Annotated in this window: 181 protein-coding genes and 2 pseudogenes; 73 read left to right on the top strand and 110 right to left on the bottom strand. The window is 50.4% G+C overall.

The annotated features are described in order from the left end of the window. Positions 1–309: 309 nt before the first annotated feature. The 6 genes from thpR to C7452_RS03965 all read right to left on the bottom strand — a co-directional run bounded on the left by thpR (position 310) and on the right by C7452_RS03965 (position 5,448). Positions 310–864, bottom strand: coding sequence for an RNA 2',3'-cyclic phosphodiesterase (gene thpR, locus C7452_RS03940; protein WP_115892271.1), 555 nt, complete (start codon positions 862–864; stop codon positions 310–312). Further along, complete coding sequence (locus C7452_RS03945) at positions 861–1,811, bottom strand: hypothetical protein (RefSeq protein ID WP_115892272.1); 951 nt, start codon at positions 1,809–1,811, stop codon at positions 861–863. The genes thpR and C7452_RS03945 overlap by 4 nt, the downstream gene beginning before the upstream one ends. Positions 1,812–1,854: 43 nt before the next feature. Beyond that, a complete protein-coding gene (locus C7452_RS03950; protein WP_115892273.1) occupies positions 1,855–2,979 on the bottom strand; it encodes a 3-dehydroquinate synthase II in 1,125 nt (374 codons plus the stop codon). 1 nt (position 2,980) lies between these two features. Next, positions 2,981–3,781: a 2-amino-3,7-dideoxy-D-threo-hept-6-ulosonate synthase gene (locus tag C7452_RS03955; protein ID WP_010876218.1), complete on the bottom strand. Its 801-nt coding sequence runs from the start codon at positions 3,779–3,781 to the stop codon at positions 2,981–2,983. Then, the gene (locus C7452_RS03960; RefSeq protein WP_010876217.1) at positions 3,762–4,322 is read right to left on the bottom strand and encodes a class I SAM-dependent methyltransferase; all 561 of its coding nucleotides are present in this window, start codon (positions 4,320–4,322) and stop codon (positions 3,762–3,764) included. The genes C7452_RS03955 and C7452_RS03960 overlap by 20 nt, the downstream gene beginning before the upstream one ends. A 268-nt stretch (positions 4,323–4,590) precedes the next feature. Beyond that, the gene (locus tag C7452_RS03965) at positions 4,591–5,448 is read right to left on the bottom strand and encodes a pantoate kinase (protein WP_245942819.1); all 858 of its coding nucleotides are present in this window, start codon (positions 5,446–5,448) and stop codon (positions 4,591–4,593) included. Positions 5,449–5,576: 128 nt separating this feature from the next. Between C7452_RS03965 and C7452_RS03970 the strand changes: the two genes are divergently transcribed. The 3 genes from C7452_RS03970 to C7452_RS03975 all read left to right on the top strand — a co-directional run bounded on the left by C7452_RS03970 (position 5,577) and on the right by C7452_RS03975 (position 7,378). Continuing rightward, positions 5,577–6,242, top strand: coding sequence for a histidinol phosphate phosphatase domain-containing protein (locus C7452_RS03970; RefSeq protein ID WP_115892275.1), 666 nt, complete (start codon positions 5,577–5,579; stop codon positions 6,240–6,242). Between the two features lie 498 nt (positions 6,243–6,740). Next, positions 6,741–6,977 (top strand): hypothetical protein, encoded by a 237-nt coding sequence (locus C7452_RS09140; RefSeq protein WP_245942871.1) that lies wholly within the window; start codon positions 6,741–6,743, stop codon positions 6,975–6,977. After that, positions 6,947–7,378 (top strand): flavin reductase family protein, encoded by a 432-nt coding sequence (locus tag C7452_RS03975; protein WP_245942820.1) that lies wholly within the window; start codon positions 6,947–6,949, stop codon positions 7,376–7,378. The genes C7452_RS09140 and C7452_RS03975 overlap by 31 nt, the downstream gene beginning before the upstream one ends. 128 nt (positions 7,379–7,506) lie before the next feature. On the opposite strand, the gene C7452_RS03980 is transcribed toward C7452_RS03975, so the two are convergent. Next, positions 7,507–8,433: an Ig-like domain-containing protein gene (locus tag C7452_RS03980; protein ID WP_245942821.1), complete on the bottom strand. Its 927-nt coding sequence runs from the start codon at positions 8,431–8,433 to the stop codon at positions 7,507–7,509. A 274-nt stretch (positions 8,434–8,707) separates the two neighbouring features. On the opposite strand from C7452_RS03980, the gene C7452_RS03985 reads away from it, so the two are divergent. Continuing rightward, entirely contained in the window at positions 8,708–9,661 is a 954-nt protein-coding gene (locus tag C7452_RS03985; RefSeq protein ID WP_115892277.1) for a zinc metalloprotease HtpX, read from the top strand. A 227-nt stretch (positions 9,662–9,888) separates the two neighbouring features. Here C7452_RS03985 and C7452_RS03990 read toward each other — a convergent pair whose 3' ends face one another. Both C7452_RS03990 and aroD read right to left on the bottom strand, forming a co-directional pair. Further along, positions 9,889–10,503, bottom strand: coding sequence for a S24/S26 family peptidase (locus C7452_RS03990; RefSeq protein ID WP_115892278.1), 615 nt, complete (start codon positions 10,501–10,503; stop codon positions 9,889–9,891). Positions 10,504–10,505: 2 nt separating this feature from the next. Then, complete coding sequence (gene aroD, locus C7452_RS03995; protein WP_048175372.1) at positions 10,506–11,171, bottom strand: type I 3-dehydroquinate dehydratase; 666 nt, start codon at positions 11,169–11,171, stop codon at positions 10,506–10,508. 230 nt (positions 11,172–11,401) lie between these two features. Between aroD and C7452_RS04000 the strand changes: the two genes are divergently transcribed. The 4 genes from C7452_RS04000 (at position 11,402) to C7452_RS04015 (ending at position 14,969) form a co-directional block, all read left to right on the top strand. After that, positions 11,402–12,133 (top strand): hypothetical protein, encoded by a 732-nt coding sequence (locus C7452_RS04000; protein WP_115892279.1) that lies wholly within the window; start codon positions 11,402–11,404, stop codon positions 12,131–12,133. Positions 12,134–12,285: 152 nt separating this feature from the next. Beyond that, positions 12,286–13,152, top strand: coding sequence for a succinate--CoA ligase subunit alpha (sucD, locus tag C7452_RS04005; protein ID WP_115892522.1), 867 nt, complete (start codon positions 12,286–12,288; stop codon positions 13,150–13,152). Next, positions 13,152–14,345: a hydroxymethylglutaryl-CoA reductase (NADPH) gene (hmgA, locus tag C7452_RS04010; RefSeq protein WP_115892280.1), complete on the top strand. Its 1,194-nt coding sequence runs from the start codon at positions 13,152–13,154 to the stop codon at positions 14,343–14,345. The genes sucD and hmgA overlap by 1 nt, the downstream gene beginning before the upstream one ends. Positions 14,346–14,390: 45 nt before the next feature. Further along, a complete protein-coding gene (locus C7452_RS04015) occupies positions 14,391–14,969 on the top strand; it encodes a TIGR00267 family protein (RefSeq protein WP_115892281.1) in 579 nt (192 codons plus the stop codon). 258 nt (positions 14,970–15,227) lie between these two features. Here the strand turns inward: C7452_RS04015 and C7452_RS04020 are convergent, their stop codons facing one another. Genes C7452_RS04020 through C7452_RS09035 form a run of 4 tightly spaced genes read right to left on the bottom strand, consistent with a single transcriptional unit; the run spans position 15,228 to position 17,440 of the window. Then, entirely contained in the window at positions 15,228–16,061 is an 834-nt protein-coding gene (locus C7452_RS04020) for a TatD family hydrolase (RefSeq protein ID WP_115892282.1), read from the bottom strand. A gap of 4 nt (positions 16,062–16,065) precedes the next feature. Further along, positions 16,066–16,764, bottom strand: coding sequence for a DUF116 domain-containing protein (locus tag C7452_RS04025; protein WP_010876198.1), 699 nt, complete (start codon positions 16,762–16,764; stop codon positions 16,066–16,068). Positions 16,765–16,811: 47 nt separating this feature from the next. After that, entirely contained in the window at positions 16,812–17,297 is a 486-nt protein-coding gene (locus C7452_RS04030; protein WP_115892284.1) for a hypothetical protein, read from the bottom strand. After that, on the bottom strand, positions 17,285–17,440 hold the full coding sequence (locus C7452_RS09035; protein WP_143485748.1) for a hydrogenase maturation nickel metallochaperone HypA: 156 nt from the start codon (positions 17,438–17,440) through the stop codon (positions 17,285–17,287). The genes C7452_RS04030 and C7452_RS09035 overlap by 13 nt, the downstream gene beginning before the upstream one ends. A gap of 204 nt (positions 17,441–17,644) precedes the next feature. On the opposite strand from C7452_RS09035, the gene C7452_RS04035 reads away from it, so the two are divergent. The 4 genes from C7452_RS04035 to C7452_RS04050 are packed head-to-tail and all read left to right on the top strand — an operon-like array spanning position 17,645 to position 21,174. Next, positions 17,645–19,699, top strand: coding sequence for a VWA domain-containing protein (locus tag C7452_RS04035; RefSeq protein ID WP_115892285.1), 2,055 nt, complete (start codon positions 17,645–17,647; stop codon positions 19,697–19,699). Between the two features lie 39 nt (positions 19,700–19,738). Continuing rightward, positions 19,739–20,248, top strand: a complete 510-nt coding sequence (locus tag C7452_RS04040; protein WP_115892286.1) for a DUF367 family protein — start codon at positions 19,739–19,741, stop codon at positions 20,246–20,248. A gap of 2 nt (positions 20,249–20,250) precedes the next feature. After that, the gene (locus C7452_RS04045; RefSeq protein ID WP_115892287.1) at positions 20,251–20,397 is read left to right on the top strand and encodes a 50S ribosomal protein L40e; all 147 of its coding nucleotides are present in this window, start codon (positions 20,251–20,253) and stop codon (positions 20,395–20,397) included. A 36-nt stretch (positions 20,398–20,433) separates the two neighbouring features. Further along, entirely contained in the window at positions 20,434–21,174 is a 741-nt protein-coding gene (locus C7452_RS04050) for a geranylgeranylglyceryl/heptaprenylglyceryl phosphate synthase (protein WP_115892288.1), read from the top strand. A 383-nt stretch (positions 21,175–21,557) separates the two neighbouring features. On the opposite strand, the gene C7452_RS09075 is transcribed toward C7452_RS04050, so the two are convergent. After that, positions 21,558–21,704 (bottom strand): hypothetical protein, encoded by a 147-nt coding sequence (locus C7452_RS09075; protein WP_170130282.1) that lies wholly within the window; start codon positions 21,702–21,704, stop codon positions 21,558–21,560. 262 nt (positions 21,705–21,966) lie between these two features. On the opposite strand from C7452_RS09075, the gene polX reads away from it, so the two are divergent. Continuing rightward, positions 21,967–23,619 (top strand): DNA polymerase/3'-5' exonuclease PolX, encoded by a 1,653-nt coding sequence (gene polX, locus C7452_RS04060; RefSeq protein ID WP_115892523.1) that lies wholly within the window; start codon positions 21,967–21,969, stop codon positions 23,617–23,619. A 168-nt stretch (positions 23,620–23,787) separates the two neighbouring features. On the opposite strand, the gene C7452_RS09235 is transcribed toward polX, so the two are convergent. Further along, on the bottom strand, positions 23,788–24,261 hold the full coding sequence (locus C7452_RS09235) for an amino acid permease (protein ID WP_281270443.1): 474 nt from the start codon (positions 24,259–24,261) through the stop codon (positions 23,788–23,790). Continuing rightward, positions 24,200–25,069, bottom strand: coding sequence for an amino acid permease (locus C7452_RS04065; protein ID WP_245942822.1), 870 nt, complete (start codon positions 25,067–25,069; stop codon positions 24,200–24,202). The genes C7452_RS09235 and C7452_RS04065 overlap by 62 nt, the downstream gene beginning before the upstream one ends. 392 nt (positions 25,070–25,461) lie before the next feature. Here C7452_RS04065 and C7452_RS04070 point away from each other — a divergent pair, with 392 nt between their 5' ends. From C7452_RS04070 to C7452_RS04110, 10 genes and pseudogenes are all read left to right on the top strand, one after another. Continuing rightward, the gene (locus tag C7452_RS04070; RefSeq protein WP_115892290.1) at positions 25,462–28,674 is read left to right on the top strand and encodes a helicase-related protein; all 3,213 of its coding nucleotides are present in this window, start codon (positions 25,462–25,464) and stop codon (positions 28,672–28,674) included. After that, positions 28,671–31,298, top strand: coding sequence for a DUF1156 domain-containing protein (locus C7452_RS04075; RefSeq protein ID WP_115892291.1), 2,628 nt, complete (start codon positions 28,671–28,673; stop codon positions 31,296–31,298). Before C7452_RS04070 ends, C7452_RS04075 begins: the two co-directional genes overlap by 4 nt. 31 nt (positions 31,299–31,329) lie before the next feature. Further along, positions 31,330–33,897, top strand: a complete 2,568-nt coding sequence (locus tag C7452_RS04080; RefSeq protein WP_115892292.1) for an ATP-binding protein — start codon at positions 31,330–31,332, stop codon at positions 33,895–33,897. Positions 33,898–34,086: 189 nt separating this feature from the next. Next, positions 34,087–34,218: pseudogene (locus C7452_RS09145) on the top strand (zinc-ribbon domain-containing protein); the annotation flags it as partial. A gap of 48 nt (positions 34,219–34,266) precedes the next feature. Next, a complete protein-coding gene (locus tag C7452_RS09150) occupies positions 34,267–34,590 on the top strand; it encodes a YbjQ family protein (RefSeq protein WP_238338015.1) in 324 nt (107 codons plus the stop codon). Positions 34,591–34,658: 68 nt separating this feature from the next. After that, complete coding sequence (locus C7452_RS04090; RefSeq protein WP_115892294.1) at positions 34,659–35,717, top strand: DNA double-strand break repair nuclease NurA; 1,059 nt, start codon at positions 34,659–34,661, stop codon at positions 35,715–35,717. After that, positions 35,717–37,237: an ATP-binding protein gene (locus C7452_RS04095; RefSeq protein ID WP_074358945.1), complete on the top strand. Its 1,521-nt coding sequence runs from the start codon at positions 35,717–35,719 to the stop codon at positions 37,235–37,237. The genes C7452_RS04090 and C7452_RS04095 overlap by 1 nt, the downstream gene beginning before the upstream one ends. A gap of 163 nt (positions 37,238–37,400) precedes the next feature. Further along, positions 37,401–38,657, top strand: coding sequence for a DNA repair exonuclease (locus C7452_RS04100; RefSeq protein WP_115892295.1), 1,257 nt, complete (start codon positions 37,401–37,403; stop codon positions 38,655–38,657). A 49-nt stretch (positions 38,658–38,706) separates the two neighbouring features. Beyond that, positions 38,707–41,220 (top strand): AAA family ATPase, encoded by a 2,514-nt coding sequence (locus C7452_RS04105; RefSeq protein ID WP_115892296.1) that lies wholly within the window; start codon positions 38,707–38,709, stop codon positions 41,218–41,220. A gap of 432 nt (positions 41,221–41,652) precedes the next feature. Then, on the top strand, positions 41,653–42,213 hold the full coding sequence (locus tag C7452_RS04110) for a hypothetical protein (RefSeq protein WP_245942823.1): 561 nt from the start codon (positions 41,653–41,655) through the stop codon (positions 42,211–42,213). Between the two features lie 208 nt (positions 42,214–42,421). On the opposite strand, the gene C7452_RS04115 is transcribed toward C7452_RS04110, so the two are convergent. The 5 genes from C7452_RS04115 to C7452_RS09260 all read right to left on the bottom strand — a co-directional run bounded on the left by C7452_RS04115 (position 42,422) and on the right by C7452_RS09260 (position 46,468). Beyond that, entirely contained in the window at positions 42,422–42,757 is a 336-nt protein-coding gene (locus C7452_RS04115) for a hypothetical protein (protein ID WP_115892298.1), read from the bottom strand. A gap of 41 nt (positions 42,758–42,798) precedes the next feature. After that, positions 42,799–43,665 carry a thiamine pyrophosphate-dependent enzyme gene (locus C7452_RS04120; protein WP_115892299.1) on the bottom strand — a complete coding sequence of 289 codons (867 nt, stop codon included), beginning with the start codon at positions 43,663–43,665 and terminating at the stop codon, positions 42,799–42,801. After that, complete coding sequence (locus tag C7452_RS04125; protein WP_115892300.1) at positions 43,662–45,329, bottom strand: 2-oxoacid:acceptor oxidoreductase subunit alpha; 1,668 nt, start codon at positions 45,327–45,329, stop codon at positions 43,662–43,664. Before C7452_RS04125 ends, C7452_RS04120 begins: the two co-directional genes overlap by 4 nt. Positions 45,330–45,341: 12 nt before the next feature. Further along, a complete protein-coding gene (gene msrA, locus C7452_RS04130) occupies positions 45,342–45,839 on the bottom strand; it encodes a peptide-methionine (S)-S-oxide reductase MsrA (RefSeq protein WP_115892301.1) in 498 nt (165 codons plus the stop codon). A gap of 65 nt (positions 45,840–45,904) precedes the next feature. After that, positions 45,905–46,468 (bottom strand): class III signal peptide-containing protein, encoded by a 564-nt coding sequence (locus C7452_RS09260; RefSeq protein ID WP_115892302.1) that lies wholly within the window; start codon positions 46,466–46,468, stop codon positions 45,905–45,907. A gap of 47 nt (positions 46,469–46,515) precedes the next feature. On the opposite strand from C7452_RS09260, the gene C7452_RS04140 reads away from it, so the two are divergent. The 5 genes from C7452_RS04140 (at position 46,516) to C7452_RS04160 (ending at position 53,124) form a co-directional block, all read left to right on the top strand. Then, entirely contained in the window at positions 46,516–46,785 is a 270-nt protein-coding gene (locus tag C7452_RS04140; RefSeq protein WP_245942824.1) for a hypothetical protein, read from the top strand. A gap of 17 nt (positions 46,786–46,802) precedes the next feature. Further along, a complete protein-coding gene (locus tag C7452_RS04145; RefSeq protein WP_115892304.1) occupies positions 46,803–48,017 on the top strand; it encodes a Mur ligase family protein in 1,215 nt (404 codons plus the stop codon). 303 nt (positions 48,018–48,320) lie between these two features. After that, on the top strand, positions 48,321–51,311 hold the full coding sequence (locus C7452_RS04150) for a Mur ligase family protein (protein WP_147299760.1): 2,991 nt from the start codon (positions 48,321–48,323) through the stop codon (positions 51,309–51,311). Further along, positions 51,289–52,458: a hypothetical protein gene (locus C7452_RS04155; protein WP_245942825.1), complete on the top strand. Its 1,170-nt coding sequence runs from the start codon at positions 51,289–51,291 to the stop codon at positions 52,456–52,458. The genes C7452_RS04150 and C7452_RS04155 overlap by 23 nt, the downstream gene beginning before the upstream one ends. A 9-nt stretch (positions 52,459–52,467) precedes the next feature. Then, a complete protein-coding gene (locus tag C7452_RS04160) occupies positions 52,468–53,124 on the top strand; it encodes a nucleotidyltransferase family protein (protein ID WP_245942826.1) in 657 nt (218 codons plus the stop codon). Between the two features lie 80 nt (positions 53,125–53,204). Here the strand turns inward: C7452_RS04160 and C7452_RS04165 are convergent, their stop codons facing one another. From C7452_RS04165 to C7452_RS04205, 9 genes are all read right to left on the bottom strand, one after another. Then, on the bottom strand, positions 53,205–53,414 hold the full coding sequence (locus C7452_RS04165; protein ID WP_115892307.1) for a hypothetical protein: 210 nt from the start codon (positions 53,412–53,414) through the stop codon (positions 53,205–53,207). Between the two features lie 20 nt (positions 53,415–53,434). Then, positions 53,435–54,121, bottom strand: coding sequence for a DUF169 domain-containing protein (locus tag C7452_RS04170; protein WP_115892308.1), 687 nt, complete (start codon positions 54,119–54,121; stop codon positions 53,435–53,437). Positions 54,122–54,130: 9 nt separating this feature from the next. Continuing rightward, entirely contained in the window at positions 54,131–54,313 is a 183-nt protein-coding gene (locus C7452_RS04175; protein ID WP_115892309.1) for a hypothetical protein, read from the bottom strand. 101 nt (positions 54,314–54,414) lie between these two features. After that, entirely contained in the window at positions 54,415–55,116 is a 702-nt protein-coding gene (locus C7452_RS04180; protein ID WP_115892310.1) for a hypothetical protein, read from the bottom strand. A gap of 140 nt (positions 55,117–55,256) precedes the next feature. After that, positions 55,257–55,805 (bottom strand): pseudomurein-binding repeat-containing protein, encoded by a 549-nt coding sequence (locus C7452_RS04185; protein WP_245942865.1) that lies wholly within the window; start codon positions 55,803–55,805, stop codon positions 55,257–55,259. A gap of 1 nt (position 55,806) precedes the next feature. Beyond that, positions 55,807–56,505, bottom strand: a complete 699-nt coding sequence (locus C7452_RS04190) for a PsbP-related protein (protein WP_170130284.1) — start codon at positions 56,503–56,505, stop codon at positions 55,807–55,809. Positions 56,506–56,536: 31 nt separating this feature from the next. Beyond that, positions 56,537–56,857 carry a DUF4064 domain-containing protein gene (locus C7452_RS04195; RefSeq protein ID WP_245942827.1) on the bottom strand — a complete coding sequence of 107 codons (321 nt, stop codon included), beginning with the start codon at positions 56,855–56,857 and terminating at the stop codon, positions 56,537–56,539. A 10-nt stretch (positions 56,858–56,867) separates the two neighbouring features. Next, positions 56,868–57,377, bottom strand: coding sequence for an FxLYD domain-containing protein (locus C7452_RS04200; RefSeq protein WP_245942828.1), 510 nt, complete (start codon positions 57,375–57,377; stop codon positions 56,868–56,870). A 33-nt stretch (positions 57,378–57,410) separates the two neighbouring features. Next, the gene (locus C7452_RS04205; RefSeq protein WP_048175340.1) at positions 57,411–57,737 is read right to left on the bottom strand and encodes a DUF2085 domain-containing protein; all 327 of its coding nucleotides are present in this window, start codon (positions 57,735–57,737) and stop codon (positions 57,411–57,413) included. A gap of 496 nt (positions 57,738–58,233) precedes the next feature. Here C7452_RS04205 and csa3 point away from each other — a divergent pair, with 496 nt between their 5' ends. Further along, a complete protein-coding gene (gene csa3, locus C7452_RS04210; RefSeq protein WP_115892314.1) occupies positions 58,234–58,827 on the top strand; it encodes a CRISPR-associated transcriptional regulator Csa3 in 594 nt (197 codons plus the stop codon). 99 nt (positions 58,828–58,926) lie between these two features. After that, the gene (locus C7452_RS04215; RefSeq protein WP_245942829.1) at positions 58,927–59,757 is read left to right on the top strand and encodes a P-loop NTPase family protein; all 831 of its coding nucleotides are present in this window, start codon (positions 58,927–58,929) and stop codon (positions 59,755–59,757) included. Positions 59,758–59,853: 96 nt separating this feature from the next. On the opposite strand, the gene C7452_RS04220 is transcribed toward C7452_RS04215, so the two are convergent. Both C7452_RS04220 and C7452_RS04225 read right to left on the bottom strand, forming a co-directional pair. Continuing rightward, positions 59,854–64,284: a cobaltochelatase subunit CobN gene (locus C7452_RS04220; RefSeq protein WP_245942830.1), complete on the bottom strand. Its 4,431-nt coding sequence runs from the start codon at positions 64,282–64,284 to the stop codon at positions 59,854–59,856. Between the two features lie 138 nt (positions 64,285–64,422). Continuing rightward, positions 64,423–65,457: an ARPP-1 family domain-containing protein gene (locus tag C7452_RS04225; protein WP_115892317.1), complete on the bottom strand. Its 1,035-nt coding sequence runs from the start codon at positions 65,455–65,457 to the stop codon at positions 64,423–64,425. A 249-nt stretch (positions 65,458–65,706) separates the two neighbouring features. Here C7452_RS04225 and C7452_RS04230 point away from each other — a divergent pair, with 249 nt between their 5' ends. Next, the gene (locus C7452_RS04230; RefSeq protein WP_170130285.1) at positions 65,707–69,153 is read left to right on the top strand and encodes a UvrD-helicase domain-containing protein; all 3,447 of its coding nucleotides are present in this window, start codon (positions 65,707–65,709) and stop codon (positions 69,151–69,153) included. Positions 69,154–69,197: 44 nt separating this feature from the next. On the opposite strand, the gene C7452_RS04235 is transcribed toward C7452_RS04230, so the two are convergent. Further along, the gene (locus C7452_RS04235) at positions 69,198–69,659 is read right to left on the bottom strand and encodes a hypothetical protein (protein ID WP_115892319.1); all 462 of its coding nucleotides are present in this window, start codon (positions 69,657–69,659) and stop codon (positions 69,198–69,200) included. Between the two features lie 28 nt (positions 69,660–69,687). Then, on the bottom strand, positions 69,688–70,053 hold the full coding sequence (locus C7452_RS04240) for a PsbP-related protein (RefSeq protein ID WP_245942866.1): 366 nt from the start codon (positions 70,051–70,053) through the stop codon (positions 69,688–69,690). A 493-nt stretch (positions 70,054–70,546) separates the two neighbouring features. On the opposite strand from C7452_RS04240, the gene C7452_RS04245 reads away from it, so the two are divergent. Together C7452_RS04245 and C7452_RS04255 are read left to right on the top strand one after the other, a co-directional pair. Continuing rightward, complete coding sequence (locus C7452_RS04245) at positions 70,547–70,879, top strand: YbjQ family protein (RefSeq protein ID WP_115892527.1); 333 nt, start codon at positions 70,547–70,549, stop codon at positions 70,877–70,879. Positions 70,880–71,055: 176 nt separating this feature from the next. Beyond that, positions 71,056–71,700 (top strand): heavy metal-binding domain-containing protein, encoded by a 645-nt coding sequence (locus C7452_RS04255; protein ID WP_245942831.1) that lies wholly within the window; start codon positions 71,056–71,058, stop codon positions 71,698–71,700. Positions 71,701–71,702: 2 nt separating this feature from the next. On the opposite strand, the gene C7452_RS04260 is transcribed toward C7452_RS04255, so the two are convergent. Then, positions 71,703–72,473 (bottom strand): potassium channel family protein, encoded by a 771-nt coding sequence (locus C7452_RS04260; protein WP_115892321.1) that lies wholly within the window; start codon positions 72,471–72,473, stop codon positions 71,703–71,705. A gap of 232 nt (positions 72,474–72,705) precedes the next feature. Between C7452_RS04260 and C7452_RS04265 the strand changes: the two genes are divergently transcribed. The 6 genes from C7452_RS04265 to C7452_RS04290 all read left to right on the top strand — a co-directional run bounded on the left by C7452_RS04265 (position 72,706) and on the right by C7452_RS04290 (position 82,481). Then, entirely contained in the window at positions 72,706–73,731 is a 1,026-nt protein-coding gene (locus C7452_RS04265; RefSeq protein WP_115892322.1) for a H(2)-dependent methylenetetrahydromethanopterin dehydrogenase-related protein, read from the top strand. Positions 73,732–73,742: 11 nt separating this feature from the next. Next, positions 73,743–74,090, top strand: a complete 348-nt coding sequence (locus C7452_RS04270) for a roadblock/LC7 domain-containing protein (protein WP_115892323.1) — start codon at positions 73,743–73,745, stop codon at positions 74,088–74,090. A 239-nt stretch (positions 74,091–74,329) separates the two neighbouring features. Further along, complete coding sequence (locus tag C7452_RS04275) at positions 74,330–75,481, top strand: tRNA-guanine transglycosylase (protein WP_170130286.1); 1,152 nt, start codon at positions 74,330–74,332, stop codon at positions 75,479–75,481. Continuing rightward, positions 75,478–76,578: a DNA double-strand break repair nuclease NurA gene (locus C7452_RS04280; RefSeq protein ID WP_115892325.1), complete on the top strand. Its 1,101-nt coding sequence runs from the start codon at positions 75,478–75,480 to the stop codon at positions 76,576–76,578. Before C7452_RS04275 ends, C7452_RS04280 begins: the two co-directional genes overlap by 4 nt. A 111-nt stretch (positions 76,579–76,689) precedes the next feature. Next, on the top strand, positions 76,690–78,273 hold the full coding sequence (locus C7452_RS04285) for an ATP-binding protein (RefSeq protein WP_115892326.1): 1,584 nt from the start codon (positions 76,690–76,692) through the stop codon (positions 78,271–78,273). A 14-nt stretch (positions 78,274–78,287) separates the two neighbouring features. Next, positions 78,288–82,481, top strand: a complete 4,194-nt coding sequence (locus C7452_RS04290; RefSeq protein ID WP_115892327.1) for a coiled-coil domain-containing protein — start codon at positions 78,288–78,290, stop codon at positions 82,479–82,481. Here the strand turns inward: C7452_RS04290 and C7452_RS04295 are convergent. Genes C7452_RS04295 through C7452_RS04310 form a run of 4 tightly spaced genes read right to left on the bottom strand, consistent with a single transcriptional unit; the run spans position 82,458 to position 87,461 of the window. Continuing rightward, complete coding sequence (locus tag C7452_RS04295; protein ID WP_115892328.1) at positions 82,458–82,955, bottom strand: DUF6884 domain-containing protein; 498 nt, start codon at positions 82,953–82,955, stop codon at positions 82,458–82,460. The genes C7452_RS04290 and C7452_RS04295 overlap by 24 nt on opposite strands. Continuing rightward, entirely contained in the window at positions 82,952–84,058 is a 1,107-nt protein-coding gene (locus C7452_RS04300; protein ID WP_115892329.1) for a hypothetical protein, read from the bottom strand. Before C7452_RS04300 ends, C7452_RS04295 begins: the two co-directional genes overlap by 4 nt. A 49-nt stretch (positions 84,059–84,107) precedes the next feature. Further along, entirely contained in the window at positions 84,108–85,814 is a 1,707-nt protein-coding gene (locus tag C7452_RS04305) for a DUF2357 domain-containing protein (protein WP_115892330.1), read from the bottom strand. A gap of 9 nt (positions 85,815–85,823) precedes the next feature. Continuing rightward, entirely contained in the window at positions 85,824–87,461 is a 1,638-nt protein-coding gene (locus C7452_RS04310; RefSeq protein ID WP_115892331.1) for an McrB family protein, read from the bottom strand. A gap of 43 nt (positions 87,462–87,504) precedes the next feature. Here C7452_RS04310 and C7452_RS04315 point away from each other — a divergent pair, with 43 nt between their 5' ends. Both C7452_RS04315 and C7452_RS04320 read left to right on the top strand, forming a co-directional pair. Continuing rightward, positions 87,505–89,253, top strand: a complete 1,749-nt coding sequence (locus C7452_RS04315; protein ID WP_170130287.1) for a hypothetical protein — start codon at positions 87,505–87,507, stop codon at positions 89,251–89,253. Positions 89,254–89,455: 202 nt separating this feature from the next. Further along, positions 89,456–89,698, top strand: a complete 243-nt coding sequence (locus C7452_RS04320) for a hypothetical protein (RefSeq protein ID WP_211305651.1) — start codon at positions 89,456–89,458, stop codon at positions 89,696–89,698. Positions 89,699–90,066: 368 nt separating this feature from the next. On the opposite strand, the gene C7452_RS04325 is transcribed toward C7452_RS04320, so the two are convergent. Both C7452_RS04325 and C7452_RS04330 read right to left on the bottom strand, forming a co-directional pair. Continuing rightward, positions 90,067–90,471, bottom strand: coding sequence for a thermonuclease family protein (locus C7452_RS04325; RefSeq protein WP_115892528.1), 405 nt, complete (start codon positions 90,469–90,471; stop codon positions 90,067–90,069). 113 nt (positions 90,472–90,584) lie between these two features. Continuing rightward, positions 90,585–91,172 (bottom strand): DJ-1/PfpI family protein, encoded by a 588-nt coding sequence (locus C7452_RS04330; protein WP_115892334.1) that lies wholly within the window; start codon positions 91,170–91,172, stop codon positions 90,585–90,587. 155 nt (positions 91,173–91,327) lie between these two features. On the opposite strand from C7452_RS04330, the gene C7452_RS04335 reads away from it, so the two are divergent. The 5 genes from C7452_RS04335 (at position 91,328) to C7452_RS04355 (ending at position 100,444) form a co-directional block, all read left to right on the top strand. Beyond that, positions 91,328–93,796, top strand: coding sequence for a DEAD/DEAH box helicase (locus tag C7452_RS04335; RefSeq protein WP_115892335.1), 2,469 nt, complete (start codon positions 91,328–91,330; stop codon positions 93,794–93,796). A gap of 30 nt (positions 93,797–93,826) precedes the next feature. Then, the gene (locus C7452_RS04340; RefSeq protein WP_115892336.1) at positions 93,827–94,732 is read left to right on the top strand and encodes a ribonuclease H-like domain-containing protein; all 906 of its coding nucleotides are present in this window, start codon (positions 93,827–93,829) and stop codon (positions 94,730–94,732) included. Positions 94,733–94,884: 152 nt separating this feature from the next. Continuing rightward, positions 94,885–95,205 carry a hypothetical protein gene (locus tag C7452_RS04345; RefSeq protein WP_115892337.1) on the top strand — a complete coding sequence of 107 codons (321 nt, stop codon included), beginning with the start codon at positions 94,885–94,887 and terminating at the stop codon, positions 95,203–95,205. A gap of 63 nt (positions 95,206–95,268) precedes the next feature. Further along, positions 95,269–95,595, top strand: coding sequence for a hypothetical protein (locus C7452_RS04350; RefSeq protein ID WP_115892338.1), 327 nt, complete (start codon positions 95,269–95,271; stop codon positions 95,593–95,595). Between the two features lie 73 nt (positions 95,596–95,668). Next, a complete protein-coding gene (locus C7452_RS04355) occupies positions 95,669–100,444 on the top strand; it encodes a DUF3320 domain-containing protein (RefSeq protein WP_115892339.1) in 4,776 nt (1,591 codons plus the stop codon). A gap of 5 nt (positions 100,445–100,449) precedes the next feature. Here C7452_RS04355 and C7452_RS04360 read toward each other — a convergent pair whose 3' ends face one another. Then, positions 100,450–101,148 (bottom strand): hypothetical protein, encoded by a 699-nt coding sequence (locus tag C7452_RS04360; protein ID WP_048175318.1) that lies wholly within the window; start codon positions 101,146–101,148, stop codon positions 100,450–100,452. Positions 101,149–101,469: 321 nt separating this feature from the next. Here C7452_RS04360 and C7452_RS04365 point away from each other — a divergent pair, with 321 nt between their 5' ends. The 4 genes from C7452_RS04365 to C7452_RS04380 all read left to right on the top strand — a co-directional run bounded on the left by C7452_RS04365 (position 101,470) and on the right by C7452_RS04380 (position 104,580). Further along, entirely contained in the window at positions 101,470–101,742 is a 273-nt protein-coding gene (locus C7452_RS04365; protein WP_048175317.1) for an ATP cone domain-containing protein, read from the top strand. A gap of 136 nt (positions 101,743–101,878) precedes the next feature. Beyond that, on the top strand, positions 101,879–102,760 hold the full coding sequence (locus C7452_RS04370; RefSeq protein ID WP_115892340.1) for a substrate-binding domain-containing protein: 882 nt from the start codon (positions 101,879–101,881) through the stop codon (positions 102,758–102,760). Between the two features lie 70 nt (positions 102,761–102,830). Beyond that, positions 102,831–103,517: an ABC transporter permease gene (locus tag C7452_RS04375; RefSeq protein WP_115892341.1), complete on the top strand. Its 687-nt coding sequence runs from the start codon at positions 102,831–102,833 to the stop codon at positions 103,515–103,517. A 19-nt stretch (positions 103,518–103,536) separates the two neighbouring features. Next, positions 103,537–104,580 carry an ABC transporter ATP-binding protein gene (locus C7452_RS04380; protein WP_245942833.1) on the top strand — a complete coding sequence of 348 codons (1,044 nt, stop codon included), beginning with the start codon at positions 103,537–103,539 and terminating at the stop codon, positions 104,578–104,580. Positions 104,581–104,602: 22 nt separating this feature from the next. Here the strand turns inward: C7452_RS04380 and C7452_RS04385 are convergent, their stop codons facing one another. The 4 genes from C7452_RS04385 to C7452_RS04400 form a co-directional block, all read right to left on the bottom strand. After that, positions 104,603–106,348: a thiamine pyrophosphate-dependent enzyme gene (locus C7452_RS04385; RefSeq protein WP_115892343.1), complete on the bottom strand. Its 1,746-nt coding sequence runs from the start codon at positions 106,346–106,348 to the stop codon at positions 104,603–104,605. Next, complete coding sequence (locus tag C7452_RS04390; RefSeq protein ID WP_115892344.1) at positions 106,341–106,589, bottom strand: cytochrome b5 domain-containing protein; 249 nt, start codon at positions 106,587–106,589, stop codon at positions 106,341–106,343. The genes C7452_RS04385 and C7452_RS04390 overlap by 8 nt, the downstream gene beginning before the upstream one ends. Before the next feature lie 20 nt (positions 106,590–106,609). Beyond that, a complete protein-coding gene (gene dps / locus C7452_RS04395) occupies positions 106,610–107,161 on the bottom strand; it encodes a DNA protection during starvation protein (protein ID WP_115892345.1) in 552 nt (183 codons plus the stop codon). 129 nt (positions 107,162–107,290) lie between these two features. Then, positions 107,291–108,070, bottom strand: coding sequence for a ZIP family metal transporter (locus tag C7452_RS04400; RefSeq protein ID WP_115892346.1), 780 nt, complete (start codon positions 108,068–108,070; stop codon positions 107,291–107,293). 137 nt (positions 108,071–108,207) lie between these two features. Between C7452_RS04400 and C7452_RS04405 the strand changes: the two genes are divergently transcribed. From C7452_RS04405 to C7452_RS04415, 3 genes are all read left to right on the top strand, one after another. Next, positions 108,208–110,961, top strand: a complete 2,754-nt coding sequence (locus C7452_RS04405) for an ATP-dependent DNA helicase (RefSeq protein WP_115892347.1) — start codon at positions 108,208–108,210, stop codon at positions 110,959–110,961. A gap of 23 nt (positions 110,962–110,984) precedes the next feature. Beyond that, complete coding sequence (locus C7452_RS04410; protein ID WP_245942834.1) at positions 110,985–111,407, top strand: YkvA family protein; 423 nt, start codon at positions 110,985–110,987, stop codon at positions 111,405–111,407. A 200-nt stretch (positions 111,408–111,607) separates the two neighbouring features. Next, positions 111,608–112,024, top strand: coding sequence for a hypothetical protein (locus tag C7452_RS04415; protein WP_115892348.1), 417 nt, complete (start codon positions 111,608–111,610; stop codon positions 112,022–112,024). A 4-nt stretch (positions 112,025–112,028) separates the two neighbouring features. On the opposite strand, the gene C7452_RS04420 is transcribed toward C7452_RS04415, so the two are convergent. Together C7452_RS04420 and C7452_RS04425 are read right to left on the bottom strand one after the other, a co-directional pair. Beyond that, positions 112,029–112,961 carry a M48 family metallopeptidase gene (locus tag C7452_RS04420; RefSeq protein WP_115892530.1) on the bottom strand — a complete coding sequence of 311 codons (933 nt, stop codon included), beginning with the start codon at positions 112,959–112,961 and terminating at the stop codon, positions 112,029–112,031. Between the two features lie 30 nt (positions 112,962–112,991). Then, entirely contained in the window at positions 112,992–113,663 is a 672-nt protein-coding gene (locus tag C7452_RS04425) for a zinc ribbon domain-containing protein (RefSeq protein ID WP_115892349.1), read from the bottom strand. Positions 113,664–113,983: 320 nt separating this feature from the next. Here C7452_RS04425 and C7452_RS04430 point away from each other — a divergent pair, with 320 nt between their 5' ends. Together C7452_RS04430 and C7452_RS04435 are read left to right on the top strand one after the other, a co-directional pair. Beyond that, the gene (locus tag C7452_RS04430; RefSeq protein ID WP_115892350.1) at positions 113,984–114,670 is read left to right on the top strand and encodes a DUF169 domain-containing protein; all 687 of its coding nucleotides are present in this window, start codon (positions 113,984–113,986) and stop codon (positions 114,668–114,670) included. 94 nt (positions 114,671–114,764) lie between these two features. Next, on the top strand, positions 114,765–116,429 hold the full coding sequence (locus tag C7452_RS04435) for a sensor histidine kinase (protein ID WP_115892351.1): 1,665 nt from the start codon (positions 114,765–114,767) through the stop codon (positions 116,427–116,429). A gap of 685 nt (positions 116,430–117,114) precedes the next feature. On the opposite strand, the gene C7452_RS09080 is transcribed toward C7452_RS04435, so the two are convergent. Next, the gene (locus C7452_RS09080; protein ID WP_010876106.1) at positions 117,115–117,276 is read right to left on the bottom strand and encodes a hypothetical protein; all 162 of its coding nucleotides are present in this window, start codon (positions 117,274–117,276) and stop codon (positions 117,115–117,117) included. 507 nt (positions 117,277–117,783) lie between these two features. Between C7452_RS09080 and C7452_RS04440 the strand changes: the two genes are divergently transcribed. The 4 genes from C7452_RS04440 (at position 117,784) to hepT (ending at position 120,653) form a co-directional block, all read left to right on the top strand. After that, positions 117,784–118,653, top strand: a complete 870-nt coding sequence (locus C7452_RS04440) for a nuclease-related domain-containing protein (RefSeq protein WP_048175304.1) — start codon at positions 117,784–117,786, stop codon at positions 118,651–118,653. A gap of 142 nt (positions 118,654–118,795) precedes the next feature. After that, positions 118,796–119,608, top strand: a complete 813-nt coding sequence (locus tag C7452_RS04445) for a DUF368 domain-containing protein (protein WP_173402645.1) — start codon at positions 118,796–118,798, stop codon at positions 119,606–119,608. 201 nt (positions 119,609–119,809) lie between these two features. Beyond that, the gene (mntA, locus tag C7452_RS04450) at positions 119,810–120,223 is read left to right on the top strand and encodes a type VII toxin-antitoxin system MntA family adenylyltransferase antitoxin (RefSeq protein ID WP_048175302.1); all 414 of its coding nucleotides are present in this window, start codon (positions 119,810–119,812) and stop codon (positions 120,221–120,223) included. Further along, positions 120,216–120,653 carry a type VII toxin-antitoxin system HepT family RNase toxin gene (hepT, locus tag C7452_RS04455; protein WP_048176521.1) on the top strand — a complete coding sequence of 146 codons (438 nt, stop codon included), beginning with the start codon at positions 120,216–120,218 and terminating at the stop codon, positions 120,651–120,653. Before mntA (C7452_RS04450) ends, hepT begins: the two co-directional genes overlap by 8 nt. Positions 120,654–120,765: 112 nt before the next feature. Here hepT and C7452_RS04460 read toward each other — a convergent pair whose 3' ends face one another. Continuing rightward, the gene (locus tag C7452_RS04460) at positions 120,766–121,626 is read right to left on the bottom strand and encodes a hypothetical protein (RefSeq protein WP_147299761.1); all 861 of its coding nucleotides are present in this window, start codon (positions 121,624–121,626) and stop codon (positions 120,766–120,768) included. A gap of 89 nt (positions 121,627–121,715) precedes the next feature. Beyond that, positions 121,716–122,063 (bottom strand): CRISPR-associated protein Csx16, encoded by a 348-nt coding sequence (csx16, locus tag C7452_RS09085; RefSeq protein WP_048175300.1) that lies wholly within the window; start codon positions 122,061–122,063, stop codon positions 121,716–121,718. A 459-nt stretch (positions 122,064–122,522) separates the two neighbouring features. Between csx16 and C7452_RS04470 the strand changes: the two genes are divergently transcribed. Then, complete coding sequence (locus C7452_RS04470; RefSeq protein ID WP_048175298.1) at positions 122,523–123,764, top strand: putative PEP-binding protein; 1,242 nt, start codon at positions 122,523–122,525, stop codon at positions 123,762–123,764. A gap of 1 nt (position 123,765) precedes the next feature. Here the strand turns inward: C7452_RS04470 and C7452_RS04475 are convergent, their stop codons facing one another. The 14 genes from C7452_RS04475 to uvrB all read right to left on the bottom strand — a co-directional run bounded on the left by C7452_RS04475 (position 123,766) and on the right by uvrB (position 148,146). Beyond that, entirely contained in the window at positions 123,766–127,362 is a 3,597-nt protein-coding gene (locus C7452_RS04475; RefSeq protein ID WP_115892352.1) for a PAS domain S-box protein, read from the bottom strand. Between the two features lie 196 nt (positions 127,363–127,558). Continuing rightward, positions 127,559–131,113, bottom strand: coding sequence for a cobaltochelatase subunit CobN (locus tag C7452_RS04480; RefSeq protein ID WP_115892353.1), 3,555 nt, complete (start codon positions 131,111–131,113; stop codon positions 127,559–127,561). 347 nt (positions 131,114–131,460) lie between these two features. Further along, positions 131,461–132,903, bottom strand: coding sequence for an ABC transporter ATP-binding protein (locus C7452_RS04485; protein WP_115892354.1), 1,443 nt, complete (start codon positions 132,901–132,903; stop codon positions 131,461–131,463). Next, positions 132,904–133,641, bottom strand: a complete 738-nt coding sequence (locus tag C7452_RS04490) for a CbiQ family ECF transporter T component (protein WP_170130288.1) — start codon at positions 133,639–133,641, stop codon at positions 132,904–132,906. 20 nt (positions 133,642–133,661) lie between these two features. Beyond that, a complete protein-coding gene (locus tag C7452_RS04495) occupies positions 133,662–134,213 on the bottom strand; it encodes a hypothetical protein (protein ID WP_115892356.1) in 552 nt (183 codons plus the stop codon). A 48-nt stretch (positions 134,214–134,261) separates the two neighbouring features. Beyond that, positions 134,262–136,037: a magnesium chelatase subunit D family protein gene (locus C7452_RS04500; RefSeq protein WP_115892357.1), complete on the bottom strand. Its 1,776-nt coding sequence runs from the start codon at positions 136,035–136,037 to the stop codon at positions 134,262–134,264. A 274-nt stretch (positions 136,038–136,311) separates the two neighbouring features. After that, a complete protein-coding gene (locus tag C7452_RS04505) occupies positions 136,312–137,403 on the bottom strand; it encodes a glycosyltransferase family 4 protein (protein ID WP_115892358.1) in 1,092 nt (363 codons plus the stop codon). A gap of 167 nt (positions 137,404–137,570) precedes the next feature. Continuing rightward, positions 137,571–138,662: a DUF763 domain-containing protein gene (locus C7452_RS04510; protein ID WP_115892531.1), complete on the bottom strand. Its 1,092-nt coding sequence runs from the start codon at positions 138,660–138,662 to the stop codon at positions 137,571–137,573. 89 nt (positions 138,663–138,751) lie between these two features. Continuing rightward, the gene (locus C7452_RS04515) at positions 138,752–139,585 is read right to left on the bottom strand and encodes a methanogen output domain 1-containing protein (protein ID WP_115892359.1); all 834 of its coding nucleotides are present in this window, start codon (positions 139,583–139,585) and stop codon (positions 138,752–138,754) included. A gap of 161 nt (positions 139,586–139,746) precedes the next feature. Next, positions 139,747–141,498, bottom strand: a complete 1,752-nt coding sequence (locus C7452_RS04520; RefSeq protein ID WP_115892360.1) for a response regulator — start codon at positions 141,496–141,498, stop codon at positions 139,747–139,749. A 97-nt stretch (positions 141,499–141,595) separates the two neighbouring features. Beyond that, positions 141,596–142,033 carry a response regulator gene (locus C7452_RS04525; protein ID WP_010876084.1) on the bottom strand — a complete coding sequence of 146 codons (438 nt, stop codon included), beginning with the start codon at positions 142,031–142,033 and terminating at the stop codon, positions 141,596–141,598. After that, positions 142,030–143,055: a sensor histidine kinase gene (locus C7452_RS04530; RefSeq protein WP_245942835.1), complete on the bottom strand. Its 1,026-nt coding sequence runs from the start codon at positions 143,053–143,055 to the stop codon at positions 142,030–142,032. The genes C7452_RS04525 and C7452_RS04530 overlap by 4 nt, the downstream gene beginning before the upstream one ends. A 228-nt stretch (positions 143,056–143,283) precedes the next feature. Then, positions 143,284–146,148, bottom strand: a complete 2,865-nt coding sequence (gene uvrA / locus C7452_RS04535) for an excinuclease ABC subunit UvrA (protein ID WP_048176512.1) — start codon at positions 146,146–146,148, stop codon at positions 143,284–143,286. A 60-nt stretch (positions 146,149–146,208) separates the two neighbouring features. Continuing rightward, positions 146,209–148,146, bottom strand: a complete 1,938-nt coding sequence (gene uvrB, locus C7452_RS04540) for an excinuclease ABC subunit UvrB (RefSeq protein ID WP_048175296.1) — start codon at positions 148,144–148,146, stop codon at positions 146,209–146,211. Positions 148,147–148,341: 195 nt separating this feature from the next. On the opposite strand from uvrB, the gene uvrC reads away from it, so the two are divergent. The 4 genes from uvrC to C7452_RS04560 all read left to right on the top strand — a co-directional run bounded on the left by uvrC (position 148,342) and on the right by C7452_RS04560 (position 152,781). Further along, positions 148,342–150,081 carry an excinuclease ABC subunit UvrC gene (gene uvrC, locus C7452_RS04545; RefSeq protein ID WP_010876080.1) on the top strand — a complete coding sequence of 580 codons (1,740 nt, stop codon included), beginning with the start codon at positions 148,342–148,344 and terminating at the stop codon, positions 150,079–150,081. 197 nt (positions 150,082–150,278) lie between these two features. Next, complete coding sequence (locus tag C7452_RS04550) at positions 150,279–151,526, top strand: methanogen output domain 1-containing protein (RefSeq protein ID WP_115892362.1); 1,248 nt, start codon at positions 150,279–150,281, stop codon at positions 151,524–151,526. Positions 151,527–151,591: 65 nt separating this feature from the next. Next, complete coding sequence (locus C7452_RS04555; protein WP_010876078.1) at positions 151,592–152,308, top strand: ATPase domain-containing protein; 717 nt, start codon at positions 151,592–151,594, stop codon at positions 152,306–152,308. Between the two features lie 281 nt (positions 152,309–152,589). Then, positions 152,590–152,781 carry a hypothetical protein gene (locus C7452_RS04560; RefSeq protein WP_231855327.1) on the top strand — a complete coding sequence of 64 codons (192 nt, stop codon included), beginning with the start codon at positions 152,590–152,592 and terminating at the stop codon, positions 152,779–152,781. Between the two features lie 18 nt (positions 152,782–152,799). Here C7452_RS04560 and C7452_RS04565 read toward each other — a convergent pair whose 3' ends face one another. Both C7452_RS04565 and C7452_RS04570 read right to left on the bottom strand, forming a co-directional pair. After that, positions 152,800–153,822, bottom strand: a complete 1,023-nt coding sequence (locus C7452_RS04565) for a M42 family metallopeptidase (protein ID WP_048175294.1) — start codon at positions 153,820–153,822, stop codon at positions 152,800–152,802. A 13-nt stretch (positions 153,823–153,835) separates the two neighbouring features. Continuing rightward, positions 153,836–154,048, bottom strand: coding sequence for a hypothetical protein (locus C7452_RS04570; RefSeq protein ID WP_048175293.1), 213 nt, complete (start codon positions 154,046–154,048; stop codon positions 153,836–153,838). A 129-nt stretch (positions 154,049–154,177) separates the two neighbouring features. On the opposite strand from C7452_RS04570, the gene C7452_RS04575 reads away from it, so the two are divergent. The 3 genes from C7452_RS04575 to C7452_RS04585 all read left to right on the top strand — a co-directional run bounded on the left by C7452_RS04575 (position 154,178) and on the right by C7452_RS04585 (position 156,026). Then, positions 154,178–154,924 (top strand): 4-phosphopantoate--beta-alanine ligase, encoded by a 747-nt coding sequence (locus tag C7452_RS04575; protein WP_048175292.1) that lies wholly within the window; start codon positions 154,178–154,180, stop codon positions 154,922–154,924. A gap of 144 nt (positions 154,925–155,068) precedes the next feature. Beyond that, positions 155,069–155,635, top strand: coding sequence for an AAA family ATPase (locus tag C7452_RS04580; RefSeq protein WP_048060819.1), 567 nt, complete (start codon positions 155,069–155,071; stop codon positions 155,633–155,635). Continuing rightward, a complete protein-coding gene (locus C7452_RS04585) occupies positions 155,628–156,026 on the top strand; it encodes an RNA-binding domain-containing protein (RefSeq protein ID WP_048175291.1) in 399 nt (132 codons plus the stop codon). Before C7452_RS04580 ends, C7452_RS04585 begins: the two co-directional genes overlap by 8 nt. A 20-nt stretch (positions 156,027–156,046) precedes the next feature. On the opposite strand, the gene C7452_RS04590 is transcribed toward C7452_RS04585, so the two are convergent. The 7 genes from C7452_RS04590 to C7452_RS04620 form a co-directional block, all read right to left on the bottom strand. Next, on the bottom strand, positions 156,047–156,727 hold the full coding sequence (locus C7452_RS04590; protein ID WP_115892364.1) for a diphthine--ammonia ligase: 681 nt from the start codon (positions 156,725–156,727) through the stop codon (positions 156,047–156,049). Beyond that, on the bottom strand, positions 156,727–157,524 hold the full coding sequence (locus C7452_RS04595; protein ID WP_170130289.1) for a hypothetical protein: 798 nt from the start codon (positions 157,522–157,524) through the stop codon (positions 156,727–156,729). Before C7452_RS04595 ends, C7452_RS04590 begins: the two co-directional genes overlap by 1 nt. 99 nt (positions 157,525–157,623) lie before the next feature. Then, positions 157,624–158,028 (bottom strand): hypothetical protein, encoded by a 405-nt coding sequence (locus C7452_RS04600; RefSeq protein WP_115892366.1) that lies wholly within the window; start codon positions 158,026–158,028, stop codon positions 157,624–157,626. A gap of 94 nt (positions 158,029–158,122) precedes the next feature. Continuing rightward, the gene (locus tag C7452_RS04605) at positions 158,123–158,515 is read right to left on the bottom strand and encodes a hypothetical protein (protein WP_010876068.1); all 393 of its coding nucleotides are present in this window, start codon (positions 158,513–158,515) and stop codon (positions 158,123–158,125) included. Between the two features lie 31 nt (positions 158,516–158,546). Further along, positions 158,547–159,596, bottom strand: a complete 1,050-nt coding sequence (locus C7452_RS04610; RefSeq protein WP_245942836.1) for a hypothetical protein — start codon at positions 159,594–159,596, stop codon at positions 158,547–158,549. A 2-nt stretch (positions 159,597–159,598) separates the two neighbouring features. Further along, the gene (locus C7452_RS04615; RefSeq protein ID WP_115892368.1) at positions 159,599–161,671 is read right to left on the bottom strand and encodes a CBS domain-containing protein; all 2,073 of its coding nucleotides are present in this window, start codon (positions 161,669–161,671) and stop codon (positions 159,599–159,601) included. Positions 161,672–161,686: 15 nt separating this feature from the next. Next, positions 161,687–162,571 carry a hypothetical protein gene (locus tag C7452_RS04620; protein WP_048175288.1) on the bottom strand — a complete coding sequence of 295 codons (885 nt, stop codon included), beginning with the start codon at positions 162,569–162,571 and terminating at the stop codon, positions 161,687–161,689. Between the two features lie 85 nt (positions 162,572–162,656). On the opposite strand from C7452_RS04620, the gene C7452_RS04625 reads away from it, so the two are divergent. Further along, the gene (locus C7452_RS04625) at positions 162,657–163,040 is read left to right on the top strand and encodes a hypothetical protein (protein ID WP_010876063.1); all 384 of its coding nucleotides are present in this window, start codon (positions 162,657–162,659) and stop codon (positions 163,038–163,040) included. A gap of 76 nt (positions 163,041–163,116) precedes the next feature. On the opposite strand, the gene C7452_RS04630 is transcribed toward C7452_RS04625, so the two are convergent. From C7452_RS04630 to C7452_RS04640, 3 genes are all read right to left on the bottom strand, one after another. After that, on the bottom strand, positions 163,117–164,016 hold the full coding sequence (locus C7452_RS04630; protein ID WP_048175287.1) for a DUF2101 family protein: 900 nt from the start codon (positions 164,014–164,016) through the stop codon (positions 163,117–163,119). A gap of 8 nt (positions 164,017–164,024) precedes the next feature. Continuing rightward, positions 164,025–164,456 (bottom strand): class III signal peptide-containing protein, encoded by a 432-nt coding sequence (locus C7452_RS04635; RefSeq protein WP_115892370.1) that lies wholly within the window; start codon positions 164,454–164,456, stop codon positions 164,025–164,027. A 141-nt stretch (positions 164,457–164,597) separates the two neighbouring features. Further along, complete coding sequence (locus tag C7452_RS04640) at positions 164,598–165,746, bottom strand: A24 family peptidase C-terminal domain-containing protein (protein WP_245942837.1); 1,149 nt, start codon at positions 165,744–165,746, stop codon at positions 164,598–164,600. A gap of 445 nt (positions 165,747–166,191) precedes the next feature. Here C7452_RS04640 and C7452_RS09275 point away from each other — a divergent pair. Continuing rightward, positions 166,192–166,383, top strand: a pseudogene (locus tag C7452_RS09275) (STT3 domain-containing protein); the annotation flags it as partial. Then, a complete protein-coding gene (locus tag C7452_RS04650; RefSeq protein ID WP_115892372.1) occupies positions 166,359–168,221 on the top strand; it encodes an STT3 domain-containing protein in 1,863 nt (620 codons plus the stop codon). The pseudogene C7452_RS09275 and the gene C7452_RS04650, both read left to right, overlap by 25 nt. A 68-nt stretch (positions 168,222–168,289) precedes the next feature. On the opposite strand, the gene pyrG is transcribed toward C7452_RS04650, so the two are convergent. The 7 genes from pyrG to C7452_RS04685 form a co-directional block, all read right to left on the bottom strand. Then, positions 168,290–169,891, bottom strand: a complete 1,602-nt coding sequence (gene pyrG, locus C7452_RS04655) for a glutamine hydrolyzing CTP synthase (RefSeq protein ID WP_115892373.1) — start codon at positions 169,889–169,891, stop codon at positions 168,290–168,292. Positions 169,892–169,942: 51 nt separating this feature from the next. After that, entirely contained in the window at positions 169,943–171,142 is a 1,200-nt protein-coding gene (locus C7452_RS04660; protein ID WP_170130290.1) for a cofactor-independent phosphoglycerate mutase, read from the bottom strand. Positions 171,143–171,172: 30 nt separating this feature from the next. Continuing rightward, positions 171,173–172,195, bottom strand: a complete 1,023-nt coding sequence (locus tag C7452_RS04665; RefSeq protein ID WP_115892375.1) for a homoserine dehydrogenase — start codon at positions 172,193–172,195, stop codon at positions 171,173–171,175. Next, positions 172,196–172,675, bottom strand: a complete 480-nt coding sequence (locus C7452_RS04670) for an ACT domain-containing protein (RefSeq protein WP_048175280.1) — start codon at positions 172,673–172,675, stop codon at positions 172,196–172,198. 9 nt (positions 172,676–172,684) lie between these two features. Then, positions 172,685–172,900: an Asp-tRNA(Asn) amidotransferase subunit GatC gene (gatC, locus tag C7452_RS04675; protein WP_115892376.1), complete on the bottom strand. Its 216-nt coding sequence runs from the start codon at positions 172,898–172,900 to the stop codon at positions 172,685–172,687. Between the two features lie 222 nt (positions 172,901–173,122). Next, on the bottom strand, positions 173,123–174,568 hold the full coding sequence (asnB, locus tag C7452_RS04680) for an asparagine synthase (glutamine-hydrolyzing) (protein WP_245942838.1): 1,446 nt from the start codon (positions 174,566–174,568) through the stop codon (positions 173,123–173,125). Further along, positions 174,552–174,944: a pyridoxamine 5'-phosphate oxidase family protein gene (locus tag C7452_RS04685; RefSeq protein ID WP_010876052.1), complete on the bottom strand. Its 393-nt coding sequence runs from the start codon at positions 174,942–174,944 to the stop codon at positions 174,552–174,554. Before C7452_RS04685 ends, asnB begins: the two co-directional genes overlap by 17 nt. A gap of 647 nt (positions 174,945–175,591) precedes the next feature. On the opposite strand from C7452_RS04685, the gene C7452_RS04690 reads away from it, so the two are divergent. Then, a complete protein-coding gene (locus C7452_RS04690) occupies positions 175,592–176,890 on the top strand; it encodes a pseudomurein-binding repeat-containing protein (protein WP_115892377.1) in 1,299 nt (432 codons plus the stop codon). A 116-nt stretch (positions 176,891–177,006) separates the two neighbouring features. Here C7452_RS04690 and C7452_RS04695 read toward each other — a convergent pair whose 3' ends face one another. The 26 genes from C7452_RS04695 to ehaA all read right to left on the bottom strand — a co-directional run bounded on the left by C7452_RS04695 (position 177,007) and on the right by ehaA (position 194,422). Continuing rightward, positions 177,007–178,824, bottom strand: coding sequence for a heavy metal translocating P-type ATPase (locus C7452_RS04695; RefSeq protein ID WP_010876050.1), 1,818 nt, complete (start codon positions 178,822–178,824; stop codon positions 177,007–177,009). Between the two features lie 303 nt (positions 178,825–179,127). Further along, positions 179,128–179,325, bottom strand: a complete 198-nt coding sequence (locus tag C7452_RS09160; RefSeq protein WP_342769719.1) for a HepT-like ribonuclease domain-containing protein — start codon at positions 179,323–179,325, stop codon at positions 179,128–179,130. After that, the gene (locus tag C7452_RS09165) at positions 179,276–179,545 is read right to left on the bottom strand and encodes a DUF86 domain-containing protein (RefSeq protein ID WP_245942839.1); all 270 of its coding nucleotides are present in this window, start codon (positions 179,543–179,545) and stop codon (positions 179,276–179,278) included. The genes C7452_RS09160 and C7452_RS09165 overlap by 50 nt, the downstream gene beginning before the upstream one ends. After that, complete coding sequence (gene mntA / locus C7452_RS04710) at positions 179,542–179,949, bottom strand: type VII toxin-antitoxin system MntA family adenylyltransferase antitoxin (RefSeq protein ID WP_245942840.1); 408 nt, start codon at positions 179,947–179,949, stop codon at positions 179,542–179,544. The genes C7452_RS09165 and mntA (C7452_RS04710) overlap by 4 nt, the downstream gene beginning before the upstream one ends. A 376-nt stretch (positions 179,950–180,325) precedes the next feature. Continuing rightward, positions 180,326–180,961, bottom strand: a complete 636-nt coding sequence (locus tag C7452_RS04720) for a CBS domain-containing protein (RefSeq protein ID WP_115892378.1) — start codon at positions 180,959–180,961, stop codon at positions 180,326–180,328. Next, positions 180,951–181,712, bottom strand: coding sequence for a 4Fe-4S binding protein (locus tag C7452_RS04725; RefSeq protein WP_048060810.1), 762 nt, complete (start codon positions 181,710–181,712; stop codon positions 180,951–180,953). Before C7452_RS04725 ends, C7452_RS04720 begins: the two co-directional genes overlap by 11 nt. 147 nt (positions 181,713–181,859) lie before the next feature. Further along, on the bottom strand, positions 181,860–182,765 hold the full coding sequence (locus C7452_RS04730; RefSeq protein WP_115892379.1) for a carbohydrate kinase family protein: 906 nt from the start codon (positions 182,763–182,765) through the stop codon (positions 181,860–181,862). Next, a complete protein-coding gene (locus C7452_RS04735) occupies positions 182,762–183,655 on the bottom strand; it encodes a formylmethanofuran--tetrahydromethanopterin N-formyltransferase (protein ID WP_115892380.1) in 894 nt (297 codons plus the stop codon). The genes C7452_RS04730 and C7452_RS04735 overlap by 4 nt, the downstream gene beginning before the upstream one ends. A 41-nt stretch (positions 183,656–183,696) precedes the next feature. Continuing rightward, positions 183,697–184,716, bottom strand: a complete 1,020-nt coding sequence (locus C7452_RS04740; RefSeq protein ID WP_245942841.1) for an energy-converting hydrogenase A, subunit R — start codon at positions 184,714–184,716, stop codon at positions 183,697–183,699. After that, positions 184,706–186,031: a 4Fe-4S binding protein gene (locus tag C7452_RS04745; protein ID WP_115892382.1), complete on the bottom strand. Its 1,326-nt coding sequence runs from the start codon at positions 186,029–186,031 to the stop codon at positions 184,706–184,708. Before C7452_RS04745 ends, C7452_RS04740 begins: the two co-directional genes overlap by 11 nt. Positions 186,032–186,064: 33 nt before the next feature. Continuing rightward, entirely contained in the window at positions 186,065–187,090 is a 1,026-nt protein-coding gene (locus tag C7452_RS04750; protein WP_115892383.1) for a 4Fe-4S binding protein, read from the bottom strand. A 23-nt stretch (positions 187,091–187,113) separates the two neighbouring features. After that, on the bottom strand, positions 187,114–188,226 hold the full coding sequence (locus C7452_RS04755; RefSeq protein ID WP_115892384.1) for a hydrogenase large subunit: 1,113 nt from the start codon (positions 188,224–188,226) through the stop codon (positions 187,114–187,116). Next, the gene (locus C7452_RS04760; RefSeq protein WP_115892385.1) at positions 188,223–188,669 is read right to left on the bottom strand and encodes an NADH-quinone oxidoreductase subunit B family protein; all 447 of its coding nucleotides are present in this window, start codon (positions 188,667–188,669) and stop codon (positions 188,223–188,225) included. Before C7452_RS04760 ends, C7452_RS04755 begins: the two co-directional genes overlap by 4 nt. A 40-nt stretch (positions 188,670–188,709) precedes the next feature. Next, complete coding sequence (locus tag C7452_RS04765) at positions 188,710–189,090, bottom strand: DUF1959 domain-containing protein (protein WP_115892386.1); 381 nt, start codon at positions 189,088–189,090, stop codon at positions 188,710–188,712. Positions 189,091–189,093: 3 nt separating this feature from the next. Beyond that, complete coding sequence (locus C7452_RS04770) at positions 189,094–189,420, bottom strand: energy-converting hydrogenase subunit EhaL family protein (RefSeq protein WP_115892387.1); 327 nt, start codon at positions 189,418–189,420, stop codon at positions 189,094–189,096. Positions 189,421–189,433: 13 nt separating this feature from the next. Beyond that, positions 189,434–189,685, bottom strand: coding sequence for a hypothetical protein (locus C7452_RS04775; protein WP_010876033.1), 252 nt, complete (start codon positions 189,683–189,685; stop codon positions 189,434–189,436). 55 nt (positions 189,686–189,740) lie between these two features. Next, positions 189,741–190,604 (bottom strand): respiratory chain complex I subunit 1 family protein, encoded by an 864-nt coding sequence (locus C7452_RS04780; protein WP_115892388.1) that lies wholly within the window; start codon positions 190,602–190,604, stop codon positions 189,741–189,743. Between the two features lie 40 nt (positions 190,605–190,644). Beyond that, positions 190,645–190,860, bottom strand: coding sequence for an SND2/TMEM208 family protein (locus C7452_RS04785; RefSeq protein WP_048060808.1), 216 nt, complete (start codon positions 190,858–190,860; stop codon positions 190,645–190,647). 9 nt (positions 190,861–190,869) lie between these two features. Further along, positions 190,870–191,541, bottom strand: coding sequence for a proton-conducting transporter transmembrane domain-containing protein (locus C7452_RS04790; RefSeq protein WP_115892389.1), 672 nt, complete (start codon positions 191,539–191,541; stop codon positions 190,870–190,872). Continuing rightward, entirely contained in the window at positions 191,541–192,203 is a 663-nt protein-coding gene (locus tag C7452_RS04795) for an EhaG family protein (RefSeq protein ID WP_048060806.1), read from the bottom strand. Before C7452_RS04795 ends, C7452_RS04790 begins: the two co-directional genes overlap by 1 nt. A 73-nt stretch (positions 192,204–192,276) precedes the next feature. Continuing rightward, on the bottom strand, positions 192,277–192,756 hold the full coding sequence (locus tag C7452_RS04800) for an EhaF family protein (RefSeq protein WP_211305653.1): 480 nt from the start codon (positions 192,754–192,756) through the stop codon (positions 192,277–192,279). Beyond that, on the bottom strand, positions 192,753–193,013 hold the full coding sequence (locus tag C7452_RS04805; protein WP_048060805.1) for an EhaE family protein: 261 nt from the start codon (positions 193,011–193,013) through the stop codon (positions 192,753–192,755). The genes C7452_RS04800 and C7452_RS04805 overlap by 4 nt, the downstream gene beginning before the upstream one ends. Positions 193,014–193,057: 44 nt before the next feature. After that, the gene (locus tag C7452_RS04810) at positions 193,058–193,330 is read right to left on the bottom strand and encodes a DUF2108 domain-containing protein (RefSeq protein WP_170130291.1); all 273 of its coding nucleotides are present in this window, start codon (positions 193,328–193,330) and stop codon (positions 193,058–193,060) included. Between the two features lie 31 nt (positions 193,331–193,361). Next, positions 193,362–193,613, bottom strand: coding sequence for a DUF2109 family protein (locus C7452_RS04815; protein ID WP_170130292.1), 252 nt, complete (start codon positions 193,611–193,613; stop codon positions 193,362–193,364). A 12-nt stretch (positions 193,614–193,625) separates the two neighbouring features. Continuing rightward, on the bottom strand, positions 193,626–194,129 hold the full coding sequence (locus C7452_RS04820) for a hypothetical protein (RefSeq protein ID WP_115892533.1): 504 nt from the start codon (positions 194,127–194,129) through the stop codon (positions 193,626–193,628). Beyond that, positions 194,129–194,422 carry an energy-converting NiFe hydrogenase A subunit EhaA gene (gene ehaA, locus C7452_RS04825; RefSeq protein WP_245942842.1) on the bottom strand — a complete coding sequence of 98 codons (294 nt, stop codon included), beginning with the start codon at positions 194,420–194,422 and terminating at the stop codon, positions 194,129–194,131. Before ehaA ends, C7452_RS04820 begins: the two co-directional genes overlap by 1 nt. 271 nt (positions 194,423–194,693) lie before the next feature. Here ehaA and C7452_RS04830 point away from each other — a divergent pair, with 271 nt between their 5' ends. Further along, positions 194,694–195,203 (top strand): hypothetical protein, encoded by a 510-nt coding sequence (locus tag C7452_RS04830; protein ID WP_115892394.1) that lies wholly within the window; start codon positions 194,694–194,696, stop codon positions 195,201–195,203. Between the two features lie 155 nt (positions 195,204–195,358). Beyond that, positions 195,359–195,747: hypothetical protein (locus tag C7452_RS04835; RefSeq protein ID WP_115892395.1), on the top strand; the 389-nt coding region annotated here is incomplete at its 3' end.

A 195,747-nucleotide genomic window follows, 5' to 3' on the forward strand; every position in this document is an offset into this window, starting at 1 on the left:
ATCACCGTCGGGTTTTATGGTTTTGAGTATGTTGCTGTAGTCTGTGGTCATAAATCATCATCACCGTCGGGTTTTATGGTTTTGAGTATGTTGCTGTAGTCTGTGGTCATAAATCATCATCACCGTCGGGTTTTATGGTTTTGAGTATGTTGCTGCAGTCTGTGGTCATAAATCATCACCATAAAGAATTGAGGTAAACTGCAGATAAACTAAATCCGGGATAGGGACCGGAGTGAGAGTGCACCGGCTATCCATATCAGTGGTCATGAATCAAAACTTTTCTGCCACTCATGGGGTCGGATCAGAACCTCAAAGTCTGAAGACCTCCATATCAGTGTAGATTGGCCCTGCAGGTGTGAGTTCACTCCTCTTGAGGGACACCTCACTGACCCTCATTGATCCGACCTCAACGTCCTCAAGTTCCCCTATGAGCTCAGCGAGTTTATCCCTGTTTCTCGGTCCCTTAACCCTCCCTACTGTGAGGTGGGGTACGTAGTCCCTCTCAGGACGGAACCCCATCTTCACGAATTCCATGTCAAGGCTCCTCTGAAGATCTGAGAAGGTTTCAGGGTTTTCAACTCCTAGCCAGACCACACGTATGTATCTGGGGTTCGGGAAGACACCAGCCCCCCTTATGCTGATTTCAAAGGGCTCATACCCACGGAGGGTGTCCCTCACCACATTCTCTATCCTCCTGAGCTTACCCTCACCAACATCACCGAAGAACTTGAGGGTGAAGTGCAGGTTCTCTGGTTCAACGAATTTGACCTGGGCATCCGCAGATTTGAGGGTATCCTGTATCCTGGATACATGGTCCCGCAGTCCCTCATCGAGGTCAACTGCAAGGAATGCTCTGACCTTCATTGCTTAACCTCCCCACTATGTTCAAGGCTTCTGAGCCTTTCAAGGCTCTCCCTGGGCGTTTCGATGGTGTTGAGGATGTACAGCTCCACCCTGCTGAAGAGTTCCATGAAGAAGTCCCTCCTGAGTTCTGTTTTCCTTTCATCCCGTATGAGCTGGTGGGGGTTGCAGAAGTCGTTCCCGGCCATGTACTCCAGGCCCTCCATGGCATTCAGCCTCCTGACTGGAGGGTTTGCAGGGTTTCTCTCAAGGAGGACGACCCTTTTGAGGCTGGTGGAGTCCCTTATCCTGTCCCTGAAGAGCATGCCCACATCTGCGACGCCCCTCCCCATGCTGTCAAGTTTAACAGAGCTTATGATATCCGAGTACTCGCCCCAGACATCCCCGATGTCATCCCTTATGTAGGAGTTCTTCTCTGAGGCGTATACCAGGACGCCGTTCTCAAAGAGGCGGGTGAAGAACCAGTCATCTGATATGTAGCTGTAGTCCCTATCAAGGAGGAGGCCGTAGGTGAGGGTTGTCTTCCCTGTCCCGGGTGGGCCGATGATGGCCAGACCCTCCCCCTTCCTGTCAATGGCTGAACCGTGGACAGAGTAGCGGCGATGTTCTGAGTGATACTCCTCGAAGAAGTCTGAGACCGCTGCAAGGGCTATGCTCTTAACCCAGCCATAGTAGTCGCAGTTCCTGATTATCACGGTTTTTGATACCGGCTCGTAGAGCACCTCAAGGTCCCCGCCATCTGAGATTGCGAATACCTTCGCATGGGGCCTCACATCGTCGCTCATGAATTTGAAGTTATCCTCCCATTCCTCCTTGAATGAGATGTTATCGGTCAGTAGCTTGACACAGGCACCGTGCAGGTTAGCCTTCCTCTCAAATAACCTCAGATCTGAGAGTTCAGCGAGTACTTCATCCTTCTCGGAGGGCCCTATCAACTTCACATGGTACATGTTATCCCTTTATGTAGCGGGGCATGGCTTACTTCACACACCATCATTTCTCGATTATGGTCTCCTTTATGGCCATCCCGAAGTGCCTGGCGGATTCGTCGAAGTAGACCAGGACCCTGTCACCCTCACCCAGTTCACTTACAGATACCGGTTCACCCTTATCATTCACGAGCCTTATTGTCTCGGCGTTCTGGAGGAGTGTCCTGACCTTCATGCCTTCATACTCTGCCTCAACGAGCATCAGGGGCCTCTTTTCGATCTTCACCCTCCCCACAATCGCGGAGCGTGATCTGCCATCCCTGTCAACTATGATGACCTCGTCGCCGGTTTCAAGTTCCGAGAGGTACCTGGTCCTGCCACCGGGCACCATGACGTAGGCCTGGACAGGACCCGCATTGACACGGAAGGGCCTTGATGCCACATACTCACTTTCCAGGGATTCACTGTGCACCAGGAACAGTCCCTGGGAGTAGCTACCCACAAGCATGCCCTCGCCTATCCCCATTATGGAGCATGTGTCCACGCAGACCCTGTCACCTGATCCGATGGGCTCGATGCGGGTTATGGTGGCGGGTTTAAGTTCGTAAGTCTCGCTTTCAATATTCTCAAGGAGGGCTGCAATGTCCTTTATCTGGGATATGTCTGCCGGTTCTATGAGGACACCGTCGGTGCCGTGTTCAAGGGTTTCAAGGGCAACCCGGGCCTCGTCCACGTCAGCCACCGCGGCGATGAGTTTAACATCCTCTTCCTGCAGGTCTGCGATTATGTTCTCCAGGGGGATGATCTTCCAGTCCTCACCCACCAGTATGAGGTAGTCAACGACGCGCCCGAGCCTCCTGGCAAGCTCCTCATGGGCCTTGCTCCTTATCTCCACGTAGGCTGCAACCTGTCTTCCACTTTCACTGAGTTCTGATGCCATTTCAAGGTCCCTTGAGTACTCAAGGGTCTCCGGGAGTTCAAGGGTCCCGTCACCCTCACCATCCCTACCTACAAGTACTATATCCGCGTCCTCATCAGGGGAGATGAGGGTCAGGTTACCCAGCTTCTTTATCCTCCCGGAATCGGCGGTGTCCACTATATGGTCTATCCCTGATTCCAGGGCCGCCGTTATGAAGGTCTTCTTCTCATCCCAGTAGGTGTCGGGGGCCAGGAGCCATGCGAACTTCATCTCACTCGCCACCCTTCAGTATCCTGACGGCCTCCTCGACACTCAGGCCATCATGGACTATGCCTGCTATGGCCCCTGTCATGTTTGCAGGTGAATCGGCCTGGAATATGTTCCTTCCAATGGCGACCCCTGCGCCCCCTGCCTCCACAGAGTCACTGACCATCTGGAGTAGCTCCTCCTCTGTCTCTATCTTTGGTCCGCCAGCTATCACCACAGGGACCGGGCACCCCTTCACAACGTCCCTGAAGGTGTCAGGGTCACCGGTGTAGTTGGTCTTTATTATGTCTGCACCGAGCTCTGCGCCTGCACGGGCTGCCAGCTTCACAACCTCCGGGTCGTGCTCATCATCTATCTTCTTACCCCTGGGGTACATCATGGCAATGAGGGGCATGCCCCAGTCATCACAGATCTCTGCAACGGTTCCGAGTTTTATCAGCATCTCGGGTTCCCTTTCGGATCCCACATTCACATGGACGGATACCGCGTCGGCACCCAGCTTGAGGGCCTTCTCAACTGAGGTCACAAGGACCTTATGGTTTGGGTCGGGGCCGAGGCCTGTGCTGGCCGAGAGGTGTATTATAAGTCCTATATCCCTCCCGTATCCCCTGTGTCCACTCCTGACCATTCCCTTGTGCATGAGAACGGCGTTTGCACCGCCACTTGCAACCTCATCTATGGTGCCTGCCATGTCGATTATCCCGCGAACGGGTCCAATGGAGACTCCGTGATCGAGGGGTACTATGACAGTCCTGTCCGTCTTCCTGTTGATTATCCTCTCAATCCTAATCCTTTTGCCTATCATGGGCACCCTCCTTGTATATCTTGCTGGACCAGAGCTTAAATTCCCTGAGTCGTGGGGGGATTCCAGCGTCCCCACTTGACTCAAGCCATCCATACCTGGAGGTGAATGACTCTTCGGTGATGGATGAGCATACAAAGTCCAGGAGCCCCCGGTTCCTTATGATGGAGACCCCTGGTTTGAGTGTGGATGACCAGATGAAGTAGACCTTGAAGGTTGTATCCGGGTGGTAGCCACCTCCAAGGTCCACGCTGAGAACATCACAGCTGTCTATCATGGTGCAGACCTTCTCGAGGGTTTCATGGAGCCGTACATCCCCTGAGATGAATTCAACGTTGTCACGTTCCCTGCTGAGGGACTCCATTACCTCGACAGCCTCGGGGCTGTTGTCGACGGCCACAACCCTCCCCTCAGGTACAAGGTCCGAGATTATGCGCGTTGAGTTACCCACGTGGCAGCCAAGCTCCACGACGGTGTGGGATGGTTCAAGGACCTCCCTGAGGACCTCACGGTAGATGTTGATATCATACACTATCCTTATCATCTGATCACGAAGCTGCTTCTGCTAACATCAATTAATATATCCTTTTAATTTAAAGTATTTTCCCCACAAATCCACATATCTGTTCATTATGAACCTCAGATGTAAGGGAAGGGTCATATAAGGCATAATCCAGCGGTGCTGGAGTTTTCAGAGTCTACGGTCGAGTGGCTGTCGGATCAGGGTCAGGGCCTGTGGCAGGGTATGTTTTTCATATGAACTGAGTTTGGAGTTCTGAGTACTTCAGGGGGCCTGTGGCGGGGTATGTTTTTCATATGAACCTTGCACCCAGCTGGTCGATACCGTAGGTACTGGTGCCAGCGCCACCGGCGTCAGGGTCCTCTGATAGGGCGAATACTGTGTTCCCAAGCATGGCCATGGAGGCACCCAGCGTACCCTCTGAGAGTTCCTCCAGGGGTTCCCTGAGCTCCTGGGGGATGAGGGCTGCCCCCTCTGCAAACTCCCGGGAGAGTTCCATGAACCGGGCCGGAGCTGGTCTCTCAAGCAGGCGGTCTATCATACCACCCCCCATCCTGTTGATGGCCCTCACATGGGCATCATCATGTATCACCGATGCGGTGTCAAGTTCCCCCAGCGTCCGGGTTATAACGTGGAGGCCGTCCTGGATGATCCTGTCAACCCTCCCGTACCCTGGCGGTCCCTCCCGGGTCCTGATGACCATTCCACCTGTTACCTCAGCTATGAGGTCCCCGAGACCGGTTCCGAGTTCAACCTCTGCACGGTGTGCCACCTCACCTGCCCTGTTGAAGGTGATGGGAAGTTCCAGTTCAGATGCAATTGCAAGGACGCTCCCGAGAGCGCAGGCGGCTGATGTCCCGAAACCACACCCTATGGGCACCTCCACCTCGTGGTGGATACTCACCCCCTCACTGAACCCTGTGAGCTCCCTCAGGATTTCAACGGCCCTAATGCTAACTCCATCATCATCTCTCCTTCCGTTCACCCTCACCTTCGTGGTGTCATCTGAACCCCTGAGCTTCACCCCGGTTTTAACACCCCTGTCCAGGACGACACCGGCCCCCCTGGACCCTGACCTCAGGGGGTCCCTCTGCATTACAACCTCGAAGAATCCTGTTATGTGTGCTGGTACAAAGACCCTGGGCTTCATTTTAAATACTTCCCTGAACATACCTTAATCTTTGATGTGTATCAACAGCAATATAATGATTTTCAGGGAGGAGAGAATTGTTGCGACCCTCCCGGTACAGACTGTAATGATTTCATGGAGGGCCTGAAATTAGAAAGAGGATAGATCTTCACACCCACAGCCTCCTGAGTGACGGTGAGCTCTTGCCATCCGAACTTGCAAGGAGGGCCTGTGTACTTGGACATGAGGCAATAGCCATCACTGACCACATAGACGCCTCGAACATAAACACCATAACAAACCTCATCGACGCCGTGGAGGACATAGGTGATAACTGGGACATCACGGTTATCCCGGGGGCTGAGATCACACATGCGCCCGTTGAGATAATTGAGAAACTTGCAGTGAGGGCAAGGAGGCTCGGGGCCGAGGTGATTGTTGTACACGGCGAAACCCTGGTGGAGCCGGTGATCCCCGGCACCAACCATGCAGCGGTAAGCTGCCCGGAGGTTGATATACTGGCCCATCCGGGCCTGATAACGATTGAGGACGTTGAACTGGCCCGTGAGAATGATGTGACCCTTGAGATAAGTGCCAGGAAGGGGCACTGCCTTGGTAATGGTCACGTGGCAGCCATTGCAGGGGAGGTTGGTGTCCCCATCGTGATTGACACGGATACCCATGCACCGGGGGATCTGATCGACTATGAGATGGCACGGAGGATAGGCCTCGGGGCCGGTCTAACCGAGTCCGGAGTGGAGGAGGCACTTGTGAGGAACCCCAGGAGGCTCCTTAAAAGGAATGGTATCCTCTGAAACTTGAAATGGATTCAGCGGATTTAAGGCGGCTTCAGCTGCTGTGGAATTCTATCCTTCTTTTTTCTTCGGTTCTGCTGCTGATTCAGATAGAATATCTTATATAATCCGCAGCTCTCATAATAATCCTTTGAAAGTGTTCGGGATCTTTAATGTGTTCCTTATATAATTTTTATCTTATACTCGTATTTTGATCCATGATACTGTTAGAATCCCCATTTCATTTTTTAACTCAGTTTAATTAGCTAATCCGGCACTAAATCCATAAGATTCTCGTATAGGTTATCTGAACTTCCAGCGAATTATTTTGAGTGATTGTTGTTTTTGCTTTTCTTTGGAGGATGTGATAATACATACTCCACGAGTTCCCTCAACTTTAAACCACCACTACAGGAAGTAGTAATAAGCATTAAAGAATATACGGCAAAATAATAATACTTTTTGATTTAGAACTAATATTTATATATACAAGAAGAGAAAAAATGGATTGGTGATAATATGATACTTGAAAATTTTAAGAGAGAATCTCTGATACCGCTGCCAGTGGCATTTATCTCAACGACAAGTAAAGATGGAATTAGAAACATAGCACCTTATTCATGTGTTATGCCAGTTTTACGCCCCTTTGATCTGATTTGTGTGGCTTCAGCAAAGATGAGAGACACACAAATCAGATCAAAGACACTGGGGAATTTGTTATTAATATGCCAGGGGTTGAAATGGTTGATAAAGTGATACCAACAGCTTCGCATGTTCCTTTTGATGTTAATGAATTTGAACTGGCGGATTTAAAGGAAAAACCCTCAAAAGAGATCAACGCGCCTGGAATTGAAGGGTGTTATGCATGGATGGAATGTAAACTGCATAACATTTATGAAGATGAGTATGAAGGCTTTCCTTATTTATTGATCCTCGGTAAAGTTGTGCATCTTGAAGTGGACGATGATATCTACAACCCAGAAGATGGTTCATGGGACATAGATAAGGCTAACCCTTTAATGATGGTAGAATCGGATCGTGGAATGCATTTCTGCACTGTTAGCGATATCAATAAATTTGAACCCTACGGTGCAATGTTCCCGGATGGCAAGGATCCTTTAGCATGGATGTATGAAAAAGGGGAGACCCGCGAATGAAACCAAATTTCGATGAATCGGAAAAGCCACGAATTTCTATCAAACAGGGAGAACACGTGGTCTTTAAAAGACATCCTTGAAGATTCCTTAAAAATAACCTTAAAAATAAAATAAAGAAATTTCTGGTCTTATCTTCTCCCTGTCCTGAACCTCAGTGTCCATTTATTCTCTGGGGCGTCAACCAGTGCACCGGAAGGTATGGTGAGGGTGTACCAGCTGTTCCGTGATAGCCTGTAGACTGGTTTCACATAGAGGGTGTTACCGGAAACCCATGCCCTGACCCTCACAGATTTACCAGACCTGTTTTTGAGGGTTACCCTGCTCCAGTACCTTCCAGGTTCTATTGTCTTTGAGAAGGTGACCCTTATTATCGGCCTCCTTGAGGTTACAGCTCCCGCAGCCGGGCTACTTGAAGTGATGTTTATACCCTTTGAAATGTAGGTTCTGAGGCTTTCAAGGCATGATATGAACATACCTGCGTCGCTGAGCTTTCTTGACTGGCTGTCATATTTATAGGTCTCATATATTATGGTGCTGTATCCCTGTGAGGCTATCGGCACTGTCACATACTGAGGACTTGTTGCCTTAGGGGGTGTATATACCCTCAGGAAGCCCATCCTGGATACTATCTGTTCCGTGTAATTTATGGTTGCAAGGTTCTCTGAGATCACATAGAGGAAGCGGGGGTATGCGTATCCACTCTGGCGGTAAAGGTTTTCATGGCAGTCAATGACCAGCAAAGGTTTCTCATTCTTTACATCGGGTACAATGAAGTTCCTTGCAAGTAGCTGGCCGTTCATACGACCCTTCGAGTAGTCGTAGGCATTGGATGTCACATGGACGCTGTAGAGGACGTATCTCTTTGTGAGGTTTGAGGTCTGGAGGGTCTTCCTCACGGCTTCATGTATACCTGACTCACGGGGATGAACCCCTATTATGAGTCCTATGGTCTCATTGGAGCTCTGGTTACCGTAGTAGTCCTTCTCAACATAGCCGTAACTTGTATTACCTATCTGGACAGCCTGACTGGATCCAATAAGGACAAAGATAACCACTAAAATTAAGAATTTCCAGAAGTTTTTGATGCTACCATCTCCTTAGTATTAAATTTTAGTATTAAATTCTCTTAAAATTATATATAAAAGTTTAGGGCAAGATGGTTCTCTGACCCGCAGATGCCTCTCTCTACTGAACCATGTCCGTGTCACTGGCTTCTCAATCCAGGACTTTGGAATTCAGGTTCTTGTAAACTTAATAACAAAAGATTTATATCATCACATAATAAAATAACACTTTGTAACTAATGGCTCGATGGAGGAAAAAGCCAAAATGAGAAGACTCAGCACATGGAAACTGAAGCTCAGAATGTTCCTGGCGACAGTACTTTTATTCGGATTGATCTATGCGATACTCATGGTCGTAGGATCCATCCTGGGACTTGGAGGACCACTCTTCTATGCCCTCCTGGGTTTCGGAGTGATATTCCTGCAGTACCTCATCTCCCCGAAGATAGTGGAACTCACAATGAACGTCCACTACGTGAGCGAAGCCGAGGCACCCCGACTGCATGCAATGGTCGATGAACTTGCACGAAGGGCCGGCATACCCAAACCAAGGGTCGGAATAGCGGAGATCGCATTGCCCAACGCATTCGCCTTCGGAAGAACAAAGGCTGATGGAAGGGTTTGCGTGACCCGGGGGATACTCAACCTCCTTGATGAGGAGGAACTGAGGGCAGTCCTCGGACATGAGATATCCCATATAAAGCACAGCGACATGATAGTCATGACCCTGGTGAGCGCCGTCCCCCTCATATGTTACTACATATTCTGGAGCACGGTCTTCAGCAGGGATGATGAGGCAAATCTGGTGGGTATTGCAGCCCTCATTGCATACTTCATAGGCCAGCTCATAGTGCTCTTCATATCAAGGACAAGGGAGTACTACGCTGACCAGGGTAGTGTGGAGATTGGTGGTCAGCCACACAAACTTGCAAGCGCACTCTACAAGCTTGTCTACGGCTCAGCCCAGTTCAACAGGGACGACCTGAAACAGGTCGAGGGTGTCAAGGCCTTCTTCCTGAATGATGTGTCAGCGGCGTACGGTGAGATAGAGGACCTCCGCCAGCTTGACATGAACATGGATGGGACCATAGACCTCGCTGAACTCCAGAGGATAAAATACGGTGGAGTTAAGGTCGGAATGGGTGCAAGGATCCTTGAACTGTTATCAACACACCCGAACATGCTTAAGAGGGTTGAGAGGCTGTCCAAATTCACCTGATTCTTTTTTACCTTTTTCTGAGGTAGTTGTCTGAGTTCATCAATTTTTTTTTTGAATTTGAGTTCTTTGAAACGGTTTTTCAGTACCTGGATCTAGATTAGCTGCAGATCCATAGAGTGAGTCACCATGGTGTTGAGACAGAGAAGGTATGTCCTCAAAAAGGAAGATGGTGTCATCAAAAAATAATGTTGCTGGGAATCTCTGATTCTGGAGGTCCAGAAAGGGTTTCAGTACTCCTTCACAACACCCACAATGGCTGACCTTGGAACCCAGGTGTTCAGGGGTGTTCTCACAATAACGGAGGTCGGAGTGTAGATGCGTTCAACCTTCTTGTTATCACTCATCAGGTAGACCCTTTCAGGTTCGATCTTGCCGACCCTCTTCACAATGAGGCCGTATTCAGGGTGCCTTGCTATTACTATGTCCCCCACGCTGTACCTGTCTGTCTTGAGGACTATGAGGTCCTGGCCGTCCTTCAGTGTTGGATACATTGAGTCACCGCTCACAACGGCCGGCATTGGGAGCTGGTCAACACCGAACTGTGACTCTATCCTGACGTTAACCTCCCTGTAACCGTACCTCTCTGCTATGTCAGTAACGTCCTTTTTTATTGATTCAACGGTGCTGTCAGGGTCATTGATGACATCCGCCATGTAGTCCCCTATCTTCTGCTCCATCCCTGCGGGGACCTTCTGGAAGAAGATGGTGTCGGCCTCAACGGTGATGTTAACACCATCAGTCTTTATGGTTATGTCAACAGAATCCACATGATCAAGGTAGTAAAATGCACCTGAAACGGCGATGATAGCAAGCACTGCAATGGCAATCAGAACCTTCTTCATGGTCAATCCTCCGGCATGAGTTCTCTAATCATTTTCCGGGTTACATCAACATCCATCTGTCCCGGGGCTGTCCCCCTCCCCATTGATGCGAAGGTGATGGGTGAGCCAAAGAGGGCGGCTGCAACCCTCGTGTATTTACCGAGTTCCCCCATGGATATTGCCACAGTGTCCTCCTCAAATGTGAGGAGCTGGAGTACCACCAGGGTGTCTGCCAGGTTCTCTGGCATCACAGCTACCTTGGCGATGTCGCCCATCTCCTTAGCCATCCTGACGATCCTCAGGAGGGCCTCCAGTGAGGGCGTCTCCCTGAAGTTATGGTAGGATACGATGCTTCTCCTGGCACTGCCTGTGACCCGCTCTATGTCCTCACGGGCACTGCTGAGTTCAATATCCACGAAGTCGGCGACCTCAGCGGCAGCCATCAGCAGCTTTATTCTTTCATCCTCGCTGCCACTGAAATGACCACCCTCGACAGGTGATCGGTTGGTTGCAATCACAGGGAACCCTATATCCTCTATGAGTTCCCTGATATTAACTTCTCCAGGATTCTGGAGGCCATCAATTCTTATTTCAAGGATATCCGCACCTGCATCAATGGCCCTCCCGGCTGACTCAGTAACCTCCGGGGCTGTCTTCTCAAATACAGGGACACAGATCTTTGTGTTCATGTGAAATATTTCTCCCACACTTTTTTGGAGTCTTCAGAGAACTAAAGATTTTAGTGTGATTCTTTATGTCCCTTTTGATATAAAATAATTTTTTGAGGGGAGCGCTGATACCCTCTGAGGCCAGCCCTCCCATATATTTCACATGCCCCCTCCAGTTCCCCATTCCCATGAGATGAGGTCCCCTCTAAACTATTTATTCAGGCAGCTCAAATTAGGTATAGGTGATCGTTTTGAAGATAACTTCCATAGGTGCAGATATATCAGATAACGATACGAGCTGCAGCAGGGAACTTATAGCATCCCTTGAGGCCTCCATACCGGGACTTCTTGATGCGGGTGCAGAGAGCGCGGCACTGACAAACATAACAGGCGACGACGTTGTTATAAGTGCCTTCGTGGAGGATGACATGCTTGAGACCGTGAACAGGGCCATAGTTGAGATACTCAGGGATTCATCAGAGAGCCTGGGAGACCTTGAGGGGATATCAGATGAACCAGACGGCGCGGGGGAGGGCATATCATATGCAGAGGCAGCTGTACGGCAGGACAGGTACCCGGATGCAGTTATACTGGCATTTGACACCTATGGTGGTGAAGACTTCGTGGCTGACGTTGCAAATTCTGCCATAGCCGCAGCCAGGGGCATGGATGGGGTTACCGATGTGAGCCAGGAGATAAGGCCGGGTGTCCGTGAAATCCCCGGGGTGGGCTATGTATCTGATAAGACCGACGACCCGGTGGTCGCTGCGACCATAGAGGACATTGAGAGTGTTGGCGTTGCAGCAGGGGCGATGCTCGGCGCTGCACTCGGCCATAAGAACGTCCACCTTGTAAGGAGGGGCTCACCATCACATGTAATACCCGGCAGCGTCATAGTTTCAGCCACAGCCTTCCTCAACGGTAACCTCATAGACCTCGCAGTACCCTTTGAGGAGAGGACGAGGATACTGAGGGTTTTATGATTTTTTCAGTGACCTCCACCGATGTGGAGTCATATTATCCTTAATATGTGAAGGGCTCTTCAGAACTCTAAATTAAACACTTCTCCTGAACGGCTCTTCATGAGCATAATTAAATATTTCAGACCACAAAAGAAAGGATGAGGGGATCAATCATGATACTGCTTGATGAGGATACCAGGTGCCTTGTTCAGGGCATAACAGGTAAACAGGGATCATTCCACACTAAACAGATGCTCGACTATGGAACCCGCATAGTGGCGGGTGTTACGCCCGGTAAGGGCGGCCAGGAGTTCCTTGGCGTGGATGTCTACAACTCGGTGGAGGAGGTCACCGAGGAGACCGATGTCAATGCATCCATAATATTTGTACCTGCACCCTTCGCCAAGGACGCGGCCTTTGAATCAATAAAACACCTCGACCTTGTGGTTATAATAACCGAGCACATACCTGTCCATGACTCCATGCAGATAATGGAGTACGCCTCTAGGATGGGGAAAACGGTTATAGGTCCCAACACCCCCGGCATAATCACTCCGGGTGTCGGGAAGCTTGGCATAATGCCCACCCACATATTCACTGAGGGAAGCATAGGCATAGTCTCAAGGAGCGGCACACTGACCTATGAATTCGCAGCCCAGCTCACAGAGGCAGGATTCGGCCAGAGCACCTGCGTTGGTATCGGGGGAGACCCTGTAACAGGACTCGGATTCGTGGATGTACTTGAAAGATTCGAGGATGACCCCGATACAGAAGCCGTCGTCCTGATAGGTGAGATAGGCGGAGACGCAGAGGAGAGGGCTGCCAGTTACATAGAGCAGATGTCAAAGCCTGTTTTCGCCTTCATATCAGGTGCAACTGCACCCCCAGGTAAGCGGATGGGACATGCGGGGGCAATAATTGAGGGCGGAACAGGTACCGCCAGCAGCAAGAGGGAGGCCCTGGAGGCGGCCGGGGCCGTGGTTGTTGACAGGCCATCAGCCATAGTCGATGAGATAAGGACCCAGCTGGGGGTGCGCTGATGTCAATCATGGATGACCTCATGGAGGGAAGGATCAAGCTCTATGAGATTGAAAGGCACGTCCCGGTGGATGAGGCCGTCGGGATAAGAAGGGAATTCATTGAGAGGACCTGCGGGGTTAAACTTGAACACGTCTCAAACTACAGCATTGACATGGAGCGGGCCTCAAGGAGGAACATAGAGAACCCCATAGGGGCTGTGCAGATCCCCCTGGGAGTTGCGGGGCCACTCACTGTGAGGGGTGAACACGCAGACGGAGAGTACTATGTGCCCCTGGCAACCTCTGAGGGCGCCCTCGTCGCATCGGTGAACAGGGGATGCTCGGTGATCACACGGGCCGGCGGCGCCACCGTCAGGGTGACCGGTGACTCCATGACCCGCGCACCGGTCATAAGGACAGGGTCCGTGGTTGAGGCCCTACAGCTGAGGGAATGGATCTACGATAACATGGATGCCCTCAGGGAGGAGGCAGAATCCACAACCAGACACGGGAAGCTCGTGAAGATAGACCCTGTCATCGTGGCTGGGTCCTATGTATACCCACGCTTCGTCTACACAACCGGTGACAGCATGGGGATGAACATGGTCACCATTGCAACCGAGAGGGCCCTTGAACTCCTCACCAGGGAGACCGGGGCCCATGTGATAGCACTGAGCGGTAACCTCTGCACCGACAAGAAGCCCGCCGCCGTTAACCTCATAGAGGGGAGGGGTAAGAGCATAACAGCCGAGATCACGGTACCCGGCGAGATGGTCGAGTCTGTCCTTAAAACAACGCCTGAGGCAGTGGTCGAGGTTAACACAGCCAAGAACCTCATCGGTTCAGCAGCAGCAGGTAGCATGGGTTTCAATGCACATTACGCCAACATAATAGGGGCCATATTCCTTGCAACAGGACAGGACGAGGCCCACATAGTCGAGGGAAGTCTGGGGGTTACCATTGCAGAGGAGAGAAACGGGGACCTCTACTTCGCGGTGAACCTCCCCGATGTCCCGCTGGCAACCGTTGGCGGAGGTACCGGACTTGAAACAGCATCTGAGTGCCTTGATATCCTGGGTGCCAGGGGAGGCGGCAGGGTACACGCCTTTGCAGAGATAGTCGGAGGGGCCGTCCTTGCTGGTGAGCTGTCCCTGATGGGGGCCCTTGCAGCGGGTCACCTTGCACGTGCACACAGTGAACTCGGCCGTGGCTGACCAGGATCATGCTGAGGATACATTTAATGGGATGGATGATCAGGGATGGATATACGCGGATTTCTTCATGAGTACATAAACATGAGCAGGTACGTGGCCCTGGGCACACTTGACGGTATACTGGCTGTTATGGGTGTCACCCTGACGGCGAGCGGGGTTGCAGGTGCCGGAGGCCTCAGTGTGGATAACTACCTCATAGCCCTCACCGGCCTCAGTGGTGGTGTGGCCCTTGCAATGTCCAATGCCTTCGGGTCATTCATTGGTGAGAGGGCTGAGGAGACCCGGACCATGCGTGAACTTGAGAGGAAGATGATGATGGATGAGGGTAAGCTCGATGACACCATCATCCACCAGCAGGCCAGGAGGAGGGTGTACATGAGCATGTTCACCCATGGGTTCTCCAGCTTCATGGGATCCTTTGTACCGGTCCTGCCCTTCCTTGTGATAGCTGACAGGATGACTGCAACCATCGTAACGGTCCTCTTATGCCTCATCGCACTCCTGATCCTGGGAGTATACCTCGGGAGGGTTTCAAGGGAGAACATCCTGAGGACGAGCCTTGAGGTTGTGGTTATAGGTGTACTTATAGGAGTGGTCAGCCTGCTTCTCGGGGGTTCACACTGACGCCCCCTCTCTGATTCTGTTTTTAATGTCCAGTTTTCACTGAATGCCCCGGACTGTATCTGAATCATATTCTGGAACAGTAACGCCGTGGAGCTGACCTGCCGTTAATGTGAGGGCATGGTTAAGGCATCACTAAAAAAATGTCGGAATAACTGTAAAGGTTGAAGCATATCAGGGATCTCAAAAAAACTTTATCCAGGGCTCTGTTACTCAGGGGTAGCCCCTGAGATCCTGTTTTTAAGATGAGGAGGGAGTCATTCAGATCCCGTAGACCCTCTCAACGGTCTCCTCGTGGATCCGGTAGGCGTCCTCCTCGGTGAAGATCCCCTTATTGATGAATTCAAGGGTCCTCCTCGGCACTGTTTTTGGACCGAGGACGGCGCCGGGTCTTCTGATATCATCAAGGTAGTCTGTCTCCATCAGGAAATGACCCCCCTTCCTGATACCATCCCTCACAACGTCCCTTGAGGCAATTAGTGATGGAGTTAACCCATGGTTCTCCTCAGGGGCTGTAAGGGGCCCTGAGAAGTGCTTTATAACCATATATTTCCTTATCCCAGCCCTTTTAGCCATCCCTGCGAATTCCCTGAACTCCTCCGGACCCGAGCTCTCGGTGTGTAGCTGAACAGGGCATGAAGCCTCGGCTGCAAGCTCCATGGCATATACCATGAGCCTGTTATGGGCTGCGAGCTCCTCGTCACTGACCGGGTAGTGGGGCCTTCCTACCTCACCGATGGCCACAGCCATCCCATCCAGTACCAGGGACTGGGCATATTCCAGTCCATTCCTGATCATCTCCTCGGCCTTCTCAATCTCACGGCCCGCCTCAAGGAGCCTTGATAGCTCTGCAGGGTGCAGTCCCACAACCGCATGGGCCTCAACTTCAGTCTCCCTGTTGATCATCTCAACGTAGCCCAGGACCGTGTCCATGGTTTTACGGTAGTCGGTCCCTGCATTTATGGTCCAGGAGGGTTTATTCGGGATTATCATCCTCCTTCCACCGGCCCTGTAGAATTTCTCTGCAACTGCAACGGGGCCCTCACCGTTAACAGGGTCAACGTGTATGTGGTTATCGGTGATGGGGATGTCCATCCTATCACTGCTCCGGTGTCTTCCCGGGGACCTGGCTCATGCAGGTCTTAGGTCTTCTGATTTCACCCTCAAGGCCCATCTTCTCCAGGACGGCCCTGAAGTCCACCTTTGTCTTGAAGCAGCCGTCCCTCAGGAGGGGTACACCCTGGGGCGAGAACCTCGACAGCTTCATCATGGCGAGGTTCAGGTCCTGGTAGCAGGCAACCCCAAGGACCGCCTTGAACCTGTGCTCCTCCACGATCTTCTTTATGAAGGTTGACCCTGGTATCACGAAGACGGTGTATCCGATGGCCTCAGCCCTCTCCTTGATCTTCCCTATGATGCACCTGTTGCATCCGGTGCAGATCAGCCCTGTCCTTTCGAGTCTGGCCTCGCACTCAGGATTTCTGAGGCAGTGTGGCAGTACAAGGGCCTTATCATGGGGGTCTATGGATTTGAACCGCTTCTCGTTGATCTTGTTCCTGACCTCAACACCTATCTGGTCCACTATGCGGCTGTTGAGGCCAAGGGTCTCTGAGAACTTCTTGAATGGCCCATAGAACATGTCGACCGTGATGAGGAGGAGCCTGGGGAATATAAGTCTGTCCTCATTCAGGAGGAGCCTTCCAAGGAAGAGGCTTGAAGCCAGCATAACCAGTATGCCCACCCCTGCAAGGAATACCAGCTGTCCAAATATCTGATAGAATTCACTGATCATGGTCATTCACTGTGATGGTTTATGTGGCCCTGCCTTAAAAATAGTTTCCCACATCACCAGTCAAGTACCTCCCTCCACACCCTGATACCGGGGGGTGCATTCAGGAGTTCAACACCGCCATCCACCGACACGATCTCCATGCCTGAGAGTGCCGGTGCAGAGCAGAGGAGGTGGTGGTCGGGGTGTGTCCCCGGTGTTATGTCACAGCTGAGCCTCACCCTGTCTGCGGCTGAGACAACCATCTTCAGCCTCCGTGACCCTGGATGGTCCTCCGGCAGGACCACGAGGGGGTTCCCGGTCTCAAGGAGGAGGTATGCAAGGGCCTTTATACCCCTCTTCATCTTATCATCGGCCCTGAAGGCGGATATGACTATGAGGTCCCGGGGTTCGAGGAAGAGGGCCACCTCATCCTCTGCTGTGTTCATGAATATGGTCCGCTCTCTACGTGATGGTATGACTCCAAGGAGCCCCCCGGCCTCGACAAAGAGTATCTCGTCCTCATTGATTTTGAATTCCAGGGTACCACCTAGCCTTCGCATTCAACATTATCTGACTGGCATGATGGGCAGATAACCCGCCTTCCAACACCCTTGAATTCGTTTCCACAGTCAAGGCACCTGCATTTACGTGTCTTCATCTTCTTGATGTCTATATCGGCCATTGGACCTCCAACGGTACACATATCTACCACCTTTGAATTCTATATCTTGCATCATTTATCTACTTTACCCGGATGTACTCCTGGCTGAGGGATATTTACTGGTCTTCAGTGTTGAGTTCGTGCTCATGGATTACCCGTGGAGAATACTGTAATACAGGGGACCGTAAAAACTTATTATTCAGAACCGGTATAGAATATTACAGGTCCATATGACCGGGTGAGTTAATGAAGAACCTTGTTTTTCCATTCACAGCAATAGTAGGACAGGAAAAGGTGAAAAAGGCCCTTGTACTTAACGCTATAAACCCTGCCATCGGCGGGGTTCTTATAAAGGGGGATAAGGGTACCGGTAAGACGACGGCTGTAAGGGCACTTGCGGATCTCCTGCCATCCATCCGGACGGTGAAGGGCTGTCCCTTCAACTGCGACCCGGATGAACCTGAATCAGCATGTGATCTGTGCCGTGAAGGCGACTTTGAGGTTGAATACCGGAAGATGAGGGTGGTTGAACTCCCCCTCGGCTCAACCGAGGACAGGGTTGTCGGATCCCTTGACATCAGGAAGGCCATAAGGGAGGGTATAAAGGCCCTTGAGCCAGGGATACTTGCAGAGGCGAACAGGAACATACTCTACGTGGATGAGATAAACCTCCTGGACGACCACCTCGTCGACGTCCTCCTTGACGCAGCAGCCTACGGTGTGAACACGGTTGAAAGGGAGGGCATATCACTCCAGCACCCCTCCAGGTTCATACTGGTGGGGACCATGAACCCGGCTGAGGGTGAACTCAGGCCCCAGCTCTCGGACAGGATAGGTATACATATAAATGTGGGCACAATCAGCGACATAAAAAAACGCGTCCTTATCATGAAGAGGCGTGATGAATTCGAGCAGGACCCTGAGGGCTTCATTGAGAGGTTCAGGGACAGCCAGAGGGAACTCCTTGAGAGGATAATGGGTGCAAGAAAACTCCTTCCTGCAGTCACCATAGATGACTACCTCCTTGAACTCATAGCAAGGGTCTGTGTGGATGCCGGTGTTGACGGCCACAGGTCGGACATTGCAATCGTACGCACCGCCAGGGCCCTTGCAGCCTTCAGTGGAAGAAGGAGGGTGCATGAGGAGGATGTTGAGGAGGCAATAATCCTTGTCCTGGGGGAGAGGATCCCGGGTAAGACATACAACCGTGAGAACACACGAAGAGAAATGCAGAGGGCCAGGGAGGAGATGGAGAAGGAGTCAGAGGATGATGGGGGTTCTGATGATGATTCCAGAGGGGATGAATCAGATTCCTCCCCTGAAGGTGATGAATCAGGGTCACCCCCGGAGGCTGAGGATCAGGGCCTGGGTGAACCCGGGACACCACCTGATGATACCCCTGAAGAAGGGGACACAGGGAGTACCGGAACCGGCGGAAGGGGCATGGCCCTCACCACGGAGTCAGGGAGAACCCCTGAAACTCAGGATGTGGATGTTGACATAAAGAAACTCCTTAAACTGAAGGGTAAGAAGAAGGAGAGGCTGTACGGTAGCAGGGTTGAATCGAAGACCCGCAGGGGAAAATACGTCAGGAGCAGGTTCCCCAGGGGAGACCATACTGATGTGGCCATCGATGCAACCATAAGGGCAGCTGCCGCCCACTCCAGGGGTGACATAAGGGTCAGGGATGAGGACATCCGCCAGAAGATAAGGAAGCACGGTGCAAGGGCATCCATAGTCCTGGTGGTGGATATAAGCGGTTCAATGTTCTCAGAGAGGAAGGCCTCCATGGTCAAGGGCCTTATAGAGAGGTTCATAGAGGACGCCCAGCGGCACCATGACAGGATAAGCGTCGTTGGATTCCGGGGGCGGGACGCCGAGGTTATAATACCATCAACCTCCCACGGCGCATCCTTCAGGGAGGTGGTTGACGGTATAAGGGTGGGGGGCACCACCCCCATGGCCCAGGGGATAGAGAGGGGCCTTGAGATACTCAGGGCCGAGAAGAGAAGGAAGGAATACGTCCCCCTCATGGTCATACTCAGTGATGGAATGCCCAACGTCGGCCTTAACAGGAACCCCAGGAGGGAGGCCCTTGATGCCGCATCAAGACTCAGGGATGAGGATATACCATCAATCGTGATAAACTTTGAGAGGGGTGTCAGGGGCGGAAGGGACTTCAACATGGAGGTGGCCCTCGCATCCGGTGGGAGCTACTATGACCTTGAAAACCTTAAAGACCCATCAACAGCCATTGAGAGTATAATGGAACATGAGAGGGCTGTCTTCCAGGCCCGCTGAATCCAAATTATTTATAGCTGGACAGACAATATCAGCCTGATGAAGATTGTGGTCTACCATGCAGAGGAATGCGACAGGAAGAAATGCACAAGCCTCAAGCTTGGCAGGAAGGGAAAATTTAAAATAGTTAACAGTCTAAACCAGATACCGAGGGGTGCCCTTGTACTCAACCCCTTCGCAGAGAAGGCTGTCTCACCAGAGGACAGGGACATGGTACTCAGGAGGGGTATCGCAGCACTTGACTGTTCATGGAAGAGGGTCAGGAAGTCTTCTGTCATATTCCAGACAGCACGTAACCACAGGGCCCTCCCCTTCCTTGTGGCTGCAAACCCCACAAACTATGGCAGACCATGCATACTTTCAACTGCAGAGGCTGTGGCAGCAACCCTTTATATAGTTGGACTGAAAGATATAGCCTCTGACATAATGTCATACTTCAAGTGGGGTCCTCATTTTATAGACCTCAATCGTGAACTGCTTGAAGCTTACTCCAGGGCATCTGACAGCTCTGAGGTTGTAGAGATTCAGAAAAAATTCATAGGAGGCTAATTATGGCAAGGTTTGAAGAAGCAGAGAACAGACTGTTCAATATCAAGATCTGCCTTAAATGTAACGCAAGAAACCCACCAACTGCAAGGACATGCAGGAAGTGCGGTTACAAGGGATTAAGATACAAGGCAAAGGAACCAAGGGGTTAAAACAGCCCCTACCCACTATTTTTTTGAGTGTTCAGAATGAAGGTTGAAGAATACTTCCACGACGTCCTCAGGGAGAGGAAGATGCACCTGACACTCATCGACCCCCAGGAGCAGAGCCCTGAGGAGGCTGTCAGGATTGCGGAGGCAGCCATAAGGGGAGGTACCGACGGCATAATGCTTGGAGGATCAACCACAGATTCCCATGAACTTGATGAAACAGCCAGGGCACTCAGTGAGAGGATAGATGTACCAATAATACTCTTCCCGGGCAACACCACGGGTGTCAGCCGTTACGCCGATGCTATCTTCTTCATGAGTCTTCTTAACTCCACCAACCCCTACTGGATAATAGGTGCCCAGGCCCTTGGAGCCGGGGCGGTCAGGAAGATGGGTATCGAGGCCCTTCCAATGGGCTACCTTGTTGTTGAACCTGGCGGAACCGTTGGATGGGTGGGTGATGTTAAGGCTGTTCCACGAGGAAAACCCGATATTGCAGCGGCCTATGCAATGGCAGCGGAGTTCCTGGGTATGAGGCTCTTCTACCTTGAAGCGGGTTCAGGGGCACCTGAACACGTGCCAGAGGAGATGATATCCCTTGTTAAGAGCTGCACGGACCATATACTCATCGTTGGTGGGGGTATAAGGACAGGTGAGGATGCTGCAAGGGTTGCAGGGGCCGGTGCTGATGTAATAGTCACCGGTACCGTGGTTGAGAACAGTGACAACGTGGAGGACAAGATCAGGGAGATCGTTGAGGGTATCAACGGGTCCCTATGACTTCACTTTTCTTATTTTAACCGGTTTTATGTCTTAATCTGTCTCATCCTGTTACTATTCTTTTTTAATCGTTCTTTATTTATTAATCCTCTTAATTCACTTATTTCAATTGGATCTTTTACTTAGTTCAGGATTTTCTTCTTTTTTCTGATGATATTTTAAAAAAATATATAGTGATCACTTGCAGAGATAATCGTGCTCCTGGTGCTTTTACTTGCCATCTACATCCTCAGGGGAAGGTATGGGAGACTAATGAGGATAAGCCTGAAGATAGAACGGTATCTGATCATTTATCCTTTTTTATAAACATTTAATGGCTGATTGATTTCTGGGCGGGGCCGGGACTACTCAAATTAAAATTTTTATTCTTCCAGGAGTGGACTTTATCCTTTGAAGGGGTCAGTCGCTGAATTCACATCCGGCCAGCCCTCCTCCACGAGTTTCAGGCCAGATTCAGAGTATCTTTCACCTGTGTTAAGGAATACCAGATCCCAGAATGTCCTGAGCCCATAAAATGTATCTTTATCCATCTGAAGCAGATAATAATCCTTTCAAGCTACTAGCGCACCGTAAAGAGCTTATTTGAAACTGATACACCCCTTCAGGTTTTACCTTAAGGATTCAGGTGAACGTCCTGAGGCAGGGAAAGACCTGCTCACCGTTTTTTACTCATTAACTGAAAATCCAGTTCTCAGCAGGTTCTCTGTCTCTGCATGTAGTGGTGTGGTAACCTGTAAAATAAACGGTACCCGGATGAACAAGTGATATATGCATGGGGACATAATTAATAATATGAAAAACAGGCTTGTGGCCCAGATACTTAACAGGGTTGCCGACTTCATGGACCTCAAGGGGGATGAGTTCCGCTCAAAGGCCTACAGGCGAGCTGCAAGGACCATAGAATTACTCGGTGAGGACATAGAGGAAGTCGCAGCCCAGGACAGACTCCAGGAACTCCCAGGGGTGGGCAGGAACATCGCATCCAAGATCAGGGAGATACTTGACACCGGTTCCCTCCACCTACTGCATGAGCTCATGGAGGAGTACCCTGTTGACTTCGACGCCCTGCTCTCGGTTGAAGGTGTGGGTCCGAGGACCGTGAAGCTCCTCTATGAGGAACTCGGGATAAAGACCCTTGACGACCTTGAATACCAGGCAAAAAGGCACAGGATAAGACGCCTCAGGGGTATGGGTGAGAAGAAGGAGAAGGCCATACTCAGGAACATAGAACTTGCAAGAAGCAGGATAACAAGGAAGCCCCTGGCCTACATAGTGCCCCTGGCCCAGAGGATAAAGTCTGAGATAATGGACCTGGAGGGTGTCCAGAGGGTTGAGGTTGCAGGTTCCATAAGGCGTGGAAGGGAAACCGTAGGGGACATTGATATCCTTGTAACCGCCAGGGACCCTGAGATGGTCATGGATTACTTCACATCCATGGAGACCGTCAGGGAGGTTGTTGTCAGGGGGCCGAGGAAGTCCACCGTCCGCCTTGTGGAGGACCTGGACTGTGACCTCCGAGTATTTGATGATGGGGTCTTCGGCTCGGCCCTACTTTACTTCACGGGTTCATGGGAGTTCAATGTTGAACTGCGCAGGATAGCCCAGTCCATGGGGATGAAGCTCAGTGAATACGGCCTCTTCAGGGGCGATGAGAGGGTGGCCGGTAGGACCGAGGAGGAGGTCCTGGAGGCCCTGGGACTCACCTACATTGAACCGGAGCTCAGGGAGAACCGTGGAGAGATAGAGGCCGCCAGGGAGAGAAGGCTCCCTGAACTGGTATCCTCCGAGGATGTCAGGGGAGATCTCCATATGCACAGCCTCCACAGTGACGGAATCGACTCCATAGCCGACCTTGCATCCTATGCAGAAACCCTTGGAAGGGAGTACATAGCTGTAACGGACCATGCACGCTACATATCTGACCCTGACTCCTACTTGAGGTCCATTGAAGGGGTGGATGAGATCCCTGTCCTGGCGGGTGTTGAGGTCAGCATACTTGCCGATGGCAGCCTTGAAGTCCCTGGGGACGTCCTTGAAGACTTTGACCTTGTGGTTGCAAGCGTGCACGACGGCTTCAATGTTACCGAGAGGCTCCTGGGGGCCATGGACCATGACGTGGTTGATATAATAGGACACCCCACTGGACGTGTGCTGGGGACCAGGGAGCCGGTGGTTGACATTGAAAGGGTTACCGAAAGGGCGGCCGAGGCAGGGGTGGCCCTTGAGGTGAACTCAAACCCCCTCAGACTGGACCTGCGGGACACACACATCAGGATGGCCATAGAGGCCGGCTGTAAACTTGCAATAAACAGTGACGCCCACTCAAGGGGAGGCCTTGAAAACATCAGGTGGGGAGTGCTGACTGCAAGGCGCGGATGGGCCAGCTCTGATGATGTGATAAACACCCTTAGCTTCAGGGGACTTAAGAGGTGGCTTGAAATCTAGCTGATGGTTATCCATGGGGATTCAGGGTAGCTTCTGACTTCGAGGGGGTCATGGGGTGATCGTTGATTCACGTTAAATGGTATCCAACTAACAACCAATAGTAAAACGTCATGGGGTGATCATTGATTCATGTTAGGGTAATTTACCCATGAGCATGACCTTTAGGGTCTATAGGTTCTGATTCCTTCTCCTGTACCTGAGGTAGATCGGCACCCCTGCGACTATAAGGAGGGAGCCTGCAAGTATGGTGCCTGTACCTGTATTTGCAAGTAGATACAGGCATATCAGGACACCGAGGATGCTCTTCAGGGGTACCCCGGCATCCCGGTAGCGCCTCCTCCTGAGCACAGGAAGTGAAACACAGGTTGACATGTAGGCAAGGAGCAGTGTAAGGACAGAGAGTTCAATAAGACCCGCCGCGGTTCCTGTTAGGGCTGCCACGAGCGCCGTCAGGTTCTGGACCAGTATGCTCAGGTGAGGAGTTCTGAACCTTGGATGGATCCGTGACAGCCACCCCGGGAGGAACCCGTCAAGGGACATGACATGCAGAAGTCTGGCGGTTGTGAGCATACCGGCCTCCTCAGAGCCCGCGATGGATATGAGGGCCCCGAGGGTCAGTATAAGAGCACCCGCACCCCCCAGGGCACTGTAACCTGCAAGTGTGAGTGGTGCAGGGGAGGATGCGAGGACCCCCCCATGGGACAAGTCCAAGTATCACGAAATTTGTCAGGAGATAGAAGACCATGACGAAGACCATCCCAATGATTATTGCAAGGGGTATGATCCTCCCGGGATTCTTAACCTCACCGGCAGGGACCGTTACAAGTTCAAAGCCCACATAGGCCCAGAAGACCAGGACCGTCACGCTGCCCAGGGCACCGAGGCCCATGGGTGCGAAGGGAGTGTAACCGGATAGAAGGCCGGAGGGGTCCCATATGAATCTCAGGATGCCAGTGACAACCAGCAGGATCAGGGGGGCTACCTTGAGGACTGTGAGGACGTCATTAACCTTACCGGCCCTCCCCACACCTGAAATGTTTATGGCTGTCAGTGAAAGGATGAAGATGACCTTGATGAGGGCCTCTGCAGTGGGGCTGAGGCCGATGAACTGGGAGATGTAGTAGACGAAGGCCACCGGGAAGACGGCTATGGCTATCCAGGATGATACCCAGAGGGACCAGCCGGTTATAAAACCCGCGAATTCTCCAAGGGCTTCCCTTGCATAGGAGTAGGGGCCCCCTGTCCTTGGCATTATGGCCGATGCCTCTGAGAATACAAGGGCGAGGACCATTGCCATTAGACCCCCAATTATCCATGAGAGTATGGATGCGGGTCCAAGGCTCCCTGCACCGTAGGCTGCAACTATGTAGATATCCGCGCCCACAATGGTTCCGATGACGAGGCTCACGGCATCAAAGAATGTGAGCTCCCTTCTAAGACCTTCACTCATCATATAACCATCCATCATTCCACGGGTCGGGTTGTTTTTATATAATTATGTCTCAGTTATTATTTCAGAAACCTATAACATTCACGGTCTGTTTTCACATTTCTTTTAAATGAAGATTCCACAGGGTATGTTAATTATTGTGAGTAAGGCAGTTCATCACTAACATAAGGACGTGGCGCCCCAGTGATAGCATTCATACAGTGCCCTGTAATAGGTTGCATCACCTGACTGAGGATATGCAGCTTAACACAATCCCTGAAGTGAATGGAGGGGCTTGGATCCATCAGATTATCCATGAATGTGAAGATAAAAGTCAACCTTTAAATAGTGCCCCTATCAATCTATGAAATGGGGATATATTCACATGGAAACTCTGGACAGTGGTGAGTTCTTTGATAAGGAATGGAACAGTGATTGAGGGTCCTTTATGGCCAGAACCGGTGGAGATAAAGAGTGTTTCAAGGATAGGTGAAAACTTACGTATCATAGGCGCCCTTATAAACTCAAACGAGCACATAGACCAGATACTCACCCCTGATGAATGCAGGAGGATCAGGGGCGGTGAGGTGAAACTTGATTTTTCAGCCTCCGGGGAGGAGTTCTTCCTTGCCCTTGAATCATACCGTTACAGGAACGCGTCGATCTTCGATCCATTCCTTGCAATGAACAGTTCCAGAATAGACCCCCTACCCTTTCAGCTTGACGCTGTTTATCTTCACGCCCTCAAAATGCCAAGGCTCCGCTACATGATTGCAGACGACCCGGGGGCCGGTAAAACCATAATGGCAGGCATCATAATAAGGGAACTTAAACTCAGGGGCGTTGCGACAAGGATCCTGATAGTCTCACCGGGCCATCTGAGGGAACAGTGGAGGAGGGAGATGGCTGAAAAGTTTGATGAGAGATTCATCATGGCTGACAGGGGATTCTTCAATTCCCGGCGTGGGGAAAACCCATGGCTCACCGGCAACCAGTTCATAACATCAATGGACTTCGCAAAGCAGGACGACATCCTCAGGTCACTGGGAGCCGTGCGATGGGATCTCGTGATAGTAGACGAGGCCCACAAACTATCAGCCACATTCTCTGGGAAGATTAAGAAGAGGACAGAGAGGTACAGGCTGGGTGAGGTCCTATCAGGGACATCGGATAATATGCTCTTCCTCACAGCAACACCCCACAGCGGGAACCCTGAAAGCTTCAGACTCCTCCTGGATCTACTTGAACCTGGCTTCTTTGCAAACAAGGGACTCATAGAGGAGGCTAGGAGAAAGGATGAAAATCCCCTCTTCATAAGGAGGACCAAGGAGGAGCTCAGGGACTTCCAGGGCAACCCCATCTTCAGGAAGAGGTTCACCTACACCCACAGCTTCAGACTCTCTGAAAAGGAGATTGAACTCTACAATCGACTATCAGAGTACATAAGAAAGGAGTACAGAAGGGCGGAAGGTAGTGATGGCAGGATATACATATTCGCACTCATGCTCCTCCAGAGGAGGATGGCATCAAGCATCTACGCCCTCAGGGAGAGTCTGATAAGGAGGAGGATTCGGTGCCAGGAGATGATCAGGTCCCATGACCTGGAAGAACCAGGGATAAACATCAGTGGAATCGAGGATGAGGATGAGGCGACACGGTGGAGGGAGGAGGAGAAACTTGAAGGGACTATAATTGTAAAGAGCAGGTATCAGCTTGACGAGGAGGTTCAGACACTCACAGAACTCATCAAAATGGCAGATGACATCTTGGCGGCATCCGAGGACACAAAGCTGGGTGAACTAAGAAAGATACTTGATGAGGTGGGTGATGAGAAGCTCCTCATATTCACAGAATTCAAGGACACCCTCGACTACCTTGTGGATAAACTTGAGGAATGGGGCTACACCGTGAGCACCATACACGGCCAGATGAACATGGAGGAACGTATAGCAGCCGAAAAGGAGTTCAGGGAGAGCACCCAGATCATGGTTGCAACCGAGGCAGCCGGTGAGGGTATAAACCTCCAGTTCTGCCACCTCATGGTGAACTATGACATACCATGGAACCCAAACCGCCTCGAGCAGCGGATGGGACGTATACACAGGTACAAGCAGAGTAAGGACGTCTACGTCTATAACCTTGCAGCTGAAAACACGAGGGAGGGTCTGGTGGTCACAAGGCTCCTTGAAAAACTTGAAAGGATAAGGAAGGACCTCGGCTCAGACAGGGTATACGACGTTGTGGGTGAAATATACCATGAAAAGGACATCCAGGAAATAATAAGGGAAGCCATCTCAGCAGGTATAAGCCCTGATGAAATCGACAGGAGACTGGAGCCACCATGGGATATACTGGATGATGTTCTAAAGGAACAGCTCGCAACACCCGTTAATTATGCAGAGATAGACAGGATAAGTCAGAGGATCAGGGAACGCAAACTTGCACCGGAGTACATAGAGGAGTTCTTCAGGAAGGCAGCCCAGCACTACCGCTGGGAACTTAGGGAGAGGTCCACCGGAACCTATGGTATGAGAACGCCACCGGAACTTCTAAGGGTATGGACAGACAAATACAAAAACAGGTACGGTGACCTGCAGAGGAACTACCCTGTCTTCAGCTTTGAGAAGACAGAGGATGATGATGTAGACTTCGTATCCTTCGGCCACCCACTCTTCGAGGCAACCCTCCTCTACATAGGCCAGGAACTTGCATCGGACATATACCGTGGCGCCGTCTTCAGGGACCCCACAGGCAGATATGATGGTGTGATATGGTTCTTTGAGGGTGCCGTCAGGGATGGTTCCGGTAAGATAGCGGGCAGGAAGATATTCGGCGTCCTCAACAACGGCCGGGAGATGAGTATAGTTGACCCATCAGTCCTCTGGAACCTCATACCAGATTCAGGACCATCTGAAGCTGAATATGACAGTGAAGGGGTCATGGAATTCGCAATAGAGGAGATGAAGAGATTCAGACATGAACTCCTCAGGGAAGCAGAAAAGAGGGCGGAGATAAAGAGAAACTATGGTGTAAGGTCACTTGACTATAGTATAAATGAATCAAACAGCAAGCTAATTGATTATGAGAGGCGTCTTGGACTCGGAGAGGACCTTAAACTAGCAATCAGAAATGAGAAGGAAAGACTCAGCGAGTACAAGGAACGCCGGGATAGTCTCATTGATGAGATAGAGAGGGAGAAGACCCTCAGCATAAACATGCCCAAACAGATAGGAGCAATCATTGTCAGGGGGGAGATGGCAGAGGACCCTGCCATTGAGAGGATAGGGATGGATATGGCCATGAAGTATGAGCTTGAACATGGAAGAATCCCTGAGGATGTCTCAGGGGAAAACCTGGGTTTTGATGTCCGCTCATCAGGTCCCGATGGGACAAGGTACATTGAGGTCAAGGCAAGGAGTGGTGAGGGTAACGTTGAACTCACACAGAATGAATGGCTGAAGGCCAGACGATTCAGGGAGTCCTACTGGCTCTATATCGTGAGCAGCGCAGCTACAAGCCCCAGACTGCACATCATAAGGGACCCCCACAGTAAACTTAAACCCATAATAAGGGAAGAGGTAAGGTATGTGATACCGGCCAGTCAATGGAAGGAGGCAAGTCAATGAAAAAAGCGCTAATAGAGAAGACATTCCCCCTGAGGGATGTGAGTGAAGAATCAGCTAGGGAGAAGAATATAAAAAGCGGTCACATCTCAACACTCCACATCTGGTGGGCAAGAAGGCCCCTTGCAAGCAGCAGGGCCACAATATACGCGAGCCTCGTGGGGGCTGGAGATGAACTGGAGGAGATCAAGAGGCGGGAATTTATAAAGAAGCTCTGTAAATGGGAGAACACCAATGACCTGAACACCATAAGCCGCGCCCGGAAGGACATACTCCATGAGCACGGCCACCCCCCCAGGGTCCTTGACCCATTTGGTGGAGGCGGCAGCATACCCCTTGAGGCCCTCCGCCTTGGATGCGAGACACACAGCATGGACTACAACCCAGTGGCTGTCCTGATACAGAAGTGCACACTTGAGTATCCCCAGAAGTATGCTGGATCAGGCACCGGCTGGTCTGAGGGTGAGAACAGACTCGTAAGAGATGTGAAGAGGTGGGGTGAATGGGTCTTCAGGGAGGCTGCCGGGGAACTCAGAAGGTTCTATCCAGCTGATGATGATGGGTCGGTTCCTGTCGCCTACATATGGGCAAGGACACTACCCTGCCAGAACCCATCATGTGCTGCTGAAATACCATTAATGAGACGTTTCTGGCTTGCGAATAAAAGAAATAAAATAGCCCTGAAAACAGTGATTGAGGGAGACAGGATTGACTTTGAGATTGTGAAGGACCCTGATTTCGACCCTGGAAAGGGGACCATATCCAGGGCCATCGTAACCTGCCCAGTATGTGGTTCAACAATAAAGGCAGATGACACCAGAAGACTCTTCCAGGAGGGTAAATCCGGTGAGAGGCTCATAGCAGTGGTAACAAGCCACCCTGATAGGAGGGGTAAGGAGTACAGACTCCCCACAGAGGATGACATGAAGATATTCCTGGAAGCAGAAAAACACCTTGAGAAGAAAAGGGAGAAACTGATGGATGAGTGGCTAATAGACCCCATACCAGATGAACCCATACCTCCTGAGAATAGAAGAAGTGTCAACCTTCCGGGGTATGGCATGTTAAAATGGGGCGATCTTTTCAACCCACGACAGAAACTCAGCCTCATCACATTTATAGAAATGATACGAAACGCATATGAAGAGATGATCAGGGAAGGATACGATGAAGAATATGCAAAGATTATCACAACATATCTTGCAATGATACTTGGCAAATTAGCGGACTGGAACTCTGCTTTGTGTTATTGGAGACCTGATCAAGAAAGGAATGCGGATGTATTTAGTAGAAACGCTATACCAATGGTATTTGATTATGGTGAAAGGAACCCCTTAATGGGGAAGTTGATGAGGCCAGAGACGATCAGTAAAGTTCTTGATAATCTCTCTATGATCCCTGAAGTTAAAGGTCACACCCCTAATGTAGTTAAGGCCTCCGCCACTTCAATCCCATATCCAGATAATTATTTTGATGGTATTTTCACGGATCCACCATACTATGATAATGTACCCTATTCATACCTCTCAGATTACTTTTACGTATGGCTCAAAAGGGCCCTGGGTGACCTTTACCCTGAACTCTTCCTCACATCCCTCACCCCCAAGGCTGATGAAATGGTTGCCTACACCCATGAAAAGTCCAAGGCAGAGGCCAACCAGCAATTTGAGGACATGATCCGGAAGTCCTTCCAGGAGATACACAGGGTCCTCAAACCAGGAGGCATAGCCAACATCGTCTATGCCCATAAGACCGCCGCCGGCTGGGAGACAGTAATAAACGCCCTCCTTGAATCAGGCCTCACAGTAACAGCCTCATGGCCCATAAACACAGAAATGAGGGCACGTTTGATGGCCCAGAAGTCAGCCGCCCTCAGATCATCAATCTACATAGTGGCCCGTAAACCCGATGAGGAGAAGGGGACCGGCTTCTATGAGGAGGTGAAGGCTGAACTCAAGGAAAAACTCCATGAAAAACTTGAATCCTTCTGGATGGAGGGGGTTTCAGGCCCTGACTTCTTCATATCAGCTATAGGAGGGGGTCTTGAGGTTATAGGCGGCTATGACAGTATATTAACCTACAGTGGTGAGAAGGTCACGGCCTCCCGTTTACTTGAGGACATAAGGAGTCTTGCAGCAGATTTCGCCATAAAGCAGATCCTTGAGAATGGATTCGCCGATGAACTTTCACCCTTAACCAGATTCTACCTCTTCTATAGGTGGAACTTCGGGAACAACAAGGCGGACTTCGATGATGCAAGACTACTTGCAAGCAGCCTTGGAATAGACCTCCAGAATGAGAAGGATGGGTTCATAAGGATAAGCGGTAGCAAGGTCACAGTCCTTGGACCTGATGAAAGAAAACCTGATAAGATAAAACCCAAGGACCTTATAGACGTACTGCACCTTGCCTGTATCCACTGGAGCAGGGGTGAAACCGGGAGGATGGAATCAGTACTCACAGAATCAGGTTACGGGTCCATGGACAGCTTCTACAGGGTCGCCCAGGCCCTTATAGAATCACTGCCCGACTGCAGTGAAAAGAAATGGCTTGAAGGACTCACATTAAATCGTGAGGAACTCATGAGAAAAACAGCAGAGACAGAGAGGCAGCAGAAACTCCCATAAAAGATTCTTAAAATCTAAAGGAGATGATAAGATGAAGCCCTTTGTTAGTGTGGCTGAACCGCATGATGATATACTTGGAGAGGAACTAACCCTGGATACCTTCGCAGCAAACCTCTGGAGCGTCCACAGGGGAGAGGCACCCGAGGAGTACCAGAACCCCGATGTCTTCTGGGAGAAGACCTACACTACCAGGGGCCTCAAGAACATAATGGAAACCGTGAAAAGGAGGCTTGAAGGAGGGCCCGGGGACCCTGTAATACAGTTACAGACACCCTTCGGTGGGGGTAAGACCCACACCCTCATATCCCTCTACCACATGGCATCAGAGATGGATGCCAGGGTTGTTGTTATAGCTGGCGACGCCCTTGACGCCGCCGAGACAACACTGTGGGCAGAACTCGAGAGGCAGCTGAGGGGGGAGAACAGGGAATTCACAAACGAGACGTCCCCAGGCACAGAAAAGCTTAAGAGACTCCTCCAGGAGACGAGTCCCGTCCTGATACTCATGGATGAGGTCCTTGTTTATGGACAGAAGGCTGCAGGTGTCATTGTTGGTGACTCCACCCTTTCAGAGCAGATAGGACCCTTCATTCAGGAGCTCACAGAGGTGGTTTCATCCCTCAGGGAGGTTTCACTGGTTGTAACCCTCCCATCAAGCCACCTTGAACACTATGGTGAGGCCGCAGAGAGGCTCTACCAGCAGATCGCAAAGGTCCTGGGCAGGACCCATAAGATAATCGCGCCGGTTGAGAACGATGAGATCTATGACGTCATAAACAGGAGACTCTTCAAGAGGATACATGAGGATGAGAAGAAGTCTATAGTCCATGAAATAGTTGACATTGCCTATGATAACGGGTTGCTCCCGGAGTCCATGGAGAAGTCAGAGTACAGGGAGTTATTCCTCAAGAGCTACCCCTTCCAGCCTGAGGTCATAGACGTCCTCTATGAGAGGTGGGGGTCCTTCCCAAAGTTCCAGAGGACCAGGGGTGTTCTCAGGTTACTGGCACTTGTTGTAAGGTCACTCTGCGACTCAACGAGGCCCTTCATAAGACTTGCAGACTTCGACCTCTCACTGGGGGATATAAAGAGGGAGTTCATAGAATTCACAGGCAACGAGTTTGACAGTATAATAGCATCTGACATCACATCACCCGATTCAGGTGCAGTCGCGACGGATGATAAACTGCAGAGCTACAGGCCCTACAGGCTCGGCACATCGATAGCCACAACGATATTCCTCCACTCCTTCGCCGGTGGAAGTGAAAGGGTTGGTGCGGGTATCAGGGAGATTAAACTCTCATGCATAGACCCGAATCTTCCGGTGAGCATAGTAACCGAGGCGCTGGAGATGATGAGGAAGAGGCTCTTCTACCTCCATGAGAGGGACGGCCTCTACTACTTCAGCAGCAAACCCAACCTTGAAAGACTCATAGTGACACGGAAGGAGAACGTATCAGAGGATGATATCAGGGAAATGGAGGAGGACTTCATCAAGAAGATAGTGGGTAAGAAGAAGTTAGAGGTGCACATCTGGCCAGGGAAATCATCGGACATCCCTGACACCATGAAACTCAAACTGGTGGTCCTCAGGGATGACTCAGAGGTTGATGAATTCATAAGCAATAAGGGTAAACATCCAAGGGTCTACAGGAACTCCCTGATCTTCCTCCTACCAGCCCCCGACGAAAGACCCGCATTCAATGAATTTGTAAGGACACAGGCAGCACTCAAAAGCATATACAATGACAGGACCCTCCAGATGGATGAGAATGAAAGGAAAGGAATAAAACACAGGATCCGTGAAAATGAGAAGGATTCAAATACGCGTACAAGGAACCTCTACCGTCATGTTATCATACCTGCAAAGGAGGGAACAGAGAGGTTAGACCTTGGAAGGCCAGCCTATGGTGTGGACACACCTGTGGAGTACGAGATAGAATCCCTCCTGAAACAGGAGGATAAACTTGTAGATAAGCTCAACCATGACGTGCTGGCAGCAAGATACCTTAAGGGTGATTACGCTGAGACAGCAAGGATACTGGAATCATTCTACAGCGTACCTGGGGAGATAAGGATAACCGGCGAGGATGTCCTCAAGAAGGCCATAAAGCTTGGTGTTAAGAGAGGATCCTTTGGTCTGGGGGTTCTGGTTGATGATAAACCAGAATGCACCTTTATTGAGGAGGACTGCAGCCCATCGCTTTCAGATGGAGAAATAATAATAAAGCCCCACCTCTGCGTGAAGGAACCCATGGAAGAAGAGAAACCAGCAGGGGAAGAGGCACCCCCCGCACCCATGAAGAGTGCCGAAATCGTCGAGAAACCTGAGGAACCAGAGAAGATGGAGTTTAAACAGGAACCCGACAAAACAAAAGCTATAAGATCCATCAGCCTGGAATTCAGAATCCCCGACCAGGAAATGATACAGATAACGAAGATCAAGAAAGTACTCATGAAGTACTTCAATGATGTTCAAGTGGAACTCGATGTCACCATACGCTCAGCTGATGGTGAGATGCCTGAATCAGAATACAGAAACATCAAGGACTTCTTCAATGAACAGGGTATAAGGGTGCGAGAGGATAGGAGGGCATGATGAACATTCCCTTATTCTGAATTTTCAGCTGAATAGATGGTGCTGCTGAATCAGGAATACCCCCACATTAATTCAGATTTATTGATGTGGGGTGAGGAGAAAAAAAGCCGAGACCAGGAAGTCATTCAAACTATTTATTGGTTAATGTATAAAGATAGAACCGGTGTTTATATGGTTACAAGTGAAGAGATGAAGAGGAGACTCGCCGAGAAGAAGGGCGGGACTGTTAGGAGAGAGACCGCGCCTGCATCAGAGAAGTTCTGCCCAAACTGTGGCAGGGAGTATGATTCAAGGTCAAACTTCTGTGATGAGTGCGGTACAAGGCTTGAGGAGAGGACCGCAACCCCTGCGGTCCATGAACACGGGGACATAATATATGTAACAAGCAACTACGTCCCGGGCTACAGGGCTGTTGAGGTCCTTGGATTCGTCTATGGCCTTACAGTGAGGAGCAGGGGTCTTGGAGGTCAGATAGGGGCCGGTTTAAGGTCAATTGTGGGTGGTGAGATCAAGGAGTACGTTCAGATGATGGAACACTCCCGTCAGGAGGCCCTTGACCGTATGATGGACCATGCAAGGGAACTGGGCGCCAATGCAGTTATAAGCGTGCGCTTTGACTCTGACTCAATCTCCGATATCATGCAGGAGATCCTTGCATACGGCACCGCGGTTATCATCGAACCCGAAGAATAAAATCACAAATTATTTATACTACATCTTTTTTTATTCTACTTTAAAGGTTTACAGTGGAGGATTTTTCATTGAATGTCCTGGAAGAAATTGCAGATTCCCTGAAGGGCACCGTCAGATGTGAAATCGGAAGGCCAGTATTCAGGTCCAGCAGATACGAGGTCCATGAGTTCAGAAGGGAAAACTTCAGACCCCTCAGGGTGCCGGATGACACTCCACTCCTTGCATTCATTGATGGTGGAAACAGCCCGGTAATCACCGGACCATCATTCTCGGTGCAGCTTAACAGGGTCGCCGCGGGCATCTTCAGGGGAGAAAGGCGTGAGAACATGGAACTCCCATCAAGGCTCGAGTTCCTCTCACTCATGAGGCTTGATGCAGAGAACTCCAGGTACACCTTCAATTTACACCCCTTCGACCCATCATACAGGGAAATTCTCCCTGACGAGGACCGGTTACAGATAGAGATCCCCATGGTGGAGGGGATGGACCCCTCAAACATCCAGGGACTCCCAAGGCGTTTCGCTGAATGGACCATGGCCCTGGAACTCATGGGGGAACTCGGTGAGGGGGACATACTCGTAACCGATGGTTCGCTCCAGGCATCCTTTGAGAATGAGAACCCCTACATACATGAGCTCATGGAGGAGGGTAAGAGGAGGGGTGTGTACGTTGCAGGCTTCTCAAAGACATGCAGCCTCTACACCACCACCTCAGCATCACTCCTCGGAACAGTGAGGAAACTTGCAGAGAGATACGGTGCCGGTGAAAGATGGTGCTACAGTCCGGTTGCCGTGAGGATGGACCGCCCAACAGTCATAACAGTGGTGAAACTCAACCCGGCCGGCAGGATATTCCGCCTCGACATACTTGGAGAGGACACGGATGAATCACCCATCAGGGTGGCATCGGGACTCCTCAGGAACTCTGCAGACGCATGCTTCCCGGGCTACCCCTACGGCCTGGTGGACGTGGATATGAGGGCGCGCGTCTCCCGTGATGAGATAGAGATCTACAGGAGAAGGATCCTGGCTGAGATTCCAGAAAGAGAAATCCTTAAAGACGTAGTGTATGAGGCCAAGAGCCTTGATTTCCATGATGAACTCAACAGGTATGCAGGTGAATACTGATGGAAGCTGCAGGGCAGATAATCGGTGGTGAAACAGCCACAATACTGATAAGGGAGAAGACAGGCTCCAGGATTGAGATCGGCGACCTCCTTGTTGCGGAGGATGATGGCAGGATAATACTCCAGGTTAAGGAGCTCAAGTACAGGTCACAGATACCCATGGGGATGCATGAACTGGCATCGGGCCTTGAACTTGAAGGACAGGGGGGTGAGGTGGAGTTCCTTGAACCTGAACTCAGAAACTACATCATCGCCGAGGCCCGCCCCATACTCCATGTAAAGGATGAGGGGCCAGTACTCCCCAAGCTACTACCCGGCTTCTTCAGGTCGGTCCGCAGGATACATGAGGGGGACCTTGAATTCCTTGAAAGACCTCAAAGGCCCATCTACCTCGGTAACGTGAGGAGCGGGTCCAAGGTCCTTGAAACACCAGTACACCTTGATGCGGAGAGCGCAATAACCCACCACATCCTCATCCCAGCAACAACAGGGAGGGGTAAGAGTAACCTTGTGAAGGTCATGCTCTGGAGCCTCGTGGAGATGGACAGTGTGGGCATGCTCGTCCTGGACCCCCACGACGAGTACTACGGGAGGAACGATGAGGGACTCGGCAGCCACCCGGCAGCCGGTGAAAGGATAGAGTACTACTCCCCTGACGCCCCGGTGGGCGGCAACACCCTCATAATAAACCTGAAATCCCTGAGGCCGGAACACTTCGACGGGATCATAGATTTCTCAGGCCCCCAGGAAGAGGCCATAAGGGCGGCACGTAACAGATTCGGTGATGAATGGATAGCGGGAATCGTCAAGTCAGATGAGATAATGAACGTCCACCATTCAACCCTCCGTGTTCTCAAGAGGAAGTTCGATAACATACTGGGTGTCTACATGGAGGACGGCGAACTCAAATCCCGGGGAGGTGTCTTCAGGGAATCAGGGGGTGAATCCACAATAAGGGATATCATAGGCCACCTTGAGGATGGTAAAACGGTCATCATTGACACATCCCGACTCATGGGTGAAGCAGAGATCCTCGTTGGAAGTATCATAGCAGGGGCCATCTTCAGGAGGTACCAGAGATACAAGGCCGAGAACAGGCTCAGACGCAAACCGGTCATAGGGATAATTATAGAGGAGGCTCCCCGCGTCCTTGGAAAGGAGGTCATCGAAAACCAGGGACACAACATCTACAGCACCATAGCCAGGGAGGGCCGTAAATTCAACATCGGACTTGTGGCCATCACACAGCTCGTGAGCCTCATCCCCAGGACCATACTGGCTAACATGAACACCAAGATAATCCTGGGGAATGAGATGGCCCAGGAGAGGGCTGAGATAATTGCAAGCGCCTCCCAGGACCTCTCAGATGATAACAGGACCATAGCAAGCCTTGATAAGGGTGAAGCCATAGTGAGCAGCATATTCACAAAGTTCGCTGTTCCGGTCAAGATACCCCTCTTTGAGGAGTTCATAGAATCAGAGAAGAAGGATGATGATGCACCACCACTTGAATTTGTATAGGTGCAGCAGGGGATAGGAGTTCAATGATGTTCCTTTTTTGATCTTAAAATGGGTGTGGGATTTGAACTGGGAATTTGATGATTCCCTCCCTGAATACTGGAGGACCATTAATGGATTTTAATAGAAATCATGTTTCAACCGAACCTGTAAAGGAGGCTGACTGATGTACAGATTCGCCCATCTCTCTGACTGCCACCTGGGGGCCCAGAAACACCCGGACCTCAGGGAACTTGAATTTGAGGCCTTCAGGATGGCCCTGGACGATGCACTTCAGAACGATGTTGACTTCATGATAATAGCAGGGGATCTCTTCCACTCCAACATCCCCAACATGGAGACTGTCAAGAGGGCCACCCTTGAACTCAGGAGGATAAGGGAGGCGGGGGTCCCCATATACGTCAACTACGGGAGCCACGACTACAGCCCATCCCACACATCAATGATAGACATCCTTGAAAGTGCCGGGGTGATAGATAAGGTCGTACGTCCCATCCCCGGTAAGAAGCTTGGACTTGAGTTCACGGTGGATGAGAAGACCGGTGCAAAGATCACAGGACTATCAGGCAGATCAAGGACACTTGAGGCTGAATACTTCATGAAGCTTGACAGGGAGGCCCTTGAGGCCGAGGACGGATTCAGGATATTCCTATTCCACAGTGCCATAACCCAGTTCAAACCGGTTGACCTTGCAGATATGGAATCGGTGGACCTCAACCTCTTCCCCAGGGGCTTCGAGTACTACGCAGGTGGCCACGTACACAGGAAGGGGTGTTATATTGAGGAGGGCTACGGTCCCATAGTGTACCCGGGGACACTCTTTGGTTCATACGCCGGTGACCTAGAGGAGAACGCCAGGGGCGAGACAAGGGGGTACTACCTGGTCAAATTCACTGATAGGGCCAGGGAACCTGAATTCCGGGAGATAAGGCCCTCTGAATTCGAGTACATTGAATGTGATGTCACAGGTAAGAACTCCCAGGACGCATACCACCAGATAGGGCGGGAGATAGCAGGTCATGATGTTACCGGGAAGGTTGTAATGCTTAAGATCCGTGGTGAGCTGAGCTCAGGAAGGACATCTGACATAGATTCAGCGAGTATAAGGGAAAAACTTGAGTCGATGGGGGCCCGTGTTGTCCAGATAAACAGGTACGGCCTCAGCACCCGTGAGATCCAGAAGGTGAGGGTGGTGGAGAGTGACGTGCCCCGACTGGAGAGGAGGATCTTCAGGGAGAAACTTGCAGGACTGGACATCAGGAACAGGAAGCTCGTGGAGGAGGGGGATTCCATTGCGGTTGAACTCCTCAGAAGACTTGAGAATGAGAAGGCTCCCGGTGAGAACAAAAGCGAATATGAGAAGAGAATCATCGAGGATGCCGAGGATGTTCTGGGTCTTGATCTGGGGGGTGATGGTACTTGATTTTTGGTTATTCTGATGTTCTGGGTCTTGATCTGGGGGGTGATGGTACTTGATCATCAGATCCCTTGAACTTAAGAACATAAGGAGCTATGAGTCTGGAAGGGTTGAGTTTGATGATGGAGTGACCCTCTTCGAGGGGGATATAGGTTCAGGCAAGACAACCCTGCTCCTTGCAGTGGAATTCGCCCTTTTCGGTCTCGGTGACCAGAGGGGTGACAGCCTCCTGAGGGCCACATCAAATTCAGGTTCAGTCAAGCTCACATTCACCGTTGATGGAGAGGAGTACACGGTTTACAGGGAACTCAAAAGGGGATCCTCGGGGGTTCAGCAGGGCGAACTCTACATCAGAAAACAGGGGGTTGTGAAGAAACTCTCTGCAAAGGAACTGAAGGCCGAGGTACTTGAGATCCTAGGGTACAGGGAGCCCCTTAATCCAAGGGCCAGGAGCAGGATATACCGTTATGCTGTCTTCACACCACAGGAGCAGATGAAGAGCATAATCGAGGCCCCGAAGAATGACCGGCTTGAAAGGCTCAGGAAGGCCTTTGACCTTGAAAAGTACAGCAGGGCGGCTGATAATGCAAATCTGGTTTCCAGGAGAATAAGGAGAGAATCAGAGAGCCTGGAAGACAGGTCCTATGATCTTGAAGATAAGAAGAGGGAACTTGAAGGACTTCTAGGGGAGAAGGAGAAACTGGAATCAGAGAAGAAGCAGCTTGACAGTGATATTGAAGGAATCGAGGCAGAGATAGCTAAACTGAAATCAGAGATGGAAGTTCTTCAGAGAGAGAAAAACCGGATTGAGAGTGCTGAAAGGGAAATAGAATCGCTTCAAAATGAAATAGAAACCCTCAGATCATCCTCAGAGAGACTCATGGAAAGGAACAGGAGTATAGAGGAGGAATACCAGAGATCCCTTGATGAACTTCAGAGATGCAGTGATATCAGGGAAAAGCTTCAGGAGGAACTGAATTCACTGGGAGAAAGGATCAGTGCCCTTGAGCTGAAAAGGGAATCCCTCATGGATGACTCCCGGAAGTTCAGGGAGGCTTCAATCCAATACACAAACCTTGTCAGTGAACTTGAAAATCTTATTAAGACAGGAAGGGATTTAGAGGATGAAATATCCGGGCTTGAGGATTATACTGACAGGATAAAATCAAAAATAGAGAGTATGGAGTCCATTGAGGACCCGGGATACACGGAGGATGAAGTTGAAGCCGGGATAAGAAAACTTGAGGTTGAGGTGTCGGATCTCCAGCAGGAACTCGGGGGGATACATGGAAAGATAGAGGACTATGAGTCCATCGGAAGGAGGGGCGTATGTCCAACCTGTGACCAGGAGGTCAATCCAGACTACATAAATGATAAACTCAGCAGGGCCCGTGAAAGAAAAGGATCGGTTGAATCAAGGATAGCAGATCTCAGAAATGAAATCATGAATAAGAATGAACTCATGAAACGCATCGCAGAGTATAAAAGGTCACGGGAGGAACTGAGGTTACTCAGGGAGGACCTTGAGAAACGGATTAAGGAATGCCACAGAAGGCGCGAAAGTCTTGATAATATCAGAGAAAGGATCCGGCAGATTGAGGAAGGTAAAGCTGAGAGTGAGAAGCTCACTGAAGAACTGAAGGATGCGGAATCTGACTTCAATAAGGTGGAGCATGAACTGAAATCCCTCCGTGAAATGGAATCGGAATACTCCAGTAAACTTGCAGCAGCATCCGGGAGGATGGATCAGCTCAGGACCAGGATCATTGAACTCAACCCTGAAACCAGCAGGGAATACAGAGATAACCTCAAGAAAATTGATGAAAATGAGAATACCATCGCTGAAAAGAAAGCTAAAATCAAGGAAAACGAAGAGGCACTCAAAAACAGGGATGAAGTTGAGTCCAGTATACATGAGCTAACCCAGAGTATCGGTGAAATGGAAAATCTTCGGGATGAAAAAAGAGACAGAAGGGCTGCAGTTGAAGGAAAAATCGAGGAGAAGCAGAGACAGATTGGTAACCTTGAGTCTGAAATTGCTAAAAAGAGAGAACTCAGGAAACGTGCCCGGGAACTGGGGAACTATGTGACCTGGCTCAATGAATACTTCATCCCTGCAATGGATGACATCGAGACCCACGTCATGGCACAGATAAACCATGAGTTCAATGAGAGATTCCAGAAATGGTTCAGGGTCCTGGTGGATGACCCAGGTAAATCCGTGAGGATCGATGAGGACTTCACACCCATCGTTGAGCAGGACGGCTATGAACAGAACCTTGAATACCTCAGTGGTGGTGAAAGGACCAGCATAGCCCTTGCATACAGGCTTGCACTGAACATGGTGGTCCAGCGTCTCACCGATGTGAGGTCGGACATACTTATACTGGACGAACCCACCGATGGATTCAGCAAGGAGCAGCTCTACAAGCTCAGGGACATCTTCGATGAACTTGAATCCAGACAGATAATCCTGGTATCCCATGAGGAGGAACTTGAAAACCTTGCAGACCATATCTACAGGGTTGAAAAGTCTGACGGCACATCCATCATAGAAAAGGCCGGCTGAGCTTTCAGTACCATTAAAATAATTCTATTTTTAATTTTGATGGTTTAAAACGGGTTTTAAGGTTATTTAAACCACCAGAAGAATTCTAAATTCAAATTTCAAGTATGGCCTTGTTTTTAACCCATTAAACCTTCTGGATCTTCTTTTAACACGAATGGGGCATTTGAATGGCTCTTTATAGTGGATTTGTCTTCTGCACTGCTTTTCTATTGGCCAGTGCTTTTTGCCCCAAACCTTAAATGGGATTCCCTAAGGACCCATCTCATTAAATAACGTGTCATGGATTCTCAAAGAGTATTCAGATATTAGAAAAGGATTCTGGTGGCTTTTTTTGATTAGAGAAGCTCAGAGAGCTTTTATTTCATGGAAACATTTATATAACATTATGATGTAACCATTGACTCAGTGTCCTTAGTGACCTTAGGGTTAGTATTGGACATTGGAGGCGATAAAATTACGCGATTCAAAGCAGTCACAGTGCTCTTTGCACTGATGTTCACTGTGGGTTCAGTGCCCATCAGTGAGGCAGTAAATACTGGAACAGAAAACGCAAAAATAGTAACAAAAACTGAAAATATAAAGGCCGAACCTGTAAAGGTTGACGCCGCATACAAGTACAAGAAGTACAAGAAGTACAAGAAGACCTACAGAAAGAAGGTCAGGGCGACATACCGTACCAGTGTGAAGAAGAGGTACTCAAAGAAGTACTACAAGAAGAAGCGGGTGCGGGCCGCCTACAGCACCAGCACATACCGCTATGATCCTAACATAGGGGACTGCTGGGCCATGAGTGAATATTTATACAGGAAACTCACATCAGCCGGGAAGAAGGTGCGTATAATACAGTACGCCACAAGCATGTCACCACGTCACCGCACTGTACAGGTGTACAGTGGAGGGCGCTGGGTTGACTACAGCTACAGTGGCTACAACAAAATATACCACCCGACCTCAAGCAAGCCCGGCATGTTTGTGGTTAAATCATCGGCCTGAAAATGGCCACCCTAACCTTTTCTTTTTTTTGAATTCCCATCAGTCAAGCAGGCAACCTTATTGATACCAGGAGTTATTATCCTCTGAATATTGTGATCATTTTTATGGGCCTGTTATCAGCTGAGGTACCTGAATAATGATGGTTCCGCAGGCCTTGCAGAGGTGCGTAGAGAGTTTCAGACTGATCGTATGACTACTATTTAACGAATTAGATCACATCCAGGGCATCCTCGATAGCATCCCTTATGCAGTGGGGGTTCCAGCCGACGACCTCGGAACTCACGGCTTCCAGTTCAGGGGATACATTCTCAAGGCCGTAGGGTCTCACGGTTATTATGGGCTTTGATAATTTACGTGCAAGATCCACAGCACCCAGTATCTCATCCCTCCGGGTGCCCCATAGACCCGCAAGTACTATGACCGCATCGGCATCCTCAGGGGTTGCTGGTCTCCACTCGAGGCCTGACTGTTCGAGCCTCTCCAGAAACACCCTGTAATCCTCAACCTCACCCTCAGTTATGTAGAGCCTGATTTCAGCTGTCACTCTATCACCCTATTAAATAAAATACATCAGTTTGACTGAAGCTACACCATCCTCCTTGATTCAATGAGACGCTTCAGTTTATCAGGGTCATGGCTCCGCCTCCAGAGGGGAGTGGCATCCCCATGGTATACACTGAGATTCTCCTCGAAGGTCCTCTCACCCTCAACCCGGTATATGACACCCAGTGGAAACCTACCCCCACCGTATCCCTCAAGGGATTTCTCAAGGGCCAGCAACCTGTCTGCAGGATCATGATCGGTGTAGTATGTGTGTTCCCGGAACCACTGGAAGGTGTTAACACGGTTGAAGGTCACACAGGGCTGGAATATATCCACGAGGGCATAACCATGGTGGCTGATGGCCTCGACCAGTATTTCACGCGTCCTCTCAACATCCCCTGAGAAGGCCCTTGCAACGAAGGTGGCCCCCAGGGCAACCGCCACGGCTAATGGGTTGAATGGTTCCTCAAAGACCCCCTGAACCTGCACAGGAGTCTTGAAGCCGGGCTGACTTGTGGGGGACGCTTGGCCCTTGGTGAGGCCGTAGACCATGTTGTCATGAACGATGGTGGTTATGTCCGGGTTCCTCCGGATGTTATGGATGAGGTGGTTTCCGCCCTCACCGTACATGCAGCCGTCACCGCTCACATCGATGACTGTGAGGTCGGGGTTCGTGGCCTTGATGGCCACTGCAGCCGGGAGGGATCTGCCATGAAGTCCATTGAAGTGGTTGCACTTCAGGTACTGGGGGAGCTTCCCTGCCTGGCCTATCCCCGAGACAAGGACAAGCCTCTCAGGGGGTATATCCAGGTCTGCAAGGGCCATCTTGAGGGCCCTCAGGATGGAGAAGTTACCGCATCCTGGACACCATGCAATGTCAACATTCATGTCATAATCCTCTGGCCTCATAGGAGAACCTCCTCGATGAATCCGGCAACCCCCTCAACGCTGAAGGGCATGCCATCGTACCTCCTGAACCTTGCATCGGCCTCAAATCCCTCAAGCTTGAGGAGGTCCGCGAACTGTCCGCGGTAATTGTTCTCAACCACAGCAGTCCTGTCGAATGATTCCAGGAGCTCCAGGGTGTCATGGGGGAGTGGGTAGACCTGGCTGAAGTGCACCATGCTCACATCTGCACCGGAGGACTCGATGGCCTCCCGTACCGGCCAGTAGGCGGAACCCCAGCATATCAGTGCAGAGGAGTTATCACCGTACACCTCGGGCTTCAGGGCGTCATCCCTCAGCATCTCAAGGCGCAGGTTCCTCTTCTCAACCATCCTCCTCCTCACATCAAGGTCCTCTGTTATCAGACCCTCCTCATCGTGCTCATCCGAGTCCACCCGTACCGTCCCGGACCCGTAGCCTGGAATACCCCTGGGTGATATACCATCAGCCGTGAACTCGAATCTCCTGTACCCCTCCCATGTCCGGGTGATATGGTAAGAGGGTTCCTCACCGATGAGGGGTGCGGGGAGGTCGTAGTAGAGGTCTGCCAGGTACTGGTCTGAGAGCAGAAATACAGGTATCTGGTACCTGTCTGCCAGGTTGAAGGCATGGGCCGCGATTTCAGGGGCATCCTCGAGTTTCCCTGGAGCCAGAATTGCCCTTGGGAACTCCCCGGGGCCTGCGTAGAGGGCGAGGTTGAGGTCCTCCTGGGCTGTCCTGGTGGGAAGACCAACAGCCGGCCCCGGCCTCTGGCCTATGTATATAACCACGGGCGTTTCTATCATACCTGCAAGGCCAACGGCCTCCTCCATGAGGGCAAATCCGCTACCTGAGGTTGCAACAAGGGACCGTGCACCCGCATAGGAGGCCCCCAGGCACATGTTAATGGCTGCAATCTCATCCTCTGCCTGCTCGAATACCATGTCGAATTCAGCGGCGTTCTCTGATATGAATACCTGGAGTGGAGTTGATGGTGTCATGGGGTATGATGACATGAAGCGGCAGCCCCCGGCGATGCACCCTATGCCAACGGCTTCTGTCCCGTTGAGGACAACGTGTTCCCTCACCGATGGCTGGGGTTCAATGCTGATCTCAAGGTGCTCCCTGAGTTCCTCACCGAGTTCATAGCCCTTCCTCCCGGCCCTGAGGTCGGCCTCTACTATGTCAGGGCCCTTGCGTTCGAATAGGGACCGCACGGCTTCATTGAATGTTTCCTCTCTGACACCGAAGAGGTTTGCGGCTGCACCCGCTGCAACGACATTGGCGAATATCCTGCCCCCCAGCTTCTCTGCCTCCCCCATTATCGGGAGGCTGATGGCGCCCTCCTCATGGAACTCCTCATCTGCAATGACCAGTGTATCCTTCACACGGCCACCCATGTGTTCCACTGCACCGGGGCTCAGTGCAAACAGCACATCCACCCTTTCTATGAAGGCCCGGACCGGTGTGGATGATACCCTTATCAGTGTGGAGTTCTCCCCTCCACGCACACGGGACATGTACTCCTTGCAGGAGAATATGTGGTAGCCGGTGGCCTTGAAGGCCCTTATGAGGAGGGCCTCGACGGTCTGTATGCCCTGCCCTGCCTCACCGCAGAGGACGATTGAAGCATCATCATTGATCTTCACTGGATCACCTCTTTAGAGTAGTCTCATGAGGTAGCATCTCCTCCGGGGGTTCTTCTCAAGGTACTGCTGGTGGTACTCCTCGGCCTCATAGAAGGTGCCTGCTGGTTCAATGGCTGTAACTATCCTCTCCCTGAACCTTCCAGACTCCTCAAGTCTCCTTCTTGACTCAATGGCGGCCCTTCGCTGCTCATCGTTGTGGTAGAATATGACCGAGCGGTACTGCTCTCCAACATCCGGGCCCTGCCTGTTGAGGGTCGTCGGGTCATGTATGCTCCAGAACACATCAAGTAGGTCGCTGTAACCCACAACCTCAGGGTCAAAGGTTACCTCAACCACCTCTGCGTGTCCTGTAAGACCGGTGCAGACATCCTCATATGTGGGGTTCTCAAGGTGACCCCCCATGTATCCCACCCGGGTTGATACAACACCATCAACCTTCCTGAAGGCGTCCTCGACTCCCCAGAAGCATCCGGCCCCGAAGGTCGCCTTCTCATACCTGCTCAAACACATCACCCCTTAAAGGTTTTCATCCTGATTCCCCGCGACATTTAGCCAGGGGTTTTCACTTTAGGCGCTCATCCTGACACGTTTCCCCTCACCCTGACCTGGTCGCTGGTGAATTTGAAGGGTGAACCTCCACCTCCGCTTATGGAGAACGACATCAGCACGCTACCGGTGGGGTTCCTGCGGTAATCATAGGGTCCGCTTATAACCCATGAGTAGCTCTGGTTGCCTATTGTCAGCGTCCACCGGCCCCTCTGGCCTATACCCTTGAGGTCATCTGTTCCGCCTTTGGGGTCTCCGACTCCTCCCTCTATGGTGAAGCTCGTACCTCCACTCATCCTTCCAAGGTTGAAGGTACGGCTTGCACCGGGCTGGAGAAGGAAGAACCTGTTACCCGGATCCCCGGATACTATGTGTCTGCTTCCGCCGCCGGTGGTGTTGTTGGCCTCATAGATGAACTTGCTCTTGGATGGACCGATATTTGTTATGGTGAGTTTAACATCAACGGCCTCGTTTCCTGAAAACCTGAAGTAGGAGCTGTATATGTAGAGAGCTGCAACGGCTATCACTATTATGGCCGCAAAAAGGAGAATGTACTCAGCACCACCCTGTCCCCTTAAATCCTTGATTATCATGTAAGATATATATTGTATGATTATTTATATAAAATTGAGGTGTGACCATGGGACCCGGCGCCGGCACAGAGACTCCAGCAATAGGCATTGATGTTCTGATAACCGTTGCAGCCGTTATAGCTGCTATTGTAGTTGTAGTTGTACTGATTGTTTCCATAGGAAGGAAAAGGGGAGCCAGCGAGGATGAAAAGGCTGTGGTACCAGAGGTATCCATGAATGAGGATCTAATAGCCCAGCTCAAGGAGGAGTACGGAATCTCCGATGATGAAGAAAATGAGGAGGAGAAGGGAGCATCTGATGAGAAGGATGAAAACTAGCATTTAACGGTGAATCAATGAAGGTTGCGGTTCTGGGACTTGGAGCTGAGGGTTTAAAGGCTGTTGAATCCCTCAGGAAGAGGGGACACAGGGTATACGCCAGTGATATAAGGGCAGACATTGATCTGAACCTCGAGGGTGTGGACGTTGACCTGGGCTTCCATGACACCGAAAGGATAGCATCATCCGATGCTGTGGTGCTGAGCCCATCGATCTTCGGCACGGGGCTCTGGGAGAGCTTCAGTGACAGGCTCCTCTGCAGGGTACTCAGGGGGCACAGGGACCCTGTCACCGTTGCAGTTACAGGGACCAACGGGAAGACCACGACGGCGTCAATGATAGCACATGTACTGGAGAGTTCAGGCTGGAGGGTCCTTCTCGGTGGAAACGCCGGGGGAGGCTTTGATGGATACACAGAGATAATCCTGAGGGCAGCTGAGGAGGAATTCGATTACATCGTGGTTGAGGTCTGCGACATGACCCTTGAATTCGCATCTGAGTGCTTCGATATTGATCTGGCCGTCATCACAAACCTCGGCGAGGACCACCTGAACTTCCATGGCTCCATGGAGAACTACAGGGAATCAATGGCCAGCTTCCTGGAGGGCAGGGCTGTGGTGATATCCGCAGATGAACCCCACCTGGAGGAACTAACATCAGGGGCCAGGAGCGTCATGGAGTACACCCCCTACAGGGGCGAACTCGTCCTGGAAGGGGAGTTCAACAGGCTCAACGCCGGGGCCGCTGCAGAGGCACTGAAATTCCTCGGGGTACCCTCAGACGTCATCTCCAGGCACCTCTCAGTATTCAGACCGGTGGCTGGCCGTATAAGGTCCTTCACTGTAAACGATGCACTGGTAGTTGCAGGTAAAACCGATAACCCCCACGCCATGAGGGCACTGCTCAGGGAATCTAATTTTGATGTCATATTCCTCGGCACACCACGAAGATCAGAGGAGTGGCGCCTGGGGATTCTTGATGAAATCGCAGAGTCTCCACCCGAAATCCTGGTACTATTCCCCGGTCTCGATGATACCATTGACATGGCCCTTGAGCACCTTAAGAGCCTCAGGATTCCATCAGAGATCCTGACTGTCCATGACCCGGGGGATATCCCTGAAATGGTCAGGGAGTTCTCCAGGGAGTACAGGAGGATACTTGTGGCCGGTAACGGTCAGGATGTGATAATCCGGGTCCAGGAGGAACTTGAGGGGCTTGCATCCTGTCTCTAGATCACCTCTGACTCTCCAGGAGCTCATGGATTGCTGAGCCAGATGCCTGACCCGGGATCTGATAGCTATATAGGATGGGAACATATCTTTATAGGTAGAGTGTCTATGGGTGGATACATATCCTCCCGGGTGAGAATCTTTGGGTAGACTGCCTCTGGTAGATATTCCACAGGATGATCAGAGAGGTACACCCACTACCTCGGTCAGGACGGGTGCCATCAGGTGACTCTTATTTACAGATTAATCAGGAAGGAACGCGTGTTTAATAAAAACGTTTATGGGTGCATTTAATTGATCAGGAACATGAAAGTGCTTGTGATTGGAGCTGGAAACGCAGGTAGACCCGCAGCGAGATTGCTCAACCACCTGAACAACAGGGTACTTGTGAACGACGTCAGGGAACTCCATGAACTACCCCTGAAGGCCCAGAAGAGGATAGCTGAGATGGAGGATGAGGGCGTGATGTTCAGGTTCGGGGGTCACAGCATGGAGGACATACTCTGGGCTGACGCTGTTTTCATATCACCCAACATCCCCCAGGACGCACCGGTACGTAAAATGGTAAGGGAAGCAGGGGACCTGGTCCACATAACAACCTCTGATATAGGGAGGACCCTCAACGAACTCATAGGGCTCCCAATGGTCGGAGTTGCGGGAACCGATGGGAAGACCACGACAACCAACATGATAGACCACATCCTCTCCTCACGTTACAGGACAGTATCATTCTCATCACTCCAGGATTCACTGGTGATAGAGGGCCTCGTGGAACTTGTGGTAAATGGGGATATCGACGACAGGGATCTTGCAGTGTTTGAACTCCCCCACGGGACGATAAGGATGGCTGAGGGCCTTGAACTCTCAGCAGGGGTTGTGACAAACCTCACACCGGATCACATGGACGAATTCAGTAACTACGATGAGTACATTGAGAGGAACTTCTCAATAAAGGACCTCATGGCTCCTGGCGGAGTTCTGGCACTATGTGGTGATGACCCGGTCATATCGAGCCTCCTGGACGACCTTGAAGTGCAAAGGGTGGTCTATGGTGTGGGCGAGAGGAGGACCGTTGAATTCATGGGAAGGAGATTCACTGGCTCAGCCAGTATCCATGTCAGGGCCTCCGATATAGAGCTGAGGGGACTTGCAGGATCCACCTTCACCCTGAATGTATCAGAGATAAAGACAGCCATCTGCAGCAGCTGCGGAGCCCTCAACTGCAGGGAACATGATGGGGCCGTCTCTGTGGGGCCCCTGAGGGAGAGGATAAACCTCAGGGTCCCGGGCATATTCAACATTGAAAATGCCCTCGCAGCCATAACCGTCGCACTCATACTCGGATTCGACATGGAGGATATTAAGAGGAGTATCGAGGACTTCAGGGGCATAAGGGGCAGATTTGAGTTCATAGACGAGGTTGACGGTGTCAGTGTATACATGGACGCAGCCCACAACCCCGAAAGCATGGAGAAACTCTTCGAGGGCATGGAGTTCCAGGGCAGACTCATAGTGAGCCTCGACAACCCTGACACCCTCACGGTGAGGGACAAGGAGAGGATAGGGAGGGTGCTGGCTGAGAGGGCCGACACCATCATCGTAAGTGCAAAGAACGAGACAACAGGCGTCACAGACATGGAGGCCGCCGATGAGGTGGCGAGGGGCGCCGGCGAGGAGAGGACCATAAAGACTGAAAGCGTATACGACAGCATAAGGAGGGCCCTTGAGATCGCAGAGCCAGGGGACACCATCCTTCACATAGGCCCAGGGGTTGTCAACGCCTACGAAAATGTAAGGTCCGACATCGAGGAGGCCCTGAAATCCATGGAGGACTGTGTGGTCGTCCTTGGGGGCCTGGGGAACGTCGGAAGCCTGATGGCAAGAAACCTCAGGGCCCGGGGCCACAGGGTCGTGGTCTCGGATCTGCGGGAGGACACGCCCCTGGTGGATGTGCTGAGGGAGGAGGGCATACACCTCGACCTAGGAGGACATGACCCTGAGATACTCAGGAGGGCGAGGACGGTGGCCATAACACCAGCCCTTGAGAATAACAGGAAGATCCTTGACCTCATAGGTGACCTTGACGCTGAAGTCATAGGTGTTGAGGACGTACTCAACATGTGTCCGGTGGATAAACCGGTGGTGGGTGTTACAGGGACAAACGGGAAAACAACAACCACTGGCATGCTCAAATCCATAATGCGGGTTGCAGGTATGAGGGTCCCGGAGCATCACCTGAACATCCAGGGAAACACTGAACTTGTACCTGCCCTCCAGGCAAGGCTGCCGGGTGACGTCGCCGTCGTTGAGATAGGTACCTTCGGCAGGAGGGGGGAGATAAGAAGCTCCGCGATGCTCTCAGGTGTCTCGGTGGGTGTTATAACAAACATATCAAGGGACCACCTCTCAGCTGGGCGGAGATTCTCTGACTACATTGAATGCAAGGGTGAAATGGTGGAGGTTGCAGAGGACCTTGTCCTGAATGCAGATGACCCCATTGTAGCCTCCCTTGCAGACGGACTCCCCCGGGAGAGGGTTGTGTTCTATGGCATACAGAGCTCTGAATCCGGTGGCGTGGTGCCTGAGGGCAGGGAGTGCCCCAAGTGCGGGAAGCCCCTCAGGTACACCAGGAGGACCATGGGACACCTCGGCGACTACCAGTGCATCTGCGGTTACCTGAGACCCCAGCCGGATGTCATGGCCATCGAGGCATCCCCAGGGGGCTTCAAGCTAGTAATCGGTCAGGAGATGAGGGAGGTAAGGCTTGCAACCCCAGGGATATTCAATGTCTACAACGCCCTGGCGGCGGCTGCAGCCGCATGGACCATGGGACTGGAAATTGATGACATAGTCCGGGGTCTCGAATCATTCAAGGGCGTCCCGGGGAGGTTCCAGGAACTCTCAGACTCGCCCAGGATAATCCTGGACTACGCCCACAACCCTGCAGGTGTCAGGGCAGTGATGCAGGAGCTCAGGGAAAAGGGCAGACTCATAGTGGTCAACACCGTGGCATCTGAGAGCGGGATCGATGGAGACAGGGAGATCGCAGCGATCCTCAAGGATGCGGATGTGGTCATACCGGCATCCTACGCCGCCAGGAGGGCCTCAGACATCCTTGGAGATAAAACAGTCCACATAGGGTCCAGCAGGATGAGGGCCGGTGGAGGCACCCTGGGTGCCAGCAGGGAGCAGGTAGCTGAGGCAGTCAGGAAGGCCCTTGAACTTGCAGGACCTGATGACAAGGTACTCATAATAGGAGAGGGGGGATACAGATATGCTGAGGAGTCTATCAGGTAAACACGTCATCATCTTAATAATTCTGGTTGCAGCTGCAGCGGTCGGTGGCAGGTACCTTGAGGGAACGGTTGAACCCCAGAACCCTGGGGAGATAGCGGACCTGCCCCTGGGCAGTACAGTACTTGAGGGTCAGGACGTCATCGACGAGTCCAGGGTGAGGAGCGTGCCCATCGTGCTGCACCCTGACTACATCCTTGACGAATTCAACTACCTCAACCCATCAAACCTCCTCCAGGCCGTACTGACGGGAGCTGTTCATGTCCCCATATCCGAGATGACAGAGGGTGTGGATGCAAGTGGCAGGTCCACTGTCAGCGGTCCGGGGTCCCTCAGGGTGCAGGGGGAGAGGCTCGTGGTGGAGGAGCCCCCTACCTTCCTCTGGGCCTACAAGACACCCTACACCTATGGGGTTAAAAGGAAGGATGGTATGGAGATAGTTGAAAATGGAAAAAGGGTCCGTTTTGTACCGGCAGGGAGCATAAGCAACAGCACAGTCCCCCACAGGTACAGATCCATTGAGAGGATAAAGAGATGGTACAGGAGGGCCGATGAGGGTGACAGGATTGTGCTGGACTATCAGCTCTCAAACTTCAGCGACGGAAGGCTTCCTGTACCTCCAGGGATGATAGAGAAACTCTTTGGAGATACTGTGCTTGAGTACATGGAGAACTACCCCTCAGGTTCACCTGTGATGGTCTACACCGGTGAGAGCAGGAGGTCCCTTGTATCCAGTGCAGTGAGTTACCTTGGATCCTACCCTGAGTATGATGATAACAAGAGGGCCTTCAATGCGAGGGCCTTCGCCTCAGCATGGAACGGGACCATAATCCCGCCTGGCAGTGAGGCCTCCGGCAAGGAGACCGTGAGATTCACAGCATCAAGGGACCCCGAAGCCCCCGGGGGTTATGCATCCCATGGTTCATGCCCACCTGCAAGGGCCCTGAGGGCCATCGTGACCTCGGCTGGCATGCCCCTCCCGCGGGGTATGACCTGGGAGTTCCATGCGGTACTCTTCGGCTTCAACCCGGCAACAGGTATAAAGGTCAGGAACACAGGGAAATACCCGGTACTCATAGAGATGTGGACAACGGGTTCAGGTGCCAATACAAGGATATACGCCAGGCTATACAGGCTTGAACCGGCATAGGTGTGTAATGTGATCTCAGCTGTTGTTGCTGCAGCCGGCAGGGGAAGCAGGATGATGCGGGATATGGCTGAACTTGGCCTCGAACCGGTCCACAAACTCCTGCTCCCCCTCAATGGGGTGACCGTCATAGAGGCCACAGTTAAGGCTGTCCTCTCGGCGGGGGTTGATGAGTGCATAGTCGTGACAGGTCACAGGGCAGGGGAGGTTGAGGAGGTCCTCTCAGGCATGGATGTCCGTGTGGTGAGAAACGAACCACCGGATGTTCCCCTCTCAGCGTCACTACTGAGGGGTGTGAGGGCCGCAGGGGGGGACATAATCCTCTGTGCCGCAGGGGATCAGCCTGCTGTATCACCTGCGACCCTCAGGAGGATAGCTGAACATGCTGATGGGTCCACGGTTTCAATCCTTGCGAGGGGTGAGAGTGGCTGGCTTGATAATGCCAGGGGGATCGGCATGCCCCTTGCAGCAGGTGCCGATCTTCTCAGGGATTACCTGCCCCTTGGGGATGGCAACATAAACCCCCTCCTCTGGATGATGCTGGAGGACGGTGTGAGGCTCTATGGTGTGGAGGCCTCTCGCCCCATTGAGCTTGTGAACATAAACCATTACAGTGACTACCTGAGGATAAGAGACCATTTTCTCAGGATTAATGCTGATGGAAAGTAGGGTTATCCTTCACCAGAACAGCAGATCTGATGCAAAAATAGAGTTATTCATTTTTCCGGAAAAAATAGAAAGGTGGAGACCTAGAATTTCTTTTCCTCGGTCTCCTCTTCAAGTAGATCCAGACGGTCCTCAACCTCCTCGAGGAGTTTACCAACGTTCCTGAGGATCTCAAGGGTATCGTAGATCCAGTTGATCACAAGTTCCTGGTCTGCCTCACCCTCATACTTCTTTATCTTCTCCTCAAGGTCGGCAACGTCCTCAAGGATCTTGAAGGTCTTCGTCTCAACCACTTTATCACCCCCATGATGGTCTAACTTATGGCCTCAAGGGCGTTAAGGACACATCCTATGTTTTCCCCGTTGAGACCGACGATGAGTTCATCGTCCCGCACACCCGCGTACTGCCTTGATCCGCTGCATCCCATGGTTATGTTGGGTCTCTTCCTCATGTATGGCCCTGCAACGGCATCTGCACAGAGGGACTGTATACCTGAGAAGTCTGCCTCAACACGGCCACCGAGGGTGTATACGAGGGCCTGTGAGATCTTCATTGCCTGGGCAGGGTTGCAGATTATCACTATGACGTCAGGGTCGAATGTGGCCTTCTCGAGGGGAGCGTAGACTGCTGCATAGAACCTGAGGTCAACGGATGGTATCATATCGAAGGTCCTCTTGGCTGATGCAAAGCTTGCAAACCGTCCAAGGTCATAGTAGAACTCTCCTGTTTTGACCTTCTCAGGGGCCTCATCGATTCCGAGGGCATCGGCACCTCCCTTGCATGCCTGGGCCTCTGCGGTGGCATAGAATACCTCACCAGCTGCAGCCATCTGGACCATTTCACAGTGCCTTGCTGGTTTTCCTATCTTTTCAACACCCTCAGGGAGGTCATCCTCCCTCAGAACGAGTTTAATTGCCACCGGGGATTTTTCAAGCCCCAGCAGCTCCTTCAGTTTTCCTGAGATCTCATCGTATCCATTAACACCGCACACATCAACCATTGGATCACCTCAATCAATTATCTTCACGGGTTTACCGTACTGGCGCTTCTCAAGATGGCCACAGTCACGGCACCTGTAGATCACCAGGATGAAGTCGCCCTCTTCAGGGTAGGTCTCATCGACCTCCTCTGCGATGCCGCCGCAGACACTGCACCTCACCCTGTCTGGCTGGTCCATTCTGTAGTGTATCATCGACTATAATATTTCATCCACCACGTATATTAATCTGGCGGTGGTTTTCTCAAGGGACCTTCGGTGGTGACTTCATGATTGATCTGGTGGTGGCTGTTCTCTCACTTGAACATGGACACGTCAAGTGAGTCGAGTGTCATCAGGAATTCCCTGGCATTTTCAAGTGTCATGGATTGGTCCTGGTACATGAAGTTTTCATAGAGGATTGCAGGTGTCCCGTTCCTTATAAGGGGTTCTGTCACATAGGCCGGGCTTGTCTGCGACTCCGGGAAGTGGTAGGATAGCCAGCTGATCCTCGATGAGAGTTCCAGGGCTATCCTTCTGCTCCTCTCCTCTGGGAGTGGTGTGAATACGAACCTCCTCATGGCGTAGTTGCCCCTGTTGGAGTGCACATCAACGGCAAGGTCGTAGTCTCCGGCCGAGATGTCAGGGACCACGTACCTTCTTGCGAGTATCTGGCCAGCCATCCTCCCCTTCTCATAGTCTGATGGGGTCTTGGTTACATTCACATGGTAGATGACGTACATGTACCTGAGGCTGTCTGAGTTCTCCTCCACAGCCTGTATCATGGCACTGTGGGCCTTCGCCTCCAGGGGGTGGATGCCGGTTATGATGGCTATCCTGATGGATGAATCATGGTTACCATAGGGTCCCAGCCTTTCAACGGTGCCAAGTTCATCCGAGCCGATGACATCATCTGGAGACTCATGGATGCCCTGAGAGGGCGCAAAGGGGTCCATAAGGTGGTATGTTGCAGTAATCAGGGTTAAGACAAGTAGCGTTAAGATCAGTTTCCTCCTCAAGTTATCGCATCCCTCTGTGATTCTGTGGGGTTCACAGTTATTCTTTCTGGTTCTGCTCTACGCCCCTATTCAGATACTCTCTGATCTGTCAGTAACAGGATTTATGGGTATCCCTCTTAAAAAAATAATGGAATGGTTCTTCAGAGGCTTATGATTTCAGGGAGCATTCCTGTCCTCATGTATTCAAGGAGGACCTCCCTGAAGATCTTCTCTGCAAGCTCTGGCGTTATATCAGGTGAGCCCTTCACGTAGATCCCCACATGGTTGGGGCTTCTGCCATGGGATTCCATCCATGTGTAGGTGCGCTCTGCCATGTCAAGGTACTCGCTCTCTGTGAGGGTGGCGGTGTCAAGGTAGCCGTAGGGGTCCTCAGGTCCCCCGTAATCCCTGACGTGTATCATGCCAGTGTCATTGAATCTTATCATTACCACGGCCCTTGAGAAGATGTAGAGGCGCTGTGGTCCGGTGAAGTTGAAGCCCCTGTAGTTCACGGTTCCATTGCGAGGGTCCATCTCTGCAAGCTTCAGGGCGGCCTGGAGGTTGAGGTAGTATCCATCATCTGTTTTTTTGATGACAGCCTCTTCACCGGTGCCTGAAGTGCTGCCGGTGTCCATGAGCTGCAGTGCCACCGTCGCCCCGGCGAGGATAACCATGACAGCCACAATTACCAGTATGGTCCTATCTGACACATCAATCAACCCTGAAACTGTGTATTATGCTGTCTATGTCATCCTGTATAAGTGATAGGTCATCGGTTGTGAAGAGGATATCATAGGCATAGTCCCCTTCAATGAATACCACGTACTCCTGTTCACCTTCATCACCCTGATAGTAGTATGAGGATCCTATGATGTAGGCGCTGTTACCGTCCACAGTGGTCTTCTTAACATAGGTTACATCATCCCCATTTTCATAGAGGGCTCCAAGCCACGTATCGCGCTCGGTCTCAAGGTCCACGGTGGCTGACCTCTTATATACGGAAAGAATTGAAACCATGCCCTGCTCATATGACTTGAGGGAAACAACGTTATCATCACTACTCTCATCCGGTATGTAGATTTCCCATGTGTCTGGATAGCTGAATGATATTCCGTTTTCAGAGAATGTGTTCGTTCTGGATGCGCCTGAAACGTCAGCTGCATCGTTATCATAGACTGTTGCATCATCATAATTAACATCACTGTAACCGGACGGCTCTGTAAATGCACCTAACAGTAGAATCAGGACCAGAATGGCAAAGGGCGTGATGATAAGAAACTTTGAGGATCTGTTCTGCCTTTTCCACCATCCTTTAATCCCCTCTTCATGGGGAAGCTCTGATCCACATTTTGAACAGAATGCTGCACCATCCCTGTTTTCTGATCCACATTTCGAGCAAGTTTTCAACACGATACCTCCATATAAAAAAATTGGTGGAGCCCTACCTTATGAGGGCAAGGACTCCTGCAATACCAAGGAAAACTGTGCCTGGAATCGCAAAGGCAGATATGCTTATGAGGAGCCATACTGCACTTATTATGAGTACAGCACCACCCCTGCGGGGGTTATTCCTCACATACACAGATCCTATGATACCCAGAATTGAGGCCAGAATTGCACTCATACCCAGGTACAGGAGTTCGGGTCCAAATACCGAGAAAACAATGGCAAAAAGTCCTCCCAGTAAACCGAAAATCCCGCCTATTATTCCAAGGACAAGTTCCAGTGTCCTTGATGTTTCTGGAGCGTCCGTCATATCCATTCACCTCCCATTAAACATTCACTGTTGTCCTGTAGATGGCTGAGCTATCATCCGCTGCAAAGGAGGAGTCAAAGATCATAACTTCAACCTTGGAGGGGGTCCCTGTGTCAATAAAGTCAACTGCACTGAACTTAACTGTCTGCCCTGCCTTGGCATTGTTTATGTTCCATGCCAGAGGGTCATCATAGAGAAGGTTCCCCTCTGAGTCGTACCACTTCAGGTGCATTTCAAGGTAGGAGAAGTCAGTGCTGGGAGTGATCTTTCCCTTCACAGAGTAGCTTCCATACCCCTCTGAGACAACCTGAAGGTCCTCAACCACGATATCTGATTCAGTTCCTGTGGCTCCAGAATTCTCGTATCCTGTGGACCCAGAACTCTCATCTACGGATTCTACTCCGGTCTGAGAATTATCAGGGGCCATCATTCCAGCTATCGCAACTACCAGTATCACACCAAGGCACAGTGCCCCTATGAGGACGCCGGCCTTGGTGGCTGAACTCTGTTCCTTCCACCAGCTCATTTAAAATACCTCCTCTTTTTGATCCATTGAGTATCAGAGGTGGAGTATGAGATGTTTGAGGACCTTTGTGAGCACTGCCAGTCCAATACCTGCTGGCAGGCCAGTTGAGAATCTCAGAACATTGTTGCTTTCTCTGTAGCCCATCAGCTGGGTGAATCCGTCAATGAATGTGGGGATCACAAGAAGCAATGCCAGAAGCACAGTGGCTGCTGTGTACTTCACAGGTATGAGGAATGCATACAGGAAATAGGTGAATGCCCCCAAGTATATGCCGGTACACCTTGAACACACAGGAAAGTAGTGCCCCCTGAATGAAAATGTTCGCTCTGGTTTTCTGTGACATATATATTTAAATCTCATATCTAACACCACAGTATAAAATGTATCAATGGATCTAAAATTTAATTAGTGAGTCATTATATTTAAATTTTAACATTTTTTATTGACAGAACATTATTTTATTTACACAGCAGAGAAATTTACCTCATGGATAAGATATCAGCTTCGTTAACTTCATTATACCATCCTTGACTGTGGAGTTTTTTCATCAGGATTAACATACCAGCCCGCTTAAGTTCAGTATACCATCCCCAGATGTGATGTCATGATCATTAAAAATCCCGGCATCTCCAGAAATGAATGAAACAATTCAAGATAGACACGATGGTTCCATGTAACTTTAAATTTATTTCTGAAAAATGATCCGATATTTAATAGAAGAAAGAGGTTTTTATGAATGTAAAATCAAGGTAGGAAAATTATATATAGAATAATCAGAGAATATACCTTTAACTGTAATGAATTGTTTTCCGTGAACAAAAATTTGGGATAGGAAAACTGGAGGGATGTGATAATAATGGATACCACACTGATATCCACGATATACTCCATTGAACCCGTGATGTTCTGCATAACACAGTTCTCACCGCGAAAGGTGGTTCTACTCAAGGAGGACAAGGCTCCACGGGAAAAGGAACAGGTGGAACAGGTGCTCAGGGACACACTCGGTAACTTCGTGGAGATAACAACCTTTGAGACGAGCCTCTACGATGTTGTGAGCATTGCAAAGGATATGGTGGAGATCATAGACGAGGAAAGGGCCCATGGAAGGCGTGTGGTTGTTAACATAAGCGGTGGCAGGAAGACCCAGGCACTCGGAGCACTCTTCGGCTGCTACGCAAGGAACCATGACGTCCAGCGCATAGTCTATGTGACCGAGGAGGACAATGAACTGATAGACCTCCCGATACTGAGCTTCGGCATATCCAAGACAAAGAAACAGGTCCTTGAGGAGCTCAAAGCCGGCGAAAAATCCGTTAAAAACCTTGCAGTCAAGATAGGTATAAGCAGGGGTATGACCTACAACCACATAAGGGAACTCCGTGACATGGGGTTCATTGACCGGGAAAAGCTTGAGATAACATCTGCAGGTGAACTTGCAGTGCTCTAGAACAAATTGAGTTTGAGATAACATCTGCAGGTGAACTTGCAGTGCTCTAAAACATGAATAAGTGTCATCATGCCCATAATTCCCTTAAACAGGACTGAAGTGTTTATTGGAAGGGCAAGAGAACTTAGAAGGATCAGAGAGGGCCTCAATAATCCAGGATTCGTTATTGTAACAGGCAGGATGGGGTCCGGAAAAACAGCTATTTTTAGGAAACTCCACGAGGAAAACCCCAGCAGAACAACCCTTATCGATATGAGGTGCACCGATATAAGGGAGGCCCATGAGGGGATACCCGACTTCAGGAGAATAATGGTAATGGCAAGGACAGTTGACTGGAATATACTCATGGATTCCATGCCACCGGCGGTATCAGCCTTCAGGGAGGCCTTCAAGATGAATCATATGTACGACATGAGGTGCGCCGTCTCCATGAGGTACAGCAGGCGCTTCCTGCAGGAACTTGAGGAGGAGATACCGGGCGTGGCAGTCGTCAGCCTACCACCCCTCACAGAGAGGGAAACAGAGGACTACATCCAGAGGAAGGCACCCACATTCAGGGCCACGGCTGCAGGCATGAAGTACATACATAGATTCACTGAGGGACTGCCCCTCTTCATTGACAGCTTCCTGAACGTCCTCTCAGATGGGATCATATATGGCCCGCTGCTGCTGGAGGAGAACTTCAGGGCCAAGTTCCAGCAGATCGCATTTCCATGGATGGCTGAACTATCACAGCTGAGTAGGGGTGAGAAAAGAATCCTTGAGGATCTAACTGATGCCCCAATACCTCAGAGGGATGTGGAGGCTGAGGAACTTGAGAAACTCGAGTTGAGGGGCCTTGTGGAGCTCAGTGGAGGGGAGTGGTCCCTCACAAGTGAACTCCTGAGGCGTGTCCTGACGGAACTCAGGAAACAGTTCGGGTGCATCTAGCAGTGCTCAAAGAAGGGGTTTCAGGTCTGATATTGATTATTTTTTTAGATACAATAGAGTATCAAGTTTAGAATACATTAAAAAAAGAATTTGGGGTTATTTACCCCTGAAGTAACCGAATCCGACCAGCAGGACAAGTGTCACAACCCCGAGAAGTGCATAGATCGGGACCTGACTCTCTGCTGAACCGCTGCTGTTTGAGGCTGAAACCTCATAGGCCTTCCCGGTTTCGCCCTCCTCACCTGCACTGGATGATGACCCTGCAACTGCATCTGATGGGCTTGATGTCCTGCCTGTGGTCCCTGCGGGACCTGAAGCAGGTTTACCTGTCTCACCGATTCCATCCCCATTCAATGAGCCTGGCTGTGAATCATCAGAGCCAGGTACATCAATGGACTTCCCTGTGGCTGCAGCCACTGCAGCTGCAAACTTCTTGAGGGATGCCTGGTCCAGGGATGAGACCTTCACCACCCAGCTGTTGAAGACCATGTTTGCGCAGGTGTGGTGGCAGCAGACAACACCGTACTGTCCTGCGAGTTCAATGTAGCGGTTTGCGAGGTCCCTGACCATGGAACTGTCAGCACTCCAGATGTTCCTCCTTGCAGCTTCAAGGACCCATGCAATCATGGACTGCGTTGCGGTTGCCTCATAGCCCTCTGATGCCCTGAAACGGTCACTGAGAAGGTTCCTGGCGAGCTGGTCCCAGAGTTCATTGCTAACACTGCCGGTTGTAACTGCAATTCCAAAGACATTCTTGTACCTTGAAGCGTATTCCAGCCACCCGCTGGGTGAATTGAGGAGCGAATCCATGTACTTCGGGTTGAGTAGCTGGGATCTGACCTCAAGTTCAATCTCCTCAGCCACAGTTCTCACTGTAACCGTGTTCTTGTTCCTTATATCGATAAGCGCTGTATCTGGATTACCTCCCAGGTGCCTTGATGCAAGGACCATGCCACCGAACCAGTCATAGTAGTCGTCGGTGTCCATCAGCCTCCAGGTACTGTCGAGGTTCTGTGTCACCACGTTGACCTTGCCCAGGAGGTACTGGAACGTGCCACGGTTCTGCTGTATATCAACGCCTCCAGGGGTTGACCTCCAGGCATAGGATACCCTTGAGAGGTAGACATCTGCGAGTTCACTGCTTGTGTTCCACCTTGAGGTTGCAGGTGTCATATCAGATACGCCTGTACCCTCGAGTACGAGCCCCCTGAGACCGAATACACGGTCAAGGGATCCGCATTCACTGTAATGTTCTTTCACATAGTTTTTGGTGTCACTGGCTGAAGCTGCCAGTTCAACAGCCTTATTCATGAGGTCTATCCAGAGCTGGTTACCTGTAACAGCTGTTACAAAGACGTCTATACGTGGCCTTGGGATCTGAGTGCCGTTCACTGTTATCATGAGTTCTGATGCGTTCATGAGGACCGGTGTCGGGTTGACGTCACCGTTGCTGTTCCACTGGGGTTTAACTCCAAGGAGGTATAGGAACTCTGCGATGGCTATCCCGTCGGTCCTCAGGAGTTCAGTGCCCCACATAACCATACCTATGAGTTCAGGGAAGCTGCCGTGCTTCTGGTAGTACTCTGCAAGCAGTGAATCAACTATCTTCACTGCGGTATCCCATGCAGCCTTTGTCGGCATCTTCCGGGGGTTTGTTGAGTAGAAGTTGGCACCTGTGGGAAGGACGTCACACCATGCAGGGTCCCCTGCAAGTCCAGGTCTTATGAATCCACCTGAGAGAGCTGCAAGGATGCTCTGCCATTCGGTGTTTCCACGTATCTTCATGATGGTGTCACTGATGAACTCAAGGTCCGTGGCATTAATACCCTGGGGCACCGTTCCGTTTATGATGCTGCCTATCCATAGACGTGCAAGGTTCTTCACTGAGGCTATCTCGTCACTGTAGCGCAGTGGATCCTTCAACATTTCACTGTAGGCTGGCAGACCCGGATAAAGGTGTTTTCTGATATTTTCAAGGAGATCTGACCGGGATGAGGCTATTGTGAGAACCTCCTCCAGGAGCTCATCACCGTCAAGAACCCTGCCGAGGCTGTGGAGTCCCAGGGGTATTATGTCTGACTCTATCTCATGGAGACTGAGGTGGAGCCTCTCAAGGGCCTCTGTGAAGTTACCGGTCATGTTGAAGCCCATCTTTGAGGCTTCCGTCTTTATACGGGATTCCAGGGCAGGGAGTATCTGGCTGTTACCGACCTTCAGGGCGTTCTCGTACTGGTGGATGAGGTCATGGATCTCAATGAGTGCACCGTAGAGGCCACTCTGGACCATTGCAGGTGTCATGTGGTCGATGATGAGTGCGCTGCTACGGTCCTTCGCGACCATGCCCTCACCAGGGTTTGAGACTATGTAGGGGTATATGTTGGGTAGACTGGTGAGCTGGAAGGGCCAGTCATCCTCCATGAGCCCTATCATTCTTCCCGGGAGGAATTCGAGGGTTCCATGGGTTCCAAGGTGGACCATGGCATCGGCGCCGAGGACCTCATCGATCCAGCGGTAGAATGCTATGTACTGGTGGTGGGGTGGCAGATATGGGTTATGGTAGTCTGTGACCTCATCCCAGCCACGTGCCGGCTGGACCGTTATGAAGATGTTCCCCAGCATCAGACCGGGGATGACGATGGACCCATTCACAGCCATTATGCTGCCTGGTGGCTGGCCCCACATGGATATGACCTCTGAGCGCAGTTTCTCCGGGAGGGCGTTGAACCATTCAAGGTATCTCTGGATGTCGAGCAGCTGACCGCTGGCTTCCAGCTCCCTCCTGTGCTCTGACACATACCTCTCAAGAAGTGGCTGGGCCCAGCTGCCCTTATTACCGAACTCTGAGACGATGGTGTAGAGCTCCTCAGGTGATGGTATCCTCTCAACCCTGTAGCCGCTTTCATTGAGCTTCACAAGCAGATCATGGAGGCTTCTGAAGACGTCAAGGTATGATGCCGTGAATCCATCCTTACCCGGAGGGTAGCTGTAGAGTATCACCGCAATTTTCTTCTCTGAATTTTCAAGTTCCCTGAGTCTGGCCCATGCATTCGCCAGTTCGACCATCTTCCGGACCCCTGACTGAATCACGACCTCATTCTGTGATGAATCGGTGTATGATACAACCACGGGTGAGAACACGCCCTCAAATCCGGGTATTGTGACCTGCCAGGTCCACTCGTACTGTGCACCCAGGGGGTTTGTCAGGCTTGAGTTGCTGTAGAGCTGCACAGCCTTCAGTACGGGCAGATTGATCCTCTCAAGTTCGCTGAGGGCCCCGCCGGATGGCAGGTTCGCGTAGTTGAGGGACCAGGAGTAGAGGGATATGACGGCGCTTATGTTACGGTTCAGGGGCCCCTTACCGTTGACACCCAGTGTGAGCTCCTCGAGGAGGGAACTCACTGCGGGGCTGGTGGCACCCTGGTAGAGGTTGAATGCTGCCCTTCCCTGCCTCTCAGCCTCCCGGATTATGGCATCCACGGTGTTTGATGGGTTGTAGCTTACAACGACGATGAAGGGTCCTGTGATGTTCTTGTTTGCACTGTACCAGTTCTCAAATTCTCTGTAGACATCGTTTCGCTGGTTTTCTGCCCATGATGAGAAGTTCTGGTCTATCCACCTGAGGCTGTCATAGGGTGGGATGAGTCCCGGGTTGCCCTCTATCCAGGTTCTTATCTGCTCCCTGCTTGCTGCGACGCTCATGACGCCACGGTCAGGGTGGTATAGTCCCCAGTCAGGGGCTGCCATAACCGGGCCCTGGCCGTTCTCCACTGGGTTGGATGTGGTCTCACCCATGAGGTACTGGATGTACTTCACCATGTTCTCCAGGTTCTCCCTGGCAGCTGTTCCTGATGCAAGGGCATAGTAGCTTGCAATGTAGGTGTTCTCAATGGTATCGGGGGTGTCATTGCCGGGTGTCCCTCCGAGGAGGTTCAGCCCCGTGCCCCCCCATGGGTCGCTGTCTGTATCGGTGGGGTAACCGAAGGCCGCTGCTATCATGTTCCTCTGGTTCGCAGGGCTCCTCAGAAGGTAGGGGTACCATGAGTCGCCCCATCCTGTCCCGGGCATGGCCATGTCCAGGTAGGCGAAGTTCACGTACTCCATTATCCAGTCGTTTGCCGATGATGATGGATCCCACATGTCATGGTAGATTATCCTCCGGTTCTCCATTGATTTGAGGATGCGGCCCTTCTCTGGAACCGAACTTATTATGGCTATATCTGGCATGAAGGTGTGGTTGATGGTGCATGAGCCGTTGATGGTGTAGCTGGCTGTCCTGTAGCTGGAATACTTTATCTGGACAACCGCAGGGAATGTGTCGTTGAAGTTGATTCTGTATGAGCCATCCGGCGCTGTACGTGTCTCATTGAGAACAGATCCGTTATGTATTATGGTTACAGTGGCGTTTCTGACTGGTAGCGCACCTTCCAGGGTTGTGTAGCTCCCTGATGTTTCATTGTATATCTCCCTGACGTGTCCTGTCACCTCTGCTGCACTGACAGCTCCTGTGAGTGAAACTGTGAGTATCACTGCAAGCAGTGCTATTAATCTCCTGATAATTTCACCTCCCTTTAATTTTATTCAGCTTTACTTTAAGGGAGGCAGTATTTAAAGTTAACTTTAATTATTATAAGGTAAAATTTATATTAACTGGGTGATGGTGTTTCCTCATTGATGGTTCTGTGATATGTGATGATTGCTCCTCATCATTTCCATGGCCCTGCAAGGTAACCGGTCATTCTCCAGGCTGAAGAAAACAGAGTGCACCACCTCACCCCTGTGTGTGAGGGCTGAACCGGTAATGTGATCTGAGGTGTACCTGTGGTCTGTACCGTAGCCGGGGGATGGGTAGCTCTTCTCATCTGCACCCATTATCTCCTCAATGAAGCTACCCTCATTCAGGGGGCCATGTTCTACCCTATCATGCAGCATGGCCTCAATGGCATAGCTTCCTATGATCCTCTCATGGAGCCTCATGTAGGCCTCAGCTCTTGAAACAAATTCGAGTCCAGCTATCGTCCCGTTTATAGCTACAAGAACACCTTTCTGGTCTTTCACGGGTCTGAATGGTTTTCTGAATTTGTTGAGTTTATCTTCCTCCTTCCGGTAGGCATCCCCCATTGCTCCGGTCCCTGATTCTGTACCTGTCCTCCTGTGGAGCCTGTTCACCTCCTCCCATACCATTCCCTGGTTTGAACGGTAGAATTCCATGGCTCTCTCTTCAGGTGTCTGCTCTGGTCCTGAATCAATGATGTGTCCGGCCATCCCTTCCAGGTTCTCTGTAACTGTCCTTGTCTTTGTAAGGCGGACATTCAGGGCAGCAACCCTCCCCGGGTCCCTGAACTCCTTTGAGGTGTAGGACCACCTTGCCTGTTCAACACAGCTCACAGGTATGATTGTCTCGGATTCCTCAGGTAATAGAACCGTTGCATTGATCACACGGTTCTGCTTGCCACCCTCAAGTTCCTCACCATCAATTAAGAGCACGGGTTCGCAGGAGCGGTTCACTGCACGCACCTGCGGCACCGAGCCTGACTCATCCACCTCCCCCATCCAGAGCACTTCCCTTTCCATGGCCTCTGATAATGTAAGATAGCTCAGACTTCCCCCGGGAGCCCGGACCGGTATGACCTCCATGGGTCCTGAAACCTGGGGCTTCAGGAACTCAAGTCCATTAAGGTACTCCCTGACGGTCTCATTCATAACATCACCTCTGAAATTATAGATGCACAGCCCTTATAGTCTGAGTATGACATAATAATGTACATTAAAATTATTGAATATAAATTTTTTTATTGAATTCATCAGCCTATTAAATTCTTCATAATAACTTTAATTTTAATGTTAATGTATTTTCAATAATCTCAGGGGAGGCTACCGGCCATGAGAATTCAATGGAAAAACTATAAAAGTGGATGGAAACCATAGAATAACATTTATGGGGTGCCATTCATGACAGGGGAGATTCAGCTCACAGATGAACAGCGCAGAGCAGTTGAACACTTCACCGGACCCCTCCTCGTTGTTGCAGGGCCGGGGGCCGGGAAGACCAGGATCATAGTGGAGAGGGTCGCCCACCTCATAGATGAGAGGGGTGCTGAACCATCATCCCTGGTCGTGATAACCTTCACCAGGAAGGCCGCAGATGAACTCAAGGAGAGGATAATCAGACGTGTGGGTGGAAGGGCAGAGGAGATGCAGATATCAACCATACACTCCTTCTGCAACCGCATACTCCGCATGTACCCCGACCACCACACCCTCGGCTCAAACTTCCATGTCCTGGATGAGGAAAACCAGCTCATGTTCATATACGAACACAGGGAACAGCTGGGACTTGGCAATGTACAGAGGGAGAGGTTCCCCCTCATCCAGGGCTTCTTCAGCGAGTGCCAGGAGAACATGGTCGACCCCGAGACCCTGATCCAGCACTACAGAAATAAGGGTGCAGGGAGGTTCGAGATGACCGTTGCAGAGGCCTACCAGAGGTACCTCAACCTCATGGATGAGAACGGCCTGCTTGACTTTGCAGGGATGCAGTGGAGGGTCGTCAGACTCCTTGAAAACGACAGTAAGATCCTGGATGACCTCAGGTCAAGGTACAGGTTCCTCATGGTGGACGAGTACCAGGACACCAACCAGATACAGGAGAGGTTCCTTGAACTCCTGGCAGGGGAGGAATGCAACATCTTCGCTGTTGGAGACGAGGACCAGAGCATCTACGGTTTCAGGGGATCCACCCCCGAAAACTTCCTGGGCTTCCAGAAGAAGTACGGTGCCGAGGTTGTCATGCTTGAGAAGAACTTCAGGTCCGTCCCCAGCATAGTTGACGTCACCCAGCGGTTCATGGATGGTTACAGAGAGTACCCCAAGGACATAAGGCCCGTGAGGGACTCAGAGAACAGGGTATTCATCCTGGACAACCCCACACACCAGGATGAACCATCCAATGTGGTGGGAATAATAAGGGCCCTCGTTGACCACGGTGTAATACCCCACCAGGGCTACGTGACCCTCCTCTTCAGAAGCGTGAAGCACGATGCAGTGGAGATAATGAATGAACTACGCAGGGAGGGCATACCCTTCAATGTATACGGTGAGGGAGGCTTCTTTGACCGGGAGGAAATACTCTACATCATGCACCTCCTCCACCACACCCGCAGGGAGAGGAGGAAGATAATCAGAAAACTGAAATACGAACACCTTGAGGGCGAGTTCATGGACCTCACCCCCGGCAGCGTCAACCTCATCCTGGAAATGGATGAGGAGGAATTAAGGGGTCTCAGGGAGCACAGGGAATTCAGGGGGGCGGGATTCACAGACCCCGATGACATCAGGAAACTCGTGGCCCTCAACAGCCTCATCGACAGCGACCTCGGAGTTCTTGAGAGGTACTACGAGATCCTTGAACTGACAGAGTACCCCCACAGGCTCCTTGAGAGGGGTGATGATGAGTCCAGGGAGAAACTCTACAACCTGGCAAGGTTCAGCTCACTCATAAAGGACTACGAGCGCATATCCTCAGAACCAAGCGTGGAGGGCCTCATGGAGTTCATAAGAATGGTCATGTCCCGCAGGATCAAGAAGTACGACCAGATACTCCTGGAGAACCCCTACTCAGTCAACATAATGACAATGCACAGGGCCAAGGGCCTCGAGTTCCCGGTGGTCATAATCTGCTCTGTATTCAACGGGAAATTCCCCAGGAAGGTCCGGGAGAGGAGTGAACTCGAATTACCCGAGGAACTCCGTAGGAGCACCATAAGGGTTGATGAGATCGAGGAGAGGCGCCTCTTCTATGTGGGGATGACCCGGGCCCAGGACATGCTCATAGTATCAGCAACCGAAAACCACAGGGGCAAGATCGGTTACTCGGAGTTCATAGAGGATCTCATCAAAACTTCAAGGATAACCAGTGACAGGCTGGGGAGGATAGACCCCGAGGATGCCAGGATAGAGATCATAAAGAACAGCTGCCAGGTGGAGGACATTGAAACCAGGGAGATCTTCAGGATCAGCTTCACAGAGCTAAACACCTACCTCACCTGCCCCTTCAGGTACATGCTGCTCTATGAGTACGGCTTCGACGTCCCCTCAACCAGGGACCAGCTCTACGGTATAGCGGTCCATGAGTGCCTCCGGAGGATAAACAGGCGCCTGATGCGTGGCGAGGCGGTGACAGATGATTACCTTCAGGAACTGGCATCACATGCACTCAGGGACATCGAAATGTCCCCTGATGGATTCAGGGCCTTCATATCAAAACTAAAACGCTACCTTGAGGAGATAAGGGGCCGCGCATCAGAGATAGTCTCTGCAGAGAAGCCCTTCAGCATAATGAAGGACGGCTTCATGATAACGGGTCAGACAGACCTCATCATAAGGAACCGTGAAGGCGGCCTGGAGCTGGTGGACTTCAAGTCAATGTCAGGGTCGGGTATACATGCACGGGACATTGAACTCCAGCTGGGAGTCTACAGGCACGCCCTGGACCTTGACTTCGACGGCTTCCTGGCCTACACCTTTGAGGATTCAGAATGGCACCTGATAGAACCGGCAGCAGACATCGAGGGGCTCCTTGAGGATGTGGCTGAGAGGATAAGGCGTGAGGAATTCCCTCCAAGGGAGAACAATCTCTGCAGTCTCTGCATATTCCACTCCATCTGCACCTACCTCCACGGAAGACTGGAGGCAGGAGCCGGTGAGGAAGATGACCTCAGAAGGGCATTCAGGGCTCTTGACCCTGAGGACATGGATGGCTATGTGGGGGCCATTGAGAGGATCACTGGATACCTCAGGGACTCCTCTGATCCTGATGTGAGGGCCAGGGCTGCAGATTACCTTGGAGAGGCAGCTGATGCGGTGGCCCTTGATGTGCTGAGGGAGGCCCTCAGTGACCCTAATGAAGGCGTGAGGATAGCTGCCAGGAGGGCCATTGAGAGGATAAAAAAGGCTCAGAGAGCTCTGAAGGAGGATTATAAGACACTGATATGTGGGAGGGACTTCTTCAGACCAAAAAAGATCCACACCCGGGAGGGCCAGTTCGTGGTCTGCCGTGTCTGCGGTCACTCAAAGTTCCTTGAGGATGGGGTAAATGAGGTTGTGGGTATAATAGGTGATGAGGAACACTCATGGAGACAGGAAGATCGTTTATTCATCAGTATGTGGGATGAGGAATCGAAGAGGGCGAAAAACGCAGACATAGACACCCTGTGGGTCACAGATTCAGATAACATGGACTACGGGTGGGCCATAAATGCTGTATATCAGAGACTCAAAAACGATGTGACAAGGGCAAAACCCCTAAGCGAGATACCCGTGATAATAAGGGGAGACCCTGAGATAGGTGAGGAGGAGATTGATATACTCCAGAGGTTTGGGGAGATAAGGATTGGATAGAAGGGATCACCATCAGTTTAACTCCTTGAAATATACCCTGCTCATTACTTCACCCTGAAGGAGTACTTTATGAGGTCAAAGTTCTCCAGTTCACCCTCAAAGTCTTCACTTGCACGGCATACTATGGCGTAGCGTCCGAGTGGTGTGCTTATAATGGTAACCCTCACCATGCTCCCATTCTCAGGGTAACTGAACTCAACTCCAGGGTAACCCCTCAGGCTGATGTTCCTTTTATCAACCACACCCTCAGGGGTTGGATAACTGCGGTTCGCCTTCAGCTTCTCGACTGTGGCAACCGTATCAAGTTCTCCTCCTGGTTCTGCCACCGTCACGGCATATTCATAGTAGGTGTCCACGTCACCGGGTGGGTGTATGAAGGAAACCTGGCTCCAGGATGCAGGGTAGTGGAATATGATCTCCTGATTCTCAAAGACCCTGTAGCCGTTGCCGAGGCATCCTGAAACGGCAACTGAAAAGATCATGATGAGGAATACCGTTTTTTTCATTTTTACCCCTTCATGTTATGAGGTTTTTTCATTTCACCTGGAATGAGTAGGTTATGAGGTCGAAGTTCCTGTTCTCGGCATCAAACCTTTCAGGTGATGTTCCGCAGAGGATGACGTATATCTTACCGTTCTTCTCGAGCCATGTTGCACGTTCCTGTTTAGTGACACCATCAACATTTATCCTGTGTATGTTTTCGTAGGCTGTAACGCCATCGATGGTCAGTGTTCTCTCGGATATGAGCTGATACCCTGACTCCTGTTCAAAGGACCTGTAGGTCTCGTCATAGACGTCCTTAAGGGTCTTACCTGATGGCAGCGGAATGCTCTGTATGATCACAAGGGTTACGATGTTCCCTGATGACTCCACAGATGCTGGATCCGCAACGGCGGCAATGGTATTTGGTGTCTGGACGGTTAGATTTTCAGAGGTCCAGGATTCAGGGTACTGAAGGAAATTTCACTGTCAGAGTAGGTCCTGTATGGTATGTCAGGCACGGTTACCGGTTTCAGTGGTTGTTGTGCAGCCTGAAACCATAACGGCCAGAAGCAGAACCCCCACAGCTATAAGTTCTCTCATATAGATTCCCCCCATTAAAACGGTAATGTATCTGCCCCACCTTCTATTTATTTATTCCTAATCTTCATGAGTATCTCGAAGAATGAGCATCATCCATCTCCAGATTTAGCTCGGGCACCTGTTTAATGATTCCTCGGGAGGGGATTAAATTCTAAATGGGGACCCCCATACAGGGGGAGGGTCATGGACTCCCACTTATCTCGTTGTGGCATCACCCCTATCTTTAAACTCCCACCTATCTGCTGATGGACCCGGAGGCCGGTAGATATATGGGTCCCCTTAAACATAGAGGTGGGTGGAGGACTTCAGGATGCTGATGCTGACTTCACAGACGATTGATGGTAAGAGGATATCCAGGTACCATGGTATAGTTACGGGTGATGCCCTCATAGGCGCCAACATATACAAGGACATCTTCTCGGGTGTCAGGGACGTTGTGGGTGGCAGGACCTCGGCCTATGAGAGGGAACTTGCAAGGGCCAGGGAGCTAGCACTGTCCTCCATGGCAAGTGCAGCTGAGAGGCTCGGTGCAGACGCCATCATCGGGGTGCGCCTGGACTACCACAACCTCGGGGGGACCATGGGGAACACCATACTCGTATCAGCCACAGGCACGGCAGTATCCACTGAGGATGAGGAGTGAGGGGTGTCCGGGTGGATGTATGAACTGGATGGGGCTGAAATCCGAAGATGAGGAGTGAGGGGTGTCCGGGTGGATGTATGAACTGGATGGAGCCAGAATCTGAGGATGAGGAGTGAGGGGTGTCCGGGTGGATGTATGAACTGGATGGAGCCAGAATCTGAGGATGAGGAGTGAGGGTGTCTGAGTTGAGGAGTTACAGGTGGGCCATACTGGCTGTGCTGGCAGGCCTTGCAGCGGGCCTCGCATCTGCGGCGGTATCTGTTAAGTTAGAGCTTATCATATTCGGTTTCAACATAATGTACATAGTATCACCACTCCTTGCGGGCTTCATGGAGTCATACGTCGCCGGGAGAAAATACGGGGCCAGCACAGGTGCCCTGAGCGCCATACTGGTATTCTTCGCCGTGAACATCTATGGCTGGCTGTTCCCGGCCGAACCCATCCAGTGGAATGTCTTCACGGTAGGGGGCCTCCTCATGGCATTCCAGGCAGCATTCCCCACCACCGTGAACTTCATCCTTGCAGCTGCCATCACATACGCCCTGGGACTCCTGGGTAAGGGTTTGGGGGATCGTTTATCAGGGGGAGATGGTACCGTGGCCCTGGAGTATGGGCCCCATGGGGTGGGGATAGGTATAGCTGCTGGTGAGGCCGTGGGGGATCCAGGGGACCTCGATGGACTCAGGAGGCTGGCGGTTGAGAGGATGCTCTCAGATGCAGAGTCCATGGGTGGCAGGGGAGTTGTTGACATCGAAGTTAAGGTTACGGTGATTGGCGGTGAGCTCGTGGCTGTGACTGCAACCGGCACAGCCATTGAATAGTATCATGGTCCTTTCCTGAGTTCCCCCAGCATCTCCTCTATCCTCTCAAGCCTCTCCTCAACTCCACTGATTCTGGCCTCGATTTCCCTGAACTCATCCCGCCTCCTTGATTCTATCCTCTCCTGCTCCCCCCTGAGGGTCTCAAGGAGTGTGGATGTGGCGGAGGCTGTTATGAGGCTCGTGGATGCGATGGCGCTGAACATTATGACCATACCTGTGAACCTTCCCAGGGAGGTTACAGGTACTATGTCCCCGTAGCCCACCGTTGTTATGGTCTGCAGCACATACCAGAGGGAGTCCTCATAGGTCACCACCAGGGGATTGACAGGGCTTTCGACGATGTAGAAGAGTATTGTGAATACGAATATAACGGATATGAAGAGTCCCACCCCGTAGCCGAGCCTGCTCCGCTTCATGAACTCACCCACGGAACCTGCAAGGTCCCTGACGGCTATGAGGATGCCGGCAACCTTCACCAGGTTCAGGGCTGCAAGTATGGGTGAGTGCTGCGGCACACCGAGGATGGTCACGCCTATGAAGTAGAAGGGCGCGGCGACGAGGGGGACGTTCCACCTGTCACGTACCCCCGGCCGGGTGAGGTAGGCCACCAAGACCATTGCACTGGCTGCAAGGTCAAGGAGGACCACCGCCTGGAAGGTACCCGACTGCAGCGGCAGGAATACGCTTATAAAGAGTGCGAAGCCATCGAGGCCCAGCACAGCAAGGAATACCACCTCAAATAATACCCTCAGCCCTGACTGAAGATCTTTCACGGCAAAACCCCCACCTCTGGAATCATGACCCAGAATTACTATCTGTCGAGATGATTATTTATAACCACCCCATGATGGCCTGAAATATTTTCAGACACTAGAAGCATTCAAGGGGCCCTGAAGTTAATAACAGGGCCCATAAAATCCCCAATCAGGAAAAAACTTTAATAGGGTGAGGCTCCAGAACTAAACTTTTCTTCTGTAGATTTCCAATGTGAAAAGAGTGATAGCAATGAAGGTGACAGTCTACGGTGCTGGTAATCAGAAGTTATATACCGATGAACTGAACCTCCCTGAAAGGTATGGTGGGGAGGCACCCTACGGTGGAAGCAGGATGGCCATGGAGTTTGCAATGGCCGGACATGATGTTATACTGGCGGAACCTTCAAGGGAAGTCCTGGACGATGAGCAGTGGAGCATGGTCGAGGAGGCCGGTGTAACGGTAACAGATAACGATAAGGAGGCCGCCAGTGAGGCTGAAGTGGCAGTGCTCTTCACCCCCTTCGGTAAGGGTACCTTCAGTATAGCCAGGGAGATACTCCCTGAACTCCCTGAGGGCTCAGTCATAGCCAACACATGCACGGTATCACCGGTGGTCCTATACTACGTCCTCGAGAAGGAACTCAAACTGGAGAGGACCGACGTGGGGGTATCCTCCATGCACCCGGCAGCCGTGCCAGGGACACCACAGCATGGCCACTACGTCATCGGCGGGAGACCCACAGCTGAACTGGACATGGCAACCGATGAACAGGTATCAAGGTGCGCTGAACTGGCAGAGAGCACAGGCAAGAAGGCCTACATTGTACCCGCAGATGTGACCTCAGCGGTGGCTGATATGGGGTCACTGGTCACAGCGGTGGCACTTGCAGGTGTACTGGACTACTACTATGTGGGTACACAGATCATAAAGGCCCCCGAGGAGATGGTTGAGAAGCAGATACTCATGACACTCCAGACAATGGCGTCCCTGGTTGAGACATCAGGTGTTGACGGGATGGCAGCCGCCATCAACCCTGAGCTGCTCGTAAAAAGTGCAAGGTCGATGCACCTGCTGGATGAGCAGGAGGAACTCGACGCAGCCCTCAAGAAGATCTCAGACCTCAACGATGACGTCATGAAGTGGATTGAGGGTGCAGAGGTTAAACACACTGACCTGGTGGCTGCACAGGCCCTTACAGGTGAACTGAAGACCGTTATGGGTGACCGTGCAGCTGAGGGTACCATAAGGAGATGCATGAGGAAGATGTTTGAATAGGGGGTTTCAGGTTGATAGGGAGGATACTGAAGGACCTTGGAAGGATCAACGGTGTTAACGGCTCACTTGTTGTGGGTAAGGATGGTCTCATAATAGAGAGTGAAGTCCCGGGTGACATTGACGCTGAACTCGTGGCTGCCATGGCATCAGCGGTCTTCGGTACAGCCGAGAGGTCAGCCGAGGAGATAAAACATGAGCCCCTCGAGCAGGTCATGATTGAGGGTAAACGTGGTAAGACCCTCATGATAGATGCAGGGGAGGGGATCCTCGTTGTCATAACGGATGTTGATGTGAACCTGGGTATGATAAGGATAGAGATGAAGAGGAGCTCCGAGAGGGTCAGTGACCTTCTCGGGTAAATTCTTTTTTTAGATGTAGAAGGGGTTCTGTGGAGGTACTAACATCATCAATTAATACTTTAATATAAATCTTATATTAACGTTCTAAACATTATATCTATCTTCGCAATTCTTTTTTAAGTTTTCCAATTTTGCCAATAAAAAACCTTTAAAAGTAAAGATTAAGGATATATTAGCTGGCAAGTAAATAACCGGGTGGATTAATCATCTTCATCCATAATGTTTATCTGGGTGATTATGTGAGTTTATGGAATGGTAAAGTTTCATTTGAGGATCAATATGTTGATGACATTTTTCCTCTTGTAAGATCTGCAAAGTTAAAAATTAACAAAAAGGAGATTGATACTCCTCTATTGTGGCTTGGACATCTTCCCTCCCTTGAGCCACACTTGTGGAATCATTTTGATATTGAAACCGTCATGGTTAGTGCATATGAAATTATTAGAAATCGTAGAGTATACAATGAAGTATGTGAAAGGGGGATCCATAAATATCTGGGTTTTGATGGTTTAATAATAATGGATTCCGGCGGTTTTTCTTTTCAGAAAAAGGATGAATTAGATGTTGATCCGGAAGATATTCTTGAACTTTATGAAATTTCGAAACCGGATCTTGGTGTTGTACTTGACCATCCTCTCAATCCCCTTGAGGATGAAATGAAAAATAGGGAAAGATGGCTCAAAACTCTGCAGAATTCAGATTTAATGTTAAAAAACGGTAAAATACCATTAATACCTGTTGTACATGGCTATTCTTTAGAGGATCTTAAAAAAAGTTGTGATGACATAAAGAATATCCATGAAAATCCTCCGATTATCGGTCTGGGCAGTATAGTCCCTCTAATTTTCAAATGCAGAGGAAGTAAGAAGTTTAAGAATAGTGTGAACTTTATAATAGACTCTGTAAGGATGGTTAGAAAGGAGTTCCCAGATTCACTGCTCCATGTTTTTGGTATTGGAAGTACCAAGTCTATGCATCTAATGTATTCACTGGGTGTCGATTCCCTAGACTCCATGGGTTGGAGGCTAAAGGCTGCATATGGGTGTATTCAGTTGCCGGGGGTTGGCGATAGATATCCCGTTAATAAAAATAACGGCAGACCTTCATTAACAGAAAGTGATAAGGAACTTTTAAGTGTTTGTGAATGTCCCATCTGTGAAGACAAGTCACTGGAAGAGAGAATAAGGCTATTAGACTCTGATTTTAAGAGCAGAGCCATACACAATGCCTGGGTCTTCATATGTGAACGGGATCTATATCATCAGAAACTGCTTGATGGGAGCTGTTTTGATTTCTGTAATGAACGCTTAAAAACTGGCTTTTTTTCAAAGCATTTTAGTTACGCTCTTCAGGAAGTGGTTCATCAAAGACTGGACTCGGTGAATATATGAACATAGATGAAATAAAAAAAAGAATTGAATTTAATAAAACCGATGGAGAAGTTTTAATAAATCTAATTGATAGTGCAATGGAAAAGGGGTCTGAACTGAGAGAGAGATCCCTTTCAATAAAAAAGAGGTCAAAAGAGTTATTTAAAGATTTATCTAACCAGAAGAGAATTATTTTCACAATAGATGATCTTAAAGATCGTAATAACTTTAAAGAATGGTGTACAGTTGGCATTGATGGAAGTTTTTACACCGTGGGAAGTATCGGTTCTATATGGTACGCTCCCTATTCGATTGTAAGGATTCTCTTTGAACAAGGTTTTTTTGATGAACCTGTTGTTGATGTATATGCTGCAGGGATAGAGGAAATTGATGAAAATGAAAACAAGTCTGTAGACAGTGACGCTTCAAGAAGAATGCTCCTTGGGGAAACAAAGGCATTAGAAGATTGGAATGCAAACAATATAAAATCAATAGTATTTATCGATGGACCCGTTGTAGATCCTCCAGGTTATATAGACGAAGAATATGTGGAATATCGATGTAATGCAATAAAAAATGCCCCAGAGGAATCTTTTTTAATAGGCTGCGTTAAAAAATGCCTCGATTCGCACTTTCTAAGGGAATATGAAAAAATTTTGAGATTAAAGAGAAATGAGCTGGTCAAGATTTTTTCTGTAGACAAAAGCCTTTTTGCTTATTTTTTCACACAATACCGGATTGATAACAATTATAACGATGTCCTTTTTACGCATCCCCTTGAATTGAACGATGAAATAAGTAGAAGATACTCAAATTATGGTGTTAGGATATTTTCTGTCTTCTTCCAGAAAGATTCTTACTCAGACATTGTCCGTCTTGATATTCCAATGGGGTATCTTAAGAGTGATTTTAATCTGAGGGTACAGAATGCGGTTAGTGCAACCTGTGAATGGACATTTCCAGGTCAGAATATACCTTTACCAATTGAAATCGCCCATGAAAAGTGTAAAATAAGGGGAGGCGCTGCTCAGGTCATCTATGAAGAGATTCTTGTAAGGACTCGTGCATCTGGCGTTGATGATATGATTATAATGGATATGCTGAATAAGGCGAGATAAGGGGTGGTTTAAATTAAAGATAAAATTGGAACTATTTTAAGTGGAGCAACTACGAAAACTGCTAAATTTCAATTATTGGAAAGCTCTGAATCAGGAAATGTTTATGAGGGTATGATGGTATTAGTGTCTACCAAAATGGGGGCCAAAATACTCTCAAGAGTGGCTAAAATAACCCCATTCAATGCTTATTATACAGAAGACGATCCCTGGTCTGAGGCGCGCCGTAAAGGTCTGCATATTCCAGACAATATAGCTAGAAAGTATGAGATCTGTGAACTGGATCTTTTAATTCAACTTCCCAACAGTGAAGTCAATTATCCTCCAAAACCAGGGGATGAAGTCTTAAAAATAGACCTTGAAAGTCACTATGAGGACATATTCGGTATTTCACGGGATGAACCCGGCTATGTCTGGTTTGGAAGTTTATTTGGTTACAAAAACGCACCCATACCACTGGATATTGAAAAAGTGCCAATGCACATGGCAGTTTTTGGTACAACAGGTAGTGGCAAGTCATTCAGTACAGGGGTCCTCATTGAAAAATTTATGTGTATAAGTGCTGGTGAAAATCGCGCAGTCTCCTTTCCCATGATAATTATAGACGCAAACGGAGATTACCTGGAATATGACAAGTATTTTAAACAAGCATACCAGGACATAGACTCTAAAATAAGACCTGTGGGATGGGTTAAAAGGTTTGTGTTTCCTCATATAGCCTATCAAAATAGTGAGTTACGTGGTGAACCAGTGATAGGTGTTGATCTTGACAGACTCTCCGTTAAGGAGATAGCTGAAACAATTGTGATGTACCATAAAGGAAGTTTAGATGGAGCAGAGCTTCAAATAAGTGGCATAGTTACTCTTTTAGATTATCTCAGAGAAAATGAAGGTTACGATTCACTACATGAATTCTTTGTTGATGATGACCTCTATGATGAATTAATAGGAAAACTTAGAAACTTCGACACAAAAAGAATAGCAGCCGCTACTAAACCTGCCATTGAAAGAGCATTTGCTAAATTTAGAGAAATAGAATCCAATTATAAGATATTATCAGCAAAAAAAGAATCTGAGCTGACACAAGATGAATTTATAGATGATATCACAGAAAATGGTGGAATTGCAATAATTGATTTTTCGGAGGAGGGAGCAACTGGAGTTGATATCCAGGTAAAACAACTTGTAATGACTTACCTTGCAAATTTACTCTTTAACAAGTTCTCCAAATACAAAATTGAAAACAGAACAAGATATTTAATTTTTCTAATAGAAGAGGCTCAGAACTTTATTCCTGATAAAAGTTACCCAATAAGCTCAAGTTTGGCCAAGAATAAATTATCTTTAATTGCAACACAAGGTAGGAAGTTTGGATTATCCCTTTGCATTGTAACGCAAAGACCTTCGTTCATAGATAAAATTGTTTTATCAATGTGCAACACATTTTTCATACATAGAATTTCTCCTGACGATGTTTCCTATGTTAGAACAGCCACAGGTGGTCTGCCCTCTTCACTTGAAACTCGCCTGACACGTTTAACTCAAGGTCATATGATAGTAACAGGGCAGATGAATAAGTTACCATTTCCTCTAATGATCAGTATTCCTAAAGCTGATAGGATTGTTCCACACCCTATGGGTACAACTGACGTTATTTCAACACTGAAGAAACTGCGTGAAGGATTTGATTACATTTGAGGTAGGTGTTAAATATGAAAACTAAGATCTTCGAAGAAAAAAATTTGGGTTCTTGGGTTTCAAAAGGGAGTAATGGGATTGGATTTGAAGAAATAGAAAGTAGAAAGCATGTAATAGATAAGATAGAATCATTTATAAAGAGGTGTGAGGTTTCTAAGGGTCTGAACGCATGTAACATAATAGGTGAATGGGGCCAGGGAAAGACGGAACTTTATCATGGTTTTATTAAAGAGGAATTAGATAATAGGGGTCATAAATCATTCCTTGTATCTGCATCGACCCTTTCTAATATCTTAGAAGACAAAGAAATAGTTGAGATTATTAAAAAAAGTCCTCTTTCAGCTGTAAGGACACTTGCAACCATATTTGAAGGTGTAAGCGCTGAAAATGAAAACTTTTTACCATCCTTAAAAATCTATGATAATCCTGAGGACTACATTAAGGATACTCTTGATTCTATATTAGGGCTCTATGATGGGTCACAGAAGATGTTTATATTTATAGATGAATTCGAAGAACTTTTGAATAATCTTCAAATTATTAAAAGCTTGATTTCTGGAATTAAGGAGCTTATTAATGGTAACTATAAAGAAATAGATGTCGATGGTGAGTTCTCGGGTTCTGTGCACCTGTTCATATCATTAACACCCGATGCTAAATATAGGCTTGAAACAGATGCGGAAATAAGTTTAATTGCAGGAGGTTATGGAAGAAGGGTTGATCAAGTAGAATTAGCAACCATAAGAAAGCAAGAATCTATAGAATTTTTAAGAAATTACATCTCTGAAATATACGATGGAAAAGAACCCAACCCTTACCCCATGGGTGACATAGGAATATTTGATACTCTCCATAGATTAAGTCTAGGAAATCTTGGTAACCTAAAGAGCTTGTTAATTAAACTTTTGAACAAATTTGCACATTATGACGAAGACTTTTTTGAAGTAGTTGAATATGACAATTTTATTGAATTTTTAAAGGAGACAGACATATATGTTTTTGGCGGCCAAAGTCCTTGCATTGATTCAGGGAACTATAAAAGTATCATAGAATATCTTGAGGATACATCTGAATTGTCTGATGATAAAAATAAAATAGAGTCTTTAAAGAAACTATTCACTATTTTAATTGCTTATTTAAGACCATTCACGGTTCAAGAGCTCACAGAACTTGTTAAAGTCGATGAGGCAGATGTTTATAAATTTAGGCGAATTATCAACGAAAAAATAAAGAGGGATTATGGCATTGATGAAGCTATTATAGAGGTCTTTCCAGTCAGAGAAGATTTAACCTTTGAGAAAATTAAAGAAAAATTGAGTGATTACATAAAAACGGATGATATCTTACAAAAAGAGGTACTTCTAATAGGGGATTATTCTGAACCATTAGATCAATTTGAGGACTCAATAACATTTTTTGACTTTGATTCAGATTCTTTAACTCAGAGGATATTCCTTCCAGCTACTGAAGAAGGTCTTAGAGAATTATTTAAAAATGAGGTAAGTAAGGATTACTTACTTGAAATGGAGAGTCTCTTTAAAGGCATGGTAGATGAGAATAGGAGATACCTCATAATCTCAAACACGCTCTTAGATATCTTGTATCCTACTCCCATTCCACGGTTCCTTGGATACATACTTAAAAAGGATGAAAGGTTATCACTGTGGAGAAGAATCTCCCTTAACCTTGCAGAAGAATACAAAAATAATATTGAAAGGGCATTTATTGATGGTCTTAAAAAATATGAAAACATAACCGTGGCAGATATTAATGATTCAGATAAGACGTTATTAAATTTATATGATCCAGATATAGAAGTTGATTTTAAATTACTTACCAAATTTGTGCAGGGAGATGTTAAAGAAGACCATATTCAAGAAATTGCTGAAATTTTAAAGAATGATTTTAGCATTCATGGCTGTTTACTTGTATATAGTGGAGACTTTACAGGAAAAGCCCGTGAAAGTCTTTCAGAAAAGGATTTAGATAAAGTCATTAAACTTCATCTCCATCAAACATTGACTAAGCGCCTTTTATGTTCATATAGGGCTCCTAAAGATTCCGTCGATGAATCATTACGTGATATAGAATTTGGAAAGATTTTTGATGAATTAAAACTTAAAGAGACGATTAAGGAATGGCTTAAAAACCAAAAAGAGAAAGGATTAGTTGTAGAACAGATAGCAACAAAAAGCTTACCCAAATTTGCTGATACACTTAAACTATACTTAAATTATATAAATGAACCACTTTCTCCAGAGGAAGTTTTAAATAAAAATCTAGAAGGCATACTAAAATTCAAGTTTTACGGAACCAAGAAGGGGTTTATTGCCAGCGACCTTGAGGATTCCCCAAAGGAAATTATAGAAATATCTAATGAGTTATATGAGCATGGATTTTTGGAGAGGGTGAATGGAGATAAATATAAGGCAATTGAGCATCCTGTTGAAAAAAGAATATATGAAATCATTAAGAAAAAGGGTAAAATTCGAGCTAATGACCTTAAACTTTACTTTATACTTAAATCAAAGAGCAAAAACATTTTTTCGGACCTCTTCCTGAACATTTTAGAGTATAAAAATAAAATAAATAAAATAAATAAAAATGAGATAGAAATTACAAACCCAGAAACAGAATATGAAGAGCTCAAAAATTACTTAAATAGATTCAACAAGGAACTTGAGGGAAAGAATAATTTATACAAAAGTTTTGCCCACGTTTTTATGACCAAGAAGAGGGGTCATAAGCTTATTACATTAGATGAGTTTAAGGAATTTATTCAGGAAAATTATTCGTTTATAGAAGATTATTATTCGCACCCTGATTATAAGGAAGCTGTTTTAACAAAAATTTTCATATGTAAAAAGCTTTTAATGGAGATATTTTACTGTAAGAAAAACCAGCGCTGTTTGAAGACCTTTATTGAAAATGCATCTAAAGAATGTAAAAAATCTTTTGAAAACATTGAAAACATGAAAAACGAAATTGAAAGAGATATTAGGAGGATTTTAGGGGACTGTGAAAAGGTCCTGCACTTAAAAATTGATGGTGGTGTTGAAGGTATTAAGGAATACGATAGACTTTCACAGCATTTTGAGCGCGTGAAGGGATTATATGGAAAAGAATGCTCAAGAGAAGAACTGGAAAATACAATTTCGAATCTTGAAGCTGCTGCTCTGGATGAATTTAAATTTAATAATTCTCCTTCATCAGCATATTATTATAATTTAAAGCTTTACTTCCTTAGAAAAGAAGAAAAGGAATTTAATACAAAAAAAATTGAGATAGATGCTCGTTTAAGACCATCATTGAAGAAAATTGAAGAACTTAAAAGAAAAAAACAAGATGTTTTAGTAAAATTAAGTTCTATTCGAGAGGAACCCAAATTAGAACTGACAAATGAACTCTTCAAAGAACTGCATTCAATTGGAGTAGATACACCTGAAGAGAGAATTAATCCTCGAAATCTAAATGAACTAAAAGAAAAAGTAAAAGAACGTGTTTATAAACTACGAGATAGGCTAGAAAAGGTTGATGAACTATTATATCATTTTGATGAGTTAATGCAAAGAGAAAAGAGCTTATTGGAAAGAATTGATGAGAATGAACAAATTTTGAATGTTGCTAAGAGAGTCTTTGATGATGGCGAAAAAAAGGAATTAGGTAAACATTTAATGGAATTTGAGACTATTAAGGGAGAATACCAAGGTATTAGTCTTCAGAGAGGTTCTTTTCGTGACGTTCTGGAGCATTTAACGGAGTTAGGTCTTAAATTGAGGACCAACCAGCATGATATAATGGAAATATGGAAAAATTACCGAGAAATGCAGTTAGAATTTATTAATGACTATGAAAGGGTTCTAGAACTAGTTAAGATTGATGAAGATTTGAGAACCGAACTTGAGTCTTTAATAGGAAACTTTAAGGAAACCCTAAAGGAGGACATTAAAGATCAGGAAGTCCCTGCATCAAGGATAGATAGTTTAAAATCAGAAGTTAGGAATGAATTTGAAAGGGGAATGAAAAATTATCTGAGTTCTGATGAACTGGAGCTTTTAAAAGAAATAGACTCCATGAAAGGAAAAGGTGTTATAGACTATGAGAAAATTAAAGAAAGAGCTTTAGAAAAAGATATAGATTTTGAAAAGGCCCATGAAGGCCTCATTCAAAAGGGTTATATTAAACTAGGGTTCTATTTCCCTAGTTAAACTTAATTTAGTCGTATAATAAACTTTTAATCTGGAAAACCACAGGATTTCAAAGTAGGGTTTAGACATCAGGGGACTCGGATAATAGAAAAGTATTTCTTCAAACCCATATTTTTTTGCCTTTTTTCGAAGAAGATTTCCTAATTCTTCTTTTTTCTCCATGGTTAACTCATGTGGATGTATATCATAATATTCCAGTTCCTCATCAAACATATGAATTCCATATTTATCAGAAAGTATACCATACGTGAGCTTATTTTTTTCAACATATTCATAGAACGAATTATGATAACGACCTCTATAGAACTCTTTAGGCGTTCCAACCTTTTTTTGTTTTGTCTTTGAGCAAGAAGTTGTCCATAGGACACTATAAGGATCCACTATTTCGTTTTGGGATGAAATGCAAGTAAACCCAAAATCTTTTTCTAAAGCTTTTCTCCACTTTTTTGAAGCTGGAAGTCTTGGGGGAATCAATAAGGTCCTCCTTTTTTTAGTTCTTCAAGTAAATCCAGAGGATCGATATCTTCATTTAACTCATTATCTTCCTTTTCAATTTCTAGATCCTTTAAATAAAGGGTTAAGGCTCTCCTTATTGCAGAACTTTTGTATTCATCGAAGCTGGACAAAACCTTTATTTTTTCCTCTAGATACTCATCGATATTGATCGCTACCTGAAAATTCTTTTTTTCTTCTCCACATAAATCTTCAGTGATCTTAAATGAATCTAAATTGGCATATGAATAGTGAATAGCTTCCTGGCAGAACCTTGATTTGCTTATTTCAAAGGATTTACTTTTAGATGTAACCTTTTTAAATAATTTTTCACACAAGTTAAGTATCATTGTAGTATTTGAATCCTGCTTTTTACTTGATTTTAATTCACCAGTGAGTTTCTCTATCTCTTTGTATTTACCTGAATCTAGAAACTTTTTGAATTTCAGCGCCATCTCCAATTCAAGTTTCTTGTTTAGCAAAAAGGGTTCCAATTTTTTTATTAGATCCAGTGAATCCTGGGACACAGCCATAAACTTAAACTTATCATTGTATGGAAGGATATACCCTACATTAAATAACTCATAGAGGAGTATAACTAGATCTGAGTATCGGGATATGAGACTTATCTGAAGATAATATTCATTTGATTTTGGGTGTTTCTTTAAACTCCAGCGGGATAGGCCATCGAAATATCCAACAATATAGAAATAAAGCCATTCTTCTTCAGCGTAATCAAAAAAATCTATATCTTCAGGCGGCTCATTTATACTAATATACTGATCTTTGTTCTTAAGCGCCTCAATGATCTCCATGGCCTGATCTTTCTTTATTATTATATACTGGTTAATGTTATCTAAAACTTTAGGTATGTCCCTGTTCATGATTTTCCAGGCTGAACTTGGAGTTAATGTGATGCTCCCAACTTTAAAAAGAGAATTAAGTTCTTCCAGGAAGTCTACGTTCCCATAAAAATTCATTGTGATATTATTCTGTTTGTCAACGATGAATGAACCTCTAGCATCAAAGTATCCTGCAATATAGGGCAGGAACACGGGGTCTTTTTTGAATTCTAGGCCTGGCATTAAATCACCCTATTGTGTGAATAATAGATATTCAATATTAAAGAACAAATTAGATTAAATTTTTGATGTTAAGAATCACAGTTTCAATGAAATCTCTGAGTCTCTTTTCTTCATTAATGTTTTCACCGGGATTTAATGGAAATGCTCCTACGGACGGCACTTCAGAGTTATCCTCCTGAAATATTATCTCTTTATCCCCTGGGTAAAGTATGTAGGCTCCCACACTGCGCAGTATTGCATCCTTGTAGCTGTGCATCTTGTACACGTCACCGTCCCTGAACCTCCTCTCAAGTTCCTCCTCAGAGTCCCTCATATCAATACTCTCATAGAGGTCATCGGGCCTCACAGTGGACCGGTACTTCGCATCCAGGTGTATGAAGAAGGTGCACTCATCCACAGCCACCAGTATGGAGTAGTCAGGTTTGAAGGGAAGTGAATAGGACCTGCAGCGGGTGTTCCCGGTGAACCTTCCATTGTAGGAGAGGGCTATCTCGGTGTCATCCATCCTGAACCTGAGTATGGAGTTCCCGGTCTTCAGTCTCACCTTCCAGCCGTCCCTGATGAATATGTCTCCGGGGTCAACCCTCTGCCCGGTTATGTCCTCCAGGATCCTGAGGATCCGGAAGTAGCACCAGTACTCATAGAGTTCACTGAGCCTCCTCTCAAAGCCCCTTATACTCTCCTCAAGTTCCTCCCAGGTGAACCTGAGTGCGAGGTCAAGCATGAAGAAGTATCTGAGAATGTCCCTGTAGCCCTCCCTCTTCTGGAGGACCTGTGAGTTCAGGGGAAGGACCTGGAGTTCACCAACATCCATCAGCCACCCTGCAGAGAGAAGGAGGTTCACCTCACCCAGGAACCCCTCCAGTGAGTCCCTTATGTAACCCTCAGGGGCGGATTCACGGAGGGAGAGTATCCTGTCCTCCAGTGATTCCAGGAAGTACCTGTAGAAGCGGTTCTCTGGAGTGTCAGGCGTCTCCCGCAGGTTCAGCTGTGGAAGGTTCCCTATGTTCCCCTCTGCATCTACACTGGCCGGGTCTGAGACTACATCCACCAGTCCGCTGGGGTCCACCACAGAGGCCAGCCCTGCCGGTACAAACTGAACCTCACGTTTAAGGCCGGAATAGAAACTGTGGTTTATGTGTTCAGCTGCAGCCGGGAGGTTCTCGGGTCTGAAGAGGTACTCAAGTAAAAGGAAGTCCTCGTAGAGTGTCCTGTCATCCTCACCTGAGGGGGTGAATGTCTGGAATATGGATGAGTCGGCCTCGAGGATGAGGGAGGATATCTCGTCTGAGAGGTCTGCCAGCATTGCAGGGTACTGTTCATGGTAGTTTATCTTCTTTGACCTCACCTCGATGGGTATGGATTCATGGCCCTCCGGTGTCTCAATGTCGAGGAAGGATTTACCGGCGTAGCTCCTGAAGTTGAGTATACCCGCCACCCTGTCCCTGAATTTGAAGCGGATCCTCCTGAAGAGTTCATCTACATGGGGGAGGACCTCCACATCCTCGAGGGATCCTTCAACTTCGAAGAGTACCTGGTATTCTGTCTCCTCCAGGAGCATTATCTCACTGAGGTTGTCGTAGTAGGGGCAGTGTTCGATGGGCTTCAGTCCGGGCCTGTCAACCATGGGGACATTTATGAGCCTCACGGGGTAGCCGCTGACATCCACTGTCCTGATGGGTACCTCCATGGGGGCTGGACCTCCATTTATCCTCAGTCTCCCTGCATTGAATTCTATGATTATCTCCTGATCCATCGGTGATCACTACCTGATGAAGGAGACGTAGCGCTGGGTTTTCAGTGTGTTCTGCATCTCCTCAAGCTTCTTCTCTGATTCAGGGAACCTGTCCCTGCAGTGTTCTCTGAGTTCCTCCAGCGTATCCCTGAGGAGTCTTTCGGGGCCGTGGATCTTGGGGAGGATCTTCTGTTTGATCTGGGCGTCCAGATAGCGCTCCCAGTTTTCCCAGTTACGGGGTTTTTTCTCGTAGATCCAGGCTGCATGCATGAATTTCAGGATCTCATCTGTCACCCTGAAGCCGAAGTCGAATCCCGGGGCTGTGAGGGTTTCATGGAAGAAGTCAAGTTCAGCCACAAGTTCCTCCCATATCATGTGGAGGTCGTCCTCTAGGTTCTCATGGTTGTACTCCATGATATCTTCAAGGAATTCTGTGTCCCCTGCTGGCCCCTGGTCATGGGGGGTGCCGTTAAGGTATTCTCCTGGCCTGAGGGTCTCGAATTCTAGGGTGTTGGCACGGTCAAGGACCTTCGGTGAGAACATGTAGGTGGTCTCATCCACGTTGACTGTTCCCACGACCATGAGGTTGTCAGGTATCTCTATCATTGATGGGAACTCAGATTCAGGGTCATCGTGGAGGGGGACTGGTTCCTTGCTCTCCATGGCCGACAGGAAGTCAGAGAAGTAGCGTTCGACGTGTGAGAGGTTCATCTCGTCGAGTATCAGTATGTATGGGTTGTCAGGGTCCTCAGAGGCCCTAATGATGAAGTCCAGGGCCGGGGTGCTCTGGTATTTCCCTGTCATGATGTTGAGGTAGCCGAAGATGTGCCTCGTCTCGGTCCAGTTGGCACCCACCGGGACAACCAGGTACCTTTTATAATCCTCTGTGGAGATGTAACGGCCGTATAGCTGTGCAAGCTTCGTCTTACCTGTACCTGAGTTACCTGTCAGTATCACGAAGGGTTTGACCTTGAGGGAGAGGAGGAAGTTCTCAACGAGTTCAGGTCTGAAATGATAACCATGAATCTGCAGGTACTGGTAAAAGTCTGTCCCCTTTCCTCTGTCAGGGTGCTGGTAAATGTCTGTTTCCGTTTTTTTAAAATTTTCTTCAAGATTAGAATCAGCTTTCATGCCCTTTATTCTCTGAACCTCATATACAAAGTCCCTTATCTTCTCAGGGATGGTTTCATCAATTTTTCCTATGACCACAACCCTGCTTTCACTGTCACCATCAATTACAGGAGTCCATTCACCCGTATAGTTGTCTTCAAATATTTTTTTGCTGTAATTGCCTCCAATTTTGCCTCTATGTACAATATAATAGTTTCCAAGAGGGTCCCGAGCAAATGCTCCTCCTATGTTGCGTTTTATTCCTTCAGGAGGAATATTTATTTCACATACACTGGGCTTGTTCCTCCCCTCCTCTGGCTCCTCTGTCCCGAAACCGTTCCAGTATCTGCTCCCCTCTATGAATCGGGTCATGTACCATATGCCAAGGTCAGACATCCAGTATACCTTACCCTTCTCCTCACCCCCCTGAAAACCGGCTCCCCCCTCAACGACCTTGTCTGCTCTCTCCTTCAGAATATTTTCCAGCCTTTTCTGCTGGGATTCTATCTCATCCCTGTCTGATATTATTCTGAGATTAACGTATCTGATCAAGTTCACACCCCACAGCCTTATTTATTCCCGGTTCAATATTTAATTTATGATGAAAACCGGAGAATTAAGGGGAATTGACAGGTACTCCACATTTGGCCTCAGGGATGAATGGATGCCATTAATCTTCACCCATGAGGATAAATGGTATGAAAAGAACAATCTGGGTCCGGTACAGGTGAAGGCTGTCAGGTCCTGGCTGGCTGATGCCGGTCTCATGGCCGGGAAAAGAGTAACCCCCCTCTTCAGGAGGATCAGGGAGCTCTACTTCCTGGAACCCGTGGCAGCGTGGCAGATCCTCTGGGTCAACCTGTACCATGGATCCCCCATCGTTAAGCTCTTCTGTGACCATGTGGGTTTCGATGAGTACCTCGATAAAAATGGTGTCATTGAGACCATAAGGGCGGATCTTGGAGATCTGAAGGACTCAACTATTAAAAATCCGGTTTCAGCCCTCATCAACATGTTCGAAAACTCACGTCTAGGCGCCATCCTCTCCATGGGTAAGACCAGAAATACGCAGATTAAAAGGATACATCTGGATGATCTGGACCACCATGTGGTGGCCTATGCACTCTACAAGCTCGCAGAGGAGATCGACACATGGGAGATTGAACTGGAATACCTTTACGGTGATGACTGCCCCGGAGGTCCCTTCAGACTCTTCGGGATCAGTGAGGAATCACTCACTCTTAAACTGCAGGAGTCCCCCTCAATTACACTGACTGACGGTGTCATCCATCTGGATGGAAGATCCTCAACCGAAATACTTGACGGCTATATATCCTCGCTCAGGACTTACAGCACTGAAAGGCCGGATCTGAATCCAGAGGATGTCAGATTCCGGGATAAGCTGAACGAATCAATAATACGCGAACCTGAAAAACTTTTAGGCGAAAGGAGGGATGACCTTGAGGGGTTCCTGAAGGGTTTCTCACTCAGAGAGCTCAGGATAAGGTATGCGTCCACAGTGAATCCTGAGGTTTCATATGATGACCCTCATGACTCCGGACCGGATATCAGGGTCGCCCTCATACTGAGGATCCATGATGGGATGCCCCCCGCAACCCTCGAAGGACCGGACAACGTTCTCATGGTATCCCCTGACGCCTCAATGACAGCTGAGACCTATGAGCTCCTCCTCGACCACATGACCCTCTTACTGAGTTCAGGTGATTCTGAACACGGTGAGGTTGCAGAGAGGATCATATCGGCATGGGTTGGGGATATGATGGACTCAGGTTTCCAGTGGTACCTCAACGGTGAATCAGGTAGGGAAGATAAGCTTTATGGCCTCAGTGAGTTGATAAACAGTGAGCTTTCAAGGAGGATCTTCCACTCTGGCCCTGAAAACCTGCCTGAGATACGTGGAAACAGGAACCTCTGGAAAACTGGAAATTACCCGAAGGTTTTTGAAATATTCTTCTTCTCTGAGAATCTTGAAGAGTTCAAAAGGAAAACAGGGAGTGGATTATTCCGTTTCGTGGCCCACATCCTCAGGGGCCCCAGGGGTGACTGGATAGTTGATGAGAACCTTAACCTCCTTCCAGAGGTTTACCACCCCCTTAAGACCATGGTCGATGTGACCGTTGAAAAATTTTCAAGGGGAGACCTTGACCCCGTGGCTGAGATGAGGTTCCTCTCCAGGCCCCCATATGGTCTTAAGGGAGATATGATAGGTCATGCTGTGGTATCATTCATTTTGAGGACCCTCAGGGGGCACATGGTAAAGGATGGAAGGTTGCTTGAGGACGAGGAGTTCCGCGTACTGAAACAGAGGATCATTGAGGGGTGGGAGTGACCTTTAACTTCTCTGATTAGTACATATCAGGTCCACCCGTAGGGGTTAAACTCAGAGGGTTGTATGTACATTTAATAAAAAAATCTATATTTCAAGTAGAAAGATTAAAAGGAAAGGGGTTGTGTACGATGGGCACTAAATATTGTGTGAATTGTGGAGCTGAAATAGATGAAAAGGCCGAGATATGTGCCCTAAATGTGGCGTGAGACAAATTGGATACATAGGACAGAAAAATCCAGGAGTTGCTGCCGTATTATCTGCACTATGGGTTGGTTTAGGCCAAATCTATAATGGTGAAATCGGCAAAGGACTTGTTCTAATGGTGGTATATATCATATCATGGGTTTTAATTTTCGTCTTTATAGGTCTGGTCACGACACCAATAATTTGGATATATGGGATATATGACGCATATAACACAGCTAAAGAGATCAATACCGGATAAAATTAATAAAACGCGTACCACCTTATAATACCTTTTCTACCCTTTTTATCTTATAACGTTAAACTCATCATTTTCTAAATGACAGTAGTACTTTAGTAGTAGTGTGTACTATAGCACTTTTTAGAACATGAAAATGAGTAGATTAATTCGTTATACCGCTGACGAAGTAATCAATAACCGACAGTTAAAATCAGCCAAGAATGGAACATGAAATAGGGATTGCGAGGAGAAAAAAATAATATCATCAAAGATGAGGGAAATAATAAAAACACAAATAAGTTATATAGACCCAGAATTTTCAAGAGAGGGCCTTGAAATTAAAATAAAGGAGTGATCTAAGAATTTTAGCAAGTTATCAACGTCTTTTATCAGGTCCACCCGTAGGGGTTAAACTCAGAGGGTGGTATGTACATTACCTCGGCATAGCCACGCCTGAGGAGCTCCCTGTTGAGGTTGACACCCTCAACATAGACAACTGCAAGGACCCTCCCATACCTGTCATGTCTCTTGGCATCATCGATGTCCAGCTGGACTGTTCTTCCAAGGCACATGGACTTAACGAAGTCCTTCGCCTCCCTGTAGCCTGGCTGTCCACGCTCAGGTGTGTTAACCCCCACAAGGCGTATCCTCCCGACGCCCTCCACGTCTATGGTGTCACCATCAACCACATGGTAGCAGTACCCTGATGCCTCGTAGTTTGATCTTTTCTCACCGGTACCGTTAACCTTATCCTGGGAATCACTGGCCCATGAATCATTAACAGGATTATCCACATTGATGTCCTGGACACCCTCATTGTAGGTGTAGTTACCATCCCCTGAGACGCAGCCCGCAACCATCAGGACAAGCATCACAATTAAAACATACCTCTTCATGAATACACACCTCATCCCTTCCTGATCATCTCCCTGAGGGTATCCCTAAATTTTCCGGCGGATTCAGGGGTGGATGCCGTTACAATCCTCCCTGAAACCACGACGTCGGCCTTCACGTATCTGGCTCCGTTATCTGAGAGCACACCCTCAAGGCCAGGGTATATGGTCGCATTCCTGCCCCTCAGGAGTCCGGCCATCGCTGGTATGGCCGGGGCAGCGCATATGGCGCCTATGATCTTACCACTCCTGCTGGCTGATTCTGCAATAGCGGCCGCCATCTCCAGGTCCCGGTCCACCCGACCGGACTTCACCCTCCTGTAGAGGCCGCTTCCACCTATGAATATGACTGCATCGTAGCCCAGGATATCGGATGGCTTCACATCCTCAATGCGGACATCGTAGCCAGATGTCAGGTTACCCGCCCCCACCACGGTGACATCGGTGGCGGTGGAGCGGAGAGTTTCAAATTCATGCTGATTGTAGCCCTCGAAGACCACCAGGGCCACCCGGCCCTCCACAGGGGTCCCATTCCATGAAAACTGGGCCGCTACCAGGACCAGGACGGCCATGATGATGGCCACAGCCACGTATCTCCTCAAATTTACACCCCCTCATCCACACTGTATATTAATTATGTTTCATCACAGAAAAAGGTGTAACGTCCGGAATCCGTCTCGCCAGTCTGGGGGTTAAATAAACGGATATTCTGCACCCTGGACAACCATTAAATAAGATTAAACCATAATTCATTTTTATGGTTAAAAGGGTTCTTGAGAGGTTAAGGAGGGACTGGCGGTTCAGGGATGCCATAGAACACGTGGAGACAATCCCGGGCCGTGAAGCCAGGTACTCTGACCCGGACGACCTCCCGGATAACATCAGGGACTACCTGGATACACATGGTATAAGGCTCTACCGCCACCAGAGGGAGGCCCTCGACGCCATAAGGGATGGGAGGAACATCCTCATAACAACCCCCACGGCCTCCGGGAAGACACTGGCCTTCAACATCCCCATAATGGAGACCCTCACCCTCGAACCTGATGCAACGGCCCTCTACATATACCCTGCCAAGGCCCTGGCAAGGGACCAGCTCGGGGTCCTGGAGGAGATGGAATCAGGACTCGGACTCCAGTTAAACCCCTCAACCTATGATGGTGACACGCCCAGGGAGAGGAGGCCCTGGATAAGGCAGAACTCCAGGGTGATACTCACCAACCCCCACCAGCTGCACCGGATACTCCCATGGCACCACCAGTGGCGGCGATTCTACAGTAACCTGCGCTACGTGGTGATCGACGAGGCCCACCAGTACAGGGGGGTCTTCGGCTCCAACGTGGCCCTCCTCCTGAGGAGGCTGCGGAGGATCTGCAGGTACTACGGCTCAGACCCCCAGTTCATCCTTGCAAGCGCAACCCTGGCCAATCCCGATGAGTTCTCACGTAAACTTACCGGCCTCGACTTCAGGGTGATCTCAGATGACACATCACCCTCAGGCCCGAAGCACTTCCTACTCTACAACCCCTACCTGAAGAGGGGTGACCCATCTGCGCACCTCGAAACATCAGCCATACTATCATATCTTGTTCTGAGGGGCGTGCAGACACTCTGCTTCACCATCTCAAGGAAGATGGCTGAACTTGTAACCCGCTGGACCAGGGAGCAGCTTGACAGGGAGAACCGCAAACTCGTTGACAGGGTGACATCCTACAGGGCGGGTTACCTTGCAGAGCAGCGGAGGAGGATAGAGGCTGACCTCAAGGAGGGGAGGCTCCTGGGTGTCACTGCAACCAATGCCCTGGAGCTCGGCATAGACATAGGTTCACTGGACGCCGTCATAATATCAGGGTACCCGGGGACCATGATATCAACCTGGCAGCAGGCAGGGAGGGCTGGGAGGAACCTGAAGGACTCCATGGTGATCCTGGTGGCCTTCGAGAACCCCCTGGACCAGTACATAATGAAGAACCCATCATTCATCTTTGAGAGGCCCCATGAGAATGCAATAATAGACCTGGAGAACAGGCTGATACTGAGGAACCAGACTGCATGCGCGGCCTCCGAGCTGCCCCTAACCCTGGATGACTTCCTGGAATACGACTTCAGTGTGGGTGTTGCAGGGGAGATGCTCGCTGATGGGGAACTCGAACTCTCACCCGAAGGCCTCACCTGTAGCGGCGACCCCCAGTTCAGGTACGGCCTCAATGAAGTCTCCCAGGACACCTTCACTGTCATCTGTGAGGGCCGCGTCCTTGAGACAATGAGCCGCTCCCAGGCCTACAGGGAGGCCCATGAGGGGGCTGTGCTCATGAACCACGGCAACACCTACATTGTAAGGAACTTCGACCTTGAAGCCAGGAGGATAACCGTTGAGAGGAGGGACGTTGAGTACCATACCAGCGTCCTCAGGGACACCGAGCTCAGGATTATAAGGAAGCTCCGGCGGCGGAGGCTGGGTGACCTTGAGGTTAACTTCGGCGAGGTCGAGGTGACAGAGCACTACACCGGCTACAGGGTGATGATCTACAGCAGGGTCCAGGGTAGAGAGGAACTTGACCTCCCACCCCTCAGGTTCAGGACCAGGGCCCTCTGGTTCACCATCCCAGACTCCCTCAGGGATGAGATTGAGGAGAGTTACGGGGATGATGCCTTCGATGGGGGGATCCATGGCGCTGAACATGCCCTGATAGCCCTCTTCCCCCTCCACGTCCTATGCGACAGGAGTGACATCAGTGGGATATCAACACCCATGCACCCTGACACACAGGAGGCCACCATATTCATATATGATGGGTTTGAGGGTGGAATCGGACTTGCAGAGAAGGGCCTTGAGGTCTTCGGGGACCTCCTGGCATCGACCCTGGAACTTGTATCATCCTGCAGCTGCACCGACGGCTGCCCATCATGCATCTACTCCCCGAAGTGCGGCAACGAGAACTCGCCCCTGCACAGGGACGCCACGGTGAAGATACTGGAGCACCTCATGGAGCAGACCTCCGGTGAGGTCAGGGAGGCCACTGAGGTTGATGGGGACCTCCTAGCCGGGGTTGAGGAGCTCTGCAGTGAGGGTAACCTCCTGGATGCCAAGCTCAGGCTCCATGAGGTCCTTGAGAGGGATCCGGGAAATCCAGGGGCATGCTACCTGATGGGGGAAATACTCAGAAGGCAGGGTGAGACTGAGATGGCAGCCTACTTCCATGAGAGGGCCATGAACGGCTCATAGTCAGGGGGCTGAAAAATCTGGAGGTATAGTGTGCTTGAAAAACTCAAATGGGATCTCGTAATAGAACATGATGGTGCATCACTCGAGGAGACCTTTGATGCATCCAGGGTGACCGCTGCAGGCTCCGAGGCCCTGGAGATATCCCATGAGAGGAGGGTGAAATTGAGGAGGTCTGATGTCAGACCCCACATCCTCTCTGACCTGAAACTGCTGAGGGGCATTGGCCCCATGACCGAGAGGATGCTGAAATCTGAGGGCTACCATACCATCGAGGACCTCCTGGAACATGAGATCTACCGGGAGGAGGCGGCACGCATCCTTGATCTCATTGAGGCAGGGGACTTCCCCGGGATCCGGGGCTACCTGAACTGTTCATCCTCTGATAGCAGAGTTCTGGGGGCGCTTGGTCTTGTGGATGAGGAGAGATTCACCTTCCTTGACATCGAGACCCTGGGCCTTGGAGGGGCGCCGGTCATACTGGCCGGGATGGCATGGATCGAGGATGGGAGGATAAATGTTAGGCAGCGCCTGGCACCGGCACCTGAAATGGAGGGAGCTGTCCTTGAGATCTACCACCACATACCGGAGGGATCCATCATCGTAACCTTCAACGGTGCAAGCTTCGACATCCCCTACATAAGGAGAAGGTCAGCCATCCATGGCCTTGAAAACAGGCTTGAAAACTGTCACGTGGACCTCTACCATATTTCAAGGCGCCTCTGGGGACGCAGGCTCCCGGACTGTAAACTGTCAACGGTGGAGAGGCATATCCTGGGTGCTGAGAGGGACCTTGACATACCAGGCTCACACGTCCCTGACTACTACCGCACCTACCTCTCAACTGGCAGCCCCGGACCACTGGTTCCCATCGTTGAACACAACCGTGAGGACATCATCAACATGGCACTCCTCATCCCCCATGTTACCAGGGGGTGAGGGGCGTGAATAACCGTTGCGGATGGGAGTGGATGTAATCAGACACAGTGGTAGATAAATATCCCCTTGAACATGCTGGATGGGGGTGGATGGAATCAGACACAGTGGAATAGATAAATATCCCCTTAAACATAATACCTAGTGGTGTTTATATGGATCAGCTGGTTCTGATAAACAGGGTTGCAGGCCTTATCATAGGTCTTCTCATAATAGGGTTCTGTGTCAGGATACTCAGGCAGATAGGATCGCGGGAACTTGCAGTCTCAATGCTGTTCCTCCACAGACGCACCGCGAGGCTCATATGTCTATCCATATTCTTGGCATCAATCTTCACGGTACTGGTCGGATTCACCTTTGTCACGGGACAGGATGAGGCCGTCGTTGAGTGTTTCGTGAACCTCAATGCACTCTTTCTCCTGTTTTCGGTGTACCTGCTATCCTCTCTAATGGGTGGTGATGCTGATGGCTCATGAATTGATTATGGGGTTGCTCCCTGCTGATCTGATGTATCCAGTTAAATCATGTGGTGATGGCTCATGGACCTTAAATGGATTATAATGATACCCCCTCTCCTGACGCTCTACTTTTCAGGGAGGGTACTGCTGAACAACATGCGATATGATGCGGCCTTCCTTGGCATGCTATTCTCCAGCCTGGATGAAACAGCCCTCCTGATAAGCGTATTCGCAGTTTCAATGATAGTATTCTCAGCCACGAGGGTGATGGACCTCATAGACCTCTTCTGGCCAATCCCCGGGAATGATGAGATCATAGCCGCCCTCACATGGCTGGTTGACATTGTACTCGTCTACATCTTCTACAGGGTTGCCACCATGACAGTACCCCGGGAGAAGGATATCTAGAATAATCTTAATGTGATCATTGGTAGATACTATCCTGAAGACTTAGATGTAACAGAACTGAAGGAGAATCTGAATGGACCAATCTGCGAGGGAAATCATCGAAAGGGAATTTGAGAATCTGAGGGAGAAACTCCTTGACCTCACAATGCGGAACCAGCTCCTCAACTTCAGGCCAAGGTCGAGGACGGTTGAGGTGGTGAACCATGACCCTGAGTACATATACAGCTACCTCGTCCTCAACAGGAAGAAGATGAAGCTCGCACCCCGCATCGAGGAGGAAGAAACCCTGGACGATGATGATGCACCTTACAATGAAAACATAGCTGAATCTGTCACAGATGAAGGGGAAAGCACCCCCCTGGAAGGGACCCTGATGGAGGTGGAGGACGAGAACATACTCCAGACGGCCCTGACAGAGGCTGAACTCCAGAGGAGGCTATTCTACATCAACCAGAGGGCCAGGACCATGATACAGGAGCAGGGCTACAACATACTCTACCTCGCCCTGGGCTTCCTGGAGTGGAGGACCGAAGGGGAACCCGATATCAGAAGAGCACCCCTGGTCCTGGTGCCGGTGTCACTTGAGAGGAGGAGGGCAGGTTCATCCTTCTCCCTCCGCTGGGATGGAAGTGAGATCATAACCAACATGTCCCTCCAGGCGAGGCTCAGGGAGGAGGGTGTTGAGCTGCCAGAGTTCAGCATGCCCTCCTCTCCAGGGGGTGTATCAGATTACCTTAAACGCGTCGAGGGCGCAGTCTCATCAATGGAGGGGTGGGGTGTCACCGATGAGGTCCAGCTCGGATTCTTCTCCTTCACCAAGTTCCTCATGTACATGGACCTGGACCCCTCATCCTATCCCAACTGGGATGAGATAGTTGAGAGACCCCTCCTGAGGGCCCTCTTCTCCATTGATGTGGATGATGACAGCGAGGAGGTGGACATAGACAGCATACCCTACAGGGACCTCTACCATGTGGTGGATGCCGACTCATCCCAGATCGCGGTCATAGAGGACGTGAAGGCGGGTAAGAACCTTGTGGTTGAGGGCCCCCCGGGCACCGGGAAGTCCCAGACCATAGTGAACCTCATAGCGGAGCTGATGGCCTCAGGCAAGACGGTCCTCTTTGTGAGTGAGAAGATGGCGGCCCTTGAGGTTGTTAAGAGCAGGCTGGACTCCATTGGACTGGGCAGGTTCTGCCTTGAACTCCACTCCCACAAGGCCCGTAAGAAGGACGTCCTCAATGAACTGGAGGCCACCCTCATGGAGGCAGAGGCAGATAGGCCCGAGGCAGAGAGGGAGTTCAGGAGGATAGAGAAGCTCCGTGATGAACTCAATGAGTACCGCCGCGCCCTTCACGAACCACTGTACAGCATACAGCTCTCACCCTTCCAGTTATTCGGGATGAAGGAGCGTGCAGAGAAGTACTTCAACGGTGAGCTCCCCTTTGTCAGGATACCCTCCCCTGAAACCATAACCCCTGATGAATGGGATGAGGCCCTGGTTGAACTCAGAAACCTGGCCAAACTGGCTGAACTCCTGCCGCCACTCCAGGAGAACCCATGGTCCGGCACGGACCCCGGTATGATGCTACCCTCAGATGTCAGGGAACTTGAAATACTCCTTGAATCAATAATGAAGACCTCTGACAGGTTAACAGAAGCCCTGAAGGAGTTCCAGGAAAGATACGGGTTCATGAGGGTTAAGACCGGCAGGGAACTTGAGAGTCTCGCCGAGGTTGTCTCTGTGGTTGCAGAGTCAAGGCCCTTCGACCTGGGGGTCCTGGAATCCAGTATATGGGACCGCTACAGGGCTGATGCGTTCACCCTCCTCGATAAACTGGAGTCCTACACCAGGAAGCGTGAGATACTGGACAGGTTCCATGAATCTGTCCATGGAGTGGACCTGGAGGCCCTCCTCAGGGACTACCTGAAGGAGTCCTCCAGCCGTATAAAGTTCCTGAGCGGAAGGTACAGGAAGGTAAGGAATGAGATAGACGCCCTGTACGTTGGCAGGGCTCCTGAGAACGACTACGAGGTCGTTGAGGACCTTGAGAACCTCATGGACGTCATGAGCTTGAGGGAGGAGCTTGAGAGGTACAGTGAGGTGGCTGAGAGGTTCTTCGGCCCCATGTGGAACCCAGAGAATCCATCACTCGAGGACCTAAGGGCCACCGCAGAGTGGATAGTGAGGTTCAGGGACCTCCACAGTGATGGCCTAATATCAGAGAGGACCCTTGAGTGCATCTCCAGGGGCCTTGATGGTGAGAAACTGCTCTCTGAGTTTGATGAGATTATGGGACTCTATGAGGAACTTGAGGACAAACTCGGAAGGCTCCAGAAGGGTATAAACACCCATGCCCATGTCCTCTTCAACTCCATGCCAGAGGACGTCCCCTTCAGGGCCTGGAGGTCAAGGGTGAAGGCCTGGAGGGAGGCCCTCAACCTCCTCCCCCTCTGGTCACAGTACCTCGAGAAGAAGAGGCTCTGCATGAAGACCCGGGGAGCTGCCTTCATACCCATAATAGAGTCCGGTATAATCCGCATGGATGATATAAGGCCTGCCATGGAGGGCAACCTTGCAGATGCACTCCTTGAGAGGGCCTTCAGGGAGATACCCACACTCTACACCTTCATAGGCGACCTCCACGAGGCCAAGATAAGGGAGTTCAGGGAGCTGGACTCCAGGATAATCGAGCTCAACAGGAAGAGGCTCATACACCAGCTCAACAGTAACATGCCCACGGTATTTGGGGGTGCGGCCCCAAACTCAGAGGAGAGCATCCTCAGCGGGGAGTTCACACGTAAAAGGGGGCACATGCCCCTAAGGAAGCTCCTGAAACTTGCAGGCGGCACTGTGAAGAGGATAAAGCCCTGCTTCATGATGAGCCCCCTCTCCATAGCCCAGTACCTTGACCCCAGGAGCAGCCAGCTCCAGTTCGATGTCGTGATCTTTGACGAGGCATCACAGGTTAAACCCGAGGACGCCCTGGGAGCATTCCTCAGGGCAAGGACGGCAGTGGTGATGGGTGACACCAACCAGCTCCCACCCACCAGCTTCTTTGACCAGATGATATCAGCGGAGGAGGACTCAGAGGATGTGGCGACCGCAGCGGACATTGAGAGCATACTTCACCTCTGCAAGAGGAGCTTCCCTGTGAGGATGCTCAGGTGGCACTACAGGAGCCGCCATGAATCCCTCATAGCTGTCTCCAACCAGGAGTTCTATGACAACAGGCTCCTGGTCTACCCATCCCCTGCAAGGGAGGACGAAGAGCTTGGACTCCACATGGTTTACCTCCCGGACACGGTCTATGAGCGGGGGAGGACGTCATCCAACCCCCTGGAGGCCGCGGCGGTGGTCGACGCCATAGAGGACCACTTCATGAGGTACGGTTCCTCAAGGAGTCTCGGTGTCGGTACATTCTCTGTGGCCCAGATGAACGCCATACTGGAGGCCCTGGAGGCTCGCCTCAGGGAGAACCCTGAACTTGAACGGATCATAAACCAGGAGACCGATGAGCCCTTCTTCATAAAAAACCTGGAGACCATACAGGGGGATGAGAGGGACGTGATATTCATAAGTGTGGGCTACGGTTTCGATGAGAGGGGCCGCATGTCCCTCAACTTCGGACCCCTCAACCAGGAGGGGGGTGAGAGGAGGCTTAACGTCCTCATAACCAGGGCCCGTGAAAAGTGCGTGGTCTTCACAAACTTCAGGTCCTCGGACCTCAGAACCGGACCGGGAACACCCTTCGGTGTCAGGGCCCTCAAGAGGTTCCTCAGGTACGCCGAGACGGGTGTTCTGGAATCAGACTCCACCGACACCTCACAGGGACTCTTTGAGGACTCAGTATATGACTTCCTGGTTGATGAGGGATTCGAGGTTGACAGGGGCGTTGGATGTGCCGGTTTCCGGGTTGACTTCGCGGTGAAGGACCCGGATGAGCCGGGCAGGTACATTGCAGGGATACTCACCGATGGTGAGATGTACAGCCGGGCCGAGGTTGCAAGGGACCGTGACAGGCTCCGGGAGGAGATCCTGCGGAACCTCGGCTGGAACATCATACACCTCTGGTCCTCTGACTGGTACAGGAACCGTGAGGAAACACAGAGGAAGGTCTCTGCTAGACTCGAGGAGATTGTCGAGGAGACCCGGGCCGCCAGGGAGTCACCTGAGACTCCTGAAACTGAACAGGAGTTTGCTGATGAGGTGGAGGAACCTGTGGTTGCTGAAACAGGTGATATGGAAGAGGCTGCTGATGAGGTGGATGAATCTGCGGTTGATGAGTCCGGGGGTCCTGACCAGGAACCCCCGAGGGATGGAGCGGCAGAGTACGTTGAGTATGAAACCGATAAGCTCAGGGAACCGGATGATCTCTACCGGAGCCCCACACCGGTAATATCCTCTGTTGTCAGTGAGATAGTATCCATGGAGGGCCCCGTCCACGTGGAGGAGGTTATAAGGCGTATAAGGGAGTCCTGCGGCTTGAGGAGGGCCGGCAGGAGGGTCAGGAGCATAATCAACTCGGCCATTGAGATGGCAGAGAATAACGGCAACATAAAGAGAAACGGTGACTTCCTCCTCCTCTCAGACTCCATGCCTGTTACGGTTCGAAGGAGAAGTGGGAGGATCGACATATCCCTCATATCTCCGATGGAGATCGAGGAGGCTGTGAGGATTGCCCTCAGGTCAACCTCTGATATGGATGAGGTTATAACACGTGTATCCAGGATGTTCGGCTTTAAGAGTACCAGCAGGAAGACTGCCTCAGGGATAAGGAGTGTAATGGAGGACATGGCGAGGAGGGGCGAAATTGTGGTTGATGATGAAGGTGTCAGGATCGTCTGATTACCTTACCTCTGATCTTCGTCGATGCCCTCAAACCTTGCCACATCATCAACCCATTCGAGGCAGTAGTTTTTCCTTTCAGCTCTTCTGACAAGTATAACGCCGGTAACGGCCCCGAAGACCCCGCCCAGGAGGTCTGTGAGGAGGTCGAACATGGTATCAGCGAGGGGATCCATTACCGGGGACCCCTGTGTGGGACCGGTCGGCAGGACATGCTCTATGTGCTGGTAGAGGTAGTGGTCGTAGCCGTACTCAACAAGCTCCAGGAGGGCGCCGAGTCCCAGGGTCACGAAGACTATGAGGAAGGCCATTATCAGGAGGCTGGTCCTTATCTTTCCATAGACGTAGGCCGTGTAGATGAGCATCATGCCTATCAGTGCGACTATGAAGGGGACGGTGAAGTGCATGAACTTGTCATAGTAGGCTATCCTCCCGTAGAGGCCTAATGTGTTGCCAAGGATGTACTCCAGTGCAACAACTGTGAGGAAGAGTATCTCAATCTCCACCGGGATGACCCGTAAACCATGGGGGTGCCTCAGGGCAGGGATGTAGACAACTGCAACAGCGATGAGGGTTATGAGTCCGAAGACCTTGGTACCCCCCGCTCCAAAGACCACGATGATAACACCCATCAGCACCAGAAGGATCCTGATTGATGTTAGAAGTTTCAGCTTCCATGAACTGTTCTCCGGGCATTCATTCATGCTTCCACCTTCGCATAGGGTACTTCTCAGTTTCTATTACCATGAGACCCGCAGTGTAATTATGCTCCCATCATGCACTGGAGACAGGTCTGCAGTATCATATACTGCTGGAGATCTCATTACGTCACCAGTAAGGGGAGCCCTGCGGGGATTCTGACCTTCTCACCATCTGATCGGTTCTCATCTCTCATCTTCTTCCATCGGGTCCCCAACACATTATATGTTGCATCTTCCGGATATCTTTATCACTTTGTCCATGAATCTGATGTTCACTGGAAAAAATACATTATTGAGGAGAGAGATACATGAAATGGTGATAACATGAACGTGATAAAGAGGAGGGGTTTCAGGGAGCCCTATGAACCATCCAAGATAAGGGCATCACTGGAGAAGGCAGCCATTGATGCCGGTTACAGTCCTGAGGAGAAAAAGGAGATCATCGAGAGGGTCTACGAGACCGTCAAGAAGAAGATAGAGGCTGAAGAGGAGATAAAGAGCGATACGATACGGGCGTGTCTCCTCACCGAGCTTGACAGGTGTGAACCATACATTGCAAAGTCCTGGAGAAGGTTTGAGAAGAAGTACAAGAAGTAGTCTTTGGGAATAACTGCCTCAGAGCGGCCCTTCTTTATTTTTCAGGATAATCCCATGTTCTCATTCCTTCACAGAACCGATATGTATATATGTTCATGTCGATATAGGTGTTCTGAGTTAATGGAGGTTAAAGACCATGGACAGGAAATACGTTGCACTGGCAGCCATTGCAGCTGTCATCCTCTTAGGAATAGGATTTTACGCAATATCAGGTAATGGAGATAGAGAAATACTCAGAATATCCACAACAACAAGCCTCGAGGACACTGGCCTCCTTGAGGATGTTGAGGCAGCCTTCGAGAGGAAATACCCCAACATCGATGTGCAAATAGTTTCAGGTGGAACAGGCATAGCCCTTGAACGCGGAAAGAGGGGCGATGCAGACCTCCTGATAGTCCACGATAAGAAGAGGGAAGAGGAATTCATAAAGGATGGATACGGTGTGAAGAGATACCCCTTCGCTTACAACTACTTCTACATCGTTGGACCCGCAGATGACCCGGCAGGCATTAAAGATGCGAAAACAGGGGAGGATGCCTTCAGGAAGATACTTGAAGGAGCAGAGAAGAACCCTGAGAAGGTCAGGTTCGTATCAAGGGGCGATAACTCAGGCACAAACTCAAGGGAGATAAAGATATGGAAGAATGTAACAGACTACAACAGCACCGTGAACGGATCAGCATGGTACATTGAGACCGGGAGCGGAATGGGGGACACCCTGAGGGTTGCAAACGAGAAGAAGGCCTACACACTCACAGATTCAGGGACATACCTCGCCTACAGGAACAGAACAACCCTCGTGGCCTACCTGACAGAGGATAAATCACTGCTCAATGTATACTCAGCAGTAACCATCAACCCTGCAAGGGTGAAGGGTGTGAACAGCGACGCCGCAGAGAAGTTCGTTGAGTTCCTCATGAGCGAAGAATGCCAGAACATCATAGCCGGGTACGGGAAGGCTGAATACGGGCAGCCACTCTTCACAGCCCTCTTCGGAGGGGAGGAACCAAAAAGCTAAAAACAGTTAACATACTACTTTATTTTTAAGACCCGGACTTTTTCTGAAGATGCTGCATGGAGACTGGAACTTGAACGAGATAGTCACCGGATTCATAAGGGCCCTTGAACTCATGGCATCACTTGACCCGGAACTCATTGATATAACCGCACGCACGCTGATGATCTCACTATCATCCACCATCATCGCATCAGTGATTGCGGTGCCTCTGGCCTCAGTAATTGACTCCAGGGAATTCCATGGGAAGAGAGTCATCATAAACATCATACAGACACTCTACAGCATGCCAACTGTACTTGTGGGGCTCTTCGTCTTCCTTCTCATATCGCGATCAGGACCCCTGGGGTCATTCAACCTCCTCTTCACACCCGCCGGCATGATACTGGGCCAGAGCATACTGATACTGCCCCTGGTAACAGGATTCAGCCTCACGGCCCTGAGGAGCGTTAAAACTGAACTCAGGGATCTTGCAAGGTCCCTGGGGGCCACGGAGTACCAGGTTATGATGAAGGTCATCGCCGAGGCAAAGTACGCGGTCATGGCCGCCATCATCCTGGGCTTCGGGAGGGCCATATCAGAGGTGGGTGTGGCCATAATGCTCGGTGGGAACATAAGGGGATTCACAAGGGTCATAACAACAGCCATATCCCTTGAGACATCGAAGGGTAACATTGAACTCTCAATAGCCCTTGGAATAATACTCCTCCTGATCTCCCTGATTGTTAACACGGCCCTCAACCACTTCCAGGAGAAATGAATACCTCTGAGGTGATATGATGCATGTAATCGAACTTTCAGGGATAACAAAAAGCTACGGGGACATTAAGGTCCTGGAGGACGTTAACCTTAAGGTGCGGGAGGGGGAGACCCTGGGCATCATAGGGCCAACAGGGGCCGGGAAATCCACCCTCCTGCGGATAATGGACCTCCTTGAAAGACCGGATGAGGGTGAGATACTGTTCATGGGAAGGAATGTTGATGACCTGAAACCACTGGAGGTCAGGAGGAGGATGGGTATGGTGTTCCAGAACACCCCGGTATTCAGGGGCACCGTGGCTGAGAGCATCCTCTACGGTCCCAGAATCAGGGGTGAAAGGCCTGATGAGTCAGAGATGAAGGATGTCCTTGGAACGGTGGGCCTTGAGGGCTATGAGTCCAGGAAGACCACTGAACTCTCCGGCGGGGAACGGCAGCGCCTGGCCTTGGCCCAGGTCCTCATAAACCGGCCAGACGTTGTGCTCCTTGATGAGGCGACATCCAGCCTTGACCCGATCTCAAGGTCAAGGATGGAGGATGTGATAGCTGAGCTGGATGTTACCGTGATATTCACGACCCATGACCTCCTCCAGGGACAGAAGCTTGCAGACAGGATTGCAATCCTCAACCGGTCAATCCTCCAGACCGGTAAGCCCCGGGAGATATTCAAAAAACCGGCAAGCCGGTTCGTGGCAGAATTTGTTGGTGCCAGGAACATACTTATGGGGAGGGCCCATATCACCGCTGAAGGGATATCCATCATCGAATGTGATGGTATAAGCATCTACTCATCAGAGAGGGCCACAGGAGATGTTTCAGTCACCATAAGACCTGAGGACATAACTGTATCCTGGCGGAGGATGGATTCAAGTGCCCTGAACCAGCTGGAGGGCAGGGTTCTGGCTGTCCGGGACGCCGGTTCGGTGCAACATCTTGAGGTGCGCTGTGGCGGTGAAACCCTGACCGTCCACCTGACAGGAAAGTCCCTCAATGATATGGGGATCACCACCGGGTCCAGGGTCTGGATAGAGTTCAAGGCCTCTGCGGTTCATGTAATCAGATGAGACCTTCCGGCTCCTTTGAAGGCTAGATGAAGCGCCGTGGATCTGTTTCAATGTCCACAAGGACAGGACCATCAGTCCCCAGGGCCTCCCTCACGGATTCCTCCAGTTCACCTGGATCATCCACCCTGAGGCCCCTGCCCCCGCAGTTCTCTGCAAAACCTGCGAAGTCACAGTCCTGGAGCTCTGTCTGCCATACAGGGAATCCTTCAACACGCTGCTCCTGCATTATCATTGCAAGGTTCCTGTTATTCATTATGAAGACCCTCACAGGGAGCCCGTACTTCACGGCTGTGAGAAACTCGGCCATCACCATCGAAAAGCCCCCATCACCACTGATGCAAACGACCTGTCTATCCGGGAATTCAAACTGTGCTGCAATGGCCGCAGGAAGACCGAAGCCCATGGATCCCAGGTAACCTGAGAAGAGAAGCCTCTGGGTGCTCTTCATCTGGAAGTTCCGGCCGAACCACCATCCGTTTTCACCAACATCAAGGGTTATGATGGCATCATCATCCAGTTCCCTGTTCAGGACTGATATGATGTACTGGGGCCTGGTGGGCCTCAGTGAAGGATCCGCCTCTGATTCAAGGAGTCCCAGCCATTCATCCCTGAGTTCCCCCAGTTCTGCCAGGTAGGACTCCCTTTCTTTCTTCTCCACCATGGATACAAGTTCCGGGACTATGAGAGAGGACCTTCCTGTGAGGCCCTGCTCAACCGGGTGGCGCCTCGATACCATCATGGGGTCGAGGTCGACCTGGAGGGTCCTCCCCGGCGGGATCTGGGTGAGGTCAGAGAAGGATGACCCGATGACCAGGAGGAGATCTGATTTCCTCACAGCATGGGCCGCAGCAGCCGAGCCCAGGCTACCGTGACAGCCCATGTAGAGGGGGTGGTCATTATCAACGATACCCTTACCCCGGAAGGTGGATACGATGGCGGCCCCAATCCTCTCTGCAAGTTCAACAACACTGTCAGCTGCTTCCAGGGCACCGAAGCCCGCTATTACTACGGGCCGCTCTGCCCTGTTTATCAGATCAGCTGCAGCCCTCAGCCGGTTCCTGGGGGGTGTGACTGCAGCCTCCGCCATCATGCCCCTGAGGGGCTTCACCGGGGCGGTGCACTCCATGGTCTGGACATCCCTGGGGACATCAACATGTGAAACACCCCGCTCAAGGATGGCGTGCTTCACAGCCTCCCTGGCAATCTCAGCTGCCTCCTCCGGGCTCACAAGGGTCATGTTGTAAACCGAGAAAGACTCAAAGAGGCTGTGCTGGTCTATCTCCTGGCTTGCACCTGTACCTATCCTGTAGGTTTCGACCTGTCCTGTGACTGCAAGAACCGGGGCCCGGTCAAGGGCCGCGTCAAGGAGACCTGTTATGAGGTTCGATGCCCCGGGGCCGGCCACGGCCATGCAGACCGCGGGCTGGCCAGTAAGTTTACCGTAGCTGGAGGCCATGAAGGCCGCCGCGGCCTCATGACGCACCTGTATGTACCTTATCTCATCGTTCCTTCTGAGGGCATCAACGAGTCCCAGGGTGGATGTGCCCGGGATGCCGAAGACGTATTTAACACCCCACGCTGCAAGCTGGGAGATGAAGACCTCGGACACAGTCCTGTCGCCCTCCTCCAGAGTGGCTGAAACCCTGACAAAGGCTGTGCGTGGCGCATTGCAGACAGGGCACCGCCAGTCATCGGGGAGTGAATCGAATTCCCCATCGGTCTCCTCATGGAATATGTAGTTGCATACAGTGCACCTGAAGTCAGCCATCAGCACCTCCCCTCTCAGCGAGTACACCAACAACCGGGAACCTTTCAAGGAGTTCAGCACCGTGGGGGGCTTTCTTTATATCCTCTGTGAGGTCTGATCCTGCACTGTGGCCTGCCTGGTGTCTCCCGTCCCTCCAGAGGAAGCTCCCTGAGACATCATAGACCCTTCCCTCAAATGCAATGTACGCAGGTCCCGAGCGCCCATCAAATGCCCGGAGTTCTTCCAGGGTGAATTTTCTCATGGAACCACGGAATTCGCTGATTATTCCATGAACTTCCTCACGAAGGGTGATGTCTCACCGCGCCTCATGAAGTGACCGGATGGTCCCTCACCCAGGAACTCTGAGAACCATGATTCGTGCTGTATCTCCTCATGGAGTATTGAGAGTGCAAGGTCATAGGTCCTGTGGTCCTTCCCGGCGGTGATGTTACATATATGGGTGTACTGTCTGACAGCGCACCTCTCTGCTGCCACCAGCACCTCAAGGATCTCCATTGTGTCATTGGTCTTAGCCGGCAGGTACGCCGGTGGGCATCCTGAGATGTCATGGAATTCCTTCATGTCCCCTGGAAGTTCACCGCCGAGTTCATATATCCTGGGCACAAGGGCCTCGAAGTGGTTCCTGTCCTCTATCCTTGCAGCCTCGGCGATCTCCTTGAGCCCCTCACCGTCAAGTCCAATCAGATTGGCCCTGAGTATGGTGTAATAATAGAAGGTTGTGAGCTCAGCAGCCGCGTTCTTAACAAGCAGTTCCACAAGTTCATCCACATCTATACCTGAATTTTCAACCATCTCACGGGTAACCCTGGCCATGATATCACCTGTGGAATATTATGTGAATCATATCTAATAAAATGTGAGATTCAAACACCTAATCCGAGTATTCATGAAAAAATTTTCAGTGAGAGGGGCCATTGGCTGAACTATGATGTATCATGAGGATCAGGTAAGTGCGAGGTCAAGTACCATCATGAGAACAAAGCCCATGAGGGCTGAGACCGTGGCAAGATCCGTGTTACCGCCGCTCTGGCACTCAGGTATCAGGTCCTCTATCACAACGAATATCATGGCCCCCGCTGCAAAGCCAAGGGCATAGGGCATTATCCCTGAGAAGGAGTAGACCATGAGGGCACCTCCAACCCCCCCAAGCACCTCAATGATACCGGATAACTGTCCATAGATGAAGCTCCTCCACCTGGAGAGCCCCTCACCCAGGAGGGGCAGTGATACCGCTGCTCCCTCCGGGAGGTTCTGTATACCTATACCCAGCGCCAGTGCAAGGGGAGCTGCAAGTCCACCGGTACTGGCAGCCGCACCGAAGGCAACACCGATAGCCAGCCCCTCAGGAAGGTTGTGTATCACAACTGCAAGGAGAAGGAGTCTGTTCCTCCGCCAGGTCGTTGGCAGACCTTCAGGGTCACAGCCGGGGTGAAGGTGAGGTATGATCCTGTCCATGGCTGATAGGAAGAGGCCGCCGGCAAGGAATCCGGCAGCCGGAGGAAACCAGGCATACACCCCGGTGGGTGAAAGTTCAATGGCAGGGACCAGGAGTGACCAGAAGCTCGCGGCGATCATTATACCGGCTGCAAAGCCAAGGGATGAGTCAAGGAGTTTTCTCTCACCCTGCAGCGGTAGAAAAACCAGGGCCGCCCCTGCAAGGGTCATGAGCCAGGTGAAGATGGTTGCAAGGAATGCATTGAAGACAGGGTTTCCAGGATCCATTGTGGATTCTATGTACAGACTCTTTAATAATTCCTTGTGTTCAGACCCTTTAATCCGGTACAGGTTAATAACCAGACAAAACATTAATATTCCCATCAATCAAATCTATTCACACTGATATCACTCAGGGGTTCATCATGACGGGTTCACTCTGCAGGAAGGGCGAGGCATGTACAGAGAAGCAGAAGATGGCTGTTAAGAAGACGGAGGGGCCGCTGGTGGTTGTGGCGGGACCCGGGGCCGGAAAGACCCGTGTACTCGTTGAAAGGGTCGCATACCTCGTCAAGAGAAGGGGTGTCAGCCCGGAGAACATACTCGTCATAACCTTCACAGAGAAGGCGGCCGGTGAACTGAAGGCGAGGCTCATAAACTGTGTGGGACTGGACGCCGAGCTCATGCAGATATCCACCATACACTCATTCTGCAGCAAGGTGCTGAGGGACCACCCCGAGGAACATGAACTCGGAGCTGGATTTGAGATCCTCGACGAGGAATCCCAGCTCATTTTCCTCAGAACGGTGTTCTATAAAATAGGATTGAACCGCTACATGAAGATGGGGGAGGTGCACAGGGCCATCGAATTCTTCAACAGATGCACCGAAAACTGCATTGAACCTGAAGAGCTCATGGAAGCCATGAGAAGGAAATATCCTGACAGGGAAGAATATCAGGGCATCGCCGGGTGCTATGCCCGCTACCTTGAACTCCTCAGGGAGCAGAAGAAGATAGACTTCCCTGGCCTTGAAAAGGAGGTTTACCTCCTCCTGAACTCCAGCGAGAGGGTACTCGAATCCGTAAGGAAGAGGTACAGGTACATAATGATAGACGAGTATCAGGATACAAGCCCCATACAGGAGCTGATATTCAGGAAGATAGCAGGGAAAAACTCCAGCATCTGCGTGGTGGGGGATGAGGACCAGAGCATCTATGGCTTCAGGGGAGCCACACCAGAGAACTTCATAAGGTTCCGTGAAGAGTACGACGCAGAGGTGGTCACCCTGGAGGACAACTTCCGGTCCCGGGCAGGGATAGTCCTGACTGCAGACAGCTTCATGAGGGGCGAGAGACACTACGAGAAGACCATCAAACCGGTAAGGGACGGCGGGACCGACGTTGTTATACTGAAGAGCAGGGACGTTAACTCAGAGGCCAGGAACATAGTATCACTAATAAAGAAACTGAAAGCCACCGGCAAGATACCTGAATACGGATACGTCGCACTCCTCTTCAGGAGCGTCCGCAACCACGCAGATAAGGTCCTTGCAGAGCTCAGGAGGGAGGGCATACCCTACATAGTGCGTGGGGACGGCTCCTTCCTCAAAAGGTATGAGGTGAGGAGCATGCTCTACTTCCTCGCCTACGTGGACCCACCGGACTATGGAGGAAAATTCAGGAAGTGGGATGGCTGGTGGAACATATCCAGGTTCAGGGGCGAATTCCTGGACCTCACCGCTGAAACCCTCCGGGCCCTCGAGTCCCTTGACAGGAACTGCAGACTCTCGGACTTCACATCAAGGGGGGAACTCGAGGAAATCGGTGTACACGGGGAGGATGCAGAGAAGATCCTTGGCCTCAACAGGATACGCCATGAGGTTGGGGAGGGATCACTGACAGTTCTCAAGACATTCTACAGGATACTAGAGGTTACAGGGTACCTCAGGAGGCTCATAGAGGATGGGAGTGACAGTAGCAGGGCTAAAATATTCAACCTCGCAAAGTTAAGCTCACTGATAGACAGATACGAGGCCATAAAGCCAGGGGCAAGGATACAGGACCTCTTATGGTACCTCTACCTCCTACCCACCCACCTCCACCACGACGAGGCAGCCCTGGAGGACCCGGCGTCGGTGAAGATCATGACGGTTCACCAGGCAAAGGGCCTCGAGTTTCCTGTTGTCTTCATCTGTTCGGTCATAAAAGGCAGGTTCCCTGTTAAAAGGCGTAAGGAGAGGGACACCATACCCGTCCCCAGGGAACTCCTTCTATCAGCCGGGGAGGTACCTGATGAGGACCGGCGCCTCTTCTACGTTGCAATGACCAGGGCCCAGGACGCCCTCATAATATCAACGGCCCCCCGGATCAACACCAGAAAGGTTGGAATATCTCCCTTCATCACAGACCTCAGGGAGAAGTGCGGCATCTATGAGTGTGACTGCACATCCGTCAGCAGATGCCTCACCAGGGAGTGGAGTGAGGAGCCCCTCAGGATCAACTTCTCGGCCCTCTTCACCTACGAGGAGTGCCCCTTCAGGTACATGCTCATATACCACTACGGCTTCGTCTACCCCGAGACCTTCATGCAGCGCTATGGGATCATACTGCACAGGTGCCTTGAGGAGCTCCACCTGGCCATGAAAAACTCGGAGGAGATAAACGGGGCCCTCATAAGGAGAATCGTTGAAAGGTGCTGGATACCCATGGGGAGAGACGATGATGTCAAAAAGAGGCGCCTTGAGAGGGACCTCCTCAACTACTACCACGACAGCCGGGACCACACAGAGGAGGTCATATCGGTGGAGGAGCCCTTCTCTATACCCGATGATGACATAATAATCGAGGGAAGAACAGACCTGATAATCAGGACCCGGGATGGTGGACTGGAACTCGTTGACTTCAAGGCCCGTGAGCACGGCGGTGTTGAGAGGATGGCCCTGGAGTACCAGCTCCGGACCTATGAATACGCACTAAGGGAGAGGTACAGGTTTGACAGGCTTTCAGCCTATGCTATAAGGGACTCCATGAGGATATCCTTTGACTCCGACCCTGAATTCAGGGTTAAGGAGAGGATCGCTGAAACCGTCGCGAGGATAAGGGATGAATGCTTCGAGCCACGGAAGAACCCCTTCTGCAGCAGGTGCGTGTTCAGGACCTTCTGTGGTGTGGGGGAGTGATTTCTATGGTGCAGGGTGATAATATGGATATGGAATTCACAGACTTCTATGATATACTCCGCGAGAACCTCAACAGTTACCGGGGAGAGTATGAGAGGATTGTTGACTACGCCCCTGACCTCTTCAGGCTACTATCAGACCTCCTGCAGAGCAGGGATATACAGAGAGAGGACCGGCTGATGATCTGCGCAGCCATGGGCTACCTTGTGGCCCCAAATGATATAATACCCGAGGAGATATTTGGCCCCCATGGCTACATAGATGACGTCTACCTCTGCTCCGTGGTCATTGATGAGCTTGCAGGCAGGATGGGCTACAGGTTCCTTGAGGAGTACTGGAGCGGCGACGAGGACCTCGAATCGGTGGTGGAGGAATGCATCTCCAGGACCTCTGAGATACTGGGTGATAAGAGGTCCAGTGTCCTTGAGTATACGGGTCTCAGATGAGCTGCACGTCCCCTCAGCTCTTTTAATCACATTCTCTCATGAACAATTTTATATATGAAGAGATACAGAGAATAATACACTAAATTAGGACGAGTTATTTTTGTAACTCAGGTTTTTATTTTATAACAGGCCCTTAAGTCCACTGGGTTATTCCTATAACTCATGTGGGGGGGATTTAAATCGTATCCAGAATTTTTAACATGAGGGCCCTGCTTTTCACATGCCTGATCCTCTTTATAATCCCTGGATCTGTATATGCATCTGATGGTCCGCCAGATGGCCCTGGACCGGTAACTGCACCCGGAACATACTACATGATAATAAGGGCGAGTGATGGTGTTAACATCGTCTATTCACTGATACTATTCACAATAAGAGCAGCTGTTCCACCTGGAGGGACCGGTGTAACCCCTGGAGGAGTATTCATAGAACAGATGAGTCTGTTAAGTGCCGGACCTGTTTCAGCAGGAGGAAGCATCGCTGAAAGCGTCACCAACATGACTGCCGTCCCTGGGGGACAGAAAAAGGTGGTTGATTACACCTGGCTCCTGGCAGGCCTCCTTGTATCGGTTCTTATTGCAGGTTTATACTCTGCAATCAGGAAAATGAATAAATGATGGTTCATCGGCACCATAACTTCGATCCGCACATTCCACAGAAGTTCTCATCACCATTGAGGGTTGTTCCACATTTGGGACATTTAAAAGCTGTTCCCGGCTCTCTGGTGCGTCTCTCTATGATCTCACTGTATGTTCCTGATTCGATCCATTCAAGAATTTCTGATGCCCTCATAACGGTCCATGGATGGGTGTTATCCATTACAAGAAGCGCCTTTCCTACCTTATCAAGGCTGTCATAGTCATAATCCCTGAATTCCCTTGCCTGTTCAAGGAATGCATCCCTTTCAATCCTGTCAAAAAATTTTTTTGGAGCACCCGCCATTTTGATCAGGGCATTTATCACAGAATCTTCGTCCTGGCATGCCAGTAGCCCGGCCCGGTCAGCTGTAAACTCTGACATGCGCCACCAGTAGAGCAGAGCAAGTTGAAGCCCTGTACCTATAATTCCACCTATGCCCAGTGTTGCTGTTCCAAGGATGTCACCAATGATGGGTATAACCTCTGCCATTGTTTGGTAGAGCATATGCCCACTTTTTATATGTCCAACTTCATGACCCAGCACGTATCTGAGTTCATTGTCTGTTAGTAAGTCTATGGCGCCTGAAGTTAAGCCTATTATTGGGTTTTCCGATCCAGCTGTAAAACCGTTAATACTGTAATCCCATGAAATGTAGAGGTCGGGTATCTTTTTGACATGAAGAGTGTTGCACACGTCAACAAGAATGTCGTAAACTTCAGAAAAACTTCTTTCATTGACCTTTATGTAGCTTCCAGTATATTGCAAACGCAGGTCCCTCTCCACACCATGTTTGAACAACTTACGTGTCAGGCTTTCAAGACCGGGTGTTCCCTCGAGGGCTTGAAGCGCCTTACGGTCAAGAGGATGCTCATATTCACTGGGATGGAGAAGTTCCAGTTTCTTTATCTCTCCCACATTATCATCTCCGGAATTTTTCAATGAACCTCAGCTTTCCTCCACACTCTTTTCAATGAACCTCAGCTTTCCTCCACACTCGCATGTCCCTGAAAAATCAGACAGATCATCCAGTGGTCTGATCCTGTAGTGAGCATTGCACCTATCACATACAAGATAGGTGCCACCGTCCTCCCGTGAGCCATTTCCACCGGGGCTCAGGAGTACGCTTCCTGCAGAATCAATAGCATTATCGACTGCACTGAAAAACTTTGACTCCAGCTCATGGAAATTCCTCTTTAAATCTTCAAACTGGAGTTCAGTATCTCTACCACCATAATCTGTTCCCTGTTCCCTTCTTTTCGCTTCGAGGGCCTTTCTTATCTGGGCAGATGTTGGTTTATCAAATGATTCGCCGCACTGGGTGCAGAATCTCTGGCCGGGAGTGAGCTTTGCACCGCAGCAGTAGCATTCATCAAAGCTCCAGGCTGTGACCGTACCTATCCTTTTTCCGCAGACCGTGCAGAAACGTGATGGAGGGGATAGCTCAGCACCACATTCAGGACATAAAACGCTATTCACATATCTGTCAGTACCCTTATATCCTAGATCAGAAGGACCCTGTCTAATAGGGGCGCCGCAGCTGGTGCAGAACTTAAACCCGGGAGAAACCTCTTCACCACATTTCTGACAGCAAATACCATCTGTGGTTTCTCTGGACATTGAGACCTCCCCAAAAAATGTTTAACTCTAATTCATAATTTGCCTTTTAAATTATAAACCTTATCATTTGTGGTTCACTTAATTAATTCAGATTCTCTTTTCTGCAGAAATCATATAACAATGAGAATATCCCTCAATAACTAATCATGGAAATGAAAACAGTATTCATAGCTTAAACTAATGCCAGACTCTGAACCATCTGAATATGATGTGGGGGTCCAGGTTTAAAGACTTCACCTCAGCCAGATGCTCATAAAAATGAGGGTGTCCAGATAATAATTTATAATCCAGAATTAAATAATAAATCTGGAGGTGCTTTAATGGACTACACTCAGATAGGTGAAAGGTTCAGAGAACTTTTGAAGCTCAAGAATGAACCTGTGGCCATAAGGTGGTCAGTGAGGGAGCCACAGGACATCGAAAGGGAGGAAGGTAAATCGAGGTTCTGCAAGAAGCTTGAGAAGGCCATGAAGGGGGAGGTTTTCTATGCAACTGCAGATGAGGAGGAATGTATGGGGGGTGCAAGATACACAGGGTTAAGGGACGCGAAAGAGTTCCCAGCCAATATGAGAAGCGGGGCATTCCTCACGGCCATGGGAGTCTACCGGGACATACCTGCAGTCCAGCGCTCCTGGAGAAACAATCTTAACATTGAACCTGGCATATTCAGGGCCCTGATATTCGCACCACTCGGAAGGGCTGAATTTGAACCAGACGTCATATTCATAATCTGCAATGCCAGGCAGGCCATGGAGATACTCCACGCCAATGCCTACGATTCCGGTTCACATGGACTGGGGGCTGACTCAGGACCCATATGCAGTTCAATGGCTGCACTCCCATATCTCACAGGTAAGGTAACCTATGGCTTCGGCGACACAGGGTCAAGGAGGCACATGGAGATCAGGGACGAGGACGTCATGGTGAGCATACCAGCAGGCGACCTTCCAAGGATAGTCTCAAACCTTGAGGAGATGAGAACCAGGAGGTCCTTCAGGGAGGAGTGATGAAAACAGGGAACCCATCATCCCTGAACACAGAATCACAATTAACTTAATAGGTATGTGAATCCCACTGAAGACCATGGAGGGCGTGTGAGGAATGCTCAGGATTCTCCTCGTAAGGGACGCTGAAGTTGATGTCTCTGATCTCCTTGAGAAGCTCAGCTCCCCTGGAGTTGAGGTGACCGTCACTGACACCATTGAAGGAGCCGACGACGCCGTACTGATATACACAACCCCCGATAGGGTCAGCTGGTGGGCTTCATGCGACATCAGGGTACCATTCATGTACCTCCTGGACCTTGATGAGAACGTTGTTGTAACATGCCCCCATGGATTCCTTGAAAAGCCAGCGGGAACAGAGGAAATTAAGGCGTGTATGGACTTTATCATCAGGAGACTTGTTCTGGAGGAGGAACGCTACAGAGAACTCTTTGAGAATATCAATACCTGTGTTGCAGTCTACGAGGCCGTGGATGATGGTGAGGATTTCATATTCACTGACTTCAACAGGGCCGCTGAGGAGACTGAGATGATTAAGAGGGAGGAGGTCCTTGGAAAAAGGGTGACTGAGGTGTTTCCAGGTGTGGAGGAGTTCGGACTCCTTGATGTCCTCAGGAGAGTATACAGGACAGGGAATCCTGAGCACTACCCCCTCACACAGTACCAGGACGAGAGAATAAGCGGATGGAGGGAAAACTTCGTGTACAGATTACCCTCAGGTGAGGTGGTAGCAGTTTATGAGGACCGCACAAAGGAAAAACAGCTTCAAGAGGAACTCGAGGAGAAGGAAAAACTCTACAGGACCATATTCGAGAACACCGGGGCTGCGACCACCATAGTGGATGAGGACACCACCATAATCCTTGCCAACAGAGAATTTGAGAGACTGAGCGGCTACTCAGGGGATGAGATAGAGGGGAAGAAGAGCTGGACCGAGTTCGTGGTGGACGAGGACCTTGAAAGGATGACGGAGTATCATAAACTCCGAAGAAGGGACCCGAGCCTCGCACCGAGGAGGTACACCTTCAGATTTCAAAACCGGCAGGGTGAAGTCAGGCACATGCAGATGATAGTGGACATGATCCCGGGTACCACGAAAAGCGTGACCTCCATGATGGATATCACAGAAATTAAGGAGGCTGAGGAGAATCTCCGGAGATCCCTCAGTGAGAAGGAGATCCTCTTAAGGGAGGTGCACCACCGCGTCAAGAACAACCTACAGATAATATCAAGTCTCCTGAACCTCCAGAGTCTCGGAACAGAGGGTGAAGAGGTCCGCGATGTGCTGATGGAAAGCCAGGGACGCATAAAGGTGATGGCAATGATACATGAGCACCTCTACCGTTCAGAGTCCCTTGCCAGCATCAACTTCAGGGACTATGTAGAGAGGCTTGTGGAGGATATAATCATATCCCATGGGACCGGTATAAGGAAGGTTATTGAAGTTGATGACATAAAACCGGATATTGACACCGCGATACCCCTTGGCCTCATAATCAATGAGCTTGTGACAAACAGTGTCAAGTACGCCTTCCCTGACGGGACAGGCACTGTGACCGTCAGGATCAGATCCCATGATGATGAGGTTTCGCTGGTGGTTGCTGATGATGGTGTTGGTTTACCTGAGGATATTGAGCCTGAGAACACTGATACCCTGGGTCTCAGCCTGGTGAGTATACTCACAGCGCAGCTGGATGGAACCCTCACCATCAGACGGGATCATGGCACTGAGTTCAGGATAAGCTTCCCTGCGGAACATTAGGGTACAGCAAGAAATGGAGCACTGCTGGAACTGATACTCTGGCTAATAACCATGTAAAGCAAGGACTGAAGGATAATTCTTAAAGCGTCTCCAGGATTTTTTGCTGAGTTTTGCTGGGCCCTGAAAAATTCTTATGTAACTGTTACATGGATGCCTGTTACATAAGAACCAGAAAACCACCCTGCCACCTGAAGGAACCCTAAAGGAAACAGAACTCATCATTCTGATTCTCTGATAGACACATACTCCTCTCGCGAGGGTGAACAGGTAGGTCAGCAATGTGTTCTGATAGACATATACTCCCTCCACCTCCGCGACATGAGAAGAAATATTTACCTTCGTAATATTATCGTTTAACGAAGGTTATTCTGAGTTTAGCATGAAAAATGAAAATGGTCTCAAATGGGTGTAAATCACCAGCACCATATATACTGAATGGTTTAATTACCCCATTCCCGCACAACTTTACCCTGCAAAGATGAAAAGGTCGAACTGAAGGTGTGATACGAATCCATGACGGACTTTACTTTAAGTTCACACCTATCAGAAATGGTGTGCTGGAGTCCCTGTCAGGACCATCAGAGGATATACATCACCACGTTACAGCACCTTCACCGATTGCAATGCCTCCAGATAAAATTAAATGATGGATAGAATTATGATATTACTAATTAAAAAATAGTTGTTAATCATCTTCCAGGTGATTGAGGATTATCCTGCGGATGTAGGCACTCATGCTTGTATTTGCCGGAACTCTGCTTTTAAGGGCCTCTATTTCATCAGGGTAGAGTCTGACAACAACGGGTTTCGTGTCTTTAAGTCCTCCTCCAGGTCTCCTTCCAACCATAAGATTACACCCCTTACATAAACTTGGTCTCCGGCACTTATAAAACTTTAGAATATGGGGCCGTTTTCCCTTCTGCTCTCCAGTTCTGATGCAAAACCAGGTTTAAAGGATGACTGCAGGATTGCTAAAGAGAAACAAAATCATGGGATGGCAATAGTCGCAGGAAAAAATAAAGGCGAGATTCTGCATGGAGCCGATATGACACGGTTGGGTACCTCTCATAGAATTACCTAAAGATCAGTATATCGGAATGTTCTCAGTGCTGTTCTCACTCTGAAGATTACATAGAGATCTATCAAGTACACAACTACCAGTCCATGAACCAGAGGATTAAACAGAAACTCTCTATATCCTCACCCAGATTTCATGACCAGTATCACCCTTTAGAACCTGCGCCTTTATCATGCATCAAGCATATTGTTATGTAATCACAAAACAGCCCCCACGGAAAAAGATATAATGAACTCCTCCGATAACTAAGAATGGAAATCGTCTTTAAGTGATATCATGGCCTACCTCATATGTGAGAACTGTAACCACTACTGGCAGATCAACTCTGAAGAGGAATTCTGGGTATTCTACATGTGCGACGAGTGCGGGTCACTTCTACTCTACGTTAACAGCCTCAACGAGTACCGTAACCTGACAAAGAGTGTTCCAGAATCCTTTAAGAGGACCCACACCCAGAAGAAGGCTGAGAGGTACTGGAGGCTCTCAGGTGTGGGGCACTGGACCCTCCCTCTGGCTGCCATCACCTTTGCCTCAGGCATACTGCTTCTAATCACGGGCCTTAAATGGGCCATAATCCTGGTCCTGGCCGGACCTACCATCATGTTACTGTCCCTTGCAATCATGAGGACGGGTGAAATGAGGGGTATGGGCTGGACAAAGGGTTATGTGGGTGAACTCATAGTGGCCAGCTGCCTCAGAAGGCTCCCCCAGGGATATCACATCTTCAACGACGTTCACCTTCCAGGTGCCCACGGAAACATCGATCACGTTGTTGTGGGGCCCACAGGGGTCTATGTGATCGAGACAAAATCCTACTCAGGAAACTATATAGTGAGGGGTGACCGCTGGTTCCTGGATGACGACCTCAGGAAGGAGGAGATAAGATCACCATCCATCCAGGCAAAGAGAAATGCCGCCACACTCAAGGAGTTCCTGGAATCAGAGGACATCTACGTCTCATGGGTAAATGCAATTGTGGCATTCATCAACAGCTCCTGCACCATCATCGAGGATGACGAATACTGCCTGATAATGAAGCCCTGCCAGATCCCCGACCACATATCAAGAAGCCGTCTCATGCTCGGTGAGGGTAAGGTGAACAGTATAGTCAAGGTTCTGAGGAAGCACTCCTCAGAGGTCTGGTGACTGAGGCCCGACTACTGAAATACCACATCTTTATATGCTTGAAGGTCATAAATATCTTCTTCAATTCCAGGGATGGAGGATTCTGATGGATTACTATGAAAAATTCAGGAGTTTTCTGGCAATATTCCTTCGCGGACTTTTCATGGGAAGCGCGGATGTGATGCCCGGGGTCTCAGGAGGGACCATAGCACTCATAACAGGTATATATGAGAGGCTGGTGCATGCGATAAGCAGCATAAAATTTGGATTCATAAAGCCACTCCTCAGGGGTGACCTTGCAGGTGCCCGGGAATCCATGAGGGATGAGGTTGACTTTGAACTCTTCATACCACTCCTCACAGGTATAGCATTCGCCATGCTGACGCTGTCCAAGATCATACTCTTCTTCATAACAAACTACGTCGCATACACCTACGCCTTCTTCTCAGGTCTCATACTTGCATCGGCATACATAGTCTACCAGAAGATCAATGGCCTTTCGGTTAAGAATCTTGCAGCCGGTGGAGCAGGCTTGATCTTCGCCTACCTCTTTGTGGGCCTTAACCCTATACAGGCAAACCATACCCTGCCAGTGATCTTCATATCAGGTTTTGTGGCGATATGCGCCATGATACTGCCAGGTATATCAGGAGCCTTCCTTCTCCTTCTCCTGAACCAGTACGAGTACATGCTCGGGGTTCTTAACAGGCTGGCCATAGTTGAAATTGTGACCTTCATTGCAGGTGCGGCAATAGGTATAATGAGCTTCTCGAGGGTCCTTGACTACCTCCTCAGGAACCATGAGGCCATCACCATGTCATTCCTTGTGGGGCTCATGATAGGCACCCTCAGGCTGCCCTACAACAAGATATCAATGGTTGATACCTACTCAATCATAATATCGGCTGTAATAGCCATCACTGGCTTTGCAATCGTTATGATACTTGAGAGCCGCTTTGACTACATTGACTACTGAATCCTCCAGTTCTACTTTTTCAGTAACTGAATGCAGATAGAGGTTTACATTTCTCCACGAAAAACTTCTTAAATAGAGAATAAAGAGCCATATCATTTATTCTAATTAACAGCCATATCAACATCCGATTACTGCAGCCACAGAGTCTATCTAGGTGCTCACGACGAAAATTGTATATGGCATCGGCCTTAATGGAATCACATGAAAGATGTCATGGAGATGCTGAGGCGCTACTTTAAAGATAAGGCTCAGGTTAAGATGGCTTACCTCTTCGGTTCGGTGGCATCTGAAAGTGGAGGACCTCTAAGTGACATTGACATCGGAGTACTCCTTGATGATGATCTGGATAGGGTTGAAAGGTCCAAGGTGAAACTTGAATTAATATCAGAACTTACATCTCTGCTCAAATCTGACAGGATTGACCTTGTAATAATGAATGATGCTCCCGTAAATCTTAATTATGAAATAATAAAGTCTAGAAAGCCTTTAATTGAAAATAAGTCCGTGAAGGTTGACTTTGAACACTACATACTCTCAAGGTACCTGGATAGAAGATACTATGACAGGAGATGGGTATCCAGGTACATTGAAAGGAGAGATGACAGCCATGAATGATATTGAGAGGGTCGCCAATAGAATAAAGATCATGAACTCCTATGTTGAGTTCCTTAAAGAACACAGGGCATCAGAAAAAGAACTTTCAGAGGACTACCTCCTGAGATCTGCAATTGAGAGAAACCTCCAGCTCGCCATTGAATCTGCTCTGGATACTGGGGAGATTATTATCTCAATGGAGGATCTTGAAAAACCCGAGACCTACAGAGACATCATTGAGATCCTTGAAAAGCACAGAATACTTCCACATGAATTTGCAGAGCGATTCTCTGAAGCTGCTGGTCTGAGAAACATTCTTCTCCACATGTATACGGATGTTGACCCTGCCCTAATTGCAGAGTTCCTTGCAAACCGCCTTGAAGACTTCGACCTCTATTCAGAGTATATTTTAAGTTTCATTGAAGCCAGATCCTCCAGAAAATCTGAATGAGAGGCCTTTCAACAGGATCATGATGATCCAATTTAGAGATCCTGAATATGCTGGCAACCACCTCTTATTCTGCAACACCTCCATTTATCTGCGTTTTTTCAGCGCCAGAGAATCATTCTATCTGGTAAATCTCAAACATGTGATCTCTTGCCTTTGATATGTAATATGAGGCTGTCTCATCGGGTGCCAGCCGGCAGAGGAAATCAAAGGTGTACTTCAGGATATCCACCTTGACCTCACGATCAACACAATCAAAGAAATAAGACCTTCTGAGTGCCTCTTCCCGCCCCACATCTGTGCTGCAGATCTCTCTTATTCTCCTGTTCATGTCGAAGGGGTTCTTTATTTCATCCAGTTTCTCTAAGAGGCTGCGCTCTGATAGGTCCATCATACCTTCACCATCAATAAACCGTTCATTGAACTCCACATCAACAATCTCACCGTCCTCAACCGTAAAGGCGTAGACGCTACAATATGACTCCAGATCATAAGAAAAATCAACCATGACCTCAGTGATATACAGTGCAACAGGTAGCAACATATCAATAAACCATGACCTGACCATTAGAGGATCAAAATCCCCTAAATCCACATTACTCAGATCAAGATCCATATAATCTGCATCAAAATATGCAATAAAGTCTTCATCATACCTGAAGGATGAAATAATGTACTCCCTGTTATCCTGGTAGGTCCTAGTAAAAACCTCTCTAATCCCATCATCGGGCATACCATCTATAACATAATTAAATGCCGTATCACACAGCCTCTCCTTATTATCATCATAGAATGCCTCAGTGAAACGTTTCCATCCATCATTAACTGATTCCTTATCAAACAGGTGTTCATATTCATACTCATTAACCAGCTCCACCAGTACATCAGCCGTTTCATCATCAATATCTGACATGACATAAACGCCGTCAGGTAACTTATTCTGTCTTTCTAAATCTACCATCTTTAACAGCTCCACCTAAACAAAAGCTTCATCAACCATAAATAATCCCATAACTCACCGATAACTCCAAAAAGAGGTAATCCATTAATTCGAACCATTATTCATCAAACCTTAAAACATTTAATATCGTCAATCTTCCAGATCTGACCACCAAACTCCTTAACCTGTTTCAGAGTCAGCTCCTTACCACGAAGCTCATACGGGACATGAGGGAGAACCACATGGAAGTACTCAACACCCTTACGGAGTAACCTCCGGATCAGGTGGATAGGGAGAATACCGTAAACAATATCGCCTTTTCTCATCCTCAGCATCATCTCATTACTAAGATGACCAGTCACGAAGACGTCCCGGTCAAGGCCCTTACCATTCAGTTTAGCCAGTATCCAGTCCACAGTACTCTGGTGCCTCGTAATAATATATATTCTACCATCATCCATTTCATTACACATAAAATCACCTCGGATAGAATTGTTTCTCCTCACTATATACAACAAGTTCAAACACCACCAACAAACCCAGAAACACAAACAAAACCACCGCAAAGACGCACAGACCCAGAAAAGACTCGAAGTACTCAAACAAACACAAAAAATAACAAAAAACAAAACACAGACCCAAAAAGACCAGAAAAACAACACAAACACACCCAAAAAAACCGAAACACTTAAATACTGAAAGGGATTTCTGCAGCAGAAGGGAGACAACATACATGTCAACAGAGCACACGTGGTCATACCTCACCTTCATCATCAGGCAGTGATCAATCCAGGAATCCACTCTGAAAAAATCAGAAGAAACCCTTTGCCATGCAGGGATCAAAGATGTCAGCGCTCACGTGAACAAAAAAGTAGAAGAAACCTCACCATACTGAAAAGATTATTTTACTGTGATGAAACAGATATATATTCATGCAGATTCTGAGGGGTATTGGTGCGGGTGCAGGCAGGAGCAGTGGAAGGGTCCGCATAATACGGAACCTCGAGGACGCGAGGAACCTTGAATGGGGAGAGGTGGCTGTTTTCAGGAAGATATCCCGGGACATGCTACCTGAGATCCGGAGGGCAGGCGCTGTCATAGCAAACTACGGCGGCCTCACAAGTCACGCCGCGATAACCCTCCGGGAGCTTGGCATACCCTGTGTCCTTGGAACAGAGGTTGCCACCGAGGTCCTCCGTGAAGGTATGATAGTAACGGTTGATGGAAAAACAGGGGGGATCTACCGCGGGGTGATGGACTGGGTGAAGGCTGAGGATACCCCCGGTTTCCATGAGACAGCCACCGATGTCATGGTAAACCTCAACTTTCCCTGGCTGGCACCAAAGGTGGCTGAATTCGCAGACGGTGTCGGCTCAGTAAGGATAGAAAATATGGTGATAGAGACCGGGAAACACCCCCACCTCCTCCTGAGAGAGGGAAAACTGGCAGGAGTCCTTGAGAAGGGGCTCAGGGAGATACTTGAGGCCTTTCACCCGAAACCCGTCATATTCAGGACCTTCGATATCCCTGTTGATGAGCTCACAAATCTAAGGGGCTCCTTCGAAGCCTGTGAGAGGAACCCGTTCCTTGGAATGAGGGCTATAACAAGGGACCTGATGGAACCTGAGATCCTGATGGCTGAATTCGAGGCCCTTGGGAACCTCCTGGATTCTGGTTACAGGAACCTCCAGCTTAAGTTCCCATTTCTCAGGGACATGGATGAGTACGTGACTGCAGTTGAACTCCTGGAGGAGTCAGGAATCACGCCCCACAGGGATATAGTGGTCGGGGCATCAGTGGAGACACCATCGGTGGCCCTCCAGATTGATGAACTCCTGGCCGCTGGCGCTGATTTCATATCCCTTGGCATGAGTGACCTCACAATGTGCAGCCTTGCAGTTGACCGCAGAAGCACCCGCGTGGCCGGCCTCTTTAACCTCTCACACCCTGCAGTGCTTGGACTGGTGGGAGATGTTATAGGAGCCTGTCATGAGGGTGGTGTGAATGTCTATGCCGCTGGATACGCTGCAACCAGTTACATGCTAGTCAGGAGACTTGTTGAGATGGGTGTTGACGGTGTATCCACAAGCCCGGACAAGATCCTGAGGATGAAGTACTTCATAGCCAGGATAGAAAGGTCCCTGATGCTCAGGGGCGCTGGAAGGGTGGAATAGTTCATTCAAGTGGGAACGTGATCCTGAAGAATGCGCCATCCCTGTTTCCATATTCCAGTTCACCCCCAATCTGCATCACAAGGTTTGATACAAGCTGCATTCCGAGTGATTCCAGTTCATCAATGTTAAAGTCCTCAGGGAGCCCCCTGCCGTTATCTGATATTTCAAGGATACCAAGATCATCCTCCCTCTTGAGTGAGATCACTATCCTGCCTCTGTCCCCTGTGAAGGCGTGTTTGATTGAATTGGAGATTATCTCATTGGTTATCAGGCCCAGGGGGATGCACCTGTCCATCTCAGCCATTATATCATCATAGTGGACATCGAGATCCACAAGGAGGCCACCGGTGGACTGCAGGGTGGTCATCTCCTCTGCAATTGCCCTGAGGTAGTCTCCAACATTTATCATGGAGAGGCTGCTTGACCTGTATATCTTCTCATGGGCAACTGCCATGGCCCTGACCCTCATCTGGCTATCCCTGAGGACATTGAGGGTCTCCTGGTTGTCTGTGTATGCTGTCTGGAGGGACAGCAGGCTTGCCACTATCTGGAGGTTGTTCTTGACCCGGTGGTGTATCTCCCTCAGGAGAACCTCCTTCTCACGGAGGGATTCCCTGAGCTGATTGCGCATGGTTATCCTCTGCAGACCATCGGATATTTCCCCTCCAAGTACCTCCAGGAACTCAGTTTTTTCTTTAACGTCACTGTATGCTGCTTGGAGACTTAAGACACCCCTTAAGGCCCCATCCACACTCAGGGGTATCTCAATGATTTCTCCATCCACCCGAACACCCTCTGTATCTGGAATGCTGTCTGGAGGCTTCAATCCCCTCTCAACCTTTAAATCTGGGTCAAGGTATGCTGATCCCCCATTGAATTCAGGGCATCTGATTATGAAATCAAGGACTCCCTCGAGGAATAATTCAGGGTCTTCTGTATCAGCCAGTTTGAGTATGATATTTATGAGCCTGAGGTGGTTCCAGTGCTCATTCATCCTCCTCCTGTAGCTGATCTGATTTACAGCCAGCATATAGTACTGTGAGATGTGCCTGACAGCCCTGAGATCCGCTTTACTGAAGCTGCTGCCCCTGAGTATGAACTCTGAGCTCATATCTGCAGAGGAGGAGGTTATGCGGATCATTTTACCATCCTCTGAGAGTCCCTCAAGGTCTGGAACCTCTTCAGTGGGTTCCAGCTTTTCTGTGATGGTGATTGTCTCCCCATTTCTCAGTCTTATGATTCCTCCATCCGCGCCTGTAAGTTTGCATGTAGCATCGAGTATGTACTCTGTGAATTCCCCCAGATTATCAGTTGAGACCGCCTGTGGGTAGATTTCACTGAGGACCCTTCTAACACGGAGTTCATCCCTCAGTTTCCGCTGGGACTCCCTGAGTTTTGTTATGTCATTGAAGCTCAGGATCATCTGATCTGAATCTGGAAGATCACCCCTGTGGACCATGACATGGAGGTTTCCCCTGACCCCCTTCATCCTTATCAGCGCCCTCTGGGAGTCCCGGAGTTTCTCAAGTTTCTGAAGTTCATCCTGGTCCAGCAGGTCCCTTAAATTGAAGCCCTCATCAACACCGAAGAGTTCCCTGAAGACCCTGTTTGTCCCTGTGATATTCCACTCCCGGTCTGTGATGGCTGTGGGGGTGGCCCTGTTCTCAAATATTGCCCTGTAACGGTTCTTTGATCTTCTGAGTTTCTCCTTGGTTTCAATGTAATCTGTGACGTCCCTCAGTATCTCTATGGCCCCCACGGTTCTATCCTCCCCGTCACGGATCGGGGATGCCTTGAGCTGGAAGTGCCTGCCCATGTGCTCAACATGGACCTCTGCATAGATTGCATTACCCTCCCTGCTGATGTTGCGGTACCTTGAAGGGGCCTTTCCAGGGTTCAGCAGGAATTCAAGGAGCCCCGGGGTCCTCCTGCCATAGAATGGAACCGCGTAGGCCCTGTCACCCCTCCCAAGGATCTCCTTCTTTTTCACACCTGTGAGTCTCTCAATCTCACGGTTCCAGGCTATCACCCTTCCACGGGTATCCAGGGCGAAGGTAGGGTCGGGTATGGACTCCAGGAGGTCCCTGAACTTTCTGTGCTCCTCCTTTAACTTCCTGTGGGCCCTGTAGAGTTCAGTCATGTCCCTGACAATGCCCATCACAATGTCACCTGATCTGCTGAGGACCACCCTTGTCGGGAATGTCTCACCGCTGATCTTTCTGTGGATCCATGTGAACTCGCATTTTTCGCCATTCATTGCCCTCTCAATAAGTTTTCGGGCAATTTCTGAGGATTCACCATGGTGCTGGTACTCAGGTGATAGCTCCCATGGTTTTTTGCCCAGTATGTCTTCCTCATCTCCCCCGAAGAGTTCAAGGGCCCTGCTGTTACATCCTATTATCCTGAAGTCCTTCATCAGGAATATTGCATCCCCTGTATTCTCAAAGAGTTCCCGGTACCTTGAGGAAATATCATTCATCCTCCGCTCTGATTCCATCCTCCTGAGGGCACCGGCTGTGCTGGATGCTATCTCCCTGAGGAAGCCCATCTCCTCATCGTCAATCATCCTGGGGGCTGAGACCACAAGGTAAAGGGGTTTGCTGCAATCTTCAAGTTCAATGACTGCAGTTGAGGTATCCTCCCCTGCAATGATGCCTGGCCGGAGTGGTGATACTCTTTTTTCACCCTCCCCTGCAATCACGGTTCCATCAGATTCCCTGAAGGATGCTCCTGAGTATCTGGCCTCCATCAGGATCCCGGAAACCCCTTCCATCAATTCCTGAGGGGTGGCTGAGATGGCTGCCTGGCGGTTGATCCTGCTTAGAAGTCTGAGGCAGCTGTTGTTCCTCCTCAGCGTCCTCTCAAGCATTTTCTGGGGCGTTATATCCCTGAACATGCAGAATCCTCCCCTGAAGCCGGAGGATTCAATGAGGGGGTGACCTGAGAGTATCACCCACCTTGTCCCGTCATCCGTCCTGAAACGGAGTTCATGTTCACCCGAGGATCCCCTTCTGCATGAATCAAGGATTCGCTCCATGGTCTCCCTGTCAGAGGGATGTATAAAATCAAATATCTTCCTTCCGATAATCTCGTCCCTTCTCATGGAGAGGAGGTCAGCCATCCTCTCATTGCAGTACTGGATGCTTCCATCAGCATTGAATACGCAGACACCCTCACCTGTGGTTTCCAGTATCTCCTGGTACCTCCTGCTGGTATGTGAGAGCAGGTTCTGGATCCGGTTCTTGTAGATTGCAAGTTCCATTGCGTAGCCAAGTTCCCGGGAGTTGAAGGGCTTGAGGAGGTAGGCCTCAGGTTCAACCTCGGCTGCCCTCTCAAATACCTCCCTGCTGGAGTAGGCTGTGATGAAAATCAGTGGGACGTCCATCTCCTTCTTTATGGCCCTTGCTGCTGTGACTCCATCCACATCTGAGGGGAGTACTATGTCCATGAGGATGACGTCGGGTTTCATCCTCAGCGCGGTTTCAATGGCATCCTCCCCGGTCTTTACACTGACCGTTTCATACCCCCAAGATTCCAAGAGCCTTAAAAGTTCAAGGGAGGTTACAGCCTCGTCCTCGACGACAAGGGCAGATGGCATGGATATTATATTATTTTTTCTGTTATATTAATTTTTTTATTGAAAGAAAAAAGTTGAATGTATATCTGTAAACCATTGTGGTTGATTATGTGTGCAGTGGTGCCGGGTTCTGTACCCGGATATCCTTTCCGGGTCCATATTCTGCTACAACCGTATAATTTCCATCCGGGCTAATAATGCGGAGCTACCAAACTTCCTATTCAAGCTCATATTCAAGGCCAAGAAGAACCTCCCTGATCCTGTTAAGGGTCTCATCGGGGGCATCCCAGTAGCCCCTCTCAGCTGTTTCAAGGAGTATCTCACCCATCCTCACAGCCGCATAGGGGTTGTTCTCTGAGATCCTCCTCCTCATCTCATCATCAAGTATCAGGGTTTCTGCGACATCATCATAGACCCAGTTATCCACTGCACCGGTCGTTGCAGAGAATCCCAGGAGGTGTTCCACCCGGTCCTTGATGTTCTTGGCACCATGGTGGTCATGGGCGAGCATCCCATCCAGCCAGACCGGATTGAGGATTCTGCACCTTGCAGCCCTCCCTATAACCTCATCAAGGCCCTCAACGTAGATTTCATCCTCAGTTGAATCCACGACCCTGACGCTGCAGGAACCCCCCAGGCTCCGCACCGAGGAGGTGAGGCCACCCATGAATTCATAGTAGTGGTCAAGGTCTGTAACCTCATACTCCACGTTATCCCTCTCCTGGGCCACGAGCTCAACCCTCTGGAGGTTCCTCCTGAATTCGTCCGGTGCCTCTCTCACAGAATCAGGGAGATAGGCGTAACACATCTCCCCAAGGTAGGCTGCTGCCAGTTCATCCTCCTGATCCCAGGCACCGCCTCCTATGATATCCGGGATGCTGCTGGCATACTCCGCTGGTCCAGGGCCGAATATCCTCGGGGGGACCTTCACCCATCCATCCTCAAGGTTATGTTTCAGGATGTAATTATCCTCCGGGTCCTCGTCAAGACCTGCAACGGTTTTGAAGGCCCTGTTAAGTATCTCAATCTGGGATCCGAGTGTGTCCCTGAATATGCCGCAGATGTTCACCAGGACATCAACCCGGGGTCTTCCAAGCTCATTGAGGGGTATGACATCTATGTTCTTTGCCCATGGACCATACTTCCTGTTTATGCGCACCCCCAGGAGTTCCAGGATCATTGAAATGGTATCTCCACCTGTTTTAAGGGTTTCGAATCCCCATAGAACCACTGCAACGGTCTCGGGGTATCTCCCATTTTCCTCCAGGTAGTCCTCAAGGAGTTTTCTGGCTGCAAGCCTGCCCCTTGATTCGGCCAGGGGTGCCGGTATCTTCATGGGATCAAAGGCGTGCATGGAGTAGCCTGTCGGGTATACCTCAGGGTCCCTGATGGGGTCTCCGCCCCTGGAGGGGTTCACATACCTTCCCTCAAGTGCCTCAAGGAGGCCCCTGCTTTCACCCCTGAAGTCACAACGCTCAGATAAGCTACGCACCCATTCAACGTATTCAGGGGGAAGATCCACTGATTTCCCTGTGACTATCCTCTTCAAAGCCTCAGCCGCGCGCCTTTCAATCTCCCATCCTGTGGATGTATCCATTGAACCCCTGTAATCCAGTCCAAGCTTCTCTGCCACCATTGAATGGATGGAGGGGTATTCCCTGTCAAATCTGAGTACACCGAGGAGGTAGCTGACCATGTCATCGGGGTCCCACTCTGAATCCATTATGTGAAGGCCCCTTGGTATCAGTCGCCTTTTCATCCTGAAGAGTTCAGACTCAATCTCAGGGATATCCCCCCTCAGGTTAAGCTGTGAGGCCCTCTCAATTATCTCATCCCTCAACCCATCATCAGGGTCCCCATGCCACTGGTCGATGAGTTCCTCCAGTACCAGGTAGTCACCGTAGAGGTCAGACTGCCTCACAGGTGGTGACGCATGCGCCACCGGGAGGGCGTAGGTTCTTCTCCTTGCTATGGTCGACTCTGAGGTGTTACCTGCCCAGTAAAGGTATATGTTGGGGAGCTCCCCCAGGAGCAGGTCAGGGTAGCATTCAGCCCCCAGGGCGGTCTCCCTTCCAGGTAGAAACTCAAGGGTCCCGTGCATCCCGAAGTGGATGATGGCGTCAAGTCCCACTGAATTGAGGTAGGCGTAGAAGGCCAGGTACTGGTGGTGGGGTGGATTATCCCTGCTATGGTAGCTGTCGGTCTCCATGATTCCGCGGGAGGGTTGTATGCACAGGTAGACCGAGCCCAGTTCAGTCACCGGGATGATGATGTCATCACCATCAACCATCAGCTCCCCCGGTGGTTCGCCCCACCTTGCCCTCACATCATCCTGGATCCTCTCTGGCAGACGACTGAAAAATTCCAGGTAATCGCTGAGGGGGATCCTATGGCCGCCATATTCATGGTAGGATGGACTGTTGATGAGTCCCTCCCTCATGAGAATATCCTTGATGGGTTCATCAGGTATCCTTACACTGTATCCCCTCTCCCTCAGCCTCCTGAGGAAAACCTCCAGGCTTTCAAATACGTCAAGGTAGCCCGCGTTTCCAAGGTTGGCCTCCCCCGGAGGGTAGTCATAGAGGATTATCCCTATCCTCTTCTCATGGTTCTCCATTGTCCTCAGCTTCAGCCAGTTGAGTATCCTTGCAGCGAATCTGTCCATGCGCTCGGGCACCACGTCAACAACCCTCACCTCCCCCAGGTCGGGGTCATTGAGGGTCCTCATACCCGCCGTGAATACCGGTTCAAAGCCCCCGTCAAGTTCCGGGAGTGTTATGCCAAGAACTATCTCCATCGGGTTGAGGCCCTCACCACCTGCCTCCCATTCGTCGAGGTCTGTCTCATAGCCCCTCAGGCAGATGAGGTATGGGGCGCCTATCCTCCTCAGGAGCCTCCTTGTGGCCCCAGGGTCGCCGCCCAGGGGGCCCCTGTTCAGCTGGAAGTACTGCATGTTGACAAAGAGGTCCATGTCCCCCATGTACTCCTCGATTGCCCTAAGGTTGTTCTCGACGTCCGAGAAGACCACGGTGCAGTTCACACTTCCATGGAGGCGACTGTAGAGTTCCTCAACCAGGGGTCTCGTGTCATCGAAGTGCATCCCTGAATAGAAGAGCATGCCAACTGTTGAGAGCTCCGGGTTGAAGTTTGAAGCCCGCCTGTAGGACTCCAGGTCCCTGTAGAATCCCCTGAAGGGGAGGTAGAGCCCGTAGGGCGGCATCTCCACCGGGTCCTCGAAGGGAACCTCCAGGTCGGTGTAGCTGTCCAGGAGGAAGAGTATCAGGTTCATGATGTTGTCGGGGTCGCCGGCCCCATAGTAGTCCATGGCCTGGAACCATCTCTTGAGGTCATCCCTGATCTCATCTGACCCGTGCAGTTCGAGTATGGCTTCAAGGTCCCTCTCTCTTACAAGTGAATCTATCCTTCCAGGTGCCGCTGCAACGAGTTCACCAAGATCAAGTTTGCCCATGGATGTCAGGGAAAGTATGTGGTTGCTCCCCCAGACCAGGGATATGACGGTCTTATCCCTGTCCCTGAGGATGCCCGGGAGTTCCCTCCCTATCCTCTCGTTACCCCTTATATCCACGAGTATTATGTCGGATTCATCGATGTATTCAGCCACGTCATCCATGGGGACGCGGGGGTCCTCATATTTCTCAAGGTAGACCTTAGTTATGCTTACAATGTCCCCATGTTCCTCCCTTATCCTTGTCAGCGCCTCCTTCAGTGAGGCCGTGTTGTTCATGGTGGTAACAGCAAGTATCCTCTTCATAAGTAACCACCACCCATCACCACAGTGGTAACAGCAAGTATCCTCTTCATAAGTAACCACCACCCATCACCACAGTGGTAACAGCAAGTATCCTCTTCATAAGTAACCACCACACATCACCACAGTGGTAACAGCAAGTATCCTCTTCATAAGTAACCACCACCCATCACCACAGTGGTAACAGCAAGTATCCTCTTCATAAGTAACCACCACCCATCACCACAGTGGTAACAGCAAGTATCCTCTTCATAAGTAACCACCACCCATCACCACAGTGGTAACAGCAAGTATCCTCTTCATAAGTAACCACCACCCATCACCACAGTGAATACCAGTTTCATTATCAGTCACCTCAAACATGTTGATACTGAATCAGCGCCCGCTACCTCATGATCCGGGAGGACCAGGGCGCCGTTATCCATCATGATCGTCCGGTCTGCAACCATCTGAAGGAACTCCATGTCATGGGAGATCAGAATCATGGCCACCCCCATTCCCTTCAGCTTACCTATCCACCCTGCAAGTCTTTTCATGTTATCAAGGTCCATGCCCGTCGTTGGCTCATCCATTATTATGAGATCTGGTTTTCTGAAGAGATAAACAGATATGAGTGTTCTCTGCTTTTCACCGCCGCTGAGTGAATGTGGGTGTCTCTCCATCAGCTGATGGAGCTTCATGGTCTCAAGGAGGTCCTCAACATCCCCATCAGAATAATCATCCAGACCGAAGGTTATCTCCCTCTTCACAGTATCCATGAACAGCTGATGGTCCGGGTCCTGCATCACGAGACCGGCGGTGCCCTCAACCCTGATCTCACCCATCTCCGGCTTTATGAGCCCCACAATCAGCCTTGCAAGGGTCGTCTTTCCAGAGCCATTCGGGCCTGTCAATCCAAGGACCTCGCCCCTCCAGAGATCCAGGTTAACACCATCGAGCCTGAAGTCTCCCTGGGTGTGGGAGATGTTCATTACCCTCAGTACCGGGTCCTGTTTCGTTTCAGGAGGGGTGGAAACCTTAGAGGAGGGCCTCAGACCGCGCCCTCCACAGGACCTCTGATTGAAACCTGGAGATGGAGACCTCAGACCGTACCTTTCCCTGAATTCAGGGTCCAGGAGGTTATCAGTGTCTGTCTCCTCAACGATCATGCCCTCATCCATCACCACGACCCTGTCAAAGACCTCAGGGACCCTGTAGGTTCTGTGGTCAATCAGGATCAGTGTTTTATCCCTGAGATTTTTGAGGACGCTGAAAAGGTCATCGGTGGATCCCTGATCCAGGTTGGATGTTGGCTCATCCATGAGGAGGATTTCAGGGGACATGGAGAGCTGTGATGCTATTGCAACCCTCTGCTTCTCACCCTCTGAGAGGTTGAAAACGCTTTCATACCTCTTATGCTCCATACCAACCCTCCGGAGCGCATCCTCCACGAGTTCCTCACGTTTATCCAGCTGGAGGGTATCTGGCCCCAGGGATACCTCTGAATTAACATTCAATGTGAAGAACTGGGACTCCGGGTTCTGGAAGACGTATCCAACATCCGCTGCAAGGTCCCCTGGGGTGAGGGAGTCTGTGTCCCTGCCCATCACCCTGACTGTTCCATCCATCTCCCCTCCCATCATGGAGGGTATCACCGCAGTTACTGCCCTTGCAAGGGTTGATTTTCCACTCCCACTTCTTCCTGTGATGAAGACCGATTCACCTCTTTTAACCCTTAAGCTGACGTCACTGAGGGCCAGCCGGTCCTGATTGGGATACCGGTAGCTCACACCATCAAGGAGGATGGCGTCCAATCAGACCACCGCCCCATCCATTATCACGAGGGATGCGAAGATAACAGTGAAGAATGCTAAAAAGGTGATATCCCTCCCTCTAAACCTGAGACTCCCTCCGGGACCCTCGCGAGGGTTAAAGCCCCTGGTCTCTGCAGCGATGGCCACCTCATCTGAAATCTTCACAGTCCTTATTATCAGGGGTATTATGAGTCCCCTGTAGAGGAGGGAAGGCCTCCTGATGATGGAAGATCCTGAAAGACTGGTCCTGAGTTTGAGGGAGTCCCATATGGAGGAGGCCTCCACGGCAAGGGCAGGTATGTATCTGAGGGTGACTGTGAGTGTGAAAACTATCTCCCCGGGGATTCTGACGGATCTGAGGGACTCTGCAAGCTTCTGAGGCTCGGTAGTGAAGGCAAAGGATAGTCCTGCCGCTGATATTATGAAGAAACGGGCAAAGAAGAGGCTCAGAAATCCCATGGTGTGCGGGTTACCTGAGAGCACCATGATAATGGCAAGGGAAACCAGCCAGAAAAGGATGATGAATGAGAGGAAGGGGGCTGCAAACCTCAGGGACCCTGAATGGGCTATCAGTGCCGTGAAAATGACTCCCATGATTATCAGGAGGGTCAGGTCTGATATGAATGCAGACAGGAGCGTGGCGGATACCACCACAGTGAGCTTTGAGAGGGGGTTTACCTCCACAAGGAACCCCTCAGGGGTTGATGTGAATGGTGAGAACACGGCCTTAAGGTCCAATGAAAGACCTCCATGAGACATTAATCCAGGGCCCCGGCCCTTCTGAGCTCATTTATGATACCGTAACCCACAAGGGCACCCAGCATTCCAAGGACAGATACTGTTATGGCAGATACAATTATCAGTGCCGGTGCCAGCATGAAGCTGGAGAACCCGAAGAGGAAGGGAACCGTGAGGATGACGAGGGTCTCGATGAACTTATCAACACCACAGCCCACTAGAAGGGAATTCCTTGAAGAGTAGACGCCGTATGTCAAACCGACGGCGGCATCCGCTGCAAGGCCTCCCAGGAAGGTCGCGGGTAGTAGGGGCAGGAATGCTGGCATTATGAATCCGCAGATTATCCCGTTAACAAGGCCTATCAGGGTGAAGGTGCCTATCTTTCCCACCTTTGCAAGTCCAACGCTTATGACGATACAGACAAAGAAGGCGGATGCAATCGACTTGAATGCATCCACAGGTGTTATGGCTGCAACACCAAGGATGGTCACCGTCTGAACGATGTACATCAGGGCTATTATGAGGCCCGTGAAGGCCAGATCAGCTGTTGTGAAATCTCTGAATCTAAACAACAATCACACCTCCATGCGTGTCATGTTTTTTCATAAACTCCCAAAGTCCTAGATCAGTATATCATCAAGGTAGAAGATTTCAGAGCCAAAGCGTGACGCCATGTCCTCAAGTATCCCCAGGCTCCTCTTCTCGGGTTCTGCATTAACGAATAAAAGGTTCAGGTTCCTCAGTTCAGTTTCAAGCATGGTCATGTCCTCCTCGAGGTTGGAGTTGATGAATACGTTGCAGCGGCCATCCGATATTACAACGGCTGTGCATGCCTCATCGCTGGATGATGATGCAACCTCAGCCGCCAGTCTGAGTGCCGGTGTGAGGGGTGTCCTCCCGCCTGACCTGAGACCCTCAAGGGCCTCCTCAACGGTCTCAAGATTCGATGTGGGATCAACCACCAGGTTTGCCTCATATCCCCTGAAGGCTATGAGGGCTATCCTGTTCCTCTTTTCATAGGAGTCCCTCAGGAGCAGCCATGATACCGTCTTTGCAAATTTTATCTTCCTATCAAGTCTCATTGATGACGAGGTGTCAAGGACGATTATGTAGAGTGCCCTGGATTTCCCGATCCGGACCTTCTCCATGAGGTGTTCGGGTTCTATGGTTCCTGTTCCAGCTGAAGCAGCCTTCCTCAGGGTTGCATCAACGGCCACACTGGAGGGTTCAGGGTTCTCCCGGGCGCGGACATATTTACCCCTCCTCCCGGTTACTGTTGAACTGCTCTGGCCCTGGAGGGATCCCTTCAGGTCAGGGATCTTCAGGTCACGCCTCAGCCTCCGTTCCCTGTCAATCTCTGAGTCATCCTCGAATTCGCCATTCATGATGTCCTCTATAATCTCCTGGCTGAGTTCCTGTTGTCTCTGGAATGGTAGCTGTCTGAGTCTGTGCTTCATGGCAAGGAGCGCAGCCTCCATCACATCATCCCTTGTGACCCTCCTCCTGCCGTTGAATGCCGCCAGTGCCCTCGCGGTCCTTGCAGTTATGATATCGGCCCTGTGGGTCCTGATGCCAAGGGCTGCTGCTATCTCAACTATGAGGCCAAGGGTCTCATCATCCAACTCGACCATCTCAAGTAAACTCCGCGCCCTGATGATTTTCTCCCTGAGCTCCTCCTGTTTCCTCCGGAACCTTGAGTGGAAGGACTCTGGATCCTCCTGGAACTTCATTGCACGCTTTATGACTTCAACTCTTTCATCAGGGTCCTTTATTGCCTCCACATCAACACTGAGGCCGAATCTGTCAAGTATCTGGGGCCTGAGGTCACCCTCCTCAGGGTTCATTGTACCTGCAAGTATGAACCTTGATGGGTGCTGGATGGATATGCCCTCCCTTTCAATGATATTCACGCCCATGGCTGCTGCATCGAGGAGGACGTTCACTATGTAGTCATCAAGGAGGTTGACCTCATCGATGTAGAGGATGTTGCCGTTGGCCCTTGCAAGTATGCCTGGCTCAAGGGCCTTTATTCCGTCCCTGAGGGCCCTCTTTATGTCCAGTGAACCCACAACCATATCCTCGGTTGCGGATACAGGGAGGTCGACCACCTCCATCCTGACCTGTCTTGATGGCAGGCACCCCTGTTCCTCAAGTTTTCTGCGGCACTCCATGCAGATTTCTGCTCCATCAGGGTCGCATCCGAACCTGCAACCCTCCACCATTTTCCTATCAGGGAGTACATCCCTCAGTGATCTCACTGCAGTTGATTTACCTGTCCCCTTATCGCCCCTGATCAGAACGCCACCTATTGATGGGTTTATGGCGTTGAGGATGAGGGCCTTCTTGAGGAGTTCCTGTCCAACGATGGCTGTGAATGGGAAGTAATGATTATCCAAGCTATCACCGCTTCAGTGATTGTTGTCAGGATTATTTAATAATTTCTAAAAACAAGATAGTATTACATATTTGGGTAATCCGGGAAAAATGTAATACTCAGATCATGTTAAGGGTAGCTGCCACCGTGGCTCCACTTCTGAAAGACGATAAAATGAAGCCACCGCTAAAAAGAAATGAGTGAACTCTGACCAGATCCCAAAGTTTAAGAAAATAAAGGAGGGTAAGTCATTATAGGGTCAGGCAGTTGGATAGATAAAAAAAGAGATGGACGGCTCATGCAACATCCTGGTAAACCCTGAGTATTCTCTTCACCTGTTTTACGGTGCTGAATGAATCCGCCACCTGAAGCCCATTCTCCCTTATAGATTCAACTTCAGCCCTGTTTTCAGGATCCAGCACATGGTTTATCTTATCGGCGATGGCAAGTGCATCTCCTATAGGTACACTGTAACCTGTCTCAGAGTCCCTTATAAATTCCTTCAGACCACCAACAGCAGTTGCAATGGTTGGAGTCCCGCATGCAAGGGCTTCCAGTGCAACAAGCCCAAAGGCCTCCTCATTGGAGGGTAATACAAAGACATCTGCAGCGTTCATCCATACTGCCACTTCACTGTAGGGCACCGCATCAAAGAATCTCACATCAGCATCGATTTCATTAAGTCTGTTCTTTACGGTGTCAAAGTATTCCCTATCGACGGGGGCTCCGAGTATTATGCACTGGACATCATCGAATTTAACATGCTCAAGGGATTCGATGAGGTAGAGGACCCCCTTACGAGGTATTATGTTACCCACGAAGAGGACTATCCTCTTATCTACTGGTAGGCCAAGCCTCCTGCGACATTCTTCCTTATCCATCGGTCTGAATATGCTGGTATCAACCCCCATGTTAATGATGTGTATCTTCTCTTCATCAACACCGAATTCGTCTACAAGTTCGTCCCTTATATCCCTGCTGACAGCAATAACTGCAGAGGCCCTCCTGAGGACAAACCTTGAAACTCGAAAGACCCTCTTATTTTTGCTTGCAAGGTTATACACGTCACTGCCATGGGCCGTTATCACAAGTGGTCTGCCCGTTAACCAGTGACAGATGAGACCGATGAAGCCTGTTGGAAAGACGTAGTGGGCGTGGATGACATCAAATTTTCTCCGAAGTGAACACCAGATTGATCTCAGAAGAAGGGATCCATACTTGTATATGAGCCGTGGCAATCCCTTCCTCTGATCCGTGTTTACAACAACAAACTGCTCAAGATCGGTATAACGCCTGAAAGTATCTACGTGAACCTTAATGAAACTGCCGAATGATCTGTTCTCCTCACCGGGATACATATTTGAAATCATTAGAACTCTCTTAACCAAGATAACACCTCTCCGATGGTGTGCTTCATCCATGTGTGAATAACAGTAAGTCAAAAAATGCAATAATCCTATAATCCCTGGAACTTATAAACCTTCGTATTAATAGAAATCATACTTACTCCTTTATTTAAATATACGCATCCCCATGCCCTAATTAAAGATTAGAGTTAATCTATACTTAGAAACCTCTCAAGGGATTCTAGAGCCTTTAGACGTTCCTTTTTCTCGATTTTAGCATCCTCAACGGCGGATCTGAGGTATTCAACTGTACAGTCATAGGTCTCCCTGTCCACAGGGTATGGATAGCCATCCTTCCCGCCATGGGCGTAGCTGTACTTGACAGGGTCCCTCCAGCTTGCCCTCTCCCCATGGACGAGGTCAGCGACAAGGGCAAGGGCCCTCACCTTTTTGGCCCCGAACCCTGAGAGCATTACGAGTTCCTCATAGTCCGCTGGCTGGATCTCATAGGCCCTCTCCAGTAGAGCCATGTCCCTCTCTGTGAGGTCCACAGGGAGAACCTCATGGTGGGCTGGCATGTCCAGGACATTGAAGTCAAAGAGCGTCCTCTGGCCAGTTAAATAGCTGCGGATGTGAGACGGGCCATCACAGACCAGGTCGACGCTGGCCTCACGTGCCCCCCGGCTGATGGGTGACGTCATGTCAAGGACCTCACTGAGGGTCCTCTCAGAGGATATGCCGCTGTGGGGTGACTCGACGTACTCCACGACCCCTGAGCCGAGCCAGTGGTACCGCCGGGCGTAGCCACCATGGGGGTCAAGGCCCTGCTGGACGACGGCCCATTCACCATCGGAGTCAACCAGGAATGTGTGCTGGTAGAGGTTGAAGCCGTCCTGGATGCAGTTACCATCAACCCTGGCAGATATCCTGCTTGCGTATACCAGCCCTTCACCGTCCAGGTCGAAGATTTCAGCTGCAGCCTGGAGCTCGGAGGGTGTCCTGCGGGATTTCCTTCCCTTTCCACCTGCAACCATTATCCCGTGAACCTCAGGGTCAAGGGCAGACTTCAGGGCCCCGCAGGTCGTGGTGGTTGTCCCTGATGAGTGCCAGTCAAAGCCTATCACACATGAAAAGGCCTGGAACCAGAAGGGATCAGATATCCTTGATATGAACTCTGAGGTCCCGTACTCCTCAATTATAACCTCTGCGATGGCCCCTGAGAGTTCAATCATCCTCCTCATGAGCCAGGCCGGGGGATGGCCACCGTGAAGCGGCAGGTTTGCAATACCTGTTCTCCTCATTGTATCATCCATGCATGTACCATCATAACTTAAGCCCTGACCGTCCCTTTATACTTGCTCTGATACCCTCAACACTGAAACCCGGTAAATTACTTAACACCAAACCGGAAGAGGCACCTGTCATCTCCCCTTGCAATCTGCCCCATGGCCCTGAAGTCACCAGGGAGTCCGCTCCATTCAAAACTTAACTTCAGGATGGCCTCACAGTTCAGACAGAAGCCGGGGTTCTTCCTGGCATCTTCAAGCCAGGGACAGTTCTCAAATTCAACATAAACGTTCTCTTCGTCCTCAAGGAAACCCACCCTCACAGTGAAGCCCTCAAATATGTCTGCGACCCAGGCGAGGTAGGCCTCGAGGAGGTCATCGTCCGGGTACTCCTCCATGTGGGCCTTGAATCTGGGGGCGAGTTCCTGTGTGATCCTGTCCCTGAATATACCTGATAGCAGTTCCCTGATGGCATCCTCATCGGCTCCGGTTGAGGGCATCGCGTTGAGGATGAAGTTATAGAAGTCTGAGATTATCTGCTTCTTCATGAGTTCCTTCTCCCTCATTGCGGATCTGTGCCGGTAGATGGCCATCTCAATGTTGGCGTTGAGTTCAGATGACTTGAAGGGCTTCACTATGTACCCGTAGGGCTCTGTGACCTTTGCACGTGTCAGCATCTCCTCATCGGCATAGGCTGTCAGGTATATTATCGGGATGTTGAACTGGTCCCGGATCCTTCTTGCAGCCTCTATACCATCCATTTCGCCCTTCAGGACGATGTCCATGAGGACGAGGTCCGGTTCATGGACCTTGCACGCCATTATGGCGTCCTTACCTGTTGAAACTGTCTCCACAACCCTGTGACCCATTGATTCAAGTTTGTGGGTTATACCCATGGCCACTATGGCCTCGTCCTCAACAACAAGAATTCTTGCCATGATAAACCTCCTTTATGGAACCGCTATCACTGAGGATCAATGTCTGAACATTCCCCAGATCCTTTATGGAACCGCTATCACTGAGGATCAATGTCTGAACATTGCCCCAGATACTTTGATGTCACTGCAGAATAAGGTTTAATGTGACGCCGTGACCGGAACTAGAACCTCCTCCTGTACTCAACCTCAGTGAATTTTATTGTGAACCTTGCGGGCCTTTCTATTTCAAGTTCCCCGTCTATCTGCTCCACGAGGTTCCTGACGATCCTGAGGCCCAGTGTGCCGGATCCCTCAAGGTCAAGGTCCTCCGGGAGGCCAACTCCATTATCTGAAACCGTCATTTCGTATCCCTCACCGGTACTGTGGACTTCAACGGTGATCTCACCCGTACCATCAGGGAATGCATACTTGAGGGAATTTGATACCAGTTCATTGATTATGAGGCCACAGGGGATGGCTGTTTCAATGTTGAGCCTCACATCATCCACCTTCACCCTCACATCGATGCCGTTACTGTCTGCTCCATAGGAATCCAGGAGGTCGCTGAGGAGTGTCTTGATGTAGTCCCTGAGGTTAACCCTTGAGAGGTCCCTCGACTCGTAGAGCTTCTCGTGTATGAGGGATATGGCATCTATCCTGTGCTGGCTGTCCCTGTAGAGGTCCCTCAGTCTCTTGTCGCCGGTGGTGGATGCCTGGAGCATGAGGAGTGTTGATATTATCTGGAGGTTGTTCTTGACCCTGTGGTGCACCTCCCTTAAGAGGAGTTCCTTCTCCCTGAGGGACCGCCTGAGGCGTTTCTCAACGGATTTCCTGTGGGTTATGTCCATGAGGGATATGAGGCACCTCTCACTCCCCGGGATCACAACGGAGGTTGCGAAGAAGTTTCTCTCCTCACCCTGCCGGTTCCTGAGGACCACCTCGAAGTTGTGGGGGATGGCATCGGGGTTGATACCCTTAAGGCGGTAGTATGCCTCGATGCGAGTTGCGTCAGAGGCGTCAACAAAGTCTGTGAACTTCATGTAGCCCTGGATCTCGCCCTTGCTGTAACCTGAGAACTCCTCAAAGGCTGAGTTCGCAAGTTCAATCACCATGTCGCTGCCGCAGATTACAGTGAGTGTGCCTGTGTTTTCGAAGATTACCCTGTACTCCTCCTTGCTGGATTTGAGTTCCTTTTCAATACGTTTCTGGGCGGTCACATCCTTACCCATGATATATATGAGCTTCTCATGGTCCAGTTCAACTGCTGTTACCGATGTGTCCAGGGTGCGTCCCCTGAGGCCCACCCTGAACTTCAGATGGCCACCCTCTCCATCCCTGAATATCCTGTCAGCGTCCTCCTCATGGATCCACTCCCTGATGTCCCTCCCGATTATATCCTCCCTGAAGGACTTGAGGAAGCCTGCGGCTGCAGGGTTAACGTCCAGTATGATGCCATCGGTTGAACAGATGAATATCGGGTTTCCTGATTTCTCAAAGAGTGCCCTGTATTTCCTTTCACTCTCTTCAAGGGCTTTCCTGGCCTTTTTAATCTTTCTCTCTTCTTCAGCCTCCTGCAGCGCCCTCCTGAAGGCAAGTGGAAGTTTTGACAGGTTATTCTTAAGTACGTAATCGGTGGCCCCTGCCTTGAGCATGTCAACAGCGAATTCCTCCCCGATCTTTCCACTGACAAATATGAAGGGGATATCATAGTTCTCCCTCACAATCCTCAGGGCAGATACTCCGTCGAAGCTGGGAAGTGCGTGGTCTGCAAGTATTATATCCGGGCTGAATTCCTCAAGGGCCCTCCTGAATGAGTCCTCGCTGTCAACTGTGAGGTGCTCGAATTCTATACCATCCCTCTGCAGTTCCCTTATGACAAGTTCAGCGTCAAGCGGGACGTCCTCAAGTATCAGTACCTTCAATTTCTCTGACATTCCGGTTCCTCTTCATTACGGTTAATGAGCTCAAGACACCTTAAGCCTGGAAATTTTATTGTGGGCTCTTCACTGGTGTTTGGTCTTCAAGACATGCCTATTCCGGGGGCTGGTTTATGATCATCCAGTAGAAGCCAAGGGTTGAAACTGCGCTTATGAATTCATCGAACTCCACCGGTTTGCTCACGTAGCTGTTCACCCCAAGTTTATAGCTTTCCACTATGTCACGGTCCTCCTTGGAGGATGTTAGAACCACGACCGGGATCTTGCTGGTTGAATCATTCCTCTTGATCTCCTGGAGTACCTCGAGGCCGTCAACCTTGGGCATCCTCAGGTCCAGGAGGATCAGTTTTGGGAGGTTCTCCGGATCCCTATCAGAGTAGGAACCCGATGCAAATATGTAGTCAAGGGCCTCTGCCCCGTCCTTCACCCAGTGGAGCTTGTTGGCAAGGTTGTTCTTCTTCAGGGCCCTTATGGTCAGTTCCGCGTCTGTGGGGTTATCCTCAACCAGGAGTATATCTGCATCTGTCATCATTTCACCACCTTTGGAAGTGTGAAGTATATTGTTGCACCACCATCAACCTCTCCTTCACCCCAGACCCTTCCACCATGCCTCTTTATGATTCTCTGAACTATTGAGAGTCCGACTCCTGTCCCCTCGAATTCTTCCTGGCTGTGCAGTCTCTGGAAGAGTCCGAAGAGTTTACTGGCATACTTCATGTCAAAGCCGGCGCCGTTATCCTTAACATAGTATGTGTGTTCATCACCACCATCCATGTAGCCGACCTCTATCACCGCGGGGTCCCGGTCCCTTGTGAATTTTATGGCGTTTGACAGGAGGTTGCCCATGACCTGCCCCATGAGGGCGCGGTCAGCCATTGCAGGTGGGAGATCAGCCACCGAAAACTCTATTGAACGCCCCTCCTCCTGGGATGCGAGTTCCCTGTAGGTTGACTCTGCCAGTTCCCTCATGTCAAGCATTGCAAGGTTCATCTCCTGCCTGCCCGCCCTTGAGAGGAGGAGTATGTCGTCTATGAGCTGACCCATCTTCCTTGTGTTATCCCTTATTATCCCGAGGATCCTTACCCCCTCATCATCGAGTTTATCCCCATAGTCCTCCACGAGTATCCTTGAAAAGCCGTCTATAGCCCTCAGAGGAACCCTGAGGTCATGGGAGACAGAGTATGCGAATGCCTCAAGTTCCTTGTTTGCATCCTCAAGTTTTTCAGCCTGTTTCTTCAGTTCAAGGTTCAGTTCCCTCAGAGAGCGGACCTTTTCAATCCTCTCGATGAGGAGGGCCACCATGAACGTGAAAAGTAACAGGAGAACCAGCCTGAAGAGCTCATCTGATATGTTAAGGCCAACTGCCATGGTCATCGGCTGGAGTATCAGCAGGGCCACGAAAACTGCCAGAACGAGGACCCCCCATTTAAGGGTCCTTGAGGACAGCTGAGGGATTGCAAGCAGTGGTAGAACCAGTAACATGCCATGCACCCAGCTAAAGGAGAACATCAGAGCGGCTGCTGCAAGAATCATTAGAACATCGTCATGCTTCATCATAACCACATAAAATTTCTGGTTATGATTATATAAAAAAATTTCCTTGATATGGCTAAAAACATGAGAGTCCAGAGAAACAGCAAAAAATTCCATGACCAGAAGAGGAGAGTCAGAAAAATCAGCCGGACCTCTGGAAGAGCAGAGATCCGTGAAGAGCCATGCGTTTCATGGACCTCTTATCCATGAAATGATAAGAGTGGATCAGATGCCTCATTGATGCAGGGATCATCCTGTATCCTGACCCACAGGGACCTTCTGGCTGCGTTCATCCGCCAGGACCTCCCTGAGGAAGCGGCCGGTGTGTGTACCTGAGGCAGCAACCTCCTCTGGTGTTCCCTCTGCAACGACGAGGCCACCCCTCTCACCACCCTCGGGTCCGAGGTCTATGATGTGATCCGCGGACTTTATAACGTCAAGGTTGTGTTCTATGACAACGGCGGTGTTCCCGGCATCCACAAGCCGTCCCAGGACATTGAGGAGCTTCTTGATGTCATCGAAGTGGAGACCCGTGGTCGGCTCATCAAGGATGTACAGTGTACTGCCGGTACTCCTCCTGCTGAGCTCCTTCGCAAGTTTCACCCTCTGGGCCTCACCACCCGAGAGGGTCGTTGCGGGCTGCCCGAGTTTTATGTAGCCGAGGCCCACGTCATAGAGTGTCTGGAGCTTCCTCCTCACCTGGGGTATGTTCTCAAAGAATTCGAGGGCCTCCTCCACGGTCATGTCAAGGACCTCCGCGATGTTCCTGCCCCTGTAGCGTATCTCAAGGGTCTCCTCATTGTATCTCCTGCCCCTGCACACCTCACAGGGGACATAGACGTCTGCCAGGAAGTGCATCTCTATCTTGATTATACCGTCCCCGCCACAGGCCTCGCAGCGCCCGCCCTTGACGTTGAAGCTGAACCTGCCCGGCCTGTATCCACGCTTCCTGGCCTCAGGTGTCTGGGCAAAGAGCTCCCTGATGTGGGTGAACACCCCTGTGTAGGTTGCCGGGTTTGAGCGTGGTGTTCTACCTATGGGTGACTGGTCTATCATCACGACCTTATCGATGTGCTGGAGGCCCTCAATGTCGGTGTGCCTCCCGGCGTTCATGTGCTTGTTGTTGAGCCTCTCATAGACACCCCTGTAGAGTATGTCATTGACGAGTGTGCTCTTCCCTGACCCTGAGACCCCTGTGACACAGGTGAACAGTCCCAGGGGTATCCTGACGTCGATTTCTCTGAGGTTGTTCTCGGCAGCGCCCCTCACAGTCAGGTACCTTCCTGATGGCCTCCTCCTGACCTCGGGTAGGGGTATTGTTTCCCTACCTGAGAGGTAGGCCCCTGTGAGTGAATCCGGGTCCTCCATTATCTCCTCAGGTGTGCCCTCTGCAACCACACATCCCCCGTGTTCACCCGCGCCCGGTCCGATGTCTACAACGTGGTCTGCCGAGAGTATTGTTTCCTCATCGTGTTCCACCACTATGAGGGTGTTCCCAAGGTCCCTGAGTCTCTTTAGTGTCTCTATGAGCCTCCTGTTGTCCCGCTGGTGGAGTCCTATGCTGGGCTCATCCAGGATGTAGAGGACCCCCACAAGGCCGGAGCCTATCTGGGTGGCGAGCCTTATCCTCTGGGCCTCCCCCCCTGAGAGGGTTCCTGATGACCTTGAAAGTGTGAGGTAATCCAGGCCCACGTCGATCAGAAAGCGCAGCCTCTCCCTTATCTCCTTGAGGACCTCCCTGGCTATGTACTCCTCGCGTTCGGTGAGCTTGAGGGAGTCGAAGAATTCATGGGCCTCCCTGATTGACATCTCAACAACGTCATGTATTGATCTTCCGTTGATGGTGACTGAGAGGCTCTCCGGCCGGAGCCTGCTTCCCCCGCATACCGGACAGGCGTGGTTGCTCATGAACCTGCCTATGTAGGTCCTCATGTAGTTGGACTTGGTCTCCATGTATATCCTCTCCATGCGGGGTATGACACCCTCGAAGCGCCTGTTCACCCGGTAGGTCCTGTTTTTTCTCTGAAATACGAACTGTATCTTCTCATCGGTCCCGTAGAGGATGGCCCTCCGGTGTTCCTCGTCCAGGTCCCTGAAGGGTGTGTCGAGGCTGAAGCCGTAGTGTTCGGCCACCGCCCTCAGCATCTGGTGGTAGTAGTTGTCCTTCTTCCCTGATTTGCTCCAGGGCACAATGGCGCCCTCGTTTATCGAGCGTTCAGGGTAGGGCACCACCAGTTCAGGGTCGATCTCAAGTTTGCTTCCGAGGCCGTTACACTCAGGGCAGGCCCCATGGGGACTGTTAAATGAGAACATCCTGGGGCTGATCTCCTCGAAGTTTATGCCGCAGTCAGGGCAGGCAAAGTGTTCACTGTAGATCCTCTCCTCGCCTGTGTCATGGTTGAGGACCCTGACGGTCCCCTCCCCCAGCTGGAGGGCTGTTTCAACGGAGTCCGCAAGCCTCTTTCTGAACTCCGTGTCCATCCTCACAACCAGCCTGTCCACAACAACCTCTATTGAGTGCTTCCTGTTCCTGTCAAGGTCGAATTCGTCTTCAAGGTCGTGTATCTCACCGTCGACCCTGACCCTCACGAAGCCCTGCTCCCTGAGCCTCTCGAATACACGCTGGTGTTCCCCCTTGCGGTCCCTGACCACAGGGGCGAGTATTATTATCCGTTCACCCTCACCGTCATCCATTATCCTGTCGACTATCTGGGTCGAGGTCTGCTGCTCTATCTCCCTGCCGCAGAGGTAGCAGTGGGGTTTACCTATCCTTGCAAATAGCAGCCTCAGGTAGTCATAGATCTCTGTTATTGTCCCCACCGTTGATCTGGGGTTGACCCGGGTCGTCTTCTGGTCGATGGATATGGCCGGTGACAGCCCCTCTATGTAGTCCATCTCTGGCTTCTTCATCTGTCCCAGGAACTGCCTTGCATAGGCTGAGAGGGACTCCACGTACCTGCGCTGCCCCTCAGCGTATATCGTGTCGAAGGCCAGTGAAGACTTTCCTGACCCGCTTATGCCGGTTATGACAATGAATTTATCCCGTGGAAGTTCAAGGTCCACGTTCTGGAGGTTGTGCTCCCTGGCACCCTTAATGACTATTTTACCACTCATGATCCTCAGTGTCTCCAAAACTCTTTAATCCTGCATTAATTCTCATTACCCGGAAAATGTTTAATTGCTCTTAAGGGACATTATCCTGTCCCTGATCCTGGCGGCCCTCTCGAATTCAAGGTTCCTTGCAGCGTCCCTCATCTCTGCCTCCAGGTCCTTTATTATGAGTTCAAGTTCATGGTCCGGTATCTCATCCACCTTCAGCTCCTCAACGTCCTTCTTCTCCCTGAGGGTCCTCCTTGTACTCCTTGGTTTTATGCCATGCCTGCGGTTGTACTCCATCTGCAGCTTCCTTCTCCTGTTGGTTGTCTCAACCGCCGCCATCACTGAGTCTGTGAGCCTGTCGGCGTATATGAGCACCTCACCGTTAACGTTCCTGGCGGCCCTCCCGATTGTCTGTATAAGTGACGTCTCTGACCTCAGGAAACCCTCCTTGTCTGCATCGAGTATTGCGACCAGTGACACCTCCGGAAGGTCGAGGCCCTCCCTGAGGAGGTTAACACCCACCAGGCAGTCGAATTCTCCCCTCCTGAGGTCGTCTATGATCTCAACACGCTCGAGGGTGTCTATCTCTGAGTGGAGGTACCTGACCTTCACGCCGACCCTCGAGTAGTAGTCTGTGAGGTCCTCGGCCATCCTCTTTGTGAGGGTGGTTACAAGGACCCTCTCACCCCGCTCAACCCGCTTCCTTATCTCGGAGAGGAGGTCATCCACCTGGCCCTTCACCGGCCTTATCCTGACCTCAGGGTCCACCAGACCTGTGGGCCTTATGATCTGTTCAACGATGTTCTGGCTCCTTGAGAGTTCATACCTTCCAGGAGTTGCAGAGACATAGATCACCTGGTTCACGCTCTCCTGGAACTCGTCGAAACGGAGGGGCCTGTTCTCCCGGGCACTGGGTAATCTGAAGCCGTACTCCACCAGGGTGTCCTTCCTTGCCCTGTCACCGTTGTACATGCCCCTTATCTGGGGTACCGTCACATGGGATTCGTCGATGACTGTGAGGAAGTCCTCAGGGAAGTAGTCCAGGAGTGTGTTTGGTTTCTCACCCCACTTCCTCCCGCTGAGGTGCATTGAGTAGTTCTCTATGCCCTGGCAGTAGCCCATCTCCCTAAGCATCTCCATGTCGAACCTTGTCCTCTGTTCGAGCCTCTGGGCCTCCAGAAGTTTGTTCTGGGATCTAAGTTCAGTTAATCTCTCCTCAAGTTCAGCCTCTATTGACTCTATCGCCCTCTGGAGCCGGTCCTCGGGTATCACGAAGTGCTTGGCCGGGAATATGGTTACACGGTCCAGTTTCTGTATCCTCCTGCCGGTGACCCTGTGAACCGTTGATATGGAGTCTATCTCGTCGCCGAAGAATTCTATCCTTATGGGGGGTGTTCCATGGATGGGGTTGATCTCCACCGTGTCGCCCCGGACCCTGAACTGTCCCCTGTCGAATTCGACATCGTTTCGCTCATACTGCATGTTTATGAGGCCCTCCAGCACCTCCTCCCTGCCGGGGCCGGATCCGACCTCGAGGTGGAGGGTGAATTCACCGTAGTCTGCCGGTGCACCTATACCGTAGATGCAGGAGACACTGGATACCACGATGACGTCGTCCCTGGAGAGGAGGGACTGGGTTGCCGAGTGCCTCATCCTGTCTATCTCGTCGTTTATGGATGCCTCCTTGTCTATGTAGGTGTCTGTCTGGGGTATGTATGCCTCTGGCTGGTAGAAGTCATAGTAACTCACGAAGTACTCCACGGCGTTCTCAGGGAAGAACTCCCTGAACTCCTCGTAGAGCTGTGCAGCCAGGGTCTTGTTGTGTGATATTACCAGCGTCGGCTTCTGGACCTCTGCGATCACATTGGCCACTGTGAAGGTCTTACCTGAACCCGTGACCCCCAGGAGTGTCTGCTCCCTCATCCCGGCCTTTATACCGTTAACAAGGGACCTTATCGCCTTTGGCTGATCCCCGAGGGGTCTGTAATCTGATACCAGTTTAAACTTCATCACAAATCACTTAAAATAAGAACCTCATTCTATTGTGGGACTATATTTCAGGGTCAACTTATATATACCTTTGCCAGGATACATAAAGTTGAGTCTGGAGTCTCATATCTGACAGGGTATCCCACGTGTTCCATAATCCTGTGATGATACCCCCACTGAACTTGTTTTAAACATAAATCAGAGGATGGTAATGATAAATTGACGAGGGTTAAGGATCCAGAGAAGCTTCCTGATGCTACCGGTGTCTACATATTCCGCGACAGGGACGACAGGGTCCTCTATGTTGGCAAGTCCATCTCCATAAGGAAGAGGGTCTCGTCCTACTTCAGGGAACAGGAGAACCCGCGTCTGAGGATCATGATGAGGCACCTTGAGAGCATAGAGTACATTCTGACCCAGAACGAGAAGGAGGCCCTCATCCTTGAGTCCAACCTCATAAAGAGGTACAGACCCCCATACAATGTCCGTCTGAAGGACGATAAGAGGTACCCCTTCATCAAGATAACGGATGAGGAGTACCCCCGGGTCCTCATAGTGAGGACCATAGGGAGGGACAGTGCAAGGTATTACGGACCCTTCACAGACACCGGGGCTGTGCGCAGGACACTGAAACTCATAAAGTCACTCTTCAGGATAAGGAGCTGCAGGCGGATGGACGGGCCATGCCTCAACAGCCAGATAGACCTCTGTTACGCCCCATGTGATGGGAGAATCAGCAGGGAGGATTACCGGGAGATCATAGAGAAGGTTGACCTCTTCTTCCAGGGACGCTACCAGGAAGTCATTGAGGTGCTTGAGGAGGAGATGAAGGAGGCTTCGGAAAGACTTGAATTTGAGAGGGCTGCCAGGATAAGGGATCAGATTGAATCCATACGGGAGGTTATGGAGAGACAGCACGCATCCTTCACGGACTCCATTGACCAGGATATAGTGGCCCTCGAGAGGGGAGGGGATACATCTGCGGTTGTGGTCCTCCAGATACGTGACGGCAAGATCACCGGGAAGGACGACTTCATTCTCAGGGGCTCAGCCCCCCGGACAGAGATCCTTGAGGCCTTCCTCAAGCAGTACTACGCCATACCCCGGAGGGTGCCATCGGAGATACTGACCCAGTACCCTGTGGAGGACGGGGTCATAGCAGAGTGGCTCTCTGAGCTCAGGGGCGAAGAGGTGAAGATACACTCACCTGAGGGGGGCGCCGGACGCAGGCTCCTCAACATCGCCTGGAAGAATGCTTCTGTGATACTGAAACAGAAGGGAAGGGTCAGGGACGCCCTCCTTCAGCTCAAGGATGACCTCAAGCTCCCCGAAATACCCCGAAGAATGGAGGGCCTTGACATCTCAAACATTGCAGGTGAATCTGCAACCGGCTCGGTTGCCGTTTTCATCGATGGTAAACCATCCTCTGGATCCTACCGGAGGTACCGGATTTCAGCCCAGGGGCCCGACGACTATGCAATGATGAGGGAACTGGTTGAGAGGAGGTACTCCAGCCCTGAACTCAGGAAGCCCGACCTCGTGCTCATCGACGGAGGGAAGGGTCAGCTGGGAGTGGCCCTCGAGGCCCTCAAAAACTGCGGGGTTCATGTGCCGGTTGTTGGCATAGCCAAGAAGAGGGAGGAGGTTTACCTTCCAGGCCTATCCGAGCCCGTGGATGTGGATGATGGTGCACTGCAGATCCTCAGGCACCTCCGCGACGAGGCCCACAGGTTTGCTGTTAAGTATCACAGGACGATCAGGGACAGGGATTCCCTTGAATCGGAACTTGACGGTATAAGGGGTGTTGGTCCGGTAAGGAAAAGGGCCCTCCTTGAGCACTTTGGAAGCCTTGATGGTGTGAGGGATGCAAGTGTGGAGGAGCTGGCCTCCATCCCCGGAATGACCCGTGAGGTCGCAGAGAGGATACACAGGCACTTCAGTGGGGACCTGGCTGGCTGAATCCCTTCACCTGATCCTTCAATGAGCTAAAATTTTCCTAAAGACTGAATGGGGGTTTTAGAAAATTATTTATAACAACTGGCCACATATTAATATCTGGATAATGTGTGGGTCTTAATATCCCGATGTGGAGGATTAACGTCCTAACGCCTCTTTGATCCCATGGGATCTGTGAAAATGATGGTTTGGAGGATTAAATGTCGCCTACAAGTTTGCTTGTTGTTGAGGATGAGAGCATAGTGGCCATGGACATCAAGCACAGGGCTGAGGGCCTTGGCTACCGGGTTGTGGGGATCGCTGCTTCAGGTGAAGACGCTATAAAGCTTGCGCGTGAGGAGAAACCGGACCTTGTCCTCATGGACATCGTCCTGAAGGGCGAAATGGATGGTATAGAGGCTGCAGAGGTTATAAGGGAGGAGATGGACATCCCTGTGGTCTACCTCACAGCCTACTCAGATGAAAAAACCCTCAGCCGTGCCAAGCTCACCGGGCCCTTCGGTTACATCATAAAGCCCTTCGAGGACCGTGAACTCCACAGCGCCATTGAGGTCGCCCTTTACAAACACAAGATGGACAGCAAACTCCGTGAAAGTGAGGAAAGATACAGGGCCCTCCTTGAATCATCCCCGGATCCCATAATCCTCATGGACTCCAGTTCAAGAATAGTTTTTGTGAACAGGGCCGTCGAGGAACTCACAGGACTCAAAAGGGAGCGTTTGAAGGGTAAAAAACTTTCAGTCCTCGAGAAGAGGGGTTTAATATCTGAGAGTGCGCTTAAAAGCATCCTCGACCTTTTCAATTCAGAGCATGAGGTCTTTGAAATTGAATTCACCGACCACAGGGGAGACAGGCACTTCCTTGAGATACATTCGACCAGGATTGAAACAACCTCAGAGAAGAACCTCCTCCAGATAATAGGCCACGACATCACAGGCCGTGTGGAGGCTGAGAGGCGCAGGGAGGAACTGATCAGGGAAAGGTCAAAGGCCGAACTCTACGGCTTTGTTGTCTCGGCTGTGCCTGTATTCGCATCATCAATTCCACCTCAGCTCAGAAATGCCATAATAAAGAACTTCGCTGACAGATTCGAGAAGAACCTCAAACCAAACTTCCAGAGGACCATGAAAAAACTGGGTGTTCTGGATGATATCATGGCCAGGAGGGAATCCCTGAGGGTCTTTGATGCCTATATAAAGTGGCTTTCAGGCTTCCTCAGGAACCTTGGTATTGAAACCGAGCTCAGGGGAGAAAAGCCGAGGTACATTCTCGAATTCAAGACATTTCCATGGATCAATGAGGCAAGGCAGAATCCAATCTTCTCCCTCATATTCAGGGCCATGCTGATGAGGAGCTTCACCTGGACAGGTATAAAGGGTAGCGTCATACAGACCTCAAGCCTCAGAAGCAGGGACGAAAACCTCACCTTCGAATTTCACCTGGTATAAAACCCGGAAGCAGGGGGACGAAGAACTCACCGGTAAGATCATTTCCCATAAATGGGGGGTTAACCATGGAAAGGAGAATATCGCGTACAGGTACGGGGATTAAGGGGCTTGATGATATAATAGGGGGCTACCCGCAGGGTAGGAGCATTCTTGTGACCGGTGACCCTGGATCCGGTAAGACCATAATGGGACTCCAGTTCGCCATTCAGAGCGCCAGAAGCGGCCTTAAGACAATATACATAACGACAGAGGAGGATGAAACTGACCTCAGGATCCAGTGCGCATCCCTTGGGTGGGACATCACTGATCTCCTTGAATCTGGTAAGCTGAGTATTATCGGCTTATCCGCAATGAGGGCCCGGCTTACAGAGGCGGAAATATCTATTGGGATAGAATCCGTCAAGGGAAACCTGAGGAAGATACTCGCCGAGATTCCAGATGACACCGAGGTCCTCATAATCGACAGTATAGGCAGCCACACAGAGAAGCTCACAACGGATGAGTTCAGGGATCAGTTCGACCTCCTGATCTATGAACTCAAAAAGAGGGACATCACTGCGATGATAATCCTTGACAGTGCAACCTCAGAGGAGTTCAATGATATAGCCCTCTACTCGGTTTACGGGGCCATAAGGCTGATAAAGAGGGAGAACCCCTACACGGGAAGGAGAGAGAGGGTCATGGACATCATCAAGATGAGGAGTACAAGAACACCGATTGAGTTCATACCCTACATTATATCAGACAGCGGCCTTGAAGTTATTGAAAACCCTGAGGAATAATCTTCTACAGGTTTCAGCCGGTGCCCTCATGGAGAGAGGGGTCCACGGGAATAAATAACTGATCTAAGTTCCACCGAATGCATAGAAATAACAGAATTGATTCCTTTTACTAATTCACCCCCAGATACATAAAAATAACAGAATTAATTACCTTATCTTAAAGGAGATTCATAATAATCAGATAAATTTATATATTATATTATTACATTAATTTTTATGGTTATTATTAGATGGAGGTTTTAACCTTGAATAAAAGGAAAGTCGTAATAAGGGTGTTCGAAATGAAAAGAGAGTGCGAATTTCCTTGGAAAACACGGGTCTCCGATGAGAACATCAATGAACTGCTCAGGGATATTATATACCCTGAAAACTTCGGGAATGGGGCTAAATATGTTGTTGAGGTCTATGACCGCTGGAGTGACAGCCCCTACATATTCTACTTCGACGGAAAAACGAAGCTGATGTCCAGCTAAAAAAATTATTGAGGGGAGTTACAATCTTTCAATTGCCTTAACAAGGAGATCAACGGTCATCTCGATGTCCTTCATGCTTGCCATGCTCACCGTTGTATGGATGTACCTTGTAGGCACAGAGACCACGCCTGCGGGTATCCCCTCCCTTGTGAGATGAATGGCGGTTGCATCGGTTGTACCCCCCTCACTCACCTCTATCTGGACAGGTATGTCCTCCTCACTTGCAGTCTCAAGTAGCCAGTCCTTCACACGTGGATGGGTTATTATACCCCTGCCACTGGCATCGGTGAGGATTATGGCGGGTCCGCCGTCGAGCTTCGCAGGGGCCTCCTCCTCCTTCATCCCTGGATGATCCCCGGCTATTGTAACATCCAGGGCCAGGGCCATGTCCGGGTTGAGCCTGAATGCTGAGGTCTTGGCACCCTTGAGACCAACCTCCTCCTGGACCGTTCCAACACCATAAACGGTTACACCGGTTTCAACCCTCTTTAGGACCTCAACCATTACAAGGCAGCCTATACGGTTGTCAAGGGCCTTCCCTGTGAAGCGGGAGTTGGCGAGTTCACTGTAGGGCGCATGGAAGGTTATGGGGTCCCCCACAGCCACCAGTTCCTCTGCATCCTCCCTTGAAGAGGCGCCTATGTCTATGAACATGTTATCATGGGTGGTGACCTTCTTCCTCTCAGAGGCCTTCATCCTGTGGGGTGGCTTTGAGCCGATGACACCCATCACGGGTCCGTTTTCCCCGTGGATCCAGACCGCCTGGTTGAGTATCATCTGGTCACTGATTCCGCCTATCTTTGAAAACCTTATGAAGCCCTTCTTATCGATGTGCCTCACCATGAGGCCTATCTCATCCATGTGGGCTGCCAGCATGATTGAGGGACCGGACCCCCTCTTCACGGCGATGATGTTACCGAGGCTGTCCTCCTCAATCTCATCGACATGTCCCTCGAGTTCAGATCTTATGATATCCCTTACCTCACCTTCAAATCCAGAGATTCCACTTGCAACTGAAAGACGCTTCATGAGTTCCTTCATGATTACCACCGGATCATCTAGCTGACTTTATGATTATCAGAATTCCGAGAATAACCAGGAGGGCCTGGGGCCAGAACCTTGAATACTGTGGGGGTATGATCCCTGCAGCGAAGGCAAACCACAGCATCCCTATTATCACCATTATAGCTCCAAGATAGACCCCCCAGAGCCTCCCTCCATCTGAAGGCCTTCTGGGTTTTCGCTTGATTTCCACTTCATCTTCCATGATTTATTCCTCCGGCTCTATTTATCTTCAAGGTGGATATAAAACCTTACTTGAAGAGATCACATCAGTAGGAGGCCCACATCCTGGACTTAAATAAACTTATTAAAGTATCCGGTACAATACATTAACATGATTTCAAGGGACCATCCACGTTACCATTCACTGATACAGAGAGAGATGATAACAGAGGCCTGGCGTAAGGGTATACTCGCAGATTCAGGCATGATCGCCCATGGCAGGGGTGAGGCCTTCGACTACCTGCTGGGTGAAAGGACCACAGAACCCGCTGCGAGGGCCATAAGAGCTGCTGCTGCAGCACTCCTCCTTGCAAAAAACCCTGTTATATCGGTTAACGGCAACACCGCCGCCCTTGTCCCGGGAGCTGTGGTTGAACTTGCAGATGCAATCGGGGGAAAGATCGAGATAAACCTCTTCCACCGGACAGAGAAGAGGGTCAGACTAATAGAGGAGGTCCTCCTGGAAAATGGTGCCAGGGAGGTCCTCGGAACAGACGAACTGCTCTACATCGATGATATAAAGAGTCCGAGGGCAACAGCAAGCCCTGATGGGATCTACAGTGCCGACGTGGTCCTGGTTCCCCTCGAGGACGGGGACAGGACAGAGATACTACGTAAGTCAGGTAAGACTGTTATAACCATTGACCTGAACCCGCTGTCAAGGACATCCCGGAAGGCAAGTATAAGCATAACAGATAACATTGTAAGGGCCATACCAGCCCTCATAGAAGCGGTAAGGGAACTTGAGGACCTATCCCGGGATGAACTTGAGCTTATCGTCGAGGAATTCGATAACCCTGAGAACATCAGGGAGACCCTAAAACTTATAGACCTCCGGAGATACAATCCAGAACTGTGAACCTGTGCAGTTGTAGAGTATTCGCAGTATCCATATATGGTATGGCACAATAGAATAACTGCAGAGAAAAAAAGAATCTGATTTCTGGAAGGATTTCACCAGAGGGGAATCCTCAAGCAGATCAAGAATCCTGAGCGTGTGAATATGGTGGTTATTGGAGTTACAGGGATGCCCGGCGCAGGGAAGGGCGTTGTATCAAGGATAGCTGAGTCGATGGGTTTCAGGGTTATAAGGATGGGTGACGTAATAAGGGATGAAGCCCGGAAGCGAGGTGAGGACCCCGGTGTGACGGCCGTTCGCCTCAGGGAGGAATACGGTAAGTACGTGGTTGCCGAAAAGTGCGTTGAAAGGATTCAGGAGTCAGAATCAGAAATGTTCCTGATAGAGGGAATAAGGAGCCCCCATGAGGTCGAGATATTCAGAAAAAGGTTCCCTGGCTTCAGGGTCATATCAGTATTCTCAACAAGAAAGACCCGCTTCAGGAGGCTCCGGAAGAGGCAGAGGGAGGACGACTCTCAGAGGTATGCAGAATTCGTTGAAAGAGACGAAAGAGAACTTGGATTCGGCATAGGCGACGTCATAGCGACCTCAGATTATATGATAGTCAATGAGGGCCCGATATGGAAGATAAAAAAACAGGCAAAGCAGATACTCAGGAAACTTGCAGAGAAGGGTGAGGAGAGCAGCAGAGGAGGACAAGAGGATGGATAAAGTTAAAGTTGAAGCCCCGGTCAGGGCGACAGAGGATCCAGAGAAGGTTGGGGAGGCTGTTCTCAACGTCTTCCCTGAACTTGAAATTGAGGTTGAAGATGACGCCGTGAGGGGCACCGGTGATAGCGGGAGCCTCAGGAACCTCCAGGAGGCCCTTGAAAAGAGGAGGATAAGGCTCACGGCAAGGAATATACTCAAAAAACACCTCAGGGGCAATTCAACATGGTTTTACATTAACAAACAGGCCGCCCTTATGAACCGGGTGAACGTCCTTGAGGAGTCCATCTCCGCACTGGGTGACATACTTGTGGAGATTGAATCAGACGATATAATGGGTTTAATAGACTGGCTGGCACCCGATGTCTCAGTCCCTGAAGACGTTGCTGATTGAGCTCACAGTCAGACCTTAACCTAATCCTTATCAACCAGCACAGCCCTCTTTATGTCCAGGAAGCCATTATCAAAGAACCACTTCTTTTCGTATTCAAGTATCTCGAGTCGCTTCTTAAATATTGGGCCGTCAAGGACCAGTGATTCGGCTTCACCACCCTCAAATGCAGGGTTTATACCGTACCTCTCACTCAGATCCGCCAGTTCATCTATCATCTTTCTGTCAACTATCCTCCCAAGCCATGACTCATCAAGACCCTCAGCTGCAACAGCCGTCACCATGACCCTGAATCCAAGGTCAACTATCTCCTCCATGTAATCCAGGGGGTCCCTGTGCCAGAGGGGTGCCACTGACCTTAAACCCAGCCTCCTGCAGATGGCGTCTATCCTTGACTTCTGATACTCGGAGTAGAGAGCCCCGGAGTAGACAGCCTCCACACCCCTCTCCCTCAGGGTCTTAAGTGTGCCGGCGAGGTCCTCAACCTCCTCCTCCTCAACCCCTGCGGTCCTGGATTCTATGAGGGGTATTCCAACGGCCTCTGCAAGGAGGGCTGTCAGGTGTATGTTGGGCACATGGTACATGTGGGATTCAGGGTTATCTGAGATCACAGATACCAGAAATTCGACCTCAGATTCCTGTAGTGCATGGTAAAGGGCCATCGTGCTGTCCTTACCACCTGAATAGAGAACCGCAGACCTCATCAGACACCCCTGTATCTCTGGTATATGCCCCTCACAAAGCCGAGGATGGAGTCAATGAAAACACCTGCAAGTCCCGTTAGCATTCCGAGGACACCGCAGAAGAGTACTATGTTGGATTTATCCGGGAGTGATCTCTTCAATGCAGCCACCTTCTCCTCGGCAGGACCCTTCACCCCGGTAACAACTATCTCCCTTGCCTGGAGGTAGGAGACCACCGAGTCAACATTCTGGGGCTTCACCTCCACCACCAGGTGGACGGTGCTGTACCTTGTTTTTATACCCCCGGTGTACATTAACCACTCTGCAAGGTTTTCAATGGCGTTTACAGGATTGTAGCCCTTTTTAACCTGTAAAATTATTGTGCCGTTTGTGTAAACCTTCCCTGATGTTATGTTGGAGTCTATTATCGATACCTTCTCCTCTATTATCCTTTTACGGTTCTCTGAAAATCTGTCAGTCCTTATCACTACCCCCTCTGAATGGACATCCACAACCCCCTCCTGAGCTGCGAGTTCCTCTGTGAGTTTCATTATATCCGTGGCTGTTGAAACATCAGCCGTTACATTCTCTGTGCCACCTTCAGTGGAGATGTATACTCCCCTCGCGATCTCGGGGATCTCATCATAGACAGGGGATATTAAGAAGGCACCCCCAACCGTCCCTGCAATGAAGCCTATGAAAACCACAAATAGCAGGTTCTTCTTCCCGATTATTGGTGTCATGAGGCCTGTAGAGAATATGAATGCAAGAAGTAGGATAAAGAGGGCCAGCATTACAGTTACACCTAGAACGTCCATTGTATTCACCGCAGATCATTATGGAAGGCTTTTTAACAGTTTATCAATAGTATTTCATGGGAACTTAAATATCTTATGATCAGATCAGCAGGTTATGGCTCACTGGAATTCCCTCTTGCCAACTATCTGGCCGCCCTCAATACTGACATAGACCTCCCTGACGGTCCTGCCACCCCTCTGAAGCGGAACAACCCACACAGGAACATCGGTACCGTTTATAGTGATTGAACCCCTCGATGGCTGGCCCGCAGTGTAACCCGATTCACCGGCTATCTGCCTTGCCTCCTCGGCTGTTACATTCTCTGTGCTGCTGCTGGTGTTCTCTGATGTCATGTTGGGGATGCTGATGGGCACCGGCTGGGGCTGAGGCTCAACAGGGCTGGAATCTGAAATCCGCTCCCTTTCACCTGAACTGAAGGAGCTGTATGAGTAGATTACTATCGAGATTGTGACTATGCCGATAAGTATGAGGGCCTTATATTCCCATCTAAGATCATCAAGCAAGGAATTTCCTCCTTAAATTTCATAATGTCAGCTCATTGGCGTATCAGGATCTCATTATCTTCGTTACCGTTATTGTACTGGTTCCTCACAGTGCTCAGGTTATCTTCGTTACGGTTATTGTACCGTTCTGGTTCCTCACAGTGTATTTTCCAGGGGTCATGTTGGTTGTGGTCACATTCACCTTCGGTATGATACTCAGTTTGATCCTCTGGGATTTGTAGAACACGGTGACCTGCCCGTTCCTCACCTCAACGGTGTAGGGAAAATCAGAGGGTAGTGTCAGGTTAACGGCAAACCCTGGACCATTGGTGTATGCTGCATTGACGGCGCCTGCAACACGTTCACCCATCATCCTTGCCTGGCCCAGTTCACCGGCCTGTGTCCTTGAGAGTTCACTGTCCACCATGCTGACCATCCCCGCAATTATTATGAGGGCTATCAGTGTTGCAAAGAGGAAATCTATACTTAAAACTCCACCTTCATCCATTGGATCACCTTTAACTGCTGACTCATAAACATTAATTGTAGTTGTTTGCAGCAAGACCGAGGAGGTTCTTGTAGGTTGCTGAGAGACAGAAGGGTGCCCCCAGCGGGTCGTAAATGACATTATTCCTGACCTTTATGGTTGTACCCGCGATTCCAAGGAAGTACTCCCTGTCGACCTTTGATATGTACTGGTTGCCGTTGTGGTCCTCCAGGAGTGGATCCCCTATTATGAAGGTGCTCATCCTTGCGTAGGCAGGATCAGCGGAGCTTGAACGGTTCTCAAGCCGGTCAAAGAAGGAGAGTCCATTGGGATCCACAAAGTAGTAGGGCCTCGGGGTGATGTTACTGGGGTTATCTGTCCCGTTAAGACAGTACCACAGGTTCTGAAGGTGGCCCTCATTATCAATACTCTCATTCAGGCGGTAATCGGCGTAGGTACCGTTAGTTGCATAGTAGGGGTACTTGTATATGACGTTACTTGTACGGAACTTCGTGTTTATCCATATGTATGGGTCCTCTATACCCTCAAGGCTCACATATGATGAGACCGGCGGGAGTGTGAACTCATAGACCTGGTCCCTCTGAACGATCTTCAGGGGTATGCCCCTCCTTATCTCAACCCTGAACCCGAAGGGGTCGTCCTGTGTAAGGGTCACGTCGGAGGTTGTGAATGTGGCGCTGGTGTAATTGTTTATGGGTACATTGTTGATGTAGATCTGGCGACCGGTCTGCCTTTCAAGTTCCAGGGACGTGTTTATGATGTTGTCATTCAGGGCATTCACAACGTTCTCTGTTATATTCGCCTTGCTTGTCCCCTGCGGGAAGAACTCTGCATTGTCTATGACATTCCTTGATGCATTGTAGGCCGCGTTACGTCCGGCGTCAGCCGCAGCCTTCTCCACAGTTGAATATATTGAACCCACGACGGTTATGGTGACATCACCACCCGTTGAGAGCGCTGCCAGCATGTTGGCCTCGTTGACGATGTCCCCGTATGATATGGCTATTATGATGACCGGTATGAAGAGGAGCACTGCGAGGGGTGTGAATGCGTATCCATCCTCATCGCCAATTATCCCCATAATCAATCCCTCCATAGTGTTAATCTAACCGGCAGGGAGTTCGGTATATCCCCGGTGTAGAGTGCCTCTGTCCTTATCAGTGAGGGGTCAATGCTGTAACCTGATGCCTGGAGCATGGCTATGAGCTCCTGCCTGGCAAGATTCTGGGCCGTGTATGCATCATTGGCGTATTCTGTGGCCCACATGTTGGCCAGGAATTTCGGGTAGATCACGGCCACCCGTGTACCGGAGTATATCTCGGCGTTGGAGTCCCCTGACTCCCATCCAGCACCTGAGTTTATGGTTACACGGATATTGTATGTGCCGGGCCTTGTGCTGTAGTTGCCGGGGTTTCCGCCTGTGGTGAATATCCTGCTCCCGGCCACATCGATGGCCCCGATATCCAGGGAGAATGGCACCGGCCCGCTGTAGAGCTGTGTCCAGGCACTGGTTGAGTTTTTAACCTCAACCTTAATCGACTTAGTATCCAGGCCTGCCCCAACAAAGAGGAGGACCTTCTTGGCGTCTGATCCTATGGTGAACTGTCTAACAGGTGCTGATACATTTGTTGAGTTCTGGTAACTGTTGAAGGGATAGTTGTGCCACTGGATCGGGAGTGATGTGTATGATACCGTGGAGTAGGAGTCAACAAGACCCACGAGGTCGTAGTCCTGTCCCGGAACGTTGTCCCATATTGTTACGCGGACCCTGTTTGTCTGGCCAGCCCGGAGGTAGTCCCTGATGTAGACTATCCCCGGAACGTTACCGTATCCGTCACTGACTGTACTGTAATCCACGCCCCCATAATCAAATGAACAGAAGGCCACATTCCATGCTGTGCCGTTCCAGACCTCCACCAGGGCATCGTCAACACCACCATAGGGGTTCACAACGGTGTGGGCGTCAAGTATCCTTGAACCGGGAGGTATCGGTATGTCCTGGGTGACGCTCACCGCGGAACCATCGGAACTTCCACCGTTAACGCTATCAATTACAAAGGGGAGACCGTCTGAGTAGGCATGATTCCGTCTGACCATGTTGCTCCAGGTTATGACCCTCCTGGTGTTGAGGTTGGTGACTGTGCCCGTGTTCAGGTCATATATACGACCGTAACCCATGGTCCCATTCGTATCTAACCTTGTAAGGCTTGGCACCGCCAGTCCTGCAACATCATTGAACTGGAAGGTGCGGGTGATGATACCCTTCGGGACCTTTATGGTGGTTGTGTAGTTGGCTATTATTGAGAACCAGGGAAGGTCATAGTCGCTGCTCCCTGTTGTGGTCATGTTTGTGAACTGGACATAGAAGTTGTTGCTTCCGCCGGTGAGGGATGTGATGTTACCCTGATAGTTGTACATGAGCTCCCTCGTGGTCCCGGGACGGAGGTTGAGGAAGGTGAAACTGTCGTTTCTCACTATATGCGGCACATTGTTTATAACAACATTCGCCCCGTAGGATGACCGGTTCCGCCGGTTGCAGGACCCCAGGAGAAACCTTCCCCAGTTGATACTGGTTGATGGGACAGAGAAGCTGATGTTTCTGGGGGCTGTCTGGTAACCCCAGTATGGTCTATAATAGAGACTGCTCCAGTAGTTACTAAGCCAGTTATGGAAGTTCCAGACCGTTGTTGTTGAGTTTATCTCCTGGTCCTCGAGGGTGACCTCCTCCATCTTGTACCATGCGCGTCCGAGCCAGCCCTCCTCAGGTCCTGAAATAACGATGGCCCTTGATGCAGTGTCCCTTGAGACGAGTATGCCGCTATCGTTCCTCAGGGTCGGATATGGCCCCATCTTGAACTCATAACCAACCCCTGGAGGTAGCAGGGACTGTAACTCGGACTCTATGAGGTTCTCTGCCCCCGCGGTGTTGTTGCGTGAGTACATGGCGGCTGCAGAGTAGAGGGTCCCGTCCTGCCTCATAATATCCAGTGCATCCGCTGCGAGGGCCTCAAGGTGCTGGTGGTCAGCCCCCATGTAACTGGGCAGGGCGAAGTAGGTTACGATTGACGCTGTGAATATGAATACAACTATGAGTGCCAGTACTGCGTCCGTTGTGAATATGAATCCACCCTCATCATCATTGAAACCACGGATCATTTCATCACCTTTCAATCACTTTAACCAGAGATACAGGACGAACCTTGCGGGTCTTACCCTCACATTGTCCAGTGTTATCTGCCCTGGGGGTGTCCCCTTCGGCGCTGCAAGGATGTATACATCCATGGAAGCCCCGGGGTTACTCTGGGTCCTGACACTCAGTATGTTGTCCCTGAACTCTGTGTAATTGTAGAGGTAGGTCTCATTTATCTGCTTCTTTATCTCGGTTATATGCCTGTTTATCTCATTTGGTGGCACGACACGGTTGTTGTTAACATCCACGAAGGCAGAATCGTACCCCCTGTTTATAACAAGGACCCAGTAGTCATATATCCTCAGATAGGCATCATTGGTGGGGAAGTTGGTTGTGTATGTCCTTGGCTGCCCGGCGTCCCTTATGAGGCCCTCCAGTGAACCAACACGCTCCACCTTTGTTGTGAGGACGTAGCGTTCAACCCTTGCAATGTCAGGGGCGCTGGTGTTGAGTGTCCCCAGGGTCCTCACTGTGAGACCCTCGGTGGTGCTTATGTTGATGTAGTATCCATACTCGGGACCCACCAGTTCCCCCATATTCGTTGTGTTAATCCCCGCGATCTTGGCAGGGGAGAGATAGTTCTTCTGGGGAATTTTTCTGACCGGGTCGTACCTTGCAAGTCCTATGCTATCAGGGTTTCCCTTCTGTTCCCAGTCAGGTGGGGTCCCGGATGATTCCACCAGGGCGTCGGCTACATCAGATGCCTGACGGTCAAGGGAGCTCTGATAGACGGTGCTCTGGGTGAGATACATGATGTTGTCCATGTCAGCTGCCAGCATACCGAGCAGTATGGTTAATGGTATTATGGCCAGGAGTACATCAAGTGAAAATGCGAATCCCCTTCTATCAGACAGTAAATCCCTCAATCTTATCCCCTTCCATTTTATAACATAATCTATGACAGTAACTATTATTATATATTTATCCATATATCAACGTGAGGGATGTATTATGGACTTCAGGGGACAGATATCAGCCGAGTTTCTTTTGATCGTTTCATTCATAGTGGTAATTGTACTTGTTTTCTCATCAATCGCAGGCCCCCAGTCACAGGAAAACAGCATCGCAACCGCTGCCAGGGAGGGCGCGACCGGCGCCATATCTGAGATGTCCTATACGAATGTATCGATGAAACCCATGAGGGTCACCGGCATAAAGATCACCGGCGGGAGCAACAGGGTGATAAGCATCTCCTTTGAAAGGCCGGTTCCCCCTGAGTACCGTGCCCTGGTCATCAACAGGACTGTGGAGTCACTCCTCACCGTCAGCGGTGTGAAACCGGTTAACAGCACCACCGTCAGACTTGGGGACAGGACATACACGGTCCAGATATAGGCGATATCCCTGATATTTGATTTTTCAGTGCAACATTAAGGTTCCGCATAGAATCTGAAAAATTAAGGGTTATTAATCAGCGGAGGCCTTCCACTCCTATTATCCTCACCGGCCTGTTACCCCTCATGCTCATGACCGAGCCCTCAACTGCAAGCTTCACAGTATCATGGACATCAACATGGAAGCCATTATTCTCAACTATGTAAACATCGGGTTTGACGTTGCTCCTTATATCATAGTCAACACGTACATAGGAGGTGTTCTCACCCACCTCTATAACCTCACCGAAGGTGTAGTCACGCACATACCTAACCCGGAATATCAGGAAGACCGCTGCAACCGCGATCACCGCGAAGAGGAGCGTTGTGAGGGCAGGGAAGAATACGAAGGGAAACGCCATTGTCAGGGCCGAGTTGCCTGAGACAAGGATTATAACCACACCCACGGCCACGTACATGAGGAAGAAGTCCCTGTAGGCCTCAAAGTCCCCGGGGTACATTACCCTTATCTGTCTGTAGAGTATGTAAAGTAGGAGAGCTAGGAGCAGGAGGGCGGCCGGAAGGAACACAAGGATGGATATGAAGTTGAAGACGTAGACTATGGATATTATGATGAAGAGTGAGGCTGCAATCTGGAGTTTGAGGACAGCATTCTCCTTCTCTGCCGGGTCAAATTGCGGGGTCCTGATTATTATGGGTGCGTCGTCCTCGGGTATCCTGATGTCATGGTTTCGTGCCTCCTCAAGGATCTCCCTGACCTCCTCATCACGCTGCACCGGTATTCGCTCCCCTATCGTCCTTGTTTTGTCATGAATTTTATCCCGTATTTCATCCACCTCGACCCTGGAGAGTCCCTCCCGCAGACCTGAGGCAGCCCTCCTCATCCTCCCGGGGAGCCTTACCAGTTCAAATATGACGGTTCCCATGATGTTAAATAGAGCTATCACTGCACTGCCGAGTCTTGAGAAGAAATCCATTCAATCACCTACTTCCTTGTCACATTCGTCACAACAACGTTGTTTGAATTCAGTGGCCAGTATATCACAGCTGTGTACCATCCCCTCTGCACCTCCACGGACTGTGATGTCAGGTTGTACTGTGTCGGTGCAGTTATATTTGATACCGTGCCGTTGGTGTAGGTGACTGTGAATATGACACTGTTATTGCCGGTGATGAGGACTCCTTTAACAGGTATGTAGAAGCTCACCGTCCTCTTTGCACCCGGTCCGTTGGCGTATACTATGTCAGCCGCATTTGCAATGGTCTGAACAGCCACCTTGGCATCTGATGCCCTTGAAACATCAGTGCTTGCCTCAATTGAACTTCCTATGAGGGGTATCGTTACTCCTCCAAGGATGAGGAGGACCACGAGTATCAGCAGAAGGTACTCAAGGGAGACCTGTCCCCTGCTATCCATATAGATCACCTTTAAACATCTCTGTATTAGATTCTGTAGGGCTACACTTATATATTTGGTGAAGATCCGGGAGATCATGGCAGTGACCACCCCAGTTTACCGTTATCTGGCTCACCAGACCGGTAACCCTCACCACCTGAACTAGAATATGATGTCAAATAACCTGAAGAGTATCATTGCAAGGTCTCCTATGAGGAGTGAAACCAGGAGCCCTATGAAGATTGCGGGGGCAAAGGGCATGCCGCGTCTTATCCGGAACTCATCCTTTATCCTGCCCCTGGATACAAGGTCCCTGAGGGTCTCAATCTCCTCCTCCCGGAGACCGGCTGCCATGGCAGATACCACGGGTTCACCCCTGTAGGTCAGTGCGGATACATCGCCGGTCCTCGCAGCTGTCCGGAACCTGTCAAGGAGTGAACTGTCATCGAAGTAGTATTCATCGCCCTTCCTGTAGAGGGTGCTTGCGAGTATCATGCCCTCCTTCAGTTCATCCACGCCCATGGTGTCCTGGAGGGCCTCCCTCGTGATGGATGTGAGGAGCTTCCTTATGAGCTGTATAACCGTTATGGAGACCCAGAGAATTACAACTCCACTCACGGTCAACTCAAAGTTCGTGTAGAGCGAGTAGACTATGATCACCGATACTATAACCGCCTTAACCCTTGGCGGTAGGCGTGATATGACCATGGTGAGGAGGTAGACAAGGATCAGAGAAAGTACTATGATCTGGAATGGGAGGAAGTCTGTTATGAAGAATGTCAGGGTAACTGCGGATGTTATAACCAGGGCCAGGACCATGCTGGTCCTGTACTGGCGCAGGGGCTCCATGAACTCGTCCATGAGGTGCCTCCTGGATGTGTAGATGATAAAGAAGACATAGACCAGGAGGAAGGGGAGGAGCGCCAGTATACTGTTTATTATGACCGTGAGTGGAAAGGGGTAGGATGCTGTGACAGGGAAGGCTGTTCCTAGGAAGCTGTAGCTTACCAGTGACGGCTGGAATGGTAGCAGGGAGGTTACCGCTGTGAAGAGCTTCACATCACCACCTGCCCAGGCCCCCATCCTCCAGAGGATGTATCCCAGGGCGAATATTCCGGCTGTGAAGATGGCTGTGTAAATGAATATCCAGGGATTCGATTCCATGAGGGCCCTCGCACCATTCAGGAGAAGACCGATCCCGATAACAGGAAAGGTCAGGCGGTTGGGTATTATACCCCTTTTTATATCACTGTATGAAGCATAGAAACAGGCCAGAAGTGCTATGAATACCGAGATTAACTCTATGACCATTAATATCACTCCTTGAAGCTTAGAGATGGATATTACAGAAAATCATGATTTATTAATTAATTCTCAGTGATCTCTATTTAAGTTTTTGTGGTTGATTTCTCCGGGTGCAGCACCGGCAATCCCCGTATCAGAGGGGACACGCTACGGGCTGCAGACTGACAGATAAATCCATGCAGACAGGGACACCGAGATATGCAGCATTTAACCGAAAATCTATGCTCATCGGGACACTGCAACAATGATATGAGTAAAAAGCAGAAGGGCCTCTACCTCCTCTTCCCCATCCAGTCATGGGGACACTGCAGCTTGATATGAGTAAAGGGAATAAAGCATATTAACCCGGGACCAGAGATCTATCTTAGTAAAGGGAAAGTAAGGATGTGATTATCTGTCCTTCAGTATCAGGGAATGGGTTGGTGGCGCAGACAGGAAGGCTGTTTTACTGATGCTCATAATATTCGCTTCAGGTTTCGCCCTGAGAGCAGGCACGGTGACTGTGGCCGGGGTATACAGCGAGGCCCACTCCCAGCCCCTCATGTATGATATGGACTCCTACTACAACCTCAGGCTCGCCAGCAACCTTCTCAATGAGGGTGAACTCTCAGAGGGTGGGTGGGACAGGTACTCCTATTACCCTCCCGGGGTCCCCCTCGATTACCCCCCTCTGCTCCCCTACCTCACCGTCACCCTTTACCTGCTATTTACTGGTTACTTCCAGGTCTCACCGACACCGCATTCTGGCTTCCAGCCATCATTGCACCCCTCGCCGGGGTCGCTGTCTTTGCAGTTGCAAGGTCCCTTGACTGTGATGACGTATCAGCCACCACAGCAGGCCTCCTTGCCACTGCAGCACCCTTCTACTTCATGAGGACCGTCCCTGGTTTCTATGACACCGACATGTTCAACCTCGTCCTCCCCCTTGCCATCCTCCTAACACTCCACCTTTCTCTCAGGGATGGTGACTGGAGGATGGCCGTACTCTCGGGGGCCCTCATGGCTGTCTTCGCCGCAGCCTGGAATGGGTGGCAGATCATCTACTCGATTATGGCCCTGTCGGTGATAATCCACTCGCTCCTGTATCGTAGAAGAGAACCCCTCATATTCCTCATCACCTCCACGCTTCTCATTGTGCTGATGGATCCGCGGGCCATTCCATCCATCCCCCTGGGGCTGATGAAGATACCCGTTGCCAGAGCAGATCCATTCCCTGACCCCTATGCAAACATAACAGAGCTCCAGCGGCCAGGTTTTGATGACGTGCTGATGGCCCTTGGACCCGGCCTCCTCCTGGCGGGTCTGTCTGGTTTCAGGTCCCTCTTCCGTGACTGGAGGGATAGCATAGTGCTTCCGGTAATCATCCTCTGGACCCTCACAGGTGCCGCCTCACTACTCTGGGGTATAAGGTTCTCTGAGCTCCTCACTGCACCCCTTCTCATAACCTCCGCGCTATTCCTTGCAGATCTGGGGACTGCCTCCAGGGTACCCCCCGGTTTCAGGCGGAAGCTTCAGGTTGCAGTCGCCATCATGGTGGTCCTTCCATCCCTCATCATCTCTACGGGTCAGTACAGCGCCCTCCACCCCCGGGTGGATGACAGCCTTCTGGATGCTGCAGACTACATAAGAGCCAAAACCCCGCCTGATACTGTGGTGATCTCCAACTGGGTCCACGGACACTTCTTTGCATTCATGGCCAGGAGGCCGGTGAACTTCGATGGCAGACTGGCCTACATTGAAACTGCGGCGAAGAGGGGGCCTGGATACCCCCTTGACCCCCGTATCCCTGGAGTTTACAGGGAGTACTGGCAGGACCGGGCCCTTGCAACGACGGACCCCCACCTGGCAGATGAGATACTATCCATGCTGGCATCCTCAGGTGATGAAGCCTACCTTGAGGTACTGAACGCCACCGGGGATCCGGCTGGCTCTGCAGTCATTCTGGGGGATGTGCTGGCTGTTGATGGGTCCTCAAGGGCAGAGTACCTGCAGGATAGGGGACTTGACCCTGCTGCTGCGGGGAGGGTTGCCTCAACCCTGAGCAGGAGATCCGGCTACGTCCTTGTGACCTGTGACCGGCTCATTGATAAGGGGTACTGGATACTCTATTATGGTAACTGGAACTTCACAGGAAAAACCAGGAAGCCGGTGTACTCCACAGGGAGTATAGTTCAGGGCTGGCCCCTCAGAACCAGTGACGGTCTGCTCTGGGATGGTGAGAGGATCTCATTCAATGGTTTGAGGGTCTCAGAACTGTACCTCGTGGATGGTGGTGTCAGGAAGGTGGGGGGCGACCCCCAGGGGGGCCTCGTTGCATTTGTACTCTATGACAGGAACCGGACCGTGGTCCTGGAGCGTGGATATGAGGATTCCATGTTCGCCAGGCTGGTGCTCCTTGGTAACGGTGGAGGCGTCTTCAGGGCAGTCATGAGGAGCAGGGATGTCACTGTATGGGAGCCCATCAGGGATTGGAATACCTGATAAAAAGTAGTTGAGCTTTTTTCCTGCTAAAGATGTAACGGTAGATAAAAAAAGATTTTACCGCTTTATTAACGGCCTTTTTCAAGGGCGGCCCTCAGGAAGGATACAAAGAGTGGATGGGCCCTGTTTGGTCTTGACCTGAACTCTGGGTGGAACTGGCATCCGAGGAACCATGGGTGATCCTCTATCTCAACCATCTCCACGAGGAAGTCGTCCGGAGATGTTCCTGAGATTATAAGGCCCTTACTCTCCAGTTCCTCCCTGAATTCGTTGTTGAGTTCAAACCTGTGCCTGTGCCTCTCACCCACGAGTTCGGTGCCGTAGGCCTCATGTGCCAGTGTACCCTCCCTTATCCTGCACTGGTAGGAGCCGAGGCGCATGGTACCACCCATGTTCTTTATCCTCTTCTGCTCCTCCATCATATCTATGACAGGGTAGGGGGTTTCCGGGTCGAACTCTGTGCTGTTGGCACCCTCCATGCCGTTGAGCCTTGCGAATTCTATGACCATGCACTGCATGCCCAGGCATATGCCGAAGATGGGAACACTGTTTTCAAGGGCGAACCTGACCGCCTCAAGTTTTCCTGCGATTCCCCTCTCACCAAATCCACCAGGGATGAGTATGGAGTCAAGACGTGAAAGGTCCTCCTCATTTACTGCATCATCGGCACTTATCCACTCAATATCAACCCTTACCCGTAGGTGTGCCGCTGCATGTTTGAGGGCTTCCCTTATACTTATGTATGAGTCCTCAAGCTCCACGTACTTGCCGACTATTCCAACGGTAACCACCGGCTCATCTATCATGAGTGACTCAACTATCCCTGCCCATTCACTGAGGTCTGCCTCACCATCAACATCCAGTTCTATCCTGCGGACTATGTAATCCCCCACCCTCTCACTGTCAAGTACCAGGGGGACCTCATAGATTGATGATGCGTCGGGGGCGTTCACCACAGCCTCCTCCTCAACGTCACAGAAGTGGGCTATCTTCCTCTTGAGTGAGGAGTCTATTGGCATCTCACTCCGGCAGATGATCATATCAGGGTTTATACCCGTACTCCTGAGCTCCTTTGTACTGTGCTGTGTCGGTTTGGTCTTAAATTCCCCTGCAGCCCTCAGATATGGGACGTAGGTCACATGGACGAACATGACGTTCTCATGACCCTCCTCGTTCCTCAGCTGCCTGAGGGCCTCCAGGAAGGGCTGACCCTCTATGTCACCCACCGTACCCCCGACCTCCACCAGTACCACCTCAGCACCGCTTTTATCAGCGATTTTCCTTATCATTGACTTGATCTCGTCGGTTATGTGTGGTATTATCTGTACACAGGAGCCCAGGTAATCCCCTGACCGCTCCTTATTTATGACGGACATGTAGACCTTTCCGGTCGTTATGTTGGCCTCACCAGGGAGATCAGAGTCCAGGAACCTCTCATAGTGGCCCAGGTCAAGGTCTGTCTCCATTCCATCATCGGTTACAAAGACCTCACCGTGCTGGTAGGGGTTGAGGGTCCCTGAGTCCCAGTTCAGGTAGGGGTCTATCTTTATGGCTGTCACAGATAATCCATATGATCTGAGTATCCTGCCTATTGATGCTGCTGTTATTCCCTTTCCAATAGAGCTTACAACTCCTCCCGTTACAACGATGTACTTGGCCAGATGAACCAACTCCTCAGATTAGTTTGATGGGTCAATATATGTGATTAGGATGTTAAAAACTCATTGCCTTAACCGGGCAGGCGGGTCCATCATGATTTCCATGAGCCTGTGGGCCTCCCATGTGCCCAGGGACCCCTCCCTGACTGTGAACTCGTCATAGGATTTCACCTGATCAGCATCCACTCCGTCACCTGCAAGGATGCATGGTACGGGGTCGGGTACATGGGTCCTGATCTCAATGGGTGTGGGGTGATCCGGGAGGACCGCTATCCTGTGCTCATGGTCTGAGAGCGCATCAAGTAACCTTCCGAGGACGAAGCGGTCTATATTCTCTATGGCCCTTATCTTCTCTTCAGCGTCACCGGCATGCCCTGCCTCATCGGGTGCCTCAACATGGACGTAGAGGAAGTCGTATTCCTCAAGGGCCCCGGCAGCGTATCTGCCCTTGGCCCTGTAGTCTGTGTCCAGGTAACCTGTGGCCCCCGGGACATGGATGTTTTCAAGACCCGCATATACGCCCAGGCCCTTTATCAGGTCCACCGCAGTTATTGTAGCACCTTTAATACCGTACCTTTCACTGAAGGGCTCCATTGATGGCCTTAAACCCTGTCCCCAGAGCCAGATCATGGTGGCCGGCCTCTTACCCATGGATTCCCTTTTAAGGTTCACCTCATGGGATCTGAGGACGCCTGCTGATTCCAGCATCAGCTCCCTTATATGGTCTGCCTCCTCCGAGCCTGAGGGGAGGTGTGCGGCCACAGACTCCCCCACTATGTCGTGGGGTGGCTCAACCCTCACCGAGGTGTAGCCCCTCCCCTCTATAACAAAGAGGTTCCTGTAGCTCACACCGGCATAGAACATCCCGCTGGTTTCAAGTTCATGATTGAGGGCATCTATGAGCCTTGACGCCTCGGCTGTTTCTATGTGCCCGGCGTTGAAGTCCACGATCCTCTCATCAGCGTTTATGAGGTTGCATCTGAATGCCACATCATCATCGCCCAGCTCAACACCTATGCTCGCAGCCTCAAGGGGGCCCCTCCCGGTGTAGTACCTGCGGGGGTCGTAGCCCATTATACTGAGGTTTGCAACATCTGAACCCGCCTCCATCCCCTCCGGGACTGTCCTTAGAAGACCACACGCACCCATCCCTGCAAGCTGGTCCATGTTGGGCTTATCTGCCACCTGCAGTGGTGTTTTACCGTCGAGTTCATCAAGGGGGTAATCCGCCATTCCATCTCCAACAAGAATAACATGTTTCATGGTTATCACTGAAAAGAACCGTAAAGGCGTTTAACGCCCTCCAGACTTCCTCCATATTGTGATGGTGTCTGTGAGCATGGCCGAGGCCGTCTCAAGGGATCCTGCGCCACGTCCAACAGCTGTCACCTCACCTGCAAGGTCTGTCCTGAGGGTGGCCATGTTCAGTGTCCCGTCCACGGCGTAGGGTGACCCCATTCTCACCAGCCTGGGTCCGACCTCCAGCCTGTCCCCTGAGATCTCTGCAATGAGTTTTATGAGGTACCCCTCCTGGGCTGCCAGTTCAATGGCCCCCTGGGTTATACCGGTGATCCCCTCGACCCTGACATCCCTGAGGGTGCATGGCCTTCCGAGGATTGAATTGGCGATTATCACAGCCTTGCAGGCCGCATCAGTACCTTCAACGTCCTGGGCAGGATTTGTCTCTGCAATGCCCAGCTCCTGGGCCTCAATGAGGGCCTGCCTGTAGGATGATCCCTCAGAGGCCATCCTGGAGAGTATGAAGTTGGTGGTACCGTTCAGGATACCTATCACCGATTCTATGGTGCATGATGCGAGGGTCTCCCTTGCAAGGTTTATTATGGGCATGGCACCCCCCACCGATGCCTCGAACATGAACTCAACACCTGCCTCAGAGGCCGCCTCCATGAGTTCAGAGTAGAAAAGGGCCAGGTGCCCCTTGTTTGATGTTACAACGTGCTTCCCTTCACCCATGGCCTTCAGGACCAGTGACCTGCCGGGTTCGCCGTCCTCTATGTTTGTTGGTGTTGCCTCCACCAGGCAGTCATATTCGGCCTCATCAAGGAGTTCATCTCCGGTCATCCCCTCGTATCCTGAGGGATATGACCCCAGGCCGGCCCGCTTCTTGTGCTCGAGTATCCCCCTGATGTCAAGGCCATCCGGGTCGTGGAGGGCTCCTGATGAATCCGCGACTCCTGTGAACCTTATGTCGAGGCCATACCTTTCCCTCAGATACTCGCCCTTCATCTGAACGGCCCTGAGGAATCCCTGACCAACAGCTCCCAGTCCAACAAGACATATCCTCATAACCCTCACCTAGACCTCGCTTACAAGCAGGAGGTTCCTCTCCATGGCGGCTTCATTGATCCTCCTCAGGACCTCATCCCTGCTGCCGTGTTCTGCTTCAACGGTTATCCTGGCTGCTGATCTGCCCTCTGACATTCTGAGGGAGAGGTCCAGTACACTGGCGCCCTGGACGCTGTTCACGGCCTCCACCGTCTCCTGAAGGTCGCCCTCTGCAATGTCACCTATGAGTATGGTGGTGAATTTCTCCCTCAGGGGGGCGCCGTCCATCTCAATGATGTTAACACCCTGCTCCTGGAGCCTGCCTATGGCTGCGTCAAGTGTTTCCCTGTCACCCTCCACCGTGAGCTGCACGGGCACCACCGGACCGTATTCACGGTCTCTCTCATGTATAACCGTCACTATATTCACGCCGGTACTTCCCAGGGGTTCAAGCACTGACACCAGCTGCCCCGGGGCGTCTCTGAGTTCAATAACCAGGTTTAACCGCATCTGAAACACCTACTGGGTCCATTCACCCCTCTCAACGACTATGTTGCCATCATCATCGACCGGGGCGTTTCTGAGGATCTTCCCGGGTTTTGTTTTTTCTTCCTCATCCTCCCTGGTCCTGTTAAGATTATCCACTATGTAGTATGTTTCCTCGAGTTCAGGGACCTCCTCAAGGGCCCTTGAGAATTCCTCAAGGATCTTCTCAGCCTCTTTCTCTATCTTCATATCAGACTCCTCTCAACTTGATGGATAAATGTGAAACACATAAAGTCTATGGTGCTGCAGTGATATAAGGCTTAGTCTATCGTGCTACAATGATATAAACCTTGCCACAGAGACCGGTCACAGAGAGAAAAAACATGGCCTCAGATTCAACAGAGGGAACATGGATCCTATGTGACAGGATGAGCACTGCAGACCATAGGTTAAAACACCTTCAGCTCCTGATCATTCATAGGGTTCCATGAGCCCCCTCAGGAAGGCCTCATGGTCAAAGCCCGGGAGAACCCTCCTCCGAAGGACCTTATCTATCCCTGAACCGTACTGTGCCGCCTTCTTGGGCCTCATCGCAATGTACTCGGGGACCCCCATCTCAAGGGCCGCCTCCCTGAGTATGCGCTTCCTCAGTTCATCCTCCGGGCCCAGTATCTTGAGGTCTGCTGGTATGGTCAGGGCCACCCCTATCAGTTGAAGGTCGAGGAAGGGGACCCTCAGCTCCACCGAGTTTGCCATTGTAACCGCGTCATCCCTTTCAAGGTTAACATGGTGGATGTTTTCAAGGTCATGCCTGAGGGCGTCCTCGAGTCTTCCCTCAGCCAGGAGGCGCCTGTACCTGTGGTATCCTGCGAAAAGTTCGTCTGCACCCTGACCAGAAAACATGACCCTGTATCCCTCTGCAGAGGCGGCTTCAGACGCCAGGTAGAGGGGCATTGCAACGCCGATCTTCATGAGATTGTACTCCTCTATAGCCCCCAGGACATGGGGAAGGGCCTCCCTGATGGTATCCTCTGTAACCTCCAGGACCTCAAGTTCCATTCCAAGGTCCTCTGCAGCCCTGGATGCAAACTGAGGGTCGCTGGAACCAGGGAGCCCCACGGTGTAGAGCCTCACATCGATGTGTTCATCAAGGAGGACCGCCAGCAGTGTGCTGTCAACGCCGCCCGAGAATACCAGGGCAGCCTCATCCAAACCTCTAACCCTCCTCTCCACCGATTCCCTCAGAGCTGATTTGAGATTCTCCCTCAGCTCCTCTGGTTCTGCATCTGAGGGTTCCACCCTGGGGAGTCCCCTCAGCTTCACCTTCACGCCGTTTATCATGGCATGGCCCGGTGACAGGGTCTCCACATCCCTCAGACCTATCCTCCAGAGGGCCTTCCTCTCGGATGCGAAGGCCTCCCCTGAATGGTAGAGGGGTTTGACACCAACAGGGTCCCTGACGACTGCAAGGTTCTCGCCGTCTGTGTAGGCGAAGGCGTAGTCACCGTCTATCTTGTTAACCGTGAAACGCAGCGCATCCTCCAGGTCCCCGCCGTGGCCCTCTATGAGGTCCAGGATGAGTTCAGAGTCGCTGCCGGTCCAGTTAAGTTCCTCCTGATTGTATATCTCGCCGTTAAATACCAGTACGCCGTCCCCTGATACTGGCTGAGGACCTCCCACGATTGAGAGGAGGTTATGGCCCACTGCAATCTCAGCTGATTGCGGGGCCTCCTTTACATCCTCCCCCGTCGCTGTCCTTATCACTATCCTGCTGTCATGGTAGATCCCTGTGGCATCAGGGCCCCGGTGTCTGAGGACATCTAACATCTCCTGTACCTTTACCGGGGCGTCATCACCCCTGAACCCTGCAATGGCGCACATCGCGGTCACTTCTGTGAGCTCAGGCCACCTTTTCACCGGCCTCTGGCCCCGGTTTTACTGAGTATATCTCCTCCACGGTCATGAGTATGGCTGATTTTGGTTCAAGTTCTGTCATTACGTTCTGTGCCCACTCAACGACCATGTCAAAGTATTTTCCGGATTTAAATATTTCAACTGTTCCCTTGAACTGGTAGGGGCATTCCCTTGCGTTCTGTGGTATCAGTGCTATTCTGGGGTTTTCGTGGAGGTTCCTTATGGTTTTTTTCATGTAGTTGTCTGCGATGAGGATGGTCCTCTCATCCAGGGGTCTGGCGAAGCCTATTGGAACAACATTGGGGGTTCCTTCCTCATCTGCAGTTGCAACAAAAACCAGCTCCTTTTCAATTGCATCCATCATCTCGGGTGTCATCATATTATATCACCGTTTATCTATTACCGGGGAGGGGTAATAAATTTAACCCGGAATCCAGGGGGGTGATCCCTGCATGAACCTGAGGAGAAAGACAGCGAATTCAAACCCTCTGCATACAGATATGCGCCTGTAAAAACCTGGGCCGGGATCCTGTCGAAAACTGGCCTTCAATCCATGATTCTGTGATGAGGCCCCTGTGGGTTCTGGAGGTCTTTATATCCCCTGAGAACCCTTAAATTTGTGTTCAGAGGGCTGTGGTTCCTTGATGGATACTCTGAATTATTCATGTAACTCCACCATGGTCTGGCCCCACCCCGGCCCATCCTTAAATCCCCTTAAAGAGACCTTTATATTTAAAATGGGATTCGATGGAAATCCTATCGCCATTTAAAATTTTTTGTGTGTCCAGAAAGTGGATCTGGGATCTTAGATTGTCTATCAGTCCAGTAGGGGCATTGATCAAGCATATCCATTTATCTCAAAAATAAAAAGCTCTCTGACGGTCTATTTTAATTTAAAAAGCTCATATATGTCTTTTTTTGGGCTGAAAAATCGCAATATTTATATATGATTTGAGATTCAAGTTTTTAATGTCACAGTGACCCTACCGGGCACTGTGGATTGGAGGCGGTAAAATTTCGGTTGGCATGAGATATGTGTGCATGCTACTTGCATGCATACTACTCATTAATACAGCAGGTTATGCAGTGGCAGCTGATAACACAGCATCCGTGGCTGGATGCATGGTGGAGGAACAGTGTTCAGAGTACAATCAATGTGAACTCATGAATGAAAGTGAAACAGGATCTGTAGATACAGGGAAACAGAGCAGCCCCGGTGATCCCGGGAAGAATGAATCCCCCTCTACCCCAGAGGCAGATGAAACGGTCACAGAATCGGGAGGTCTGCTGGAGGTTAATGGCACCAGCGGTTCACCCGGTTCAGTGGCTGTGAACCCGGAGAACTCCACCGGCACAGTGAGGGCTGCAGGTGACAGTGCAGGCATAACGTCTGTGACCATCAGGGAATCTGCAGCAGAACTTGTAAAATACATTGAAACCTACGGTAAACTGCCGGCGACGGTTTCAGTGGGTGGTCAGAAGCTGGGTACCGCCCAGTTCCTTGACCTCATGCTGAAGGACCTTCTGAAACTTGCAGGGTCCACAGTCTCACTGACGCTGCGCACAGTTGGCAACGCACCGAACCCTTCAGGTTCAGCCACAGGACAGCTCTCAAAGTCAGCTTATCTCAAACTGGCATCCAGTGTACTTAAATTCATAAACAGCAACAGAAGAGCACCCAATTACGTGAGTTCGAACATAGGGAAGATATCCAGTGACAACCTTGTCTACGCGGTTGCAAGGATCCTCAAATTCCAGAAGGACAACAGCAGACTACCAAACTACGTCACCATCAAAAAGATCAGTGCATCAACAGCACCCACAGCATCACTCAGGAACAGAGCCGAGAACGATCCCTTCACCGGTGAGAGCACCTCCCAGTACCTTGCTGCAACAGCAAACTGTCAGGTTAATGATCCGGCAATTAAATCACTGGCAGCAAACCTGACTGCAGGATTAACCGGTGCATGGGATAAGGCGACAGCGATATTCAACTGGGTGCGTGACAGGATAAGCTACAGTTTCTACTACAACACAAGGTACGGTGCCACGGGTACACTCAAATACAGGACAGGTAACTGTGTGGATCACTCGCACCTCCTGGTGGCCCTCTTCAGGACCGCTGGTCTTGCCGCCAGGTACGTGCATGGAACCTGCACCTTCACATCAGGTAACACCTACGGCCATGTGTGGGCACAGGTGCTTGTGGGTGACACATGGTACGCTGCAGATGCCACGAGCTCAAAAAATAGCCTCGGTGCTGTGAACAGCTGGAACACTGCAACAGCAAAGATCAAGGGAATATACGCCAGCCTTCCCTTTTAATGGTGGTCCAGCACCACCATTTTATTTTTTTTTTTTTAGGATTTAAAATTAATTTAAGGGGTTCTTACTGACACCGGAACCTCGCAAGGAGCAGACTGTTTGTTATAACACCGTTACTAGAACCTCGCAAGGAGCAGACTGTTTGTTATAACAAAAAGGGAAAGGCCCATATCACCCACTGCAACAGCAACCCATAGTGGTACGAGGCCAGCGACAGAGAGAACAGCCAGGGAAAGCTTCACTGCAACGGTTAACCCTGTGTTAACCCTGATGATATCCATGGTTCTCCTGCTGATGTCAATGAGCTCATCTATCCTTTCAAGGTCATCCTCCACCAGGGTTATATCTGCGGTTTCAATGGCCACGTCCGATCCCCTGACACCCATGGCTATACCCACATCCGCCGCTGCAAGTGCCGGTGCATCGTTAACACCATCCCCCACCATCACCGTGATCTTCCTGGAGCTCAGTTCACGTATTATCCTCATCTTATCCTCTGGCAGCAGGCCCCCACGGTATCTTTCAGCACCGATCTCAGCAGCCACCGCCGCTGCAGAGTCCTCAGTGTCACCGGTGAGCATCAGAGTACCGATACCCCGCTCCCTGAGCCTCCCTGTGATCCTCCCTGCGGATTTCCTGATGCTGTCCCTGAGTCTTATGACGCCTATAACACCCTCCGGTCCTGTTAGCTGAACCTCCGTACCTCTATCTGGATTCCCACCTCCAGTTTCCGGGCTTCCAAGGGTGTACCTCACACCCTCTATGTAACCTGAGACACCCCTCCCCGGGATGGACCTGAAGTCTGTCACGTCCACTGTTCTGCCACTGTATGAGTTCACTATGGCCTCTGCGATGGGGTGTCCGGATTTCCTCTCAAGGGATGCTGCTATTCTGAGTATCTCATCCCTCCTCTCCTCCGGTTCAACAGCAATCACCTCTGGTCTTCCCTCGGTGAGGGTCCCTGTCTTATCGAATATGATGCATCCGGTGGAGGCCATCTTCTCCAGGAACTCTGAACCTTTGATGAGGATTCCCCTCCCGGCCGCAGCTGTCATTCCCGAGACCATGGCGACCGGTGTTGATATGAGGAGTGCGCATGGGCATGAGATGACCAGCAGCACCAGGGCCCTGTATATCCATGTGAGGGGGTCGCCTCCGGTGAGTACCGGTATGAGTGCTGTGAGGGCTGCAAGACCAGTTACCGTGGGTGTGTAGATTGATGCGAAGCGTTCAATGAATCTCTCCCTCCTGGACCTCCTGAGAGCAGATCTCCTGACCGTTTCAATGACACCTGCGAGTACGGTCGCCTCGGAGGTCCTTGTGACCTTAACCTCCAGGTACCCGTCAAGGTTCTGTGTACCTGCAAATACCTGGTCACCCTCCCCCACGGTAACAGGGAGGGACTCACCTGTTATGCTGGACTGGTCAACCTGTGAGGTCCCCGATTTAACGGTTCCATCGAGGGGTACCGTCTCCCCTGGTTTTATCCCTATTGTGCTTCCTTCCTCAACATCCTCGACCCCCATGATCCTCTCCCCTCCATCAAGGACCCTCGCGGTTCTGGGCCTGAGTTTTATGAGGGATTCCACGGATCTGTGTGATCTTCTGTGGGCATACTCCTCGAGGTACTCTGCTATGTGGTAGAGGACGGTCACGAGGGCCGCTTCAGTGTAGTCACCCAGTGCGATGGCACCGATGACTGCGATGAGTATGAGCACGTGCACCGTGAAGTGGCCCCTGAGTACTGACCTGACTGCTGCCGGGAATATCCTGTATCCTGCAGCTACAACCGCTGCAATGAGGAGGGGAACTGATATCATGCTTCCCTGGAGGTCAAGGAGGATCCCTGCTGCAAGGAGTGCTGCCGATGCTGCCATAACCAGTATTTCATTACCATTCCCTGATGGGGAACATGAGCTGCATTCACATCCCATAGGATTCACCTGAACATATGAATACACATTCATGTGTGTTCATATCATATAAATGTTTCTTAATATTGTGCTGAGATATGACCCAGGTGAGACTCTGAACCCACAGACCAGTTTTTTCAGTGAGCAGGAAAACTGGTGAATCATGGACCTCCAGGTTATAAAGGGTGCCGGTTTCTGGCAGAAGGTAGAGTGAGAAGGAGATAATAAAAAGGTATGGCATCAGATGGCTAGGCCCCATCATGATATTGAATCATCATTACAGGGGAATACTGTGAGAAAAGGAAAGCAGCCATGGCCCCTGTTTCATGATTTTTTAAGGTATTCTGCGATGAACCTTGCAAAATTGTTTATATCATCCAGGTTGTTTTGCAGGTATCCATAGACCTTTTCAATATCTATTTCTGCGTACATATGAAGCAGTAGGTTCCTGAAACCTGCAGCTGGGGCGAATTTATCCACAAAATCCTCTGGTAAAACTCCTATTTCCCCGAGTATCTCTATTACCTCTCTGTAGGTTTCTGGTTTTTCTGGCCCTTTCCTGTGATATGATCATTTCTCCAATATCAAGGCAGGATTCTATGGAAACCTCCAGGTATCTTTCAACAGCTCCCCTTAAAGTGACGTCATTTTTCAAATCTTCCAGGGTATGGGATTGATAACCCCTCAATATTTTCAGGTATTCCCCTAATCTCTCTAATTTTGATGAGATCTCATTTTTCATATTAATCCCTGCTGGGCTATCCCTTTGATGGCTATTCTCGCATGCCTGTCCATATAATACCTCCTATCCAGATACTCTGACATGATATTTTTCTCAAACTTTATCCTTTTTTCCTCATCATCTTTCAGGAGTATGCCGTCTTTTATGATATTATAATTTAAGGAGAGTGGCGCATCATTCATGATAATCAAATCAACCTTATCTGCTTTAAGCAGGGATACAAGATCATCAAGCAATTTCAGTTGAAACTGTAACATCCCCTGTTCTTCCAGGGGCTCCCGTAGTAGAACTCCAATGTCAAAATCACCCAGTTTCCCCTTATCCCCTCTGGAAGTGGAGCCGAAAAGATAGGCTAAATCCACTTCATCCTTCTCTTCAAAAAATTCCGCAAGTTTCTCTAGCACTTTAATCTCCATTGCCCCTGAAACACAAACTTTTTGATTATCAGACTCTAATACCTGCAGGAGAGTGGTTCCTCAAGAGTATTATGGTGAAAGAGGGTAATAAATCTTACAGGGTCATGGTGGTTAAGAAGGCTTCAAAATCCATTCAACCATTAGATCCGGGATTAAATAGAACTCAGCACCACAAGATGATCCTGAAGACGCGATTAGAGACTCGAGTTCATGGATCAATATGGGTACCAAGAATAAAGAGAGAGGAACTATTCCGCAAGGGCAGGCTAAAAGAATAGTGGAGGCACCTAAACAGACAGACAGAACATGGCCACTGGGTATCATAAGAGAAACATGATCTCCAAAAAGTTATAGGGGTGGGTGATTATTTCCTCGCCCTTGCAATCTTCCTTGCAATGACAAGTTCACCTATGGCTATCAGACCGACAAAGAATTTTTCAAGGCCCCCTGTTGCCCATATGGCCTCACCGAAGGTTGAATTCCGGATCCTCTCCTCATACTCCTTCGGTTTTATCCTCTTACCGGTGCGCCTCCTCGTTATTATGGCAGCTGCCTCCATGAGTTCATCCCAGCTCACACCCTTGAGCTCCCCGTTCATGGCCTCGAATATCTTGGACACCTTGATCTCATAGAGCTGGGAGAGGGTCTCAACGATGTCGAATGACCTCACAACCCCCACAACCCTTCCACTGTCATCCAGGACCGGGATGCTCACCAGTTTGTGATGGGCTGTTTCCAGGACGGCGAGCCTGGCCGGGTCGTTTTCATTTACATGAACTATCCTCTCCGGTGGCTGCATGATGTCAGAGACGAGTTCAAGTCCATCGCGGAGTCCCCGCATCACGTCAAAGCTTGTAACCCATCCAACGAGCTTCCCATCCCCATCAACAACGGGTGTTGTGAACTTACGTGTCTCCTCCATCTTCAGTGAGACATCAACAACCCGATCCTCAGGGGAGACTGCTATAAACTCCTTATCCATAATCTCCTTAACTTTCATCTGCCAACCTCTCCAGTTTCAGTGCTGCCACAGGACACCTTGTGGAACAAACCTCACATAGAATGCATTTATCCTTATCAACCACAACCTCTCCATCCTCAATCCTTATGGCCCCGGTGGGACAGTTCTCCTCACAGACAAGGCACTCGACGCAGGCATCCTGGTCAACCAGGAGCCGACGGGTCTCAATCACAGGGCCCAGTTCCCTCTCAAGTTCCACCGCATCTGAGGGGCAGACGTTGACGCAGGCCCCGCAGCCAATGCAGATGGATTCATCGACCACCGCGATCTCCTTATCTAACTGAATTGCACCTGTGGGGCAGAACCTGGTGCAGGTCCCGCATGCAGTGCATCTATCTGTGACCTCTATGTTCTTCATCCGGAGCAGACGGTGGGGGATCCTGACGTATTCCAGGTTGTAGGTGACGTCCTCGTCACCGATGGTGGCGGTGCTCTCAACAACGTTTATGCACCTCACAGGGCAGGTCTGGGCGCATATCTCACATTTAACACAGTTATCAAGTATCCTTGCAGGTTTTGATGCTGATGATTCTGATATGGCGTCCACAGGGCACTCCTCAAAACAGAGATTGCACCTTACACACTTCGGTGTTATGTCTATGAATTTGTCCAGAACCCTGCAGCTTGCAAGTTCCACATCAACGTCCTCAGGTCTCTCCTCAAGGTCCATCGACTTTAGTGCAACATCCCTCCGGAGGTCCTCCAGTTTCTTCTTAAAGATGATATCCATGATACAACCCCTGCATCCTTTCAAGCTTCAAGAGTTAACACAACCCTTTATTACCTTTTAAACGTATTTACTTAAATTTTTTTCCGGTTCACGGGATCAAGATCAGGCCTCAGCACACCCAGATTCCCGGATCCAGCACATTAAAGATCAACCCTCAGCGTACCTCCTGAGGACATCCAGGGCCCCGGGCCCGGGGAGGGATTCTGTGGCACCGTATCCTCCGATACACCGTGATGCTATGTAGTTTCCAAAGCGGCATGAAACCTCAAGGCCAAAGCCTTCGAGCCAGGCATATATGAAGCCAGCATTGAAGGCGTCACCGGCCCCCGTCGTATCAACACATTCGGTGCTCAGTGCATCCACCATCACAGACTCACCGTCCCATGCCCTGACGCCTCGGGCGCCCATCTTAACCACAACCACCCCGATTCCCAGGAGTGATGCTGCCTCCTCAGGGTCAGCGGACCCTGTCATCAGCTCAAGTTCCCTCTGGTTTGTGAGGAGGATGTCGGTGCGCTCGAGGATATCTGACAGCTCAGATACTCCCCTTGAGGCGTAGATGTGTCCTGGATCCAGGCTGACGGTCACGGATTCATCCAGTGCCTCAATGACGTCCACCTGGACATTTATGCCATCACCTGCGAAGGATGTGAGGTGCAGCAGTTCTGTGTTAAGGGCCTCATCAGCCACCTCATCCACCCTGAGTGTGTCGTTGACACCGGGGTCAACGTAGAGGGCCCTGTTACCGTCAGGGTCAACGAAGCCCATCACACGGCCGCTTCTACCTGTATCCGCTACGACGGTGAAATCCTTGACCCCCTCAGATGAGAGGTTCCTCCTGAGGAGTCCCCCCTCCCTGTCATCGGCGACCTTACCTATGTGGGCCGTCCTGAGACCGAGCCTTGAGAGCCCTATCATGGTGTTGGCTGCTGAGCCCCCACAGGATTCAACGAGCCCCCTCACGAAGGTCTCCTCATCCGGGCCTGCTATCCTCTCAACCATGTGGAGCTGGTCCATGTTGAGGGCTCCAAGGCCCACCGCATCGAACCTCATCCCAGAACACCGTGTAGGTCTATCCTGTGGTCCCCCAGTTTACCGTCATAGTTACCTGCAGATACCCTCAGGACCCCATCGTACCTGCAGACAGCCTCTATCCCGGCCCTCATGGCCTCCTCAAGGGCCTCCATTGTAAGGCCGTTTATGACTATCTCTGGTATGTACCCGACGCCCTCCGGGACCCTGGACTCGTCACCGAGCACCTCCTTCAGGCTCGGGCAGTAGGGGTGGTTCGTGGTGGGGCCTATCCAGGGGTAATTTGTCTCTGGCTTTGATGCTGCGGAGCAGATATCGAAGGGCGTCACAACACCCTCAACCTCATCTATGGCTCTTATGGCGGCCCTGCCTGCCTCCAGTACTGTGTCGGGATCCCTGCACATGTACCAGAAGTTGGCCCCCATGATGGCCTCCCTGTAGCCCATCCTTGATTCTATTTTGAAGTCAGGGACGGCTACCGGTACGTTGATCATTTCACGGCCATTGAACTCCTCCACCCACTCATAGCCATCACCGCAGTGTCCCACATGCTTCATCATATCCAGGTATCCATCCGGGTCGGGGGTGGAGCTGTAGAGTGCTGTGAAGGGCTTCACCAGTATGTCCTGCCTTATACGGTAGGATAATTCGACCTGGAATTTCTCCATGTCATCCAGGGCATAGTAGAACTGGACCACGGCCCCGGGTCTGCCGTCGGGGGTGTCCTCGCCTCCCAGGAAGGATTCAACACCACCCTCAACCCTCCCTATGACTGCACCGGGGGTTGCGGTTGCATCAAGGGCCGCCCTCCTGACGGTCTCCATGTCACGGGCCGTTATGGTGGCCCTCACACATCTCCCTGTGAAGGCCTCAGAGAATGTATCCTCGATCAGTGTTCCGTTAATCTCCATTGAGCATCACAACCATGCTTAATGTAAGCACATCCAGGGCTTCAGCCGAGGGATCCGACGTCCTCTCCCCGGATGTTCTTTCTGACCTCCATGCTTGCGTCCAGGAGGTCCTCTGCCTCCTCAATAACCGTTATGATCGGGTAGTCCCCTCTGAACACTCTCCTGAACTCATCCACCACCCTGAAGTCTATCCTGAATGATTCAAGGGCCCTTTCAGGGTTTTCAGAGTAGGCCCTGATGAATTCCAGGATGTAGTCCCTCCCGAACCTTGAGTGAAGGTCTATGAGGGGGGTGAGGGCCCTTGAGTCGGTGGAGATGACCGCCACCTCTGCCTCCCTGAGGGCGTAGCGGTTACCGTTGAAGGACACCGCAAGGCCCCTCCCATTGAGTTCCCTGAGTGGTTCAACATCGGTTATGCTGTCACCCACGTACATGGCGGATTCCGGGGGCAGTTCAAGTTCAGAGAGGATCTCCATGAGGGCAACCCTCTTACCGTCCCCGCCAACGGTCTTCACCCCGTCGAGTATCTTCCCGGCCTCCATGCCAGGTATGAGGTGGAAGAATATCTCATCCAGGTCCTCAAAGTCCCCCTCGATGACATCCTCGCGTAGCCTCACCAGCGCCTCCCTCTCCTCATTTGGGATCTCCACGTCAAGGCTGAGGGTGGTGTGCCTGGTGTTCTCCAGGGGAAAGTCAAGGTGCCTGCAGAGGGCCTCGATGTAGTGTCTGTAGCTTGTGCTTACGATATAGGATGGCATGAGCCTCCCTGCAAGTTTCAGGGTTTCATCAGCCCCGGGAACGAGTCTCAGGGTCCTCTCTGAGAACTCCCTCAGCTTCTCATCGGTGACTCCGTGGGCTATTAGGAACGGGACTATCAGTTTGAGGGTGTCCCCTGCATTGTAGCCCGGCCTCCGGATCTCGTCGGCCAGTATGTCATCAAATTCGCTCACCTTCCTGAAGAACCTGTCACCGTCGGGTATGAAGTGGGCTGCAGCTTCAAAGGCGTTATCGTTGAGTGAGATGGGACCCTCGCAGTCTGTTACGAAAACCCTATTCAACATTATCATCCTCCAGGTTCAGCCTGACCGCTGTTACAGGGCATATGTCCTGGCATTCACCGCAGAGTATGCATCTATCAGCGTCGACCTCAACCTCAGCATTGAGGGTCATGGCATCAACGGGACAGTGGTTAACGCATACACCGCACCTCTGGCAGACCATGTGGTCGACCTCAACCGAACCCCTCCTCGGACCTGTCAGGACCCTCCTCTCAAGGTATATCCTGCCATCCCTCGCCCTGAATCCCTCCTCTGTGATCTCGATGGCATCGACCGGGCATACGCCCCCGCATCTTCCGCAGAAAACACAGCCATCAAGTATCTTCACGGGGGCCGGGACCTCCGGTTCTATGACACCCACCGGGCACTCATCCACACAGAGCCCGCACCCTATACACCTGTCCTCGAGTACCCTTATTCTCCTCGCGGGTTTGGTGAAGTCTATTATGTGGTTGAGTTCATGTATCTGGAGGTTGGAGTCCACGAGTTCCTCTATGCCATCCCTTATTTCATCGGTGACATCCACACTGTATTCGGGGCTGTCAGCTGAGAACCTTCTCTTCACGGCCCTCAGAACAGAGTCCATCCTTCCAAGGTTTTTCACGAGTTTCTCTGATTCCCTCTCAAGTATCTCCCCTGCTATCTCCAGGTTGTTGAGTTTTGAGAAGTTCTCGTAGGCCCTCTTCCTTGAGGAGTACTTGATGGCTGCTGAGGGGCATACGTCCATGCATTCCTCGCACCTTGCACAGTAGGAGGGGTCTATGTAGGGTAACCTGTTGATCTTACCAACCTTTATGGCCCCCCTTGAGGGGCAGACCCTGGTGCAGGTCATGCAGCCTATGCAGTCCCTCTGGTTAATCACCACGGCCTTACCCCCCACCACTGACCTGGGGAGGATCTCACCGTACTTTATGGCCTCTGTAGGGCATGCCCTTGCACAGTAACCGCAACGGACACATTTATCCTCGTCTATCTCACTGTGGACCCCTGTTTCACCCGATGACACCAGGTGTATGGCCCCTGTCCTGCAGGCTGAGACACAGGCACCGCAGCCCCTGCAGATCCTGGGGTTTATCACGGGCACGTTCTCCCTGACAGGCTCTGCCATGGTTGTCCTCATCTTTATGGCATCGTAGGGGCAGGCCTCCCTGCAGAGGACGCACCCAAAGCATTTGTCGTCTATCTCAACCTCGCCGGTGTCAGGGTCCAGGTGTATCGCGTCCACCGGGCATGAGCTGAGGCACGGCTTATCAGGGCATTCCCTGCACTTCTCACTGTCAATATCATAGTCAACGTCAACTTCCCTCAGGGGCTTCACGGGTTTTGCTGCAGCTGGAATTTTATCATCTCCTCATCGCTTTACAGGAAGAGCCGCCGGTTTTATGGTTATCCTTATCATCTCTTCTCCATTGGATTCATCTATGAGGAACCTTGCAACGTAGTACCCTGCAACACCGAAGGGGCATGTCTGGTAGCATGTGCTGCACCTGAGACACTTATCAGGGTCCCTCACGATTCCTTCATCCTCTGAGTAGGTTATGGCTCCTGATGGGCATTCATCCACACATAAACGGCACTGCACACATTTTTCGGGGCTCCATGTTATGATGCGCATCTTGAGGCGGTCTGTTATCTTCTCGAGGAGGTCCCTGACTATCTCCTCATCCGGGAGGACCTCAAGGGCCCTCTCGAGGAGGGGTTTCAGGGGGTAATTCATCCTGTAGACACCTTCGGCTTCGAGTTTCTTTATATCCTCGCTCTTCTCCTCTATGGCTGACTCCAGTTCATTGACCGCCAGGTTTATGACCATCTTCTGTTCCTCGACGTAGGCGACGTGTATCACCTTGAGGGCGCCCTTGACAGGACACTTCTCAAGGCATTCACCGCAGGCTATGCACCTGCCCTGGTCAACCTCGACCCTGCCATCCTTCTCGGTTATTGCATTCACCGGGCAGGCCTTCATGCACTTCTTGCAGCGTATGCATAGGTAGTCATCTATGACATAGAGCTTCTCTGAGGGTACTATGGTGAACTCTTCCCTTATGAGGTGGTTCTCTCCGCATTCAATTGTCTTGGGGTCGGTGGGGCAGACCTCGGCGCAGAAGCCGCACCTGATGCACGCACCCCTGACTATGACAGGGTAAGTCTGACCCTCCTCCTCAGCCGTGTCGGTGTCACGGACCAGTTTTATTGCGCCAGGGGCAGGGCAGGCCGTTGTGCAGGCCCCACAGCCTATGCAGTACTCCCTCTTAACTGTGGGGAAATCCCTGAATCTCTCTGGTTTTTCAAGGATCTCGTGTTCTGTGTGTGCATTGGCGAATTTCTCTGCCCAGGACTTACGGGCAAACTCGTAAAGGTACCATATTACAGAGGACATAGGACATCAACATCACGCATTTATTAGAGGAGTATCTCCCTCTCCCCCCTCTCTTCATCAACAACCATGACCCTCTCTGCGCATGCTATGCATGGATCAGCGCTTGCATATGTTGCAACGGCGTCTGCAACGGTTGCCACGTCCCTCAGCATGTACTTTGCGCAGGCGTCAATGTTCATTATGCTCGGGGTCCTTATGGATATGTTCTTTATGAGGTTGCCGTTGGTCTCAATCATGTAGGCCACCTCTCCCCGGGGGGCCTCGTTTCTCCACTCACCGTAACCCGCCTTCACGTCAACCTTCGTCCTGACGGGTCCCCGCGGCATGTTATCTATGACCTGCTTTATGAGGTCAATTGAGACCCTGATCTCATCGAAACGGTTCATGACCCTTGCAAAGTTGTCGCCATCGTCCCTCCAGATGGTCCTGAAGTCCAGGTGGTCCCTGTAGGTGGGGTGGTCCTCCCTGAAGTCATACCTTATACCCGAGGCCCTCCCTATAGGTCCAACGGCCCTGGCCTTCTCTGCCTCCTCCTGGCTCATGTAACCGACCTCCCTTGACCTGAGGCCTATGAGTGGGCCGTGCTCGAACATCTCAACGTAGCGGTCGAACTCTCTTTCAAGGTCAACTATGATCTCCCTTATCCTTGACAGGTGGCTCTCTGAGGCGTCCATCCTCACGCCACCCACCACGTTCCAGCCCATGTTGACCCGGTTACCTGTCAGGAGCTCGATGGCGTCCATTACAGGCTCCCTGAGGGCCAGCATGTACATGAACATGGTCTCATGGTCCAGGGCCTTGAAGTAGGTTGAATTTGCGATGAGGTGACTCTGTATCCTGTCAAGCTCGTTTGTTAATGCACGGAGGAACTGTGCCCTTGGGGGTGCCTCGACCTCTGATATGGCCTCAAAGGCCTCTGCAAAGGTCTGTGTGTGTATGTATGAACATATCCCGCAGACGCGTTCAGAGAGGTAGATGGCCTTCTGCCAGGTCTTGTTCCTCATAACCCTCTCTATTCCCCTGTGAACGTATCCGTATTCTATTTCGGCTTTGAGAACCTTTTCACCCCTGGTCTTCACCTTGAGCCTTATGGGCTCCTTGTATCCAGGGTGCATGGGTCCAAGTGGCAGTATCATCTCTTCTTCCCCCTCTCTGCTATGGCCCCGGGCGCCACCGAAAGTATTGCTTCAAGTATCTCTGATGGCCTGGGCGGGCAGCCGGGCACCTCTGCATCCACCGGTATGAAGTCGGAGACCGGTGCATAGACGCTTCCACCCTCCTGGTTGAATACGTCACCGGATATTGGACAGTTACCCAGGACCACCACTATCTTTGGCTCCGGTGCCTTGCGGTAGATCCTCTGGAGTTTCTCCCTCCACTGCTCTGTAACTGCACCGGTTACGAGTATGACATCGGCCTCCCTGGGGTTCTGGTGGACGTATATACCGTACTGTTCAAGGTCATATCTTGGTGAGAGGAGTGCGAGGACCTCTATATCACAGCCGTTGCACCCCCCTGTATTTACAAGGCATACATGGATTGATGTTTTCCTCAGAATACTTTTAAGGGCATCCAACATTTCTTTACCTCAGCATTTGCTCTTTATTGATTGAAGTTCATCATGATCTCAGTATCTCATGGAGCCTCCTCCTGCCCTCACTGAGGGCCTCGGAGTACTCCCTCCCTGCCAGGACCAGCTCTGTGATCTCATCCTTGAGGGCCTCGGCATCATCCACACTTATGATCTCCATGACATCAACTAGCCAGCAGAGCTGGAGGTCACTGTGGAGCTTCTCCCTGATACACCTCGGCCTTGCCGACTCGAACCTGGGGTGGAGGGCCTCCAGGCTCGACATGTCTAATTTGTCCATGAGTATGTCCTGGAATTCCTCAACGTCAATTTCAAGTTCCCTGGATAGTGGCTTTACAACATCCTCCTGCCAGCGGTAACTCTCAATTATCCTCCTCTTCATCAGCCTCATTAGTTCTCCTTCATCCATTGATTACCACCCCAGAGTCCCTGAAATCAGCCAGATCAGGAGGGCCAGGATAGCCCCTGTGAGGGTCTCGTATCTACCGTAGCCCGGCCTCATCCCTGCAACCAGGGCCACCATGAAGAGCCCGGCCGTCCTCATGAGATCAGTGAGGGGCAGATGCCCTGCATTCACAAGGACAGTCCACCCTGCCACTGCAACCACAAGGGCCAGTGGATCGATCTTTTCATCCACGAAGGGCTCCCTGTACTTCCTGTAACTGAGCAGCAGGCCTATCACCGAGCCCGCGATAAAGGAAACCGTGTATACCAGGTATATTTCATACAAGATTATCACCAGTGAACTCCAGTTATAATGGTCTGTAAAGTATTATGAATGATACTATAAACATGGCAAGCACCGCAAAGAATGCTGCCCTCTCGAGGTCCTCTGAGAACCTGGAGAACCCTTCACGGCCCGCCAGGAGCAGAAGAACCGTGAACAGCACTCCAAGGATTGTTATAAGAGCCACAGACATTCTCTGCATGATGGCTGCAAGGAGACTCACAGCTATAACGCCCCCTGCAACCAGTGCGGTGAGTAAGGTAAGATCCCTTTCCATTAAATCCCCTCTTTTCTGATTAAATCCCTTCCATTTTCATTCCACATCATGTCTTCTACATTACAAGCATGAGGACGATTGAACCCGCTATACCCACGAAGGCCAGGATGACCTGTATGGCCACCGAGTGGTTCGGGTTCAGCATGGGTGTTGTCGCATTTATGAAGGCCGTTATGGTTGTGATTATCACCATCCCGAGTATGTAGAGCGGCAGGCTCAGACCGCCGATGAAGACCGTGAGGAATATCCAGAGCAGCATGTACCATGCTATGGACTCCGAGATCATCAGGTAACCCCTGAGGACCCCGAAGTGCTCTGTCTCATATCCTGATATTATGTCCTTCCCCTTGGTGATGGAGAACGGTGAGTAGGGTGCCTTTGAGAGGATGAGGACAAAGAACATCATGGCTGCCAGGGGCAGCTTCAGCAGCAGGGGCCCGTGGATGCTCTGGTACCCTATGATATCTGATATTATCATTGTCCTGGTCTGGAGGTATATGATTGCAAGGACAGCGAAGAGCGGCATTTCGGCTGCAGCTGAGAACACTGCACGGACGCAGCTGAGCTTACCGTAGGGTGACCCTGATGAAGACCCTGCATTGTGTTCAACTATCTTGTGGAGGGCGTAGATCCCGAAGAACAATAGGAGGGAACCCTCAAGCACCGGCCCGATTATAACCGCGCTTATCCATATACCGCAGAGTGTCGCTGCTATTGCAATGTAGAATGGCATGGCAGCGGTCCTCGGGAAGGACGACTCCTTTATGTAGAACTTCAAGGTGTGGAGGAGGTGCTGTATAACAGGGGGCCCCGGCCTTCTCTGTATCCTTGCCATGACCTTCCTCTGGAAGCCCAGAAGGAGGCTTCCTATGAGAAATGCTATAAGAACATTCACTATGATGTTTCCCATCAGATTCATCTCATCACCATTAACACCGGAATGATTCCATTATCATGATTCAGTATCCTATGAATGGTTCATCAACCCTGTCCTCTGCCTCATCCTCCTCTGGCCTGGCCATGGAGAGTATACCAATGGAGAGTATGAAGACAGGTATCAGGAATATGGCCACACCGTATACAACCCATGATGGGGGGTTGAATATCAGGGCGTAGATTATCCCTGCAGCTGAAAGTATGAGTGCAGTTAAACTTCCTGTTCTGAGCCTGTTCATTGATCTCACCTACAGTGAAACTATCAGCAAAACCTCTATGGCCCTCACGATCACCAGGAGGGAGCTGAGGTGTATTATAAGTATGAAGGGTGAACCCGGTGTGCGGAACATCTCGGCCTTGGTTGCATAGAAGGGTGCGACACCGGTCTCACCAACAACACCCATGAGGAGCAGGAGGGCGGCGAAGACGATCATTGGGTTACCGGCCATCCCTGATAGTTCAAGGAGGCTCAGGGTACCTGATGATCCCAGCACCATGGCTGCGCCCCCGAACAGTGGGAGTGAGGCCATCATGGCTATCAGTCCATACTGGAAGGCCGCGTCAAGGACCTCAACCTGTCTCACCGCCGAAACTATACCTATGTTCACGATACCTATGAGTGCCACGAAGAGGGTGAAGTTGAAGAGGTCACCTGTCACCATTGCACCGGCGGTTGCAAGTCCGCAGACAATGGCCAGGAACCGCCTGATCCTGAACTCGGCGGTGTCGACCTCCACGCGCCTGTTGCCCAGTGTCCCGAACTCGGTTTCAACCTGGGTCTCGGTCCTGCTTATGGCTATGAGGAAGGTGAATATGAGCACGGCTGCAAACATGAAGAGGTTGAAGGGTGTCAGGTAGAGTACGATATCACCGAAGGGTATCTGGCCGAGGAGTTCACCTCCCAGGGACACTATATCCATCACTCATCACCCCCTGCTTCCCTGATCTCCTCCCTTGCAAGGACCCCGATGAGGCCCATCTTGCTGGCGACCTTTATGAGTATGCCGCATCCTGACATGAAGAGGGCCGGCAGCCAGAGCTGTGGGGCGGTGAAGAATATCAGGAAACCTGCAAGCCAGAGGCACCATGTTACACCGGATATACCTGCAATCCCATCCCACTCCACTGTGGGAAGGCCCCTGGCCCTCCTGGTAGCTACGTAGAAGAGTATCCCTGCCCCAGCAACAGCACCCCCGGTGAACCCTGTGAGGAAAACACCGTAGGCGATCAGTATCAGGGCAAGGAAGTTGGGGGCTGTCCTGAACACCTCAAGTTCCATGGGTCTGTGTTCAACCACCGGCACCTCCCCCAGTATCCTCATCTCCCTTGATATGAGTATCTCTGATATGGCCATTATCTCAGCCAGTTCGACCACAAGACCCGGGAGTATGAGGGCCTCTGCGAGGTCGGTTCCAACGGCTGCAACGATTACGAGCATTGCTATTCCAACTATGTCCGTGATTATCAGCGCGCTCAAGTCATTCTTCTGGAATGATATCCCGAGTAGCGCTATGAATCCTGCTATGAGGCCCGTGTAAATGGCGGGCTGGAACAGTGAAAGGGTGAATTCCGGGACCATCATAAATGTGCCTCCACACTTCTCTGGAACAGTGAAAGGGTGATCATCACAAACCTCTCCAGACATCTCCCTGACATCATGACCTGCGCCTCCTCATAGTGAAGTTAAGGGCGACCCATGAGGCTATGGTGAAGGCCATCATCAGTATGCTTGACTCCAGGACCGTGTCAAGGCCCCTGGTGTAGTAGAGTATCTCATCTATGAGCCCACCAGGGGAGGAGTATATGGATGTGCCGAAGTACACCGTCAGGCCCTTAACAGCTATTGCAATGGGTGAGAGGTAGGCTGTTATCTTACCCAGGTTAACCTCAAACTGGGGGTACTGTGACTTCACATTGCCTGGCTTCTCCAGGGGTACTCCCCCACGGTCATAGGGTGCCAGGGGGTCCTTGCTGTTTATCTGTTCCTGGGGCAGTGGCCTCGGGTAGAGCTGATCAGGGTTCAGCGTGATGGGTACAAGGAATCCCACAAGGAGTATCAGGCCCAGGGAGAAGGCAAAGAGTCTGGGTATCCTCTTAGGGTTTGCAAGTTCATTCAGGATTCTTCCAAGACTCATAATTCCACCCCCATCTCCTCAAGCCTTATAACCGCCCTGAGGAGTACCAGTGTCATTATGGTTGTTGCCGCGATGAAGGTCAGGAGGGCGAGGGTGTGGTTGTAGGTGAGGAATATGAGTGAAACACCAACCGCAGGTATCTCGGTGTTGAGGATCCTCACAATGGGGTCCCTGACACCCGGACCTGCCACGGTTGCGATTGAACCTATCACCACAAGGGCTGCCCCTGCATAGAACCAGATCTGGGTCTCAAGCAAGTTCCTCACCCCTGTAAATCATCCTGAATGAGAACCTGGAAGCCTCAGGCAAGTTCCTCACCCCTCGAAGTCCTTATATCATTTATCCTCATAACGGCCATCAGCAGTATTATGGTTGATATGGGGTCAAAGAGGGCTGCTGCCATGGCAACATCAAGGTACCTTGCAGCTGCAAGGACCATCACAAAGCCCCCCTGGAGGAGCGAAAACATTATTATCTTATCAAGGGGCCTTGAGAGGAGTATGATGCCTGCAGCTCCCGTGAATATGACAAAGACACCAACGTTTGTAATGTTAAGGAGGTCCAGCGGATTCATAAACATTCACCAGTAATCATCTATTATATTCCTAATCCTCGATAACCATTTCCTCTCCAACACGGTCAAGGGTGTGGGCGATTGCATTGGATGTTATGGTTGATGCCACAAAGTATACCGCTGCAAGGACAGCGCCAAAGGCGGTTCCAACGTAGAGGGCTATCATTGCAGATATTCCGAAGGACATGGCATTGAGGTAGAGGAGCCTCTCAGCCCTGTCCTGGGCCAGGAGGGTCCTCACGGCCATGAGCACCACTATTATCCCTGTTATCTGGATCAACATGATTAACACCTTCTATTTCAGGTCAGTGTACCTGTTCATCCTCCTGGCTATGGCCCCAAGGAGCCTTGATGATCGGGAGTGGCTCACACCCTGTATGGTGGTTATTGCAATGACCATCCCGGCGACGAAGAGCCCGGGGCTCATCCCGGCGAGGGATGCCAGCGCTATTATGACTGTTATGGAGAGGGCTCCGAGTGTCCCGGCATACCCCGGGTCGGCGCAGAGGCGGTTCCCTATGAACACCAGGAGGGCTGCCACGAGGCCTCCCTCAGGCACGCCCATGAGGTAGCATCCGATGGCGCCGAGGAGGGTGCCTGCTGATGCGTCCGGTGAGCATACAATGTTTCCCTGGAAGAAGCCACCCGCAAGGTCGCCTCCCCTCTTCTCTATGTCCCTTCCAATGTAGTCGGCCCCCCTCACACCTGGCTTCTCAGGGAGACCCATCCATGTGTCTATCACAACGAAGTTCAGCCAGGATATGGCTGCTGCGGCTGCAACTCCAACCAGTTCATTCATCATGAGTCCTCCGGTCTGGGGAATATATCCTCAAGGAAGTATGCAGTCATTATTGCTGATAGGACCCCTGCCACGGCTCCGAGGTCGGCCCCATAGATACCTGTGACACCCAGTTTTATGGATATTGCTGTGAGTCCCAGTGCAATTACCGGTGTCGGGAAGATGGCCGATGGTGTCCAGGAGTGCCTGGCCGGCCTTTCAGGTGTCAGGGGAAGCCCCAGTATCGCTGAAATGATTATCGATGAAATAATGGCTGCTAGGTAACCTGAAAGATATGTAACATGAATAATCATGATAAAAGAATGATAATCCAACATATATAAATCTTTTTAAAAAGGTGAGTTAGACCTAAAAAAGACCTCTTAATAAAATTATGGCCTTTTTTACTAATATCTGGAGGTTTCTCTACAGAAACTTTTTTTTACTGATATCTGAAGGTCCCTCTACAGAAGATTTAGTAATAAATTTTAAGGATTTTCATAGTCGTTTTTGTGATAATATTCACAGAAACCGGTAAGTGGATGTGACTCCATAGGAACCTCCAGGACATGATGGGGTGGGAATATGCTTAAAACTGCTGGAATGGTCACTGCAGTCATCCTCCTTCTGCTTTTAAAACCTGCAGCAGGAGCCACCGCGGTGCAGGAGGTTACCGTTACGGTGCCCGAGAGTGTTGAAATAATGGTCCTCTGGCAGGGAAGGGAAACCGGAAACTCCTTCACACTCACAGCCACAGTGGAACCCGGAAAAGAATACTACTGGCCAGGAGGACCCCAGGGACTCCAGATAAAGGACCTATCCAACGTACCCATCGACCTCTACATAAGGGCAGAAGGAGACCTCCAGGGCCCAGAAACCATACCCATACAGAACCTCAAATACGCCAACTACGGCATCGGACTCCCCGAAACACCACTAACAACAACCTACACACCGGTAAGAAAGAACTGGATGGTTAAATTAGAGGATGAATCCCTGATACCGGTTGATCTCCACCTCACGGTACCCCCAGCAACCGCTGCCGGTGTCTACTCAGTTAACATATACCACATAGCGGTCCCCCATGGAGAATAGCCAGGGATACACCAGAATCATGATTTAACAGCAGCCACTCCCTTCAAAAAAACTATTTTTTCATGAGCCACGTGGTTCATCCGGACATAGGTAATAATTTTATAGGAAATGATTTAATAAATAATAAGTAACTGCAACAAGTTACAGGTTATATCATGTACAGCCACGAATGGATGGGTGTGCTCTTCATCCTGCTCCTTCTTCCGGTGCCATTTGCAACCATGAATACGGTGCAGGAGGTTACCGTTACGGTGCCCGAGAGTGTTGAAATAATGGTCCTCTGGCAGGGAAGGGAAACCGGAAACTCCTTCACACTCACAGCCACAGTGGAACCCGGAAAAGAATACTACTGGCCAGGAGGACCCCAGGGACTCCAGATAAAGGACCTATCCAACGTACCCATCGACCTCTACATAAGGGCAGAAGGAGACCTCCAGGGCCCAGAAACCATACCCATACAGAACCTCAAATACGCCAACTACGGCATCGGACTCCCCGAAACACCACTAACAACAACCTACACACCGGTAAGAAAGAACTGGGC

It is taken from the genome of Methanothermobacter defluvii (assembly GCF_003385755.1).
Taxonomy (GTDB): domain Archaea; phylum Methanobacteriota; class Methanobacteria; order Methanobacteriales; family Methanothermobacteraceae; genus Methanothermobacter; species Methanothermobacter thermautotrophicus.

What these genes read in the sequence shown, in the direction of transcription:
- thpR (WP_115892271.1), bottom strand. Translation starts at nt 864, where the DNA reads ATGAAGGTCAGAGCATTCCTTGCAGTTGACCTCGATGAGGGACTGCGG.
- C7452_RS03945 (WP_115892272.1), bottom strand. Translation starts at nt 1,811, where the DNA reads ATGTACCATGTGAAGTTGATAGGGCCCTCCGAGAAGGATGAAGTACTC.
- C7452_RS03950 (WP_115892273.1), bottom strand. Translation starts at nt 2,979, where the DNA reads ATGAAGTTCGCATGGCTCCTGGCCCCCGACACCTACTGGGATGAGAAG.
- C7452_RS03955 (WP_010876218.1), bottom strand. Translation starts at nt 3,781, where the DNA reads ATGATAGGCAAAAGGATTAGGATTGAGAGGATAATCAACAGGAAGACG.
- C7452_RS03960 (WP_010876217.1), bottom strand. Translation starts at nt 4,322, where the DNA reads ATGATAAGGATAGTGTATGATATCAACATCTACCGTGAGGTCCTCAGG.
- C7452_RS03965 (WP_245942819.1), bottom strand. Translation starts at nt 5,448, where the DNA reads ATGAAGCCCAGGGTCTTTGTACCAGCACACATAACAGGATTCTTCGAG.
- C7452_RS09140 (WP_245942871.1), top strand. Translation starts at nt 6,741, where the DNA reads ATGATACTTGAAAATTTTAAGAGAGAATCTCTGATACCGCTGCCAGTG.
- C7452_RS03975 (WP_245942820.1), top strand. Translation starts at nt 6,947, where the DNA reads ATGCCAGGGGTTGAAATGGTTGATAAAGTGATACCAACAGCTTCGCAT.
- C7452_RS03985 (WP_115892277.1), top strand. Translation starts at nt 8,708, where the DNA reads ATGAGAAGACTCAGCACATGGAAACTGAAGCTCAGAATGTTCCTGGCG.
- C7452_RS03990 (WP_115892278.1), bottom strand. Translation starts at nt 10,503, where the DNA reads ATGAAGAAGGTTCTGATTGCCATTGCAGTGCTTGCTATCATCGCCGTT.
- aroD (WP_048175372.1), bottom strand. Translation starts at nt 11,171, where the DNA reads ATGAACACAAAGATCTGTGTCCCTGTATTTGAGAAGACAGCCCCGGAG.
- sucD (WP_115892522.1), top strand. Translation starts at nt 12,286, where the DNA reads ATGATACTGCTTGATGAGGATACCAGGTGCCTTGTTCAGGGCATAACA.
- hmgA (WP_115892280.1), top strand. Translation starts at nt 13,152, where the DNA reads ATGTCAATCATGGATGACCTCATGGAGGGAAGGATCAAGCTCTATGAG.
- C7452_RS04015 (WP_115892281.1), top strand. Translation starts at nt 14,391, where the DNA reads ATGGATATACGCGGATTTCTTCATGAGTACATAAACATGAGCAGGTAC.
- C7452_RS04020 (WP_115892282.1), bottom strand. Translation starts at nt 16,061, where the DNA reads ATGGACATCCCCATCACCGATAACCACATACACGTTGACCCTGTTAAC.
- C7452_RS04025 (WP_010876198.1), bottom strand. Translation starts at nt 16,764, where the DNA reads ATGACCATGATCAGTGAATTCTATCAGATATTTGGACAGCTGGTATTC.
- C7452_RS04030 (WP_115892284.1), bottom strand. Translation starts at nt 17,297, where the DNA reads ATGCGAAGGCTAGGTGGTACCCTGGAATTCAAAATCAATGAGGACGAG.
- C7452_RS09035 (WP_143485748.1), bottom strand. Translation starts at nt 17,440, where the DNA reads ATGTGTACCGTTGGAGGTCCAATGGCCGATATAGACATCAAGAAGATG.
- C7452_RS04035 (WP_115892285.1), top strand. Translation starts at nt 17,645, where the DNA reads ATGAAGAACCTTGTTTTTCCATTCACAGCAATAGTAGGACAGGAAAAG.
- C7452_RS04040 (WP_115892286.1), top strand. Translation starts at nt 19,739, where the DNA reads ATGAAGATTGTGGTCTACCATGCAGAGGAATGCGACAGGAAGAAATGC.
- C7452_RS04045 (WP_115892287.1), top strand. Translation starts at nt 20,251, where the DNA reads ATGGCAAGGTTTGAAGAAGCAGAGAACAGACTGTTCAATATCAAGATC.
- C7452_RS04050 (WP_115892288.1), top strand. Translation starts at nt 20,434, where the DNA reads ATGAAGGTTGAAGAATACTTCCACGACGTCCTCAGGGAGAGGAAGATG.
- C7452_RS09075 (WP_170130282.1), bottom strand. Translation starts at nt 21,704, where the DNA reads ATGGATAAAGATACATTTTATGGGCTCAGGACATTCTGGGATCTGGTA.
- polX (WP_115892523.1), top strand. Translation starts at nt 21,967, where the DNA reads ATGAAAAACAGGCTTGTGGCCCAGATACTTAACAGGGTTGCCGACTTC.
- C7452_RS04065 (WP_245942822.1), bottom strand. Translation starts at nt 25,069, where the DNA reads ATGAGTGAAGGTCTTAGAAGGGAGCTCACATTCTTTGATGCCGTGAGC.
- C7452_RS04075 (WP_115892291.1), top strand. Translation starts at nt 28,671, where the DNA reads ATGAAAAAAGCGCTAATAGAGAAGACATTCCCCCTGAGGGATGTGAGT.
- C7452_RS04080 (WP_115892292.1), top strand. Translation starts at nt 31,330, where the DNA reads ATGAAGCCCTTTGTTAGTGTGGCTGAACCGCATGATGATATACTTGGA.
- C7452_RS04095 (WP_074358945.1), top strand. Translation starts at nt 35,717, where the DNA reads ATGGAAGCTGCAGGGCAGATAATCGGTGGTGAAACAGCCACAATACTG.
- C7452_RS04100 (WP_115892295.1), top strand. Translation starts at nt 37,401, where the DNA reads ATGTACAGATTCGCCCATCTCTCTGACTGCCACCTGGGGGCCCAGAAA.
- C7452_RS04120 (WP_115892299.1), bottom strand. Translation starts at nt 43,665, where the DNA reads ATGAGGCCAGAGGATTATGACATGAATGTTGACATTGCATGGTGTCCA.
- msrA (WP_115892301.1), bottom strand. Translation starts at nt 45,839, where the DNA reads ATGTGTTTGAGCAGGTATGAGAAGGCGACCTTCGGGGCCGGATGCTTC.
- C7452_RS09260 (WP_115892302.1), bottom strand. Translation starts at nt 46,468, where the DNA reads ATGATAATCAAGGATTTAAGGGGACAGGGTGGTGCTGAGTACATTCTC.
- C7452_RS04140 (WP_245942824.1), top strand. Translation starts at nt 46,516, where the DNA reads ATGGGACCCGGCGCCGGCACAGAGACTCCAGCAATAGGCATTGATGTT.
- C7452_RS04145 (WP_115892304.1), top strand. Translation starts at nt 46,803, where the DNA reads ATGAAGGTTGCGGTTCTGGGACTTGGAGCTGAGGGTTTAAAGGCTGTT.
- C7452_RS04150 (WP_147299760.1), top strand. Translation starts at nt 48,321, where the DNA reads ATGAAAGTGCTTGTGATTGGAGCTGGAAACGCAGGTAGACCCGCAGCG.
- C7452_RS04155 (WP_245942825.1), top strand. Translation starts at nt 51,289, where the DNA reads ATGCTGAGGAGTCTATCAGGTAAACACGTCATCATCTTAATAATTCTG.
- C7452_RS04170 (WP_115892308.1), bottom strand. Translation starts at nt 54,121, where the DNA reads ATGGTTGATGTGTGCGGTGTTAATGGATACGATGAGATCTCAGGAAAA.
- C7452_RS04175 (WP_115892309.1), bottom strand. Translation starts at nt 54,313, where the DNA reads ATGATACACTACAGAATGGACCAGCCAGACAGGGTGAGGTGCAGTGTC.
- C7452_RS04195 (WP_245942827.1), bottom strand. Translation starts at nt 56,857, where the DNA reads ATGGATATGACGGACGCTCCAGAAACATCAAGGACACTGGAACTTGTC.
- C7452_RS04200 (WP_245942828.1), bottom strand. Translation starts at nt 57,377, where the DNA reads ATGAGCTGGTGGAAGGAACAGAGTTCAGCCACCAAGGCCGGCGTCCTC.
- C7452_RS04205 (WP_048175340.1), bottom strand. Translation starts at nt 57,737, where the DNA reads ATGAGATTTAAATATATATGTCACAGAAAACCAGAGCGAACATTTTCA.
- csa3 (WP_115892314.1), top strand. Translation starts at nt 58,234, where the DNA reads ATGGATACCACACTGATATCCACGATATACTCCATTGAACCCGTGATG.
- C7452_RS04225 (WP_115892317.1), bottom strand. Translation starts at nt 65,457, where the DNA reads ATGAATGAGACCGTCAGGGAGTACCTTAATGGACTTGAGTTCCTGAAG.
- C7452_RS04230 (WP_170130285.1), top strand. Translation starts at nt 65,707, where the DNA reads ATGACAGGGGAGATTCAGCTCACAGATGAACAGCGCAGAGCAGTTGAA.
- C7452_RS04235 (WP_115892319.1), bottom strand. Translation starts at nt 69,659, where the DNA reads ATGAAAAAAACGGTATTCCTCATCATGATCTTTTCAGTTGCCGTTTCA.
- C7452_RS04245 (WP_115892527.1), top strand. Translation starts at nt 70,547, where the DNA reads ATGCTGATGCTGACTTCACAGACGATTGATGGTAAGAGGATATCCAGG.
- C7452_RS04265 (WP_115892322.1), top strand. Translation starts at nt 72,706, where the DNA reads ATGAAGGTGACAGTCTACGGTGCTGGTAATCAGAAGTTATATACCGAT.
- C7452_RS04280 (WP_115892325.1), top strand. Translation starts at nt 75,478, where the DNA reads ATGAACATAGATGAAATAAAAAAAAGAATTGAATTTAATAAAACCGAT.
- C7452_RS04285 (WP_115892326.1), top strand. Translation starts at nt 76,690, where the DNA reads ATGATGGTATTAGTGTCTACCAAAATGGGGGCCAAAATACTCTCAAGA.
- C7452_RS04290 (WP_115892327.1), top strand. Translation starts at nt 78,288, where the DNA reads ATGAAAACTAAGATCTTCGAAGAAAAAAATTTGGGTTCTTGGGTTTCA.
- C7452_RS04300 (WP_115892329.1), bottom strand. Translation starts at nt 84,058, where the DNA reads ATGCCAGGCCTAGAATTCAAAAAAGACCCCGTGTTCCTGCCCTATATT.
- C7452_RS04305 (WP_115892330.1), bottom strand. Translation starts at nt 85,814, where the DNA reads ATGGATCAGGAGATAATCATAGAATTCAATGCAGGGAGACTGAGGATA.
- C7452_RS04315 (WP_170130287.1), top strand. Translation starts at nt 87,505, where the DNA reads ATGAAAACCGGAGAATTAAGGGGAATTGACAGGTACTCCACATTTGGC.
- C7452_RS04335 (WP_115892335.1), top strand. Translation starts at nt 91,328, where the DNA reads ATGGTTAAAAGGGTTCTTGAGAGGTTAAGGAGGGACTGGCGGTTCAGG.
- C7452_RS04345 (WP_115892337.1), top strand. Translation starts at nt 94,885, where the DNA reads ATGGATCAGCTGGTTCTGATAAACAGGGTTGCAGGCCTTATCATAGGT.
- C7452_RS04350 (WP_115892338.1), top strand. Translation starts at nt 95,269, where the DNA reads ATGGACCTTAAATGGATTATAATGATACCCCCTCTCCTGACGCTCTAC.
- C7452_RS04355 (WP_115892339.1), top strand. Translation starts at nt 95,669, where the DNA reads ATGGACCAATCTGCGAGGGAAATCATCGAAAGGGAATTTGAGAATCTG.
- C7452_RS04360 (WP_048175318.1), bottom strand. Translation starts at nt 101,148, where the DNA reads ATGAATGAATGCCCGGAGAACAGTTCATGGAAGCTGAAACTTCTAACA.
- C7452_RS04365 (WP_048175317.1), top strand. Translation starts at nt 101,470, where the DNA reads ATGAACGTGATAAAGAGGAGGGGTTTCAGGGAGCCCTATGAACCATCC.
- C7452_RS04370 (WP_115892340.1), top strand. Translation starts at nt 101,879, where the DNA reads ATGGACAGGAAATACGTTGCACTGGCAGCCATTGCAGCTGTCATCCTC.
- C7452_RS04380 (WP_245942833.1), top strand. Translation starts at nt 103,537, where the DNA reads ATGCATGTAATCGAACTTTCAGGGATAACAAAAAGCTACGGGGACATT.
- C7452_RS04385 (WP_115892343.1), bottom strand. Translation starts at nt 106,348, where the DNA reads ATGGCTGACTTCAGGTGCACTGTATGCAACTACATATTCCATGAGGAG.
- C7452_RS04390 (WP_115892344.1), bottom strand. Translation starts at nt 106,589, where the DNA reads ATGAGAAAATTCACCCTGGAAGAACTCCGGGCATTTGATGGGCGCTCG.
- dps (WP_115892345.1), bottom strand. Translation starts at nt 107,161, where the DNA reads ATGGCCAGGGTTACCCGTGAGATGGTTGAAAATTCAGGTATAGATGTG.
- C7452_RS04400 (WP_115892346.1), bottom strand. Translation starts at nt 108,070, where the DNA reads ATGGATCCTGGAAACCCTGTCTTCAATGCATTCCTTGCAACCATCTTC.
- C7452_RS04405 (WP_115892347.1), top strand. Translation starts at nt 108,208, where the DNA reads ATGACGGGTTCACTCTGCAGGAAGGGCGAGGCATGTACAGAGAAGCAG.
- C7452_RS04410 (WP_245942834.1), top strand. Translation starts at nt 110,985, where the DNA reads ATGGATATGGAATTCACAGACTTCTATGATATACTCCGCGAGAACCTC.
- C7452_RS04415 (WP_115892348.1), top strand. Translation starts at nt 111,608, where the DNA reads ATGAGGGCCCTGCTTTTCACATGCCTGATCCTCTTTATAATCCCTGGA.
- C7452_RS04425 (WP_115892349.1), bottom strand. Translation starts at nt 113,663, where the DNA reads ATGTCCAGAGAAACCACAGATGGTATTTGCTGTCAGAAATGTGGTGAA.
- C7452_RS04430 (WP_115892350.1), top strand. Translation starts at nt 113,984, where the DNA reads ATGGACTACACTCAGATAGGTGAAAGGTTCAGAGAACTTTTGAAGCTC.
- C7452_RS04435 (WP_115892351.1), top strand. Translation starts at nt 114,765, where the DNA reads ATGCTCAGGATTCTCCTCGTAAGGGACGCTGAAGTTGATGTCTCTGAT.
- C7452_RS09080 (WP_010876106.1), bottom strand. Translation starts at nt 117,276, where the DNA reads ATGGTTGGAAGGAGACCTGGAGGAGGACTTAAAGACACGAAACCCGTT.
- C7452_RS04440 (WP_048175304.1), top strand. Translation starts at nt 117,784, where the DNA reads ATGGCCTACCTCATATGTGAGAACTGTAACCACTACTGGCAGATCAAC.
- C7452_RS04445 (WP_173402645.1), top strand. Translation starts at nt 118,796, where the DNA reads ATGGGAAGCGCGGATGTGATGCCCGGGGTCTCAGGAGGGACCATAGCA.
- mntA (WP_048175302.1), top strand. Translation starts at nt 119,810, where the DNA reads ATGAAAGATGTCATGGAGATGCTGAGGCGCTACTTTAAAGATAAGGCT.
- hepT (WP_048176521.1), top strand. Translation starts at nt 120,216, where the DNA reads ATGAATGATATTGAGAGGGTCGCCAATAGAATAAAGATCATGAACTCC.
- csx16 (WP_048175300.1), bottom strand. Translation starts at nt 122,063, where the DNA reads ATGTGTAATGAAATGGATGATGGTAGAATATATATTATTACGAGGCAC.
- C7452_RS04470 (WP_048175298.1), top strand. Translation starts at nt 122,523, where the DNA reads ATGCAGATTCTGAGGGGTATTGGTGCGGGTGCAGGCAGGAGCAGTGGA.
- C7452_RS04475 (WP_115892352.1), bottom strand. Translation starts at nt 127,362, where the DNA reads ATGCCATCTGCCCTTGTCGTCGAGGACGAGGCTGTAACCTCCCTTGAA.
- C7452_RS04480 (WP_115892353.1), bottom strand. Translation starts at nt 131,113, where the DNA reads ATGAAGAGGATACTTGCTGTTACCACCATGAACAACACGGCCTCACTG.
- C7452_RS04510 (WP_115892531.1), bottom strand. Translation starts at nt 138,662, where the DNA reads ATGAGGAGAACAGGTATTGCAAACCTGCCGCTTCACGGTGGCCATCCC.
- C7452_RS04515 (WP_115892359.1), bottom strand. Translation starts at nt 139,585, where the DNA reads ATGGCAAGAATTCTTGTTGTTGAGGACGAGGCCATAGTGGCCATGGGT.
- C7452_RS04520 (WP_115892360.1), bottom strand. Translation starts at nt 141,498, where the DNA reads ATGTCAGAGAAATTGAAGGTACTGATACTTGAGGACGTCCCGCTTGAC.
- C7452_RS04525 (WP_010876084.1), bottom strand. Translation starts at nt 142,033, where the DNA reads ATGATGACAGATGCAGATATACTCCTGGTTGAGGATAACCCCACAGAC.
- C7452_RS04530 (WP_245942835.1), bottom strand. Translation starts at nt 143,055, where the DNA reads ATGAAGCATGACGATGTTCTAATGATTCTTGCAGCAGCCGCTCTGATG.
- uvrA (WP_048176512.1), bottom strand. Translation starts at nt 146,148, where the DNA reads ATGAGTGGTAAAATAGTCATTAAGGGTGCCAGGGAGCACAACCTCCAG.
- C7452_RS04550 (WP_115892362.1), top strand. Translation starts at nt 150,279, where the DNA reads ATGTCGCCTACAAGTTTGCTTGTTGTTGAGGATGAGAGCATAGTGGCC.
- C7452_RS04555 (WP_010876078.1), top strand. Translation starts at nt 151,592, where the DNA reads ATGGAAAGGAGAATATCGCGTACAGGTACGGGGATTAAGGGGCTTGAT.
- C7452_RS04560 (WP_231855327.1), top strand. Translation starts at nt 152,590, where the DNA reads ATGAAAAGAGAGTGCGAATTTCCTTGGAAAACACGGGTCTCCGATGAG.
- C7452_RS04565 (WP_048175294.1), bottom strand. Translation starts at nt 153,822, where the DNA reads ATGAAGGAACTCATGAAGCGTCTTTCAGTTGCAAGTGGAATCTCTGGA.
- C7452_RS04570 (WP_048175293.1), bottom strand. Translation starts at nt 154,048, where the DNA reads ATGGAAGATGAAGTGGAAATCAAGCGAAAACCCAGAAGGCCTTCAGAT.
- C7452_RS04575 (WP_048175292.1), top strand. Translation starts at nt 154,178, where the DNA reads ATGATTTCAAGGGACCATCCACGTTACCATTCACTGATACAGAGAGAG.
- C7452_RS04580 (WP_048060819.1), top strand. Translation starts at nt 155,069, where the DNA reads ATGGTGGTTATTGGAGTTACAGGGATGCCCGGCGCAGGGAAGGGCGTT.
- C7452_RS04585 (WP_048175291.1), top strand. Translation starts at nt 155,628, where the DNA reads ATGGATAAAGTTAAAGTTGAAGCCCCGGTCAGGGCGACAGAGGATCCA.
- C7452_RS04590 (WP_115892364.1), bottom strand. Translation starts at nt 156,727, where the DNA reads ATGAGGTCTGCGGTTCTCTATTCAGGTGGTAAGGACAGCACGATGGCC.
- C7452_RS04595 (WP_170130289.1), bottom strand. Translation starts at nt 157,524, where the DNA reads ATGGACGTTCTAGGTGTAACTGTAATGCTGGCCCTCTTTATCCTACTT.
- C7452_RS04605 (WP_010876068.1), bottom strand. Translation starts at nt 158,515, where the DNA reads ATGGATGAAGGTGGAGTTTTAAGTATAGATTTCCTCTTTGCAACACTG.
- C7452_RS04610 (WP_245942836.1), bottom strand. Translation starts at nt 159,596, where the DNA reads ATGGGGATAATTGGCGATGAGGATGGATACGCATTCACACCCCTCGCA.
- C7452_RS04615 (WP_115892368.1), bottom strand. Translation starts at nt 161,671, where the DNA reads ATGATCCGTGGTTTCAATGATGATGAGGGTGGATTCATATTCACAACG.
- C7452_RS04625 (WP_010876063.1), top strand. Translation starts at nt 162,657, where the DNA reads ATGGACTTCAGGGGACAGATATCAGCCGAGTTTCTTTTGATCGTTTCA.
- C7452_RS04630 (WP_048175287.1), bottom strand. Translation starts at nt 164,016, where the DNA reads ATGGATTTCTTCTCAAGACTCGGCAGTGCAGTGATAGCTCTATTTAAC.
- C7452_RS04635 (WP_115892370.1), bottom strand. Translation starts at nt 164,456, where the DNA reads ATGGATAGCAGGGGACAGGTCTCCCTTGAGTACCTTCTGCTGATACTC.
- C7452_RS04640 (WP_245942837.1), bottom strand. Translation starts at nt 165,746, where the DNA reads ATGGTCATAGAGTTAATCTCGGTATTCATAGCACTTCTGGCCTGTTTC.
- C7452_RS04660 (WP_170130290.1), bottom strand. Translation starts at nt 171,142, where the DNA reads ATGAAACATGTTATTCTTGTTGGAGATGGAATGGCGGATTACCCCCTT.
- C7452_RS04670 (WP_048175280.1), bottom strand. Translation starts at nt 172,675, where the DNA reads ATGCGGTTAAACCTGGTTATTGAACTCAGAGACGCCCCGGGGCAGCTG.
- gatC (WP_115892376.1), bottom strand. Translation starts at nt 172,900, where the DNA reads ATGAAGATAGAGAAAGAGGCTGAGAAGATCCTTGAGGAATTCTCAAGG.
- C7452_RS04685 (WP_010876052.1), bottom strand. Translation starts at nt 174,944, where the DNA reads ATGATGACACCCGAGATGATGGATGCAATTGAAAAGGAGCTGGTTTTT.
- C7452_RS04690 (WP_115892377.1), top strand. Translation starts at nt 175,592, where the DNA reads ATGAGATATGTGTGCATGCTACTTGCATGCATACTACTCATTAATACA.
- C7452_RS04695 (WP_010876050.1), bottom strand. Translation starts at nt 178,824, where the DNA reads ATGGGATGTGAATGCAGCTCATGTTCCCCATCAGGGAATGGTAATGAA.
- C7452_RS09165 (WP_245942839.1), bottom strand. Translation starts at nt 179,545, where the DNA reads ATGAAAAATGAGATCTCATCAAAATTAGAGAGATTAGGGGAATACCTG.
- C7452_RS04720 (WP_115892378.1), bottom strand. Translation starts at nt 180,961, where the DNA reads ATGAAAGTTAAGGAGATTATGGATAAGGAGTTTATAGCAGTCTCCCCT.
- C7452_RS04725 (WP_048060810.1), bottom strand. Translation starts at nt 181,712, where the DNA reads ATGGATATCATCTTTAAGAAGAAACTGGAGGACCTCCGGAGGGATGTT.
- C7452_RS04730 (WP_115892379.1), bottom strand. Translation starts at nt 182,765, where the DNA reads ATGAGGTTCGATGCGGTGGGCCTTGGAGCCCTCAACATGGACCAGCTC.
- C7452_RS04735 (WP_115892380.1), bottom strand. Translation starts at nt 183,655, where the DNA reads ATGGAGATTAACGGAACACTGATCGAGGATACATTCTCTGAGGCCTTC.
- C7452_RS04740 (WP_245942841.1), bottom strand. Translation starts at nt 184,716, where the DNA reads ATGTTGAATAGGGTTTTCGTAACAGACTGCGAGGGTCCCATCTCACTC.
- C7452_RS04750 (WP_115892383.1), bottom strand. Translation starts at nt 187,090, where the DNA reads ATGTCCTCTGTAATATGGTACCTTTACGAGTTTGCCCGTAAGTCCTGG.
- C7452_RS04755 (WP_115892384.1), bottom strand. Translation starts at nt 188,226, where the DNA reads ATGATACTGCCACTTGGACCCATGCACCCTGGATACAAGGAGCCCATA.
- C7452_RS04760 (WP_115892385.1), bottom strand. Translation starts at nt 188,669, where the DNA reads ATGTTGGATGCCCTTAAAAGTATTCTGAGGAAAACATCAATCCATGTA.
- C7452_RS04765 (WP_115892386.1), bottom strand. Translation starts at nt 189,090, where the DNA reads ATGGATGAAGGAGAACTAATGAGGCTGATGAAGAGGAGGATAATTGAG.
- C7452_RS04775 (WP_010876033.1), bottom strand. Translation starts at nt 189,685, where the DNA reads ATGGAAAGGGATCTTACCTTACTCACCGCACTGGTTGCAGGGGGCGTT.
- C7452_RS04780 (WP_115892388.1), bottom strand. Translation starts at nt 190,604, where the DNA reads ATGAATCTGATGGGAAACATCATAGTGAATGTTCTTATAGCATTTCTC.
- C7452_RS04785 (WP_048060808.1), bottom strand. Translation starts at nt 190,860, where the DNA reads ATGAACAGGCTCAGAACAGGAAGTTTAACTGCACTCATACTTTCAGCT.
- C7452_RS04790 (WP_115892389.1), bottom strand. Translation starts at nt 191,541, where the DNA reads ATGGATATAGTGTCCCTGGGAGGTGAACTCCTCGGCCAGATACCCTTC.
- C7452_RS04795 (WP_048060806.1), bottom strand. Translation starts at nt 192,203, where the DNA reads ATGATGGTCCCGGAATTCACCCTTTCACTGTTCCAGCCCGCCATTTAC.
- C7452_RS04800 (WP_211305653.1), bottom strand. Translation starts at nt 192,756, where the DNA reads ATGAGTCTTGGAAGAATCCTGAATGAACTTGCAAACCCTAAGAGGATA.
- C7452_RS04810 (WP_170130291.1), bottom strand. Translation starts at nt 193,330, where the DNA reads ATGAATCCGCTGGACCTCCTTAACATTACAAACGTTGGTGTCTTTGTC.
- C7452_RS04815 (WP_170130292.1), bottom strand. Translation starts at nt 193,613, where the DNA reads ATGTTGATCCAGATAACAGGGATAATAGTGGTGCTCATGGCCGTGAGG.
- C7452_RS04820 (WP_115892533.1), bottom strand. Translation starts at nt 194,129, where the DNA reads ATGAATGAACTGGTTGGAGTTGCAGCCGCAGCAGCCATATCCTGGCTG.
- ehaA (WP_245942842.1), bottom strand. Translation starts at nt 194,422, where the DNA reads ATGATTATTCATGTTACATATCTTTCAGGTTACCTAGCAGCCATTATT.
- C7452_RS04830 (WP_115892394.1), top strand. Translation starts at nt 194,694, where the DNA reads ATGCTTAAAACTGCTGGAATGGTCACTGCAGTCATCCTCCTTCTGCTT.